This is a genomic window from Ruegeria sp. BK1, assembly GCF_056535645.1.
Window position 1 is genome coordinate 1014973 of the sequence record NZ_JBQFIS010000001.1, and the last position, 227266, is coordinate 1242238.

Annotated in this window: 219 protein-coding genes, 7 tRNA genes and 1 pseudogene (1 of these 227 cut by a window edge); 108 read left to right on the plus strand and 119 right to left on the minus strand. The window is 57.8% G+C overall.

Annotated features, from left to right (window positions below; all coding sequences use genetic code 11):
• The 9 genes from ACR3E7_RS05025 to ACR3E7_RS05065 form a co-directional block, all read right to left on the minus strand.
• On the minus strand, positions 1–663 hold the 5' portion of the coding sequence (locus ACR3E7_RS05025) for an ABC transporter substrate-binding protein (RefSeq protein ID WP_480504334.1). It extends 498 nt beyond the left edge of the window; the window shows 663 of its 1161 coding nt (coding positions 1–663); it begins with the start codon at positions 661–663; the stop codon falls past the left edge of the window.
• 29 nt (positions 664–692) lie between these two features.
• Positions 693–2579 (minus strand): AMP-dependent synthetase/ligase, encoded by a 1887-nt coding sequence (locus tag ACR3E7_RS05030; protein WP_480504333.1) that lies wholly within the window; start codon positions 2577–2579, stop codon positions 693–695.
• A gap of 5 nt (positions 2580–2584) precedes the next feature.
• Positions 2585–3358 (minus strand): ABC transporter ATP-binding protein, encoded by a 774-nt coding sequence (locus ACR3E7_RS05035; RefSeq protein ID WP_170790951.1) that lies wholly within the window; start codon positions 3356–3358, stop codon positions 2585–2587.
• The gene (locus ACR3E7_RS05040) at positions 3355–4119 is read right to left on the minus strand and encodes an ABC transporter ATP-binding protein (protein ID WP_170769727.1); all 765 of its coding nucleotides are present in this window, start codon (positions 4117–4119) and stop codon (positions 3355–3357) included. The genes ACR3E7_RS05035 and ACR3E7_RS05040 overlap by 4 nt, the downstream gene beginning before the upstream one ends.
• A complete protein-coding gene (locus ACR3E7_RS05045; RefSeq protein WP_170769728.1) occupies positions 4116–5213 on the minus strand; it encodes a branched-chain amino acid ABC transporter permease in 1098 nt (365 codons plus the stop codon). Before ACR3E7_RS05045 ends, ACR3E7_RS05040 begins: the two co-directional genes overlap by 4 nt.
• A 4-nt stretch (positions 5214–5217) precedes the next feature.
• Positions 5218–6093: a branched-chain amino acid ABC transporter permease gene (locus ACR3E7_RS05050; protein ID WP_170786729.1), complete on the minus strand. Its 876-nt coding sequence runs from the start codon at positions 6091–6093 to the stop codon at positions 5218–5220.
• A 74-nt stretch (positions 6094–6167) separates the two neighbouring features.
• Entirely contained in the window at positions 6168–7196 is a 1029-nt protein-coding gene (locus ACR3E7_RS05055) for an alcohol dehydrogenase catalytic domain-containing protein (protein ID WP_480504332.1), read from the minus strand.
• 160 nt (positions 7197–7356) lie between these two features.
• Complete coding sequence (locus ACR3E7_RS05060; protein ID WP_480504331.1) at positions 7357–7761, minus strand: hypothetical protein; 405 nt, start codon at positions 7759–7761, stop codon at positions 7357–7359.
• A gap of 180 nt (positions 7762–7941) precedes the next feature.
• Positions 7942–8031: transfer RNA gene (locus tag ACR3E7_RS05065), tRNA-Ser, on the minus strand.
• 124 nt (positions 8032–8155) lie between these two features.
• On the opposite strand from ACR3E7_RS05065, the gene ACR3E7_RS05070 reads away from it, so the two are divergent.
• The 8 genes from ACR3E7_RS05070 to ACR3E7_RS05105 all read left to right on the plus strand — a co-directional run bounded on the left by ACR3E7_RS05070 (position 8156) and on the right by ACR3E7_RS05105 (position 15139).
• Positions 8156–8998 (plus strand): DUF2059 domain-containing protein, encoded by an 843-nt coding sequence (locus ACR3E7_RS05070; protein WP_170769732.1) that lies wholly within the window; start codon positions 8156–8158, stop codon positions 8996–8998.
• Positions 8998–9795 (plus strand): DUF2059 domain-containing protein, encoded by a 798-nt coding sequence (locus tag ACR3E7_RS05075; RefSeq protein WP_480504330.1) that lies wholly within the window; start codon positions 8998–9000, stop codon positions 9793–9795. Before ACR3E7_RS05070 ends, ACR3E7_RS05075 begins: the two co-directional genes overlap by 1 nt.
• 208 nt (positions 9796–10003) lie before the next feature.
• Positions 10004–10621, plus strand: a complete 618-nt coding sequence (locus tag ACR3E7_RS05080) for a 50S ribosomal protein L21 (protein ID WP_480504329.1) — start codon at positions 10004–10006, stop codon at positions 10619–10621.
• An 11-nt stretch (positions 10622–10632) separates the two neighbouring features.
• Positions 10633–10902, plus strand: coding sequence for a 50S ribosomal protein L27 (rpmA, locus tag ACR3E7_RS05085; RefSeq protein ID WP_010440093.1), 270 nt, complete (start codon positions 10633–10635; stop codon positions 10900–10902).
• Between the two features lie 249 nt (positions 10903–11151).
• Positions 11152–11688 carry a GNAT family N-acetyltransferase gene (locus ACR3E7_RS05090; protein WP_480504328.1) on the plus strand — a complete coding sequence of 179 codons (537 nt, stop codon included), beginning with the start codon at positions 11152–11154 and terminating at the stop codon, positions 11686–11688.
• A gap of 37 nt (positions 11689–11725) precedes the next feature.
• Positions 11726–12760: a GTPase ObgE gene (gene obgE, locus ACR3E7_RS05095; RefSeq protein WP_480504327.1), complete on the plus strand. Its 1035-nt coding sequence runs from the start codon at positions 11726–11728 to the stop codon at positions 12758–12760.
• Positions 12748–13854, plus strand: a complete 1107-nt coding sequence (gene proB / locus ACR3E7_RS05100; RefSeq protein WP_480504326.1) for a glutamate 5-kinase — start codon at positions 12748–12750, stop codon at positions 13852–13854. Before obgE ends, proB begins: the two co-directional genes overlap by 13 nt.
• A 22-nt stretch (positions 13855–13876) precedes the next feature.
• The gene (locus tag ACR3E7_RS05105; protein WP_480504325.1) at positions 13877–15139 is read left to right on the plus strand and encodes a glutamate-5-semialdehyde dehydrogenase; all 1263 of its coding nucleotides are present in this window, start codon (positions 13877–13879) and stop codon (positions 15137–15139) included.
• Here the strand turns inward: ACR3E7_RS05105 and ACR3E7_RS05110 are convergent.
• The gene (locus tag ACR3E7_RS05110) at positions 15136–15732 is read right to left on the minus strand and encodes a histidine phosphotransferase family protein (protein WP_480504324.1); all 597 of its coding nucleotides are present in this window, start codon (positions 15730–15732) and stop codon (positions 15136–15138) included. The two genes, ACR3E7_RS05105 and ACR3E7_RS05110, sit on opposite strands and share 4 nt — an antisense overlap.
• A 43-nt stretch (positions 15733–15775) precedes the next feature.
• On the opposite strand from ACR3E7_RS05110, the gene ACR3E7_RS05115 reads away from it, so the two are divergent.
• From ACR3E7_RS05115 to tsf, 5 genes are all read left to right on the plus strand, one after another.
• Positions 15776–15958, plus strand: a complete 183-nt coding sequence (locus tag ACR3E7_RS05115; protein ID WP_480504323.1) for a DUF3553 domain-containing protein — start codon at positions 15776–15778, stop codon at positions 15956–15958.
• Positions 15959–16055: 97 nt separating this feature from the next.
• Positions 16056–16811, plus strand: coding sequence for an L-ornithine N(alpha)-acyltransferase (gene olsB, locus ACR3E7_RS05120; protein ID WP_480504322.1), 756 nt, complete (start codon positions 16056–16058; stop codon positions 16809–16811).
• Between the two features lie 3 nt (positions 16812–16814).
• Positions 16815–17651: a lyso-ornithine lipid O-acyltransferase gene (gene olsA / locus ACR3E7_RS05125; RefSeq protein WP_480504321.1), complete on the plus strand. Its 837-nt coding sequence runs from the start codon at positions 16815–16817 to the stop codon at positions 17649–17651.
• A gap of 167 nt (positions 17652–17818) precedes the next feature.
• Entirely contained in the window at positions 17819–18601 is a 783-nt protein-coding gene (gene rpsB / locus ACR3E7_RS05130; RefSeq protein ID WP_170769743.1) for a 30S ribosomal protein S2, read from the plus strand.
• Positions 18602–18678: 77 nt separating this feature from the next.
• Positions 18679–19554, plus strand: a complete 876-nt coding sequence (tsf, locus tag ACR3E7_RS05135; protein ID WP_170354186.1) for a translation elongation factor Ts — start codon at positions 18679–18681, stop codon at positions 19552–19554.
• A gap of 367 nt (positions 19555–19921) precedes the next feature.
• On the opposite strand, the gene ACR3E7_RS05140 is transcribed toward tsf, so the two are convergent.
• From ACR3E7_RS05140 to ACR3E7_RS05150, 3 genes are all read right to left on the minus strand, one after another.
• Positions 19922–20677, minus strand: coding sequence for a helix-turn-helix transcriptional regulator (locus tag ACR3E7_RS05140; RefSeq protein ID WP_170769744.1), 756 nt, complete (start codon positions 20675–20677; stop codon positions 19922–19924).
• The gene (aroQ, locus tag ACR3E7_RS05145) at positions 20677–21123 is read right to left on the minus strand and encodes a type II 3-dehydroquinate dehydratase (protein WP_480504320.1); all 447 of its coding nucleotides are present in this window, start codon (positions 21121–21123) and stop codon (positions 20677–20679) included. Before aroQ ends, ACR3E7_RS05140 begins: the two co-directional genes overlap by 1 nt.
• Positions 21124–21259: 136 nt before the next feature.
• On the minus strand, positions 21260–22255 hold the full coding sequence (locus tag ACR3E7_RS05150; RefSeq protein ID WP_480504319.1) for an NADPH:quinone oxidoreductase family protein: 996 nt from the start codon (positions 22253–22255) through the stop codon (positions 21260–21262).
• A gap of 138 nt (positions 22256–22393) precedes the next feature.
• Here ACR3E7_RS05150 and ACR3E7_RS05155 point away from each other — a divergent pair, with 138 nt between their 5' ends.
• A complete protein-coding gene (locus ACR3E7_RS05155; protein WP_480504318.1) occupies positions 22394–23212 on the plus strand; it encodes an SDR family oxidoreductase in 819 nt (272 codons plus the stop codon).
• A 17-nt stretch (positions 23213–23229) separates the two neighbouring features.
• Positions 23230–24273: a phosphotransferase family protein gene (locus ACR3E7_RS05160; RefSeq protein WP_480504317.1), complete on the plus strand. Its 1044-nt coding sequence runs from the start codon at positions 23230–23232 to the stop codon at positions 24271–24273.
• Here the strand turns inward: ACR3E7_RS05160 and ACR3E7_RS05165 are convergent.
• Positions 24259–24864 (minus strand): DsbA family protein, encoded by a 606-nt coding sequence (locus tag ACR3E7_RS05165; protein ID WP_480504316.1) that lies wholly within the window; start codon positions 24862–24864, stop codon positions 24259–24261. The two genes, ACR3E7_RS05160 and ACR3E7_RS05165, sit on opposite strands and share 15 nt — an antisense overlap.
• Before the next feature lie 143 nt (positions 24865–25007).
• Between ACR3E7_RS05165 and ACR3E7_RS05170 the strand changes: the two genes are divergently transcribed.
• The gene (locus ACR3E7_RS05170; protein ID WP_480504315.1) at positions 25008–26237 is read left to right on the plus strand and encodes a serine hydrolase domain-containing protein; all 1230 of its coding nucleotides are present in this window, start codon (positions 25008–25010) and stop codon (positions 26235–26237) included.
• Between the two features lie 49 nt (positions 26238–26286).
• Positions 26287–27147, plus strand: a complete 861-nt coding sequence (locus tag ACR3E7_RS05175; RefSeq protein ID WP_480504314.1) for an acyl-CoA thioesterase — start codon at positions 26287–26289, stop codon at positions 27145–27147.
• A gap of 5 nt (positions 27148–27152) precedes the next feature.
• Here ACR3E7_RS05175 and ACR3E7_RS05180 read toward each other — a convergent pair whose 3' ends face one another.
• The 12 genes from ACR3E7_RS05180 to ACR3E7_RS05235 form a co-directional block, all read right to left on the minus strand.
• Positions 27153–27920 carry an SDR family oxidoreductase gene (locus tag ACR3E7_RS05180; protein ID WP_480504313.1) on the minus strand — a complete coding sequence of 256 codons (768 nt, stop codon included), beginning with the start codon at positions 27918–27920 and terminating at the stop codon, positions 27153–27155.
• Between the two features lie 110 nt (positions 27921–28030).
• Positions 28031–29260 (minus strand): acyl-CoA dehydrogenase, encoded by a 1230-nt coding sequence (locus ACR3E7_RS05185; RefSeq protein ID WP_480504312.1) that lies wholly within the window; start codon positions 29258–29260, stop codon positions 28031–28033.
• 110 nt (positions 29261–29370) lie between these two features.
• Positions 29371–30060, minus strand: a complete 690-nt coding sequence (gene phoB / locus ACR3E7_RS05190) for a phosphate regulon transcriptional regulator PhoB (RefSeq protein ID WP_170769754.1) — start codon at positions 30058–30060, stop codon at positions 29371–29373.
• A gap of 13 nt (positions 30061–30073) precedes the next feature.
• A complete protein-coding gene (gene phoU, locus ACR3E7_RS05195) occupies positions 30074–30775 on the minus strand; it encodes a phosphate signaling complex protein PhoU (RefSeq protein WP_170769755.1) in 702 nt (233 codons plus the stop codon).
• Positions 30776–30791: 16 nt separating this feature from the next.
• Positions 30792–31589 (minus strand): phosphate ABC transporter ATP-binding protein PstB, encoded by a 798-nt coding sequence (pstB, locus tag ACR3E7_RS05200; protein WP_170769756.1) that lies wholly within the window; start codon positions 31587–31589, stop codon positions 30792–30794.
• A 10-nt stretch (positions 31590–31599) separates the two neighbouring features.
• Positions 31600–32961 carry a phosphate ABC transporter permease PstA gene (gene pstA, locus ACR3E7_RS05205; protein WP_170790907.1) on the minus strand — a complete coding sequence of 454 codons (1362 nt, stop codon included), beginning with the start codon at positions 32959–32961 and terminating at the stop codon, positions 31600–31602.
• Positions 32958–34430, minus strand: coding sequence for a phosphate ABC transporter permease subunit PstC (pstC, locus tag ACR3E7_RS05210; RefSeq protein WP_480504311.1), 1473 nt, complete (start codon positions 34428–34430; stop codon positions 32958–32960). Before pstC ends, pstA begins: the two co-directional genes overlap by 4 nt.
• A gap of 83 nt (positions 34431–34513) precedes the next feature.
• Positions 34514–35554 (minus strand): substrate-binding domain-containing protein, encoded by a 1041-nt coding sequence (locus tag ACR3E7_RS05215; RefSeq protein ID WP_170769759.1) that lies wholly within the window; start codon positions 35552–35554, stop codon positions 34514–34516.
• Between the two features lie 160 nt (positions 35555–35714).
• A complete protein-coding gene (locus tag ACR3E7_RS05220) occupies positions 35715–36788 on the minus strand; it encodes a sensor histidine kinase (RefSeq protein WP_480504310.1) in 1074 nt (357 codons plus the stop codon).
• A 30-nt stretch (positions 36789–36818) separates the two neighbouring features.
• Entirely contained in the window at positions 36819–37343 is a 525-nt protein-coding gene (locus ACR3E7_RS05225) for a gamma carbonic anhydrase family protein (protein ID WP_170786778.1), read from the minus strand.
• Complete coding sequence (gmk, locus tag ACR3E7_RS05230; protein WP_170769762.1) at positions 37340–37981, minus strand: guanylate kinase; 642 nt, start codon at positions 37979–37981, stop codon at positions 37340–37342. Before gmk ends, ACR3E7_RS05225 begins: the two co-directional genes overlap by 4 nt.
• A gap of 16 nt (positions 37982–37997) precedes the next feature.
• A complete protein-coding gene (locus tag ACR3E7_RS05235; protein ID WP_480504309.1) occupies positions 37998–38876 on the minus strand; it encodes a YicC/YloC family endoribonuclease in 879 nt (292 codons plus the stop codon).
• 255 nt (positions 38877–39131) lie between these two features.
• Between ACR3E7_RS05235 and ACR3E7_RS05240 the strand changes: the two genes are divergently transcribed.
• Positions 39132–39806 (plus strand): PAS domain-containing protein, encoded by a 675-nt coding sequence (locus tag ACR3E7_RS05240; RefSeq protein WP_480504308.1) that lies wholly within the window; start codon positions 39132–39134, stop codon positions 39804–39806.
• 265 nt (positions 39807–40071) lie between these two features.
• Here ACR3E7_RS05240 and ACR3E7_RS05245 read toward each other — a convergent pair whose 3' ends face one another.
• Positions 40072–41442, minus strand: a complete 1371-nt coding sequence (locus ACR3E7_RS05245; protein WP_170769765.1) for a class II 3-deoxy-7-phosphoheptulonate synthase — start codon at positions 41440–41442, stop codon at positions 40072–40074.
• Between the two features lie 170 nt (positions 41443–41612).
• On the opposite strand from ACR3E7_RS05245, the gene ACR3E7_RS05250 reads away from it, so the two are divergent.
• The gene (locus ACR3E7_RS05250) at positions 41613–42617 is read left to right on the plus strand and encodes a GlxA family transcriptional regulator (protein ID WP_170786786.1); all 1005 of its coding nucleotides are present in this window, start codon (positions 41613–41615) and stop codon (positions 42615–42617) included.
• On the opposite strand, the gene ACR3E7_RS05255 is transcribed toward ACR3E7_RS05250, so the two are convergent.
• Complete coding sequence (locus ACR3E7_RS05255) at positions 42614–43708, minus strand: PQQ-dependent sugar dehydrogenase (protein WP_480504409.1); 1095 nt, start codon at positions 43706–43708, stop codon at positions 42614–42616. The two genes, ACR3E7_RS05250 and ACR3E7_RS05255, sit on opposite strands and share 4 nt — an antisense overlap.
• Positions 43709–43859: 151 nt before the next feature.
• Between ACR3E7_RS05255 and ACR3E7_RS05260 the strand changes: the two genes are divergently transcribed.
• From ACR3E7_RS05260 to ACR3E7_RS05290, 7 genes are all read left to right on the plus strand, one after another.
• Positions 43860–45041, plus strand: coding sequence for an ABC transporter substrate-binding protein (locus ACR3E7_RS05260; protein WP_170769768.1), 1182 nt, complete (start codon positions 43860–43862; stop codon positions 45039–45041).
• Between the two features lie 127 nt (positions 45042–45168).
• The gene (locus ACR3E7_RS05265) at positions 45169–45957 is read left to right on the plus strand and encodes an ABC transporter ATP-binding protein (RefSeq protein ID WP_170769769.1); all 789 of its coding nucleotides are present in this window, start codon (positions 45169–45171) and stop codon (positions 45955–45957) included.
• A gap of 8 nt (positions 45958–45965) precedes the next feature.
• On the plus strand, positions 45966–46796 hold the full coding sequence (locus tag ACR3E7_RS05270; protein WP_170769848.1) for an ABC transporter ATP-binding protein: 831 nt from the start codon (positions 45966–45968) through the stop codon (positions 46794–46796).
• 2 nt (positions 46797–46798) lie between these two features.
• Complete coding sequence (locus ACR3E7_RS05275; protein WP_480504307.1) at positions 46799–47239, plus strand: hypothetical protein; 441 nt, start codon at positions 46799–46801, stop codon at positions 47237–47239.
• A complete protein-coding gene (locus ACR3E7_RS05280) occupies positions 47239–48249 on the plus strand; it encodes a branched-chain amino acid ABC transporter permease (protein WP_170790892.1) in 1011 nt (336 codons plus the stop codon). The genes ACR3E7_RS05275 and ACR3E7_RS05280 overlap by 1 nt, the downstream gene beginning before the upstream one ends.
• Positions 48246–49559 carry a branched-chain amino acid ABC transporter permease gene (locus ACR3E7_RS05285; RefSeq protein WP_170786798.1) on the plus strand — a complete coding sequence of 438 codons (1314 nt, stop codon included), beginning with the start codon at positions 48246–48248 and terminating at the stop codon, positions 49557–49559. Before ACR3E7_RS05280 ends, ACR3E7_RS05285 begins: the two co-directional genes overlap by 4 nt.
• Positions 49560–49739: 180 nt before the next feature.
• Complete coding sequence (locus tag ACR3E7_RS05290; protein WP_170769773.1) at positions 49740–49994, plus strand: hypothetical protein; 255 nt, start codon at positions 49740–49742, stop codon at positions 49992–49994.
• A gap of 36 nt (positions 49995–50030) precedes the next feature.
• Here the strand turns inward: ACR3E7_RS05290 and ACR3E7_RS05295 are convergent, their stop codons facing one another.
• Positions 50031–51572: a helicase HerA-like domain-containing protein gene (locus tag ACR3E7_RS05295; RefSeq protein WP_170769774.1), complete on the minus strand. Its 1542-nt coding sequence runs from the start codon at positions 51570–51572 to the stop codon at positions 50031–50033.
• A gap of 436 nt (positions 51573–52008) precedes the next feature.
• Between ACR3E7_RS05295 and ACR3E7_RS05300 the strand changes: the two genes are divergently transcribed.
• Complete coding sequence (locus ACR3E7_RS05300) at positions 52009–52608, plus strand: invasion associated locus B family protein (RefSeq protein ID WP_170769775.1); 600 nt, start codon at positions 52009–52011, stop codon at positions 52606–52608.
• 42 nt (positions 52609–52650) lie between these two features.
• On the opposite strand, the gene ACR3E7_RS05305 is transcribed toward ACR3E7_RS05300, so the two are convergent.
• Genes ACR3E7_RS05305 through ACR3E7_RS05320 form a run of 4 tightly spaced genes read right to left on the minus strand, consistent with a single transcriptional unit; the run spans position 52651 to position 56883 of the window.
• Positions 52651–53859, minus strand: coding sequence for a beta-ketoacyl-[acyl-carrier-protein] synthase family protein (locus ACR3E7_RS05305; protein ID WP_170769776.1), 1209 nt, complete (start codon positions 53857–53859; stop codon positions 52651–52653).
• Positions 53860–53868: 9 nt separating this feature from the next.
• Positions 53869–54126 carry an acyl carrier protein gene (locus ACR3E7_RS05310; RefSeq protein ID WP_170786803.1) on the minus strand — a complete coding sequence of 86 codons (258 nt, stop codon included), beginning with the start codon at positions 54124–54126 and terminating at the stop codon, positions 53869–53871.
• A 32-nt stretch (positions 54127–54158) separates the two neighbouring features.
• A complete protein-coding gene (gene lpxD / locus ACR3E7_RS05315) occupies positions 54159–55250 on the minus strand; it encodes a UDP-3-O-(3-hydroxymyristoyl)glucosamine N-acyltransferase (RefSeq protein WP_480504306.1) in 1092 nt (363 codons plus the stop codon).
• Positions 55251–55284: 34 nt separating this feature from the next.
• Positions 55285–56883 carry a L,D-transpeptidase family protein gene (locus tag ACR3E7_RS05320; protein ID WP_480504305.1) on the minus strand — a complete coding sequence of 533 codons (1599 nt, stop codon included), beginning with the start codon at positions 56881–56883 and terminating at the stop codon, positions 55285–55287.
• A gap of 355 nt (positions 56884–57238) precedes the next feature.
• Here ACR3E7_RS05320 and mepK point away from each other — a divergent pair, with 355 nt between their 5' ends.
• The 6 genes from mepK (at position 57239) to ACR3E7_RS05350 (ending at position 64815) form a co-directional block, all read left to right on the plus strand.
• The gene (mepK, locus tag ACR3E7_RS05325) at positions 57239–57808 is read left to right on the plus strand and encodes a peptidoglycan L,D-endopeptidase MepK (RefSeq protein WP_170786808.1); all 570 of its coding nucleotides are present in this window, start codon (positions 57239–57241) and stop codon (positions 57806–57808) included.
• 263 nt (positions 57809–58071) lie between these two features.
• A complete protein-coding gene (locus ACR3E7_RS05330) occupies positions 58072–58386 on the plus strand; it encodes a hypothetical protein (RefSeq protein WP_480504304.1) in 315 nt (104 codons plus the stop codon).
• Positions 58386–59516, plus strand: coding sequence for a tyrosine-type recombinase/integrase (locus ACR3E7_RS05335; protein WP_480504303.1), 1131 nt, complete (start codon positions 58386–58388; stop codon positions 59514–59516). Before ACR3E7_RS05330 ends, ACR3E7_RS05335 begins: the two co-directional genes overlap by 1 nt.
• Before the next feature lie 167 nt (positions 59517–59683).
• Complete coding sequence (locus ACR3E7_RS05340; RefSeq protein ID WP_170756684.1) at positions 59684–59920, plus strand: hypothetical protein; 237 nt, start codon at positions 59684–59686, stop codon at positions 59918–59920.
• A 463-nt stretch (positions 59921–60383) separates the two neighbouring features.
• A complete protein-coding gene (locus ACR3E7_RS05345) occupies positions 60384–62771 on the plus strand; it encodes a VapE domain-containing protein (RefSeq protein ID WP_480504302.1) in 2388 nt (795 codons plus the stop codon).
• 1036 nt (positions 62772–63807) lie between these two features.
• A complete protein-coding gene (locus ACR3E7_RS05350) occupies positions 63808–64815 on the plus strand; it encodes a helix-turn-helix domain-containing protein (protein WP_480504301.1) in 1008 nt (335 codons plus the stop codon).
• Here the strand turns inward: ACR3E7_RS05350 and ACR3E7_RS05355 are convergent.
• The 4 genes and pseudogenes from ACR3E7_RS05355 to ACR3E7_RS05370 form a co-directional block, all read right to left on the minus strand.
• Positions 64810–64948, minus strand: a pseudogene (locus tag ACR3E7_RS05355) (IS5/IS1182 family transposase); the annotation flags it as partial. The gene ACR3E7_RS05350 and the pseudogene ACR3E7_RS05355 overlap by 6 nt on opposite strands.
• 169 nt (positions 64949–65117) lie before the next feature.
• On the minus strand, positions 65118–65684 hold the full coding sequence (locus ACR3E7_RS05360) for a transglutaminase-like cysteine peptidase (protein WP_170526607.1): 567 nt from the start codon (positions 65682–65684) through the stop codon (positions 65118–65120).
• A gap of 57 nt (positions 65685–65741) precedes the next feature.
• The gene (locus ACR3E7_RS05365) at positions 65742–65987 is read right to left on the minus strand and encodes a hypothetical protein (RefSeq protein ID WP_480504300.1); all 246 of its coding nucleotides are present in this window, start codon (positions 65985–65987) and stop codon (positions 65742–65744) included.
• 125 nt (positions 65988–66112) lie between these two features.
• Positions 66113–66526: a thermonuclease family protein gene (locus ACR3E7_RS05370; RefSeq protein ID WP_480504299.1), complete on the minus strand. Its 414-nt coding sequence runs from the start codon at positions 66524–66526 to the stop codon at positions 66113–66115.
• 402 nt (positions 66527–66928) lie between these two features.
• Here ACR3E7_RS05370 and ACR3E7_RS05375 point away from each other — a divergent pair, with 402 nt between their 5' ends.
• From ACR3E7_RS05375 to ACR3E7_RS05390, 4 genes are all read left to right on the plus strand, one after another.
• A complete protein-coding gene (locus ACR3E7_RS05375; RefSeq protein ID WP_480504298.1) occupies positions 66929–67843 on the plus strand; it encodes a transferrin-binding protein-like solute binding protein in 915 nt (304 codons plus the stop codon).
• Positions 67797–69110 (plus strand): tetratricopeptide repeat protein, encoded by a 1314-nt coding sequence (locus ACR3E7_RS05380; RefSeq protein ID WP_480504297.1) that lies wholly within the window; start codon positions 67797–67799, stop codon positions 69108–69110. Before ACR3E7_RS05375 ends, ACR3E7_RS05380 begins: the two co-directional genes overlap by 47 nt.
• Before the next feature lie 659 nt (positions 69111–69769).
• Positions 69770–69973, plus strand: a complete 204-nt coding sequence (locus ACR3E7_RS05385; RefSeq protein WP_480504296.1) for a hypothetical protein — start codon at positions 69770–69772, stop codon at positions 69971–69973.
• Positions 69974–69975: 2 nt separating this feature from the next.
• Positions 69976–70335 (plus strand): hypothetical protein, encoded by a 360-nt coding sequence (locus ACR3E7_RS05390; RefSeq protein WP_480504295.1) that lies wholly within the window; start codon positions 69976–69978, stop codon positions 70333–70335.
• Between the two features lie 709 nt (positions 70336–71044).
• On the opposite strand, the gene ACR3E7_RS05395 is transcribed toward ACR3E7_RS05390, so the two are convergent.
• The 10 genes from ACR3E7_RS05395 to iscR form a co-directional block, all read right to left on the minus strand.
• A tRNA-Arg gene (locus ACR3E7_RS05395) sits at positions 71045–71121 on the minus strand.
• A 66-nt stretch (positions 71122–71187) separates the two neighbouring features.
• The gene (locus tag ACR3E7_RS05400) at positions 71188–72408 is read right to left on the minus strand and encodes a cysteine desulfurase (protein ID WP_480504294.1); all 1221 of its coding nucleotides are present in this window, start codon (positions 72406–72408) and stop codon (positions 71188–71190) included.
• 10 nt (positions 72409–72418) lie between these two features.
• Entirely contained in the window at positions 72419–72985 is a 567-nt protein-coding gene (locus ACR3E7_RS05405; RefSeq protein WP_170769782.1) for a YIP1 family protein, read from the minus strand.
• Entirely contained in the window at positions 72982–73467 is a 486-nt protein-coding gene (locus ACR3E7_RS05410; protein ID WP_170769783.1) for a YIP1 family protein, read from the minus strand. The genes ACR3E7_RS05405 and ACR3E7_RS05410 overlap by 4 nt, the downstream gene beginning before the upstream one ends.
• Complete coding sequence (locus ACR3E7_RS05415) at positions 73467–74747, minus strand: SufB/SufD family protein (protein ID WP_480504293.1); 1281 nt, start codon at positions 74745–74747, stop codon at positions 73467–73469. Before ACR3E7_RS05415 ends, ACR3E7_RS05410 begins: the two co-directional genes overlap by 1 nt.
• Entirely contained in the window at positions 74747–75502 is a 756-nt protein-coding gene (gene sufC, locus ACR3E7_RS05420; protein ID WP_170553354.1) for a Fe-S cluster assembly ATPase SufC, read from the minus strand. Before sufC ends, ACR3E7_RS05415 begins: the two co-directional genes overlap by 1 nt.
• Positions 75495–76328, minus strand: coding sequence for a glycosyltransferase family protein (locus tag ACR3E7_RS05425; RefSeq protein ID WP_480504292.1), 834 nt, complete (start codon positions 76326–76328; stop codon positions 75495–75497). The genes sufC and ACR3E7_RS05425 overlap by 8 nt, the downstream gene beginning before the upstream one ends.
• Before the next feature lie 140 nt (positions 76329–76468).
• Positions 76469–77989, minus strand: coding sequence for a Fe-S cluster assembly protein SufB (gene sufB / locus ACR3E7_RS05430; protein ID WP_170782412.1), 1521 nt, complete (start codon positions 77987–77989; stop codon positions 76469–76471).
• 18 nt (positions 77990–78007) lie between these two features.
• The gene (locus ACR3E7_RS05435) at positions 78008–79051 is read right to left on the minus strand and encodes a cysteine desulfurase family protein (RefSeq protein WP_170790881.1); all 1044 of its coding nucleotides are present in this window, start codon (positions 79049–79051) and stop codon (positions 78008–78010) included.
• A 48-nt stretch (positions 79052–79099) separates the two neighbouring features.
• Positions 79100–79558: a Fe-S cluster assembly transcriptional regulator IscR gene (gene iscR, locus ACR3E7_RS05440; protein WP_170769789.1), complete on the minus strand. Its 459-nt coding sequence runs from the start codon at positions 79556–79558 to the stop codon at positions 79100–79102.
• A 178-nt stretch (positions 79559–79736) separates the two neighbouring features.
• Between iscR and ACR3E7_RS05445 the strand changes: the two genes are divergently transcribed.
• The 3 genes from ACR3E7_RS05445 to ACR3E7_RS05455 are packed head-to-tail and all read left to right on the plus strand — an operon-like array spanning position 79737 to position 81789.
• Positions 79737–80390 (plus strand): alpha/beta hydrolase, encoded by a 654-nt coding sequence (locus ACR3E7_RS05445; protein WP_170324952.1) that lies wholly within the window; start codon positions 79737–79739, stop codon positions 80388–80390.
• Positions 80390–80635, plus strand: a complete 246-nt coding sequence (locus ACR3E7_RS05450) for a hypothetical protein (RefSeq protein ID WP_170769790.1) — start codon at positions 80390–80392, stop codon at positions 80633–80635. The genes ACR3E7_RS05445 and ACR3E7_RS05450 overlap by 1 nt, the downstream gene beginning before the upstream one ends.
• A complete protein-coding gene (locus ACR3E7_RS05455) occupies positions 80632–81789 on the plus strand; it encodes an HD domain-containing protein (RefSeq protein ID WP_480504291.1) in 1158 nt (385 codons plus the stop codon). The genes ACR3E7_RS05450 and ACR3E7_RS05455 overlap by 4 nt, the downstream gene beginning before the upstream one ends.
• Before the next feature lie 20 nt (positions 81790–81809).
• Here ACR3E7_RS05455 and ACR3E7_RS05460 read toward each other — a convergent pair whose 3' ends face one another.
• On the minus strand, positions 81810–82115 hold the full coding sequence (locus tag ACR3E7_RS05460) for a hypothetical protein (protein ID WP_480504290.1): 306 nt from the start codon (positions 82113–82115) through the stop codon (positions 81810–81812).
• A gap of 18 nt (positions 82116–82133) precedes the next feature.
• On the opposite strand from ACR3E7_RS05460, the gene ACR3E7_RS05465 reads away from it, so the two are divergent.
• The 3 genes from ACR3E7_RS05465 to ACR3E7_RS05475 all read left to right on the plus strand — a co-directional run bounded on the left by ACR3E7_RS05465 (position 82134) and on the right by ACR3E7_RS05475 (position 85588).
• Entirely contained in the window at positions 82134–82469 is a 336-nt protein-coding gene (locus ACR3E7_RS05465; protein ID WP_480504289.1) for a DMT family transporter, read from the plus strand.
• Positions 82470–82543: 74 nt separating this feature from the next.
• Positions 82544–84361 carry a translational GTPase TypA gene (gene typA, locus ACR3E7_RS05470; RefSeq protein WP_170769792.1) on the plus strand — a complete coding sequence of 606 codons (1818 nt, stop codon included), beginning with the start codon at positions 82544–82546 and terminating at the stop codon, positions 84359–84361.
• Between the two features lie 273 nt (positions 84362–84634).
• The gene (locus ACR3E7_RS05475; RefSeq protein ID WP_480719394.1) at positions 84635–85588 is read left to right on the plus strand and encodes a hypothetical protein; all 954 of its coding nucleotides are present in this window, start codon (positions 84635–84637) and stop codon (positions 85586–85588) included.
• Positions 85589–85669: 81 nt separating this feature from the next.
• Here the strand turns inward: ACR3E7_RS05475 and ACR3E7_RS05480 are convergent, their stop codons facing one another.
• The 4 genes from ACR3E7_RS05480 to recA all read right to left on the minus strand — a co-directional run bounded on the left by ACR3E7_RS05480 (position 85670) and on the right by recA (position 90822).
• Positions 85670–86353, minus strand: coding sequence for a transglutaminase-like cysteine peptidase (locus ACR3E7_RS05480; protein ID WP_480506631.1), 684 nt, complete (start codon positions 86351–86353; stop codon positions 85670–85672).
• 304 nt (positions 86354–86657) lie between these two features.
• Entirely contained in the window at positions 86658–86945 is a 288-nt protein-coding gene (locus ACR3E7_RS05485) for a DUF1330 domain-containing protein (RefSeq protein ID WP_170769795.1), read from the minus strand.
• 1 nt (position 86946) lies between these two features.
• Complete coding sequence (gene alaS / locus ACR3E7_RS05490) at positions 86947–89616, minus strand: alanine--tRNA ligase (protein ID WP_480504286.1); 2670 nt, start codon at positions 89614–89616, stop codon at positions 86947–86949.
• 138 nt (positions 89617–89754) lie between these two features.
• Positions 89755–90822, minus strand: coding sequence for a recombinase RecA (gene recA, locus ACR3E7_RS05495; protein ID WP_170354230.1), 1068 nt, complete (start codon positions 90820–90822; stop codon positions 89755–89757).
• A 192-nt stretch (positions 90823–91014) separates the two neighbouring features.
• On the opposite strand from recA, the gene ACR3E7_RS05500 reads away from it, so the two are divergent.
• Positions 91015–91608: a gamma-glutamyl kinase gene (locus ACR3E7_RS05500; RefSeq protein ID WP_480504285.1), complete on the plus strand. Its 594-nt coding sequence runs from the start codon at positions 91015–91017 to the stop codon at positions 91606–91608.
• Positions 91609–91613: 5 nt separating this feature from the next.
• On the opposite strand, the gene ACR3E7_RS05505 is transcribed toward ACR3E7_RS05500, so the two are convergent.
• From ACR3E7_RS05505 to guaB, 3 genes are all read right to left on the minus strand, one after another.
• Positions 91614–93905, minus strand: coding sequence for an ATP-binding protein (locus ACR3E7_RS05505; protein ID WP_480504284.1), 2292 nt, complete (start codon positions 93903–93905; stop codon positions 91614–91616).
• Between the two features lie 105 nt (positions 93906–94010).
• Positions 94011–95168 (minus strand): RsmB/NOP family class I SAM-dependent RNA methyltransferase, encoded by a 1158-nt coding sequence (locus ACR3E7_RS05510; RefSeq protein ID WP_480504283.1) that lies wholly within the window; start codon positions 95166–95168, stop codon positions 94011–94013.
• A 73-nt stretch (positions 95169–95241) separates the two neighbouring features.
• A complete protein-coding gene (gene guaB / locus ACR3E7_RS05515) occupies positions 95242–96690 on the minus strand; it encodes an IMP dehydrogenase (protein WP_170790858.1) in 1449 nt (482 codons plus the stop codon).
• A 217-nt stretch (positions 96691–96907) separates the two neighbouring features.
• Between guaB and ACR3E7_RS05520 the strand changes: the two genes are divergently transcribed.
• The gene (locus tag ACR3E7_RS05520) at positions 96908–98953 is read left to right on the plus strand and encodes an ASKHA domain-containing protein (protein ID WP_480504282.1); all 2046 of its coding nucleotides are present in this window, start codon (positions 96908–96910) and stop codon (positions 98951–98953) included.
• 24 nt (positions 98954–98977) lie between these two features.
• On the plus strand, positions 98978–99835 hold the full coding sequence (locus ACR3E7_RS05525) for a class I SAM-dependent methyltransferase (RefSeq protein WP_480504281.1): 858 nt from the start codon (positions 98978–98980) through the stop codon (positions 99833–99835).
• Positions 99836–99846: 11 nt separating this feature from the next.
• Here ACR3E7_RS05525 and ACR3E7_RS05530 read toward each other — a convergent pair.
• From ACR3E7_RS05530 to ACR3E7_RS05545, 4 genes are all read right to left on the minus strand, one after another.
• Positions 99847–99920 (minus strand) — tRNA-Gly (locus tag ACR3E7_RS05530).
• A gap of 127 nt (positions 99921–100047) precedes the next feature.
• Positions 100048–101109 carry a methyltetrahydrofolate cobalamin methyltransferase gene (locus ACR3E7_RS05535; protein WP_170769803.1) on the minus strand — a complete coding sequence of 354 codons (1062 nt, stop codon included), beginning with the start codon at positions 101107–101109 and terminating at the stop codon, positions 100048–100050.
• 9 nt (positions 101110–101118) lie between these two features.
• A complete protein-coding gene (locus tag ACR3E7_RS05540; RefSeq protein ID WP_480504280.1) occupies positions 101119–102045 on the minus strand; it encodes a methylenetetrahydrofolate reductase in 927 nt (308 codons plus the stop codon).
• Positions 102046–102071: 26 nt separating this feature from the next.
• Complete coding sequence (locus ACR3E7_RS05545; protein ID WP_170769805.1) at positions 102072–102368, minus strand: virulence factor; 297 nt, start codon at positions 102366–102368, stop codon at positions 102072–102074.
• Positions 102369–102608: 240 nt separating this feature from the next.
• Here ACR3E7_RS05545 and ACR3E7_RS05550 point away from each other — a divergent pair, with 240 nt between their 5' ends.
• Together ACR3E7_RS05550 and ACR3E7_RS05555 are read left to right on the plus strand one after the other, a co-directional pair.
• The gene (locus ACR3E7_RS05550) at positions 102609–103721 is read left to right on the plus strand and encodes a Ppx/GppA phosphatase family protein (protein ID WP_170790851.1); all 1113 of its coding nucleotides are present in this window, start codon (positions 102609–102611) and stop codon (positions 103719–103721) included.
• Positions 103721–104443: an RlmE family RNA methyltransferase gene (locus ACR3E7_RS05555; protein ID WP_480504279.1), complete on the plus strand. Its 723-nt coding sequence runs from the start codon at positions 103721–103723 to the stop codon at positions 104441–104443. Before ACR3E7_RS05550 ends, ACR3E7_RS05555 begins: the two co-directional genes overlap by 1 nt.
• On the opposite strand, the gene ACR3E7_RS05560 is transcribed toward ACR3E7_RS05555, so the two are convergent.
• Together ACR3E7_RS05560 and ACR3E7_RS05565 are read right to left on the minus strand one after the other, a co-directional pair.
• A complete protein-coding gene (locus tag ACR3E7_RS05560) occupies positions 104440–104628 on the minus strand; it encodes a hypothetical protein (RefSeq protein WP_170769808.1) in 189 nt (62 codons plus the stop codon). The genes ACR3E7_RS05555 and ACR3E7_RS05560 overlap by 4 nt on opposite strands.
• A 108-nt stretch (positions 104629–104736) precedes the next feature.
• Positions 104737–105591: a YihY/virulence factor BrkB family protein gene (locus tag ACR3E7_RS05565; protein ID WP_480506633.1), complete on the minus strand. Its 855-nt coding sequence runs from the start codon at positions 105589–105591 to the stop codon at positions 104737–104739.
• Between the two features lie 149 nt (positions 105592–105740).
• On the opposite strand from ACR3E7_RS05565, the gene ACR3E7_RS05570 reads away from it, so the two are divergent.
• From ACR3E7_RS05570 to cls, 3 genes are all read left to right on the plus strand, one after another.
• Positions 105741–106835 (plus strand): AI-2E family transporter, encoded by a 1095-nt coding sequence (locus tag ACR3E7_RS05570; RefSeq protein WP_480504277.1) that lies wholly within the window; start codon positions 105741–105743, stop codon positions 106833–106835.
• 3 nt (positions 106836–106838) lie between these two features.
• The gene (locus tag ACR3E7_RS05575; RefSeq protein WP_480504276.1) at positions 106839–107945 is read left to right on the plus strand and encodes an acetoin utilization protein AcuC; all 1107 of its coding nucleotides are present in this window, start codon (positions 106839–106841) and stop codon (positions 107943–107945) included.
• Between the two features lie 77 nt (positions 107946–108022).
• The gene (gene cls, locus ACR3E7_RS05580) at positions 108023–109435 is read left to right on the plus strand and encodes a cardiolipin synthase (protein ID WP_480504275.1); all 1413 of its coding nucleotides are present in this window, start codon (positions 108023–108025) and stop codon (positions 109433–109435) included.
• Here cls and ACR3E7_RS05585 read toward each other — a convergent pair.
• Positions 109432–109866, minus strand: a complete 435-nt coding sequence (locus ACR3E7_RS05585; protein ID WP_170769812.1) for an ion channel — start codon at positions 109864–109866, stop codon at positions 109432–109434. The genes cls and ACR3E7_RS05585 overlap by 4 nt on opposite strands.
• Before the next feature lie 163 nt (positions 109867–110029).
• On the opposite strand from ACR3E7_RS05585, the gene ACR3E7_RS05590 reads away from it, so the two are divergent.
• From ACR3E7_RS05590 to ACR3E7_RS05600, 3 genes are read left to right on the plus strand one after another with little or no spacing between them, the layout of a single operon-like run.
• Positions 110030–110677: an ABC transporter ATP-binding protein gene (locus ACR3E7_RS05590; protein WP_480504408.1), complete on the plus strand. Its 648-nt coding sequence runs from the start codon at positions 110030–110032 to the stop codon at positions 110675–110677.
• A complete protein-coding gene (locus ACR3E7_RS05595; protein ID WP_480504274.1) occupies positions 110674–113088 on the plus strand; it encodes an FtsX-like permease family protein in 2415 nt (804 codons plus the stop codon). The genes ACR3E7_RS05590 and ACR3E7_RS05595 overlap by 4 nt, the downstream gene beginning before the upstream one ends.
• Positions 113078–114118: a lipocalin-like domain-containing protein gene (locus tag ACR3E7_RS05600; protein ID WP_170782435.1), complete on the plus strand. Its 1041-nt coding sequence runs from the start codon at positions 113078–113080 to the stop codon at positions 114116–114118. The genes ACR3E7_RS05595 and ACR3E7_RS05600 overlap by 11 nt, the downstream gene beginning before the upstream one ends.
• Here ACR3E7_RS05600 and ACR3E7_RS05605 read toward each other — a convergent pair whose 3' ends face one another.
• The 3 genes from ACR3E7_RS05605 to ACR3E7_RS05615 all read right to left on the minus strand — a co-directional run bounded on the left by ACR3E7_RS05605 (position 114119) and on the right by ACR3E7_RS05615 (position 118237).
• Positions 114119–114550: a universal stress protein gene (locus ACR3E7_RS05605; protein WP_170775899.1), complete on the minus strand. Its 432-nt coding sequence runs from the start codon at positions 114548–114550 to the stop codon at positions 114119–114121.
• Positions 114547–117165 carry a TRAP transporter permease gene (locus tag ACR3E7_RS05610; protein WP_170782436.1) on the minus strand — a complete coding sequence of 873 codons (2619 nt, stop codon included), beginning with the start codon at positions 117163–117165 and terminating at the stop codon, positions 114547–114549. The genes ACR3E7_RS05605 and ACR3E7_RS05610 overlap by 4 nt, the downstream gene beginning before the upstream one ends.
• 106 nt (positions 117166–117271) lie before the next feature.
• Positions 117272–118237 carry a TAXI family TRAP transporter solute-binding subunit gene (locus ACR3E7_RS05615; protein WP_480719396.1) on the minus strand — a complete coding sequence of 322 codons (966 nt, stop codon included), beginning with the start codon at positions 118235–118237 and terminating at the stop codon, positions 117272–117274.
• Positions 118238–118622: 385 nt separating this feature from the next.
• Between ACR3E7_RS05615 and ACR3E7_RS05620 the strand changes: the two genes are divergently transcribed.
• Positions 118623–120077, plus strand: coding sequence for a BCCT family transporter (locus ACR3E7_RS05620; RefSeq protein ID WP_237217533.1), 1455 nt, complete (start codon positions 118623–118625; stop codon positions 120075–120077).
• Between the two features lie 127 nt (positions 120078–120204).
• Here the strand turns inward: ACR3E7_RS05620 and ACR3E7_RS05625 are convergent.
• A tRNA-Leu gene (locus ACR3E7_RS05625) sits at positions 120205–120290 on the minus strand.
• Between the two features lie 143 nt (positions 120291–120433).
• Between ACR3E7_RS05625 and ACR3E7_RS05630 the strand changes: the two genes are divergently transcribed.
• Positions 120434–121012, plus strand: a complete 579-nt coding sequence (locus ACR3E7_RS05630; RefSeq protein ID WP_480502403.1) for a YqaA family protein — start codon at positions 120434–120436, stop codon at positions 121010–121012.
• Positions 121009–121494, plus strand: coding sequence for a disulfide bond formation protein B (locus tag ACR3E7_RS05635; RefSeq protein WP_170774176.1), 486 nt, complete (start codon positions 121009–121011; stop codon positions 121492–121494). Before ACR3E7_RS05630 ends, ACR3E7_RS05635 begins: the two co-directional genes overlap by 4 nt.
• On the opposite strand, the gene ACR3E7_RS05640 is transcribed toward ACR3E7_RS05635, so the two are convergent.
• Entirely contained in the window at positions 121464–122051 is a 588-nt protein-coding gene (locus ACR3E7_RS05640; protein ID WP_170774178.1) for an HNH endonuclease, read from the minus strand. The two genes, ACR3E7_RS05635 and ACR3E7_RS05640, sit on opposite strands and share 31 nt — an antisense overlap.
• A gap of 209 nt (positions 122052–122260) precedes the next feature.
• Here ACR3E7_RS05640 and ACR3E7_RS05645 point away from each other — a divergent pair, with 209 nt between their 5' ends.
• Positions 122261–122866, plus strand: coding sequence for a pseudouridine synthase (locus tag ACR3E7_RS05645; protein WP_480502404.1), 606 nt, complete (start codon positions 122261–122263; stop codon positions 122864–122866).
• A 31-nt stretch (positions 122867–122897) separates the two neighbouring features.
• Positions 122898–123323, plus strand: coding sequence for a VOC family protein (locus ACR3E7_RS05650; RefSeq protein ID WP_170774181.1), 426 nt, complete (start codon positions 122898–122900; stop codon positions 123321–123323).
• A 2-nt stretch (positions 123324–123325) separates the two neighbouring features.
• On the opposite strand, the gene ACR3E7_RS05655 is transcribed toward ACR3E7_RS05650, so the two are convergent.
• Genes ACR3E7_RS05655 through ACR3E7_RS05665 form a run of 3 tightly spaced genes read right to left on the minus strand, consistent with a single transcriptional unit; the run spans position 123326 to position 124968 of the window.
• Positions 123326–123628 carry a putative quinol monooxygenase gene (locus ACR3E7_RS05655; RefSeq protein ID WP_480502405.1) on the minus strand — a complete coding sequence of 101 codons (303 nt, stop codon included), beginning with the start codon at positions 123626–123628 and terminating at the stop codon, positions 123326–123328.
• Between the two features lie 45 nt (positions 123629–123673).
• The gene (locus tag ACR3E7_RS05660) at positions 123674–124339 is read right to left on the minus strand and encodes an alpha/beta hydrolase (RefSeq protein ID WP_170788629.1); all 666 of its coding nucleotides are present in this window, start codon (positions 124337–124339) and stop codon (positions 123674–123676) included.
• Positions 124336–124968: a DNA-3-methyladenine glycosylase family protein gene (locus ACR3E7_RS05665; protein WP_480502406.1), complete on the minus strand. Its 633-nt coding sequence runs from the start codon at positions 124966–124968 to the stop codon at positions 124336–124338. The genes ACR3E7_RS05660 and ACR3E7_RS05665 overlap by 4 nt, the downstream gene beginning before the upstream one ends.
• Positions 124969–125065: 97 nt before the next feature.
• On the opposite strand from ACR3E7_RS05665, the gene ACR3E7_RS05670 reads away from it, so the two are divergent.
• Positions 125066–126292: an MFS transporter gene (locus ACR3E7_RS05670; protein ID WP_480502407.1), complete on the plus strand. Its 1227-nt coding sequence runs from the start codon at positions 125066–125068 to the stop codon at positions 126290–126292.
• A gap of 3 nt (positions 126293–126295) precedes the next feature.
• On the opposite strand, the gene ACR3E7_RS05675 is transcribed toward ACR3E7_RS05670, so the two are convergent.
• From ACR3E7_RS05675 to cysS, 3 genes are read right to left on the minus strand one after another with little or no spacing between them, the layout of a single operon-like run.
• Positions 126296–127078 carry a squalene/phytoene synthase family protein gene (locus ACR3E7_RS05675; protein WP_480502408.1) on the minus strand — a complete coding sequence of 261 codons (783 nt, stop codon included), beginning with the start codon at positions 127076–127078 and terminating at the stop codon, positions 126296–126298.
• Positions 127075–128709, minus strand: a complete 1635-nt coding sequence (gene cimA / locus ACR3E7_RS05680; protein WP_480502409.1) for a citramalate synthase — start codon at positions 128707–128709, stop codon at positions 127075–127077. The genes ACR3E7_RS05675 and cimA overlap by 4 nt, the downstream gene beginning before the upstream one ends.
• Entirely contained in the window at positions 128709–130106 is a 1398-nt protein-coding gene (gene cysS / locus ACR3E7_RS05685; protein WP_480502410.1) for a cysteine--tRNA ligase, read from the minus strand. The genes cimA and cysS overlap by 1 nt, the downstream gene beginning before the upstream one ends.
• 260 nt (positions 130107–130366) lie before the next feature.
• Between cysS and ACR3E7_RS05690 the strand changes: the two genes are divergently transcribed.
• Positions 130367–131545, plus strand: a complete 1179-nt coding sequence (locus ACR3E7_RS05690) for a pyridoxal phosphate-dependent aminotransferase (RefSeq protein WP_480502411.1) — start codon at positions 130367–130369, stop codon at positions 131543–131545.
• Positions 131546–131550: 5 nt separating this feature from the next.
• On the opposite strand, the gene ACR3E7_RS05695 is transcribed toward ACR3E7_RS05690, so the two are convergent.
• Positions 131551–132090: an outer membrane protein gene (locus ACR3E7_RS05695; RefSeq protein ID WP_480502412.1), complete on the minus strand. Its 540-nt coding sequence runs from the start codon at positions 132088–132090 to the stop codon at positions 131551–131553.
• Between the two features lie 392 nt (positions 132091–132482).
• On the opposite strand from ACR3E7_RS05695, the gene ACR3E7_RS05700 reads away from it, so the two are divergent.
• Positions 132483–134027, plus strand: coding sequence for a trimethylamine methyltransferase family protein (locus ACR3E7_RS05700; protein WP_480502413.1), 1545 nt, complete (start codon positions 132483–132485; stop codon positions 134025–134027).
• Positions 134028–134327: 300 nt separating this feature from the next.
• On the opposite strand, the gene ACR3E7_RS05705 is transcribed toward ACR3E7_RS05700, so the two are convergent.
• Positions 134328–137942, minus strand: a complete 3615-nt coding sequence (locus ACR3E7_RS05705) for a vitamin B12-dependent ribonucleotide reductase (RefSeq protein ID WP_480502414.1) — start codon at positions 137940–137942, stop codon at positions 134328–134330.
• Positions 137943–138473: 531 nt separating this feature from the next.
• On the opposite strand from ACR3E7_RS05705, the gene ACR3E7_RS05710 reads away from it, so the two are divergent.
• Positions 138474–138908 (plus strand): hypothetical protein, encoded by a 435-nt coding sequence (locus tag ACR3E7_RS05710; RefSeq protein ID WP_480502415.1) that lies wholly within the window; start codon positions 138474–138476, stop codon positions 138906–138908.
• Between the two features lie 7 nt (positions 138909–138915).
• Here the strand turns inward: ACR3E7_RS05710 and ACR3E7_RS05715 are convergent.
• From ACR3E7_RS05715 to pdxH, 4 genes are all read right to left on the minus strand, one after another.
• Positions 138916–138992, minus strand: a tRNA-Pro gene (locus tag ACR3E7_RS05715).
• A 43-nt stretch (positions 138993–139035) separates the two neighbouring features.
• Positions 139036–139503 carry a DUF192 domain-containing protein gene (locus ACR3E7_RS05720; protein ID WP_170782453.1) on the minus strand — a complete coding sequence of 156 codons (468 nt, stop codon included), beginning with the start codon at positions 139501–139503 and terminating at the stop codon, positions 139036–139038.
• Positions 139504–139509: 6 nt separating this feature from the next.
• The gene (locus ACR3E7_RS05725; RefSeq protein WP_214647936.1) at positions 139510–140016 is read right to left on the minus strand and encodes a cold-shock protein; all 507 of its coding nucleotides are present in this window, start codon (positions 140014–140016) and stop codon (positions 139510–139512) included.
• Positions 140017–140158: 142 nt separating this feature from the next.
• The gene (gene pdxH, locus ACR3E7_RS05730; RefSeq protein ID WP_480502416.1) at positions 140159–140764 is read right to left on the minus strand and encodes a pyridoxamine 5'-phosphate oxidase; all 606 of its coding nucleotides are present in this window, start codon (positions 140762–140764) and stop codon (positions 140159–140161) included.
• A 136-nt stretch (positions 140765–140900) separates the two neighbouring features.
• On the opposite strand from pdxH, the gene fabI reads away from it, so the two are divergent.
• The 5 genes from fabI to trpE all read left to right on the plus strand — a co-directional run bounded on the left by fabI (position 140901) and on the right by trpE (position 146907).
• Positions 140901–141707 carry an enoyl-ACP reductase FabI gene (fabI, locus tag ACR3E7_RS05735; protein WP_170788638.1) on the plus strand — a complete coding sequence of 269 codons (807 nt, stop codon included), beginning with the start codon at positions 140901–140903 and terminating at the stop codon, positions 141705–141707.
• Positions 141708–141712: 5 nt separating this feature from the next.
• Positions 141713–142222 carry a xanthine phosphoribosyltransferase gene (gene gpt, locus ACR3E7_RS05740; RefSeq protein WP_170774211.1) on the plus strand — a complete coding sequence of 170 codons (510 nt, stop codon included), beginning with the start codon at positions 141713–141715 and terminating at the stop codon, positions 142220–142222.
• 62 nt (positions 142223–142284) lie between these two features.
• Positions 142285–143460, plus strand: coding sequence for an aminotransferase (locus tag ACR3E7_RS05745; protein ID WP_480502417.1), 1176 nt, complete (start codon positions 142285–142287; stop codon positions 143458–143460).
• Between the two features lie 84 nt (positions 143461–143544).
• Positions 143545–145386, plus strand: a complete 1842-nt coding sequence (locus tag ACR3E7_RS05750; RefSeq protein WP_480502418.1) for a peptidyl-prolyl cis-trans isomerase — start codon at positions 143545–143547, stop codon at positions 145384–145386.
• Positions 145387–145395: 9 nt separating this feature from the next.
• Entirely contained in the window at positions 145396–146907 is a 1512-nt protein-coding gene (trpE, locus tag ACR3E7_RS05755) for an anthranilate synthase component I (RefSeq protein WP_480502419.1), read from the plus strand.
• Positions 146908–146928: 21 nt separating this feature from the next.
• Here the strand turns inward: trpE and ACR3E7_RS05760 are convergent, their stop codons facing one another.
• Positions 146929–148365 (minus strand): divergent polysaccharide deacetylase family protein, encoded by a 1437-nt coding sequence (locus ACR3E7_RS05760; RefSeq protein WP_480502420.1) that lies wholly within the window; start codon positions 148363–148365, stop codon positions 146929–146931.
• A 194-nt stretch (positions 148366–148559) separates the two neighbouring features.
• Here ACR3E7_RS05760 and ACR3E7_RS05765 point away from each other — a divergent pair, with 194 nt between their 5' ends.
• The 6 genes from ACR3E7_RS05765 to lexA all read left to right on the plus strand — a co-directional run bounded on the left by ACR3E7_RS05765 (position 148560) and on the right by lexA (position 153382).
• A complete protein-coding gene (locus tag ACR3E7_RS05765) occupies positions 148560–149141 on the plus strand; it encodes an anthranilate synthase component II (protein ID WP_480502421.1) in 582 nt (193 codons plus the stop codon).
• Positions 149138–150157 carry an anthranilate phosphoribosyltransferase gene (trpD, locus tag ACR3E7_RS05770; protein ID WP_480502422.1) on the plus strand — a complete coding sequence of 340 codons (1020 nt, stop codon included), beginning with the start codon at positions 149138–149140 and terminating at the stop codon, positions 150155–150157. Before ACR3E7_RS05765 ends, trpD begins: the two co-directional genes overlap by 4 nt.
• Complete coding sequence (gene trpC, locus ACR3E7_RS05775; protein ID WP_480502423.1) at positions 150154–150966, plus strand: indole-3-glycerol phosphate synthase TrpC; 813 nt, start codon at positions 150154–150156, stop codon at positions 150964–150966. Before trpD ends, trpC begins: the two co-directional genes overlap by 4 nt.
• Positions 150966–151439, plus strand: coding sequence for a cyclic pyranopterin monophosphate synthase MoaC (gene moaC, locus ACR3E7_RS05780; RefSeq protein ID WP_480502424.1), 474 nt, complete (start codon positions 150966–150968; stop codon positions 151437–151439). The genes trpC and moaC overlap by 1 nt, the downstream gene beginning before the upstream one ends.
• Entirely contained in the window at positions 151436–152608 is a 1173-nt protein-coding gene (locus ACR3E7_RS05785; protein ID WP_480502425.1) for a molybdopterin molybdotransferase MoeA, read from the plus strand. The genes moaC and ACR3E7_RS05785 overlap by 4 nt, the downstream gene beginning before the upstream one ends.
• 75 nt (positions 152609–152683) lie before the next feature.
• Positions 152684–153382, plus strand: a complete 699-nt coding sequence (lexA, locus tag ACR3E7_RS05790) for a transcriptional repressor LexA (protein ID WP_170782463.1) — start codon at positions 152684–152686, stop codon at positions 153380–153382.
• Here lexA and ACR3E7_RS05795 read toward each other — a convergent pair.
• Positions 153376–155409, minus strand: a complete 2034-nt coding sequence (locus ACR3E7_RS05795) for a ComEC/Rec2 family competence protein (protein WP_480502426.1) — start codon at positions 155407–155409, stop codon at positions 153376–153378. The two genes, lexA and ACR3E7_RS05795, sit on opposite strands and share 7 nt — an antisense overlap.
• A gap of 78 nt (positions 155410–155487) precedes the next feature.
• On the opposite strand from ACR3E7_RS05795, the gene gltX reads away from it, so the two are divergent.
• Positions 155488–156888 (plus strand): glutamate--tRNA ligase, encoded by a 1401-nt coding sequence (gene gltX / locus ACR3E7_RS05800; protein ID WP_480502878.1) that lies wholly within the window; start codon positions 155488–155490, stop codon positions 156886–156888.
• 121 nt (positions 156889–157009) lie between these two features.
• On the plus strand, positions 157010–158305 hold the full coding sequence (gene gltA / locus ACR3E7_RS05805) for a citrate synthase (protein ID WP_170774233.1): 1296 nt from the start codon (positions 157010–157012) through the stop codon (positions 158303–158305).
• 92 nt (positions 158306–158397) lie between these two features.
• On the opposite strand, the gene ACR3E7_RS05810 is transcribed toward gltA, so the two are convergent.
• Entirely contained in the window at positions 158398–158673 is a 276-nt protein-coding gene (locus tag ACR3E7_RS05810) for a hypothetical protein (RefSeq protein WP_170782465.1), read from the minus strand.
• Positions 158674–158830: 157 nt separating this feature from the next.
• Positions 158831–159895 (minus strand): PA0069 family radical SAM protein, encoded by a 1065-nt coding sequence (locus ACR3E7_RS05815; protein WP_480502427.1) that lies wholly within the window; start codon positions 159893–159895, stop codon positions 158831–158833.
• Between the two features lie 302 nt (positions 159896–160197).
• On the opposite strand from ACR3E7_RS05815, the gene ACR3E7_RS05820 reads away from it, so the two are divergent.
• Both ACR3E7_RS05820 and ACR3E7_RS05825 read left to right on the plus strand, forming a co-directional pair.
• The gene (locus tag ACR3E7_RS05820) at positions 160198–160896 is read left to right on the plus strand and encodes a corrinoid protein (protein WP_170774239.1); all 699 of its coding nucleotides are present in this window, start codon (positions 160198–160200) and stop codon (positions 160894–160896) included.
• An 81-nt stretch (positions 160897–160977) separates the two neighbouring features.
• Positions 160978–161637, plus strand: a complete 660-nt coding sequence (locus ACR3E7_RS05825) for a DUF1638 domain-containing protein (RefSeq protein WP_170788650.1) — start codon at positions 160978–160980, stop codon at positions 161635–161637.
• Positions 161638–161643: 6 nt separating this feature from the next.
• Here ACR3E7_RS05825 and ACR3E7_RS05830 read toward each other — a convergent pair whose 3' ends face one another.
• Positions 161644–162054, minus strand: coding sequence for a SufE family protein (locus ACR3E7_RS05830; protein ID WP_170788651.1), 411 nt, complete (start codon positions 162052–162054; stop codon positions 161644–161646).
• Positions 162055–162192: 138 nt separating this feature from the next.
• Here ACR3E7_RS05830 and ACR3E7_RS05835 point away from each other — a divergent pair, with 138 nt between their 5' ends.
• Positions 162193–162723: a hypothetical protein gene (locus ACR3E7_RS05835; protein WP_170774245.1), complete on the plus strand. Its 531-nt coding sequence runs from the start codon at positions 162193–162195 to the stop codon at positions 162721–162723.
• Between the two features lie 5 nt (positions 162724–162728).
• Here ACR3E7_RS05835 and rnd read toward each other — a convergent pair whose 3' ends face one another.
• From rnd to purM, 3 genes are all read right to left on the minus strand, one after another.
• Positions 162729–163886 (minus strand): ribonuclease D, encoded by a 1158-nt coding sequence (rnd, locus tag ACR3E7_RS05840; protein WP_170788652.1) that lies wholly within the window; start codon positions 163884–163886, stop codon positions 162729–162731.
• Between the two features lie 119 nt (positions 163887–164005).
• Positions 164006–164602, minus strand: coding sequence for a phosphoribosylglycinamide formyltransferase (gene purN / locus ACR3E7_RS05845; RefSeq protein WP_170788653.1), 597 nt, complete (start codon positions 164600–164602; stop codon positions 164006–164008).
• A complete protein-coding gene (gene purM / locus ACR3E7_RS05850) occupies positions 164599–165645 on the minus strand; it encodes a phosphoribosylformylglycinamidine cyclo-ligase (protein ID WP_170788654.1) in 1047 nt (348 codons plus the stop codon). Before purM ends, purN begins: the two co-directional genes overlap by 4 nt.
• 107 nt (positions 165646–165752) lie before the next feature.
• Between purM and ACR3E7_RS05855 the strand changes: the two genes are divergently transcribed.
• A tRNA-Ile gene (locus ACR3E7_RS05855) sits at positions 165753–165829 on the plus strand.
• Positions 165830–166283: 454 nt separating this feature from the next.
• On the opposite strand, the gene ACR3E7_RS05860 is transcribed toward ACR3E7_RS05855, so the two are convergent.
• Positions 166284–167603: an ATP-binding protein gene (locus ACR3E7_RS05860; RefSeq protein WP_480502428.1), complete on the minus strand. Its 1320-nt coding sequence runs from the start codon at positions 167601–167603 to the stop codon at positions 166284–166286.
• A 44-nt stretch (positions 167604–167647) separates the two neighbouring features.
• On the opposite strand from ACR3E7_RS05860, the gene ACR3E7_RS05865 reads away from it, so the two are divergent.
• The 3 genes from ACR3E7_RS05865 to ACR3E7_RS05875 all read left to right on the plus strand — a co-directional run bounded on the left by ACR3E7_RS05865 (position 167648) and on the right by ACR3E7_RS05875 (position 169294).
• Positions 167648–168562 carry an MBL fold metallo-hydrolase gene (locus ACR3E7_RS05865; protein WP_480502429.1) on the plus strand — a complete coding sequence of 305 codons (915 nt, stop codon included), beginning with the start codon at positions 167648–167650 and terminating at the stop codon, positions 168560–168562.
• Between the two features lie 75 nt (positions 168563–168637).
• Positions 168638–168712, plus strand: a tRNA-Asn gene (locus ACR3E7_RS05870).
• 279 nt (positions 168713–168991) lie between these two features.
• Positions 168992–169294: a helix-turn-helix domain-containing protein gene (locus ACR3E7_RS05875; protein WP_480502430.1), complete on the plus strand. Its 303-nt coding sequence runs from the start codon at positions 168992–168994 to the stop codon at positions 169292–169294.
• A 278-nt stretch (positions 169295–169572) separates the two neighbouring features.
• Here the strand turns inward: ACR3E7_RS05875 and ACR3E7_RS05880 are convergent, their stop codons facing one another.
• Positions 169573–169758, minus strand: a complete 186-nt coding sequence (locus ACR3E7_RS05880; RefSeq protein ID WP_480502431.1) for a hypothetical protein — start codon at positions 169756–169758, stop codon at positions 169573–169575.
• A 645-nt stretch (positions 169759–170403) separates the two neighbouring features.
• Here ACR3E7_RS05880 and ACR3E7_RS05885 point away from each other — a divergent pair.
• Entirely contained in the window at positions 170404–170610 is a 207-nt protein-coding gene (locus tag ACR3E7_RS05885) for a hypothetical protein (RefSeq protein ID WP_170569549.1), read from the plus strand.
• A 138-nt stretch (positions 170611–170748) separates the two neighbouring features.
• The gene (locus ACR3E7_RS05890) at positions 170749–171141 is read left to right on the plus strand and encodes a hypothetical protein (protein ID WP_170569552.1); all 393 of its coding nucleotides are present in this window, start codon (positions 170749–170751) and stop codon (positions 171139–171141) included.
• 516 nt (positions 171142–171657) lie between these two features.
• Here ACR3E7_RS05890 and ACR3E7_RS05895 read toward each other — a convergent pair.
• From ACR3E7_RS05895 to ACR3E7_RS05910, 4 genes are all read right to left on the minus strand, one after another.
• Entirely contained in the window at positions 171658–172029 is a 372-nt protein-coding gene (locus ACR3E7_RS05895; RefSeq protein ID WP_480502433.1) for a hypothetical protein, read from the minus strand.
• 13 nt (positions 172030–172042) lie between these two features.
• Positions 172043–172453 carry a hypothetical protein gene (locus tag ACR3E7_RS05900; protein WP_480502434.1) on the minus strand — a complete coding sequence of 137 codons (411 nt, stop codon included), beginning with the start codon at positions 172451–172453 and terminating at the stop codon, positions 172043–172045.
• 44 nt (positions 172454–172497) lie between these two features.
• Positions 172498–172917, minus strand: coding sequence for a thermonuclease family protein (locus ACR3E7_RS05905; protein ID WP_480502435.1), 420 nt, complete (start codon positions 172915–172917; stop codon positions 172498–172500).
• Between the two features lie 434 nt (positions 172918–173351).
• On the minus strand, positions 173352–173606 hold the full coding sequence (locus ACR3E7_RS05910; RefSeq protein WP_480502436.1) for a hypothetical protein: 255 nt from the start codon (positions 173604–173606) through the stop codon (positions 173352–173354).
• Positions 173607–173676: 70 nt separating this feature from the next.
• Between ACR3E7_RS05910 and ACR3E7_RS05915 the strand changes: the two genes are divergently transcribed.
• The 3 genes from ACR3E7_RS05915 (at position 173677) to ACR3E7_RS05925 (ending at position 174512) form a co-directional block, all read left to right on the plus strand.
• Positions 173677–174099: a hypothetical protein gene (locus ACR3E7_RS05915; RefSeq protein ID WP_480502437.1), complete on the plus strand. Its 423-nt coding sequence runs from the start codon at positions 173677–173679 to the stop codon at positions 174097–174099.
• Positions 174100–174101: 2 nt separating this feature from the next.
• Positions 174102–174269: a hypothetical protein gene (locus ACR3E7_RS05920; protein ID WP_480502438.1), complete on the plus strand. Its 168-nt coding sequence runs from the start codon at positions 174102–174104 to the stop codon at positions 174267–174269.
• 84 nt (positions 174270–174353) lie between these two features.
• Complete coding sequence (locus ACR3E7_RS05925) at positions 174354–174512, plus strand: hypothetical protein (protein WP_480502439.1); 159 nt, start codon at positions 174354–174356, stop codon at positions 174510–174512.
• 257 nt (positions 174513–174769) lie between these two features.
• Here ACR3E7_RS05925 and ACR3E7_RS05930 read toward each other — a convergent pair whose 3' ends face one another.
• The 6 genes from ACR3E7_RS05930 to ACR3E7_RS05955 all read right to left on the minus strand — a co-directional run bounded on the left by ACR3E7_RS05930 (position 174770) and on the right by ACR3E7_RS05955 (position 177951).
• Positions 174770–175156, minus strand: coding sequence for a hypothetical protein (locus tag ACR3E7_RS05930; RefSeq protein WP_480502440.1), 387 nt, complete (start codon positions 175154–175156; stop codon positions 174770–174772).
• Between the two features lie 163 nt (positions 175157–175319).
• Positions 175320–175688: a DUF6693 family protein gene (locus tag ACR3E7_RS05935; protein ID WP_480502441.1), complete on the minus strand. Its 369-nt coding sequence runs from the start codon at positions 175686–175688 to the stop codon at positions 175320–175322.
• Between the two features lie 181 nt (positions 175689–175869).
• Positions 175870–176601: a hypothetical protein gene (locus ACR3E7_RS05940; protein ID WP_480502442.1), complete on the minus strand. Its 732-nt coding sequence runs from the start codon at positions 176599–176601 to the stop codon at positions 175870–175872.
• Positions 176598–176828 carry a hypothetical protein gene (locus ACR3E7_RS05945; RefSeq protein WP_480502443.1) on the minus strand — a complete coding sequence of 77 codons (231 nt, stop codon included), beginning with the start codon at positions 176826–176828 and terminating at the stop codon, positions 176598–176600. Before ACR3E7_RS05945 ends, ACR3E7_RS05940 begins: the two co-directional genes overlap by 4 nt.
• A gap of 153 nt (positions 176829–176981) precedes the next feature.
• On the minus strand, positions 176982–177482 hold the full coding sequence (locus tag ACR3E7_RS05950; RefSeq protein ID WP_480502444.1) for a hypothetical protein: 501 nt from the start codon (positions 177480–177482) through the stop codon (positions 176982–176984).
• The gene (locus ACR3E7_RS05955) at positions 177460–177951 is read right to left on the minus strand and encodes a phBC6A51 family helix-turn-helix protein (RefSeq protein ID WP_480502445.1); all 492 of its coding nucleotides are present in this window, start codon (positions 177949–177951) and stop codon (positions 177460–177462) included. Before ACR3E7_RS05955 ends, ACR3E7_RS05950 begins: the two co-directional genes overlap by 23 nt.
• A gap of 314 nt (positions 177952–178265) precedes the next feature.
• Here ACR3E7_RS05955 and ACR3E7_RS05960 point away from each other — a divergent pair, with 314 nt between their 5' ends.
• From ACR3E7_RS05960 to ACR3E7_RS05970, 3 genes are all read left to right on the plus strand, one after another.
• The gene (locus ACR3E7_RS05960; RefSeq protein ID WP_170697856.1) at positions 178266–178598 is read left to right on the plus strand and encodes a hypothetical protein; all 333 of its coding nucleotides are present in this window, start codon (positions 178266–178268) and stop codon (positions 178596–178598) included.
• A gap of 200 nt (positions 178599–178798) precedes the next feature.
• Positions 178799–179695: a toprim domain-containing protein gene (locus tag ACR3E7_RS05965; RefSeq protein ID WP_480502446.1), complete on the plus strand. Its 897-nt coding sequence runs from the start codon at positions 178799–178801 to the stop codon at positions 179693–179695.
• Positions 179692–180936 carry an ATP-binding protein gene (locus ACR3E7_RS05970; protein ID WP_170697858.1) on the plus strand — a complete coding sequence of 415 codons (1245 nt, stop codon included), beginning with the start codon at positions 179692–179694 and terminating at the stop codon, positions 180934–180936. The genes ACR3E7_RS05965 and ACR3E7_RS05970 overlap by 4 nt, the downstream gene beginning before the upstream one ends.
• Positions 180937–181314: 378 nt before the next feature.
• On the opposite strand, the gene ACR3E7_RS05975 is transcribed toward ACR3E7_RS05970, so the two are convergent.
• The 5 genes from ACR3E7_RS05975 to zwf form a co-directional block, all read right to left on the minus strand.
• Entirely contained in the window at positions 181315–182457 is a 1143-nt protein-coding gene (locus ACR3E7_RS05975) for a site-specific integrase (RefSeq protein WP_170697859.1), read from the minus strand.
• Between the two features lie 181 nt (positions 182458–182638).
• Complete coding sequence (locus ACR3E7_RS05980) at positions 182639–184258, minus strand: long-chain-fatty-acid--CoA ligase (protein ID WP_480502447.1); 1620 nt, start codon at positions 184256–184258, stop codon at positions 182639–182641.
• Positions 184259–184406: 148 nt separating this feature from the next.
• Positions 184407–186014: a glucose-6-phosphate isomerase gene (gene pgi, locus ACR3E7_RS05985; RefSeq protein WP_480502448.1), complete on the minus strand. Its 1608-nt coding sequence runs from the start codon at positions 186012–186014 to the stop codon at positions 184407–184409.
• 4 nt (positions 186015–186018) lie between these two features.
• Positions 186019–186690, minus strand: a complete 672-nt coding sequence (pgl, locus tag ACR3E7_RS05990) for a 6-phosphogluconolactonase (RefSeq protein WP_480502449.1) — start codon at positions 186688–186690, stop codon at positions 186019–186021.
• A complete protein-coding gene (gene zwf / locus ACR3E7_RS05995; protein WP_480502450.1) occupies positions 186687–188135 on the minus strand; it encodes a glucose-6-phosphate dehydrogenase in 1449 nt (482 codons plus the stop codon). Before zwf ends, pgl begins: the two co-directional genes overlap by 4 nt.
• 163 nt (positions 188136–188298) lie before the next feature.
• Here zwf and ACR3E7_RS06000 point away from each other — a divergent pair, with 163 nt between their 5' ends.
• On the plus strand, positions 188299–189252 hold the full coding sequence (locus tag ACR3E7_RS06000; RefSeq protein WP_480502451.1) for a radical SAM protein: 954 nt from the start codon (positions 188299–188301) through the stop codon (positions 189250–189252).
• On the opposite strand, the gene ACR3E7_RS06005 is transcribed toward ACR3E7_RS06000, so the two are convergent.
• A complete protein-coding gene (locus tag ACR3E7_RS06005) occupies positions 189253–189897 on the minus strand; it encodes a lipid-binding SYLF domain-containing protein (RefSeq protein WP_480502452.1) in 645 nt (214 codons plus the stop codon).
• Between the two features lie 171 nt (positions 189898–190068).
• Between ACR3E7_RS06005 and ACR3E7_RS06010 the strand changes: the two genes are divergently transcribed.
• Complete coding sequence (locus ACR3E7_RS06010) at positions 190069–191595, plus strand: caspase family protein (RefSeq protein WP_480502453.1); 1527 nt, start codon at positions 190069–190071, stop codon at positions 191593–191595.
• Here ACR3E7_RS06010 and ACR3E7_RS06015 read toward each other — a convergent pair.
• Positions 191592–191861, minus strand: a complete 270-nt coding sequence (locus ACR3E7_RS06015) for an usg protein (protein ID WP_170774269.1) — start codon at positions 191859–191861, stop codon at positions 191592–191594. The two genes, ACR3E7_RS06010 and ACR3E7_RS06015, sit on opposite strands and share 4 nt — an antisense overlap.
• A 193-nt stretch (positions 191862–192054) precedes the next feature.
• Here ACR3E7_RS06015 and gyrA point away from each other — a divergent pair, with 193 nt between their 5' ends.
• Positions 192055–194787, plus strand: coding sequence for a DNA gyrase subunit A (gyrA, locus tag ACR3E7_RS06020; protein WP_170774271.1), 2733 nt, complete (start codon positions 192055–192057; stop codon positions 194785–194787).
• 84 nt (positions 194788–194871) lie between these two features.
• On the opposite strand, the gene ACR3E7_RS06025 is transcribed toward gyrA, so the two are convergent.
• The 4 genes from ACR3E7_RS06025 to ACR3E7_RS06040 all read right to left on the minus strand — a co-directional run bounded on the left by ACR3E7_RS06025 (position 194872) and on the right by ACR3E7_RS06040 (position 199624).
• Complete coding sequence (locus tag ACR3E7_RS06025) at positions 194872–196125, minus strand: DsbA family protein (protein ID WP_480502454.1); 1254 nt, start codon at positions 196123–196125, stop codon at positions 194872–194874.
• Between the two features lie 79 nt (positions 196126–196204).
• Positions 196205–197674: a carboxypeptidase M32 gene (locus ACR3E7_RS06030; RefSeq protein ID WP_480502455.1), complete on the minus strand. Its 1470-nt coding sequence runs from the start codon at positions 197672–197674 to the stop codon at positions 196205–196207.
• 1 nt (position 197675) lies between these two features.
• The gene (ctaA, locus tag ACR3E7_RS06035) at positions 197676–198821 is read right to left on the minus strand and encodes a heme A synthase (protein ID WP_480502456.1); all 1146 of its coding nucleotides are present in this window, start codon (positions 198819–198821) and stop codon (positions 197676–197678) included.
• A 59-nt stretch (positions 198822–198880) separates the two neighbouring features.
• Complete coding sequence (locus tag ACR3E7_RS06040) at positions 198881–199624, minus strand: RNA methyltransferase (RefSeq protein ID WP_480502457.1); 744 nt, start codon at positions 199622–199624, stop codon at positions 198881–198883.
• A 153-nt stretch (positions 199625–199777) separates the two neighbouring features.
• Between ACR3E7_RS06040 and ACR3E7_RS06045 the strand changes: the two genes are divergently transcribed.
• The 4 genes from ACR3E7_RS06045 (at position 199778) to ACR3E7_RS06060 (ending at position 202977) form a co-directional block, all read left to right on the plus strand.
• Positions 199778–200395 (plus strand): thiamine phosphate synthase, encoded by a 618-nt coding sequence (locus ACR3E7_RS06045; RefSeq protein ID WP_480502458.1) that lies wholly within the window; start codon positions 199778–199780, stop codon positions 200393–200395.
• A gap of 45 nt (positions 200396–200440) precedes the next feature.
• Entirely contained in the window at positions 200441–201334 is an 894-nt protein-coding gene (locus tag ACR3E7_RS06050) for a PfkB family carbohydrate kinase (protein WP_170354321.1), read from the plus strand.
• A complete protein-coding gene (locus ACR3E7_RS06055; RefSeq protein ID WP_480502459.1) occupies positions 201331–202236 on the plus strand; it encodes a pseudouridine-5'-phosphate glycosidase in 906 nt (301 codons plus the stop codon). Before ACR3E7_RS06050 ends, ACR3E7_RS06055 begins: the two co-directional genes overlap by 4 nt.
• 63 nt (positions 202237–202299) lie before the next feature.
• Complete coding sequence (locus ACR3E7_RS06060; RefSeq protein WP_170774285.1) at positions 202300–202977, plus strand: DUF502 domain-containing protein; 678 nt, start codon at positions 202300–202302, stop codon at positions 202975–202977.
• Here ACR3E7_RS06060 and ACR3E7_RS06065 read toward each other — a convergent pair whose 3' ends face one another.
• Entirely contained in the window at positions 202978–204003 is a 1026-nt protein-coding gene (locus tag ACR3E7_RS06065) for a patatin-like phospholipase family protein (RefSeq protein WP_480502879.1), read from the minus strand.
• 65 nt (positions 204004–204068) lie between these two features.
• Complete coding sequence (locus ACR3E7_RS06070) at positions 204069–204842, minus strand: 3-hydroxybutyrate dehydrogenase (protein WP_170788668.1); 774 nt, start codon at positions 204840–204842, stop codon at positions 204069–204071.
• Positions 204843–205135: 293 nt separating this feature from the next.
• On the opposite strand from ACR3E7_RS06070, the gene ACR3E7_RS06075 reads away from it, so the two are divergent.
• Both ACR3E7_RS06075 and ACR3E7_RS06080 read left to right on the plus strand, forming a co-directional pair.
• Positions 205136–206950, plus strand: a complete 1815-nt coding sequence (locus tag ACR3E7_RS06075; protein ID WP_480502460.1) for an extracellular solute-binding protein — start codon at positions 205136–205138, stop codon at positions 206948–206950.
• Positions 206951–207445: 495 nt separating this feature from the next.
• Positions 207446–207682, plus strand: coding sequence for a hypothetical protein (locus ACR3E7_RS06080; RefSeq protein ID WP_170774290.1), 237 nt, complete (start codon positions 207446–207448; stop codon positions 207680–207682).
• Here ACR3E7_RS06080 and ACR3E7_RS06085 read toward each other — a convergent pair.
• Positions 207671–208294 carry a helix-turn-helix domain-containing protein gene (locus ACR3E7_RS06085; RefSeq protein WP_480502461.1) on the minus strand — a complete coding sequence of 208 codons (624 nt, stop codon included), beginning with the start codon at positions 208292–208294 and terminating at the stop codon, positions 207671–207673. The genes ACR3E7_RS06080 and ACR3E7_RS06085 overlap by 12 nt on opposite strands.
• A gap of 65 nt (positions 208295–208359) precedes the next feature.
• On the opposite strand from ACR3E7_RS06085, the gene ACR3E7_RS06090 reads away from it, so the two are divergent.
• The 4 genes from ACR3E7_RS06090 to ACR3E7_RS06105 all read left to right on the plus strand — a co-directional run bounded on the left by ACR3E7_RS06090 (position 208360) and on the right by ACR3E7_RS06105 (position 213532).
• On the plus strand, positions 208360–209877 hold the full coding sequence (locus tag ACR3E7_RS06090) for a class I adenylate-forming enzyme family protein (RefSeq protein ID WP_480502880.1): 1518 nt from the start codon (positions 208360–208362) through the stop codon (positions 209875–209877).
• The gene (locus ACR3E7_RS06095) at positions 209874–210533 is read left to right on the plus strand and encodes a DsbA family oxidoreductase (RefSeq protein ID WP_170774296.1); all 660 of its coding nucleotides are present in this window, start codon (positions 209874–209876) and stop codon (positions 210531–210533) included. Before ACR3E7_RS06090 ends, ACR3E7_RS06095 begins: the two co-directional genes overlap by 4 nt.
• Positions 210534–210608: 75 nt before the next feature.
• The gene (locus ACR3E7_RS06100) at positions 210609–211817 is read left to right on the plus strand and encodes a multidrug effflux MFS transporter (protein WP_170788672.1); all 1209 of its coding nucleotides are present in this window, start codon (positions 210609–210611) and stop codon (positions 211815–211817) included.
• 56 nt (positions 211818–211873) lie between these two features.
• Positions 211874–213532: a hypothetical protein gene (locus tag ACR3E7_RS06105; protein WP_480502462.1), complete on the plus strand. Its 1659-nt coding sequence runs from the start codon at positions 211874–211876 to the stop codon at positions 213530–213532.
• Between the two features lie 135 nt (positions 213533–213667).
• Here ACR3E7_RS06105 and mfd read toward each other — a convergent pair whose 3' ends face one another.
• Positions 213668–217126 carry a transcription-repair coupling factor gene (gene mfd, locus ACR3E7_RS06110; protein WP_480502463.1) on the minus strand — a complete coding sequence of 1153 codons (3459 nt, stop codon included), beginning with the start codon at positions 217124–217126 and terminating at the stop codon, positions 213668–213670.
• Positions 217127–217147: 21 nt separating this feature from the next.
• Positions 217148–217672, minus strand: a complete 525-nt coding sequence (locus ACR3E7_RS06115; RefSeq protein WP_170774303.1) for a component of SufBCD complex — start codon at positions 217670–217672, stop codon at positions 217148–217150.
• A gap of 108 nt (positions 217673–217780) precedes the next feature.
• On the opposite strand from ACR3E7_RS06115, the gene hemB reads away from it, so the two are divergent.
• The 4 genes from hemB (at position 217781) to ACR3E7_RS06135 (ending at position 222631) form a co-directional block, all read left to right on the plus strand.
• Positions 217781–218779 (plus strand): porphobilinogen synthase, encoded by a 999-nt coding sequence (gene hemB / locus ACR3E7_RS06120; protein ID WP_480502464.1) that lies wholly within the window; start codon positions 217781–217783, stop codon positions 218777–218779.
• A 140-nt stretch (positions 218780–218919) separates the two neighbouring features.
• A complete protein-coding gene (locus tag ACR3E7_RS06125; protein WP_170774306.1) occupies positions 218920–219492 on the plus strand; it encodes a lipid-binding SYLF domain-containing protein in 573 nt (190 codons plus the stop codon).
• A 173-nt stretch (positions 219493–219665) separates the two neighbouring features.
• Positions 219666–222128 carry a penicillin acylase family protein gene (locus ACR3E7_RS06130; protein ID WP_480502465.1) on the plus strand — a complete coding sequence of 821 codons (2463 nt, stop codon included), beginning with the start codon at positions 219666–219668 and terminating at the stop codon, positions 222126–222128.
• Between the two features lie 107 nt (positions 222129–222235).
• Positions 222236–222631 carry a nuclear transport factor 2 family protein gene (locus ACR3E7_RS06135; RefSeq protein WP_170774310.1) on the plus strand — a complete coding sequence of 132 codons (396 nt, stop codon included), beginning with the start codon at positions 222236–222238 and terminating at the stop codon, positions 222629–222631.
• Between the two features lie 3 nt (positions 222632–222634).
• On the opposite strand, the gene hflX is transcribed toward ACR3E7_RS06135, so the two are convergent.
• The 4 genes from hflX to trkA all read right to left on the minus strand — a co-directional run bounded on the left by hflX (position 222635) and on the right by trkA (position 227186).
• Positions 222635–223906 (minus strand): GTPase HflX, encoded by a 1272-nt coding sequence (hflX, locus tag ACR3E7_RS06140; RefSeq protein WP_480502466.1) that lies wholly within the window; start codon positions 223904–223906, stop codon positions 222635–222637.
• Positions 223906–224145, minus strand: a complete 240-nt coding sequence (gene hfq / locus ACR3E7_RS06145; RefSeq protein ID WP_005982826.1) for an RNA chaperone Hfq — start codon at positions 224143–224145, stop codon at positions 223906–223908. Before hfq ends, hflX begins: the two co-directional genes overlap by 1 nt.
• A gap of 126 nt (positions 224146–224271) precedes the next feature.
• A complete protein-coding gene (locus tag ACR3E7_RS06150; RefSeq protein ID WP_170788678.1) occupies positions 224272–225810 on the minus strand; it encodes a TrkH family potassium uptake protein in 1539 nt (512 codons plus the stop codon).
• Positions 225810–227186: a Trk system potassium transporter TrkA gene (trkA, locus tag ACR3E7_RS06155; protein ID WP_170788679.1), complete on the minus strand. Its 1377-nt coding sequence runs from the start codon at positions 227184–227186 to the stop codon at positions 225810–225812. The genes ACR3E7_RS06150 and trkA overlap by 1 nt, the downstream gene beginning before the upstream one ends.
• Positions 227187–227266: the final 80 nt, after the last annotated feature.

Here is a 227266-nt window from a genome sequence, read left to right on the forward strand (position 1 = left end):
CTTGAGCTTGCTTAGAGAGCCGACGAAATCCGTCTCATCCGGTTTGTGCGTGGTTTCAGCGACAAATGCGATACCAGCCTCTTCCGCCCCTGCTTTGCTGCCTTCCTGAATTTCTTCGCCGAAATCGGTGGGCAGGTACATGGTGCACACGGATTGTGATCCGAATTCGCCGTTCAGATATTTCACCCCTATCCGGGCCTGATCAAAATAAGTCGAGAACGAGGTAAACTTATTCTTCATCGGCTCTTGCAGCATTTGCCGTGCGGCTGTCAGAGGCGCAACGTTGGGAATACCTTTCGGGTCCAGCAGTTTGAATCCGGCCACGTTCATCGGCGTGCCCAGTGACTGCAGCATGGCAAACACCTTGTCGCGGTTCAGCAGCTTGTTATAGCCCTGCATCGCGCGCGGCATCTGATAGCCGTTATCCTCAACCACGAAACGGATTTTGCGCCCGTGCACGCCGCCTTCGGCATTCACGCGGTCAAACACTACATTTGCGCCCTTGGTGGCCGGAACTCCGACGGCAGCGAAAATACCGCTCAAATCGTTGACCGAGCCGATGACGATCTCATCGTCGCTCACACCTTGTGTCTCAGCACCTGCAACAGTTGCCGCAGCCGTCAAAGCGGTGGCGGTGGCCAGCTGTTTGATCACGTTCCTCATGTTTCTCCTCCCTTTGGGTAAACCCTTATCTAATTGTACATATCTTCAATGAGATCTGCGTGTTTCTTTTCCACAAAGCTGCGTTTCAGCTTCATAGTGGCCGTCAGCTCTTCGTCATCGGCGGTCAGCAACACGTTGATCAGGCGGAAATCCTTGATCTGTTCGACCCGCGCAAATTCCTTGTTTACCGCGTCGACCTCAGCCCTGATCTGATCGCGTACCTCAGGCGCGGCACAGAGTGAGGCGAAGTTCGAAAACGGAACTTTGCGGTCCTGCGCAAACTTCTCGACGTTCTCCTGGTCGATCATGATCAGCGCCGTCAGGAACTTTCGTTGGTCGCCGATTATGACAGCGTCCGAGATATAGGGGCTGAATTTCAGGCGGCTTTCGATCTCGGCCGGGGTGATGTTCTTGCCGCCGGCCGTGATAATGATGTCTTTCAGTCGCCCGGTGATTGTCACATAGCCGTCGCCGTCGATCTGCCCCATATCGCCTGTGCGCAGCCAGCCATCGGCGGTGAAGGTCTCGGCGGTTTTGGCATTGTTGCGCCAATAGCCCTGAAAAACATTCAAACCTTTGATCTGAATTTCACCGTCATCTGCAATACGCACATCATTGCCCGGCACCGCGCGGCCAATGGTGCCGATTTTGTTGTGCTCGGTCGTGTTCAGCGTCGCCAGTCCCGAGGTTTCGGTCATCCCGAACCCTTCGACAATGGGCACCCCGATGGACCAGTACCATTTCAGAAGGTTAGCCGAGATGGGCGCCGCTCCGGTGCCGCCACGCCGCATCCGGTCTAGCCCCAGCATCCGCCGCAGATTGCGCAGAACCAAACGGTCCCACAGCCAGAACTGCGCGCTCACAGCGGCGGGCACCGGCTTTCCGGCCAGGATATACTCGGCCCGCGCCATACCCGCTTTCACGGCCATCCCAAAGGCGGCGCGCCCTGCGGGGGTGGCGTCCTGCGCCAGAATCTGAACCTGAGAATAGATCTTCTCCCACACCCGCGGGACGGCGGTAAAGGTGCTGGGCGAGACCTCTTGCAGGTTCGCAAACACGGTTTCGGGGCTTTCGGCGAAATTCACCACGCATTTCGACGCAAGCGGCAGGTAAACCGATACATCACGTTCCAGGATATGGCACAGCGGCAGAAAGCAAAGCTGCTCATCCGTTTCCAGCGAGGGCAGGGCGTGCGCACCGCATTCAATCGCGGCCAGGATGTTCTCGTGACTCAGCATCGCGCCCTTAGGCGCCCCAGTGGTGCCCGAGGTGTAGACCAACAGAGCCGTGTCCTGCGGCGAGGCCAGGGCGATCTCGGCTTCGAACCGGTCAGGCTCTTCGGCTTCAGCCCGTCGTCCGATGTCATACAGATCGCCAATCATCAAGCAGCGGTCGTGGCTCAGATCATGCAGGCCCTCATCCTCGAGGATGATGACGTTCAGCAGACCGGGAAGCTCGGTTTCGACCTCGAAGAACTTGTCCAACTGTTCTTCGTTCTCGACCACAAGAAAGCGACTGTCGCTGTCATTCACAAGGTATTTCAATTGTTTGGCAGAATCGGTGGTGTAGATGCCCGAAGCAATGCCGCCCACACATTGGATGCCCATATCGAACCACGCCCACTCCTTGCGGTCCTCGGACAGGATTGAGACAACCTCGCCCCGTTGCAGCCCCAGCTTCCGTAAGGCCAGCCCGATCCACTTGGCATGTTGCCAGTAATCGGCCCAGGAATAGGACTTCCATATGCCGAAATCCTTTTCCCGATGTGCAGTGCGGTCGCCCAAATCGGCGCAGCGTTTCTGAAACAACGCGCAGATCGTCATGCATTCATCCACCAGCACGGGGCGTTGGCCGGGGGTAGCGTTGAACTGGATGCCGTTGATCTTGGTCTGAGGGGGCAGGGTGCTGATATTCATGCCGCTTACCTCCAGGTTTTCTTGCGTTTCCAGCGGCGGTTTTCCCGCGCGCCGTCTTCCTGCACGCCCAGATAAAAATTCTGGATGTCCTCGGATTGCATCAACACATCTGCCGTCCCGTCCATGACGATACGGCCGACTTCCATCACATAGCCATGATGGGCCAGTTCCAGCGCGGCATTGGCGTTCTGTTCGACCAGCATCATGGTCATGTTCTGTTCGTCATTCAGGCGTTTGAGGATGCCGAAAATCTCCTGCACCAGCAGCGGTGACAGACCCAGCGAGGGCTCGTCCAGCAGCATGATCTTAGGGTTCGCCATCAGCCCGCGCCCGATGGCCAGCATTTGCTGCTGTCCGCCCGACAGGGTTCCGGCCTCTTGATTGCGGCGCTCTTTCAGGATCGGAAAGTAAGAGAACACCAGCTCGCGGTCATGGTCGATCTGCCCCTTGTCGGTCGCCGTATAGGCCCCGAGGCTGAGGTTTTCGTCCACGGTCATCAGGGGGAACACCTCGCGCCCTTCGGGGACATGGACGATGCCTTTTTGCACGACCTTATGCGGCTCGGACCCTTGGATTTCATCGCCATCAAAGTTGATCTTGCCTTTTTCGGGGTCCATCACCCCGGACACAGTCTTCATCAGCGTAGTCTTGCCTGCGCCGTTTGCGCCCAGGATCGATACGATCTGCCCCGGATGCACATCCAGCGACACGCCGCGAATGGCCATGATCGGGCCGTAGAAGCTTTCGACATTGCGGATGGTCAGGATGGGCGCGCTCATGAGGCCTTCCCCAAATAGGCCTCGACCACAGCCGGGTGGGATTGCACCTCGGCCGGTGTTCCCAGCGCCAGCATCGCACCATCAGCCATCGCCAACACGCGGTCAGACACGCCTGAGACCAGCCCCATGTCATGTTCGACCATCAGCACCGTAATCCCCATCTGCCTGCGGATATCGTCGATCCACCAGCGCAGATCCGACGTCTCCTCGACCGACAGGCCGGATGCAGGTTCGTCCAGCAACAACAGTTTGGGTTCCGTGGCCAGTGCACGGGCAACCTCGACCACTTTGCGGACGCCGTAAGGCAGGCCAGAGATCATCTTGTCGCGGTAGGCCTGCAGGTCGAGGAAATCTATGATCTCTTCGACCTTTTCGCGGTTTTCCAGCTCTTGCCGCCGGGCCGAGGGCAGAAACAGAACCTCTGATATCAGGTTTGTTTTTCGATGGCGGTGCCGTCCGACCAGCAGGTTCTGCAACACGGTGGCATGTTCGAACAGTTCGATATTCTGGAACGTCCGCGCCACGCCATAGGCTGCCACGCCAGAGGGTTTGACCTGCAGCAAATCATGTCCGTCAAACCGAATAGAGCCTGCAAACGGGTCGTAGAAGCGTGAGATCAGGTTGAATACCGTCGACTTACCCGCGCCGTTGGGGCCGACAATGGCAAAGACCTCGCCTTCTTCGACCGAAAAGGACAAGTCATTCACCGCCGTGAGGCCACCGAATTTCAGGGTTACGTTCTGGAACGCGAGCAGGCTCATCTCAGGCGCTCCGTCTTGAGGTAGGATTTCTGACGCTTGAACATGTCCTTGCGGTAGAACGGGAAAAGCTCGAACCACGTGCGTATTTTCAGCCATCGGCCATACATGCCCATCGGTTCAAACAGGATGAAGGCAATTAGGATCATGCCGAAGATGCCGAATTCCAGCCCAGGAATGGCAACGGTGTTGCCGCCGAACAGGGCACCCACATATTCCTTTGAAATCGACAAGAATTGCGGCAGGAACCCCACGATGATTGCGCCTAGAAACGCGCCGTGGATCGAGCCGAGCCCGCCGATCACGATCATCATCAGCAACTGGATCGAGATCACGACACTGAACGTCTCATTGTTGAACGCGCCCGAGAACATCCCCATCAGCGCACCCGCCCATCCGGTGACGGCACAGGACAAAGCGAAAGATATCATCTTGGTGCGCGCGATATCGACACCCATCGCCTGCGCCGAAACCTCGGAATCGCGCACGGCGATGAAACTGCGTCCCAAAGGCGCGCGCAGCAAGTTAATAAAACCCAGCGTCACCAGAACGGCGACCACCAGCACCAGCCAGAAGAAATGTACCGGAGTGCCCCAGCGGTCGATCGTCAGGCCAAAGATGTCGACGCCTCCGATGAACTTGCCACCAACGCCGCCGGTGATCGGCTCGGCCAAGACGATGACATCATCCATCAGGATGGACAGGGCCATGGTAAAGATTGCCAGATAAATGCCATGCAACCGCAGGGCAGGGATCGCGACAGTCACGCCCGCAATACCGGTCAGGATACCAGCCAGCGGAAAGGCGATCAGGAAGGGCACGCCCGCCTCAAGCAGGATTACGTTAGCATAGCACCCAAAGGCCAGGAAAGCCGCGTGACCCAGACTGACTTGCCCCGTGTGGCCTGTCAGAACCATCAGGCCCAGACCTGCGATGGCCCAGATCAGGACGTTTGTCAGTTCACCCAGATAGAAATCGTCCAACCACCACGGGGCCGCAGCCACCACCGCCAGCAGGATCAGATAAAGGACCAATTGATGGCCATCTTTCCATGGCCGGATATCCTGCATGTAGTCGGTTTTGAATACAATCCGCATCTGGCTAAACCTTCTTGACCCGAACCTGACTAAACAGCCCGTTGGGGCGGAAGATCAGCACAGCCAGCAACAGCGCATAAGGCGCAATCTGGCTGTAGCCTGCTGCGATATAGCGACTGGCAAAGGGTTCAATGACACCGACGATCAGCCCTCCGGCCAGCGCACCGGGCAGGCTGCCGAACCCGCCGATCACGGCGGCGGCAAACGCCTTGATCCCCAGCAGACCCGTGGTCGGATCGACCGACCCCTTGGCGGCAAACAGGATACCCGCGATCCCAGCGACCACGCCCGCAAGACCCCAGATAAACCCTTGCACCCGCTTGACCGGAACGCCCATGTAGTAAGCGGCCAACTGGTTTTGAGAGGCGCCTTGCATTGCCAGCCCTAACTTGGTCCGGCTGAAGAAAACATACAGCGCCCATGTCAGCAGGATGGTGACGATGATGACAGCCACATCCTCCATCCCCAGCACCAGCCCGCCGAACCGCACCTCTTTCCCAGCCAGCGGGTTCTGAAGCGTCTGCGGCTCGTGCCCCCAGATCAGCCCGGCCACAAACCGGATCACAAAGCCCAAGGCGATGGTCAGGATTACCACAGCCGTCTGACTTTCTCCGAACAGCCGTCGGATGATCAACCGATCAAGCAGATACCCCAACGCTCCCATGATCCCCAATGAGATTGGTAGCGCCAACCAGAATGGCAGCCCCATATATTCGGTATTGGTCAGGCCGATGGTGACGAACGCGCCCAGCATCATGAAATCGCCCTGCGCGAAATTCACCGCCTCGGTCGCTTTGTAGATCAGAACAAAACCGAGTGCGATCAGGCCGTAGACACAGCCATTCGCCAGCCCGCTAATCAGCAGCTGCGCGTTATCCAACTTCACCTCCCAATACCGGTTTGCCCGGCATTCTTCGTCCCCCTCGGCCACGATGGCCAAAGGGCTTTGTTCTACTATGGGGTGATAATCACCTTTCCGTCACTCTTTTTTAGCGCATGGGCCAGTTCTGACACCACGTTTCTGAGCGATAGGCGATCTGCAACATCTGTTTTCCAACGACCATCGGCGAAACGCGCCTGAACCTCGGCCACAACCCGCATCTGATCGGTGGGCGGGGTGGTGGTCATCCACTTGGTTAGCCAGAAGCCTTCGATCTGCTTACCCATGAAAATCATCTGGCCCATCTGGGTTAGTTTGGGCAGATCGGGGCTGAGCTTGCCATAACAGACCCAGCGCGCGCCGTTTGGCATGGCACAAAACACCTGCTCGGATATCTGGTCGGCCACCGCATCCAGGAAAACGCGCGGTTTCAGCGCGTGACACAAGTCGGTTAGTTTTTTCGGCATGTCCGGGTTAGACGTCACCAGAACCTCATGCGCGCCAAGATCCTTCAGACTGTCTACCGCATCCGCCCGGCGCACGATGGCAATGGGTTTCAGGCCCAGATCGCGACCCAAACTGCACATCAGCTTGCCCAACTGGCTTGTCGCGGCAGAGACTATGAAAGCCTCGCCGGCATTTCGCGCGATATCCACCATCGCCATGGCCGTCATCGGGTTCACGATCTGGGCCGAGCCGTCCTCATCCGAAATCTCGGGCCTCAGGGGGATGCACATCATCGCCTGTGTCACCACATATTCAGCCCACGCCCCGGCGCCCGCCGCAACGAAGGCCACACGCTGACCGTTCAGGACTTCGGCCCCGGCACCTGTCGCAACCACATCGCCGCATCCCTCAAACCCTGCGGCGGCTCCCTTAACGCGGGGCTGGCCGTATTCGCCTTTGATAAAGTGAATATCCGACGGATTTACCGAGGCCGCGCGCAGCCTGATCAACACCTGACCGGGGCCCGGAGCGGGCACCGGCAACTCCGCTTCACTCAACCATTCTGCGGCGTCTTCCAATACTGGGCCGGTGGCCGTTCCCGAATACCCGTCCTGTGTCTGAACAACGGCAAACATGGTTGATGGCGGTGTGTTCATTTCAATCCCCTGAAAACAACAGCTTGAAGCATCCCGTGTATGGTTTGATACAAAAACGTCTGTTGGCATTGTAACCCTCAGGCCAGCCAATCACGTGATCCGGCAAGGGTCAACGCAGGGCAAAGCTTACGTCGCGCAACGGCGCAGGCAATTGCAGAACTCAATTTGCGTTCAACAACTCTCGCAGTTCCTGAATTTTCGCGGCAAGCGTTTCGGGCGAGGCCTTGATCTCCTCCAAGATAGCTGTGGCCTGTGTTTTGATGTCCTGCGCCAGATCGCTGTCCTGAACCGAGGCCATAAGGGTATCGTAGTCGAAATTCTGAACGGTCAGCATCCCGTCTTCGATCCACTGGTTCATCAGGTCCTGTCCTTGATCGGCCAGAGCGGCGACTTCCTGGCCAGCCTGATCAACAAGCTGGCTGGCTGTTTCCCCAATGGTCTGAGATGGTGTCTCATCCGGGGCCGTCGCCGTTGCCGGTTCAGGCGTCTCTGACGTATTGAGGTAATAATAACCGCCCGCCACGATCGCTGCCACAAGGATGGCTGGAATTAGTTTCTGCATCATACGAATCTCCTTTAGTTTTATAAACTTAAGATGATTTGAATATATGCATTGCCCAAGGGGAATTGCGTGCGCCAAGCGTCACCCGGGCGAATTGGGCTACCTTGTGCCGATACGGCCCAACCAGCAGGCAAGAACACGCCGTCCGGCGGCAGTTTCGGAATTGGGCGTCACTAGGGAAAGTGGCGGAGAGACAGGGATTCGAACCCTGGGTGGGCTTGCACCCACAACGGTTTTCGAGACCGCCCCGTTCGACCACTCCGGCACCTCTCCGCGGGGGTCTGTGAGGGGGGGATTTAGTGAGGAACGCGCAGGGGTGCAAGCAGAAAATTCCCCAAATTCACTCTTCTGGGATTTTCCATTGCCTGATGGCGTAAATCACCTAGGGTCTATGTCCATGACACATATCGCTCGCTTCTTCGCATTGCCCGTTTCACTGCTTCTTTTCGCGCTGGCCGCGTTGCCGTCCCATGCGGCCACAGCGGATCGCGACCGGATCGAAGCGTTTCTGACCACCACAGGCTTTGACGTCGCGCTGCAAAGTATCGCGCTGGCCTCGGCCTCGGCTCCGCAGATGTTGGGGATTGATCCCGAAGGGTTCGGGTCGGACTGGGCGCGTCTGACCGAAGAGGTGTTCGACACTGATGATATGCATGAAACCGCAGTGGCTATTCTGGAACAAACGCTCAGCAATGAGGCGCTGACACACGCGGTCGAATTCTATGCCTCGGATCTGGGGCAGCGGCTGGTCGTGGCGGAAAACGCCGCTCATATCCACGAAGACGAAGATGCCAAGCAGTTGGAGGGCCAGAAGATCGTCGCCGACCTGATTCAGCAAGGGTCACAGCGGGTCGAAGAGTTGAAGCGCATGAACAATGCGATCGATTCCAGCGGCACCGCGCTGCGGGCGCTGCAGGAAATCCAGATCCGGTTTCTGCTGGCCGCAAGCGCGTCCGGTGTGATCGACCTTCAAATGGATGCGGGCGATCTGCGTGAGTTGATGAAACAGAACGAAGGCGCCATGCGGCAAGCCATTCAGCTTTCGGCACTGGCTGGCGCGGCCTACACGTATCAGGATTTCTCGGATGCCGACGTGACCGCCTATGCTGACGCATTAGAACAACCCTTGATGCAAGAGGTCTATGAGCTGCTCAATGCCATCCAATATGAAATCATGGCGATGAAATTCGAAGTTCTGGCCGCGCGGATGGCCGATCTTCACCCAGCACAGGACATCTGATGCGACTGCTGGCGGCCGTCCTTTCACTTGCCCTGAGTGTGACCCCAGCGGTCGCCGAGCAGATTGACCGTTTGATGACGGCTCTGCACATGGACGAGGTGATCGAACTGCTGCGCCACGAAGGGCAGATGCAGGCGCAAGAGATCAACACAACGATGCTGGACGGGGCAGGCGGGGCCTATTTCGCAACACAAGTCGATATGATCTATGATCCCGACTGGATGCGCGACCAGTTTTCCACCGCCTTTGTGGAAACGCTGTCAGACAGCCAAATGGAACGCGCCGTGCTGTTTTTCGAAAGCGATCTGGGACAGACCGTTGTGCGGCTTGAAAACTCTGCCCGTCAGGCTTTTCAGGACGACACCATAGAAGAGATGGCGCAAGACGCGTATTCCGCACAGGATCAGGACAGCACATTCTTCCAACTGGTGGATGAGTATATCGAGGTCAACGAGTTGATCGAGAAGAATGTTAAAAGCGCCGTGAGCGCAGATTATAACTTTTTCCGAGGCTTGAATTCCGAAATTGGCGGCGATGATGGCGAGGTTCTGGCCCAGCTTCTCGCTGAAAAAGACGCCATCACGCAAGAAACGCGTACGTGGCTGTATTCTTTCCTTCTGATGGCCTATCAACCGCTGGACGAGGCGCAACTGCGCGAGAACATCGCCTTTTCACGGACTCAGACCGGCCGCGCCGTGAACGAGGCCTTTTTCGACAGTTTCGACCGCACCTATGACAAGATCTATTACCGGTTGGGTCTTGCCGTTTCACAGGTACTGCGCGGCTCTGATCTTTGAGTTGCTTTTGATGTTGACTTTCCCTCGCATTCTATGGATAAGCGCGCATCCCGGCCGGTTCCTCCGCGCCGGGTCTCGTTATTATTGACCCATCGGGACTATCCCAAGGGTCGTCACACGGCCCGAAAAGGGCGCGCTGTTCGAGGTGGCGAAAGCCGGCAACACCCGCAAGGGGACCACAGAACGCGGTTAGACAAAGGAAAAACGCATGTTTGCGGTCCTCAAGACTGGCGGCAAGCAGTACAAGGTTCAGGCGGGTGATATCCTCCGCGTTGAAAAGCTGGCTGCCGACGCAGGTGAAAAAGTTCAATTCAACGATGTTCTGATGCTGGGCGGTGACGCTCCGGTTGTTGGCGCACCTTTCGTTGAAGGCGCAGGCGTACAGGCCGAAGTGATCGAACAGATCAAGGGTGACAAGGTCATCAAGTTCGTCAAACGCCGTCGTAAGCACAGCTCGAAGCGTACCGTTGGCCACCGTCAGAAACTGACACTGGTCAAAATCACCGACATCCTGTCGTCGGGCGCTGACAAGTCGGGCATCAAAGCAGCTACCGGTTCTGCACCGGCTGGCGAAGCGGCACCTGCTGCAAAGCCTGCCAAGAAAGCTGAAGCCAAGGCAGAAGCACCCGCCGCCGCTGCGGTTGCTGCTGACGATCTGACCAAGCTGAACGGTGTCGGCCCCGCCGCTGCCAAAAAGCTGAACGACGCAGGTATCGAGAGCTTTGCCGCTCTGGCCGCCTTGTCGGACGAGCAGATTGCTGCTATCGACACCATCAAAGTGAAGCCCGAATGGGTTGAGCAAGCCAAAGAGCTGGCTCAAGGCTAAGGAGAGAGAGAATGGCACATAAAAAAGCTGGCGGTTCCTCCCGTAACGGTCGCGACTCTGCTGGTCGCCGCCTTGGCGTGAAACTCTATGGTGGCCAGGCGGCCATCGCAGGCAACATCATCGTACGTCAACGCGGCACCAAGTTCTGGCCGGGCGAAGGCGTGGGCATGGGCAAAGATCACACCATTTTTGCAACTGTTGATGGCGCCGTGAAGTTCCACAAGGGACTCAAGAACCGCACCTTTATTTCGGTCCTGCCAGTGGCGGAGGCCGCAGAGTAAGCCGAAACCCTAAAGGTTTAGAAATAAATGGGGGACCGGCAGAAAATGCCGGTCCCTTTTCTCGTTTTTAACACAGTTTTGACCTATGAGCCCGATGACACACGCAGCAAGCACAATACCGCCCCTGTTTCAGGGACGGATTGCCCACGCGGTTGAAGATCGTCTGGGCCGCAAATATCTGATGTGGACTGTAATTGGTTTTACTATTGCGTCCGCAATTTACGTGTTGTTCGGAGGAGGACCGCACTCATGAAGCTTGAGACGATAATAAACCAGCCGGTGATTGAAGCCGAGCGGTTCGACCTACGCCCGTTGCGCCGGTCGGATATGGGTCTCATTGAACATTATGCAGGTGATGAGCGCGTGGCGCGGATGACCACACGGATTCCGCATCCGTTGCCGCCCGGTTCGATCGAGGCATTTGTGAACCGCGCCATGTCCGAGGACCGGGACGAAGACGTCTGGGCGATGGATGCCACCAAGGACGGCGGGCCGGAACTGATCGGTTTGATCTCGCTGACACGGCTGGATCGCAACCAGTCCGAGGTGGGCTATTGGGTTGCGCCGGTCTATTGGAACACCGGAATTGCTTCGATGGCGGTGGAAACGCTGGTTGCGGCGAACCCGCTGGAAAACGCCACGATGTTCGCCAGCGTGTTTCAAGACAACCCGGCCTCGGCGCGGGTCTTGACCCATTGCGGGTTCGAATATCTGGGCGACGCCGAAACATACTCGGTGGCGCGTGACGCGAACGTGTCCACCTGGACATATACAAAGAAACTCTGACTTGTGGCCGATGGGGCCTTTGCAGTAGGGGACAGTCATGAAATTTCTCGATCTTGCAAAGGTCTACATCCGGTCCGGGGCCGGAGGTGGCGGCTGCGTCAGCTTTCGGCGCGAAAAATACATCGAATATGGCGGTCCGGATGGCGGCGATGGCGGCAAGGGCGGCTCCGTCTGGGTTGAGGTTGTAGACAGTCTGAACACGCTGATCGACTTCCGTTATCAGCAACATTTCTTTGCCAAAAACGGCCAGCCCGGCCGCGGGCAGCAGCGCACCGGTAAGGATGGCGATGACATTGTCCTCCGCGTACCTGTTGGTACCGAGATTCTGGACGAGGACGAAGAAACCGTGATCTGCGACCTGACCGAGGTTGGGCAGCGCGTGCTTCTGGCCAAGGGCGGCAATGGCGGCTTCGGCAACCTGCACTTTAAATCGGCCACCAACCAGGCCCCGCGCCGGGCCAATCCGGGTCAGGCGGGGATCGACCGCACCATCTGGCTGCGGCTGAAACTGATCGCCGATGTGGGGCTGCTGGGGATGCCCAATGCGGGCAAGTCAACCTTTCTGGCAGCCACCTCGAACGCACGGCCCAAGATTGCCGATTATCCGTTTACCACGCTGCACCCCAATCTGGGTGTTGTGGGCGTGGATAGCGTCGAATTCGTTGTGGCCGACATCCCCGGCCTGATCGAAGGCGCCCATGAAGGGCGCGGTATCGGCGACCGTTTTCTGGGCCACGTGGAACGTTGCGCGGTTTTGCTGCATCTGGTCGATGGCACCTCGGAAACCGTGGCCGAGGATTACCGCACCATCATTCACGAGCTTGAGGCTTACGGCGGTGAGCTGGCCGAGAAGCCCCGGATCACCGTGCTGAACAAGGTCGACGCACTGGATGATGAGGAACGCGAATTGGCTAAGGCCGAGTTGGAAGAGGCCGTAGGCGGACCCGTCATGACTATGTCTGGCGTCGCACATTTGGGCGTGACCGAGGTTCTGCGCGCCCTGCGCGCGGAAATTGACGACAATCGCCTCCGCCACAAACCCACCGAGGAGGCCGCGCCTTGGCAACCCTGACCTCGGCCAAACGTCTGGTGGTGAAGATCGGATCTGCCTTGCTAGTGGATCGGGATACTGGGTTGTTGCGGTCCGACTGGCTGCATTCGCTGGCGCAGGACGTGGCATGGCTAAAGGGGCAGGGGACGGATGTTATTCTGGTGTCCTCTGGGTCGATTGCTCTGGGGCGTGGGGTTCTAGGCCTGCCGATGGCTACCTTACCGCTGGAACAATCTCAGGCCGCTGCCGCTGTCGGTCAAATCCGGCTGGCCCGCGCTTATGAGGAGGCTCTTGCGCCGCACAATATCACCACGGCGCAAGTTCTTGTCACGCTAGAGGACAGTTCCGATCGCCGCCGCTATCTGAACTCGCGCGCGACGCTTGAGACCCTGTTGGGACTGGGTGTTGTCCCGATTGTCAACGAAAACGATACAGTCGCCACAGATGAGATCCGATATGGCGACAATGACCGCCTCGCGGCCCAAATCGCTGTCACAGTCGGCGCCGATCAACTGATCCTGCTGTCGGATGTGGACGGGTTCTATACCGGGAACCCGACCGAGGACGCCTCGGCCACGCGCTATGATGTGATTAAGGACATCACGCCCAAGATCGAGGCGATGGCCGGTGACGCTGGTTCGGGCCTTTCCAAGGGTGGGATGAAGACTAAATTGCTGGCGGCCAAGATGGCGACGGCAGCGGGTTGCGATATGGCGATTACCGAAGGATCGCCCTTGAACCCGTTGAATACGCTTGAGAATGGTGCGAACTGCACGTGGTTCACGGCCACTGTCGATCCGCACGCGGCGCGCAAACGCTGGATCTCGGCGATGAAGCCACGTGGCGAGATTGTGGTGGATGCCGGCGCGGCGCGTGCGCTTGGAAATGGCAAAAGCTTGCTGCCTGCAGGTATTGTCGAAGTGACCGGCGATTTTCAGCGCGGCGATCCTGTGGCCATCATCGACCCGCAGGCGCGGCGTTTGGCGCAGGGTCTCAGCCGTTATACCGCGCAGGAAGCAGACGCGATAAAAGGGCGCAAATCATCCGAGATCGAGGCGACGCTGGGCTATCCCGGTCGCGCCGTGTTGATCCACCGGGACGATCTGGCGCTATAGGACAACAGGAAAGGCACCCAAGATGAAGGATTTCGACAGCATTCCCGCCCTGATGGCCGATTTGGGCGCGCGCGCCAAGGCTGCTGCTGCTGAGTTGGCCTTTGCCAGTGCAGAACGCAAACACGCCGCTCTGATCGCCGCGGCCGAGGCCGTCTGGGCTCGCCGCGCTGAGATTATCGAAGCCAACAAGAAGGACCTGGAATTTGGGCGCGACAAGGGCCTGAGCCCAGCGATGATGGACCGTCTGATGCTGGACGAATCCCGAATTCTGGGAATGGTCGATGGACTGCGAACCGTGGCGGATCAGACCGACCCGGTAGGCGAGGTTCTGACCGAATGGGACATGCCCTCGGGGCTGCATATCCAGCGCGTGCGCACGCCTCTGGGTGTGATCGGAGTGATCTATGAAAGCCGCCCGAATGTAACAGCGGATGCGGGTGCGCTGTGCCTGAAATCGGGCAATGCGGTGATCCTGCGAGGGGGCTCGGAAAGCTTCCATTCGTCTGGCGCGATCCATGCTTGTTTGGTCGAGGGTCTGAAGGCCGCAAACCTGCCTGAAGACGCGATCCAACTAGTACCCACACGCGACCGAGCAGCCGTTCAGGAATTGCTCACCATGACGGACTTTGTAGACGTGATCGTGCCTCGTGGTGGCAAGGGGCTGGTCGGATTGGTTCAGCGCGAAGCCCGCGTTCCTGTCTTTGCTCATCTCGAAGGCATTGTTCATATCTATATCGACAAGGCGGCAGACCCCGCGAAAACCCTTGAGGTCGTGCTGAACGCCAAGACCCGGCGGACGGGGATATGCGGTGCCGCCGAGTGCCTGCTGATCCATCAGGACATTGCTGAAACGCTGGGGCGGGATGTCATCACCGCGCTGCTGGCCGCCGGAGTTGAGGTTCACGCCGAGGGCTCCTTGGCTCTCGACGGTGCGTTGAAAGCGACGGATGAGGATTGGGGTAAAGAATTCCTCGACAGTATCATCGCCGCTAAGCCCATAGCAGATATCGATGAGGCCATCGCGCATATCCGTCAATTCGGCTCGAACCACACCGACTGTATCATGACCGAGGACCCGCAAGCTGCGGCCCGGTTCTTTGAACGGCTGGACAGCGCGATCCTGATGCACAACGCCTCAACCCAGTTCGCCGATGGCGGCGAGTTCGGAATGGGGGCCGAGATCGGGATTGCCACAGGCAAAATGCATGCCCGTGGGCCGGTTGGGGCCGCCCAACTGACCAGTTTTCAATACCTTGTGCGGGGCAACGGGACGGTCCGCGCCTAAAACCTGATCTCGACGCGGGTTGCGGTGGTTTCTGCCGTAATCCGCCGCCGCATCGCATGCGCCGTTTCCGGCAGAAGGGCGAATTGCAACTTGGCGGGGGTGATCTTATCGGCAAACCGGCCTTTGGGCAGGTTATTCCACAGATCGCTTTCTATGTTCAGCTTGTCTGCCACGCCCGTCACGGTCCATTGATCAACATCGTTGCGGATCGTAACCTCACCCCCGAAGGGCATCGCGCTTTCGCAGCACATCAGCGCCAGAAACGCCAGTTTGACCTGAGTGCGCGGCACCGCCTCGGTCAGGTTCCATCTCACGCGCACACGGCCTGCGGCTTCAACATCTTTCAGCAAGGCGCTGACCTCGGCGCGGCCCAGGGGTTGATCGCTGGCCGATCCAAACGCCACCCGGAAAAAGCGGATACGCGCGCCTGCGCTGCCGACACTGCCCGAGATCAGCTCCATCTCCGGGCCTTGGGTGCCGCCAACCATTTCCAGCAGCTCCAACCCGTTGGTGATCGCGCCGATCGGGCTGATCAGATCATGACAGATCCGCGAGCCGATCAGCTCGGCCAGGTTGACGTCTGTTGCGCTCATGCGTACCTCCTGCTGTATCTGCCGCCGGACCCGGAGCCCAGTCATGTCAGAACTCAATGCCATTCTTGCACCGGGCATGTTTGTCCGCCACCCCGATTTCCCCGATTGGGGCATTGGACAGGTGCAGTCCAATATCGGCGGCAAAATCACCGTGAACTTCCGCGAGCAGGGGAAAGTGGTGATTGACGGATCGCGCATCGCCCTGGTGCCCGTCTTTGATCCGTGAAACTGGTTTAGGAAAGGTTAACATCCAACCGGTTCAGGCGATGTTGCCATTCCCCCGACACCTGCGGTATCAGCCCTGAAACCACAGGGACGTTCTGATGTCGGGTACAGGCCCATCTTTCACCGTCAAACTCGCCGAGACCGAGGCCGAACTGCGTGCCGCGCAGCGGCTGCGCTATGACGTTTTCGTGCGCGAACTGGGCGGTGGCGGAGAGATGGTGGACCACGACGCAGGGCTAGAGCAGGACCGGTTCGACCAGTATTTTGACCATATGCTGGCCATCGACGACCAGACCGGCGAAACTGTGGGCGTTTACAGGCTGTTACCGGGTGAACGTGCAGCAGATCTGGGGCAGTTTTATTCCGAAGACGAATATGATGTGAGCGTTCTGAAAGACAGCGGTCGCAAGCTGTTGGAATTGGGGCGATCCTGCCTCCACCCTGACTATCGCGGCGGCACGGCAATGTATCATCTGTGGAACGGTCTGGCCGCCTATGTGAACGCGCGCCAGATTGAAGTTCTGTTCGGCGTCGCCAGCTTTCATGGCACTGATGTTCAGGTGCTGGAGCAGCCTCTGTCGATGTTGCATCACAACCACCTCGCCCCGCCAGACCTGAGGGTGCGGGCGCAACCCGATGTGTTTCAGCCGATGGACTTGGTGGACGTGGATGCGCTGGATCGCCGTGCAGCCATGGTGCAGGTTCCAGCGCTGATCAAAGCCTATCTTCGGCTGGGCGGGTTCGTGGGAGAGGGCGCTTTCATCGACCATGCCTTCAACACAACGGACGTGTGCCTGATCCTGGACACAGCGCGTATGAACGAGCGCCAACGGCGCATCTATTCCGGAGCATAACCCTTGAGCGACGCATCCTGGCACAGCGAAGACGCGCCTGATCCCATTGAGTTGGGCCTTATCGGCTGGATTCTGGTCATCTTGCGTGGTCTGCCACTGGCGGTGTTAGTCTTCGGCGGTCTGATTATTCTACTGATCCTGCGACTGATCGAACGACCGCTCTATGGGGTGCGTCGCCCAATCACGCCCTTCATCACGCAATTCGTCTGCCGAAACGCGTTTCGCATTCTGGGGATGGGATTTCGCAGCTCGGGTGAGTTGATGACGCAACGTGGGGCAGTGGTGGCCAATCACTCCTCGTGGTTGGATATTTTCGCACTTAATGCTCGCAAAAGGGTCTATTTCGTCTCCAAGGCCGAGGTTGCAAGGTGGCCCGGCATCGGCTGGCTCGCCCGCGCAACCGGTACGGTTTTCATCGAACGCAACCGTAAAAAGGCGCGCGAGCAAACCTTGTTGTTTCAGGAACGCTTGTCCGCAGGTCATAAGTTGGTGTTCTTCCCGGAAGGCACCTCGACCGATGGAATCAGGGTTTTGCCCTTTAAAACAACACTCTTTGCTGCATTCTTTACAGATGAACTGCGCGAATTCATGTATGTGCAGCCGGTTTCCGTTATTTACCATGCACCTGCCGGACAACCCAACAGGTTCTATGGGTGGTGGGGAGATATGGATTTCGGTCCGCATTTGCTGAAAACGCTGGGCGCCCGTCGGCAAGGCTGGGTCGAGTTGATCTACCACATACCCGCCAAGGTCAGCGACTTTGAAAACCGTAAAGCGTTGGCTGCTCATTGCGAAAAAGCCGTGCGTCATGCCCATAGCTTGGCGCGGCTTGAAAAATAGGGGCGAAAGCCTCTTGCGTTGCACCAAAACCTGCCGTATACGCGCGCCATTCAAACCCGCAGGCGGGGTTTGGGCTTTTTGCAGGGAGACATCCTCATCAGGCCCGCCGGTTGGAGCATCCGCTTCTTTCACCCCCGCCAAGGCGTAAACCGGAAAAGGAAAATAGCATGGCTCTTCCCGAGTTCACCATGCGTCAGTTGCTGGAAGCTGGCGTTCACTTTGGTCACCAGACACAGCGTTGGAATCCCCGCATGGGCCCGTTCATCTACGGCTCGCGCAATGGCATCCACATCATGGACCTGACCCAGACCGTTCCGATGCTGGATCAGGCTCTGCAGGCTGTTCGTGACACCGTTGCAAAAGGTGGCCGCGTTCTGTTCGTTGGTACCAAGCGTCAGGCCGCTGGCCCGATCGCCGAAGCGGCTGAAAAGTCGGCTCAGTACTACATGAACCACCGCTGGCTGGGCGGTACGCTGACTAACTGGAAAACCGTTTCCCAGTCGATCAACCGTCTGAACCAGATCGACGAAGCAATGGAAGCCGGCGCAGAAGGCCTGACCAAGAAAGAGCGTCTGGGCATGGAGCGTGACCAGCAGAAGCTGCAGGCTTCGCTGGGCGGTATCCGCGAGATGGGCGGCGTTCCTGACCTGCTGTTCGTCATCGACGTCAAAAAAGAAGCACTGGCCATCGCCGAAGCCAACAAGCTGGGTATCCCGGTTGTGGCTGTTGTCGACACCAACTGCTCGCCCGACGGTGTTGACTACATCATCCCCGGCAACGACGACGCAGCTCGCGCCATCGGTCTTTATTGTGACCTAGCCGCTCGCGCCGCTCTGGACGGCATGACCGCTCAGATGGGTGCTGCTGGCGTAGACCTGGGTGCATTCGAAGAAGCACCGGTTGAAGAAGTCGTTGCAGAAGAAGCCGCTGAAGCTCCGGCTGAAGCGTAAGCTGCCCGTCACGTAATTGACACATGGGGCAGGGTATGACCTGCCCCAATTCCGTTTGAATTGAGGAGAGCCAAAAGATGGCAATCACAGCAGCAATGGTTAAAGAACTGCGCGACAGCACAGGCGCAGGCATGATGGACGCGAAAAAAGCCCTGACCGAAACCGGCGGTAACATGGACGAGGCCGTTGACTGGCTGCGCACCAAAGGCCTGGCGAAAGCGGCCAAGAAATCGGGCCGTACCGCAGCAGAAGGTCTGGTTGCTGTTCACGTCAACGGTGGCAACGGTGTTGCTGTCGAAGTGAACTCGGAAACCGACTTCGTTGCGAAGAACGCTGAGTTCCAGGAAATGGTCGGCAAGATCGCGTTTGCAGCCGAAGGTGTTGCAGACGTTGACGCTCTGCTGGCGGCTGACTTGGGTGGCAAATCCGTTGCCGATACTCTGACCGACAAGATCGCCACCATTGGTGAGAACATGTCGGTGCGCCGCATGGCGAAGCTGTCGGGCGACACAGTTGTGTCTTATGTCCACAACGCAGCCACCAACGGCATGGGCAAAATCGGCGTTCTGGTTGCTCTGACCGGTGGTGACGAAGCGATCGGCAAGCAGGTTGCGATGCACATCGCAGCTGTGAACCCGGCAGCTCTGTCCGAGGCCGACATGGACCCGGCGGTCGTCGAGAAGGAAAAGCAGGTTCAGATGGACATCGCCCGCGAATCCGGCAAACCGGAGCAGGTGATCGAGAAGATGATCGAAGGCCGTATGAAGAAATTCGTGGCTGAATCGACTCTGCTGAACCAGTCGTTCGTTGTGAACCCTGACCTGACGGTTGAAGCAGCCGCCAAAGAAGCAGGCGCAACCATCACCGGCTTTATCCGTCTGGAAGTTGGCGAAGGCATCGTGGTGGAAAAAGAAGACTTCGCCGCCGAAGTTGCAAAAGCAGCCCAGGGTTAAGCTATTTTCCGGACCTCTTGGGGTCCGGGACACTTTAAGAACCGGTCGCGCAAGGCGTGGCCGGTTTTTTTGCGCGCCCAAAAAAAGACGCCGAAGCGCCTGGCATTGAAGGATAGGGTTGGGGGGCCCCGCATGATGGGGATGGTCGAGGCCCCCCGGATTTCCGACATAGGTACGTGGACGAATAGACGCCCCTGTGTCAGAGCGGCCGGAGAGCCCTGAAATCACAAAGATCCGACCAAATGTTCCCAGGCTAAAGCCACCACTCACGGAACGCTCTCATTTTGCAACTACGCGTCATAATCGAAAAGTAATGTTTTCCTTACCCTAGGTAAATTGACGCAGGTGAGCGTCAAAAAATTGGGGTTTAGGCCTCCATCACGAACATCTGATTTTGAAAAGATGCCTTCAGAACCGCCTGGGCTGTGGTTTCGACCGCCAGCGACTCACGCGCCAGACGCAAATGTTTCTCAACAGTGGCTGCTGTCAGGCCCATCAGCAGCGCGATATCCTGCGTGGTTTTTCCATCTCCGACCCACTCCAGCGCCTCTCTTTGGCGCTTTGTCAGAGCTCTGTTTGGAGCGTTGTAAGGCAGGGTCAGGATCTTGAGATGCGCCATATTGTTCATCAGCAAAATATCTTCGCCGTGCTCTGCCCAGATTGCATCCACATCTTCCTGAGACCGTGCGCCACAGGCAGATAGAGAAATCGCACCTTTCGACCGCGCCGACACTGACGTAAAGCTAACCGTATACCCGGCAACAACACCCTTCGAGCGGTTGAACTCAAGCACTTCCAACTCCTGCGCAGTCAAAGCGCCGGACATCATCATATCCTGCGTCATCTGCCAACTGGCCGCACCTTCATTTTCCAGCGCCCATTTCAGCATCGGCGCATGAAAATACAGCCCACTGCGCAGGAACCCATCCAGATAGGGTTTGGTATGGTTGGTGAGAATAACAAAATCTTCCGGGTCGCCCAACGAGGTCGGGGTCTTGTAGCGCGTATACCCGTACAACAGCCGGTCGAAGCCGTATTCAGCCATTTGGCGGCAGTGGGCATCCCACAATTCCTCAAGCGTTTTGGTGTAGCTCAGGAAATAAAGATACTCACTCAGCCTCATTAAGCGCCCTCACGGTCAAGAAACCCAGCCAGCGCGTCCAACGCGAGGATGTAGCTTTGCGCACCAAAGCCACAAATCTGGCCGACGACGACTTTCGAGATATACGAGGTATGGCGAAAGCTCTCGCGTGCATGGATGTTTGACAGATGCACCTCGATGGTGGGAAGCTCGACCGAGGCGATAGCGTCCATCAGCGCAATAGACGTATGGGTATAGGCACCGGCGTTCAGGATGATGCCGTCCTGCGTCCCTTTGGCTGCGTGGATCGCGTCCAGCAAGGCACCTTCATGGTTCGACTGCATGTGCGCGACTTCGAAACCGATTGTTTCTCCGTGCGTTACGCACATTTTCTCAACCATTTTCAGGGTTGTTTTACCATATACCTCTGGCTGACGCGTGCCCAGCAGATTCAGGTTCGGGCCGTTTAAAATCAGAGCTTTACGCATTTTTTTCACTATTCCCGTTTTTTTGGTTCTTAAACGCCAATGGGTCCCCTTGTCCACCGCCAGCGCTGCGTCACTTTCCTGGTTGCCCGAACGCAGTGCTGCAACGCAACACCGGCCCGCTCTTATTGTAGGGTTGTCAGAGCATCGTCACGACAATTTTGCCCAAGGCACCGCGCCCGGATAGTAAGGACAAAGCCTCAGCGGCTTTTTCCAGTGGAAACGTCGTGCTGATTTGCGGCTTGATCCTGGCAGCGTCGTAGAACTGGAACAGTTCCTGCACATTCTCCGCGTGTCCTGCAGGGTCTCTAAAGACCGAAGCGCCCCAAAACACTCCGACAATCTGACAGCCTTTCAACAGTGGCAGGTTCAGCGGAATTTTGGGAATCCCAGCCGGGAATCCCACCACCAGAAAACGACCACCCCACGCCATCGCACGCAATGCGGGTTCCGCATAGTCTCCGCCGACCGCGTCATAGACAACATCGACACCAACTGGCCCAGCCAACGCCTTGATATCGGATGAAAAAGCCTTTTGCGCGTCCCGATCCATTTCGGTCGCGTAAACGATTGTATCATCCGCCCCAACTTGTCGACAGAACGCGGCTTTTTCTTCCGATGACACGGCGGCGATGACACGCGCGCCCATTGCCTTGCCCAATTCGATGGCAGCGGTTCCTACTCCACCCGCAGCCCCCAGAATCAACAGGGTTTCGCCAGCCTTCAGCGCCGCGCGATCCTTCAGAGCATGATAAGAGGTGCCGTAAGTAAAGATGAAACACGCGGCATCCTCAAAGGGCATGGAATCCGGGAACTTCACCGCAGTCGAAGCCTGAATAGTCAGATGTGTTGCGAAGCCGCCATGACCGGTCAGCGCCAACACACGGTCGCCGACTTCGAACCCAGCGGCACCTTCACCTACCGCCAGCACCTGACCCGCAATCTCGCCACCCGGAGCATAAGGGCGCGGCGGTTTGATCTGGTAGAGGTCCCGGATCATCAGCGTATCAGGAAAATTCACCCCGGCGGCTTTGACGCCCACCAACAACTCGCCCTTGCCCGGCTGCGGATCGGGCAGGGTGGTCAGTTCCAAAGTTTCTGGTCCACCCGGAGCGACGCTGAGTAAAGCTTGCATGTTGACCCCGTTATCCCTGTTATTCCTACAGGAGGAAGTTTGGCGCAGCCCGATACGTTGTCAAGGATATGACGTTGCAGCGGTACGCGTATGCAGACACCATGTCAGCGCCAAATGAACAAACACGAGGAGCACCCGATGACACCCGAATCCCTATTCTCGATAGAGGGAAAGACAGCCCTGGTAACTGGCGGTGCCACGGGAATTGGCCGCATGGCCGCCGAAGCCCTGGTGCGGGCCGGCGCAAGGGTTCTCATCGCCTCGCGCAAGCAGGACGCGTGCGAGACCGTAGCTGCCGAACTCAATGCGCTGGACGCGCCCGGCAGCGCAGAGGGGTTTGCCGGTGACGTTGGTAGCAAAGAGGGTGTGGATGCGCTGGTGGACGAGGTTCACAACCGCACGGACAAGCTTGATATCCTTATGAATAACGCAGGCGTGTCTTGGGGTGCGCCAATGGGACAGTTCCCTTATGAGGCCTGGGATAAGGTCATGTCGGTGAATGTAACAGGTATATTCGAATTGACCCAGAAACTGTTGCCAACGCTTATGAAATCAGGTTCGGCCGATGATCCGGCCCGTGTTGTCAATGTGGGATCGGTCATGGGTGAGGTACCGATGGGCGACGGCGCCTACAGTTATTCAGCCTCTAAAGCAGCGGTTTTGCACCTGACCAAGATCATGGCCAAGGAATTCTCGCCCTACCACATCACAGTCAACGCCTTGGCACCGGGGCCGTTTGTGTCGCGTATGACCGCCTTTGCCACTGCCGATGAAACCACCCGCGACAAAGTCGGAAAGTCAGTTCCGCTGGGTCGGGTCGGCGCGGATGAGGATATTGCGGGCTGCATGCTGTTTCTGTGTGGTCGCGGCGGCAGCTATGTCACCGGAGCCGTCATCCCGGTTTCGGGTGGGATTAATGTGGTGACCGCGGGAAATATCTTCGCAGAGGCCCTGTGAGCGGTAAGGAGACTGATATGTCCACGGACACGCAATTGGACCTGAAGGCTGTTGATGCCTATCTCAGCGCGCATCTCGACGGCTATCGAGGCCCGTTGGAGGCCACTAAATTCGCCGTCGGTCAGTCCAACCCAACATATGAATTGAAGACACCGACGCAAGTCTATGTTTTGCGGCGTAAACCTCCTGGCATACTCCTAAAATCCGCACATGCCGTCGACCGGGAATTTCGGGTTCAAAAAGCCCTGTCGAACAGTCGAGTGCCGGTGCCCGAAATGTTCCTTTTGTGCGAGGACGACACCGTCATTGGATCGGCCTTTTACGTAATGGAGCGCCTGGACGGTCGTAACTTCCTTGAGCCGACTATGACAGGCGAAACCAAGGAAACGCGCGCCGGTGTTTTTGAAGAGATGAACCGCGTATTGGCCGAGCTCCACATGGTCGATATCCAGGACGTGGGCCTCTCCGACTTTGGACCGCCGGGAAATTATTTCGAACGGCAGATCTCACGCTGGACCAAGCAATACCGCGCGTCCGAGACCAAAACCATTGCTCAGATGGACCAACTGATTTCTTTACTCGACGCGTCAATGCCTGCTGATGACGGCCAGAGAACGCTGGTTCATGGGGACTATCGCATCGACAACATGCTATTCGAAAAGAACGGCACCCGTTGTATTGGCGTTCTGGACTGGGAACTTTCTACGATCGGCCACCCTTATGCCGATCTGGCGGCTGTGATCATGCAGTGGCAAATGCCACCGGGAAAAGAGGGGCGGGGCCTGGCAGGCATCGACCGATCCAGCCTCGGCCTACCGTCGGACAACGAGTTCATTGCAGCCTATTGCAAGCGCCGTGGACTGCCGGGCATCGACAACTTCGGATTCTACCTTGCTTTCAATTTTTTCCGCATGGCTGGTATCCTGCAAGGTGTCTACAAACGCGCCTTGGACGGTAATGCCTCGGACCCGGAAAGGGCTAGAAAATTAGGTGGTTATGTTCCGATGTTTGCCCAGTATGGCTTGAAAGCGCTTGAGGGCGCAAACTCACACACTACGTGACAATTCAAGTTCCAGATTGGGCAAGCTGTTTTTGCCAAAAAACATCTCGGAGCTTGCAAAAAATGTGGGAACACCAAAAACACCGCGCTTGGCCGCATTTTTGGACTGATCCTTTAGTTGCTGCTTAATGCCCAGCTCTGTCATCGCTTCGCACAGTTTTCGGACAGGCAGTTCGTTGTCTTGCAGAATATCCATCAGCACCGTAATCTCATCTGCTTTTTGACCATGCACCCAGATAGCATCAAAGATCGCGTCTATGTATTTGGCTTCCCATTGTTTTCCCGAGGCAAAGACCGCTCCGCGCATGGCGAATTTGGTATTGATCGGAAAATGGGGGCTCATATGAAAACTTACGCCGCGCCGACGGGCATAGCGATGGAGATCATGGGTCAGATAAGCAGTTTTCTGACGGTTTTCCGAGAATGCCTGAAACGGGCTTTGGTTGTTGGTCGCTTTGAAAATTGTCGACAGAAGAACTGGCACATAGTTGATCTGCACCCCATGATCCGCCACCAGCTTTGGCATCACCTTATGAGCCAGAAATGCGTTCGGGCTGCAAAAATCATATATAAAATCCAGAGTTTGTGACATGATTTTGATCCTTCCATCCCGACTCGTCGATTCTTTAACCCGTTGAGTGTAACAGCCATATGGAAATAGCTGCATCCCCATTGCGTTAGGTGACCACGCCCGGCAAAATCCGGGGAATTGATAGGCAATGTCAGGACGTCCACATGTGCAGTCAGACCACGCTCGACCCTTCCCGCCTCGAGCGCATTCCGACGTGGATGCAACGCTATGTGGATGAGCGGAAGTATGCAGGAAGCTCCGTCCTGATCCACCATCAGGGTCAAGAGGCGTTTTTCCACGCCTGCGGGCTTCGGAATGTGGAGCAGAGCTTGCCTTTCCAGCGCGACACGATTGCCCGAATTTATTCAATGACCAAGCCAGTGACGTCTGTGGCATTGATGATGCTTGCCGAACGCGGAAACTTTCACCTCGACGCGCAGGTATCTGACTTTCTTCCAGAGTTTTCGAATATGCATGCCCTTGTGCCGGGCGCAAGCCGGATGGACCAAACCGAACCCTCGACAACCCCGACCTTGCATCAATTGCTGACCCATACAAGTGGTTTGAGCTATCCGTTTAACCCCGGGCTGCTGCCGAGTGCGATGGAAAATCAATCCATCGTCTTTGGCCCGCGTGAGGGTCTTTTGGCGAACCGGGTGACTGCGCTCGCTGACCTGCCGCTGGCATTCCATCCCGGCAGTCGTTGGGAATATTCGGTGGGCATCGACGTGATCGGCCGGGTCGTGGAAATCGTGTCTGGCAAAACGCTGGATCAGTTCTTTCAGGAAGAGATTTTTGACCCGCTGGGTATGTCTGAGACCGGATTTACTGTTCCCAAAGATGCCGGGGACCGTTTTGCATCACTCTACACGCCCTTAGCTGGCAATGCGATGGATCTGAATTCGGCTGAGACCGGTGGTGACAGCCTGCGTTTGACAGATAGCTACGAAGATTCTGCCTTTCTCGACACCACCATGTGCTCTGGGGGCGGCGGTTTGGTCGGCACAATCGACGACTATGCTAAATTCGTCCAGATATTGCGAAATAAGGGGCAGGGGAATGGACACCGCCTGCTCAGCAGCAGAACGGTAGAATTCATGATGCGCAATCACTTAGCGGGCGACATTGCCTCGATGGGTCCAAGTAGTTTTGCGGAACAACCGATGGAAGGTACCGGCTTTGGCCTTGGCGGTTCGGTGGTGATTGATCCGGGCCGAACAGCCACTCCGGGCTCTTTGGGAGATTTCAGTTGGGGCGGCATGGCCTCGACCTTTTTCTGGATCGACCGCAGCAATGACGTGACTGTCGTCTTCTTTACGCAGCTTTCGCCGTCTAGTTCCTATCCGTCACGGTCGGAACTCAAGGGGCTTGTCCTTGGGGCAATGATTGAATGACCTTCAGCAGCCTGTTACGCCATGTCATAGACAGATCGGAGAGCCCCACATGACCGAAGCCGAACATATTCTTCTGGATCTGTTGTCTTTGGAACGGCTTGAGGTTGATCTGTTTCGTGGCACAGGGTCGGGCGGTGAAACGCCGACGCGGATATTTGGTGGACAAGTCGTCGCCCAGGCCCTGTCTGCTGCATACCGTACCGTGGAAGACCGTCTGTGCCATTCTTTGCACGCCTATTTCATTCGCCCCGGCGATCCGTCTATTCCCGTTATTTATCAAGTGGATCGGGCCCGAGATGGAGGTTCTTTCACCACCCGCCGAGTCATTGCGATCCAACACGGGAAACAAATCCTTAACATGTCGGCCTCTTTCCATATTGCAGATGACGGCTGGGACCACCAGCATCCAATGCCCGACATCTCCGGCCCCGAGGGATTGCCCGCGCGGTCCGAGGTCAGACGACAATATCTGGATCGCGTTCCCGAACGTCTGCGATCCGAGCTGATGCGCGACCGTCCGATCGATGTACGCGAAGTCCACCATCTGGACCTGTTCGCGCCTGACAAGTCCGACGATCGAAACGCCATTTGGTTTCGAATGAACGCCGCACAGGGCAGGGACCAAATCACCCAGCAATTGCTGTTGACCTATGCTTCGGACATGTACCTGCTCAGCTCGGGACTAAGACCCCACGGCCTGAGTTGGTTTACCGGTGAGGTCAACGGAGCCAGCCTGGATCACGCCTTGTGGTTCCACGCACCGGTGCATTTCGACAAGTGGCACCTGTATTCAATGGATTCGCCCTGGGGCGGTCGAGGTCGCAGCTTCAATCGTGGTTCAATCTACACACAGGACGGCATATTGGTTGCATCTATCGCACAGGAAGGGTTGATGCGACGAGCGCGGTAGTTTGATCAATTATCCTCGATAAAAATTTGATTTAGCTTCTGCATTCCGCCCAGCCACCGATCATAATCGGTCGCTTTGTGGCGCATATAGTCCAGAACCTGCGGATGCGGCAGGATCAGAAACTGCTCTGCTTCAATGGCTTGAACACAGGCTTCCGCGACCTCGGACGGTTCGAGCATACCGTCGATCGACGCGACAGACACTTCATGTCCCTTGGTCATGTCTGAACGCACCGCCTGTGGGCACAGAACCGAAACTTTCAAACCCTTGCGCCCATATGTCAGCGCCAGCCACTCGGCAAAACCAACGGCTGCGTGTTTTGTGACGCCATACGGCGCAGCACCGGGTTGATTCAACAGCCCGGCAGCCGATGCGGTCATCAAAAAATAACCGCCGCCGCGTGCCAGCATCTTTGGAACCAGATGTCGCGCGGCCCAGACATGGGACATGACATTGATCTTCCACGTCCGATCCCAATCCGCATCGGGTGTATCAAAACCGCCAAGCGTCAAAATCCCGGCATTCGCGCAAAACAGATCAATTGGCGCGATCTGATCTTCAACGGTATCGATCAAAGCCTTCACATGATCTTCGCTGGACACATCGCAGTGCAGAGAGTGACCACCGATAGAACGCGCAACGCGTTCCGCTGCGTCCAGGTCAACATCCGAGCAGACGACCGTTGCACCAAGCTGCGCAAACCGTTCGGCGAGACCTTTACCAATACCACCAGCGGCGCCGGTTATGACGATGGTTTTTCCGTTCAATTGCATTTTGCGCTCCTGAAGTGGTTATCAGGAGAGCATCGTAAGGCTTTGAGGAACTGTGCAAAGTTCAAATCACGCGCAGGCAGTATTTTACCATAATACCAATTACGCGTAATTCAATAGAAGGCTTGCAGGCCCGTTTGCGCACGCCCCAGGATCAACGCATGCACGTCATGCGTCCCCTCGTAGGTGTTCACGGTTTCCAGATTGACCATATGGCGGATCACCTGGAATTCCAGCGAGATACCGTTGCCCCCATGCATGTCACGTGCCATCCGCGCGATGTCCAACGCTTTTCCGCAATTGTTGCGTTTTACGATCGAGATCATCTCGGGCGCAGCAGCAGCGTCATCCATCAAACGACCAACACGCAGGCTGGCTTGCAAACCAAGCGCGATTTCGGTCTGCATGTCCGCCAGTTTGCGTTGGAACAGTTGCGTCTGCGCCAAGGGTTTGTCGAATTGCTTGCGATCCAGACCGTATTGACGTGCCGCATGCCAGCAGCATTCCGCGGCCCCCATGGCGCCCCAACTGATACCATATCGGGCGCGATTGAGGCAGCCAAACGGTCCTTTCAACCCCTGTACATGCGGCAGCAAAGCGCCCTCGTCAACCTCAACGCCGTCCAGCACGATTTCGCCGGTAATCGAAGCGCGCAGGCTCATCTTGTTCTGGATCTTCGGCGCGCTCAGGCCCTTCAGGCCTTTTTCAAGCACAAAGCCCCGGATCTTCCCGTCATGCGCGTCGGACTTGGCCCAAACGACAAAAACATCAGCGATCGGAGAGTTTGAAATCCACATCTTGCTACCGGTCAGACGGTAGCCGCCGTCGATCTTTTCCGCACGGGTTTTCATGCCCGCCGGGTCAGAGCCCGCATCGGGCTCTGTCAGGCCAAAGCAACCGATCCATTCACCACTGGCCAGTTTCGGCAGGTATTTGCGGCGCTGTTCTTCACTGCCATAGGCATAGATCGGGTACATCACCAATGAACTTTGCACCGACATCATCGAGCGATAGCCGGAATCCACACGCTCAACCTCGCGCGCGACAAGACCGTAGGCGACATACCCTGCCCCGATACCCCCATATTCTTCGGGAATCGTGGTGCCCAGCAGGCCCATTTCGCCCATCTCGCGGAAAATCTCGGGATCGGTTTTCTCGTTCTGAAACGCTTCCAGAACCCGCGTTTGCAGTTTCTCCTGCGCATAGGCCCGCGCGCTGTCGGCGATCATCCGTTCGTCTTCAGTCAACTGATCAGACAGGCGAAATGGGTCTTCCCACGCAAATCGCCCAAGGTCCGGCGCATCTTTGGCACGCAAGGTCGGTTTGGTATCTGGGGCGTTCATGGGGCTTCTCCGCTCTGTCAGCTTCGGCGCAACCTAACCCGGTGATGCGCCAAAGGACAGAAAGAGTTTTGCATTTCCTCATGAGTAAAACTCATAGGGTAGCGCGCGCCCTACCCCAACGCGTATCCCGCGCCGCGAACGGTTCGAACTGGGTCGTCGCCGCCATGTTGCGTCAAAGCTTTACGCAAGCGACCGATATGGACGTCCACCGTTCGGGTGTCGACATAGATATCGCGACCCCAAACCCGATCGAGCAATTGCTCACGGCTCCAGACACGGCCTGGTTTCTCCATAAACGTGCTCAGCAGCCGAAATTCAGTCGGGCCCAGTTTCAAAGGCTTGCTGCCGCGGCTGACCTTGTGAGTTTCAGAGTCCAGAATGATATCGTCGAATTCCAATCGGATACCAACCGTCGCCGGGCGCACGCGGCGCAGTTGCGTCCGCACCCGTGCCATTAGTTCAACCACCGAATAGGGTTTGACTACATAGTCATCAGCACCGGTTTCCAGACCACGCACCTTATCGACCTCTTCAGTGCGGGCCGATAGCATGATGATCGGAATCGAGCGTGTGTCAGGGCGTGATTTGAGGCGGCGGCAGACTTCGATCCCACTCAGGTTGGGCATCATCCAATCCAAGACAATGATGTCCGGGCTGTCTTCGTCCACCAGTAACATGGCTTCGTCGCCATTAGCCGCCTTGGATACGCGGAACCCTTCCGCTTCAAGATTATAAGCCAGCACTTCACGCTGGGCCAGTTCATCCTCGACCACCAGCACTGTGGGTTGATCGGCAGACATCTCAGAAATCTCCTCAGACGGATTGCGAGGTTACATCGGCCTTTGGCCGCGCTTCGGCGGGGCGTTCGCCGGTCACCAGATACACGACCTGCTCGGCGATTGCGGTGACGTGATCGCCCATACGCTCGATATTCTTGGCGATGAAATGCAGATGCATACAGGACGAGATGTTGCGCGGATCTTCTGCCATGAAGGTCAGAAATTCGCGGAACAGACCATTATACATCTGGTCCACTTCTTCATCGCGGTTGATCACGTCGGTCGCCAATTCTGCGTCACGCTGGATGTACGCGTCCAGCGCGTCGCGCAGCATATGCTCGACTTCACGCGCCATGCGACGCAAGGCTGCGGCGCTGCCGTTGATCTCGCCTGCATTGACAAGAACCGTGGTCCGTTTGGCGATGTTCTTGGAATAATCGCCAATGCGTTCAAGATTGCCCGAAACCTTCAGCACCGAGAGAACCAGACGCAGATCGCTGGCTGTTGGCGCACGCAGCGCGATCAGGCGGGCGGTTTCCTCGTCGATCAGTTCCTCAAGCGCGTCGATGGCCTTGTCGCCTGCGCGGACCTGTTGCGCCAGTTCCTCGTCGCGCGTTTCCAGCGACCGGGCCGCACCCATGATGGCGGCTTCGACCAGCCCGCCCATCTTCATGATGTGGGCCTGAATGGCTTCTAGATCGCGGTCGAAGGCGGATGCAATATGTTGTTCGGTCATGATCAGATACCTGTCCTCAGCCGATCCGGCCGGTGATATAGCTTTCGGTGCGGGGATCTTCGGGGTTGGTGAAGATCTGACCCGTCTCGCCGAACTCGACGAGGTTGCCCAGATGGAAGAATGCGGTTTTCTGGCTGACTCGCGCGGCCTGCTGCATCGAGTGGGTCACAATCACCACCGAATAACGCGAGCGCAACTCGTCAATCAGTTCTTCGACCTGCGCAGTTGCAATCGGGTCCAGGGCCGAGCAAGGCTCGTCCATCAGCAGAACCTCGGGCTCGGTCGCTACGGCGCGGGCGATGCACAGGCGCTGCTGCTGACCGCCCGACAGGCCGGTGCCGGGGGCGTCAAGACGATCCTTAACCTCATCCCAGATCGCACCGCGACGCAGGGATTTCTCAACGATCTCATCTAGTTCCGCCTTGTTCTTGGCAAGGCCGTGGATGCGAGGGCCGTAGGCTACGTTGTCATAGATCGACTTAGGGAACGGGTTCGGCTTCTGGAACACCATGCCCACCTTGGCGCGCAGCTGCACCGGGTCGACGCGTTTGTCGTAGATGTCCTCGCCATCCAGCAGAATATCGCCCTGAACCCGGCAGATGTCGATCGTGTCATTCATCCGGTTCAAGCAGCGCAGGAAGGTAGACTTGCCGCAGCCCGACGGGCCGATAAAGGCGGTCACGGTCTTGTCTTCAATCTCGACGTTGACGTCTTTGATAGCGTGCGTCTCACCGTAGTAGACCTGCACATTATTCGCGGCGATCTTGATGGCTTTGGAGTCCACGGCTCTCTCCACTCGTGTCATATCGTTCATAATAAGCCCCTTACCAGCGGCGTTCAAAGCGGCGGCGCAGGATGACCGCGATGGTGTTCATTGTCACAAGGAAGATCAACAGAATGATGATCCCTCCCCATGCGCGTTCGTAAAAGGCCGGGTCAGCGCGTTTGGACCATTCGTAGATCTGCGCAGGCATGGCCGAGTTCGGCGACAGGAAGCCCGCCACCAGCCCGTCGGGCGGGTTCGAGGCGATAAAGCCCACCATCCCGATCAGCAGCAGCGGCGCGGTTTCCCCCAGCGCCTGCGCCAGACCGATGATGGTGCCGGTCAGAATACCGGGCGCGGCCAGCGGCAAGACATGGTGGAACACCGCCTGCATTTTCGAGGCCCCTACCCCCAGCGCCGCATCTCGGATCGACGGCGGAACCGCCTTGAGCGACGCACGGGTCGAGATGATGATCGTCGGCAACGTCATCAGCGTCAGAACCAGACCACCCACCAGCGGAGCCGAGGTCGGCAAATGCATGTAGTTAATGAACACGGCCAAACCCAGAATACCGAACACGATCGAAGGCACAGCGGCCAGGTTCGAAATGTTGACCTCAATGATATCTGTCAGCCGGTTCTGCGGCGCAAACTCCTCAAGATAGATCGAGGCGGCCACCCCAATCGGCAGCGCCAAAGCCAGCACCACGAACATCATGAACAGCGATCCCAGCATCGAAACACCGATCCCCGCAGCCTCAGGCCGTTGGTCGGACGCGTCCGAGCCGAAGATGAAATCGGGGTTGAACGCCTTATACAGCACACCCGCATCCCGCAGTTGATCTACGAAATCCAGCTGGGCAACCGTGATGCTTTTGTCATTAGCGATGGACTCGCGGGTCACGCGGCCCTTCATGTACCCATCGACGCGGCTGTTGACCAGAAAGCGGAAGCTGACGGTCTTGCCGATCTCATCGGGGTTTGCGATGACATAGTTCCGCAGCTCGGCCTGTGCGGCTTTGGACAGGATTTTACCCATGTCCTTGGGCGAAAGATCGGTCTGGATACCCAGCTCTTGCACTTCCGTCTCAATCGCCGAGGCGATCAGCGGCGCGTAACCAAAGGTCGAGACCTTCTTGATATCCTCGATATTGCGGTTGCCCTTCTTGTCCAGCTTGTCTTCTTTCAGCTCAACATTCAGTTCAAGAAACGTCTGCTGGAAGGCGCCGGTGCCTGCGGTCACAATGTTTGTGACCAGCACGATCAGCATCAGCAGGCCGATACCGATGGCAGCAATCCCATACATCTTAAACCGGGATTCGGCTGCATTGCGCTTTTTGGTCCGTGCGTCTTGCTCGAACAACGACCCCTTTTTGGGTTTCGCAGCCGGAGCAGCAGCGGGCGTTTGGGAAATATCGGTCATTCGTACTGCTCCCGGTATTTGCGTACGATGTAGAGGGCGAAGATGTTCAGCCCCAGCGTAATGATGAACAAGGTCAGACCCAGCGCGAACGCAACCAACGTTTCAGGGCTGGCAAAGTCGGTATCGCCGGTCAACTGGCTGACGATCCGAGTGGTGATCGTGGTCATTGCCTCGAACGGGTTGCCCGAGAATTTGGCGATTGCACCGGCAGCCATCACCACGATCATCGTCTCACCGATGGCGCGGCTGGCGGCCAGCAAGATCGCTCCGACGATCCCCGGCAACGCGGCCGGCAGCACCACCTGACGGACAGTCTCGGAATGCGTCGCGCCCAGCCCCAGAGAGCCATCGCGCATAGACTGCGGCACCGCATTGATGATGTCATCGGACAGCGACGACACGAACGGGATCAGCATGATGCCCATAACCAAACCCGCAGTTAGCACCGCGTTCGAGCTGGCCATCCAGCCCACTCCCAGCGCCCCGCCTTCGCCGAACATCGACACCAGCGCAGGACCAACCGTCAGCAAGGCAAAAAGACCATAAACGATGGTCGGGATACCGGCGAGGATCTCTAGCAATGGCTTGGCAATGGAGCGGGTCGCGCCTGAGGCATATTCCGACAGGTAAATCGCGGCGAACAGGCCAATCGGCACCGCCACCAACAACGCGATCACCGAGATATAGAGCGTGCCCCACAGAAGCGGCAGGATCGACAGTTCCGAGCCGCCACGGAAGTTCGGGGCCCATGTGCTACCGAAGAAGAAGTCTTTCCACGAGTGCAGTTGGAAGAAGTTCAGCGTCTCGAAGAACATGGACAAAACGATGCCCACCGTTGTCAGGATCGCAATCGAGGCCGCCAGCAGCAACAGAGCCAGAACGCCTTGTTCCACTACGTTGCGGGCGCGGAATTCCTTGTGCGTTCGGATATAGGCAAAGGCTGCACCAAACAGCGCGACGATCACAACGATCACCTGCATGGCTATCGTTCCGGTCGACGTCATGCTGCGGTATTTCTGGGCCGCGACCAGAATAGGTTTGGTAATCTCCTGAGTCAGGACCTGACCTGAGTCTCTCAACGTCTGGGTCAGCTCGGCAATATCGGCATCGGCATTCCCAGCCTGCGCTTCGCTCAGCGCGCCGGTCGCAACGGCCCCGGCCAACCCGTTCGAAACGCGCCGAACCTCGCTCATGATCAGGCCGCGGTCAGCGCCTTCAGGGATCGCGTGGTCGGGGATCATGCCGGTGACTGTGCTGTTTACGATCATCGGCTGCGCCAGCAACCAGACGACCAGAATTCCAAGCGCCGGCACCAGCGCCGTCAGCGCAACATTGTAGCCATAATAGGACGGCAGAGAGTGCAGATCCCGCGCGTCTCCTCCTGCGCTTGCAAGGGCACGGGACCGCCCTGCGAAATATCCGATCACTGCGAATGCAAGCAGGATGAGCAACAGCCAGGATAGTGCCATGGGAACTCCGTCGGAATGGCTGGAGAAGAGTCAAAAAGAACCGGGGCGCGCATAAACCGCCCCAGTTCCATAAGCAAGGGTGATTAGGAGCCGCCGCCCAGAACGGTTTCGTTCGCAACAGCTTCCTGAACTTTGACCAGCTCGGGATCCGAAACCAGGCCGTATTCAGCCAACGGACCATCGGGGCCTGCGATCTCGTCGGCGACGAAGAACTCAGCATATTCTTTCAGGCCGGGGATCACGCCAATATGCGCTTTCTTCACGTAGAAGAACAGCGGACGCGAGACCGGGTATTCGCCGGTTGCGATCGACTCGGTGGTCGGAACAATGCCGGACATGGTTGCAACTTGCAGCTTGTCGGTGTTGTTCTCGTAGAAGGCCAGACCAAAGACGCCGATGCCGTCTTTGTTGCTGTCTATACGCGCCAGAGTTTCGGTATAGTCGCCGTCGATGTCGACCGAAACGCCGTCCGTACGCAGGGCGATACAGGCTTTCTCGGCGGCTTTCTTGTCGTCGCCGTTGGCTGCTTTGTAAACGTCAAAGTCGCCCAGGTGCTCACAACCGGCCAGGATCACCTTGTCTTCAAACACTTCACGGGTGCCGTGCTTGGTGCCCGGGATGAAAGCTGCGATCGGCTGCGCCGGGAAAGCAGGGTTCACGTCGGCCCAGGTTTTGTTCGGGTTATCGACCAGCTGACCGTCAACAACGATCTGTGCGGACAGGGCTTTGTACCAATCTTCCGGCGTGAACTCGAACGAGTTGCCGTTGATGTCGGAGGCGAAAACGATGCCATCATAACCGATCTGAACTTCGATGATGTCGGTCACGCCGTTTTCGGCACAGGCTTTTACTTCTTTTTCACGGATGGCGCGCGAAGCATTGGCAACGTCGATGGTGTTTTCGCCAACACCTTCGCAGAAACGCTTCAGGCCAGCCGAGGAACCGCCCGATTCAACAACAGGGGTCGGGAAGTCGAAGTTTTCACCGAAGGCTTCGGCAACGATCGAAGCGTAAGGCAGAACGGTCGAGGAACCGGCAACCTGAACCTGATCACGTGCAGCAGCGGTAGTGGCCGAAACGGCAGCAATCGCCAGAGCAGAAGCCGACAGTTTTACAAAGGACATCTCAGTCTCCTTGAGAATGGTTGTTTTTGATCACCCCCATGATGATCTTGCCGGCACCCCTAAGAGCCGTGCGTAAGCCTTTTGTGACAGGTTTGTAACGGTTTCATGACAAACCGGCAGATTCAGCTATGACTTTGTGACAATCCCGGTATGTCGGGCGTCAAACCTGAGCCTCTTCCGGTTTTTGCTGCGGCAAAATCACTGTGAAAACAGACCCTTTGCCCAACTCGCTTTCCACCCGCAAGCGCCCGCGATGCCGATTGACGATATGTTTTACGATCGCCAGCCCCAAACCGGTTCCACCCAATTGCCGGGACCTGTGATTGTCCGCCCGGTAGAATCGCTCGGTCAAACGCGGCAGATGAGTCGGGTCGATACCCGGCCCCTTATCCGAAATCTGAACCCGCACAGCCGGGCCGCGCATGGCGGTGTCCCGTTCGAAAGACTGAATTCGTACTTCAACCAAGCCGCCGCTACCGCCGTATTTGATTCCGTTCTCGATCAAGTTGGTAAAAACCTGCCGCAACTGATCGCTGTCACCGATCAAGGACACCGGTCCCTGGGGGTCATTGGTAAGGCGAAGTTCAACTTCCGCATCCTCGGCCAGTGGCCGCAGTGAATTTATCGTGGATTGGAGCAAGCCCGACAGGTCCAGCTCCTCTCGTGGTCGCACCCGTTCTTCGCTTTCGACCCGGTTCAGCGACAGCAAGTCCCCTACCAGCCGGTTCATGCGGTTGGCCTCATCCGTCATGATCTGAAGAAAGCGCTCGCGCGCGGCGGCATCTTCGCGGGCGGGGCCGCGCAGGGTTTCTATAAAGCCCATCAACGCGGTCAGCGGCGTGCGCAGTTCGTGACTGACATTGGCGACAAAATCGCGCCGCATCTGACTGGCCTGTTCAAGATGGGTCACATCCTGAAAAACAGCCAGAACAGCCCCGCCTGCGACAGCGCCAACACCGTTCATATAGCGGCACTCTACCTCGAACGTGGTGTCCTGAGCGCCGTCATTTGCAAGGTGGCGCGTCTTCGCCTGCCCCTTGTCACGCAGGCTTTGCTCCATCGCCTCAATCACCTGCGGCTGACGCAGGATGGTGGCAAAATGACGGGTGACGATGTTTTGCCCAAGCAACGTCCGTGCATCTGTATTGGCCGCTATGATCCGCTCGGTCTGATCGACCATCAGGGCAGGTAGGGGAATGGCCGACACAATTTCGGCAAGCAGATCGTCTGACATCGTTGGTACTCGGTGATATTCGAGGGCGTTCTAGGGCACGGGTGTCAAAGTTTCACGAAACTTGCGCATGTTTTCCTGATAATGCAGCGCGCTGAACGTGATCTTTTGCGCCGCAGCCGCATCCAATTCTCGCACCACCTTGCCCGGTGCACCCATCACCAGCGAATTGTCCGGGATTTCCTTGCCTTCTGTGATCAACGCCCCTGCCCCTATCAGGCAATTCTTTCCTATTTTTGCGCCGTTCAGGACAATTGCCCCCATCCCGATCAGAGTATTTTCCCCGATCGTGCAGCCATGCAACATGACCTTATGCCCAATGGTGCAGTTCTTGCCGATCGTCAGCGGATAGCCCGCATCAATATGCATCACGCAGTTTTCCTGCACGTTGCTGCCTTCGCCCACCCGGATCTCTTCATGATCGGCGCGTATGGTGCAGCCAAACCAGACCGAGGCCCCCTGCTCCAGCACCACCTTCCCAATCAGGTTCGCATCGGGCGCGACCCAGGTGTCCTCGTGGATTTGCGGCGTGTGCGGGCCGAGGGCGTAGACCGTCATGACAATTCCTCGAATTCGTTTTGCAGTGTGCGAACGTGGTTTTGCAGCACCGGTTGCTGGATACGCCGCATGCGTTCGGCGCTGACGATGGTCTTCAGCTTTTCCTCGGTCGCATCCAGATCGTCATTCACCAGAACGTAGTCGTAATAGCCCCAGTGGCTGATCTCATCCCAGCTTTTCAGCATCCGCTTGGCGATCACGTCGGCGGCGTCCTGACCCCGGCTTTCCAGCCGACGACGCAGTTCAGGGATCGAGGGCGGCAGGATGAAAATCGACAAAGCGTGCTTGCCTAGATCTGAGTTGCGAATCTGCACCTCGCCCTGCCAGTCCACATCAAACAGCACGTCTTTACCGCTGTTGATCGACTCGCGCACCGGCCCCGCGGGTGAGCCATAGAAATTCCCGAATACATGCGCGTGCTCCAGCATCTGACCGTCGGCGACCTGCTGTTTGAACGCATCCTCACTGAGGAAGTAGTATTCACGGCCATGTTCCTCACCCGGACGCGGGGCGCGCGTTGTGGCCGAGACCGAGAATTCAAGGTCGCTGTCCCACTGCATCAGCCGCCGGGCCAAGGTGGATTTGCCTGCCCCGGAAGGTGAAGACAAAATGATAAGTAGGCCGCGTCGATCCGCCATAAGGGTGTTCCTGTCGTTATTCCACGTTCTGCACTTGCTCTCGCATCTGATCAATTACGGCTTTCAACTCAAGCCCTACCGAGGTCAGTTCGGCGCTTTGCGCCTTGGAGCATAAGGTATTTGTCTCGCGATTGAATTCCTGCATCAGGAAATCCAGCTTGCGACCCACTGCCACATCCTGTGCCAGCAAGTCGCGCGCGGCCGTGACATGGGTTCTGAGGCGGTCGATTTCCTCGGTCACATCCGCTTTGACCGCGATCAGCGCCAGTTCTTGCGCGACCCGGTCCGGATCTGCGCTTTGTGCGTTTTCCAGCACGCGGGCCAGATTTTCGCGTAAGGCATCGGCCATCTTGTCCTTGCGCTGTTCGGCCAGCGCGGCGGCCTGATCGGTGAAAGCTGCCACCTGATCCAGCTGGCTGTCTAGAACCTTGGCCAGCGCTTGCCCCTCGGCCTCGCGCATGGCGATGAACTCGGCCAGAACGGTCGCAAATTCGGTGCTGAGCTGCTTTACCAGAGCGGTCGGATCATCCACATCGGCCCCTGCATCCAGCATGCCTTTTAGCGCCACCAAATCGGCAGCGCTTGGCGTTGCAAGTGCTACGCCAGCTTCCTCCGCCATCTGCTGGGTGCGCTTCACCGCCGCCAGGGCTGCGGCCATGGCCGTTTCGTTCAACACGATCTCAGGCGCGGATTCGTCCCGGTTCAAGCGCAGCGACAAGGTGACATTCCCCCGGCTCAGCGCCTTGGACATCTGCGCCCGCAGCGCCGCCTCCAGCCCGGTCAGCCAATCTGGAACGCGAATGCGCATGTCCAGCCCCTTGCCGTTGACGCTGCGCAGCTCCCACGTCCAGCTATGCGGCCCCAAAGCGCCTTTGCCCGAGGCGAAGCCCGTCATGGATCTGATCATAGCCGACCTTTCGTTATAGCCCATGGCCCTATTCCGCCAGCACCTAAAGCCAACCACCAGCGCAGGGCAAGAGTTTGCTGAGTTTGTCGCATCCAGTACGCAGTTAACCATTCATTAAAGAATTCCTCCAAAATTGTATTAACCCGTGTCAATCTGGTCGCTGTCGGGGGTGGTCAGTCGGTGATGTCCCCGATATGTGGCATTTTATGAAAATGACGGTCGATTGACGCTAGGGTGATGAAAATGAAGACGTTTTTCGGGAACGGTTCCGGGTCAAACTTTGGAAAGATCGTCGCAATGGATCGTTTTGACAGTGGGCGCAGCCTGTCCCCCATCCGGCAGGCTGAGGCATATTGGACAGCGTTGCTGACGGGCGACGGTGTGCCCATGCGGTCGCAGATTGATCCGCGCGGACTCGAGAATATTCTGGAATACACCTTCATCCTGGAACGCATCGCACCCGGTCTGGCAAGGTTTCGCCTTGCGGGCAGCCATCTGAACAACCTGGCAGGTATGGAGGTACGCGGAATGCCTCTGACAGCGTTTTTCGAACCCGGTGCGCGGACTCAAATCACCGACGTATTGGAAGAAGTCTTTGCCAAGCCCGCGATTGCCGACCTTGGGTTGATCTCGCCCGGCGCACTGGGTCGCACCCGAATGCAGGCACGGATGATCCTTCTGCCCTTGAAAAGCGATCTGGGTGATGTCAGCCGCGTGTTGGGCGTGATGGTCAGCGACGGCGTGATCGGTGCAACCCCACGGCGCTTTGACGTCTCGGATCAGAAACTGCGCCCCGTCTCAGATGTTCAGGCCCCTCAAAAACCGGCACGGCCGTCTGTGGTTGGTTTTGCCGAAGATCAGACAGAATTCAAACGTCCGGGTTCGCACCTGCGGCTGGTCGTGTCGCGCGACGACTGAGTTCGGAACCCGATGTTATTTTAGAACCGGCAACCAGATCGTCTTGCCGGTTTTTTTTGTCTCGCCCAACCTCGCCCTCGAACCGGCCATCGGCGCGCATACGGGTTCTTGGATTCTGGATCGGGTCGAGATTCTGCAAGTAAGGCGTCAGGCAGTAGAAACTCTGTGACGCCTTACGAGAATGCCGACGGCGCAAACGTGCCCAAAGGAAGCTCAGCCCAAACAACTTGGCCCCCTTTGGGTTCGCGTAAAGAAGCGCGCCGCCTTAGCCAACCGCACGTTTAGTGCGGTTACGGCGCAGGTTCGTCAGTTCTTCGGCCACAAGGAACGCCAGTTCCAGCGATTGCGACGCGTTCAAACGCGGGTCGCAAGCGGTGTGGTAGCGGTCCGAGAGGTCCTCTTCCGTCACTGCGCGCACGCCGCCAGTGCATTCGGTGACGTCCAGACCGGTCATCTCGAAATGCACGCCGCCGGGGACGGTGCCCTCGGCCTGATGGACGCCAAAGAAATCACGGACTTCGCGCAGGACCGAATCGAATGGGCGAGTCTTGTAACCCGTGGCCGACTTGATCGTGTTGCCATGCATCGGATCGCAGACCCAGGTCACATTGGCACCCTCTTCCTTGACGGCCTTCACCAAGCGCGGCAGATGCTCACCCGCTTTGCCTGCACCAAACCGCGCAATTAGGGTCAGGCGACCCTCTTCGTTTTCGGGGTTCAGCTTGGACATCAGAACCTTGAGGTCTTCGGCAGTCGTGGTCGGACCGCATTTCAGACCGATCGGGTTCTGTACGCCCCGGCAGAATTCAACATGCGCGCCGTCGGGCTGACGGGTACGGTCGCCGATCCAGATCATGTGACCCGAGCCAGCCAGCCAGTTGCCAGAGGTCGAATCCAGACGGGTCAGCGCCTCTTCGTATTCCAGCAATAGCCCTTCATGGCTGGTGTAGAACTCGACGGTCGAGAACTCATGCGTGGTATCGGCGTTGATCCCGGCGGCATCCATGAAGTCGATGGAGTCTTGAATGCGGTCGGCGATCTCCGAATATTTCTGCACGTCTTGATCGTCGGTGAAGCCCAACGTCCAGGAATGCACGCGGGTCATATCCGCAAAACCACCGGTCGAGAACGCACGCAGCAGGTTCAGCGTGGCCGCCGCCTGCGTGTAGGCTTGCAGCATCTTGGACGGATTCGGAATGCGGGCCTCGGGAGTGAAGGCCAACTCGTTGATGATATCACCACGGTAGCTGGGCAGTTCCACACCATCCACCACTTCGGTCGGGGCACTGCGCGGTTTGGCGAACTGACCGGCCATACGGCCAACTTTGACCACCGGCACCTTGGCACCATAGGTCAGAACCATCGCCATCTGCAGCATTACCTTGAACGTGTCACGGATCGCATCCGCGCTGAATTGTTCAAAGCTTTCAGCACAGTCGCCGCCTTGAAGCAGGAACGCCTCACCCCGTCCAGCCGCAGCCAGGTGTTGTTTCAACCGCCGTGCCTCGCCCGCAAAAACCAGCGGGGGATACTGGGCAAGCTGGGCCTCGACCTTGGCCAGCGCGGCCGCGTCGGTATAATCTGGCATCTGAACTCGGGGCTTGTTGCGCCAGTTCGTTTTTTGCCACTCGGTCATAGCTTTGATCTCCGCTGAAGTATTCAGGTCGTCTCTATACAAAATGCGTGACAGAGTGACCATATCCCAATTGCGCCCCCTTGACGTCGTAAACAAGCTTTGATCATGGTGGTTTTAATACGTGCCGCCGGACCTATCGTCCCCTGGCGGCGAATCAAGGACACCTCGCCATGCAAGAGCAACGCCAAGTTGTCACGGTGCAAGACACTGCGGCCAACCCTAAGAATTTCGTGTTTGTCCTTTTGGACAAGTTCTCTTTGCTGTCTTTTGCGTCGGCACTGGACAGCCTGCGCATCGCCAATCGTATGGCCGATAAAGAGCTGTACACCTGGACCTTTGCCGGTGAAGGCGGTGACACCGTTACATGTTCGGCTGGAGCCAACTTCAAACTTGATTCCGATCTCGTTGAACTTCAGCGCGATGCCGTGATCCTGATTTGCGGCGGCGTAGATGTTCAGAACGCCACCACCAAGAAGGTGCTCAATTGGGTACGACGCGAGGCGCGGCGGGGATTGAAAATTGGCGGATTGTGTACAGCAGCCTTCACTCTGGCCAAGGCTGGTTTGATGGATGGCAAACGCGCGACAATCCACTGGGAGAATTCGGACAGCTTCATCGAGGAATTCGATGAGGTCGAGCTGACGAAATCCGTGTTCCAGATCGACGGCAACCGGATGACGACGGCGGGCGGGACTTCGTCCATCGACCTGATGTTGAAGATCATCGCGGATGACTATGGTGAAGATCTGGCGAATGCGGTGGCGGATCAGATGATCTATTCGTCGATCCGCACGGATCAGGACACGCAGCGCCTGTCGACCCCCACCCGGATCGGGGTTCGGCATCCAAAGCTCAGCCAGGTCATCCTGATGATGGAAAAAAACATCGAAGAGCCGATCTCGCCCTCGATTCTGGCCAAGGATGTCGGCATGTCCACGCGCCAGCTGGAACGGCTGTTCCGGCGCTACCTGAGCCGCTCACCCAAGCGGTATTACATGGAGCTGCGGCTGCACAAGGCGCGAAACCTGCTGATGCAGACCGATATGAGCGTGATCAACGTGGCGCTGGCCTGTGGCTTTGCCAGCCCGTCGCATTTCTCGAAATGCTACCGCGCCCATTACAACACCACGCCATATCGCGAGCGAGGCGCTCAAGGCGGGAAACTGTCTGTTTAACCCGGTGTCATCCGGTAAACCGCGCCCTGCCCGACAGAGATAAACCAGATCGCCCCGTCCGGCGCTTCCACAATATCGCGGACTCGTTCTGTCGCTGAGCCCTCGATCTTTTCGACCTCGGTCAGGGGCGATCCTGCGAGACGGGCAATATAGTCAAACTTCAGGGAGCCAACGAATATATCGCCGGCCCATTGCGGCCATAGCTTGCCGGAATAAACCAACAGACCCGAGGGTGCGATGGACGGGTCCCAATAAAATTTCGGCTGTTCAAGCCCATCTTTGAAAGTGCCCTCGCCAATCTTCTTACCCGAATAGTGACGACCGTACGAAATGATCGGCCAGCCGTAATTCCGTCCGGGTTGGATCAGGTTCACCTCATCCCCGCCGCGCGCACCGTGTTCTGCGGCCCACAAGCGGCCCTGTGCGTCCAATCCGGCCCCCTGTGGGTTGCGATGGCCATAGGACCAGATTTCGGGCCGAACATCCGGCGCCCCCACAAACGGGTTATCCGCAGGAACTGTTCCGTCACGGTTCACGCGGATCACTGAACCAATAGGGTTGGACGTTTCCTGCGCTTGGGGACGGTCGCCGCGATCCCCAATAGTGACAAATAAAGTGCCGTCGTTGGCCTCGACCACACGCGAACCGAAATGTCGACCACCGGACCCTCCGGGAACGGCTTCGAAGAGGACCCGCAGATTGGTCAGCCGATCCCCGCTTTCAGACAGCCGCGCCACGGCTAGAGCGGTACCGGCCCCACCCCGTTGAGGCTTTGAGAAGGTCAGAAAAATCTCCCGGCTTTGCGTGAAATCACGGGCGATTGTCACATCCAGCAACCCACCCTGTCCGTTTGCCGCAACCTTTGGGACACCGCGCACCTTCTTTGCCTTGCCATCCGAGACATGCAGCAACTCTCCATCCCGTTCTGTCACCAGAAACGATCCGTCAGGCATAATTCCGACGGCCCACGGCGTATCCAGCCCCTGAACCATCGGCTCAACCTGCACTGAGCCCGAAGAGGTGCTTAAGACCTCAGCACGCAGCGGGACGCTTAGCAGCGTCAAAAGAAGAAGCGCAAATGCTCGGACCATCATTTTTCCCTTCAAAATCACTGCGTCAGCCCTATGAGACCAAATAGCTTTCCTTTGCGCAAAAACACGTTTGCGTTAGGACTTTTCTTTTCCGAGCAGCTTGCCTAGGGTCGTGACCAGAACGAATACGTTCACAATAGGGAGTAACCATATGAAAAAGCTGCTTACTGCAACTGCGGCATCCGCTCTGCTGGCTGGTCCGGCTCTGGCCGAAGATATCACGCTGGGCGTCCTGTTCGGCTTCACCGGCCCGATTGAATCACTGGCCCCGGCGATGGGTTCAGGTGCGGAACTGGCAATGGCCGAAGTCACCGAATCTGGCAAGCTGCTGGACGGCACCAAAGTCAGCGCGTCCCGCGCCGATACTGGTTGTATCGACAATGGCCTGGCGACCTCGAACGGAGAGCGTATGATCGCAGATGGCGTTGCTGGCATCATTGGCGGCGACTGCTCGGGTGTGACCGGCGCGATCCTGCAGAACGTCGCTATTCCAAACGGCATGGTGATGATTTCGCCATCGGCGACTTCGCCCGGCCTGTCGACCATGGAAGACAACGGCCTGTTCTTCCGCACCGCGCCGTCGGATGCGCGTGAAGGTCAGGTGATGGCAGACATCCTGAATGACCGTGGCATCAGCTCGATTGCACTGACCTACACCAACAACGATTACGGCAAAGGTTTGGCAGACGCGATCCAGTCCTCGTTTGAGGCGTCAGGTGGCGAAGTGACCATCGTTGCCGCACACGAAGACGGCAAGGCCGACTACTCGGCCGAAGTGGGCGCGCTGGCCTCGGCCGGTGGCGACATTCTGGTTGTCGCGGGTTATCTCGACCAAGGTGGTCTGGGTATCATCCAGTCGGCACTGGACAGCGGTGCGTTTGACACGTTCGGTCTGCCCGGCGGCATGATCGGTGACTCGCTTCCCAACAATGTTGGCCCCGACCTGAACGGCTCGTTCGGTCAGATCGCCGGTTCGGGTGGCGAGGGCGCCGAGAAGTACTTTGCAATGGCTGAAGCCGCCGGTTTCGACGGTTCGTCGCCTTATTCGCCGGAAGCCTATGACGCAGCTGCGCTGTTCATGCTGGCCATGCAGGCCGCAGGCTCGACCAGCCCCGCCGATTACGGCAGCAAGATCATGGACGTCGCCAACGCACCGGGTGAAAAGATCTACCCAGGTGAGCTGGCCAAGGGTCTGGAACTGCTGGCCGCAGGTCAGGACATCGACTATGTCGGCGCGTCCGGCGTTGAGCTGATCGGCCCCGGCGAAAGCGCGGGTTCGTACCGCGAGATCGAAGTGACCGACGGCGAGAACAAAACCGTCAACTTCCGTTGATCCAAGGTTAACAATCATAAAAACAAGCAGCCCGGGCCTTGTGTCCGGGCTGTTTCAATGACAAAAGCCCGCACCATTCGTACAGGGATGTGGCAATAACGCCGGAAAACGGCGGCTAGGGGAAAAGATGATCGTCGTCGAAGACGTGCACAAGCATTTCGGCGGGTTTCATGCGGTGGACGGGGCATCGCTGGAAATCCAAAAGGGCTCGATCACCGGTCTGATCGGGCCGAACGGGGCCGGAAAAACCACTCTGTTCAATGTGATCGCGGGCGTTCTGCCGCCGACCAGCGGGAAGGTCCATATGGATGGTGAGGATATCACCGGCCTGCCCCCGCATGAGCTGTTTCACAAGGGCCTGCTGCGCACCTTCCAGATTGCGCATGAATTTTCTTCGATGTCCTGCCGCGAGAATCTGATGATGGTGCCGGGTGCGCAATCAGGTGAATCGCTTTGGAACACGTGGTTCGGGCGCAAACGCATTGCCGATGAAGAACGCGCATTGAAGGCCAAGGCCGATGAGGTGCTGGAGTTCCTGACCATCGAACATCTGGCCGATCACAAGGCCGGTCAGGTCTCGGGCGGGCAGAAAAAACTGCTGGAACTGGGTCGCACCATGATGGTCGACGCCAAGATCGTGTTTCTGGACGAAGTTGGTGCAGGGGTGAACCGTACCCTACTGATGACCATCGCCGACACAATCCTGCGCCTAAACAAGGAACGCGGCTATACCTTTGTGGTCATCGAACATGACATGGATTTCATCGGCAAAATCTGCGACCCGGTAATCTGTATGGCCGAAGGCAAGGTGCTGGCCGAAGGTACTCTGGACGAGATCAAGGCCAATGAGCACGTGATCGAGGCCTATCTGGGCACCGGCCTGAAAAACAAGGACAAGCTGGAGGCCCAAACATGACCGCTGGCGTGAGCGACAATCCTTATCACGACGACAAGGGCAACAAGGACGCCTCAATCACCAACACACATGGCGTCGGCACCATGACCCCCGCCCATCGCAAAAGCGGTGAGACGCATAAGGTCGAGGGCGGCCCCTTCCTGATCGGCGACACTATGACCGGCGGTTACGGCAAGGGGCCCGACATTCTGCATGACTGCACCATCGCAGTCGATAAAGGCGAAATCGCCGTTATCGTCGGCCCCAACGGCGCAGGAAAATCGACCGCGATGAAGGCGGTCTTCGGAATGCTGGACGTCCGCGCCGGAGCTGTTCGACTGGACGGCGAAGACATCACCAAACTGTCGCCGCAAGATCGGGTGATTAAGGGCATGGGGTTTGTGCCACAGACGTCGAACATCTTCACCTCGATGACGGTGGAAGAAAACCTTGAGATGGGTGCCTTCATCCGCCGCGACGATATTTCGGGAACGATGGAGCAGGTCTATGACCTCTTCCCGATCCTGCGCGACAAACGCAACCAAGCCGCCGGAGAGCTGTCGGGCGGCCAACGCCAGCAGGTCGCCGTGGGCCGCGCGCTGATGACCCAACCTAAGGTGCTGATGCTGGACGAACCCACCGCTGGCGTCTCGCCCATCGTGATGGATGAGCTATTCGACCGGATCATCGAGGTTTCCCGCACCGGGCTGCCGATCCTGATGGTCGAACAGAACGCCCGTCAGGCACTGGAGATCGCGGACAAGGGATACGTGCTGGTTCAAGGGCGGAATGCCTATACCGGCACGGGCAAGGAATTACTGGCCGATCCAGAAGTGCGTAAGAGTTTCTTGGGGGGGTGAGGATGTTTCTGAAGTTCAACCCGGTTGCTCCGATAGCAATACTGTTTACGGCAAACACAGTCGCTTTTGCCGATCAGGCTCAAAACCTATCTTCTCTGTTTTCCTGTAAGTTCGGACCTGAGTGTACCAGAGACAATCAGGACTGCAAAAAATACGATATCTGGATGATCGTCAGACACTACAAATCTGAGGATCAGTATAAATTGTTCGACGCTCTAAATTCTCACGAACAAGAAGCAGAATTTGGCGAAATAGGGGAGCTGCTCGTTTTCGATTCAATGTCTTCAGGAAACGGTGAAAAAGACTTTGGAGCTTTCTCGAAGATGGTTATTGCATCGACAATGGAAGCTTCTCTGCAAGGCGGTGCCATGTGGCGCATGGATGATCTTCCAACGCGTTACACTTCCTATAGCCACGATGGCGCCTGCACGGTGATAAACTAATGGACTTCCTCAATGCCCTTGTGGCGCTCTCCAACTTCGTTCTTGTTCCCGCAATCGCCTATGGCAGCCAGTTGGCGCTGGGGGCTTTGGGGGTGACGCTGATCTATGGCATCCTGCGGTTCTCGAACTTTGCCCATGGCGACACGATGGCCTTTGGCGCGATGATCGCTGTGCTGGTCACGTGGGGCCTACAAGCCGCAGGGGTCAGTTTCGGGCCGCTGCCCACCGCTCTGCTGGCCCTGCCCTTTGCAATTCTGGGCTGTATCGTGCTTGTACTGATCACGGACCGGCTGGTTTACAGGTTCTACCGCGAACAAAAGGCCAAGCCGGTCATTCTGGTGATCGTGTCTATGGGCGTGATGTTCATCATGAACGGGATCGTGCGGTTCATCATCGGCCCGGATGATCAGCGCTTTTCGGACGGAGAGCGGTTCATCGTCTCGGCGCGTGACTTCAAAGCGATGACCGGCCTGCGCGAGGGGCTGGCGATCAAGACCTCTCAGGGCATCACCGTGATCGTCGCTGTTGTCGCCGTTGCATTGCTGTTCTGGTTCCTGAACAAAACGCGCACCGGCAAGTCGATGCGGGCCTACTCTGATAACGAGGATCTGGCCCTACTGTCCGGCATCAACCCGGAACGCGTGGTGATGATCACATGGATCATCGTTGCCGCGCTGGCGACCACGGCGGGTGTTCTCTATGGCCTCGACAAAAGTTTCAAACCCTTCGTCTATTTCCAGCTTCTGCTGCCAATCTTTGCCTCGGCCATCGTGGGCGGACTTGGCAATCCGCTGGGGGCCATTGCGGGTGGCTTCATCATTGCCTTTTCCGAGGTGACCATCACCTACGCGTGGAAAAAGGTACTGACCTATCTGGCCCCTGAAAGCCTTGAGCCCTCTGGCCTGGTCCAATTTCTGTCCACTGATTACAAATTCGCCGTCAGCTTCGTGATCCTGCTGATTGTGCTGCTGTTTAAACCCACGGGCCTGTTCAAGGGGAAAGCGGTATGACCGAGACTGTCAAGAATACGCTGCTTTTCGTTGCCGTCGGCAGCCTGATCCTGCTGACCGGGTTCACGCAAAGCTGGAACGCGGCGATCCTGATCCTGAACATGGGGCTGATCTCGGCCATCATGTCCATCGGGGTGAACCTGCAATGGGGCTTTGCGGGCCTTTTCAACGTCGGCGTCATGGGCTTTGTCGCGCTGGGCGGGCTGGCGGTTGTACTGGTCTCGACGCCGCCGACGCCGGGCGCGTGGACCGGCGGGGGCTTTGGCGTCATCCTCGCGCTGCTTCTGGGCGCAGCGACGGTTGTAGCCGCTGTGATCACCGCGCAGAAGATGCCCAAAGGGCGGGTACAAACCTTGGCGATCATCGGCATTCTGATCGTCGGATTCTTTGTCTACCGAGCCATTTTCGACCCCAACGTCGCCGCGATAGAGGCCATCGACCCTGCGGTCGCGGGTAATATCGGAGGCCTGAACCTGCCCGTTCTGCTTGCTTGGCCCGCCGGAGGTCTGCTGGCTGCTGGTGCGGCGTGGCTGATCGGGAAAACCGCGCTGGGTCTGCGTTCGGATTATCTGGCGATTGCGACGCTGGGTATTGCCGAAATCATCATCGCCATCATGAAAAACGAAGACTGGCTGGCCCGCGGCGTCAAGAATGTCTACGGCATCCCGCGCCCTGCGCCTGTGGTCGGCTATGAGGTCGAGTTGCAAGCAGATCCCGGATTCATCGCCCGCGCCGAATGGCTGGGTCTTGACCCAGTCACGGCCTCGACGCTTTCGGTCAAGCTGGGCTATTCGCTGCTGTTCACCATAGTGCTGCTGGTGCTGCTTTGGATGGCACAGATGGCGCTGAAAAGCCCATGGGGACGGATGATGCGCGCCATTCGCGACAATGAAGTTGCGGCCGAGGCGATGGGCAAGGACGTCACCCGCCGCCATTTGCAGATCTTCGTTTTGGGCTCCGCGATCTGCGGTATTGCGGGCGCGATGATGACCACACTGGACGGGCAGCTGACGCCGGGCACCTACAATCCGCTGCGCTTTACCTTCCTCGTCTGGGTGATGGTGATCGTCGGCGGCTCGGGCAACAATTTCGGCGCGGTTCTGGGCGCGTTCCTGATCTGGTTCCTGTGGGTCCAGGTCGAGCCGATGGGCCTTTGGCTGATGAACCTGATTACTTCAACCATGCCCGAAGGCAGCGCATTGAAGGCGCATCTGATCGACAGCGCTGCCCATATGCGCCTGTTCACGATGGGTTTGATACTGTTGATCGTCCTCAGGTTCAGCCCACGCGGATTGATACCAGAAAAGTAACAGTTATCTCAAAAGCGACGAAACCGTGCCTCTTTTCAGGCGCGGTTTCTTGATCTAAGCGCGCTGTCCGTCTAGACGGGGTACAACCAGTTTGGCATTGGCCGAAATCCCACGCGTTTACGGGAATTTAGAAAATCCGTAGAATGATGCGACCACCCTGTCGAGTATAAAAGAGTTCACATGACTTCGACGCTGACCAAATCACTGCTGCTGCTTCCCCTGATCGCCGGATTGGCAGCTTGCGTTCCAAGCCCGGAAGATTTTGAAACCACACCGGTCAAAGTCCAAACTCCGAAGGGTGAAGTTACGTGCCAACTGTACCGCCCTGATCGCGTCATTTGGGACCGCGCGATTGATTTCCCGGCCACCAAAATGACGGTCCCCGAGGCGGATGCCTATTGCAAGCAGGAAGGCCAGCGCCGCCTTAAGGGCTAAGCCTGTCGCCGGGGCGGTCCGTGACTGTCCCCGGCCCTACCTACTTTTGAACAATCCACCCAGAATGCCGCGCACGATGCGGCGGCCTGTTGTTCCTTTCAGTTCTTTGATGACCGCCTCGCTCATGGCGGAGGCAAAGCTGTCTTTCTTGCGCATCACGCGTGAGGATGACCGCCCAACCCGGCTGCCGGAGTATCTGCGCGCCGTTGCGAATTCCCGCTCGGCCACGGATTGGGTTTCGATTTCTTCCTCGGCCTTTTCTGCCGCCTGAGCGGCCGCATCTGCGCGGGTCTGAAGGATTTCAAAGGCCGATTTTCTGTCCTTCAGCTCTCGGTACTTCGCCTCCATCGACGAAGCGGCAACAATGGCTTGACGCTCAGCCTTCGTGATTGGCCCTAACTGAGACCCCGGCGGACGAATCAAGGTCCGCTCGACCACGCCAGGTACGCCCTTTTTCTCCAGCATCGAAGTGACCGCCTCGCCTACGCCGACCTCGCGGATCGCGGCTTCGGTATCGAAAGCGGGGTTCTCTCGGTAGGTCTCCGCCGCCAGACGCAAGTTCTTGCGGTCGCGCGCGGTGAAGGCCCGCAGCGCATGTTGAACCCGGTTGCCCAATTGGCCCAGAATATCTTCGGGTATGTCGGCGGGGTTCTGGGAAATGAAATACACCCCCACGCCCTTGGACCGGATCAGGCGTGCGACTTGTTCCACCTTGTCCACCAAAACCTTGGGTGCATCTTCGAACAGAAGATGCGCTTCGTCGAAAAAGAATACCAGTTTAGGCTTGTCGGGGTCGCCCACCTCGGGCAGTTCTTCGAACAATTCGCTGAGCAGCCACAGCAGGAACGTCGCATACAGCCGGGGCGACCCCATCAGCTTGTCCGAGGCGAGGATGTTCACGACCCCCTGCCCTTGCGCGTCGGTGTGCATAAGATCAGCCAGTTCCAGTGCGGGTTCACCAAACAGGTTCGCGCCGCCCTGATTTTCTAGCACCAGCAGCCGCCGTTGGATCGCACCAATCGAAGATGTCGAGACATTGCCAAACCGTAATGAAAGCTGGCCTCGGTTCTCTCCCACCCAAACCAGCAGCGATTGCAGGTCCTTGAGGTCAAGCAGTGGCATCCCTTCGTCATCAGCCACACGGAAGGCAATGTTCAGGATACCTTCCTGCGCCTCGCTGAGGTCCATCAAGCGCGATAACAGCAGCGGACCCATCTCGGTTACAGTGGTGCGGACGGGATGACCCTGCTCTCCGAACAAATCCCAGAACGTGACCGGACAAGCGCCATAGCTATAGTCCGAAAACCCGATTGTCTGGGCGCGATCCTGAAACGCCTGATGAAGTTTGTGCGCTGCGCTGCCCGCCTTGGCCAACCCCGAAAGATCGCCCTTAACATCCGACAAAAATACGGGCACCCCGGCCTGCGAGAAACCCTCTGCCAGAATTTGCAGAGTCACTGTTTTTCCGGTCCCGGTCGCACCCGCGATCAGCCCGTGGCGGTTGGCGTATTTCAGCGTCAGGTTTTCCGGTTCGCTGTAGCCATCCCCGGCTCCGCCCAAAAAGATATTGTTTTGCATATGAAATTTGCCCCAATTTCCACCGGTCTGAGGGCAGCATACAAATTTAACAAATAACTGCGATAGTCTATTCGCCGCCTGTAACCAAACCGGAAGCAGGCGGCAGACTTCCTCCCTGTCGACTGGCCGCGCCTTTGGGCGCGGCTTTTTTCACGAAAACCGCCGAAGTGATCAATTTTTCAGGTTAGCAGTTGACCGTCGCGATTCCCTCTCGTAACGTCTGCGCATAACTAAGTCGGCCAGTCCGACGGGGAGAAAATTATAGAAAAGGGAGCCGCTCCACCGGCTCCCTTTTTTTGTTGCTCCAACGATAGTTTTCATCTGTGGACAGGCAAAAATCCGATCACATCAACGCATTTTCTTGGCATAGTGCCTGACACCCTGCCGGAACAGTGTTAGACCGTGCAAAAAGCGTATCCACAGAACCGAGGCGTTCATGATCAAGAAACTTCTCACTCTCAATGTTGTTGCCGCCATGCTTTGGGCCGGGGCGGTCGCGGCGCAGGAAAATCAAGCCGACACTACAACTGCTCCGCAGACTCAGGCTGGCGCGGATTTGGATCTTGGCGAGGAAGGACCACGCGTAGGTAGCCGCTACATCAAAGAAGAGCACGGTGATTGGATGATCTCGTGTGTGAAGACTGAAGCAGGTGAAGATCCCTGTTTCCTCCGCCAAATTCTGGCCGGTGACCAGGGGCAGCCCATTGCCGACATCACTATTCAGAATCTGCCCGAGGGCTCTCCCGCTGCCGCCCGAGCAACGGTCGTAGTTCCGCTTGAAATCCTGTTGCAGGCACAGCTTGCTCTGTCCATCGACGGCGCACCTGGCAAGCGGTACAACTATCACCATTGCAACCCGGTCGGATGCCTCGCACAGCTTGGGTTCACTCAAGGTGACATTGACGCAATGAAAGCAGGGACAACGGCAACGCTGTCGTTGGTGTCTTTGTTGGCACCGACTCAGTTGTTGGAAATGGAAGTCTCGCTGGCCGGATTCACCGCTGGTTTTGATACGCTTGAGCCTGCGCAAAACTAACCGAACCGCCGGAGCGCGCTGTCAGAAGACAGCGCGTTCCTTTTAGACTTGCCTTAGAGCAAGAACAGCATTCAGGCCACCAAAGGCGAACGCATTGCTCAGCGCAACTTCTACCTTGGCTTTGCGGGCTTCGTTCGGAACCACATCCAAAGCGCATTCCGGGTCAGGTTCCTCATAGCCGATCGTAGGCGCAATCACGCCGTCACGCAGTGCCATAATGCAGGCCAACAGTTCTACCGCGCCGGTACCGCCGATCAGGTGTCCATGCATGGATTTGGTGGACGATATCATCAGATCATCCGCATGCGGACCAAAGACATCCGCCACTGCCGCGCATTCGGTCTTGTCATTGGCCGCCGTGCCGGTTCCGTGCGCGTTGATATAGCCCACCTGATCGGCATTGATCCCACCATCCGCCAAAGCGCCCGAAATTGCCCGAGCCGCGCCTTGTTTGCTGGGCATCACGATATCTGCGGCGTCCGAAGTCATGGCAAACCCCACCACTTCACACAGGATCTCGGCCCCACGCGCGCGGGCGTGTTCGTACTCCTCAAAAACAAAGACACCTGCGCCTTCGCCCTGAACCATACCGTTGCGGTTTGCGCTGAACGGACGGCAGGCGTCTTTGGACATGACCCGCAGCCCTTCCCACGCCTTGACGCCGCCAAAGCACAGCATGGATTCCGCTCCACCCGTCAGCATCGCCGGGGCCGCGCCGCTGCGCACCATCTGGAACGCCAGAGCCATCGCGTGATTTGACGAGGCACAGGCGGTCGAGACCGTAAAGCTGGGCCCTTTGAGGTTATGTTCCATAGATACGTGGCTGGCCGCCGCGTTGTTCATCAGCTTGGGCACGACAAAGGGGTGAACCCGGTTCTTACCGTCCTCATAGACTGAGCGGTAATTGTCATCCCAGGTCGACACGCCGCCACCGGCTGTTCCCAAGACAACGCCTGAGCGCGCCGCTAGATCGCCATGAAATTCGATCCCAGACTGTTCGATTGCTTCTTTTGCCGCCGTCAGGGTGAATTGCGTAAACCGATCATACAGGGTCATCTGTTGGCGGTTGAACCGGCCCTCGGCCTCGAACCCGCGCACCTGACCGCCAATCTTGATGGCAAGGCGCTCGACATCGCGGAACTCAAGTTCGGAAATACCGCAGCGCCCCTCGCGCATCGCCTCAAGCGTCGCCGGAACGGAGTGGCCCAACGAGTTGATCGTGCCCGCACCGGTAATAACAACGCGTTTCATGATCCTGCGTCAGACCTTTTCCGACACGAGCTTTTCGATACCGGCGATGATCGCAGCGACATTCGAGATGTCAAAATCGCTGGCTGTCGGCTCGTTGGCATTGAACGGGACTGAGATGTCGAACTCTTCCTCGATGGCGAAGATGCTTTCGACCAGCCCAAGGCTGTCGATCCCCAGATCTTCGAGCGTACTTTCGGGCGTCACATCCGAAGGGTCCAGCACGGCCTGTTCGGCGATGATGGCGATGACGCGATCGGTGATGCTCATGTCGATCCTCTGATTATCCCGTTGAGGGTGATTTAATCACTCGGCGACTGTTTGAAAACAGCCTTTTTCAACGCCTCTACGTCACGGGCCATGCGCGGCAGGCGGCGTTGCGCTTTGTAAATGTCCGTATGAGATTCCATTTTTATTCCCGGATAACCCATGATGACACGGCCCGCTGGTACGTTGGACAGGATCTTTGTGCCACCGCCTGAGATCACGCCATCGCCAATAAAAATATTGTCGACCACACCGGTCTGACCGCCCAAAACGACGTTGTTTCCAATCTCGACCGAGCCTGACACACCGGTTTGCCCGCACAGCAAGCAATCGCGCCCCACGCGGGTATTGTGGCCCACATGGACCAGGTTATCCAGTTTCGAGCCGTCGCCGATCCGGGTATTGCGGATCGTACCATTGTCGACAGTGCAGTTGGCGCCAACTTCGACATCATCACCGATCTCGACCGCGCCAAGTGAGTGAATGCGCAACCAGCTTTGGGCCCGTGCGTCGCCCTTGTCGCCCATGGTCTTGCGCACGTTTTCAACGTCCGACACCTCGGGCGTGACAAAGCTGAACCCGTCGCCGCCGATACGCGCGCCGGGTTGCGCGGTAAAGCGGTCTCCGATCTGTGCGCGGGCACCGATGCTGACCATTTCGCGCAGCATGGCGTTCTGACCCAGAACTGCATCCATCCCGACCACACAATGCGCCCCGATAACCGAACCCGCGCCGATTTTGGCCCGAGCGCCGATCACCGCCAATGGGCCGATCGAGACGTCTTCGCCGATCTCTGCCGTTGGGTCGACAACGGCTGACGGGTGAATGCCGGGCGCAATCCCCTGCCCCCGGTCCAGCATCGCGGTGATCCCCGCCATTGCCATCCGTGGACGCGGAACAAAGATGGCGGCCTGCAACCCCATGGCCTGCCAATCCGCACCTTCCCACAACACGGCCGCGCGGGCCGCGCCGTTGCCCAAAGCCTCGGCATATTTGGGGGACATTGCCATCGCCAGATCATCAGGACCTGCATCCGCCGGTTCCGCTGCGCGCGCGATGATCAGGCTGACATCGCCCTGACATTCCGCGCCAAGGGCATCGGCAATCTGCTGAATGGTATAGTGCATGTCGGGTTCCCCGGATTAAGGCCTAATCCGGTGATTACCCCTGAACGTCCGGCAGGGCCACCCCCGCTTTCTGCAAAGCGTCCCAGATTTTCTGATCTCGGCTGTAGACGTCACGGCGATACTGAACCTCGCCTTTGGGGCCGATATAGGCCGTGCGATAGATCAAATGCACCGGGACGTGCTGTTTCAGAGGCACCGTGGTTTCCTTGCCGGTTGCCAGAACCCGCTGGAAAAACGCCCTTGGGTTTTCCTCCTGCTTGGCCAGCAACGCGTAGGCAAACTCAAAGGGTTGCGCCAGCCGGATACAGCCATGCGAAAACGCCCGCGACTCGCGCGCGAACAGAGATTTCTGGGGCGTATCATGCAGATAGATATTGTACTGGTTGGGGAACATGAACTTCACCAACCCCAACGCATTGCTTTTGCTGGGCGGCTGACGCATCGCAAACGGGAAGTTGCGCGCGGTGAATTGGGTAAAGTCCACTGCGCCCCGGTCAATCTGCCGCCCACTGCGATCAGTGATATGTATATGGTTCACCGCATTCGGGTTCGATTGCAGCTGCGGCAGGTATTCTTTTGTGATGATCGAGCGTGGTACATACCAACTAGGGTTGATGACCATATGCTCCATCTCATCCGAGAATTCCGGGCTGCGGCGATCGTGAACGTTCTTTCCAATGACCGCACGCGTTTCAAACGTCACCAAGCCATCATCAACGATCTTGGCCGAGAAATCCGCCTGATTGACCAGAATATGCCGCTCGCCCCGCTCGCGCGGCAACCAGCGTTCCCGCTCCAGCGCCACGTAAACCGCCCGCAGCCTGTCTGAGGCAGAGCGGTTCAGTTCAGTAATCGTCCCCTGCCCCGCGACCCCGTCCGAGGCTAATCCGTGCGCAGTTTGGAAGTCCTTCACAGCGGCAAGCATCGCGTCATCAAAGCGCGGGCTGGCGGAGGGTTTCAGATAACCCATGGCAACCAACCGGTTGCGCAGCTTGATCACATTGGGACCGGTATCACCAAGTTCCAGCTTGTCCTGAGGCACAGTCGCACCCCATCCGCCCTGATCGATCAAAGCTTTCAAGGCCACTTTCTGCTTCATCAATGCCCGATACTGGGCGGTCTGCGGCGCAAGTTGATCAAAATAGGCCGCGTTCTCGGACACGACCCCTTGCAAATGATCCACGGTCGAGCGGCGCTGTACCTTGCGCACCAACCCCTCATCGATATCCGCAGGCCGGAGCGCTCCGGAATAAAGGTCATTTGCATATGCGATAAAGGCCCGGCTCAGCGCCATTTCGACAGCGCCCAGATCCCGGACCGAACGGGCCTCTTGCATCTTGGTCAACAGCGCCTCGACGTTATAGGCATCGGGCAGGCCGTGCATGTGGGCAGTGGCCAACGCCTGAATCAGGCTCGCACGACGCGTCGCATGTTCTGGCGTCTCACCCACCCAAATCGGTGTAAACCCGTTCGCGCGGTAAAAATCAGCAATCTCCGATCCGGACGGAGCAGATTCGGCCACGGCCATCTGAAAGGCAGTGGCCGGTTTGTCGGGAGTGTTGGCCACGCCGGTCGTGGCCGCCAAGCAAGCAGCAAGAGCGAGAACACTGGATGCACGAAAAAATGCTCGCATGGGATAACCTTTATTCTTCAACACTCTACGCGCGCCTGTATCCACGCCGAACAAATATGCTGGCCGGTCGACGGGCTTGTCCATTCACAAATACATCACATCGATGCTTCTTTACCCGCCTGATGCGCGTTTGCATCGACCACAGTCCCGCTAACCCTTGGCGCCTGAAAATTATACGCATTTGTGTCATCTGCGCAAAAAACTGCCGAAAATTCCCCCTTGAAAAGATGAATATGAAAGACTTCTTGGCTGGATTTTGCGTCTGTGCCATAAAACCCGTACTTGGGATGGGAAAAAATTAAGAACGCGCACGTAACATCGTGTGCAGGCAGGAACAGTACGGGACGAACTTAAAATGACGACGAGCAGTTCCTCGGGCATGACCCGGCGGGCCCTATTGGGCGCATTTGCGGCAACGGCAGTGGTTGCAGCACCAACATATTCCAACGCAGCAGGTTTCCTCCGCGGCGGCGGCGACATTCGCCGTATCCGGATGTACTCCGGGCGCACCGGCGAGCGTATCGATATGATATATTGGGTCGATGGAAAATACATCAAGGACGCTGTCAAAGAAGTGAACCACTTCATGCGTGACTGGCGGACGGACCAAGTCAAGGACATGGACCTGCGCACCATCGACATCATGGCTGCCTCACATAACCTGCTGGACGTTGACGAACCCTACACGCTGCTGTCTGGCTACCGCTCACCTCAGACCAATGCGATGCTTCGGTCCCGGTCGCGCCGCGTGGCCAAGAACTCACTTCATATGAAGGGTCAGGCCGCTGACCTGCGCTTGTCGTCCCGGTCAGTCTCGCAGATGGCCAAGGCCGCCATATCCTGCCGTGCGGGCGGGGTGGGCAAATACTATCGCTCGAATTTCGTGCACATGGATTGCGGCGATATCCGTAGTTGGGGCGGGTAAGCACCAACATACAAAACCAACCCGTATTCTCGACCGCCGGCCCCCAAGACCCGGCGGTTTTTTTGTGCGCGCGTCCCCTGTCCAGATTCAATCGACCCAGAGCGCGAACAGGAAAATTCAAAGGAAAATGGCGCACCTGAGATGCGCTGTATATACGTGACGATACGGAATGCATCGCTCCTAATCGGCTTATTTTATTGACTATCTGTTATGATCCGTTACGACCTTTAGCGACATAAGGTGTACAAACAGGCGACCGGGCAATGACCAAGAAAAAAGGAAAAAGGAAACTAAAATACGTTTACCTCGTGGTTTCGATTGAGCAGGGCAAAGAAGGCTCAATCATTGATCATGGTGTAACCCATGTTTTCGACAACAAAGAAGCAGCCATCGAAACAGCAAGACGGATGGCATGCTTTAGTTCCGGCAGTTCGACAATAGAATTGGAAATCACCGAAGAATTGCAGGACTATTGGATCGAATGCCGATGCCGCTTTGAAGGCAAACTCTACTCTGAAGTCCACAAAATAAACTTGGACTCCGAGCCAGACGACGATTGGGAACCGTTGGTTTTGTAATGGCTCTTACCAAGCGCAATCTTACCACCCTTTTACCAGGTAGACACGCAGATAGCGGTCAGAATGGTACAATAGGATTATACCTCAACGTCACGGCCACGGGCGCACGTAGCTGGATTGGTCGCATCAAGGTAGCAGGCCGAACCTATCAATTCGGTCTCGGCAGCCTGCGCGACATTGACCTTGAGGACGTCCGCGACGAATGGCGTACCATCAGACGCAGCATCCGGCGCGGTACAGACCCGAAAAGCATCAAGACCAGAGGCACGACCGGCGATCTGTTCTCGACCGTGGCGCACCGCGCCTTTGCGGCCCGTGCTGGCCGTCTCAAGGACGCCAAGAAATCACAATGGCTGTCGAGCCTAGAGCAACACTTAGGACCGCTCTGGGACAAACCCATCCAGCAGATCACCGCACCTATGCTGTTGGACCAGTTGTCCCCGCTGGTCGTTTCAAAGACCGAGACGGCGCGAAAGGTCATTGGTCGGGTCGGGGCCACATTTGACTATGCGATGGCGTTGGGTTTGGCGCAGATGAACCCAGCACCAGCAGTGCGATCCGCAGCACCATGGCCCGCCAAGGTGGTCAAACACCACAAGGCCGTTCCGTGGCAGGATGCCCCTGCCCTATTCCAACGTATAGCCAGGCTGGACACCATTGGTAGTGCGGCACTGGTGGTCACCATCCTGACCGGCGCACGCGGCGGTGCTGTACGGCACATGATTCCCGATCAGGTAAACGGCGACACATGGACCTGTCCGGCTGAGGTTATGAAAATGAACCGGGATTATGATTATCCACTGGTGGGTGCCGCACGGTCCGTTGTGGACCGGTACGCAGCCGTTGCTGATCCGTGGATATTCCCCGGCCAGAAAGGTCCAATCTCGGACATGACGATGCTCAAGGTGATGCGCGATCTAGACGTGCCGTATACCGTGCATGGCTGGCGATCCACCTTGACCGATTGGGCGCGGGATGAACTGCACGTTGATGACCAGATGATCGATGCCCTGCTGTCTCACCAGAAAGAAGCCAAGCGGGTCGCATATGCCCGCTCTGACCTGTTGGAACGGCGTCGAGTCGTATTGAACCGTTGGGCTGAATACCTATTGACGCAACGTCATCTTTGAGTTCAGACATATATGGTAAAAACATAGATTTTATACAGTTCAAACACTTACATACCGTTATCTCTATATGATTATTCATATAAGTATTATTACATAAAATCAGTTACTTACGAATCATCTTTGGTATGCTTAGCTACGTTTCATCACGTTATGATGGAACGTTATCAATGACACCCGAACAGACATATAAGCAGTGGGATTGGACAGAACCGGCCACTTTCCCACCCGGTAAAAAGGCCGACCAGCTTGGCGTTGATGGACCGGCTTTGGCCCGTCAGAGACGTCTGGATGTCGGACCCGCATTTGTACAAACCGGACCGATCACCCATCGCTATTGGGCTGATGGCAGGACACGCCTTGAGCAACTGGCGTACCTACGGGCGGTTACAGATGACGCAGCATAGCGCAGCCCAGTAGAGCCAAGTTTAGCTTAGCAAAGCGTAGCACAGGGACGTTCGCTTGGACCGACCATCCCCGAGTGGATACGAGCGTCCGTTTCGGGATGGGAGACCATCACGCACCCGATTAAAGCCTAGCGGTGCGAAGTAAAGCCAAGTGAAGCGCAGCATAGCCCGTGAGAGCGAGCGGGACCGCAATACTGTCGCGGTCTGTTGAAACTGTAACACACGCGAGGCCAACTGCACGTTTCGGGACGCTTTGGCTGATCTGGTGAGTGGGGCTGACCCACCACCGTTGACCCGTAGCGGCTGACACAGGCAGACTGCCCGAGCGTCAACACAAGCCATGAAATACCGACGCGCGGAAAGAAAATGACCCGGCATGCATGGGGCAAGCCGGGCCGTAAAAATCGGTCCATGAGAAAGGCCGAGAGTAACCCGCACCAATACGCCAATAAAGGAACGGCTTGTGACAGACATTATCTCGACACCCGACACAACACAAGGTATTGCAATACCCCACAAGATGCAGGGGCAGACGTTGCACCAGCAATGGTTACAGGCCGGGTTTACCGATACGATACCCGTCATTCCGCCAGATGCCGTGCTGCACGAGACCAGCAAGGTAGACCCCAAAGCCCGTGGCAAGGTGCCGGGTGACTATTATGGCGGTGCGTTCGACGGCATGGGGAATTGGCCGTCATATGTGATGGACGAGGCCAAGGCGATCCGCTGGGACAGTCTGGGTGCAAATGTCGGTCTCAAGACCGGCGTGCGCTGGACCGTGCTGGACGTTGACGTCACCTGCGAACATACCGCACAGGCCATGGTCAGCCGCGCTCACCAGCTTGGTAACGGTGCCTATTTCATCCGATGGGGCCAGACACCAAAATTTGCCGTCCTGTTTTCCATAGCACCCGGCGAAACGATCCGCAGACGCCAGTATCCGATCAAGCGTGACGGTGAGACCCAACGAATTGAAATCATGGGTGTCACCGCCAAAGGCAGACCGTCACAGGTCGTGGTTGCCGGGACGCATCCGTCCGGACGTCCTTATCAGTGGGATAAGCCACCACGGGCCGATCAGGTGATACCAGCCACAGCGGCACAGATGGATTATCTGGTCGATGAAATGCTGACCATCGCTGAGGCTCATGGTTGGACCAAAGGTCGGGCCAGCAACGTCAACACGTCCAATGACGGCTTGTCCGGTCTGGGTAGTGAGCCATATGACCCGCGTCTGGTCGCACCTGTGGTCGCGTGCATTGCAAATGATGATTACGAATATGACGACTGGATAGCTATCGGATACGCGATCAAAAACGCGTGCGGTGGCGGTGGCTGGGAATTGTTCGACGCCATGTCCCGTAGAGCGCAAAAGAACGATCCGGAATTTACCAAGCGGGTTTGGGACGGCTTTGAAGCGGACGGTTATTCCGGCTTTGGAAAACTGGTCTATTGGGCAAGACAGTCCCAAGGTGGACAGCTACCTGGTGATTTGGAAATGCGCGTGCGGCAAGGTATGGCACTCAAAGGTGCGTTACAGGCCGGAATGCCAGAGATTGCACCGGGCGTGCCGTCTGTGCCGGTCAATGGTGCGTCTGCGTCACTCAACGGTGAGATAATACCAGCCGGTCAGGACATGACCGTTATGGGTGCTGGTGGTGTTGAGTTTACGCAAGACGACAAAGGCAATCTGGTTACCAACGCAGCCAACATTGAAGCGTATTTTATGAACTCGGACCTTTGGCGCGGTGTGTTCACGTTTGACACGTTCCAACAGCGACCCGTGTTTGGCCGTGACTGTCCGTTATTGGGTGTTGTGGCCGGTGATCTGGTTGAGGACCGCCATATCATCCAGACCATGATGTGGTTTCAACGGCACGTGTTTAAAAAGGTAACCCACACGGACGTTCACAACGGTTTTCTGGCCGCTATGCATCGCAACCGGTTCGACCCCCTGCAAGACTACCTCAACGGCCTGAAATGGGACGGCACGCAACGCATTGGGTCGTGGCTGTGGAAGTATTGCGGCGTTAAAGCAGATGACCCGATCTATTTGACCTATCTGGCCGCTGTGGGCCGCAAATGGCTGATTGGGGCCGTAGCCCGTGCCATGAAACCCGGCGAGAAAATGGACAACGCGTTAATTTTTGAAGGTCCGCAAGGTGTCGGCAAGTCGTCAGCGCTGCGTGCGCTTTGTCCCGACCCAGAATGGTTTGGTGATGGTTTGCCAGATTTTCACGATAAGGACTCCAAGGTCTACATTCTGGGAAAGTGGATCATTGAGTTAGCGGAACTGACCCAGCTTAAAAAATCGGAACTGACACAGGCCCGACAATTTTTGGCGCAACAGGTGGACGATTTTCGTCTGCCGTTCGGACGTCTCAACACGCGCGTACCGCGTCGTATGGTGTTTGCCGGATCGACCAACAGTGACGATTACCTGAGAGACCCGGCAGGCGAGCGTCGGTTCTGGATCGTCCAGACCAACGGCAAGTTTGACATTCCCGGTCTGACGGCTGTGCGTGATCAGTTATGGGCCGAGGCGTTGCAGGCGTATCGCAACGGTGAGGCTTGGCACCTGACACCCGCTGAGGATCGTGCGGCACGTGAGATACAGATGGACCGTGTGCAGATCGACCCTTGGCAAGAGACACTTGGCAATCTGTTGGTCAATCGTCCAGAGACCAGCATACCAGAGTGTTTTGCGCTGATGGGTATTGAGGACAAAGCACGCACAACGGCACAACGTAACAGGATCAAGACAGCGTTAATTGGTCTCGGTTACGTGCGTGACGGACAGTTTCAACAGCGTGGACCGCTGCGCAAAAAGGCTCGCTACGTCTTAAAATAGTGGGACACGGTAGTGGGACACGACTTGGTAAAAAGTGGCCTATATGTAAATTCATATAGAAAATGGACATGGGATACGACCAAACTCTTAAGAGGACAAATTAAGACCTTTTATTTAATAAATACTAAGTAGTTAGGTATATAGGTTTGCTCATATAAGGCTAAAATAATCAGTTGTGTCCCACTGTCGTGTCCCACCCTTCTCATACTAATATAGGAATCGCGTGTCCCATGTCCCAGCAGACGTGTGAAAACAACGTGTGATATATGGTTGGGGCATATACGGATGTTACCCAGACCCAGCAACCAAACACACAGGACGGACCGTGTGTGGCGTGTGTAAAGCGTATAGATAAAAACATATAGCGGTTTGATTACAGGTGTGACTCCGTTTCGTAACTCCGAGTTACGATTTCTGGCACAGGTATAATCATCACGTTGCGTCTGATGCTGACCGTTGCGTGCGTTACGGTCCGGTCGGTCCGGTGGGCTGTGGCTAGACCGGGGGGGATGAGTCAAAAAGATTTGGTCGGGGGCCGTCACCGCGTGGGGGTGACCGTAAATACAGCAACGACTAAAAATCGCTCAAGTATCTGACTCTATGGTTCATCTGTTTATGATAGTATTTTCTTTCAAGGCTGTGGATTTCTCATAATTTTTGGCTATAATGATTCTCGCGCACGCGGCCCGGCGCGTGTCCTTGGTCGTGCCGATGTGTGGCTGCGAACCTTCTGACTATACCTACAAGAGAAACAAAAAAGCTGATCAAACCGCAGCCTAACGCTATCGTTCGCTACGTGAGCCGACAAACTATCCGTTGCCGAACCGGCGGTTCGCATCAAAGCGTTAAAGTGGAGTTCAAGGGGTCCGCTTGCAACAGGTTCATTTTGATTTTCCCGCTCACCTAAGCACAAAAAGCACAGAAACACTTGAGCAGAACTCAATGAGTTGCCGAGGCAGAGGTTTCCGGTTTCTAACCGTTTCTTGCTTGTTACTTTCTGTCATAAAGGAAAAGTGGGAAGGACTGTGAGTTACCAATGGAAATTGACGCTTCGAGAGCTGCACACTTAATCAAATGCCTTCAAGAGCAAGGATTAAGTGAACATGACGTCACTGGCATCTTGACGCGCTGCGGAATTCCAAAAAAATCTGTCTGGCCCGTCCCTGAGAAAATCACTTACCTGGAAGAGGCCGAATTGGTTCGCGCGGCTTGCGATGCCGTTGGCGATGTGACTTTTGCTGCTGCGTCAGCACTCTCTTTCCGTGAAAGTACGACCATTACTGGATACATCGGCAAATACTCTCGAAATTTGGGCGATGCTATCGAGAATACAGCCCGTTTTCATGATCTTATCGATCCGGCCCTTGCCTTTAGATTAAGAGTATCAAGCAATGTAGCCTCGATCGAAGTTAGTTGGAAAGATGCCAGTTTCGGGAAGTTTCACCGTCACACCGAGTACTTGCTTTTCCTCGCTCTATCTCGGATGCGTCACTTGGCCAAGACAGGTTTCTATCCTTTGGAAATCCGCTTTGATCACCAAGCCGGGAAGTCTGCTAGTTCATTTTCCAAGATCGGAGGATTCCCAGTTGTTTTTGAGGCAGAAAAACCAGAAATTGTCTTGGGCCACACAACGCTCGAACTCCCAATTCCGTCCTTCGATCCGAAGCTGCGGGATCACCTAATTGCTTATGGAAATAGGCTTCTATCAGAAGTCGACAAACCCACACAAAACCTTCGCGCAATGATTGAAAGTCAAATTATCGCGGTGCTTCCTGGCAAAGTTCCTTCTGCACAGGAGGTTGCAGGAAATTTGGGGTTGAGTACTCGCACTTTTGGGAGACGACTGACAGAAAGTGGCCTCAGTTACAGAACAATTGTTGACGACTTGCGGTACGACCTAGCGAAAACTCTTATCAAAGACGGTATGAGCATGACTGAAGTAGCTTTTTCACTAGGTTACGCTGACCAAGCCGCGTTCTCGACAGCTTTCAAAAGGTGGTCTGGTTCACCACCCTCAGCATCTGTAAAGGGCCAGGACTCATAACCAAAAGATGACGGTAGCGGCGATGCAAATTGCCGACGAAGACAGTTCTCCGAATCGGCCGTAACGGGTCACGGTGCGCCGCCAATCTTTTGGTCGGCAAACAGGTTTTTACACGATGGCGTTTGCGATACCGCTCAGCATCGTGGTCGGCAAGATTTCCTTGTCCCCAACGCGCTGAATGCACGCAGTGATACCGCGTGCAAGAACAGGGATCATGTCTTCCGTTTCTGTATTACCTCTGAAGCCTGAAATTCAATACGAATGCTTAGAGCCGATAGCATTGACGTGTCTCAGACTGCAGGTCATCGATCCTGCAGGACAATATCCCATCGCGCTGGGTCGTTGGGGTCTTGTGCCTCGATGAATGCGTAGTGAGTTCTGTTCCAAGGAAGCACCCGGTTGGTCAGGTTGTCCAAAACGTAGTCTCCCTTCGATGTCCTAACGACTAACACCGCATGCCCTTCGTGGTGAAGGTCCAGCACTGTTACGAGAAGCAAGTGATCCGGAGAGATGCCCATTTTTTGAAGTTCAACCTTCTTGAGCATTGCGATGTCTTCGCAATCCCCGCCTAGGTGCGAGGGCAGCGCCCATTTTTCAAGAACGTGATACTGGCTCTCGTCGGAAACTTCTGGAGTTTTTTGGTTAACGCTTTGATTAACCTTTTTAATCTTCTTCCAGTCAGCATCGGTAATCTGATGAGGGTGCGGTGATTTTTGACAAATTGGCGGATAACTCTCACAGACACCTTCAAAACCCTTGGGCGCTGGCCATTCCCGGCCCAAGTGCATGATGGTGTCCGCATTAGATGCTGGTGCCAAGGTGCAAAGGACACCACAAAGAATAGCTAAAAAACCTAACCTCAAAATCATTTTGACAAATCATCCTCAGATTATCCAAACCAGATTATGTCCGGCCAAAGCGCAAAATCAAATAGCGCCGCCTCTCGCCACCCGTGCTTTGTGGGTTGCAAGGCTTTGTTCAAACGTTGTTATGTTCCCATAATTTGCTTCAAAGCGATTTTTGAAATCAATATATTCGGAGCAGCGTTGGCCATTTTCCCGACAGTCAATCATCAGCTCCTCTCCGACCTGATATTCCCGTGTCAAACGTTCGGTTCTGCTAGCACAAGCGGCAAGCAGAAACAGGGCAAATAAGGCCATCATCCTAAGCATTGAAGTCTCCGGTTCTGGTTTTAGCCTAGCGTTCCATGAATGTGTATCTCGTACAAGCCGAGCCTCAGTCCAGTGCTGCAGACTTTATCTGCGAAACTCGCCTTTTTGGGATGCGAGGCCAGAACCTAACAATACCCGGCTCGTGCAATTCTTGCCCTGGCTTCCGGGGTTTCCAAGCTACGATAGCGACCCCCTGAATAACGCCTACAGTCCAGCGCATGCCCAGCAGTAATTGAGGCCGCGCCGATGTCTTCGCCGTTGAGATAGCATACGCCCACCCAACGATCATACGTACGCTCTCCATTCAACTTGCAGGTGACGGTTTTGCCGCGGAGATGATCTGTCATCCACTGCTTTGCAGCCGCCCCGGCGCGAGTGCTTAATTCCGGCCCGTCTATGCCGTTCAGCCTTACTGGAACACCTCGAACTACGATGGTGTCTACGTCTCGGACCCTGGCTGCTCCTTCCACAGTGCGTCGGTCGGTTTGGTTTGAACCGAAGCTAGTCAGAAAGACCGCGACACCGATTAGAGCGGCCATCCAGACTATTGCTGACCGTCTCAGTGTCGGTGGACGCGGTAACTGGAGACGCGACCTTCGACGAAATGGAACGACGTTCCCTGTGTAACGGCGGGCCGAAATATAATGTCTTGTGGAGCCGATCAGCGAAATGACAAGAATGAAACCGATGACAGCCGCAAGTATGAGGGCGGGGTTCTCAAAATTGGTCAAAGCGGTTTCTCGGTTTCTTGACTGTGTGCTAGACGGCTCCAAAGGCGCATGCAAGCTAAACAAGAGTAAATACCTGAATGCAAAATTGGCACTAAACAACAACACTTTGGCTGAAAACAACAAGTCAGTGCTTTTATCAAATCATAAGTCCCCGGCAAGACTCACAGAAAAGTGAACCACTCAAGTATTGAGTTTACGAAGGGGAACGAAATGATCTTAAGAACAACTGTGGCAACGACTTTAGCCCTATCGGTAGCAGCGTGCGGAGGCGGTGGAGGCGGGTCTTCAGATTCTGCACCAGCACCAGGTACCCCATCCAATCCTTTGCCCTTTGACGGTTTCTCGAATCTGCAAAACGGGAAAACGACGCGTTTGACATCGGGCGGTGGTGTCCGAGTAATCCCGTTTTCCCAGAATGCGGATGGAACACTAAGATTCGAAGGGACGCAATTTGCTGTCACCTCGGCGGACTTGACACCACAAAGTAACGGCGACCGTACAATTGTCTTTAAGCAAGAGGGGCAGCCTGACATTTCTTTCGGGCCGAACGACGCTACTTTTTCCTTCTATAATGGCTCCCTATTGGTAACAAAGCCGGACGGAACCGGTTTAGCGGTAATTGCGGACCCGGACCAAATCAATCATGAGTACCAAACCTATGGTGCATGGTTGAACACACCAGATGGCCGATCAGGTTGGGCAAATGCCGGTTCGTTTGGTCAACGTACTGCGGCGTCAAATGTACCAACCGGTACGTCAGCGACCTATTCAGGAAACTCAGTTGGGATTTTCGCAACTGAAACTGGAGCCTCCGGGCTGACTGATAGCAAGGTAACCGTCTCTACAGACTTTAAATCAGCCACATTGTCTAGCAGTGACACCTTCATCACGGATACGGCAACTGGAGTCTCAAATTCTGCGACTGGCTTGGACTTCTCCACAACAATTAACGACGTAGAAGATGGATTTGGCGTAGGGACAATTTCGACACCTACCCAATCCGGAACTGCATCAGTTGCGTTCTATGGGCCGAATGCCGAGGAGGTTGGAGGCGAATGGGGAACCTCAGGTTCTCTTGATGGTGCCGAGTTTAAGTACGGTGCTGCTTTTGGTGCCAAACGCTAAAGGCAAAAACCAAAAAACTGTGAAAGGCGGGACGATGAAGTTGGCTCGACTGGTGGTGCTTTGTGCGTTGGCGATGTTTTCCCAAATTGGCGCAGTTTCTGCGTCAACAGCCAATATGCAGGCCACAGAGAGCCAGTTTCTTTCAGGATTGACCGCTGTGTCTAGTGGCGATTACAAAGGTGCGATCGCCATTTTTCAAAGCATTCTAGCAAGTGACCCAAGTCTTACGCGGGTTAGGCTGGAGTTAGCGCGGGCTTACTTTCTGGATGAGCAATGGAACCGATCCAGGTCAGAGTTTTTTAAGGTTCTCTCAGGGGATATTCCTGAGCCAGTAAGGCAAAAAGTGCTTGGCTTTATTCGAGCAATCGATGCGAGGCGAGGGTTCGAATGGGACTTTGAAATCGGCGTTAAGAGACTCGGTTCAACTCGCAATTATGACACCGACGAAATCGATCTTGATTTTTCTGGCATAACGTTGCCGGCGACTTTGGATCGCTCCGACGAAAGTCCTTATGGCATTGGATACTCTGGTTCGGCTCTATGGCGAACGAGTTTAGACAGCATCTCGAGCAAAGAACGACTTGTTGTAGCGTTCGGCGAAGTCTTTTCATTTGGCGATCTATCCGAAGAGAAAACATATCGCGATGTTACAATTGGCGTTCGTGGGGGCGCGAGGTTTGTTTTTCCCGAAAGTACTGCTGTCATAAGCCCAGTTTTGACAACGCGATACTTGGCTGATGAGAGTTTTGAAAACAGATTGGGAATGGAAGTCGCGTTCGAAAGACGAAACCTCAATGCTTATTCGATTTTTGGGTCAATCTCGGGTTACAGGGTGGACAATAAACTCGATGAAACTTTTAGCGGCAATTCGGCGATTGCTCGTTTGGGTATGCGTCGCTCGTTCGGCGGCAAAAGCACAATCGGGGTCGCCCTGTACGGCGAAACCAAATCCACTGAACGAGATATTGATACTTATACCATCGCTGGCTTGGAGGCATTTGGATCGTTTGATGTGGGGCGGGGATACGTAGTTGAGCCGAGGGTGTATTTGGCCAAGAAGGCCTTCCAAGACATTAACCCCTTGTTTGTTGGTAACCCCGACGAAGATCAATACGGTGCAATGTTAAGGGTCGAAAAACGAAACTACATTGTTGGGAATGGATTCGTTCCATTTGCAGAGCTGGAATACAATCGAGTGAACAGCGGAATTAACGCCTTTAGCTACAACGAAACACTGTTCAACGTTGGCTTCACAAATGCTTTCTGATGCTGCTTCAATCCCACTGTGCAGACTCGACGCCCGCTCCATAGTTGCCAGGTACGCCACCGCTGTCCAGTCAACTTACCTATCTTGCCCCATTTAGCCCGGGCAGTCCCATGGTCAGACTAAATCCCCGCGTTGCCTGTCATCCCAGAATTGGGCAGCGCGGGGAAGTTTGATCCAACCTGTGATCAGTCTCGTAACTAGTTTACCCCAAACTGCTACCCGCGTTGTTCAATTGGATTCCCTCCGAACAGCGCGGTTTTTTTGGGGGCTTAGTCAGAGGGGCAACGAGTGCCAGCCCCGCCTCTGAGCGGGATTTTTGTATTGGACCGGTGGCGGGAGTCTATCTTATTGTCACAAAAAGTTTTTGTAGTTTAGGTTTCAAAATGGACAACACAGTTCTTTACTTTTTAGTTGGCATCTTTGTCGTCGGACTTCTCACGATGGGCTACTACTCAAGGGGCAGTGGTGCGTTAATCTCAATTGTGATCGTAGTCGGCGTTATAGGTGCAATAATAGCTTATCTAAGCGGCTATTTCGGTGAACTTCCACACTAGGGATAACCACCCGGTTGATAGCCCGGATGATCTGACAGGTCGGCCATTATGCAGTTTGGCGAGGCGCGGTACAGTTGAAAGAACGAAACGAAAGGTAACCAAGCCATGAACGAACCTATAATCCAACTTGTCGTTTTACTCGTCTTAGCGGTGGTCGTGATCTGGCTTTACATCCTGCCAATCACGATGGCGGGACGCCGCAACCGATCCGGCCTGATCTGGTTTCTCATCGGTCTTGTCGGATCACCTTTATTGGCAATTCTTTTATTATTCGCTTTGGGTAACGCACCAGAACAACCGGCGGCCTGAACATGCCCAAAGTCATCAGTCACGACTTGGAGACAGGCTATGATGTCCGGTTTATCTGGCGGTTTGACGTGCCGTTGGTCCAGCAAACGTTGGGCCGGGGAAATGTCATGCGAGAACACAAAGTGACCAGGGCCTTGAAACTACCCGAGTCCGGTTCGACGCGGTCTGTCGGCGCTGCTGCTGGTTGGGGAACGGCAGGCGCAGTGATTGCCGGTCCGCTTGGCGCTTTGGTCGGTGCAGCCTACGGTGCGCGATCACGCGGCACGACGCTTTACGCGGTCGAGACAAGAGACGGACATAACGTCATTGTTGAAACGGCTAAGTCAAAAGAGATTGCCAAGCTGGATGGTCTGGCAGCCTAACTATGCCCGATCGGACCGCCCAATTCCGGCTCAATCGGCAAAGGGTGGTCTGGTGGCTCGACGCCATGCTTTTCCAACCATTCCAAAACCTCTCCCCATTGGGTTTGGATGCTGGGTGAGCTGCGGTACTCGTGCAACCCTTCCAGCTTGCATCGTAAGTCATACGGGATTGTTCGCGGCCATCTGTTCATACAGCATGTTCTATTTTTGTTCTTACGACTGTCAAGCCAATGAACTTTCTGGATTTGTTAAGGACTTTGAAACTTTTTGCTCCCGGCGATGCGGTACAAGAGCCGCAGACCATTAAACGAAAGGAGTAGAAATGGTTGATTACAAACAAATCCTTATTGAAATCGTATTACTTATTCTGATTGAGGTTTTGGATAAATCATAATGTTCAGAACCCCCTGTCTAAACCCGGCAGGCAGGGGGTTTCTTTATTCGTGTGACCGACACGCAAAAAAGCCCGGCCAATGGCACGGGGTTTGGTCTGCAAAGTGTCGATCTGGCGGCTAGGACGCTGCACTGCAGACAACTAGGCCAGAGACTCGCGGCGTCCGTAGTATGTCCCGCAACGGACCGTGCGGTCCGTCCGGCGTTGATAGTGTCGCTGGTACGGGTGTGAGGGTTAAGTTGCCCGCAAAGGTGTACAAAACCGAGACACGTCGAAGTCTATTGCCATGTAATATCAATAGCTTAATCAGGAATATGGCGCACCTGAGAGGATTCGAACCTCTGGCCTCTGCCTTCGGAGGGCAGCGCTCTATCCAGCTGAGCTACAGGTGCCTTGGCCGTTAGCTAACCTTGTTCCGATCCGGGTGCAACTGCAAATCCACCCGGAACAAACAGGTTTCAAGCAAAGAGATCATGCGCCAGTTCCAGCGCGTCGATCAGTGTGTCGACCTCATCCTTGGTGTTATAGAGCCCAAAGCTCGCCCGGCAGGTGGCAGTCACCCCGTAGAAATCCATCAACGGACCGGCGCAATGGTGGCCTGCGCGCACCGCAACGCCTTTCTTGTCCAGAATGGTCGATACATCATGCGCATGCCCTGCCCCGTCCAGCGTAAAGCTGAAAATGGCAGCCTTGTCAGCACAAATGCCCTGAACTTGTAACCAGTTGAGGCCCGTCAACCGCTCCATCGCATAGTCGCGCAGACCAGCTTCGTGGGCGGCAATGTTCTCCATCCCCAAGTCCATCATGTAGTCCAGCGCCACGCCCAACCCGATGGTTTGCACGATACCCGGCGTTCCGGCTTCGAACTTCATCGGCGGATCATTGTAGATCACCTGATCCTTGCTGACCTCTTTGATCATGTCACCGCCCCCGATGAAGGGGCGCATTTCAGCCATGCGGTCGGATTTGATGTAGATCGCACCGGACCCGGAGGGACCGTAGAGCTTGTGGCCCGTAATCGCATAAAAGTCGCAACCGATGTCCAGAACATTGACCGGCATATGTACCGAACCCTGGCTGCCATCAACCAGAACCGGAACACCTTTGGCATGGGCCCCTTCTGTAATCGCCTTTACGTCCACAACGGTGCCTAAAACGTTGGAACATTGAGTGACGGCAACCAGTTTGGTCTTGGGGCCAATGGCGTCAATGACTGCCTGTGGATCCAGCCCACCTTCGGCATCAACGTCAACCCATTTCAGGACAACACCCTGCCGTTCGCGCAGAAAATGCCAGGGGACGATGTTGGCGTGATGCTCCATAACGCTCAGCACGATCTCATCCCCTGCCTGCAGACGCGGCATGGCCCAGCCATAGGCGACGAGGTTGATCCCTTCGGTCGTACCAGAATTCAGAACAATCTCATCCTCATCTGAAGCTCCCAGAAACTTCGCAATCGTGCCGCGTACGGACTCGTATTTTTCGGTCGCCAAATTGGACAGATAGTGCAATCCACGGTGTACGTTTGAGTATTCTTCAGCGTAGGCGCGGGTCACCGCGTCGATCACCACCTGCGGCTTCTGGGCCGAAGCGCCATTATCCAGATAGGTCAGCGGTTTTCCGTTCACTTCACGCGAAAGGATCGGAAAGTCCGCGCGGATTTTCTGTACATCGTACATAGTATTCTTCCTAGACAGGCCCGCTGGGCGCCAGAGCAAGGACCAATGGCATCGCCACAAGAGCGGACAGCACAATGACCCCAAAGGATTTCAAGATCGAGCCGAATTTATGCGCCTCATTGATGAAATGCAGTGTGACGTAAAGGCTTACGATGACCGTTGCCAGAAGGAACAGCGCCATCAGGAACGGCACCACCAGTGACACCAACAAAGTAACGGTCAGGGCAGCCGTTTGCAGAAACTGCAGCCAGACAGACAGGATCATTATGTCTTCGAACTGCGCAACGCCGCCTAAAAACCGACCTATCAGAAAAAAAGCCACGATGCCCATCAGCATTGTCCCCGCAGACAGGAACAGATTCATGACTACCGGATCGGGCGGTGGAACCGGCACACCTTCGGGCACTGGGACCAGTTGATCAATCCCGACCTGAACAAGCCCGTTCAAAACCACGGCCAGAAAAAAAGCAAGCCAAAGGACTTCACGCCCCGGACGCAGGGCCAAAAGATGCCGTGCCGCCTGAGCCGGGTCTGTTAGCGTCATGATCGCAAGATCGGGTAAAGAAATTCCGTTCATTGCGTAATCCTCTGCGCTTGTCGCAACCCTGCCAGCCAGAACCACAGGAAGACCACGAACCAGATCAGCCCGACCGCAGTCAGTGTCGGCCCTGGCCCGATGAACCCTGCCACCAGACCGTTCAACAGCACCAGCGGGGTAGAGGACAACAGCGCCCAGAACAAAGCAACCCGCGCGCCGTAAGCTGTCCCCTTCCCTCCAACCAACCGCGCGGCGCCATGTGAGACGAACGCCAGCAGATAGAAGAACAGGGGCAGGATGATCACCGTGCCCAGCAACGCCCCGCCCATGAGCATATTCAGCTCCAGCCCTTCCAGATGGGCACGGCGAGACAGGCCGGGCAATTGCGCAACGAAAGCTACAATGCAAAACGCCATCACAAAGACCAGCGCGCGATCTTCGCGCTGGCCCAGATCGAGCAGCCGACGCACAACGCGCCCTGGCCCTCGATACGTGGCGGCGATATCCGACGTCACCGGCATCAGCTGTGCCGCGACAACCAGCCTTCAAGGCGATCAACAATGGCCTGTGACAGGGCGTCATCTTCGATCTCGTCCACAGCCTCGGCCAGAAACGCCAGCGTCAGCATGTTGGTCGCCTCTTTGGTCGGAACCCCGCGCGAGCGCAGATAGAACAGGGCCGTTTCATCAATCGCGCCCGAGGTCGAACCGTGCGAACACGCCACGTCATCAGCATAGATCTCAAGCTCGGGCTTGGCCAGGAACTGGCTGTCGTCGTCCAGCAACAGCGATTGGCTGATCTGATAGCCATCCGTCTTCTGCGCGCCCTCCTTGACAAGGATCTTGCCCTGAAACACGCCGGTGGCACCGTTGCGCAGCACCTTCTTGAACACCTGACGGCTTTCGCAATTCACGGCGTCATGCGTGATGAAGACGGTATCGTCGTGATGGAAATCGCCGTCACCAACGCAGGCACCGGCAACATGGGCCACCGCATCGTCTCCGGTCAGCTCGACCACTTGTTCGTTGCGCGTCAGCACGCCATTCACAGTCAGGGTGAAGGATTTGTAGACCGATTCCTGCCCCAGACGCGTGAACATGTGGGTCGCGGCACGACGTTCGTGATCGCGGCCTTGCGCCCGCACGTGATGCAACACCCCACCATCGGCAATGTCGATCTCCATGCATTTGTTGAAACGCGAGGCGGCAGGGCCATTTTCAAGGATCGTCACCTCGGCACCGCTTTCGACGCGGATGATATGGTGCAGCATCGCGTCAGAGGTTTCAGAGGCATGGCGATAAATAAAGCTGATCGGCTTGGACGGCTTGCCTGAGACATGAATCGCAATCCCATCCGCCGCAAAAGCCGTGTTCAGCGCCGCCAGAGGACGTTGCACAGGCGATTGACCCCGCGCTTCCAGCACGCCGTACAGCTCTTTCGCCCAGTGAATATCTTTAAAGCAAATGTCCTCGATCCGGTCGATGGTGACACCTTCCAGAGTCAGATCATCGGATTCCTCAGGGCTGAAAACGCCATCAACGAAAACGATCTTCAAACGGTCCAGATCGGCGAACAACATGGCCTCGTCCGGATCGAACAGTGCGGCCCGAGGGGCCTCGGGCGCGACCAGCGTATCCGGGCGGGTGTATTTCCAATACTCATCCCGGCGACCGGGCAGACCCATTTCCAGCACACGGGCCAGCGCGTCTTCGCGCGCGGCACGGGTGCAACCGGCGTCGGGCATGACCAGATTGGCCAACCGCGCCTCGGTAGCGGTTTGTTTCACTTCGGGCAGAGCCATCAGTTCACCTCGGCCAGAATGTCGGCGTAACCGTTGTTTTCAACTTCCAGTGCCAGATCGGGGCCACCGGTTTTGACGATCTTGCCGTCCGCCATGATGTGCACAACGTCCGGTTTGATGTGATCCAACAAACGCTGATAGTGCGTGATCACCAGGAACCCACGTCCTTCGTCGCGCAGCGCGTTCACACCCTCTGCCACCAGCTTCATCGCGTCCACATCCAGACCCGAGTCGGTTTCGTCCAAGATGCACATCTTGGGCTCGAGCATCGCCATTTGCAGGATCTCGTTGCGCTTTTTCTCACCGCCCGAGAAGCCAACATTGACAGGGCGTTTCAGCATGTCTGCGTCGATTTTCAGCGACTTGGCCTTGGCGCGGACCTCTTTCAGGAAGTCAGCCGCTGACAGCTCATCCTCACCGCGCGCCTTGCGCTGGGCATTCACGGCGGTACGCAGGAAGGTCATGTTGCCCACGCCCGGAATTTCGACCGGGTATTGGAACGCCAGAAAGACACCAGCGGCGGCGCGCTCTTCTGGTTCCATCTCCAGCAGATCTTCACCGTCCAGAGTCGCCGACCCATCGGTTACTTCATACCCGTCGCGCCCCGAAAGCACATAGCTCAGCGTCGACTTACCCGAGCCATTCGGCCCCATGATCGCGTGCACCTTACCGGCCTCGACCGTCAGATCGACACCTTTAAGGATTTGCTTTTCTTCTTCCTCAAGTTTCACGTGCAGGTTCTTGATTTCAAGCATGATGGAGTTCCGTTTCCTGACTGTTCGTTGAAAAGCTCTCCAACAGGTTCGACTGACTGCGTTCGATACCATCCTGGTATGTCAGCGTTGCCGGAGGCTCTTGTTTCGCTTTTTGCGCAATGTCGTCCACCCCAAGAGGCATGGGCAAAGCACGTTCTATTCCGGTTGCATAATCGTAGAATTTCAAACCGGGCTTCGTATGTATTTCTTTGTGGGCAAACCAATGGTTGGCCACGCCGTAGCTGTCGGCCACGATCAGCCCGTGTAGGCTGGACGAAAACACCACGCAGCACGCCGCGATCTCATCGCACACGACCTTGGCCGGGCGCCGCGTGTCGATAAGGCGAAAACGCGGGTCTGAGCCGACCAGATTTTGAATTGCAGGATCGTCAACCTCAGTGTGATGCGGAACGATGCCGATGATATCCTGCTGTGGTTCGCTCCGGGCATGCACCTTGGCCGCGAGTATACCGGGATCACCGTAGGTTACGCCCCGCAGGTTCAGCAGGGACGCCGTGATCGGCCCGCGCACGGTTTTCGGCGGCTGCAACGTCTCGACAAAATCGGCCGCAAGCGGTTCAAGACATCCACTTCCCCAGATCATCGGCTTATGTGACGATCCACGCCCCAGCGCCCCTTTGCGGGCCAATGACATGATGGACCCGATCGCAAACAAATCCGCCCGCACAGGTTTGGTCCAGACCACATCGCGACCGGCCATGAAAGACACGACATCGCGTGACAGGTCATCGCCAAAATTGGGACGACTGGCCCACCAATACAGCTTGACCGGCTGCTTGTCGGGATGCGCTACAGACTGTTCCATCGCCTATCTCCGCCCCGCGCCAGCGCCGCGCAAAACCCCAGCGGTCCGCCGGGCGCAATACCCGGCAGGCGCAGTGGTTTTCAGCACATATTTCGAGTGCGCAGCCAATGTGAGACGTCCTTTTTGAAACAGGCAGGTGGTTAACCCACCGACCCCTCCAACGAGATGGCGACCAGTTGCTGCGCTTCCATGGCAAACTCCATCGGCAGCGCCTGCAACACGTCCTTGCAGAACCCGTTGACGACAAGCGCCACGGCCTCTTCCTCGTCCATGCCGCGCTGTCGGCAGTAAAACAGCTGATCGTCGTCCACTTTGGATGTGGTCGCCTCATGCTCAACGCGCGATGAGTTATTCTTGACCTCAATGTAAGGCACTGTGTGCGCCCCGCATTTGTCGCCGATCAGCAAGCTGTCACACTGGGTATAGTTGCGGCTGTTCTTAGCCTTGGGATGCATCGAGACCAGACCACGATAGGTGTTCTGCGCCTTACCCGCGCTGATGCCCTTGGACACGATGCGTGACTTGGTGTTTTTGCCCAGATGGACCATCTTGGTGCCGGTGTCAGCCTGCTGATAGTTGTTGGCGATGGCAATCGAATAGAACTCGCCTTGGCTTTCCTCGCCCCGCAGGATGCAGGACGGGTATTTCCATGTTACAGCGGAACCGGTCTCGACCTGCGTCCACATCACCTTAGACCGGTCGCCCCGGCAATCGGCGCGTTTGGTCACAAAGTTATAGATGCCGCCCTTGCCATTCTCATCACCGGGGAACCAGTTCTGGACGGTCGAGTATTTCACCTCGGCATCTTCTTCGATGATGATCTCGACCACAGCCGCGTGCAGCTGTGCGGTATCGCGTTGGGGTGCGGTGCAGCCTTCCAGATAGGACACATACGAGCCCTTATCGGCAATGATCAGCGTGCGTTCAAATTGACCTGTGTTCTCCGCGTTGATACGGAAATACGTGCTCAGCTCCATCGGGCAGCGCACGCCCGGCGGGATGTAGACGAACGAGCCATCCGAGAACACGGCCGAATTCAGCGTGGCGTAAAAGTTGTCCGAGACCGGAACCACCGAACCCAGATACTTCTTGACCAGTTCGGGATGTTCTTTGATCGCCTCAGAGATCGAACAGAAGATCACACCCGCTTTCTTAAGCTCTTCCTGAAACGTGGTTCCAACAGAAACCGAGTCGAACACCGCATCCACGGCAACCTTGCGACCCTCAGCCGGGGCATCCTCGGCACCTTCAACGCCCGCCAGAATCATCTGTTCTTTCAGCGGGATACCGAGCTTTTCGTAAGTCGCCAGCAGCTTGGGGTCAACCTCATCCAAGGACTTGGGCTTTTCCTCCATCGACTTGGGACGGGCATAGTAATACTGGTCCTGAAAGTCGATCTTGGGATAGCTGACCATCGCCCAGTTCGGTTCATCCATCTGAGTCCAGCGCTCGAACGCGGCCAAACGCCATTCGGTCATCCACTCGGGCTCTTCGTTCTTTTCCGAGATCAGGCGGACGATATCAGGGTTCACGCCCTTGGGCGCGTATTCCATCTCGATATCGGTTTCCCAGCCGTATTTATAGGTTCCGACCTCGCGTACCGCATCCACGGTTTCCTGATCGACACCCTCTTTTACCTGGGTCTGGTCCAAAGCGGCCATAAGACACCCTCCGTCTGATCACGCGGCCCGCGCGCGATGCTTTTTCTCTTTTTCCAGCCACGTTTCCGCGAAACGCAGTACATCTTCTTCCGTTGTCGTAGGCCCCAGCGAGACGCGAATTGCGCTGGCAGCTGATACCTCGTCAAATCCCATCGCGGTCAGTACCGCACTTGCACGTACCTTGCCGCTGGAGCAGGCCGAACCTGCGCTAATCGCAAATCCAGCCAGATCCATCTGCATGACCTGCGTCTCACCCTTCCAACCGGGGGTGGCGAAGCACAGGGTGTTCGGCAGGCGTTCCTGATCTTTCCCGACAAAAATAGTAGATTTAGAACCGGCCTCAAGGGCCTTTTCTAGAATATTTCTAAATTCTTTGACCCGCTCCCAAACTCCATCGGCCAGATCAAGCGCCGCAGCTTCAGCAGCAGCCCCGAACCCCGCGATTCCAATGACATTTTCGGTACCCGAGCGCCGTCCCATCTCTTGCCCGCCGCCCTTGATCCGGGCGGGCAGATCGGTGCCGCGCTTCATCACAACCGCGCCAACGCCTTTTGGACCGCCAAGCTTATGGGCCGAGATCAACGCCATCTGCGCATCCAGCCAGTTGAACGCCACCGGCAATTTCCCGAACGCCTGAGTCGCGTCCGTCACCGCAAGACCTGCTGGCAACGCCTGAACGATCCCTGTCTCGGAATTGGCAAGTTGCAGCGTGGATTGCGCCGGATCGGCCACTGTAACGGCCCCCTCTGGTGAAACTGGCAAGTCTTCCATAGCCCACGCGCGAACCGCATCATGTTCAATGGCAGCCCCGTGCAGACCTCGACCTTCCAAAGCCAGCGCTGCCCCTTCGGTCGATCCTGATGTGAATACGATATCCGCACCATCCGCCCCGAATGCAGTCGCAATTTGTGCCCGCGCACGCTCAATCACTGCCTTGGCCGCGCGACCTTCGGCATGAACCGAGGACGGGTTGCCGCACATCTCCATCGCGGCAATCATCGCCTCGCGCGCCTCGGGGCGCAGTGGGGTTGTTGCGTTATGGTCCAGGTAAACACGTGTCACGGATTCACCTTTTCGCCGACCAGAACATTTTGTTTGTTCCCTGTCATCTTATTCGTCCACAACGGCAAACAGGCTGGGCACCGCCGGACAAGGCGCAAGATCGTTCTGAATCACATCCGATAGGCGCGTCTGATGCAGGAAAACGTAGACATGGGCGCTCAGCCCTTCCCACAGTCGATTGGTTAGAGATTGCGCCCGGCTGCCAGACAGCGCCCCGGTCGCACCCGCGCCTTTTTGCAACGCGTCGACGGTTTCATCGACTGCGGCCAGAATCTCAACCACGCGGATCTCGGATGCGGGGCGGGCTAGACGATAGCCGCCACCTGGTCCACGCACCGACGATACCAAGTCGGCCCGGCGCAGTTTGACGAAGAGCTGCTCAAGATACGGCAGTGAGATATCCTGACGCGCCGAAATTTCGCCAAGCGTCACCAGCCCGTCCGAGGGCTGAAGGGCGATATCGGCCAGCGCCACCATCGCATAACGACCCTTGGTCGACAGCTTCATTTGCATTCCCTCATGGCAGTTTACGCGCGAAATCATTGACGTCGCCGCTGCCAGTGCGTATCTCCGACAGGCGGCGCTTCGGCGCCTAGTATCACAATTAGAACCGTTCTAAGGTGCCCGACGATAACCGTCAAGTATTTCTGGGCACCCAGAAGAAAAAGACAGGACCGACGCACACATGCCCGAGGTGATTTTTCCCGGACCAGAAGGCCGCTTGGAAGGCCGCTACCACCCGCAAAAGGAAAAAGACGCACCGATCGCCATCGTGCTGCACCCGCATCCTCAATTCGGCGGGACCATGAACAACAAGGTGGTCTATAACCTACACTACGCGTTCTATAACATGGGGTTCACCGTTCTGCGGTTCAACTTCCGTGGCGTGGGCCGCAGCCAGGGCGAATACGATCAGGGCGTGGGCGAGCTAAGCGACGCGGCCTCGGCGCTGGACTATTTGCAGTCGATGAACAACAACTCGAAACATTGCTGGGTCGCAGGGTTTTCCTTTGGCGCGTGGATCGGGATGCAGTTGCTGATGCGCCGCCCCGAGATCACCGGCTTTATCAGCGTCTCGCCGCCTGCCAATATGTACGACTTTTCGTTCCTGGCCCCTTGCCCGTCCTCGGGGCTGATCATCAACGGATCGGCAGACCGCGTGGCCCCTCCGGCGGATACCACATCGCTGGTCAATAAGCTGCACGAGCAAAAGGGCATCACCATCACTCATAACGAGGTGGAAGGCGCCGATCACTTCTTCCAAGACCGCCATATGGACACGCTGATCACCGATGTCAGCGACTATGTGAAACGCCGCCTGACCGAGAATACGCGCTGATGTCCGACACGATCACTTCACTGGCGTCCAAGCTGGCCGAAGACACAATGAAAGTGATGGACGAAACTGGCGACGACCGGTTCTTTGTCGAAGTTGGCGAGATGCTGGGCGCCTCGTCCCAGACATTGGAAGAGGCGTTTCTGACGGAAATTCGCGTTCGGTTGGCCGAACGCAAAGCGCGCAAATTTGTGGTGCAAAGACTGGCGGAACATCGCAGTCAGGTGAAAGCAATCGAAAAGCAATGACAGAACGGCTGTCCGCTCAGATCTCGTTTCTGAAACAGGCGGACAAGCTGAAATCCGTCAACCGCGCCAACACGCTGCTGGACCAGTCCAGGGCCGAAAACGCCGCCGAACACAGCTGGCATCTGGCCTTGTGGGCGCTGGTCATGTCCCCACTGGCCGAGGCAGAGGTGCAGATCGACCGCGTGATCCAGATGTTGTTGCTGCATGATCTGGTCGAGATCGTGGTCGGCGATCATCCCATCCACCTGCAAACAGACTGGGACGCGGTGGAGAAAGCCGAACACGCAGCGGCGCTTGAGCTTTTTGGCCTGTTGCCGTCGGATCAGGCGCAAGCATTTCTGTCCCTCTGGCAAGAGTTCGAAGCAGACGCGACGCCTGACGCGCAATTCGCCAAGCGATTGGACCGATGCCAGCCTTTGTTCCAGGTCCTGTGCGCGCCCAACCCCAACCCCGACCACATCGAGATTGCCAGAGATAACCTGAACGCAGGGCGCGCAGCCTACCTTGAGTCGGCGCTGCCAGCAGCATTCGCCCACGCCCATGCGTTCTTGCGCAATGAAGCCCCAGTCGAAACCGCGTTTTCAACCCGCCTCCCCTTTCTGGTGGAAGCCGATCGGTTGAAAGCGGTTCTGCGGGCCTCGCGATTATTGTCGAACGACCGCTTTGAAAACTCGGCTGAACATTCCTGGCATATCATGCTGTTTGCGTGGGTTTTGGCGGAATATGGCGGTTCTGAGGTTTCGATCTCACGCGTGCTTCGGATGTTGTTGCTGCATGACATTGTGGAAATTGACGCGGGCGACCACCCTATCCACGGCCAAGTAGACAAAGCCGCTCAGGAAGCTGAAGAGCGTGCCGCCGCAGACCGCCTGTTTGGGCTTCTGCCCACCGACCAGCGCGACGCGTTCCACGCAATCTGGCTCGAGTTCGAAACGGCCGAAACCCCCGACGCCCAATTCGCCAAGGCCATTGACAGGTTCCAAACCCCAATCGGCAACCTCGTCACCGGTGGCGGATCATGGGTGGAGTATAATGTGAGCCTTGCACAGATCGACAGCCGCGTCGGCGTTCCAATCAACCGAGGCGCACCGCAGCTTTGGTCATGGCTGCGGCCGCAGCTTGAGGCTTATTTCGCCAGCCGCGAACCCGCGTGATCTCTGGGTCCGATTTGCAATCAGACCTGAGCGCTCACTTCGGCCACCGTGTCCTGATCTGCTTTGTCACGGGTTGACCCCGCGCTGACCAACCAGCCGAAAAGAACAATCAGGATGGAAAGAGCGACTACGGATTTCGCAAAACTCGTCATTTCAAAGAACCTAAACGCGAAACAAACTATCGCCCTGATACCAGCTTTCCTTTTCAAAAACAGTCCGGCAATCCTGACCAATTGAAGTAAATCCACGCGATCTTCACACGCGTTACCACGCGCAAGAAAGGCCTTGCTTGCGCCGATAGTTTCGTGATCAATCCAAGCCGCCACTCTCAGCTCGAGACCCCGATGCCCAAAGCCTATTTCATCCTGTTGTTCGCCGTGATCGCCGAGACCATCGGCACCACCGCTTTGCAAGCCAGCCAGCAGTTCACACGGTTCTGGCCCTCGGTTCTCGTGGTGGTCGGATACGGCATTGCGTTTTATCTGATGGCGCTGACTCTTCGCTACATGCCCGTCGGGATCGTCTATGCAATCTGGTCCGGTATGGGCATTGCTCTGATCGCGATCATCGGCTTCGTAGTATTTGGCCAGCGCCTGGATTGGCCCGCCGTGCTTGGACTGGGCATGATCCTAACCGGAATCCTCGTCATTCACCTGTTTTCCAAGACTGCAGGGCACTGACCGCCGGTTAGGGCTGGCCTATTTGCTCAAACCGCGCTATGCGCGCGGCAACTTCCCGTTTTAAGGCTGACCTCATGGACCTGCGCAATATCGCAATCATCGCTCACGTGGACCACGGCAAGACAACCCTGGTAGATGAGCTGCTCAAACAATCCGGCGCGTTCCGGGAAAATCAGGCCGTGGCGGAACGCGCCATGGACAGCAACGATCTGGAACGCGAGCGCGGTATCACCATCCTTGCCAAAGCGACTTCGGTTGAGTGGAAAGGCACCCGCATCAACATCGTCGACACCCCTGGCCACGCCGACTTCGGCGGCGAGGTAGAGCGCATCCTCTCGATGGTCGACGGCGTAGTACTGCTGGTCGATGCCGCTGAAGGTCCGATGCCCCAAACCAAATTCGTGACCTCCAAAGCGCTGGCACTGGGCCTGCGTCCGATCGTTGTGCTGAATAAGGTCGACAAGCCCGACGCTGAACCCGACCGCGCGTTGGATGAATGTTTCGACCTGTTCGCCAATCTGGGCGCCGATGATGATCAACTGGACTTCCCGGCCATGTACGCCTCGGGCCGCTCGGGCTGGGCGGATATGGAGCTGGATGGCCCCCGCAAGGACCTGACCGCTCTGTTTGATCTGATCGTGGATCACGTGCCTGCGCCGAAACAGGCCGACAAAAAAAACGAACCCTTCCGCATGCTGGCCACCACGCTGGGCAGCGATCCGTTCATCGGCCGCATTCTGACCGGCCGTGTGGAAAGCGGGACTCTGAAAGCGGGTGACAGCCTCAAGGCCCTGTCGCGCGACGGTACGTTGATCGAGAACTTCCGCGCCTCGAAAATCCTGGCCTTCCGTGGCTTGGCGCAACAGCCCATCGACGTGGCCGAAGCCGGTGACATCGTCACCATCGCAGGGATGAGCAAGGCAACCGTGGCAGATTCGCTGGTTTCCCCGCAGGTGGACGAGGCCCTGCCCGCTCAGCCCATCGACCCGCCGACCATCACAGTGACCTTTGGCATCAACGACTCGCCTCTGGCCGGTCGTGACGGCAAAAAGGTCCAGTCCCGCGTGATCCGTGACCGCCTGATGAAAGAGGCCGAATCGAATGTCGCCATCCGCATCAGCGACACCCCCGGTGGCGAGGCGTTCGAGGTCGCAGGCCGTGGCGAATTGCAGATGGGCGTTCTGATCGAAAACATGCGCCGCGAAGGGTTTGAACTCAGTATCTCACGCCCGCAGGTCCTGTTCCGCGAAGAAGACGGCCAGCGGCTGGAGCCCATCGAAGAAGTCACCATCGACGTGGATGACGAATTCTCGGGCGCTGTGATCGAAAAAATCACAGGTGCGCGCAAGGGTGAACTGGTCGAGATGCGCCCTGCAGGTGCCGGCAAGACCCGCATCATCGCGCATGTCCCCTCGCGCGGACTGATCGGCTATCACGGTGAATTCCTGACCGACACCCGCGGAACCGGTGTTCTGAACCGCGTGTTCCACGGCTGGGCCGCGCATAAGGGTCCGATCCCCGGACGTCGCGCGGGCGTTTTAATCTCGATGGAGAAAGGTCAGGCGGTCGCCTACGCCCTGTGGAACCTTGAAGAGCGTGGCCGCATGTTCGTGGCGCCACAAACGGATGTCTATCAGGGTATGGTGATCGGCGAGCATTCGCGCGACAACGATCTGGAAGTGAACCCGCTGAAGGGCAAAAAGCTGACCAACGTTCGTGCCAGCGGCTCGGACGATGCGGTGCGCCTGACGCCTCATGTCCAGTTCTCGTTGGAGGAAGCCATCGCTTATATCGACGATGACGAATTGGTCGAGGTCACGCCCAACGCGGTCCGCTTGCGCAAACGATTCCTGGACCCGCACGAGCGCAAACGCATGGCAAAGTCCGCCTAGCTAAGAGACTGTAAAACAGTTCACAGTGTGGAAACAATTCCACAATCGTGACATATTTGCGCCCACCACGGAAAAACACACAACATATAGGCCCGCCTGACTGGCGGGCTTTATTGTTGTTTTTACTCTATTTTCCATTTTTGCCTCGAAATTGAGGGCTTTTCTTTTTCCCGCACTTCTTGAAAATGTGACGAGGGATGGCTGTAATTGTGTTTAAAGTATGGCACGAGTGTTCGTGCAAATACGGCTTAATGAGTACTAAGGAGTAACGCCATGCGCGTAAAATCTCGTTTACTGTCAATTGTTTTTGTTTCGGCCGCAATTCCGTTTGTAGCACCCGCTCCGGCAATAGCCGCCGACAAATGCACGGTCAAAACCGCACGTCAGTCGGTTTCAACTGAAACTCTGTGCGGTTGCTCTGTGGTTGACGCACGGATGCTGCGTTATATTCAGAGACGCGCAGATTTCGAGGACATCTTGGCGCGTACATCAGAGTTCTGCCCGGCTTTTGCGGCGGTTCTGACGGATATCCCTACGGCGACGATCGCTTCAAATACACAGCGCACCGGTGACGGTGACGCGGATGAATCCGATAACGATGGCGACAACGGTAACGGCGGCGACGGCGGTGACAACGGCGACGGCGGTAGCAACGACGACGGTGGTGACAACGACGACGGTGGTGACAACGGCGATGGTGGTGACAACGGCGACGGCGGTAGCAACGACGACGGCGGTGACAACGGCGATGGTGGTGACAACGGTGGCGGCGGTGACAACGGCGACGGTGGTGACAACGGCGACGGTGGTGACAACGGCGACGGTGGTGACAACGGCGACGGTGGTGACAACGGCGACGGTGGTGACAACGGCGACGGTGGTGACAACGGCGACGGTGGTGACAACGGCGACGGTGGTGACAACGGCGACGGTGGTGACAACGGCGACGGCGGTGACAACGGCGACGGTGGTGACAACGGCGACGGCGGTGACAACGGCGACGGTGGTGACAACGGCGACGGCGGTGACAACGGCGACGGCGGTGACAACGGCGACGGCGGTGACAACGGCAACGGCAACGGCAACGGCGGTGGCAACGGAAACGGGAACGGCAACGGGAACGGGAACGGCGGCAACAACGGTAACCAAGGCAACAACGGAGGCGGCAACGGCTCCGAGGGCGCAAGCCCTGGCCAAGGCAGCGGCGCCAATGACGACGAAAGCTGATCTGGGCCCGTTTACCCAAAGACAGAGAGGCGACCAACCGGTCGCCTCTTTTTTCGTCCTGCGCTCTAATATCGGGTCACGCTAAGAACGCCCGTAGACTCCCACCCAACTGCTGGGTTTCCGGGGGTCTTGCATCCGCAAGAAGAAATAGCGGGTATCCGACCAGCGTTTGATCCGGTTGGTTAGATTGTCCAAAACCAAATCTCCTGATGCGGACCGATAGACCAGAACGGCATGCGCGTTTCTCTGTCTATCGAGCACTGTGGCGATCAAAAGCTTGCTGGGATCAATACCTGCTCGGATCAGATCACGTTTCTTCAGCAGGGCAAAATCTTCGCAATCACCGCCAAGCGAAGTCGGCAACGCCCAGCGTTCGCGCGTACGGTATTGCGATTGGTCGGTCACTTCACGCGTCGTCGCATTTACGCGGCGGTTCACACGGTTCACAATCTGCATCTCTTGCTGGCTGGTCAGCACAACCGAGCGCTTGCTGGAACAGGCCCAAGTATATTGTCGACACAATTGTCGCGCACCTGAAGGTGGGGGAGACGAAACAGCTGTCTGGATAAAGCTGTTTTCTCGGGCTTCGGCCGGGGCGGGTGCAAAAAGTGCCCCGGATGCCAATGCAGCTAGGCCAACAGCCCGAGCCGTCGCAGGTACAAGGCGCCCAACAACGGTTCCGAGTTCACTGCCAAACGATTTCATGCCTGTCCCTCGATCCTGGTTCATCCAAGCGATTGCCGACAAACCGAACCGTATCCCCATTTCGGAAACTATCGGTAAACGGGCACGTCGACGCAATCTAAGGGAAAATTGACGGGGAAAAGAGGCGGAAATTCGTCACTCAATATGACCATTTCAGGCAAGAATTGCGGTGCTGCTGTCACAATTGTGGGGCGCGCGCTTTGTTCCGCCTCAACGGATAACAAATCAACTATTTGAAAATAAAAGATTCTCTGAAATCAAATTAATGACCCAATCGATACATAGCAAAACTTGTCCGACTGGGCCAAAATCCGCGCATCAAAGTGCTGTCACCCTTCACAGGTACACGACAGCAGGTGCGATTCTATTCGGTGATCTCAACAACCACCAATTCTCGCTCGCTTGCATCACGTGCGAAATCCAGCGCAGCCTGATATTCATCCGAGTTGTAACACTCGACCGCGGCCTCAAGCGATGGAAAGCGCGCGACCACATTGCGCGGGCGTTCTTTGCCTTCAAGTTGTACAAAGCGTGCCGCGCGCGCGATGAATGTTCCACCATGCTTGGCAATCGCCGGTCCGGCCAATTCTGCATATTTCCCATATGCTTCTGTGTCCGTTACCGTCACATGCGCAATCCAGAGAGCTGCCATATTATCCTCCCAAAACGTCTTCGGCCGCTTTAATCGCAGCCTCGGAATTTGTAGCGTCCTTACCACCACCTTGTGCCATGTCGGGGCGACCACCGCCGCCTTTGCCACCCAGTTCGGCCACCGCCGCGCGCACCAGATCCACGGCCGAGACCTTATCGGTAAGATCCGGGGTCACGCCGGCGGCCACCGCCGCCTTGCCGCCCGCATCCGCGATCAGCAGAACAGCGCCCGTGCCAAGACGGCTTTTGTGTTCGTCGATCAAAGCAGGAAGGTCTTTGCCAGACACGCCTGTAAGGGCCTGTGCCAGGAACGGCACACCGTTCACGTCCTTGGCCTCGGCACTGCCTTGCCCTGAACCGCCTGCCATCGCCAGATCACGTCTCAGTTGCGCCACTTCGTTCTGCAATGCCTTGCGCTCGTCCAGCAGGGATTTCACCCGGCCAACAACATCATCGGGTTGCGCTTTCAGCTCGAGTGCAACTTGCGCCAGACGGTGATCCTGCGCCGACAGATAGCGGAAGGCGGCATCCCCAGTCAGGGCCTCGATCCGACGCACACCGGCACTGCTGGCACTGTCGCCCAGCACAACGAAAGTGCCAATATCTCCGGTCTGACGCACATGCGTACCGCCGCACAGCTCGATGGACCAGGTTTCACCGTCCTGACCTTTGCCAGTTGCCGCTTTGCCCATCGACACGACGCGCACTTCGTCACCATATTTCTCGCCAAACAGCGCCTGAGCGCCCAATGCGCGCGCATCCTCCGGTGTCATGATCCGTGTTTCAACGGCCGAGTTCTGTCGGATGAAATCATTCACCTCCCGCTCGACTTTCTGGATTTCGTCAAGAGCAAGCGCCTTAGAATGACTGAAATCGAACCGCAAACGATCCGCTGCGTTCAGAGACCCCCGCTGGGCCACATGATCGCCCAGCGTTTCGCGCAATGCCTCGTGCAGCAGGTGCGTGGCCGAGTGGTTCGCCCGGATTGCGCTGCGGCGGGTATGATCGACTTCAAGCTCGACCGCGTCGCCCTTGGACAGTTTACCCTGGCTGACCGTTACCTTATGCGCATAGACCTTGCCTTCAGCAAATTTGCGCGTGTCTTCGACTTTGGCAACGTCCTGCATGTTCTCTAGACGACGGATTTCACCGGTATCGCCGACCTGACCACCGGCCTCACCATAGAATGGGGTCTGGTTTACGATGACCCAGCCTGTGCCACCCTGTTCAATAGCTTCGACCAGCGCGCCATCCACGACCAGACCCGCAACCTGTCCTTCGGCCTTTTCGGTATCATAGCCCAGGAAATCCGTGGCCCCGGCACTGTCCAGCACATCAAACCAAACAGCCTGATCCGCGGCCTCACCCGAACCTGCCCAAGCAGCGCGTGCTTTGGCCTTTTGTTCGGCCATGGCCGCATCGAACCCGTCGGTATCCACGGTCCGGCCCTTTTCACGCAGCGCATCCTGCGTCAAGTCCAGCGGGAAGCCATAGGTGTCATAGAGCTTGAACGCCGCATCACCGGGCAGAGCCTCACCTTCGGGCAGTCCCGCGACCTCATCATCCAGCAGTTTCAGACCGCGATCGAGGGTCTGCTTGAACCGGGTTTCCTCCAGCAGCAGCGTTTCTTCGATCAGCGCCTGCGCCTGCCCCAGTTCTGTATATTGCGCGCCCATCAACTGCACCAGCGAGGGCACAAGGCGATGCATCACCGGGTCTTTTGCACCCAGCAAATGCGCATGGCGCATTGCACGGCGCATGATCCGGCGTAGAACGTAACCGCGGCCGTCATTGCTGGGCATCACGCCATCGGCAATCAGGAACGAGGTCGACCGCAGGTGATCCGCAATCACGCGGTGATGCACGTTCTGATCGCCATAAGGATCCACACCGGTGGCATCGGCAGACGCTTCGATCAGCGTTTTGAACAGGTCCGTGTCATAGTTGTCATGACTGCCCTGTAGCAGAGCGCCGATCCGCTCCAGCCCCATGCCAGTGTCGATGGACTGCATGTCCAGTTCCACCATCGAGCCGTCCTCAAACTGCTCATTCTGCATGAACACGATGTTCCAGATTTCGATGAAGCGGTCGCCGTCTTCCTCGGCCGAACCCGGAGGGCCGCCCCAGATGTGGTCGCCATGGTCATAGAAAATCTCGGTGCATGGACCACAGGGACCGGTCGGGCCCATCTGCCAGAAATTGTCATTGGTGGCGATGCGGATGATCCGGTCTTCGGGCACGCCGACCTTTTTCCAGATCTCGAATGCCTCATCGTCGGTGTGATAGACCGTGGTCAGCAGGCGGTTCTTGTCGATGCCGAATTCCTTGGTGATCAGCTCCCACGCGAAGGGGATCGCCTCATGCTTGAAATAGTCCCCGAACGAGAAATTCCCCAGCATCTCAAAGAATGTGTGGTGGCGCGCAGTGTAGCCCACATTGTCCAGATCGTTGTGTTTGCCACCTGCGCGCACACATTTCTGCGCAGTGGTCGCCCGGCTGTAGTCGCGCGTCTCAAGCCCGGTGAACAGGTTCTTGAACTGCACCATGCCCGAGTTCACGAACATCAGAGTCGGGTCATTGCGCGGCACGAGCGGGCTGGAAGCCACAACCTCATGCCCCTGTTTGGCGAAATAGTTCAGAAAGGTCGATCGGATATCGTTCAGCGTGGGCATAAGGCTCTCTCAGCGCGCAATCATCTTGTTCGAAAACGGGTTTATCGCTGTCCCTGCGGATAGTCCACAGGGGAGGCCACGCAAACGAAACAAGGCGGCCCCAATGGACCGCCCCGCGTTCACAATTCCGGGATGCCGTCAGGCTTCGAGAATATCGTCATCCTCAGTGGCACCGGGCGGCATGTCGAAGTCCAACCCATGCGCGGCGCGGATCTTGTCCTCAATCTCCAACGCCGAGCGACTGTTATCGCGCAGATATTGTTTGGCATTCTCACGCCCCTGCCCGATCCGCTCGTCCCCGTAGCTGAACCAAGAGCCCGACTTCTCAACCACACCGGCCTTAACGCCCAGATCCAGCAGCTCGCCCATCTTGCTGATGCCTTCGCCATACATGATGTCGAATTCCACCTGCTTGAACGGCGGGGCCACCTTGTTTTTTACAACTTTGACGCGGGTCTGGTTGCCGACAACCTCATCGCGGTCCTTAATCGCGCCGATACGCCGAATGTCCAAACGCACCGAGCTGTAGAATTTCAGCGCGTTGCCCCCAGTGGTCGTCTCCGGGCTGCCAAACATGACGCCGATTTTCATCCGAATCTGGTTAATGAAGATCACCATACAATTCGAACGGCTGATCGAGCCGGTCAGCTTGCGCATCGCCTGGCTCATCAGACGGGCCTGCACGCCGACATTGCTGTCGCCCATGTCGCCCTCCAGCTCAGATTTCGGCGTCAGCGCCGCGACCGAGTCGACCACAACCATATTCACCGCACCCGAGCGCACCAGAGTATCAGTGATCTCAAGCGCCTGCTCGCCCGTGTCGGGCTGCGAGATCAGCAACTCATCCAGATCGACACCCAGCTTACGAGCATATTGCGGGTCCAACGCGTGTTCCGCGTCAACGAACGCACAGACACCGCCGCGCTTTTGCTGTTCTGCAATACAATGCAGCGTCAGCGTGGTCTTGCCCGAACTTTCTGGCCCGTAAATCTCAACAATTCGGCCCATCGGCAGACCGCCAATCCCCAGCGCGATATCCAGACCCAGCGATCCGGTCGAGCTGGCCTCGATATCCTGTTTGGAATCCTCGCCCAGCTTCATGATCGAGCCCTTGCCGAACTGCCGTTCAATCTGGGCCAGCGCGCTGTCGAGCGCCTTTTGCTTGTCTGCGTTTTTCTTGTCGCTCATCGTCAGAAGATCCGCCATTGTCCTGTCGCCTTCTCTTGTGTCACACCCTTGAACGGGCGGCAATCACTGCTTTGTTCGCCTCTTGTTCCTTATGAGACCAAAAAGAGAACATTTCAACTAAAACTTACAGAACTTACCTTTCGGCAATTGTGTTAAAGAGTCGTTTACGCCAATCTGCAAAAAAGAATTAACTCTGACAGGGACGATTAAATGCTTGTTTTCTATGAGGAACGTCTTGCATTTCTGTCCGTCCCCAAAACCGGCAGCACCGCTTACCACAGCGCTTTGCGGGACCGGGCGGATATCGTTGTCACAGGACCGCCCGACCTGAAACATGCTCCGGTCCGGCGCTATGACCGTTTCTTTCAGAACATTTTCAAAAAAATGCACGACACAGAGATGGAGATCATGGCCGTGGTCCGCGAACCGATCGACTGGCTGGGCAGTTGGTATCGATTCCGCAGCCGTCCCGAGCGGCTGAATCACCCTCATTCAACCCATGATCTCAGCTTTGACGACTATGTTCAGGCCTATATGCAATCCCCGCGTCCGGAATATGCGGATGTCGGCAGCCAGAGCCAGTTCTTCCGCACCCGCAGCAACGGATTCGGGGCGACGCACGTCTTCAAATATGAACATCAGGACAAAATCCTGAGCTTCCTACAATCCCGTCTGAATATGGAGATCACACTACCGCGCGAGAATGTCTCTCCCCTCCGTGACTTGACGCTAAGCGCCGAAACCGAGCGCAAATTCCGGCGCAAACATGCGGCCGAGTTCGCGTGTCACGACGCGGCCCTCTGACTGTTTCAGTTCAATTGCTGGAACACCGCTTCGGTCAGTTCGTTCAAGGAAAACGGCTTCGGCAGGAAAGCCGAATGCGCAAGCTCGGGACCCGAGTCGCCAAATGCCCCTTCGGTATATCCTGACATGAAAATGACGCGGACATCTGGACGGTCTTTCATCGCCTGACGCACCCAGGTTGGGCCATCCATGCCCGGCATCACCACGTCGGTGACGAAGAGATCGACATTCAGGGCCCCGTCTTCCAGCAGATGCAGCGCCTCTTCCGCCGAATCTGCTTCCAAAACGGTATAGCCCTTCAGGCGCAGCGCGCGGGTTGCAAAGGCGCGCACCGGTGCTTCATCCTCGACCAACAGAACTACGCCTTCACCCTGACGCGCAGCTTGTGTTTGCGGCGCCTGCACGGCGGGTTCTTCGACACGTTCGGATGCGGCTGAGACCGGCAGATAAACCGTAAACTCGGTTCCCCGGCCCAAAACGCTGTCAACAAAGATGAAACCGCCGGTCTGTTTCACAATACCGTAGACCGTTGACAGGCCTAGCCCCGTCCCCTCGCCCGTACGTTTAGTTGTGTAGAAAGGCTCGAACACTTTTTGCAGCTTGTCCGCCGGAATACCCGTACCACTATCGATCACCTTGACGGTGACATACTCCCCCGGTTGCACTGTAGCGCGATCGCGGCGCAGAGGCTCAGTCAGCGACACCACTTCAGTCTCGATCCGCACCTCGCCACCTTCGGGCATGGCGTCGCGGGCATTCACGACTAAGTTCATGAACACTTGTTCCAACTGCCGCTTGTCGGCGCGCACCGGTTTCAGCACTGGATCATGGCTGAGGATCAGGCGGATTTTCTCACCCACCAGCCGGTTCAATAGATGGATCAGGTCCGAGATCGTGTCCCGCAAGTCCAACACCTCGGGCTGCAAGGTCTGCTTGCGCGAAAAGGCCAGCAACTGACTGACCAGAGCTGCCGCCCTGTTGGCATTCTGGTTAATCTGCACCAGATCACCATAGTTAGGATCATTCTGATCATGCCTCAGCAGCAACAGGTCACAATGCCCCGAAATCGCCGTCAGCAGGTTGTTGAAATCATGCGCCACGCCCCCGGCCAACTGACCGACGGCCTGCATCTTTTGGCCCTGTACGAATTGTGCCTCAAGCGTCTTGAGTTCGGTGGCATCGTTCAGAACCGCGATCAGGCAGACCTCGCCGTTATTTACCACGCGGCTCAGCGTCACCTGCACGAACATCTCTTTGTCCTGCCGTGGCAAGCGCAGAAACTCCGAACTTGGCGGGCTGTCTTCGGCCGCTGCGCGGGCCAGCCAATCCAAGATGGGATAGCCGAGCCCCTGCATAATCTGGACAACATTTGTCTGGCCTGGAACGATCTCGCCAACAAGTTTCACGGCCAGCCGGTTGGCGTCCAGAATTTCTCCGTTCGGCGACAGACACATGATGGCAACCGGAAGGTCAGCAAACGGAGCCTCAGTTCGAGGAGTGTTTGAAGTGTCCACTGGAACCAGAGCCAAGTCGACGACCGATCCCGATTTGGACAGTTCCTTAGTGACCACGGAAACCGAACCATCCTTGGTGTCAATCGAGACGATTTTACCATCCTCAGGCGGCTCACTGGAAAGGAGCTGTTTAGCTGTTTCCGGTGTCTGACCCAGAAGATATTTCGCCATCCTGTTGGAACGTATCACTGCTCCGTTGCGTCCAAGCGTCACTACCGGGACCGAAACGTCTTCCCACTGACCCGGCGCTTCCAGATGAAACCGCCAGCAAAACAAGTCATTGTTCACCCCAAACACCGATATCGGAACGGTTGAACCGACGGAAACAACCTCTTCTCGCGCTTTGCCGTGGATTTCGGCCATTGCCTGAAGGCGCAGTAAAATCGCCGCCGGATTAGCAAAAATGGCCGTAAGGCACTTATCAATTCGCGTGCCTGGCGTTGCATGAACCCGTTCACGTGCGGCGGTGTTTGCAGTCAGAATGACGCCATCTGCATTGGCGGTGATGCAGGGAAACAGGTCTTGTTCCGCAAATGCTGCCATTACCCCCGCGGATTTCCTCGTGGCCCAATCCATGATGCCACCGCGTGCCGCAACCAGCGCACCTGCCGCTAAAAGCGAGATTCCCGCAACGATAAACCCCCCACCCCAGCCGCCCGGCAACACGCCTGCCAAGGGGGCTATGGCGACCAGAATTCCAACAACAGCCAACAGCGTCAGCCGCGCCACTGCCGGAGTTTTGCGAAGGGCGAGGTCGGAAAAAACATCTGTGGTTTCTGACATAAACAACTCTGGTCTTGGGGCGTTCGCGCAAGTGAGCCCAAAATAGGTTAATGTCCGTTTAATGAAATTCAGACACTCTCCTCAAGGTTGTTATTTCGCGACCACCTATCGCGTCAAGTGTGCTGCGAAGAACCCATCCGTTCCGTGGGACGCCAGCCACAGTTTGCGAAAACTCTCTGACCAGTCAGGATGGGCGGACGTAAATTTATCTACTACGGCACCGTTTTCCTCGTTCAGCATCGAGCATGTTGCATAAGCCAGCACACCGCCCGCATCGACCAAGACAGACGTGTCTGACAGAATTCGGGATTGAAGCGCTGTCAATTCAGTCAGCCGTTGCGCATCCAACGCCCATTTCCCCGCCGGCGCCCGCCGCCATGATCCACTGCCGGAACAGGGCGCATCGACCAGTACAATGTCGAAAGGCGCTTGGGACGCCACCTCATCGGTTGCCAGCATATTGATCCGCGCAGCGGCCCGTTCGGCGCGCGCGGGCAGATCACGCATCCGTTCGGGGTTTACGTCATGGGCAAAAACCTCGACCCCGGAATAGGCCGCAAAAGCCAGAGATTTCCCCCCGCCGCCAGCGCAATAGTCCAGAACGCGCAAACCTGGTCGCAAATCCAGTGCTGCCACAACGGCCTGACTTGCCGCATCCTGCAATTCGACCACACCCTCGGAATAAGCGCGGCTTTGCGCAATCTTGCGCGCGCCCTCCCCAATCTCCAGCGCGGTGTTACATGCCGGGTGTTCTTGCGCCGCAATCCCGTCGGTCGCCAAAGCGGCAATGGCACCTGCCCGATCCGACTTGGACAGGTTGACCCGCACGTGAACCGGTGCCCGGTTTTGTAGTGCCTGGGCGACCGCCACTGCCTCATCGCCCAGAGACGTTTGAAACATGGGCCACAACCAGTCGGGGATGTCATAGCGCTCGGCATCCGACGCGAAATCGCGACCCGCTTCGTCATCGGTCAGCGCATCTGGCGCATGACCCTGACCCGTGAACGTTTCAGCCAAATCCGCCCCAACGGCACGCAACGCGCCGATCATCAGGCCACGCCCGGTTTCAGCCCCGCCCAACGCGGCATAAGATCGCTTGCACCGCAACGCCTGAAATACGTGATCCCGTATCGCTGCCCGATCCTTGGAGCCCGCAAACCGGCTGCGCCGCGCCCAGCCCGTCAACGCTTTTTCAACCGGAACGCCCGAGAGTATCTGATCAAGGATCTCGATCGAGGCCTGTACGCGGGCTGCTGGGATCATGGGTCTGTCCGATAATGTGGCTAGAATGCAAAACGGCGCCCAAACCGAGCGCCGTGCTGCAATGGTTTAGGTTTTACATCACCCGGTAGTTCGGGCTTTCGCGCGTGATCTGTACGTCATGCACGTGGCTTTCTTTCAGCCCTGCACCCGTGATCTTTACGAAATTGCAGTTCCTGCGCATCTCTTCCACGGTGGCACAGCCGGTATATCCCATGGCCGCGCGCAGACCCCCAACCAGTTGATGCACCACCGCGCTGGCAGATCCTTTATAGGGCACCTGCCCCTCGATCCCTTCGGGCACCAGCTTGTCGTTGGCGGCGTCCTTCTGGAAATAGCGATCCGCCGAGCCGCGCGCCATTGCGCCCAGGCTGCCCATGCCACGATAGGATTTGAACGAACGGCCCTGATACAGAATGACCTCACCCGGGCTTTCATCTGTGCCCGCAATCATCGAACCGACCATGGCGCAGGACGCCCCCGCGGCAATCGCCTTGGCGAAATCACCCGAGAACTTGATGCCGCCATCGGCGATCACCGGCACGTCCCCGGCAGCCCCTGCGCAATCCATGATCGCCGTCAGCTGAGGCACACCCACACCGGCCACCATCCGCGTGGTACAGATCGAGCCCGGCCCGATCCCAACCTTGATCGCATCCGCACCCGCATCAATCAGTGCCTTGGTCGCGTCGCCGGTCGCGACGTTTCCCGCGATGATCTGAACTTCGTTCGACAGGGTCTTCACCCGCTTCACCGCGTCCAACACACCTTGCGAATGGCCATGCGCGGTGTCCACAACGATGATGTCGACGCCGGAATCCACCAATTGCTCGGACCGCTCAAAACCTGCGTCCCCGACCGAAGTCGCCGCTGCAACACGCAGGCGGCCCAGACGGTCCTTGCAGGCTGTGGGGTTAAGCACTGCTTGTTCGGTATCTTTCAGGGTTAGCAGGCCGGTCAGCTTGCCTGCGCCATCTACGACCAGCAACTTTTCGATCCGGCGCGCCTTCATCAGACTTTTGGCTTCTTCCAGATCAGCCGGCTCCTGAAGCATTGCCAGATTGTCGGTGGTCATCATCGCGTGGATCGGCGTGTCGTCCGAGGTCGCAAAGCGCATGTCACGGTTGGTTACAATACCCACGACGCGACCATCAGGATCGACCACAGGGAAGCCGGTGAAGTTGTACCGCTCGACTAGCGCCTGCGCGTCGGCCAGCGTCTGATCAGCGCGCAATGTCACGGGGTTATAAACGATACCGGATTCGAACCGCTTGACCCGGCGCACTTCGCGGGCCTGTTCCTCGGTCGTCAGGTTCTTGTGGATCACACCGATCCCACCGGCCTGCGCCATAGCAATCGCCATTCGCGCCTCGGTCACCGTGTCCATCGCCGAGCTGAGCAGCGGAATGTTCATGGTAATCTCACGCGTCACACGCGTGGTCGTATCCGCCGTCGCGGGCAGCACAGAAGATGCGCCCGGAACCAGAAGTACGTCGTCAAAGGTGAGTGCCTCACGAATCTGCATCTGCTAACCCCATGCAAAACCCCGTTTGACGGCGACCCTATGACATGGATTGAACCCAAGGGAAAGCCCCTGATCTGAACTAGTTTTCTCCTGCGGGACATTGCCGCGGCAAAAAACGACGCAACCGGCGACAAACGTGCCGCTGATTGGCCTTTCCCTTTGCGCACAAACCCATATCTTCCCCGGCATACGCGCGAATACAAAAGGCAGGCCAGATATGACCACCGACCCCCTTGTCGTCTTTACCCCCTCGGGCAAACGCGGGCATTTCCCCGTCGGCACCCCGGTTCTGACCGCCGCCCGGCAGTTGGGCGTCGATCTGGACTCGGTCTGCGGCGGGCGTGGGATTTGCTCGAAATGTCAGATCACGCCCAGCTATGGCGAGTTTCCCAAGCACGGTGTCACCGTATCCGAGGACGCGCTGAGCGAATGGAATGCGGTTGAACAACGCTATGACGACAAACGCGGGCTCAAGCCTGGCCGCCGTCTGGGCTGTCAGGCGACAGTTCAGGGCGATATCGTGATCGACGTGCCGCCTGAGTCTCAGGTCCATCGTCAGGTCGTCCGCAAAGCGGCTGCCGCACGCGCCATCACCATGGACCCGGCGACGCGGCTGTATTTCGTGGTGGTCGAGGAACCCGACATGCACTCGCCCACCGGCGATCTGGAGCGGTTGGAACGGGCCCTGCGCCAGCAGTGGAACATTGAGGCCGTCACCACCGATCTGTCGCTGATGGCCAAGTTGCAACCGGTGCTGCGCAAAGGCAAATGGGAGGTCACTGTAGCCGTCCACAAAGGCCACAAGGATGAGGTCGCCAAGGTGGTCGAAATTTGGCCCGGCCTGCATGAACAAGGGCTGTACGGTCTGGCCATCGACCTTGGCTCAACCACCGTCGCTGCCCACCTGACCGATCTGGAAACCGGTGAGGTCAAGGCCTCGTCTGGCCTGATGAACCCGCAGATCCGCTTTGGTGAAGACCTGATGAGCCGCGTGTCCTACGCCATGATGAACCCCGGTGGTGATCAGGAAATGACCCGCGCGGTGCGCGAGGCGATCAACGATCTGACCATCTCCATCGCCGAGGAGGCCGGGATCGACACCGCGCTGATCGTGGAGACGGTTTTCGTCTGCAACCCGGTCATGCACCACCTGCTGCTGGGTCTGGACCCGGTCGAGCTGGGGCAGGCCCCCTTCGCGTTGGCCACATCCGAGAGCATGTCCTTGCCCGCACGTGAGATGGATCTGACCAAGATGAACCCGCGCGCGCAGGTTTATATCCTACCTTGTATTGCGGGACATGTGGGCGCCGACTGTGCCGCCGTTGCGCTCTCCGAAGAACCCGGCAAGTCCGAAGACCTCGTGTTGATCGTCGATGTGGGCACCAATGCCGAAATCCTGCTGGGCAACACCACACGCGTGCTGGCCTGTTCCTCACCCACCGGCCCCGCGTTCGAGGGCGCGCAGATCAGTTCCGGCCAGCGCGCCGCTCCGGGAGCGATTGAGCGCATCGAAATTGACCCTGCAACCAAGGAACCCCGCTTCCGCATCATCGGATCGGACAAGTGGTCCGATGAGGACGGGTTCGATCTTGATATCGCCACCACCGGGATCACTGGCATCTGTGGCTCGGGCATTATCGAGGCTGTGGCCGAGATGCGCATCGCCGGGCTGCTGGATGATAGCGGCTTGATCGGGTCCGCCGAGCAAACCGGCACCGCCCGCTGCGTACCCGAAGGCCGCACCCACGCCTATCTGATCCACGATGCCAGCGCCGAGGGCGGCCCGCGTATCACCGTGACCCAAGGTGACATCCGCGCCATCCAGCTGGCGAAATCGGCACTCTATGCCGGTGCGCGCCTGCTGATGGATGAGATGGAGGTCGACACCGTTGACCGCGTGGTTCTGGCCGGGGCGTTCGGTGCCCATATCTCGACCAAACACGCGATGGTTCTGGGCATGATCCCAGACGCGCCGCTGGACAAGGTTTCCAGCGCGGGCAACGCGGCTGGCACCGGTGCCCGGATCGCCTTGTGCAACATCGGATCGCGCAAGGAAATCGAGCGCGTTGTGCGCGAGATCACCAAGGTCGAAACCGCCATCGAGCCAAAGTTTCAGGAACATTTCGTTGCCGCCAACGCGATCCCGCACAAAACCGACCCGTTCCCAGAACTGGCGCAGGTGGTCACCCTGCCCGCGCCGTCCTTCAACACCGGCGGCGGGGATGACGAAAAATCTGGCCGTCGTCGCCGCCGCAGGTCATAGTCGGATCAAACGACGGAGGCCCCAATGCACACACCGAACGAAGAACAGGCTGAGTATTGGGGCAAGTCGCCGTCGGGCGTGAAATGGCTGACATACGAGGATCAGTTGGATCACGTATTCACCCCAGTGCTGGACCTTGTTCTAAGCCGCGCCAATATTGTCGAAGGTATGCGGGTATTGGACATCGGATGTGGCACCGGCGTCAGTTCGCTTGCAGCGGCGAAGCGTGTCGGCGGTTCGGGTCATGTCCAAAGCGCAGACATTTCGCAGGCCTTTCTGGACCGCGCCCAGGAGCGCGCACGCGCTGAAAACCTGACAAATATGAGTTTTCTTTACGCTGACGCCCAGACACAGGCTTTTTTGGAATGCGAGTTCGATGCTGCGATTTCGAGGTTCGGGGCCATGTTCTTTCAGGACTCGGTTGCAGCATTCCGCAATATCGCAAGCGCGCTGAAACCCGGTGGACAGATGACTTTTGCCGCATGGGGGCCACTTGCAGGCAATCCTTGGTTCAAGATTCCTCACGTCTCTGCCACGGCGCGGCTGGGCAATCCGCCCAAATATGGCCGATTTGCCCCCGGACCGCTTGCCTTTCACGATCTGGACTATGTCGCCGGGATGATGAACGACGCTGGACTGACCGACATCAAGGCAGACCCCGTGCCATTGTCCTTGCCTGGTTTCAACGGTGTGCCGGGCACCGCTGCGCTGTGTACGCAAGTTGGACCGGCGGCCCGTGTGATCGGCCATTTCAATGGAACCGACGAGGATGTAGCGGCCATTGAAGCCGACGTTGCCAAAAACCTTGAGCAATTCGACACCGAAAACGGCATCGAAATCCCGGCAATCATCAACCTGTTTCAGGCGCGCCGGGCCGCGTGATCTGGGAAAACTGGAGCGGGTAGCGGGAATCGAACCCGCGCGTTCAGCTTGGGAAGCTGACAGGCTACCATTACATCATACCCGCCGCGGGGTTGGGGATAGCATTGCCGCTTTCCCAAACACAAGTCGCAACCTTCACCAAAGGACAAGAAAATCCAGAACAAAAAAGGCCGGGCAGTTGGCCCGGCCTTCTGTTCTTTCTTGCCGACGGATCAGGCGCGACGACGACGGCCACCGCCGCGACGACCGCCTGCAGCACCGGCTGCTGCGGCTTCTTCAGGTGATTTGTTGAACTTGATCCATGCCCCGCCATGGGGGTCATTGTTGGTCAGCAGGTTAGCGGCGCGGATAGCCTCCATTTCCTTGCCGGCACGCGGCTGGGTCGAGCCCAGACCGAACAGTTGGCAGAAAGTCTCATCATCCATATCCGCAGGCAGAATGATACCTTTGGCTTCTACTTCGGCCTTCTTTTCAGCCAGCTTCTTGGGGCCAACGGGCAGCGCGACCGGGTTCATGATCGCAGAGGTCATGCCTGCGCCCATCGCCATCGGCAGGAAGGCGTTGTTGATGCCGTGGCGGTTCGGCAGGCCGAACGAGATATTGGACGCGCCGCAAGTGGTATTCACGCCCAGCTCTTCACGCAAACGACGGACCAGCGCAAAAACCTGCTGGCCAGCGGTTGCCATCGCGCCGATGGGCATGACCAGCGGGTCAACCACGATGTCATGCGCCGGAATGCCGAAATCGGCTGCACGTTCCACGATCTTCTTGGCCACGTCGAACCGTACATCGGGGTCTTCGGAAATCCCGGTATCGTCATTCGAGATCGCCACAACCGGCACGTTGTATTTCTTGACCAGCGGCAGAACCAGCTCCAGGCGCTCTTCTTCACCGGTGACCGAGTTCAGCAGTGGACGACCTTCAGCCGCCTCAAGACCGGCTTCCAGAGCACCAGGAACCGAGCTGTCGATGCACAGCGGTACGTCGACCAGACCCTGCACCAACTCGACGATCTTGGTCATCAGCGGCGGCTCGGTCTCGTTCGGGTTGGGGTTCGAGTTGTAGACAACACCCGCGTTGATATCCAGAACGGTCGCGCCTGCCGCAACCTGTGCCAGCGCGTCTTTCTCAACAGTCGAGAAATCGCCCGCTTCCAGTTCCGCAGCCAGTTTCTTGCGGCCCGTGGGGTTGATCCGTTCACCGATCACGCAGAACGGTTCGTCAAAGCCCAGAACGGCGGTTTTTGTTTTTGATTCGACGACAGTACGGGTCATGTCCGTTCCTTAGGAGTTTGCAGGCTTTGCCGAAGCGCCGCCGTTGTTGATGGCCCAGGTGGCGTTGGTTTTGATACCGCCAAGTGGGAAGAAATGCACGTTGGTGATGTTGAAGTCCGGGTTGGCCGCCTTGTGGTTGGCCAGCTCGGTCAGAACATCGGCGGGCTCGTAGGGCAGCAGCAGCTTGGACACGTCCATCGCACGCTTTTGCAGAACCTTCAACGAGGGGCCAACGCCGCAGGCGATGGCGAACTTGATCAGGGTTTGCAGCTTGGCCGGACCCGCGATACCGATATGGATCGGCAGATCGATCCCTGCCTCTTTCAGGCTGTCGGCCCAGGCGATGATCGGTTTGGCATCAAAGGCGAACTGAGTGGCCAACGCCATTTCGGCGTCGGTGGTTTCGCTGAATTTCTGTTTCCAGCGCAGCGCATCTTCCACGTTCTTGGTCGAACCGTCCGGGTCAATATCCTTATTGCCCTCGGGGTGGCCTGCCACGTGCAGACGCTTGAAGCCTGCCTTGTCGAACAGACCGGTCTCCATCAGCTGCATCGAGCTGTGGAAATCGCCATGGGGTTTCTCGACACCACCGGCCAGCAGCAGCGCCTGCTCAACGCCCGCTTCGCCCTGATACATCGAAATCCAGTTTTCCAGCGTCGCGGCGTCTTTGATGATCCGCGCGGGGAAGTGCGGCATCACCGGATAGCCCTCGGCAGCGATGCGCTTGGCGGTCTTGACCATGTCCTCGATGGGCGTGCCCTCGATATGGGCGATGTAGACGCGAGTGCCTTCAGGCAGCAGCGCGCGGAAATCTTCGACCTTTTCGGCGGTGCGCGGCATCACCTCGATCGAATAGCCCTGCAAAAAGGCTTCGACGGTCGGGTTCACAGGGCCGTTTTCGGCGGCATCACGTTTTTTGAAGTTCAGCAAAGCCATAGCGGCCTCCCATATAGATTTTGGGCTCATGCCCAACCGTCATTTGCGATCAGCGCTTTGATACGGTCCTGATCATATTCCGCTTCCAGACGCGCTGCTTCGGCTTCGGCGATCTCCGAGGGCTCGCCCTCGACCGCGAAAGGATCTGCTTTGCGCCATTCGGCCAGATAGGCATCGCTGTCCTTGGCATTCACCTTCATCGCCGCTCGGTCGATGGCTTGTTCGAACCGCTCCTCCAACTGCCGCTTGGCACCTCGACGGCCTTTGCCGACGATGACTTGAGCAGGGATGTCGCGCCAGTAAACGATGGTGACGTCAGGCATCGCGTATGATTCCTCCTAACCAGATGGACCGGTTCTAAACATCTATATGGTCGCAGGTCGGTCGGTTTTCGACACAAGGCGCATTTCAAACGACGTTTTGCCTACGACGGGATACCGGGGTTGTAACGAATTCGGCATCAAACGCGCATATCAAAATCCTCATCACAATAATGAGCGTCTTGCGCGACAAGAACGCGCGACCTATGGTCGGGGTAACTCGAAAATCGGAGGGCGTTGAAGATGGCGCCCAAGCGTCCCAAAGGTGCGGGCGCGTTCCCGAAGGCGGTCGAAAGCCCCGCGCCGGCAAGGCCCGATCCCGATGCGCTGTATGCGGCGCTGGATCTGGGTACAAATAGTTGTCGCATGTTGATTGCCCAGCCCAAGGGCAGCGGCTTTCATGTGGTCGACAGTTTCTCGAAATCCGTGCAGTTGGGTGCGGGGCTCGAACGGACCGGACGGCTGTCTCGGTCCTCGATGGCGCGCACCATTCAGGCTTTGCGCATCTGCCAGCAGAAGCTGAAACGCAACAAAGTCAAACGGATGCGCCTTGTCGCGACCGAGGCCTGCCGCCGCGCCAAGAACGCGCGTGATTTCATCCGTCAGGTTAAGCGCGAAACCGGCCTGACGCTTGAGATCATCCAGCCCGAGGAAGAGGCACGCCTGGCCGTGATCTCATGCGCGCCGCTCGTGTCGACCAAGACCGAGCAGTTGCTGGTGGTCGATATCGGCGGCGGCTCGACCGAATTGGTGTGGATCGATATCTCATCCATTGCGCGCCGTGACCGGCCTGCCGCGATCATGCGGTTGCACCATGGGTTTCACCCGGCCGAAAGCCCGTTCCCTGCGGCCAAGGTGGTGGATTGGATCAGCGTTCCGCTGGGTGTGGCAACGCTGCGTGATCAGTTCAACGATGTTGAGGACGATTCAGCCCGCTTTGCTCTGATGAGCTGGTTTTTTGAAGAGAACCTCGCCGATTTTGCGCCTTACAAGGACGAACAGGCCCGCGAAGGGTTCCAGATCGTTGGCACCAGCGGGACGGTTACGACCGTGGCTGCCTCACATCTGGGGTTGAAGCGCTATGACCGGACCAAGGTAGACGGTTTGCGCATGACCAGCGATCAGATTGACAAAGTGATACGAGGGTATCTAGAACTCGGCCCTCAGGGTCGACGCCGGGACCCGCGCATTGGCGACGACCGGCAGGCCCTGATCATGTCCGGCTCGGCCATTTTGCAGGCCCTCTTGCGCTGCTGGCCCACCGACCGCCTTTCCGTGGCGGACCGGGGGCTGCGTGAAGGACTGCTTTATGCGCAGATGAGCGCGGACGGCGTATTGGAAGACGGACCGTTCTGATGGCGAAGACACCAACTGGAAAAAGCAACTCGGGTCGCGGGCAACGCGACCTGAAGGTTAAGGTCAAGACGGCGCGTGGGCGTAAACTCAGCTCGACCCGCTGGCTGGAACGGCAATTGAACGACCCCTATGTTAAACGCGCACAGGCCGAGGGGTACCGAGGGCGTGCAGCATTCAAAATATTGGAACTGGACGATAAATTCCGCTTTCTAGTTCCCGGTGCACGCGTCGTTGATCTGGGCTGCGCGCCCGGAGGTTGGTTGCAGGTGGCTGTCAAAAGAGCGAACGCGCTTGGCGAGAAAAGCGGCAAGCGGATCGGCACCGTACTGGGCGTTGATCTGCAGGAGGTCGAACCCGTCGCGGGCGCAACCGCGCATGTGCTGGACTTCATGGAAGACGATGCCGACGAGAAGGTCAAAGAGTGGTTGGGCGGCAAGGCTGATGTGGTGATGTCGGACATGGCCGCTGCCTCATCCGGGCACAAGCAAACCGACCATTTGCGCATCATGGCACTGTGTGAAACTGCCGCTTACTTCGCCTTTGATGTGCTGGAAGAAGGCGGCACATTTGTCGCGAAGGTTCTGGCCGGAGGGGCCGAGGGCGATTTGCAAAAGCTGCTTAAGCAGAAATTCACCAAGGTCGCCAACGTGAAACCGCCTGCCTCGCGGTCCGACAGTTCGGAAAAATTCGTTGTGGCGACAGGGTTTCGCGGCGAGACTTAATCTTCCATCGACAGGAAGTCTCCTGCCAGAACCTGCTGGCGCAACGATGCGGTAGCAATCCCTTGCATCAAAAGCGCGTCCCCATGGTTGAGGTATTCCGGCTTGCGGGTCCGCAAATCTTCGATCCGCTGTGCCAGCGACAGCGGGCGTTGCAGTTGCGACGTGTGAACCGGTTTATCTGACATTGGGCACCTTTTAACACAGACGGGTTTGACCTTGTCTGTACCGATACACGCAGAGTTTGCCGGGAAAATGACCCAAACAAGGCAGCACAGCGCCGGGATGTGGTGAAGCTAGTCCGCCGCCTCGCCCAGATCCATCAACGCCCCGTTGAACTCGGCCCCCAAAATCAGCATGGCCGCGCAGAGGTACAGGAAAATCAGTGCCGCCATCACTCCGGCCAGCCCCGCATAGGTCGCGTTGTACGAGGCGAACTGCCCGATATAGATCGAGAAGCCCCACCCGCCCGCCGCCCAGAGCGCAAGCGTCAACGCCACGCCGGGCAGGATTTGCGTCAGCTTGTGGCACCGCGTCGGCAGCAGAAGATGGGCCAGCATCACAAGCCCCGCTGGGACCGCCACTGTAAAGGTCCAGCGCAGCCGATCCACGGACAGCCAATTGGACACGTTCACATCCGTTTTTTCGGACACAAGCCTTGTATATACTGGCAAGACAACCTCGACTGCAGCAATCGCAAGAACGGTCGCTCCTCCGGCAATCACCAGTCCAAGACAGTAAAGGCGGGTTTTCCAAAACGGCCAACTGTCTTGATCATGATAAGCCTGATTCATCGCCGCCCGCACTGCCATCACCCCGTTCGAGGCGAAAAACACTGCCAACAGCCCCCCCAGCGTGATTACGCTGGAGTTCGAAGCCTGCAAAACTGCTCTCAGCTCGGCCACGATCGGATCGGCGACATCTTTGGGCCAGGCGCCGAAAATCAGCTCGATCAACTCATTGGTGACATAGTCTTGCGACAGTGTCCCCGCCAAGGCGACTGTGAACAGGACGAAGGGAAACAGGGCCAGCATCAGGGACATGGCAACATGGCTGCTCATGACCATTCCGTTTTTGGCACTGAACCGGCCAAAGGCCAGCCATAGCGCCTGAAGGGGTCGTTTTGCGGAAGGAATCATATTGGCGCTCATGTCCAAATCTTAACGCGGCGCGCCGGATCACAGAACCGTCAAAACCCGATTCAACGCAAATAAATACTCCCAAACGCTTGCGTGCATTGCATAATCCTGCTCGGCTGTGCAGGATCAGAGCAGTAAATCGGCTTCTCAAGACAGCTAGAATGGCAACAGACAAAACGATGCCTTTGGATCAGGAACCACATGTGACACGACCGCGACTGCGCCTGTCGGTCGTGCGTGACACCGCGATAGTCGCCACGCTGGTGGTGCTGGGCCTTTATGCTGGGTCCGCCTTTCTGATCCCGCTGACCATGGCCTTGCTGATCAACGTTCTAATCATCGCGGTCAGCGATCGTGTCATCTCCATCACGCGCGTGCCGGTCTGGGTTGCCAACATCGCCGGTGTTATCGTTGTTTTGGCCGGTTTGTTCATGATCATGTATATTCTGGGCAGTCAGGCGACACAGTTTGCCCGCTCGATCAACACCTACGAAGATCAATTCGACAGCGCCGTAAACCGGATCGCGGGGCTGGTGGGCAATGACGTTACAAGCTTTATCCGTGACAATCTGATCAGCATCGACATGTCCTATGTCGCGCGCGTAATGCTGGGCAGCGCTACCTCGTTGCTGAATCAGTTCTTTCTGATCAGCCTTTATGTTGCGTTCCTGATGGCCGAGCGGTTGGCGTTTCGCAAGAAAATACAACTGGTTGCGGGGAACCCTCAAACCGGAGCAGACTTCGCGGCGGTGCTGGATGCCATTTCGTTTAGTCTGCAACGGTATGTGGGGGTAAAGACATTTATCAGCCTGGTCACGGCCGGGATCAGCTATTCGATCTTCCGTGTTCTCGGGCTGGAATATGCCGAGACCTGGGCCGTCCTAACCTTCGCGCTGAATTTCATCCCCTCGATCGGCTCGATCATTGCGGTCATTTTCCCGGCCATGATCGCGCTGGTTCAATTTGAAAGCATCGGTCCGTTCCTGATCATCGTGCTGGGGTGCGGCACCATCCAATTCCTCATCGGCAATTTTGTGGACCCTGCCATGCTGGGGCGATCGCTGAACATGTCGACCTTCCTTGTCATTCTGGCACTGACCTTCTGGACCACGGTCTGGGGCATGATTGGTGCGTTCCTCAGCGTGCCGCTGACCGTCTGCATTCTCATCGTGTTCAGCCATATCCCAGCACTCAGGCCGATTGCGATCATGATGTCGCTGGATGGAAGCTTGGGCGAAGACCCGCGCGCAGGGTGAACCATGCAGCCTGTGTTCATCGGGTCCGAGATCTATCGGCACTCTACCTACGGCACACAGCATCCGCTGGCGATTCCGCGTGTGTCGACGGTCATCGACCTGTGTCGCGCGCAAGGCTGGCTGAACCAGCAGAACTACCGTGTCAGTCCTTGCGCAAAACCCTCTGCCCTGCACGCATTTCATACGCCGGACTACATCACCGCGCTGCAACAGGCCGAGGCCGAGCAGGCCGTCTCGAATGACACCCGCAGCCGATACGGGCTGGGAACTTTGTCCAACCCTGTTTTTGCCGAGATGTACCGCCGTCCCGCCACCGCCGCCGGAGGGTCGATGCTGGGTGCCGAACTTCTGCGCGAGGGCGGCATCGTCTTCAGCCCCGCAGGCGGCACGCATCATGGGCTTGCGGACCGCGCCAACGGGTTTTGCTATCTGAACGATCCGGTTCTGGCGATACTGACCTTGTCGAAATCCGGGCTGGATCGAATCGTCTACGTGGATATTGACGCCCATCACTGCGACGGGGTTGAAAGCGCATTTGCAGGGTCGGCCAAAATCCGCATGATCTCGGTCCACGAAACGCGCCGCTGGCCCTTTACCGGCGCTTTGACGGACACGGCTGGCGGTGCCGCCTTCAATCTGCCCGTCGAACGCGGGCTGAATGATGATGAGTTCTATACGATCCTCGACCAGTTGATCCTGCCCGCCACAACGTCGTTCCGACCTCAGGCCATTGTGCTGCAATGCGGGGCCGATGCAGTGGCCGAGGACCCTCTGTCGCGCCTAACCCTGTCCAACAACGCCCATTGGCGCACCGTGGCGGCCCTGCGCGGCTTGGCGCCACGCCTGCTGGTGTTGGGTGGCGGCGGATACAACCCGTGGTCAGTCGCCCGACTTTGGACAGGTGTTTGGGCGGTGCTGAACGGGACCGAGATCCCGAACCGGCTGAACAACACCTCGCAAAGCACTTTGCGCGGCTTGCGCTGGAACAGGGCTGCGGGCAAGCGGCCACCTCTGCATTGGTTTGAAACGCTGCGCGACCGCCCGAATTCAGGCGAGGTTCGGGACAACTTGCGGGCCGACCTCGCGCAATTGGCGGCTCGGTTGCCTTAATCTCAGCACGCGTATAGCCCCCGATCGCAAACGGGGATACACTGGGGCAAATAACTGGAACGAGGGCCTATAACCCCGTGTGGACATTGCTTGTTTCTGCGCTTGTCTTTGCGCTTTATGTGCTGGCGGCAGTCTTTGCGATCCGCGCCGCGCAGACCGCGCGCACGCCGCAAGGGGCCGTTGGCTGGGTGGTATTCCTGATCTCGGCCCCGGTGTTTGGCGTCCCGCTCTATCTGTTTCTGGGCCACCACAGGTTTCGCGGTTATCGCATCGCGCGCAAGCACAGCGAAAGTGTGGTCGAAGGGATCAAGACATTCGCCGATTTCTCACGACCCGATCCGGCCACGATGCGGATCAACCCGCGCCCGTTCGAGGCACTTGCCCACCTGCCCGTCTCGCGCGGGAACGGGGCCGCGTTGCTGGTCGACGGGCAAGCCACGTTCGACGCCATATTCGAGGCGATTGATGCGGCGCAGAACTACATCCTGATACAGTTCTACATCGTGCGCGATGACGCGCTGGGCCAATGGTTGCAGTCGAAACTGATCGACGCGGCCCAGCGTGGCGTGAGCGTGCGCTTCATGACTGACGCTGTCGGCAGCTATGGCTTGCCCACGGCCTATCTGGACACGCTGCGCGAAGCCGGGGTCGAGATTGCCAACCCGCGTGATCGGCGCGGACCACAACACCGCTTTCAGCTCAACTACCGCAACCACCGCAAGACGGTGATCATCGATGGTGAAACCGGGTTTATCGGCGGGCACAATGTAGGCGTCGAATATCTGGGGCAAGACAACTATTTCGGGCACTGGCGCGATACGCATATCAAGATGAGCGGTCATATCGTCCGGCAGTTGCAATTGATCTTTACCGAAGATTGGCACTGGGCCCATGAAGAAGACCTGATCGACGATCTGGACTGGGCAGGCTCGGAGTCTGATCAGGACATGAACGCGCTTTTGGTTGCAACTGGTCCCGGTGACGAAACAGAAACCGGTTCAATGATGTTCTTTGCCGCCATTACCGAGGCGAAAGAGCGTTTGTGGATCGCATCGCCCTATTTCGTGCCCGATATCGACATAATGACCGCCCTTCAGCACGCTGCCCTGCGCGGGGTAGACGTGCGCATTCTGGTACCCGAAGTGATGGATCACCGCCTGCCCTGGCTGGCAGCCTTTGCCTATTTCGACGAGGTGCGCGACTGTGGCGCGCGGGTCTTCCGCTATACCAACGGGTTCATGCACCAAAAAGCTTTTGTCGTGGATGACACGTTGGCCGCCGTCGGTACCACGAATCTAGACAACCGATCCTTCCGCCTGAATTTCGAGGCCATGGCGCTCTTTTTTGACAGCCGCGCCGCCAATGCGGTGGCCCAAATGCTGGAGGCGGATTTCGAACAAAGCTACGAGCTGGACCGCGACCTGTCCGAACAACGCCTTTATATCCGCTTCGGCTCCCCTCTGGCGCGGCTCTTTGCGCCGATCCTTTAAGAGATCAACTCTTCCTGAAAAACACGGGTCATCAAGGCGACCATGAAGGCCGTCGACAACCCGAACGCCAACAGACCTGTCACCGAGGCGAAGGCGCCGAAAATCCTCAGCCCCTCACCCAAGACAATATCGCCATAGCCAAGTGTCGTGAATGTCACCAATGAGAAATAGAGCGCCTCATTCCATTCCGGCAGTGTTTCCCCCAGCACCCACACAACGGCCCATAGCCAGACCTGAAACGTATGAATCAGAACGATAAACGCCAGCGCGGTACATAAAGGTGCTGCGATGGTAAAGAACCGTTTGCTCTGCTCCAACCGCAGAGAAAGCACTCGGATCACCTGCGTACACCAAGTCAGCAGCACGATCTCGATCAGGAAGCAAATCCCCAGATAAAGACTGCCCCAGACAATTTGCTCTGGTAATGTCATGCTCGCCCGTCTCATTGTGACCACTTGACCTCACCATGACGTGTTCAACAGGGCTGAACAACCCCACCTGCCCGGCTGCGACGAAAGGGTGCGAAATCAACTCTGGTCTGGACACCAATGCCGAAGGGTCCACATTGTGACGGACATCGTTAGAGGCTTGGAAATGCTGCTGAAGATCGACGACGTTCGGAAATCCTATCCGGGTGGTCGCCCCGTTTTGCAAGGGGTGACGCTGAACCTTGATCGCGGGCAAACTCTGGCGCTGACGGGCGAAAGCGGCAGCGGCAAGAGCACGCTTTTGAACCTTGTGGGTGCGCTTGATGGGTTCGACGGGGGCGAGATCACGCTGGACGGGACCGCTCTGTCTGGTTTGGACGATCCCGGTCGGGCGACCTTGCGCCGTGAAAGCGTGGCATTGGTGTTTCAGCAGTTCAACCTGATCCCTTCACTGACCGTCGCGCAGAACCTGGCTTTTCACGCGCGGCTTGCGAACCGGCTGGATGCAGAATGGGTCGGTCATCTGGCCACGCGACTGGGACTGTCCGATTTACTGGACCGCTACCCCGAGACCCTGTCGGGAGGCCAGCAGCAACGCGTCGCCATCGGACGCGCCATTGCAACACGACCCAAGCTGCTGCTTGCGGATGAGCCGACGGGAAATCTGGACGAAACCGCCAGCGCCACGGTGCTGGACCTGATGCTGTCCCTGATCGCGGAAACCAAGGCGGCGCTACTACTCGTCACGCATTCACAGGACATTGCCGGGCGACTGGATCATCACGCGCATCTGTCTGGTGGGCGGGTGGCATGACGCGTGTCGTCCTGCTGGCTCTGCTGTCCCATTGGCGGGCGCATCGGTTGCAACTGGCCACATTGCTGATCGGCATCGCGCTGGCCACGGGCCTGTGGTCTGCGGTTCAGGCCATCAATGCCGAGGCGCGGGCCAGCTATCAGCGCGCCAACGAGCAACTGCTGCTGGGCCGCTTCGACACGCTGCGCAACCCCTCGGGGACGATCCCGATTGAGCAATATGCGACGCTCAGACGCGCAGGTTGGCAGGTGGCCGCTGTGCTTGAAGGCTCGGTTCGTATCGGAGAAAACAGATTCCGGTTGCTTGGTGTTGATATGGTCGCTTACCCGGCCCTGCCCGCTGTTACTCAGGTCGAAGAAGGGGCTGCCCCGCCTGACCCTGGCGATATGCTAACCGCACCGGGTCGCTTGCTGACAACGCCCCCAGTGGCCGACCGGTTGCAAAACCAGCAGTCTCTGCCGCCGGTCCTGATCAGCGACGCCCTGCCACCCGGTTTGATCCTGACCGATATCGGCGTGGCTGAAACCCTGCTGGACCGTCGTGGCCAGATCAGCCACCTGGTCGTATTGCCACAACAACCGAAGGGCCTGCCCGCTCTGCCAGAGATCACCCCCGATCTCGACCGTATCCCCGCCGCGGACCAAATGGACACCGCGCAATTGACCGACAGCTTTCATCTGAACCTGTCCGCCTTCGGGCTTTTGTCCTTTGCAGTGGGTCTTTTCATCGTTCATGGCACGGTTGGGCTGGCCTTCGCCCAACGGCGCGCGATGATCCGCACGTTGCGCGCCCTTGGCGTGTCGATGCGGCGGCTGGTCTGGACCATTCTGGCCGAGTTGACCCTACTGGCCCTGATCGGCGGCGTGTTGGGTCTGCTGCTCGGGTTCTTTATCGCTGGTGCCCTGTTGCCCGATGTGGCCGCCACGCTGCGCGGTCTATACGGCGCGCCAGTCAGCGGGCAGATCAGCCTGCAACCACAATGGGCTTTGGCCGGACTTGCCATGGCGCTGGGTGGTACCTTGCTGGCCAGCGGTCACGCCCTGTATCGACTAGCCCACCTGCCGCTGCTGTCCGGGGCAGGCGTTCAAGCCTGGCGCAGCGCTGCCTCGGGCCGACGGGTGATCGCGATGGCCGGAGTAGCCGCGATTGCTCTGGGTATCGGCGCGCAATTGGCGATCGGAGGCTTGATCGCTGGGTTCATCCTGGTCGCGGGCCTTCTGACCGGCTCGGCCCTACTGCTTCCGTTCCTTCTGTCCATCCTGTTACGCGGCTTCGGGGCTCGGGCGAACGGCCCCGTCGCGCAATGGGTCTGGTCGGATATGCGCGCGCAACTACCGGGCCTTTCGCTGGCATTGATGGCCCTACTGCTGGCACTGGCCGCCAATATCGGCGTCAGCACGATGGTGTCGAGCTTCCGCCTGACCTTTACCGGCTGGCTCGATCAGCGTTTGGCTTCGGAACTCTACCTGACCGCCGCCGACGATGCGCAGGGCCAAGAGATCGCGCAGTGGCTTGCCCCTCAGGCTGATATGATCCTGCCCATTCGCAACACCGAAATAGCGCATGAAAGCGGTCCATTGTTCCTATACGGCGTTCTGGACCATCCGACTTATCGCGAGAACTGGCCGCTGATCGCCACGTCCGACGGCGCGTGGGACCAAGTGATGCAGGGGCGCGCAGTATTGATCAACGAGCAACTCGCCCGCCGTCAGAACCTCTGGCCCGGCGATGAGTTGGCGCTGACATCGGCGACCACCTTGCCCATCGCCGCCGTCTATTCCGACTATGGCAACCCAACCGGGCAGGCCATTATCGCAATGCCGCTTTTGGACATGATCGCACCGGGGGTCGAGACACGGCAATTCGGCATTCGCATACCGCCCGAGCGTGCCTCGGCTCTGGCGCAGGAGTTGCGCGACCGGTTCGATCTGCCGTCGGGCGCCGTGGTTCAGCAAGCGGCGATCAAGGCGCAATCGCTGGCAGTGTTCGACAAGACATTTGTCGTAACCTCGGCTCTGAATGTCCTGACGCTGGGTGTGGCCGGGTTTGCAATATTGACCAGCCTGCTGACCTTGTGGACCCAGCGCCTGCCCCAGATCGCGCCGGTCTGGGCGCTGGGGCTAACCCGGAATCGGCTGGCGTGGCTCGAGGTGCTGCGCAGTATCCTGTTGGCCGCACTGACAGCAGTGCTGGCGCTGCCACTTGGGCTTGCACTTGCATGGGCCCTGCTGGCCGTCATCAATGTCGAGGCTTTTGGCTGGCGCTTGCCGATGTATCTTTTCCCTGTGGATTGGGCCTATCTTCTGGCGCTGACCATTCTGGCGGCTTTTGTTGCGGCCGCCCTGCCTGCCTTGCGCCTGCTGCGCCTGCCACCTGCGGACTTACTGAGGGTATTTGCCAATGAACGTTAGGGCTTGGTTTCTGATCGCCGTTCTGCTTCTACCCAATTGGGCTCACGCGCAAGGCTATGCGGGCCTAGGCGGATCCGCCGAAGGCTTTGCGATCCCCCAACGCGGATATCAATTTCAATTCCCGGCTGACCATGGTCCTCACCCCGACTACCGGATCGAGTGGTGGTACCTGACGGCCAATCTGCAAGGCGAGGACGGGCGCGATTATGGTATCCAGTGGACATTGTTCCGTTCAGCGCTGAAGCCCTTTCAAACGGATGGCTGGCAAAACCCTCAGCTTTGGCTGGGCCACGCTGCCGTCACAACGCCTGACAACCATTTTCTGGCCGAGCGTCTCTCGCGCGGCGGCATCGGTCAGGCCGGAGTGACGGCCTCGCCGTTCGAGGCATGGGTCGATGATTGGTATATGCGAGGGGATGATCTGAACAGCTTGCAGCTGCGTGCCAGCGGCGCAGAGTTCACGTATGACCTGAGCCTGACAGCCCAAGGCCCGTTGGTGTTTCACGGGGCGGACGGATATTCCGTGAAATCCGCCGAAGGACAGGCAAGCCACTACTACTCGCAGCCCTTCTACAGTGTTGAGGGAACATTGCACCTGCCGGAAGGCAATGTCGCCGTGCAGGGTCAGGGCTGGCTGGATCGAGAATGGTCCTCGCAACCTCTGGCCGCGGATCAGATCGGATGGGACTGGTTCTCGCTTAGTTTTGACGACGGAGACAAGCTGATGGCCTTCCGTCTTCGTGGGACGCAACAAGATTTCACGGCGGCCACATGGATTGGCGCAGATGGCACCACAACCCCGTTGCCGGACGGGTCAACCCGTTTCACCCCGCTGGACACAGCGCGGATCGCAGAGCGAGACATCCCCGTTCGCTGGCGCGTTGAATTGCCTGAACGCGGAGTGGATGTCGAAGTCACGGCCCTGACGCCCAAAGCATGGATGGCAACGCGATTTGAGTATTGGGAAGGCCCGATCATGGTATCAGGCAGTCACACAGGGCGCGGCTACCTTGAAATGACCGGCTATTGATCAGCGCACGACGTAGACTGAGACTTCTGAGTGTCTGACGACGCGTGCTGCGTTTGGGCCGAGGAGGTAGTCTTTGAGGTCGGGCCGGTGTGCGCCGATGACGATCAGGTCGCTGCCTGCTTCTTTGGCCGTGTGCAGGATTTTCTGATAGGCCGTGCCCGTGGCGACCACATGGCGTACCTGTGCGTTGCGCGCTTCGCCCAGGACCGATTGACCCAGCGCCTCGAGCGCTTCTTGCGCTTTGGCCACGGCTTGCTCGTGATGCTCAGGCTCGAAGAAGCTGCCGACAAAGGATTCCCCAAAATCGGGCAGCACCGTAACAACATCAAGCTGAGCATTGTCGAGCTCTGCCAGCCGCGCGGCCTGACGTAGGACCTCGGCATCGGTTTCGGGCTTCCCGGCATCTACGGCACAGAGGACGGATTTGATCATGATGTTACCTCTTGTTCGCTTGTGCGGGCTGCACGGCTGCGTTGCAGGAAGGCGATGAAGCCCAGCAAGATCAGCGCCGGGATGAAGATCAGCTCTTTGGGGGGCTGGTTCTGGGGGGCCTGCACGGTGGTGATGCGGACGGGCTCGTCGGCGTAGTAGTCGAAGTTCGACAGCTCGTCCGAGACCGGGGTGCCGAACAGAGGCTCATCCAGCTTGACCAGGCCGTCCTCCTCAAGCGGCAACAGGCCAAGGGCGTCGATGCGGGCCGCACCATCACCCTCGTCGCCGACCGTCAGGACCACGGTGGTTTCGGTCATGTTGCCGGTGTCAAAATCGGGGCCCGCGACCTCGATCCGCAGGGTGCTGCCCGGTGCGGCGTCGCCCACGGCTTGCTCCAGCTGTGCCGGGTCGATCTGCGCGAAGGGCGGCGCGATGCGGTTCATGAAGAAGTCCGGACGGAACAGCGCAAAGGCGATCAGGATCAGCGCCACGCTTTCGTAGATGCGGTTGCGGGTCAGGAACCAGCCCATGGTGCCGGCGGTGAAGATCAGGATCGCGATGGTCGCAGAGATGGCCACCAGAATGCCCTGCACCCAGCCCACATCAATCAGCAAGAGATCGGTGTTGAAGATGAACACGAACGGCAGCGCCACGGTGCGCAGGCTGTAGAAGAAGGCGGTAAAGCCCGTCTTGATCGCGTCGCCTCCTGACACGGCAGCAGCGGCAAAGCTGGCCAGACCCACGGGCGGCGTCACATCGGCCATGATGCCGAAGTAGAACACAAACAGATGCACCGCGATCAGCGGCACGATCAGACCGTCCTGCGCGCCCAGTTCCACGACCACACCCGCCATCAGCGAGCTGACGACGATATAGTTCGCCGTGGTCGGCAGGCCCATGCCCAGAATAAGGCTGAGCAGGCCCACTAGCGCCAGCATGGCGATCAGGTTGCCGCCCGACAGGAACTCGACCAGATCGGCCATCACCTGCCCCACACCGGTCAGCGTCACGGTGCCCACGATCACGCCTGCCGTCGCGGTGGCCAGCGCGATGCCGATCATGTTGCGCGCGCCGTCGATCAGGCCGTTCCACAGGTCGGCCACGCCAGCCATGAAGGCATTGGCCGTGTTGTTCTCACCCCGAAAGATCGATTTCAGCGGCTTCTGCGTCAGCAGGATCACGAACAGCAGCGATGTGGCCCAGAAAGCCGACAGACCTGGCGATTTCTGCTCGATCATCAGGAAGTAGACCAGCACGATGATCGGCAGCAGGTAATGCAGACCGGCCTTGTAGATCTCGGCAATGACCGGCAGCTCGACCTCTTTGGCGTTGGGGTCATCGGGGACGAGATCCTCGACGCCCGAGGCCAGTTTCAGCAAGATCATATAGGCCACAACAACCAGCGCCGACAGCACCAGACCCGAGGCACCGGGGATCAGCGCAATCACCGCCTTGATCGGGTATTGGATGCCATAGCACAGCCCGGCAAAGCCCACAAAGAACAGCGCCATGCCACCGATCGTGCGGCCCATCGACACCACGCGGTTGCCCAGCGTCGGCATGTTCCGCTTCACCGCCTCAAGATGCACGATATAGACCAGTGCGATGTACGAGATCGCCGCCGGCAGGAAGGCATGCGTGATCACCTCGACATAGGAAATGCCCACATATTCCACCATCAAAAAGGCCGCTGCCCCCATCACCGGCGGCATGATCTGACCGTTCACCGAAGAGGCGACCTCGACCGAGCCCGCCTGTTCGCTGGAAAAGCCCACCCGCTTCATCAGCGGGATGGTGAAGGTGCCGGTAGTCACCACATTGGCAATCGAAGAACCAGAGATCAGTCCGGTCGCCGCTGACCCCACCACAGCCGCCTTGGCCGGGCCGCCGCGCAGGTGACCCAGCGCGCCAAAGGCCATCTTGATAAAGTAATTGCCCGCACCCGCCTTATCCAAAAGCGCACCGAACAGCACGAAGAGGAAGACGAACTTGGTCGAGACGCCCAAAGCGATGCCAAACACACCTTCGGACGTGATCCACATATGGCTCATGGCCTTTTTCAGGCTGGCGCCCTTCCACTGGATCACCTCGGGCACCCAGGAGGATGAGCCAAAGAACACATAGGCCAGGAAAATCGTGGCAATGATCGCCATCGCCGGGCCAAGCGCACGCCGCGCGGCCTCGAACAGCAACAGCAACCCAGCCAGGGCCACCCATTTGTCCACGTCATCGGCCAGCAGGCCATTGTTCACGACTTTTTCGTAGAAAATATAACCATAAAGCGCGATCACCGCACCCACCACGCCCATGATCCAATCCTGCACGGGGATGTAATTGCGCGGGCTGGATTTCAGCGCCGGATAGGCCGCAAAGGCCAGAAAGATCGCAAAGGCCAGATGGATCTGGCGCGAGTTGTTCACCACGCTGCCCGGCAGCAGCACATTCGACAAGGGCGAGGCCAGCACCACCTGAAAGACCGACCACAGCACCGCCACGATGGCCAGAAACAGCCCCACATTCCCCGCCGGATTGCGCGCGCCCGCGTCAGAGGACGCCACCAGATCCTGAAGCTCTTCCTCGGATAGCGGGCGGTTGGATTGTGTGTCGGAACTCATCTGGCGTCTCCCCGTCATATGGCCGTTTCGGCCTTATCGTCCACCCGGCTGCTCCGGGTGCAAAAGGGGCGCGCCCGTCACAGGCGCGCCCCACATCAGGTCCGGCTTACTGCAGCCAGCCTTTTTCCTTGTAGTACTTCTCGGCACCCGGATGCAGCGGCGCCGACAGACCGTCCGAGATCATCTCTTCGGGCTTCAGGTTCGCAAATGCCGGGTGCAGCTTTTTGAAATCGTCAAAGTTTTCAAAGACCGAGCTGACAACCGCATAGACCGCGTCATCGGATACATCCGCCGAGGTCACAAAGGTCGCGCCCACACCAAAGGTCGTGGTGTCGCCATCCGAGCCGCGATACATGCCACCGGGGATGGTCGCGGTGCGGTAGTAGGAATTGCCGTCGATCAGACCATCGATCGCATCGCCGGTCACGTTCACCAGAACGGAATCACACGCAGTGGTCGCCTCCTGGATCGAGCCCGACGGGTGACCCACGGTGTAGATCATCGCATCGATCTGGTTGTCGCACAGCGCCGCCGACTGCTCAGCCGCTTTCAGCTCCGAGGCCAGCTCGAAATCGTCCAGCGTCCAGCCCACGGCCTCAAGCACAACATCCATCGTGCCGCGCTGACCCGAACCCGGGTTGCCGATGTTCACGCGCTTGCCCTTGAGGTCTTCAAAGCTGGAAATCCCCGCATCCGCGCGCGCCACAACCGTGAACGGCTCAGGATGGACCGAGAACACCGCGCGCAGGTTCTCAAACGCGCCCGCATCTTCGAATTTCGAGGTGCCGTTGTAAGCATGGTACTGCCAGTCAGACTGCGCCACACCAAACTCCAGCTCACCCTCGCGGATGGTGTTGATGTTGTAAACCGACCCACCCGTCGATTCCACCGAACACCGAACCCCATGCTCCTTACGGCCCTTGTTAACCAAACGACAAATCGCGCCACCCGTCGGATAATAAACGCCCGTTACACCACCCGTGCCAATCGTGATGAACTCCTCAGCATAAGCCGCAGGCGACAAAAATGCGGCAACGACAGAGCCAAGGGCCAGTTTTCTGCTGTGTTTCATTTGAATAACTCCCATGTTTTTATTGTGTTTGAGAGAATTTTCAGAGCGCCCTGGCCGGGCACATGCACAAGCTTTGCACCGTTCAACCCGGCAACAGGGTCAGACATCTGAATTTTCTACGTCTCCCAACTGCTTCGACGTTTCATTCAGAGACCCGGCTTGTCAACCCCCGCCCGCAGCGCAACGTCCCGGCACCGCATATCTGAGGGCCGATGACGAAAATTCCCCTCAGTAGAACGGTCGACCCCCTTTCGGCCGCTACGCAGCGCGACACAGTATGTCCCATGCTTTATTTCAAGCCGGGGATGGGATTAACTAAGCCTAACAGACCAGAAGGTGAAAAAACTTGGAAAACAACGGCCCAAGCCCGCTTTTGATTACTGCGTTGCTCCTCAGTGCCGCGATTGCCGGTTGGGGTCTCGCTGACCCTCAAGGGTTGGGCAGATTGGCTGAAACTGCGGTGGCGACTCAGTTCAACAGCCGCGGCTGGTTCATCATGCTTGAGGTCAGCGGCCTTCTTTTCGTGGCTATTTTCCTTGCCCTGTCCCGCTTTGGCGATATCCGTCTGGGAAGCGACGCGACCGAGCCCGAGTTCTCGACACCCGCCTGGATCGCGATGCTGTTTGCGGCCGGAATGGGTGTTGGGCTGTTGTTTTATGGCGCAGCCGAACCTCTGACTCATTTCGAGGTTCTCAAACAGTACAATAACGATGCCGAAGCCGCCAGCTATGCGATGTTCGTGACTTACCTGAACTGGGGCTTTCACGCATGGGCGATCTACGGAATTGTAGCGCTTGTCATTGCCTATTTCGCCTATCGTCGGGGTGGGTCAATGTTGCTAAGCGCACCCGTCGTCGAGGCGTTGGGCGATGTACGCTGGACTCGTGCGATGGGATGGATCTTTGACCTCCTGTCCATCGTCGCCATCGCGGTCGGCCTGGCCGGGTCAATGGCAATGGGTGTATTCCAGATACAAACCGGCGTGGCTGGCCTGATCGGAATAGATACGCCCGAGGTCCTGACCTACCCGGTGTTCATTGCGCTTTGTATCGCGTTCATCATCCCGCTACGAAAAGAGCTTGGAGATGGAATGGCGAAACTGTCGAACGCGGCGATGCTGATTGCCGTGGCCATGATGATTTATCTTTTGATTCTGGGCCCGACCTCATTTTTGATGAATGACATTGTCGCCGGATTTGGCCGCTACCTGTTCGAAGTTTTACCCGCTGGATTCTCGACGGCCGAATTTTTTGACGAAACCATCGTAAACTGGTTCCAAAGCTGGACACTGAACTACATGATCTGGTGGCTGGCGTGGTCGCCTTTTGTCGGCATATTCATCGCCCGGATCTCGCGCGGGAGAACGATCCGAGAATTTCTTGTCGGCGTGATCATAGCACCCACCCTGTTTTCGATACTTTGGTTCGGTATTTTTGGCGGCCTTGGCTTCTATGACGCCCTGCGTCAGGACGGGGCACTATCGGTTATCAACGCCCAGAATTTGGACGCAACCACGTTTGCCCTGCTGGAACGGTTCCCCTTGGATTCCATCACGCGGGCCGCGACCGTGTTGGCGGCGTTCCTGTTTGTCGTAACCAGTGTCGTCAGCGCCGGCTTCACTCTTGCCATGATCGGAACCGGCGGCGATCAGAATCCCTCGCCGCGTATTCGAACTGTCTGGGGTGCCATTCTCGGAGCGTTGGGGCTTGCGATGATTCTGGTCGGGGATATCGGACTTGTCCGCTCTATCATCGCACTGTCGGCCATCGCATTTGTCTTCATCGTTCCAGTTCTGGTGATCTGCCTGTTCAAATCCCTATCGCAAGAGGCCCGTTCATGAGCCAAGCCCTGATCGATACCGTTCTGAACGTGAACGTCTTTGCCTATATGGGATTTCTGATCTGGCTCGTGCTTCGACCCAAGAAATGACCCCTGTTCGGGTAAGGTATCAGAACAATTTGCGGAGGTGGTGCCCAAGGAGAGACTCGAACTCTCACGATGTTACCATCGGGGGATTTTGAATCCCCTGCGTCTACCATTCCGCCACTTGGGCAACGAACACTGGATTAGCGCCCATGGCCCAGAAGGTCCAGAGGCAAAAAACACCCCGCGAAAGGTTTGTTTCGCCTGCAAGGTTGACGCCCCATAAAGCGCATGATTTGGCTGGCGGGGAATGAAACAGGATTTGAGCGTCTGATGCTGCGATCTCTTTACGACTGGACCCTTCGTCTAGCCGAACATCCGCACGCGCTGTGGGCGCTTGCCTTTGTGGCGTTCATCGAAAGCTCGTTCTTTCCGATCCCCCCGGACGTGTTGATGATTCCCATGATCATCGCCCGCCCGTCTCGCGCGTGGCTGATTGCCAGTGTCGCATTGGTCGCCTCGGTTCTGGGGGGAATGTTGGGCTATGCCATCGGGGCGTTCTTTTACGAAAGTATCGGTGCACCCATCCTTGAATCCATGGGCAAAGGCCACGCGATGGAGGAGTTCAACACCCGCTTCAACGATTTCGGCTTCTGGGCCGTGCTGGCTGCAGGTGTGACCCCCTTCCCATACAAGGTGATCACCATCATGTCGGGTTGGACAGGGATGCCGCTGGGCACGTTCATTGCAACCTCGATCTTGGCCCGCGCGCTACGGTTTTTTCTGGTGGCGGGTCTGCTGCGGGGCTTTGGCGAGCCCATCCGAGGTTTCATCGAAAAGCGCCTTGGTCTTATGTTCACCCTGTTCATCCTTTTGCTCTTTGGCGGCTTTCTGGTGGTGAAATACCTATGACACGACGTACTCTGTTGATTTTCTGTGCGGCCGGCGGGTCGGCTGCGCTGTTGCTGGGGGCGTGGGGCTTTCAGTATCTTGGCGGTCTGGCACCGTGCAAAATGTGCATCTGGCAGCGCTACCCACATGGGGCCGCTGCCGTGATCGGCGCTTTGGCCTTGGCGCTGCCGCGCTTTGGACTGCTGCCGCTGCTGGGCGCGCTCGCCGCACTGGCCACTTCGGCCATTGGCGTCTTTCATGCGGGGGTCGAGCAAGGCTGGTGGGAAGGTCCGACAAGCTGCACGTCGGGCGATATCGGTGGGATGTCGACCAATGACTTGTTCGATCAGATCATGACCGCACCGCTAGTGCGCTGCGACGATATCCCGTGGCAAATGCTGGGTCTGTCGATGGCCGGATGGAACGCCGTGATCTCGGCCGGGTTGGTGCTGATCTGGCTGGCGGCGTGGCGTCAGAATTCGTCCAGTTCCGCATCCCAGTAAAGGAAGTCGATCCAACTGTCATGCAGGTGATTGGGCGGGAATTTCCGCCCGATATTGCGCAACGCTTCGGCATCGGGCTGACGCGGAGGTTTACGCAAGCTCATCCCCGCCTGCCGCAAAGATTTCGACCCCTTTCGCAGGTTGCAAGGGCTGCACGCCGCCACAACATTCTGCCAACTGGTCACGCCACCTGCGGCACGCGGCACCACATGGTCAAAGGTCAGATCACCCCGGCTGCCACAATACTGACAGCGGAATTCATCCCTCAGAAATAAATTAAAGCGCGTGAAGGCCACGCGCTTTCTGGGTTTTACGTAATCTTTCAGCACAACAACCGACGGTATTCGGATTTGGGTGCTGGGGCTTCGAACGACCTCGTCATATTCGGCCACGATATCCACCCGATCCAGCCAGGCCGCCTTGATCGCTTCTTGCCAGGGCCACAACGACAGAGGGTAGTAGGACAAGGGGCGATAATCGGCGTTCAAAACCAATGCCGGATGATGCCTCAGCGCACCGGGTTCCCTGACAAATTCGGTCCTGAAGTCTGCGTCCATATCAGAATCGCTCCTCGCTCTGCTCTGCCCGTTTGACATCAGAGCGGGGAACACCCGCCCCGGCCTTAACTTAACTATATATCGTGTTAAAACTCTGACAAGCCCCGAGTTTCCACAATATCTCGGGATTGGTTATTCCGAATCCGTAACAGAGACGTGACGGTTATCCACAGCTTGCGCCGCTGTGTCCTGCACGCTAAGGCGGGCCCATGGCCTGGTTCATCCGATTCAACAAACCTTTTGACGTGCTGCCGCAGTTCACCGACCGCGCCAATGAAGGCTCGCCGCGCAGTACCCTGTCGGATTTCATCGACCTACCCGGTGTCTACCCGGCCGGTAGGTTGGATCGGGACAGCGAAGGCTTGATGCTTTTGACAGACAATGGCCGTCTGCAGGCCCATATCTCAGATCCCAAACACAAAATGTCCAAAACCTATTGGGTTCAGGTTGAGGGGCAGCCCGACACCGCCGCACTGAAGGCACTTCGCGACGGGGTAGAGTTGAAAGACGGCGTAACGCGCCCCGCCAAGGCTCGTCTGATGGACGAACCCGAAGGACTATGGCCGCGCACCCCTCCAATCCGGGTACGTCAGACGGTGCCGGATTGCTGGATCGAATTGATCCTGCGCGAGGGTAAGAACCGACAGGTTCGTCGTATGACGGCGGCTGTTGGACACCCTACCCTGCGCTTGATCCGTGCTCGTGTCGGCGACTGGGCACTGGACGGATTGCAGCCCGGCCAATGGGACAGCTTGCCCGAACCTGCGTTCAACGCGGCCCCACAACGTAAACGCGACCGCCGCACGCGCCGGTGACAAAAACCGCGATTTGTGATAGGCTTACGCCATGAAGATCACACCAGATATCCCGACCCCCAACGGTATTCTCGAGGCTGCGATCTATGTCGATGATCTGGACGCCGCTGAACGGTTCTATGGTGAGATTCTGGAGTTAGAAAAAATCCAGCGCATTGCCGACCGGCATGTATTCTATCGCGTCGGCGCTTCGGTTCTGCTGGTGTTCAACGCGGACGAGACCGAGAAACCGCCCCAGAACCCAGACTTGCCCGTGCCGCCGCACGGCGCGCGTGGACCGGGCCATGTGTGCCTGTCCATGCCGCGCGCGCAGATCGAAGCGATGCGCAAACATCTGCTGGACTGGAACGTGCCAATTGATGCGGAGTTCGACTGGCCCAACGGCGCGCGTTCGATCTATGTGCGCGACCCGGCAGGTAATTCGGTGGAGTTCGCAGAACCCCACCTGTGGGGCTGACCTTAGCTCAGTGGCTGTTTCTCACCACCCACAATCCGGCACACGCTGTTCGAGATCACGCCAACCTCGGCCAGAGCGGCCCGAAACGCAGCCATATGCGTAGTGGCGAAATGCGCCTCTAGCGCGGCTTGGCTTTCCCAGTCTTCGTAGACACGAAACAGGTTGGGATGCCCCAGAATCAGGCTGAATTCATAAACGATACAACCTATTTCCTGCACCGTTTCCGACACCATTTCCTGCGCTGCTTTCGCAGCCTTTTCAACACCTTCTGGCGCGACCTCAACCACTCCTGTGACCACCAGCATTGCCAATCCTTTCTGGTTTAAACTCGTTCAGACCCAAATAGGGGTTCAAAGGCTCAGCTTGTCGCGCATGAAGGCCAGTGCCACGCTCAGGCCATCGGGGGCGATCCCGTGGCCGGTGCCCTTCATGACATGGGCGTAGACCTCTTTGAAATCAGCGGCTTGCAGAGCTTCGGCGGCTTCGGGCAGAGACTGAGGCGGAACCACGTCATCAGCGTCACCATGCACCAGCAGGACCGGCATCCGACTGACGGTTTCATCGGGCAGAAGATCTGGCTCCAGCAACCGGCCCGAGAAGGCCACGATCCCGGCGACCGGATCCTCGCGACGCGGGGCGACATACAGGCTCATCATCGTGCCCTGTGAAAACCCGAATAGAACCACCTGTTCAGGTAAAACGTCCTCGTCGACCATCAGCGCGTCAAGGAAGGCGTTGAAATCTTCGACCGCCATCTCCATGCCACGGCGCGCCTCTTCTTCGGAGGAGCCATCGATCCACGGGATCGGGAACCATTGAAATCCGTTGGGCATACCGGGGATTTGCTCGGGCGCGTCGGGCGCCACGAACAGCGTGTCCGGCAGGTGTTCACCAAGCGGATCGGCCAGACCCAGCAGGTCAGCCCCGTTAGCGCCATAGCCATGCACAAACACCACGACCGAGCGTGTGTCGCCCGAAACCGGCTCTTTTCGGAGCGCATTCAATACTCTAGTCATCTGATCCCTTCTCGTTCCTTGGCCACCCGGTAATAGGCCCACAGCACCCGCGCCGCAACCGAGCGCCAGGGCGACCACGCCTCGGCCATCTGTCGCAGTTCTTTGTCGGTCGGTCGCTTGGGCAAATCGTAGAGAATACGCGCGGCCTCTTGCAGCGCCAGGTCGCCGGGTGCAATCACATCGGCTCGGCCCAGCGAGAACATGGCATAAATCTCGGCTGTCCAGACCCCGATGCCGGGAACCTCGGTTAAAATAGCGACAACATCCGCATCAGGAAGGTCGCGTAATGCCTTGTAATCAATACGCGCCTCGGCCAGCGCGCGAGCATAACGGATTTTCTGACGGCTCAACCCAACGCCGCGCAGGTCATCTTCCGTAGCCCACATGATCTTGCGCGGGCCGGTCAGTTTCGCCTCCTGCAAGCGCTTCCAGATCGCATTCGCCGAGGCCACACTGACCTGCTGGCTGACAATCGCGCTAAGCAGCTGCGCGAACCCATCAGGCTTGCGACGCAGGGGCAACGGCCCCACCTGCTCCATTGCGTAAGCCATGCGCGGGCAGGCATCGCCCAGCCACTCGGCCCCTTCCCGCACACAGTCATTGGTTTCGATGATACGTCCGACGGACATGCGGGCCTCAGGCTGTTTGATTGCGCACACGTTAGGCTGCTTTGCCGCATATGCAACCCGCTTGTACAAGGCGGTTTTCGCGGCTACCCATAGGCGCATGACGATGACCGCCACCGCCCCCAATGACAGTCAAGCCAAACGTAACGTGGCAGTGCTGGTCGCAGCCCAAGCCATGCTGGGTGCGCAGATGCCAATGGTATTCATCGTCGGCGGGCTGGCCGGTCAATCGCTGGCGACCAATGCCTGTTTGGCAACGTTGCCAATCTCACTGATCGTTCTGGGCTCGATGCTAGCGGCGACACCGATTTCGGGCATCATGCAACGCTGGGGACGGCGGACCGGGTTTTTGGTGGGCGCCACGGCGGGCGCGTGTGGCGGGCTGGTTGGGGCCTATGGCCTCTACCTCGGGTCGTTTCCGGTGTTCTTGCTGGGCAGTCTGTTGACCGGTGTCTACATGAGCGCGCACGGGTTCTATCGCTTTGCTGCTGCCGATACCGCGTCCGAGGCATTCCGGCCCAAGGCGATTTCATATGTCATGGCTGGCGGCCTTGCGGCCGCCATTATTGGCCCACAGATCGTCAAACTGACTTCGACTGCCTATGTGATTCCGTTCCTTGGCACCTATCTGGCGATCATCGCGCTGAACATCATCGGATCGGCCCTGTTCTTCTTTCTGGATATTCCAACGCCACCGAAAGCAGAAGAAGGCGCATCTACAGGTCGTACGCGCCTTGAGATGCTGAAAACCCCGCGCATCGCCGTGGCCATCATTTGCGCAATGGTGTCCTATGCGCTGATGAACCTAGTGATGACCTCGACCCCGCTGGCTGTTGTGGGATGCGGCTTCTCGGCCAATGATGCGGCGGATGTGGTGACCGGCCATGTGTTGGCCATGTATATCCCCAGTTTCTTTACCGGTCAGTTGATCGCGCGCTTCGGGGTGGAAAAAATCGTCGCCCTTGGCCTTGCCATTCTGGCAGGCGCCGGTGTCGTCGCGCTGCAAGGTGTTGAGCTAGAAAACTTTTTCATTGCCCTGATCCTGCTGGGCATTGGTTGGAACTTTGGCTTTATTGGCGCTACCACGATGCTAGCCGCCTCGCATGACGTAAGCGAGCGCGGGCGGATGCAGGGCCTCAACGACTTGTTGGTGTTCGGAGGCGTGACACTGGCCTCATTGTCCTCGGGCGGGTTGATGAACTGTTCGGGCGGATCCCCGGTTGAAGGGTGGACAGCCGTGAACCTTGCCATGATCCCACTGCTGACACTGGCCGGAGGCGCGCTGCTGTGGCTCGTCCTGCGCCCGGCCGAGCCGGAAACGGCCTGAAACCTACCAGCGTCCTCGGGCAACATTCCACATCAGTGACGCCCGCCTACGAATTTCGCCTTGCGCCAACGCACCGGCCGCAGCGCGCTCGGGCTCTGCAATCGCTTTGCGCAACACCCAATCGGTCTGCCAACCTACATGCATCGCAGGGCATGCCTCGGGCGAAACACGCGATCTGTTCGCTCGTGCGGATTCTAAACGCTCCAACGCCGATCCCGCCAGCGCCTGCACCCCTGCAGGTGTCCCGTCCAACAATGGGATACGACCGCGTGCTTCAAGTTCTGGGATCGCCCGCAACCAGTTGGCAACGCCTACAGCATAACCAAAATCGCGCAGCAATTGCTCGTCGGCTTCACCCAAGGCTTGCGCCGAAGCGACCATCAGCGACCCTGCGCTTTGATACAGATAATTATCGAAATGCGCCTGATCCTCGAACGGGTCGCGGTAGATATCCCAGCGCCTTACAGCCACATATTCATCCAATGCGACAGCCAGATGTGGTGATAGAACGCGGGACAAGGGTGTGACGACCTCATGCCTGCGCACCGTGTTGCCTTCGGCAATCTCCTGCAACGCATCCCGCCACCATTGCAGACGCATCTCGGCAATCATGGTTTCCTGCGTGACCCAGGGCGCGCGCGCGACCTCGACATTCAGTGCATAGATCGGGAACAGAACAACCCGTGCGGCAACCGGAGCAGCCATCGCCGCCATGAACCGATCCGGATCGGCGCGATGCACCAGAGCCGCGCAGGCTTTTACGTCATCGTCAAAGGCAACGCTCACTCGGCCACCGCAGTCTGTCTTTCGCAATCACGCACCAGCTTCCACTGGATCGCATCCAGCAGCGCCTCGAACGAGGCATCGACTATGTTCGCGCTGACGCCAACGGTGGACCAGCGCCGCCCCTGCCCGTCTTCGCTGTCGATGATGACGCGGGTGACAGCCTCGGTCCCGCCTTGGGTGATACGCACCTTGAAATCCACCAGCCGCATATCGGACAGCACCTGCGAATATTGCCCCAGATCTTTCGCCAGCGCCTTGGCAAGCGCGTTCACCGGGCCTCGGTCGCTGCCATCCTCATCCAGAGACTCGCTGACCGACAGCTTCTTTTCGCCGTCGACCTTCACCACGACCACAGCCTCCGACAGGCTAACCATCTTGTTATACTTGTTCTTGCGCCGCTCGACCGTGACCTTATAGCGCTTGACCTCGAAGAACTCTGGCAGTTGACCCAGCTCATCCCGCGCCAGCAATTCAAAACTGGCCTGCGCGGTGTCATAGGAATAGCCCTCGGCCTCGCGCTGCTTAATCCTGTCAAGGATACGCCCCAGCGCCGGGTCGGCTTTTTCCACCGACAGCCCCGCCTCGGTCAGACGCTTGCGCAGGTTCGACTGGCCCGCCTGGTTCGACATCGGGATGATCCGCGCATTGCCGACCGCACCGGGGTCGATATGCTCATAGGTCGAGGGATCCTTGAGGATCGCACTGGCGTGCAACCCCGCCTTGTGGGCAAAGGCCGAGGCCCCCACATAGGCCGACTGCTTGCTGGGCACCCGGTTCAGGATATCGTCCAACATCCGGCTGATCCGCGTCAGCCCAGCCAGCGCCTGCGTGCTGACGCCGATGTCAAACTGCGAGGCATAGGGTTCTTTCAGCAACAAGGTCGGGATCAGAGCAGTCAGGTTCGCATTCCCACACCGTTCACCCAGCCCGTTCAGCGTGCCTTGTATCTGCCGCGCGCCTGCGTCGACAGCGGCCAGTGAACAGGCCACCGCGTTTTCGGTATCGTTATGCGTATGAATGCCCAACCGATCGCCAGGCAGCCCTGCGGCAATCACCTCAGACACGATGCGCGACACCTCGGCGGGCAGCGCACCGCCATTGGTATCGCACAGAACAACCCAGCGCGCGCCTGCGTCCAGCGCCGCCCGGCAGACTTCGACCGCATAGGCGGGATTGTCCTTGTAGCCGTCAAAGAAATGCTCGGCGTCAAACAGCGCCTCGCGCCCCTGCGCCACGATATGCGCGACCGAGGCGCGGACATTCTCAACATTCTCCTCCAGCGTGGTCCCCAACGCGTGGGTCACGTGGTAATCATGCGATTTTCCCACGAGACAGACGGCCTGCGTCCCCGCGTTCATAACAGCGGCCAAAACATCGTCATTTTCAGCCGAACGCCCCGACCGTTTGGTCATACCAAAGGCCGTCAACCGGGCCGAGGTCTTTGGTGCAACCTCGAAAAACGCGCTGTCGGTGGGGTTTGCACCAGGCCAGCCGCCCTCGATATAGTCCACACCCAGCTCATCCAGAGCCTTGGCGATCTGCACCTTTTCAGCGGTCGAGAACTGCACTCCTTGGGTCTGCTGCCCGTCGCGCAGCGTGGTGTCGTATAGATAAAGCCGTTCCTTCGACATTACACGCCCTCCAGCTTGGCAGCGTCAAACCCGGCCCCCTGCACAAGCTCCACACCGTCCTTGCTCATCCTCACTTCCAGCCCTGCCGCGACATAGGCCGCCTTCAGCCGGTCCACTTCCGAGAAGTCCTTGCTTTGCATCGCCTCGGCGCGCGCCTCGGCCAGACGCGCGGTATGACCCGAAAGATCCGCTGATCCCGTATCAGCCCAAGCACCCATTTCAGGCTCCAACACCCCCAGAACCTGCGCACTGGCCAACAGGCCCGCTGCGTCACCCTCTGCCGCCAGTCGGTGGAGTTCCGCGACAGCCCCCGCCGTGTTCAGGTCATCACTCAGCGCGGCGATCACCGAGGGGGCCGCGCTGGCGGCGGGCTCGATGCCCGCTGTCAGCGCCCGCCACTTGCGCAGCGTCGCCTCGGCCTCGCGGGCCTTCTTCTCGGTCCAATCCATCGGCTTGCGGTAATGCGTTTGCAGGAACACAAACCGGATCACTTCACCCGGAACACCTTGGTCCAACAGGTCATGCACGGTGAAAAAATTACCCAGAGACTTGGACATCTTCTTACCCTCGACCTGCAACATCTCATTGTGCAGCCAGACCCGCGCGAACTCACCCTCGGGATGGGCACAGCAGCTTTGCGCGATCTCGTTCTCATGATGCGGGAACATAAGATCATTGCCGCCGCCGTGAATGTCGAAACTCTCACCCAACAGCTCATAGCTCATGGCCGAGCATTCGATATGCCACCCCGGACGCCCGCGTCCCCACGGGCTGTCCCAGCCCGGAAGCTCATCGCTCGACGGTTTCCACAGCACAAAATCCATCGGGTTCTTCTTGTAGGGCGCAACCTCGACCCGTGCCCCTGCAATCATGTCATCAACCGACCGCCCAGAAAGCGCGCCATAACGCTCTTTCCAGCTGTCTACGGCGAACAGCACATGCCCCTCTGCAGCATAGGCGTGGCCTTTGTCGATCAGCCCTTCAATCATCGCAATCATCTGAGGAATGTACTGTGTCGCGCGCGGCATCTGGTTCGGTTCCAGCGCACCCAACGCCCCCATATCGTGCAGGTACCACTCAATCGTCTCGTCCGAGCGTTCCTGCACCAATTGCTCCAATGTGCCCGGCGCGCCAGCTTTCTGACGCGCCAAGGCGGTCGCGTTGATCTTGTCATCCACGTCGGTAAAGTTACGCACATAATTCACGTGATCCGCCCCATAGGTGTGACGCAGTAACCGGTACAGCACGTCAAACACCACCACGGGCCGCGCATTGCCCAGATGGGCGCGGTCATAGACCGTCGGGCCACAGACATACATCCGCACATTATCAGCACTGATCGGCACGAAATCCTCTTTCGTCCGCGTCCGTGTGTTGTGCAGTTTGATCGTGGTCATCGGTCAGCTCCTAAGAACAGCGTGGCGTCTCGCGTTAGCGCGGGCTTAGCAACTTGTCTCAGGGATGAAAACGAAAGAAACCGGCCCGCGTGATAAATCAGCAGGAAATGCAGCAAATAATGATGCAGATCATCGGGTTCATAGGATGTGACTATCACGCGCGCGCCACCACGCCAAGCCCCTGATTTCCGGCTCTGATCCGATTGACAATCGCAAGTCTCTCTGGCCCAACTCGCGTAAGACCCAGACGGAGACCGGCCATGAAACTGTCGCAGCGGATCACGCAGCTTACGGAAGGCGGCAGCGACGGGTGGGGTGTGTTCTATCGCGCCCGCCGGATGATAAGTGAGGGGCAAGCGGTTACCGAACTGACCATAGGTGAACATGACATTCGCACCGATCCGTCGATCTTGGCCGAGATGGAACTGTCTGCACGCCAAGGCCATACGGGCTACGCCATGGTGCCCGGCACCGAACTGCTGCGAGAGACGGTGGCCGCCCGCATTCAGACCCGCACCGGTGTCAATACAACCCGAGACAATATTCTGATCACGCCCGGAGGTCAGTCGGCCCTGTTCGCCGCGCATGTAGCCGTCTGTGACCCCGGTGATGTGGGCCTGTATCTCGACCCTTACTATGCCACCTATCCCGGCACGATCCGAGGGGCCGGAGCGGTTGCGCGTGTGGTTCAAACGACGGCAGAAGACGCGTTCCAACCACGGGCAGACAGGATCGACGCGGCGTCGGAGGGCGCTGTCTCACTTCTGATCAACTCGCCCAACAATCCCACTGGCGTCGTTTATTCGCTCCAAACTTTGGAAGCCGTTGCGGAAGTCTGCCGCAGGCGCGACCTTTGGCTGATCTCGGACGAGGTCTATGACACCCAAGTGTGGGACGGCACGCATATCTCGCCCCGTGCACTGCCAGATATGCTCGCTCGCACGCTGGTAATCGGTTCGATGTCGAAATCCCACGCCATGACCGGATCTCGGTGCGGGTGGGTTGCCGGACCTCCGGATGTGATCGAACACATGATCAATCTGGCCACGCACACAACATATGGCGTTCCTGGTTTCATTCAGGACGCTGCGGTTTTCGCGTTGAACGCGGGCCCCGAGCTTGAGAACCGCATCGCCGCCCCTTTCCGCAGACGTCGCAAGCTGGCAATGGATATTCTGGCCGCGCAAAACACGGTCGGGTTGATTCCAGCCCAGGGCGCGATGTATCTGGTGCTGGACATTCGCCCCACCGGCCTGAATGGCGAGGGATTTGCCAATGCCCTGCTGGATACACACGCGATTGCCGTCATGCCGGGCGAAAGTTTCGGCCAAGCCGCCGCAGGACATATCCGCGTTGCCATGACCATAGACGACGATCGTTTTGCCGCCGCTTTGCGGACCATATGCTGCTTTGCAGCGGAGCTGAGTTCAGGGCGATAGTTGAATCAGAACCGGAACGCGGTGCGCAGGTTGAACACGTTGGAATCCAGCCCTCCTTCGGATTGGGTGGCATCGTCAAATTCCTGCCGCAACGCCTCACCACTGATGACGAACCGATCGTTGATCGGGTAAGCAACTCCAATGCCATAAACCGCAGCGGTGTCATCATCCGCCGAGGTCTCGGCCCGCGCAGCGCCAACCACGACATATCCCAATGCGGAGCCGAAATCGTACCCTCCGCGCAGCTTCAGCCGGGTCGTGCTGTCCAGACTGCCTTCATTTTGGCTTAACCCAAGGGACAGTCGGTTATATTCAAGCTCTCCGCCCAGAACGAAATTGCCGAAATCGAAATCATATCCGACATGCGGGCCAAAGCTGGTATCGCTTCCGCTTGACCCGTTGGGCCCATCCGCATCCGCATAGCCAAAGCTGAAACCAGCATAGGCACCGCTCCAATCCTCAGCCGCAGCGGGGGCTGCGAGGGCCACCAAAATGGAGGCTAGGAATGCGCGGAACAGTTTCATCGCCTTGCGAAGGCCTTTCATAAAAAAATTTGAGTATTCTTCAGAGACTGGCACAGAACTGTATGCAAATGGTTAAAATTCAATTGAGATCACGAAAAGCTGTTAAACAAGTGACCGAAGTATAACAGATTTCCCGCAAAATGGGGTCTTTTCTTTACTTTACGTCACCTAAGCGATCTGACGACACGGATTGTTTCGCTTTTGACCCATCAGGTCGCAAACAGAACAGATTGCGACGTTTCGGATTGAAAGACTGAACGTCACGAAGCGAGGATCCGCATGCAAAGCGATGTTTGGAAAATCCGGTTGATCAGCCGTACAATCGGGGCGGATCGCGGTCGCGCGGCGCGGGGGCGTCCATTCGGGCGCTAATTGACGCAACCCTGTACGCTTTTCATCTATCGGATCCTGAAATGAACGACCAATCCCGTACATCCTCGCGCAGCGGCGGACGCGCCGCGCGCCGTGCTGCCCGCGCCACGGCCCTACCCGATCACCTGCGCCCAGTGCGCCCCGGCCTTGAGGGCGGTACGTATAAACCTCTGACCGCTCAACAGGTTGAGCAAATACACCAAGCCGCGCTGACAGCGCTGGAAACCATCGGACTTGCCGATGCACCGCAAAGCGGAATCGACTATCTGGTGGGCGCTGGCTGTACCTTGGGCGAGGACGGACGCATCCGGTTTCCGCGCGCACTGGTCGAGGATACGATCGCCAAGGCGAACCGCTCGGTAACCCTGCACAGCCGCGATGGGCAAACTGATCTGGAGCTGTCTGGTACCCGCGTCCACTATGGCACCGCAGGCGCCGCTGTCAGCATGGTCGATGTGGAGGGGCGAGAGTACCGCGATTCGACCGTGCAAGACCTGCACGACGCCGCACGCATCTGCCAGCAACTGGACAATATCCATTTTGTTCAACGCCCTATGGTGTGTCGTGACATCACCGACAATCTGGAAATGGATCTGAACACGGTCTATGCCGCTTGCTCCGGCACCTTCAAACATATCGGCACCTCGTTCACCGAACCTAGCCATGTAGCCCCCGCAGTGGAAATGCTGCACATGATTGCTGGCGGCGAGGACAAATGGCGTGAGCGGCCTTTCGTGTCGAATTCGAACTGTTTCGTAGTGCCTCCGATGAAATTCGCCACCGAAAGCTGCGAAGTGATGGAGGAATGTATCAAAGCTGGAATGCCGGTTCTGCTGCTCTCGGCCGGAATGGCGGGGGCGACCGCACCGTCGACTATCGCGGGAGCAATCGCTCAGGCGACGGCGGAATGTCTTGCAGGGTTGGTTTACGTAAATGCCGTAAGCCCTGGGGCCCCTGCGGTTTTTGGAACATGGCCATTTGGCTTGGACCTGCGCACAGGCGCGATGTCCATCGGGTCGGGCGAACAAGCGCTGCTGACCGCAGGCTGCGCCCAGATGCATCATTTCTACGATCTGCCGGGCGGTGCCGCCGCTGGTGCGTCAGATTCAAAATTGCCCGACATGCAGGCCGGATGGGAGCAGATGTGCTCGAACGTTATGGCCGGCCTGTCCGGGGTGAACATGGTCTATGAGGCCGCTGGTATGCACGCCTCTCTTCTTGGATTTTGCTTTGAAAGCCTTATCTTGGGGGACGATCTTATCGGTCAAGCGCAGCGCTGCGTGCGGGGGATCGAGGTTACGGACGAGACCCTTGCCCTTGATCAGATGGCCGAGGTCTGCATGGGCGGCCCCGGTCACTATCTGGGCACCGAAGCAACGCTCAGCCGGATGCAAGCCGATTACGTGTATCCGACCTATGGCGACCGAACGTCACCCAAAGAATGGGCCGAATTGGACAAGCCTGACCTGATCGCCAAGGCCACGGCCCGGAAAGAGGAAATCCTGTCCGCACCGTCACCCGCACGGTTCGATCCCATGCTGGACGCGGCGATTCGCGAGAAATTTAACATTCATTTGCCAACGTAAGTATTTGAAAAAAAGGGGGCCGAGGCCCCCTTTAAGTTTCGCCATCCAGGCTCATCTCGTTGACCGCCCGGTGTTTTTTTGCCTGCGGCCTGGACTGCGCATGGGACGAGCGCACCCGTCCCGTGAGAGAGTGGGAAAGAGCAATATTCCGCCCCACCCTGTTCCCGACCGACACGGGCATGTCGGCCGAGTGGAAAAAGGCATCGTAGGTAAGTCTCGGCGCCTTCTTCCGTTTTCGTCGGGACCGGGCATTCGGGGGAAAGCCCAGGTCCCTACACCCCGCCTGACGAGGCGTTTGCCTTAGCTACACCCGCTGGTCGCACCGCAGGTGTTGCATTTCATGCAGGTGCCGTTGCGCACCAGCGTGTAATTTCCACATTCACCACAGGGATCGCCCTCGTACCCTTGCATCTTGGCTTTTGTGCGGGCGTCCATACCGGTCGCCACTGCGGTTTCAGCAGGGGCTTCGAACACGGCGGCAGGTTCCGCCATTCCGGTTGCATCCGCTTGCGGCGTGAACATGGCCAAATCCTGCGGCAACCGCTTGCGCAGATACCCGGTCGAGCTGATTTGCTTCAATACTTCCAATGACTTGGAGGCCGCTGTTTCACTGATTTCCGAGACGTTCGAGACGCCCTCTTCCTCGCCCCGACCGATATCGTCGAAGGTCGCGCCTTCGGGCTTCACATGGGCCAGATCAGTGCGGTCCAGATAGCTGACGGCCAGCTCGCGGAAGATGTAGTCCAAGATCGACGTCGCGTTCTTGATCGAGTCGTTGCCCTGCACCATCCCCGCCGGTTCGAACTTGGTGAAGGTGAAGGCGTCCACGAACTCTTCCAGCGGCACGCCGTATTGCAGGCCGACCGAGACCGCGATGGCAAAGTTGTTCATCATCGCGCGGAAGCCAGCGCCTTCCTTGTGCATGTCGATGAAGATCTCACCCAACGAGCCATCCGAATACTCACCCGTCCGCAGATAGACCTTATGGCCGCCAACGATGGCTTTCTGAGTATAACCCTTCCGACGCTCGGGCATCTTTTCGCGGTGAGACCGGACGATTTCCTTGACGACGACCTTCTCGATGACCTTCTCGGCCAGCACGGCAGCTTTTTCGGCCGGTGTGCCGCTTTCCAGAACCTCGGCGGCCTCATCATCATCCTCAACCAATGCAGCGGCCAGAGGCTGAGACAGTTTCGAGCCGTCGCGGTACAGCGCGTTCGCCTTCACACCCAGCGACCACGACAACTCATATGCCTTCTGGCAGTCTTCGATGGTCGCGTCGTTCGGCATGTTGATCGTCTTGGAAATCGCGCCCGAGATAAAGCTCTGCGCCGCCGCCATCATGGTGATGTGGCTGTCAACCCCAAGGAAACGCTTACCTTTCTTGCCGCACGGGTTGGCGCAATCGAAGATGGAATAGTGTTCCTCTTTCAGGTGCGGCGCGCCTTCCAGTGTCATGGTTCCGCAGACGTGATCATTCGCCGCTTCGATATCTGCGCGGGTGAAACCCAGGTGACGCAGCAGGTCGAAGGTCGGGTCATTCAGTTTGGTGGCCGGGATGCCCAGAACGCCGGTGCAGAAATCCTCGCCCAGCGTCCACTGGTTGAAGACAAACCGGATGTCGAAGGCGCTTTCTAGCGCAGCATCCACTTTCGCCAGTTCGTTCGGACCGAAGCCGTGGCCGGTCAAAGAGGTGTGATTGATCCCCGGCGCGTTCCCGATGGTGCCGTGGCCGACCGCGTAGCCCACGATCTCTTCAATCTGAGACGAGGAATAGCCCAGCTTCTCCAGCGCCGAAGGCACCGAACGGTTGATGATCTTGAAGTAACCACCACCGGCCAGCTTCTTGAACTTGACCAGCGCAAAGTCCGGCTCAATCCCGGTGGTGTCGCAATCCATCACCAGACCGATGGTGCCGGTGGGGGCGATCACAGTGGCCTGCGCGTTGCGATAACCGTTCTTTTCACCCAGACTCAGCGCCTCATCCCAAGCGGACATGGCCAGATCGATCAAACGCTTGTTCGGGCAGTTGCCGTGGTCCAGAGGCACCGGCTTTACCGCCAGCTTCTCATAGCCCTCGGTCACACCTTGCGCAGCACGGCGGTGGTTCCGGATGACACGCAGCATATGATCGGCGTTCCGCTCATAGCCTTTGAACGCACCCAGCTCACCGGCAATTTCGGCAGAGGTCGCATAGGCCACACCTGTCATGATCGCGGTCAACGCGCCACAGATTGCCCGCCCCTCATCCGAGTCGTAGCTGTAGCCCATGTTCATCAGCAGACCGCCGATATTTGCATAGCCCAGACCCAAGGTGCGGAAGTCATAAGACAGTTGCGCGATTTCCTTCGACGGGAACTGCGCCATAGTCACCGAGATTTCCAGCGTCAGCGTCCACAGGCGTGAGGCGTGCATGTAATCCGCCGCCTGGAACTCACCATCCTTGAGGAAGGTCAGCAGGTTCATCGACGCCAGGTTACAGGCCGTGTCATCTAGGAACATGTATTCCGAGCACGGGTTCGAGCCGCGGATCTCACCGTCTTCTGGGCACGTGTGCCATTCATTGACCGTGTCGTGGAATTGAATGCCCGGATCGGCGCAGGCCCATGCCGCATGTCCAACCTTTTCCCACAGATCGCGGGCCTTTACGGTCTTTGCGACCTTACCATCTGTCCGGTTGATCAGCTCCCAATCGGCGTCCTTCTCAACGGCGGTCAGGAACGCGTTGGTCACCCGGATCGAGTTGTTTGAGTTCTGGCCCGAGACGGAGCTGTAGGCTTCTGAATCCCAGTCCGTATCATAGGTCGGGAATTCGATGCTGTCATGACCCTGCTTGGCATAATCCAGCACGCGCTTGATGTAAGTCTCGGGGATCGCGACCTTTTTGGCCTCGCGCACAGCCGTTTTCAGGCCGTCATTCTTGTTCGGATCATAAGCATCATCAGCGGCACCGTCCCAGCTGCGGATGGCCTCGAAAATGCCGTTCAGCATCTTCTCGTGCATCTTCGATCCGGCAACGATCGAGGCCACCTTCTGCTCTTCGATCACCTTCCATTCGATGAATTGCTCGATATCGGGGTGATCTGCATCGACGATTACCATCTTTGCTGCTCGACGGGTTGTTCCGCCTGATTTGATCGCGCCAGCGGCGCGGTCGCCGATCTTGAGAAAGCCCATCAGGCCCGAAGACTTGCCGCCACCCGACAGCGCTTCGCCCTCAGCCCGCAGATGGCTGAAGTTTGTCCCGGTGCCCGAGCCGTATTTGAACAGGCGCGCCTCGCGCACCCACAGATCCATGATGCCGCCTTCGTTCACCAAATCATCATCGACGGACTGGATGAAGCACGCATGCGGCTGCGGATGCTCATAGGCAGATTTCGACTTGGTCAGCTTGCCGGTTTTATAGTCGACATAGTGGTGCCCCTGCGCCGGGCCATCGATTCCGTAGGCCCAATGCAAGCCAGTGTTGAACCACTGCGGCGAGTTCGGCGCGGCACGCTGGGTGGCCAGCATGTAGCGCATCTCGTCAAAATAGGCGCGCGCGTCTTCCTCGGTTGAGAAATAGCCGCCCTTCCACCCCCAATAGGCCCATGCACCCGCCAGTCGGTCGAACACCTGTTTGGACGAAGTCTCACCTTCGAATTCCGCGCCATCCGCAGGGACCGAACGCCACAGGAATTCAGGTACATCCTTTTCCTTGACCTTCTTCAGCTTGGACGGAACACCAGCCTTGCGGAAATACTTCTGGGCGATGACATCACTTGCCACCTGGCTCCAGCTGGAGGGCACTTCGATATCATCCAGACGGAAAACAATCGTACCATCAGGGTTACGGATTTCTGACGTTGCCGAAACAAAGTCCAGCTCCGCATAAGCGTCTTGTCCTGATTTGGTGAATTTTCTGTCAATCTTCATGTCCGCCGCCCTAGATTCAATCACTTGTCCTTGTCGCCTCAAGTTCGAGAAAGCGAACCTTTGGCCGTGCCAGAAAATTGGACGCAAGGAACCGGTCGCTGCCAATGGCAACGAAATTCCGTTTCAACGGTTGCACGTCTCTATGTTGTGCTTTCCGACCCTCGCCCTATGCCGCGCTCCGGATTTCCTACCAGATTTAGTGGCATCATATTCGGCCCATACAATCTGGCGTATTCGGCCATAGATCGTCAACGTCATTTTTCCGTCATTTTTGGAATCTTTTATATTGACCCAAGATCTCTCAAATGGCGCTGAACGGGGTGGGCCGATTCCTCCACAGGTTCATCCACGGGTTCAAATGGACCGGCGCAAAATTCTGCAGAACAATTAACCGTGATTTCCGGCACAGTTATCGGCATTTGATAAACCGAAGTTAAGATATCTAAACTCGAATAGAATCATCCCTGCGTTTGTTCGGCGCGAAAACAGCTTCGCCGACCAACGCAGCACGAAGTAAAGGTACGAGCAGAGATGTCGAAGATTGGAATCCTTCCCCTGATGGGTCTGATCGTGGCCTGCACACCACAAGATGTGCCCCCTCCATCCCGCAGCGCGCAGTTTGAAACCTATCCCACGCGGCTGTTCGATACGTTCGAAGTCGGCTGTGATGGCCCTGGAGAAGATTTCAGGCGTATCGGGAATCGCCTGTTCGAATGCACCGAGTTGCTGCCCCCCGAAACGACGGCCTTTCTGATTCTCAACTATGATGGTTACCCGCAGGATCTGCCCAAAAGCGTGATGCGCCTAACATCGACCAAAAACTCCGGCGGATACCGCGTCGACGCTGAACTCTATTTCAACGTACCGCGCCAGAATGCGCCCGACATTCAGGTGCCCGTCGAAAGCGAACAATTGGACAAGGCCCTTACCGCGCTTTATCGCGCGATGGGCGGTGCTCCAGCTTGAAAGGAAGTGGTCGGGGCGGCAGGATTCGAACCTACGACCCCCTGTACCCAAAACAGGTGCGCTACCAGACTGCGCCACGCCCCGGACCGTGCGCCTTCCTAACGGGGCCGTTCTGATTTGAAAAGCCCTAACAGGGCCAAATTGCAGGGCCTTGCGAAAAAACTTCATGCTGCATCTGCGTGCCCGGTTCAATCAGGTAACGCCGCGCCAGCCCTGCGTTGACCTCCAACACGGCATAGACCGAATCGCCGCCCTCAATCAGCGATAAATCGCCGGGGATGGCATCACTATGCACATTCACGACCTCACCTGCGCGATTCACAAAAATCATATCCAGGGGAATCAGTGTGTTCTTCATCCAGAACGCGACCCGCTGCGGCGGATCGAAGATAAACAGCATCCCTGCCCGTTGCGGCATGGATTCCCGAAACATCAGACCGCGCGCACGTTCCTGCGGTGTCACGGCAAGTTCGATATCGAAGCTGATCTGAGACTTTTCATTTTTTAGGTTCACGCGATCCGCGCTACAGGCCGCAAAGGCCGTTCCGGTCCATACAGATAGTATCGTCGCAGCAACCGAAAGAACCCTGATCATCATGCTCTAGCTATCAAGCGCGGCTTCCCAGGCCAGAACCTGCGCGGCCATACGTCCACGTTTGCCATCGATCACCCGCATCGCCAAAGCCTCGCCCGGCTGCAAATCGGCCAAACCAGACCGGCGCAAAACCTCAATATGAAGAAACACGTCTTCGTCCCGACCGAACACATTGGCGAATCCAAAACCCTTGCCCTTGTCGAACCATTTCACGCGCGCAGCCTCCAATGGGGCTTCGGCTATCGCCACAGGGTCCAGCTCGGCGAAATCGGCAAGCATCATCGAGTCGGCGCGCGCCGGAGGATCTACGCTGATCACCTCAACCGCTTGAACACCGCGATCGGTGCGGTGCGTCATGATCTCAATGCCGGCACCATCCGCGACCGAGCTTTGGCCAAAATTCCGCAAGACATTTACATGCAACAGAATATCCGGGCCACCCTCATCGGACACAACGAAGCCATACCCCTTGGCAGGGTCGAACCATTTCACGTGTCCACGTACGCGGTACATGTTGTTCAGGTCGTCTGGCACAGTGTTCCTATCGCGCGTTTTAATAATTCGTTAAGGTTTTGATGTGTATGGGATTGCCCCACGATTTCAAGCTGAAAAAACCCTTTAAACTCCGAGTGTTGCATTTCGCGGCACGTGAATGTCATGGATTCAGCCTCTGTATCTGCCACTCAGTATCTGCGTTTTCACGCCGCCACTGGAACCGATCATGCAAACGGAAGGCTCCGTCAGCCCAGAATTCGATCTCTGTCGGCTCCAACCGGTATCCACCCCAAAACGGTGGACGCGGTGGATTCGGCCCCAGCTTTGCGGTCACCTTTGCAACCTCGGCCATCAGAGCCGTCCGGCTGCTGAGCGGCTGTGACTGTTTCGACGCCCATGCACCCAACCGGCTTTTTAGGGATCGGGACGCATAATATTCATCCGCTTGTGGTCCGTTTTCCCGAGTTATTGTACCACGAACTCGGATTTGACGCCGCAAAGATTTCCAATGCATCACAAAAGCAGCTTTCCCGGCACTGTCCAACTCGGCCGCCTTGGTACTTTCGTAATTCGTGTAGAACACAAAGGCCTGAGCCTCGATCTCTTTCAGCAGGACCATCCGCACGTTTGGCATACCAGTCGCGTCCACGGTTGCCAGGGCAATCGCGTTCGGATCGTTCGGTTCACTGTCCCTGCCGTCGTCCAGCCACCGCGCCGCTATTTCAAACGGATCGGTACCGGCGAAAATGCCGTCTCGTTCGCTCATTTCCATCCCCTGGAAACTCTTAATGTTCACCCTAGGGCGAGAACCCGCCACGGGCAAGAGCACACGGCCTTGATGCAAGCCATCCAATGGCATAAACCATCCCAACATAATGCGAAGGACAGGCGGAGAACCGAACATGTCAAATCAGTTGATGGCCGGCAAGCGCGGCCTCATCATGGGACTGGCGAATGACAAATCAATCGCATGGGGGATTGCCCGCGCATTGTCTGACGCAGGGGCCGAACTTGCATTCTCTTATCAAGGCGATGCGCTGAAAAAGCGGGTTGACCCGCTGGCCGCTCAATTGGGCAGTGAAATCGTCTTGCCCTGCGACGTCAGCGACGAAGAGTCGATTGACGAACTATTCAACTCGCTTTCGAAGAAATGGGGACATTTGGATTTTGTCGTCCACGCCATCGGCTTTTCCGACAAAAACGAGTTGCGCGGCCGCTATGTTGATACTTCGCGCGCCAATTTCAAACTGACCATGGATGTCTCGGTCTATTCCTTCACCGCCGTAATGCAGCGGGCCGAGAAGATGATGACCAATGGCGGCAGCGCGGTCACGCTGACCTACTACGGCGCAGAACAAGTCATGCCCCACTACAACGTCATGGGTGTGGCCAAGGCGGCGCTTGAGGCCTCGGTTAAATATCTGGCCGAGGATCTGGGCAAAGACGGCATCCGTGTGAACGCGATCTCGGCTGGCCCGATCAAGACGCTGGCAGCCAGCGGGATCGGTGATTTCCGCTATATCATGAAATGGAATGAATATAACTCGCCCCTGCGCCGCAACGTGACCATTGATGACGTCGGCAACTCAGCGCTCTATCTGCTGTCTGACCTCAGCGGAGGCGTAACCGGTGAGAATCTGCACGTGGATTCAGGTTATCACATCGTCGGCATGAAGGCCGTTGACGCACCAGACGTTGAAAAAGGTTAATATCCATGAGCGCCAAAGACCGCCTGCCCCACGAAAAAGGCTTTCACATCAGTTGGGATCAGATTCACCGCGACTCGCGCGCTCTGGCCTGGCGTCTGGACGGGCAAGGCCCCGAAGATGGTGCCTGGCGCGCCGTTGTCGCCATCACGCGCGGCGGCATGGCCCCGGCGATGATTGTCAGCCGTGAGTTGGACATCCGCACCGTCGACACGATCAGCGTCCGCTCTTACCACCATCAGGAACAAGGCGAAGCCGAAGTTCTGAAGGCCCCGGACGCCGGCCTGATGGGCGACGGCACCGGCGTACTGATCATCGATGACCTAGTCGACAGCGGCAAAACCCTGGAACTGGTCCGGGACATGTACCCCAAGGCGCATTTTGCCACTGTCTATGCCAAACCCAAAGGCCGCCCGATGGTTGATACTTTCATCACCGAAGTCAGCCAGGACACATGGATATTCTTCCCATGGGATATGGCCCTGCAATATGTCGAACCCTACCGGGGCACCGACTGATCCTTCTTCTGTTCAAAAATACCTCGGAGCGCGAGGCAGAGCCTCGCAAAAAATGATCCGCCATGCCCCAAACCCGTACCCGCGCCACCTTCCCCCCTCCGGTGATGGAGGCGCGCCGCTGGCTTGAGGGCGTGGACTTCACTCAAGACCGTCCTTTGATCAACGTCAGCCAGGCTGCCCCGGTCGATCCACCGCCGCTTGCCTTGCGTCAGGCCATGGCCGAGTTTGCCATCAGTGAAGACAGCGCGCATCTCTACGGCCCCGTGCTGGGAAACCCCGAACTCCGGGCCGAACTCGCCCAACAAATCGGCACCCATTACGGCGCGGACCTTTCGTCAGATCAGGTCGCCATCACTTCGGGTTGCAATCAGGCTTTCGCCGCCACCCTTTCAGCCATCACCGATGAGGGGGATGAGGTCATTCTGCCAACCCCATGGTACTTCAACCATAAAATGTGGCTGGATATGGCAGGGGTACGCAGCATCGCGTTGCATACCGGGGACGATTTGCTCCCCGACCCCGAGGCTGCGCGCGCGCTGATCACTGATAAAACACGTGCGATTGCTCTGGTAACACCGAACAATCCGGGTGGCGTCGAATACCCGGCGGAACTGGTCCGCGCCTTTTATGATCTGGCGCAAGAGGCCGGAATTCGCTTGCTGGTCGATGAAACCTACCGTGATTTCGACAGCCGCAGTGGCCCGCCTCACGATTTGTTCCAACAACCCGGTTGGGACGAGACGCTGGTGCATCTCTATTCCTTTTCGAAAGCCTACCGCCTGACAGGCCATAGGGTCGGCGCAATCGCGACCAGCCCAAACCTTCTGGCCGAGATCGAAAAATTCCTCGACACCGTCGCCATCTGCCCCGGTCAGATGGGTCAATTCGCCGCCCTTTGGGGAATGCAGAACCTGTCGCAATGGGTCGCCGGAGAACGGGATGAGATTCTCGACAGACGCGCCGCCATTCAGGACATGTTGCCCGATCTTGCCGAAAAGGGGTGGAAACTTCTGGGGCTAGGCGCTTATTTCGCCTATTTCGAACACCCTTTCGACTTGCCCTCAGACGAGTTGGCCAAACGCATGGTGGCCGAAACCGGCATCCTGCTTTTGCCCGGCACCATGTTCATGCCGCAGGACGATCCAGCCGGCAAGCGGCAGGTCCGCATCGCCTTTGCCAATCTAGACCGCAAAGGCTTGCGCCAATTGTTCGATCGGCTGACCGACGCCACCTTCTAAGCTTGCCCCCCGCCGGTCCGCGTCGTATTCAAGGCCGCAACCGACAGGGCAGCAATCTGCCACAAAACCACAAATGAGGGCACCATGGCCGCAGGCATGAAAAACCTTTCAAAGACCTTTGTCTGGATCCTGATGGGTCTTTTGATGCTGGGCCTTGCCGGGTTCGGGGCCACAAGCCTGACCGGAACCGCGCGCAGTGTCGCGCAGGTAGGCAACGAAGATATCTCGATCAACGATTATGTGCGTGAGCTTCAACGCGAAATCCGCGCCGTCGAAAGTCAGACCGGGCAACCGATGCAAATCTCGCAGGCGCATGAGTTCGGGCTGGACCAGCTTGCCCTCTCGCGCCTGACCGCGCTTGCCGCGCTGGATAATGAGGTCGGTCTGCTGGGCCTTTCGATCGGGGATGAGAACCTGCAGAAGGAAATTCTGGCCATCCCGGCCTTTCAGGGGGTGGATGGAAGTTTCGACCGCGACTCGTATGAGTTTCAGCTTGATCAGGTTGGCCTGACCGACAGCGAATTCGAATCCGATCTGCGCAAGGAATCTGCACGCACCATCGTGCAGGGCGCGATCATGGGCGGCGTCGAGATGCCCCAAACCCTGACAGATGTCATGACCAATTTCGTCGGCGCGCGACGCAGCTTTACTGTTGCGACCGTCAGCGCGGACGCCCTGTCTGAGCCAATCGGGCAGCCCACCGATGCGCAGGTTCAAACTTTTTACGACGGCAATGCCGACCTTTTCACTCTGCCCCGCACCAAGCGGCTGACCTATGCAATACTGTCGCCCGACATGCTGCTGGACAGCGTTGAGGTGGATGAGGACGCGGTGCGCCGCCTCTATGATCAGCGCTCGGAGGAATTCCAACAGCCCGCGCGCCGCTTAGTCGAGCGTCTGCCATTTTCGGACGAGGCTGCTGCCGAGACTGCCATGGCGCAAATCGCTGTCGGCGGCACAACGTTCGAAACTCTGGTGCGCGACCGCGATCTTGAACTCAGCGATGTCGATCTGGGTGACGTGACCCGGGACGATCTTGGCGACGCGGCCGACGGCGTATTTGCCGCCGAACTGGACGATGTTGTTGGCCCCCTTCCGTCGCCTCTGGGCCCGGCACTGTTCCGCATCAACGGCACGCTAGCGGAAAACATCATTGCGTTCGAAGACGCCGCTCCAATTTTGCGTGAAGAACTGGCCGCTGACCGTGCCCGCCGCCAGATCGAGGCGCAAGCCGAAGACATCAACGACCTGCTGGCGGGTGGTGCCACCTTGGAAGAGCTGGTGGGCGAGACTGAGATGGAACTGGGCCAGATCGACTGGACTCGCCAAAGCGAAGATGGCGTGGCCGCTTATGACGGGTTCCGCGTTGCCGCACAGGACGTGAACGAAGGCGATTTCCCCGAAGTTGCGTTCCTTGAGGACGGCTCAATCTTTGCCCTGCGACTGGACGAAGTTCTGCCCCGCCGCCCGGAACCCCTGGACAGCGCCCGGGAGCGCGTGATTGCCGCATGGGTGCAGGCCGAGACGGACAAGGCGCTGGAAGAGCAGGCCAAAACCGTTCTTGCACAGCTTGAGAGCAATGGCGATTTCACTGAAACTGGCCTGCCCTTCCGCGTGGAAAACGCCCTGACCCGGACCGCTTTTCTGGATGACGTTCCCGCAACTTTCATGTCGGACGTGTTTGACATGGAACTGGAAGAGCTGCGCGTGATCCCTGGCACTGGTACTGCCTTTGTTGTGCGGCTCGAAGAGCTTTTGCCGCCTGATGAGACAGACGAATTGCGTCAGGCACGCGAAGCCCTTGCGGCGCAGTTGAACCAAGCTCTGGCTCAGAATATTTTCGACGCCTATGTCCGTGACGCGCAGGTTCGCGCCCGTCCCGTCGTGGATCAACAGGCCCTGAACGCTGTCCAAGCGAGCTACTAAGAGACCCCAATGGCCCTGACTCCTGAATACGACAACTTCGCCCGCGCCTATGAGGCAGGCGAGAACCAGGTCGTTTACACCCGATTGGCCGCTGATCTGGATACGCCGGTGTCGCTGATGCTCAAGCTGACGGGCGCGCAGAAAGACGCGTTCATGCTGGAATCAGTGACAGGCGGCGAGGTGCGCGGCCGGTACTCGATCATCGGAATGAAGCCCGATCTGATCTGGCGTTGCCGGGGGGAAGCGTCCGAACTGAACCGTTCCGCCCGCTTCGACCACGAAGCTTTCGATCCGCAAACCGGCAATCCCATGGACAACCTGCGGGCATTGCTGGCCGAAAGCCGGATCGACCTGCCCGATGATCTGCCGCAGGCCGCTGCCGGGCTGTTTGGATATCTGGGCTATGACATGGTGCGGCTGGTGGAATACCTGCCCAATGTGAACCCTGATCCGCTTGGGCTGCCTGATGCGGTGATGCTGCGCCCGTCAGTCGTAGCTGTGCTGGACGGCGTCAAGGGCGAGGTTACGGTTGTTTCGCCCGCCTGGGTCAGCGAAGGGCAATCGGCCAAAGCGGCCTATGCGCAGGCCGCCGAGCGTGTCATGGACGCCGTGCGGGATCTGGAACGCGCCATGCCTGCTGAATCGCGCGATCTTGGCGATGCATCGGAAGTCGCGACTCCGCAGTCGAACTTCACCAAGTCCGGCTACATGGAAGCGGTTGAAAAAGCCAAGGAATACATCCGTGCGGGCGATATCTTTCAGGTCGTCCCGGCGCAGCGCTGGACGCAAGATTTCCCTCAGCCGCCCTTTGCGCTCTATCGTTCGTTGCGTCGGACCAACCCTTCGCCCTTCATGTTCTATTTCAACTTCGGCGGATTTCAGGTCGTTGGCGCCAGCCCAGAAATTCTGGTGCGCGTCTTCGGCAATGAGGTCACGATCCGTCCCATCGCTGGCACCCGCCCGCGGGGTGCGACGCCCGAAGAGGACAAGGCAAATGAGGTCGACTTGCTGGCCGACAAGAAAGAACTGGCCGAGCATCTGATGCTGCTGGATCTGGGCCGCAACGATACGGGGCGCGTGTCCAAGATTGGCACTGTCCGCCCGACTGAAGAGTTCATCATCGAACGCTACAGCCACGTGATGCACATCGTCTCGAACGTGGTCGGAGAGCTGGCCGACGACAAAGACGCGCTGGACGCCTTCTTTGCCGGTATGCCCGCCGGGACCGTCTCAGGCGCACCGAAAGTGCGGGCGATGGAGATCATTGATGAGCTGGAACCCGAAAAGCGCGGTATCTATGGCGGCGGTGTCGGCTATTTCAGCGCGGGGGGCGACATGGATATGTGTATCGCCCTGCGCACAGCCATCGTGAAGGATCAAAAGCTTTACATCCAAGCCGGGGGCGGTGTGGTCTATGACAGCGACCCTGAGGCCGAGTTCATGGAAACAGTCCATAAATCCAACGCCATCCGCCGCGCTGCTGAGGATGCGGCGCGCTTCACCGGTTCGGGCAATAGCTGAAAATAGGCGCAGTTAACGCGCCTATTGAACCTGTCGCTTCATCACGGCCGAGATCGGTGCCATTGTCACGCGACCGCCACGATCCTCCAATCCCCAAACCAACAATGCCGAGATCGTGTCGGGGCGCAAACGACCCAACATCACAACCGAACCTTCTTGCCCGGCCCGAAAGGCCGCTTGATCCAGAAAGCGACGCATCACTTTCGGCTCCTGACGCGCACCGTCGATATCACGGAAGATTACGCTGGACGGAATGCCATTCCGCGCTGCCAGTTTCTGCACCGTGTTCAACCCATTGTCTTGAGTGATCAACCCGCGACCAGTGCCGCCTGCGATAGCCGCAACTTGATCAGCCAGCTTGCGGTTGCCCTGAATCCCCGTATCGACCCCTTCAAGGATGCCAACCGTTTCAGGTAGCATATCTAGCCATACAGACAGCGAGACCTCGGCATCCTGCGCGCTGGCTTCTTTGGGCAGGTCCGCCATCGCCAGAACCTCAAATCCTGCCGCGCGGTAACGGGCCATCTTTTCCGCAGCTTCGGGGTCGGACGGGCTGATGGCAAAGCTGATCGGATAAGGGAAGTCCTGCAACGCTTCGGCCCCATACGCGCCTTCGTCATCGATCAGAATGATCGACATCAGTGGCACCGAGCCGGGTTGGTCGAATTCGGCGGCATAAGCCTCGATCGGCTTGTTAGAAACTGGGGCCGCGTCGGCAGTTTCATCAACGGGTTCACCGCCGTCTCGCTCGGTCAGGGGAACAACGCGCCGGCCGACGCCCTGCGTCCCCTCGGTGGCCTGATCGGCCCCGATCTGTGGCACAGCGGCAATACGCGGCAGGGTACGGGGCGGTTCTTCATCCTTCGGCTCAACCGCAACGGGGTCTTGCGTTTCCGGTTCCGGCTCAACGGCGGCCACCTCGGGCAGCGGTTCGGAAACCGGAGTGTCTTCCGCTGGCGCAACCTCTTCTACCACCACCTCTTCGACAGGGGCCGGAGGTGTCGGAGCCTCCTCAATCACGGCAGGCACGTCTTCGGCAAGCGGAGCCTCGGCCAGTGCTTCAGAAACTTGAGGAGAGGTCGGAGCCTGTGGGGCAACAGGAGCTTCAGTTGCAATGGCCACGTCGGTGGTTTCAACCTGCTCGGCGCGATCGACCTGAACGGCGGTCTCATTCACTTCGGGGACAGTGTTCGGCGCGTTTTCAACTTCGGACAGCCCCGCCACAGTGTCGGGCGCATCCGCCGGGGCCGGATCAGGGGCAGGCAGCGTTAAAACATCGGCATCGGCGATCGTACCAACCTCGGCCTCGGTCACTTGCGGGGCTTCGATCTCGGCCGGTTCAGGGGCTTTTTCAACCACCTCCGGTTTTCGCGTCAGGGGGGTATTCAGCGACAACGCCGCGCCCAGCAGCAATACAACGACCGCACCTGCGATCATTCCACCCACAAATCCGCCCATAATAATTGCCTCTCGTCCAATTCCTGCGTCGACTGTCAATGTGCCGTCTTCTGCGACACTCACCTTGCAGGCGCGTCAGGTCGGATGTCCTCTTGACGCTGCCCCGCAAGCCTGAGCATGTATGTCCCGACATTATATCGCGGCTCGGGGCTGCATCGCCAGTCCGAAATGCCCAATCTAAGACAAGTGCTCACATGCTGCTGCTGATCGACAACTACGACTCGTTTACCTACAACCTCGTCCACTATTTAGGCGAACTTGGGGCCGAAATGGTGATCCGGCGCAACGACGCATTGGATGTGCAAGAAGCGATGGCCATGAACCCGACAGGCATCTTGCTCAGCCCTGGCCCCTGTGATCCTGATCAGGCCGGCATCTGCCTGGCTCTGACCAAGGCCGCGGCAGAAACGCAGACACCGCTGATGGGTGTGTGCCTTGGACATCAGACCATCGGTCAGGCTTTTGGTGGCGACGTCATCCGCTGTCACGAGATCGTCCACGGCAAGATGGGCACCATGCACCATACAAGCAAAGGTCTGTTCGCAGGCCTGCCATCGCCGTTTGAGGCGACGCGCTATCACTCGCTGGTTGTGGACCGTAACACCCTGCCCGACTGCCTTGAAATCACGGCAGAATTGGAGGACGGCACCATCATGGGTCTGCAACATAGAGAATTGCCCATTCATGGCGTTCAGTTCCACCCAGAATCCATCGCATCCGAGCACGGCCACGCCCTGCTCAAGAATTTCCTGTCCGAGATGAAAGTTCCCGCATGAGCGACGCTCTGAAACCGCTGATCGGGGCCGCCGCCGACCGGCCCCTGACCCGCGCCGAGGCTGAACAGGCCTTTGGCATTCTGTTTGACGGTGCTGCCACGCCCAGCCAGATCGGCGGGCTGCTGATGGCCATGCGCACCCGGGGCGAAACAGTCGAGGAATACGCCGCCGCCGCCGCTGTCATGCGCGCCAAATGCAACGCAGTCCAAGCGCCCGAGGGCGCGATGGACATCGTCGGCACTGGCGGAGACGGCAAAGGCACTCTGAACATCTCGACCGCAACCGCTTTTGTGGTTGCCGGCGCCGGGGTGACAGTAGCTAAGCACGGAAACCGCAACCTCAGCTCGAAATCCGGGGCCGCTGATGCGCTGGGACAGTTGGGGATCAACGTTATGGTCGGCCCGGAAACAGTTGAAAAGGCGCTGCAAGAGGCCGGGATCGGGTTCATGATGGCCCCGATGCACCACCCGGCGATCGCCCATGTCATGCCCACACGGCAAGAGCTTGGGACTCGCACGATCTTCAATATTCTTGGCCCGCTGACCAACCCTGCAGGCGTCAAACGGCAACTGACCGGCGCGTTTAGCCGCGATCTGATCCGCCCGATGGCTGAGACTTTGGGTCTACTGGGCGCCGACCGCGCGTGGTTGGTGCATGGATCCGACGGAACGGATGAGTTGACCATCACCGGTGTAAGCTGGGTTGCCGCGCTAGAGGATGGACGCGTCAAAGAGGTCGAATTGCACCCCGAGGACGCTGGCCTGCCGGTTCACCCTTTCGAGGACATCTTAGGTGGCACGCCCGAAGAAAATGCGGTTGCGTTCCGAGCATTGCTGGAAGGCCAACCATCGGCCTATCGGGATGCGGTTTTGCTGAATGCCGCAGCCGCGCTGGTGGTTGCGGATGCAGCCTCGGACCTCAAGGACGGGGTTGCCAAGGCAGCCGAGAGCATCGACAGCGGAAACGCGAAAGACAAAATTGCCATGGTGGCCCGTATTACTCAGGAGGCCGCATGACCGGGACGGCACTGGATAAAATCAAAGCCTATAAGCTTGAGGAAGTTGCATCAGATAAGACGCATAAATCACTGGAAACGCTGGAAGAAGAAGCGCGAGAAGCCGGTGAAACACGCGGGTTTGCAGCAGCCATTCAGACCGCCGCCCGCACAGGGTATGGCCTGATTGCAGAGATCAAGAAAGCCAGTCCATCCAAGGGCTTGATCCGTCCCGATTTTGACCCACCCGCCCTGGCCACAGCCTATGCGGAGGGTGGGGCCACTTGTTTGTCCGTATTGACCGACACACCCAGCTTTCAGGGCGACAAACCGTTCCTAACCGCTGCGCGTGCCGCCTGTTCGCTGCCTGCACTGCGCAAGGATTTCATGTATGACCCCTATCAGGTAGTCGAAGCGCGTGCGCTGGGGGCAGATTGTATCCTTATCATCATGGCCTCGGTCGAGGACGCTCAGGCCGCAGAGTTGGAACAGACCGCTTTCGACTGGGGCATGGACGTTCTGATCGAGGTGCATGACGAGGAAGAGCTTGAGCGTGCGACAGGCCTCAAAAGCCCTCTGATCGGGATAAACAACCGCAATCTCAAGACGTTCGAGACAACTCTTGATACCACCCGTCGCTTGTCAAAACTGGTGCCCGGCGATCGCACTATTGTCTGCGAAAGCGGTCTAAGCACCCCCGACGACCTTTCAGATATGGCCCGCTATGGAGCGCGCAGTTTCCTGATCGGCGAAAGCCTGATGCGTCAAGACGACGTCGCCTCGGCTACGCGCCACCTGCTGGCCAATCCTCTCATCCCCGGAGTGATGTGATGCCCCTAACTCATTTCGATGCACAGGGTCAGGCGCATATGGTCGACGTGTCCGAAAAGGCGGCTACAGACCGGGTCGCCGTTGCTGCCGGACACATTAAAATGGCGCAGGAAACCTTTGATTTGATATCAGAAGGCCGGGCAAAGAAGGGCGATGTTCTGGGCGTGGCCCGACTGGCCGGAATCATGGGCGCCAAGAAAACGCCGGACCTTATCCCACTATGTCACCCGCTGCCTGTCACCAAGGTCGCGGTTGAACTGACGTTGGACCCGGACTTGCCCGGTGTGCAGATTGAGGCGACCGTCAAGACCTCGGGCCAGACGGGCGTCGAGATGGAGGCATTGACTGCCGCCTCGACCGCCGCCTTGACCGTCTATGACATGACCAAGGCCGTGGACAAGGCGATGGAGATCGGCGGCATTCGCGTATTGCTGAAAGATGGCGGTAAATCAGGGCGATACGAGGCGTCATGATCTCGGTCGAAGACGCCCGCGCGCTGCTATTCAAGCTGGTTTCACCCCTGCCGTCCGAAACCGTCTCGCTGGCCGACTCTGCGGGTCGATGTTTGGCCGCTGACGTCGTTGCCACACGGGATCAACCACCCTTTGCGGCTTCGTCGATGGACGGCTACGCAGTCAAAGGCGCAGAGGTCGAACTGCACGCCATGTTCAAAGTCGTCGGCGAAGCCGCAGCTGGGCGGCGGTTTCCAGGCACAGTGGGACCGGGACAAGCCGTGCGCATCTTTACTGGCGCACCCGTTCCTGACGGAGCCGATTTCGTCGTGATCCAAGAGGACACAGACCGACGCGACGATCTGTTAACCATCACCGACGAGCCGGGGGAAAAGACCAACATCCGCCCCGCCGGGGTCGACTTCAAAAGCGGCACAAAAATAAGCGCACCCAGACTGTTACGACCCGAAGATGTTGCGCTGATGGCCGCAATGAACATCGCGGAAGTACCCGTTGCGCGAAAGCCGGTCGTCGCGCTGATTTCCACCGGAGACGAATTGGTCATGCCGGGCGAGATCCCCGGACCAGATCAAATCATCGCGTCCAATACATTCGGCCTGAAGGCGCTGCTGGAGAAGACCGGAGCACATGTGCGCGTCCTGCCGATTGCGCGTGACACGCAATCGTCTCTGGAAACCGCGTTTGGTTTGGCTGAAGGGGCCGATCTGGTCGTGACGATCGGTGGCGCATCGGTCGGTGATTACGACTTGGTCTCTGATGTCTCAAGCAATTTGGGGATGGAGCGCGCCTTCTACAAAATCCGGATGCGTCCCGGGAAGCCTCTGATGGCCGGACGATTAGGGCAAAGCGCGATGATTGGCCTGCCGGGAAATCCCGTGAGTGCAATGGTTTGCGGCTATCTCTTCCTTGTTCCGATGATCCGCCGGATGTTGGGAATTGAAGAGGTTCTTCAACCCTTCCGCACTGCAAAACTGGCGGCCGATATCAGCCAGAACGGGCCACGTGAACACTACATGCGCGCCGTTTTGGATTATGAAGGCATCCGCGCCTGCGATGATCAGGACAGTTCGCTGCTAAGCGTTCTAGCACAAGCCAACGCCCTGTTAGTGCGCCAGCCCCATGACCCTGCGCGCTCGGCTGGGGACGAGGTTCAGTACCTGCCGATCTGATACGCCAAAACCATTGACACAAAACGTGAACATGCGTAGAACAAAAGAAAACGCATGACCGACGAGGTGTGAGCAATGCTGACCAAGAAGCAGTTGGATTTGTTGGAATTCATCCACAAACGCGTTCAAGCGGATGGTGTTCCCCCCAGTTTTGACGAGATGAAGGCGGCGCTGGACCTGCGGTCCAAGTCCGGCATCCACAGATTGATCACCGCGCTCGAGGAACGCGGCTTTATTCGTCGCCTCGCCCACCGCGCCCGTGCGATTGAGATTGTGAAACTGCCCGAAAGCCTTGGGGGTGAGCCTACGGCCGCATTCAAGCCGCGTGTGATCGAAGGCGACAGGCCCGATGGCCCGCGCCCAGCCAATTTTGACCCTGTGACCGTTGACGCAATGGAATTGCCCGTCATGGGTCGCATCGCCGCCGGTGTCCCGATTGAGGCGATCAGCCATGTCTCGCACCGTGTTGCAGTGCCGGGCACAATGGTCTCTGGCAAGGGTGAGCATTACGCGCTTGAGGTGCGGGGTGATTCCATGATCGACGCCGGAATCAATGACGGGGACGTCGTGGTGATCCGAGAAACCTCGGTCGCGGATAATGGCGATATCGTCGTGGCGCTGGTCGAAGATCAGGAAGCCACGCTAAAGCGGTTTTTCCGGCGTGGGCATGCGATTGCGCTTGAGGCCGCGAACCCCGCCTACGAAACCCGAGTGCTGCCCGAGGACAAGGTCAAGGTACAAGGCCGGTTGGTCGGCCTGATCCGAAGCTACTGAGCCCGTTTGTCGCCGCGTGTTTTCGGAGACCACAGCCGGTCTCCGACAATCTTTCGGCTGGTCATGACCTTACTTCCAGACAGGGCAAGACTGCCGGTTTGTAACAGCCGCGCAGGATCATAGAGATCACAGTCCCCCTTCAGATCAACCTCTACGGCAGCAATCACGATCTGGTTCGACGTGCAGTCCCCAAATCCCGAGGCTGCTCGTTTTCCCGTCAGGTGAATCAGCTCTTTCCCGCGCCATAAATACCGCTGGATAGCACTCGGCTCAGGCCAACGCGCCGCGGCATTGGGCTGCCCCACCCCGTCCCCATCGTTTTCCAGCCAGACCGTCGCAATAAATCCGCTGCCTTTTTCCTTGCTCGGCGCGCGGCCTTGATCGGTCATGACGCCCACCAGCCCGCCTGAATCAGCAATCAGAACCTCGGGGCGTTGGCCTTGCCCCCACAGCAAAAATGCAGCCGCCACGGCGCTGACCCCCAGCCATCTTGAACGCCCTTGCCAAAGGGCGATCCACAACGCTCCACATGCACAGAGAGGCAGTACGTAACCGGGCGGGCTTGCGACATGTCCAACGGCGCCCTCCAACCCCGAGACCCGTTCGGACACCAGCAATATCCACTCCAGCCCAAGCCCCATTACTCCCAGCGCCAGTGATTCCAGCCCGAAGGGGGCCAGCAAGGCAGCAACCACCGCGGCAGGCACCACGACCATGCCCATGACCGGCACGGACAGCATGTTTGCCACCAGGCCATAGTGCGACATCGTGTTAAAATGCGCCGCTCCGATCGGCGCCGTCGCCAGCCCTGCAATTGCAGAGGACATAAACAACCCGGCTACTGGTTTCAGCCATTTGGGTCCAGGCAACGGCCCGACATCGCGCAATTGGCCGAAGACAGCCACCAAAGCGGTGGTGGCAGCAAAGGACATCTGAAAACCGGGGCTCAACAGCGGCTCCGGCCGCAGAATCAATACGATCAGCGCGGCAACGGCCACCGCGCGCAACGAAATGGCCCGGCGGTCGATGAGTACCGCCCCTAGCATGACGCTGACCATGACAAAGGCACGCTCGGTCGCAACGCTACCGCCTGACAGCATCAGATAGACCGTCGCCGCGATCAGCGCCCCGATCGCGGCCAGTTTGCGCACAGGCCATCTGAGCGCCAAGACGGGCACTGCTGACAGGCCGATACGGAGCGCAAGATACACAAAGCCCGTCAACAGCCCCATATGTAGGCCCGAGATGGCCAGAAGATGCGCCAGATTAGACGCGCGCAGGGATTCCAGCGTGTTCTGACCCATACCGCTGCGATCTCCGGTGGTGACGGCTGCGGCGAAACCTCCGACCTCACCAGGCAGGATGGATCGGACATGCCCGGATATCGCCATACGCCACGCTGTGATCTGCACCCCTTCGGGATTTGCTGCGGCAATCGTCAGGACCGGTACGCGTGTATATCCCACCGCGCCGAGGCTTTGAAACCATGCATGGCGGCGAAAGTCGAAACCACCGGGCTCCACCGGACCTTGCGGTGGCGACAGATGCCCTGTGGTCATGATGCGCTGCCCCGGTTCGATCTGCGCCACTGGGCCATGTAGCGAGAGCCGGACGCGCTGCGGCCGACGATCCTTGGGCACATCCCCTATCCGCACCCGATCCAATGTCACCCGCAGCGCATCCGACGCAGAGCGGTCAATGGCGACGACCCGCCCCTCGACCGGGCCATAGTATCGCCACGACAAAACCGGCTCTGCTACCGTATGGGCGCGGATACCGGCCAGTATGAACCCGACCGCGATCAGCGCCCCCCCGATTGCCAACGAGGCCCAGCCGGACCGTACCTTGCGGGCTAACCCCCAAGCCGCAAGAACGACCGCGCCGAGACAGACGTAGACTTGCCAAGCCGGTTCGAACCGGAGCGAGAAATACAGACCGATCCCCATCGCCAGACACACAGGAGACCATGGAAACAGGTACCCGGTCTGGTTCAGCAATGCGGCTTCGACCCGGGCCAGAACACGCATGGTTGCCCCCGTCCCTCAGCCTCGTTAGACAGGCGCCAAACTATGCCCGACACGGTTACCAAAAGGTTAATCCACACAATGTCCGATCAGGTCGTCACCCGTTTCGCCCCCTCGCCCACCGGTTTTCTACATATCGGCGGCGCGCGCACCGCGCTGTTTAATTGGCTTTATGCCCGTGGCCGCGGTGGCAAGTTCCTGCTGCGGATCGAGGACACCGACCGCGAGCGCTCGACCCCCGAGGCGACGGCAGCCATCCTGCAAGGTATGGCGTGGCTGGGTCTGGACCATGATGGCGATGTAATCAGCCAGTTCGAGGGCGCGGCGCGTCATGCCGAAGTGGCCAACCAGCTGCTGGCCGAGGGCAAGGCGTATAAATGCTTTGCCACCCAAGATGAAATCGCCGCCTTCCGCGAACAAGCGAAGGCCGAGGGCAAATCGACCCTGTACCGCAGCCCCTGGCGCGACGCCGACGCCGCGACCCATCCAGACGCACCTTTTGTGGTCCGCATCAAGGCCCCGCAGGACGGCGCGACCGTGATCCGCGATCAGGTTCAGGGGGACGTGACCATCCGCAACGATCAGTTGGACGACATGATCCTGCTGCGTTCGGACGGGACACCGGTTTATATGCTGGCCGTGGTGGTGGACGATCACGATATGGGGGTGACCCACGTGATCCGGGGCGACGACCACCTGAACAACGCAGCGCGTCAGATGATGATCTATCAGGCCATGGGCTGGGACGTTCCAGTCTGGGCCCATATCCCGCTTATCCATGGGCCCGACGGCAAGAAACTGTCGAAACGCCACGGCGCGTTGGGCGCTCAGGAGTATCAGGCCATGGGCTATCCTGCCGCCGGCATGCGCAACTATCTGGCGCGTCTGGGCTGGAGTCACGGCGATGACGAGTTTTTCACCGACGCACAGGCGAAGGAATGGTTCGATCTGGACGGGATCGGCAAAAGCCCGGCCCGGTTCGATCTGAAAAAGCTAGAAAATCTGTGCGGGCAACATATCGCTATCTCGGACGATGCTGCACTGCGGCAGGAAATCGAAGCTTACCTTGATGCGGCCCAATTGCCAGCGCTAACCGATACACAATCGAGTGAACTGGAACGTGCGATGTATTGCCTCAAGGATCGGGCCCGCACCTTCCCGGAACTACTTGAAAAGGCCCATTTTGCCCTGACTTCCCGCCCCATCAAACCAGATGAGAAAGCGGCCAAGGCGCTGGCATCAGTATCCGATGGTATACTGAATGAATTGACGCCGCAGTTGCAAAATGTTAGCTGGTCGCGGAGCGAACTGGAGGAAGCCTTGAATTCCTTTGCGGAAGCCAAGGGCGTCAAGTTCGGCAAGCTGGCGGGGCCGTTGCGCGCCGTCCTGGCGGGTCGGGCCGTAACTCCTTCGGTTTTTGACATGATGCTTGTGCTGGGCCAGGAGGAAACTCTGGCGCGGCTATCTGATGCAGCGAACTAAACCCGATCTTCACATTTGGGTAACGCTGCTCCGCTAACACCCGGACTGCGCGCGTGCGCGCATCCGTTGCCCGCAGGATCGGACAGCGTTCCGTTTTGCGCAAGATTGAGGAAGGGAAAATATGACCGACAGCAACAAATCAGCCACTCTTACCGTGCATGGCGAAACATATGAGCTGCCGATTCATTCGCCGACTGCCGGGCCTGATGTGATCGATATCCGCAAGCTGTACGGCACTGCGGGTGTGTTCACCTATGACCCCGGCTTCACCTCGACCGCCAGCTGTGACAGCACAATCACTTATATTGATGGCGAAAAAGGTGAACTGCTGCACCGTGGCTATCCGATTGACCAGCTGGCAGGCAAATCCCACTTCCTCGAGGTTTGCTACCTGCTGCTGTACGGAGAGCTGCCGACCGCGCCCGTTCTGGAAAAATTCGAATCCACCATCACACGTCACACCATGCTGCACGAGCAGATGCAGTATTTCTACCGTGGATTCCGTCGCGATGCGCACCCGATGGCGATCATGGTTGGTGTCGTCGGCGCAATGTCGGCCTTCTATCACGATTCAACCGATATCTCGGACCCTCATCAGCGCGAGGTTGCCTCGCATCGCCTGATCGCCAAGATGCCGACCATCGCGGCCTGGGCATACAAATATCACACCGGTCAGCCTTTCGTATATCCGCGAAACGATCTGGACTATGCGTCGAACTTTCTGCGCATGTGCTTTAGCGTCCCGGCCGAGGAATATGAGGTGAACCCGATCCTCAGCCGCGCGATGGACCGCATCTTTACTCTCCACGCCGATCACGAGCAGAACGCCTCGACCTCGACCGTGCGTCTGGCCTCAAGCTCGGGTGCCAACCCGTTTGCCTGTATTGCGGCTGGCATCGCCTGCCTGTGGGGCCCTGCCCATGGTGGTGCGAACCAGGCATGTCTGGAGATGCTGGAAGAAATTGGCTCGGTCGAAAACATCCCCGAATACATCGCCCGCGCCAAGGACAAAAACGATCCGTTCCGTCTGATGGGCTTTGGCCACCGCGTCTACAAGAATTTTGACCCGCGCGCCAAGGTGATGAAACAGTCCGCCGACGAAGTGCTGGATCTGCTGGGTATCGAAGACAACCCGAAGCTGCAGGTTGCCAAGGCGTTGGAAAAGCAGGCTCTGGAAGATCCGTATTTTGCCGAGAAAAAGCTGTTCCCGAACGTGGACTTCTATTCGGGCATCATCCTCGAGGCGATGGGCTTCCCGACCTCGATGTTCACGCCGATCTTTGCCCTGTCGCGCACCGTGGGCTGGGTCAGCCAGTGGAAAGAGATGATCGCCGATCCGCAGAACAAGATCGGTCGTCCGCGTCAACTGTATCTGGGCGAGACGACCCGCGACTACGTCGATATCGAAAACCGCTGATATACCCTATCGACAAAGTAAAACCCCGCTACCTGGCGGGGTTTTTCATTTTGACAGCACCCGCTCAGTGGGCGAAATCGGGACGTTTCCGCCTATTTCGGCATGACCTTTCTCAGCGCTTTGATCGCGTCGTCCATTTTCTTTTTCGCATCACCGACCTTTTTGTGTAGCGTGCCGATTTTGGCCGCAACTTTGGACAGCTCTATCGTCGCCGGGCCCATCGCCGAGACATTGCCGCCCTTGATGATGTCATTGTATTTCGACAGGTCCTTGTTGGCCTTATCCAATTCTTGTTGTGATTTATGATAGACCGCCGTTGCGGCCTGCATCTTCTTCGCGGCTGCTTCGATTTCCTTGGGGGTACCCATCTTTTCCTCCTCAATAGTAACCTCAGCTTCGGGAGATATAGGGGCAGTCACGAGATATCCAGATGTGTTTCATCGCATGGCCAAAACTTAATATTCCCCTAAAAACAGACGCCTAAAAGCCAATGTTTAGCCGTAGAAAAACCACGACCTTTTGGGTTCAAAACAGAGCGAGCTGATCCCCCGGTTGCGCTGGTCTGGCAAACAGATCGCTTCGCAGAGGCGGCATGCGCGTCGCAAGCCCAAGCCGTTTGACAGCCAAAGCAAACCGCTTTGCTATCAGCGCGGCATACTCGCCCTCACCGCGCATCCGATGGCCCCAGCGCGGGTCGTAGTCTCGACCGCCATGCATTTCACGCAGTTTGGACATGACCTTTTCCGCGCGTGCGGGTTCGTGGTCGTGCAACCACTCTTGCCACAAGGTGGACACCTCCCGCGGAAGACGCAGCATGATCCAGCTTGCCGCATCCGCACCTGCGTCCCGGCCAGCCTCCAGTAGCGCCTCCAATTCATGGTCGGTCAGGCCCGGAACCAGGGGTGAGGTCATGACCCGCACTGGCACCCCTGCCCCGGTCAACCGGCGAATGGCCGCCAGACGGCGGTTCGGTGACGGCGCGCGTGGCTCCATCCGGCGGGACAGATCGGCGTCCAGAGTGGTCAGCGAAATTCCGACCCGCACCAATCCGTCCTGCGCCATCTCTGCCAGGATATCCAGATCGCGTTCGATCAGGGCCCCTTTGGTAACGATCCCAATAGGATGCCGGAAGTCCCGCAATACGGACAGACATTCCCGCGTGATCCTCAAATCCCGCTCAATCGGTTGATACGGGTCCGTATTTGTCCCCAGCGCAATGGTTGCCACCTTGTAACGCGGCGATGAAAGCTCTTTACGCAAGACAGCAGCCGCATTAGGCCGCGCGATCAGGCGGGTTTCAAAATCCAACCCCGGAGACAGCCCGAGATAGGCATGAGACGGGCGGGCAAAGCAGTAGACGCAGCCATGCTCACACCCCCGATACGGGTTGATCGAGCGGTCAAACGGCAGATCGGGCGACCGGTTATAGGTGATCAGACTGCGCGCGACTTCTGTTCGCACTTCGGTGCGCAGGGGCAGCAGATCTTCCTCAAGCTCCCACCCATCCGTGCAGGTCACGGTCTCGAATTGTTCGAACCGGCCTGCTGCGTTGGTTGCGACACCGCGGGCTCGGACATGCGGTCGCGACATATTTTGTTTCCCTTTTGTTCTCACTCTCAAATTAGGCTCGAACCGCCGAAATCGCAAGGCCTGGTTACCATCCCGCAAGAGTTTTCAAACCTTTGCACCGCCCCTCGATTTGACTGAAACCTGAAACCAATTCAGGATGATCTTGCGGGAAATGACGTCGAGTTGATTGAGATTTTGCCGTATAGGTCGGTCTCGGAACCGCCAAGGTCGCAATCGTAACAGTCTGGATGCGACGTTTTGGCCAAAACGGAAAAAATGCCACCAACGGGCGCTATGCCCGCACAGCCCTAGGGAAACGCCCCATGTCCGATGAAGAAGACATCGTCCTGTCCGAACTGAACGACGACGAACTTGTCGAACAGATGTTCGACGACCTGTACGACGGTCTGAAAGAAGAGATTGAAGAAGGTGTGAACATCCTGCTGGAACGCGGATGGACCCCTTACGACATCCTGACCAAGGCACTGGTTGGCGGTATGACCATCGTGGGCCACGACTTCCGCGACGGCATCCTGTTTGTTCCCGAAGTTCTGCTGGCCGCAAACGCGATGAAGGGCGGCATGGCCATCCTTAAGCCGCTACTGGCCGAAACCGGCGCACCCCGCGTCGGCAAAATGGTGATCGGAACCGTGAAGGGCGACATCCACGACATCGGCAAGAACCTGGTGTCGATGATGATGGAAGGCGCCGGCTTCGAGGTGGTCGATATCGGCATCAACAACCCGGTCGAGAACTATCTGGAAGCGCTGGAAACCGAAAAGCCCGATATTCTGGGCATGTCGGCCCTGCTGACCACGACCATGCCCTACATGAAGGTTGTGATCGACACGATGGTCGAGCAAGGCCTGCGCGAAGAATACATCGTTCTGGTCGGCGGCGCGCCCCTCAACGAAGAGTTCGGCAAAGCGATCGGCGCCGACGGCTATTGCCGTGACGCAGCCGTCGCCGTGGAAATGGCAAAGGACTTCGTCTCGCGCAAGCATAACCAGCTGGCGGGTTGATCGGACCTACACTCCGAATTCAAGGCCGTCCGGCAACCGGGCGGCTTTTTTTGTTCAACACCCAAGGCCCATGGGGGTGACATGACACAGGAACGGGTTCCCGATGACAGCAGCCTGACCACGGATGGCTATCAAAGCCACTCGGAACAAGGGCGTATCCTGTTGCTGGCTTGCGGCGCACTGGCCCGCGAGATTCTGGACCTCAAGAAGCGCAACGGCTGGGATCACATGGCCCTGACCTGCCTGCCCGCCATCCTGCACGTCCACCCCGAACGGATCACACAGGCCGTGCAAGAAGCGGTGGCCAAGCACCGCGATCAATATGACGCGGTCTATGTGGTCTATGCCGATTGCGGCACCGGTGGTCTGCTGCAGAAAGCCTGCGCCGAGTTAGGCGTCGAAATGATCAAAGGCCCGCATTGCTATTCTTTTTTCGAAGGCAATGATATCTTTGATGCACGGGGCGAGGATGAAACGACCGCCTTTTACCTGACCGATTTCCTGGCCCGGCAATTCGATGCCTTTGTCTGGAAACCGCTGGGTCTGGATCGCCACCCCGAGCTGCGGGATATGTATTTCGGCAATTACACCAAGCTGGTCTATCAGGCCCAGACCGACGACCCAGCCTTGACCGCGCGCGCCAAGGACTGCGCCGACCGCATGGGGCTGACGTTCGAGCGGCGCTTTACCGGCTATGGAGATCTGGAGACGACACTGGCGGATTGGGCCAAGCGCGGCTGAGGCCCGTCAGGCGTTTTCCTGTGCCACCTCGCGGATGCGCTCGATCATAGCACGCAAACCGTTGGACCGTTGTGCTGACAGGTGATCGTTCAAGCCCAGTCGCGCCAGCTCTCCGCCTGCGTCTACTTTGGGCACATCAGCGACGGGCAGACCGTTGTACAAAGACCGCAACACCGCAATCAGGCCCCGCACGATCAGCGCATCGCTATCCCCATCGAAGTGAAAAACGCCACCTTCGATCACTGGGTGCAGCCAGACTTGGCTGGCGCAGCCGTGCACCTTTGTGGCAGGCACTTTAAGGGCATCTTCCAGCGGCTCCATTGCCTTGCCCTGCTCAATCACATGGCGGTACCGGTCTTCCCAGTCCTCCAGAAACTCGAAATCCTCGACGATTTCTTCAAAGGCAGGCGTTGCCATAGTGCGACGGTCCTTTCATTGCATTCACATTCGTGACCTATGCCGCCGACCCCGGCCTGTCCAGACCCGGTTTGGGTTTTCAAAGCAAGGAATTTGCGTTAGGCCAGTGCGGGAAATACCGCTCAGAGCTTTGGATCCATGCAAAAAACACTGTCTGTTCTTCTGGTCGCTACACTTACCTTGTCGGCTTGCAGCGGGTGGCGCGACTCGCGCGCGAATCCAAGCAACTGGTTTGGGTCCAGCACATCGACGCCTGCACCGACCGAAACAGCGGCCTACGACCCAAATGCGCTGGTGCCCCAACAGCGCGAGCGCGTAAGGCTGTTTGGACGCCCGGAACCCGAGGACAACAGCGTACCCATCGCGCGCATTGACCAGTTGCGCATTGATCCCACACCCGGCGGCGCGATCATCTTCGTATCCGGAACGGCCGCGCGGCAAGGCGCGTTTGGAGCCCAGCTTGTCCCTGTTGAGAGCGAAGAAAACGCGAAGAACGGCGTTTTGGAGTACACGTTCCGCGTCAGCTACCCAAGCTATGCGACCAATCAGGGGACAGATCGTTCGCGCAAAGTGACGGACGCCACCAACGTGACACAGGATGATCTGGCTAATATCCGGCTGGTGCGGGTCATAGGTCAGCAAAACGCGCTGGAATCGCGGCGTCGATAAGCCTCTTACAAAGCCACGACTTTGACAGTCTGGCCTTGTGCAGCCAGGGCAATCTTACCCTCGCACAGCTTCAGGGCATCTTCACCGAACACTTCGAAACGCCAACCCGACATCGCTGGCAAATCCCGCTCGCCCGAGGCTATCTGATCCAGTTCTGAGCTGGTTGCGATCAGCTTGGCCGCCACGCCCGAGCTTTCAGTCTTGGATTTTAGCAACACGCGCAGCAGATCGGCGAGGGCTGGATTAACCTTTAGTTTGTCGCGGCTGTTATCCACGCGCGGCATCTGTTCGGGGGGGCAGTTCACACCCTTTTTGACAGCCGCCAGAATACCTTCGGCAATCGCGCCCTTGCGCGCTTCGCGCAGCAGCAGGCGCGATCCGCCCAGATCAGAAGGCGACTTGGGCTTGGTCGAGGCCAGCTCGATCAGCGCGTCATCCTTGAACACCCGGCTGCGCGGGACATTGTTTTGCTGCGCATAGGCCTCGCGGAAATGCGCCAGTTCCCGGACGACTGCTAGAAACTTGGCCGAGTTCGTGCGGGTCTTGACCCGCTTCCACGCGTCTTCCGGTCGAATGTCATAGGTATCCGAATGGGTTAGCGTGCGCAGTTCCTCGGCCACCCAATGGTTGCGCTGGGTCTTTTTAAGCTCTTTAGCGAGATATTCGTAGATTTGCCGCAGGTGGGTCACATCAGCCAAAGCATAGGTCTTTTGCGCATCAGACAGCGGACGGCGCGACCAGTCGGTAAAGCGCGAGGTTTTGTCCAGCCCCTGCTTACAGATCTTGCGCACCAAGGTTTCATACCCGACCTGCTCACCGAACCCGCAGACCATCGCGGCAACCTGTGTGTCAAACAACGGCGTCGGAAAGACACTTGCTTCGACCCAGAAAATCTCAAGATCCTGACGGGCGGCGTGAAAGACCTTGACCACATCCTCGTTTCTGAACAGGTCATATAGTGGTTCCAACGACAGACCATCGGCCAGAGGGTCGACCAGCACCGCGCTGTCTTCACCCGAGGATGGGACGGCAAGTTGAACCAGACAGAGTTTCGAATAATACGTGCGCTCGCGCAGGAATTCGGTGTCTATTGTCACATAGTCATGGCTTGCGGCGGCCTCGCAGAAATCGGCCAGCTCTTGCGTCGTTGTCAGGGTCTTCATGCGCGGTGGTGTTCTTGCTCTTGTTCTTCTTGGTGACCGCCCGTCGCTTTCATACCGATCCGAGCGCTTGTGCAGACCATAGGCCGAATAACACGGGCGTGTAAATCACCCTGCACAGATCATGGCAGCAACACTGGTGTCCGATCACCACCAGCGTAACGTCGAAGCACAGCGGGATAGAGCTTGTGTTCGCAAACCAGCACACGCGCGGCCAAAGCTTCGGGCGTATCGTTAGCGTCAATCTGCACACGGGCCTGACCCAGGATCGGGCCGTCATCCAGTGCCGCCGTCACCTCATGCACTGAGCATCCGTGTTCGGCATCGCCTGCCTCGATCGCGCGGGCATGGGTGTTCAGACCCTTGTATTTCGGCAACAGTGAAGGGTGGATGTTCAGCATCCGGCCCTGAAACCGCGATACGAATTCACCGGTCAGAACACGCATGAATCCCGCCAAACAGACAATATCGGGCCCTGCGGCCTCGAGCGGTTTCAGCAGCTCCGCCTCGAACGCAGCGCGGTCGCCTTTGAACGGGCGGTGATCTATCGCCGCAGTGGGAATGCCCCGTTCGGCAGCTTTTTTCAAACCGCCCGCTTCCGGATCGTTGGCCAGAACCAGGCAGGGTCGCGCGGGATGATCTCCGGCCATGGAATCAACCAGCGACACCATGTTGGACCCCCCGCCCGAAATCAGGATGGCGACGCGCTTATGGCTCACAACAGCTTGCCAGTGTAGGCCACGCCGGGCGCGTCAGTGACAGAGCCGATGCGCGAGACGGTTTCGCCAGCTTCGACCAGCAGCGTCGCAAGATCATCGGCACGGTCTTCGTCGCAGACGACAATCATGCCAATGCCACAGTTGAAGGTTTTGAGCATCTCGGCTTCGGCAATCCCGCCGGTCTCGGCCATCCAACGGAAGACGGGCGGCAAATCCCAAGCGTTCAAGTCGATCTGAGCGCCCAAACCCTCGGGCAGGACACGCGGCAGGTTTTCGGTCAGGCCTCCGCCGGTAATATGGGCCAGCGCGTGAACGCCCCCTGCCCGGATCGCTTGCAGCGCCTGTTTGACATAAAGACGCGTGGGCGTCAGCAGTGCCTCGCCCAGCGTACCGTCGCTAAACGGCGACTCGGCGTCCCATCCCAGCCCAGAAATCTCGACCAGTTTGCGCACCAGAGAGTAGCCGTTGGAATGCACCCCGTTCGAGGCCAGCCCCAGCAGCACATCCCCCTGCTGCACACCTGCGGGCAGATGCGCGCCACGCTCCATCGCGCCGACCGAGAACCCTGCCAGATCGAAATCGCCATCAGGGTACATGCCGGGCATTTCTGCCGTCTCACCACCGATCAGGGCGCAGCCAGACTGCACGCAACCTTCAGCAATGCCTTCAATGATCCGAGCGGCCGTGTCGGTGTCCAGCTTGCCAGTGGCGAAATAGTCGAGGAAAAACAGCGGTTCAGCGCCCTGACAAATCAGGTCGTTGACGCACATGGCCACCAGATCAATGCCCACACCGTCAACAACGCCGGTATCAATGGCGATGCGCAGCTTGGTGCCCACGCCATCGGTCGCGCCGACTAGAATCGGGTCGGTGTAGCCTGCGTCCTTGAGATCGAACAGAGCACCAAATCCGCCCAACCCGCTCATCACACCGGAACGGTTGGTCCGCTTGGCCGCAGGCTTGATCCGGTCAACCAGAGCGTTGCCTGCATCAATATCAACACCCGCGTCCGCATAGGTGATTCCGTTCTTGCCCGCTGTCATGGCCAACCCCTCATGAATGGTTCCCGCGCGGGTTAGTCGATTGTGGAAGATGTTGCAACGGTCAGGCTTGACGCGGGCGTTCACCGTGATACTCAAAGCGCTCAGGCGGGCCTGTAGCTCAATTGGTTAGAGCAGAGCGCTCATAACGCTTTGGTTGCGGGTTCAAGTCCTGCCGGGCCTACCAAAATCTGCCATAACTGGATACGAAGCTGAGCGGCGCCTCGTGCTTTGCTTTGACTATTAGATCCTACCGGAACCGGAAATTCAGTTCCGTGCGCGATTGTTGACATATTGGCAGACTTCGTAAAACGAGTCGCAGGGTTCAAACCACCCCATAGCAACAGCGCCAAACGCGGCACCAATTCCGATAACAATAATCCAGTTCACTGCAACCACCTCGCTTTGAAAAGCGATACCCGACACCCACAACCTCGAATATTAACTGAACTTTAATACGCTGAAAAACTCACCATCCCTAGCGGAATGTACTACAGCACATTCATTTTGAGTTAATATATACACAATTCAATAGGTTTTGGCTACTTTGTTGTTGAAAGCAAACAAAATGGCTTGATTGTTGAAACAACAAACCCAGACCACACACCCCGAATCCGTTGCCTAAAATACTGCTGAAACCTCTAACGTGCGATGATGATATCGGCGCTCAGCCCGCCCAGCTTGTCGCTTTTGCCCAACCGTAAAACTCCGCCATGCGCGCGCGCGATATCAGCGACGATCGCCAGCCCCAGACCCACACCACTGCCCTTGTTCTGGTTGCGTGCCGGATCAAGGCGCGAGAATGGCTTGACCGCCTCTGCCCGGTCTTCAGGCGCAATGCCGGGGCCATCATCCTCGACCCGGATTCGCAGAGTTTTGGCGGTCAACGAGAGGCTCAATTCGGCCTTGTTGCCATAGCGCACAGCATTGCCAATCAGGTTTTCGACTGCCCGCCGGATAGCGGTCGGACGCAGCATGGCCTGCCCTTCCCCATCGGTTGCAACCAAACGCGCGTCGTAACCCGCGCGCTGTGCGTCATCAACAATCACTTGCAGCAAATGGCGCGGATCAACCTGTTCCGGAGCACCCTCGGCTGCTCCGCGCGAGAATTCGAGGAACGCATCCAGCAGCAACTGCATCTCGTCTACATCCTTTTGCAGAGGTGCGGCTTCATCTTCGGGCAGCATCGACAATCCCAGCTTGAGCCGGGTCAGAGGTGTACGCAGATCGTGGCTTACACCGGACAACATCAGGGTGCGCTGTTCGATTTGCCGCTCGATCCGGGCGCGCATGTCCAAAAACGCGCTCCCCGCGGCGCGTACCTCAATCGCGCCACCTGGCGAATACGGTACCACCCGCCCGCGCCCAAATGCCTGGGCCGCATCCGCCAGGCGGGTGATGGGCCGAAGTTGGTTGCGCATGTATAGAAACGAGATCGTCGTCATGACGACTGCGAAAAATACCATCGTCACGATCAACTGATGTGGTGCGGCCGGGGACAGGCGGCGGCGATCTAGCACCAGTTCGAACGGGCCCAGATCGGTTTGAAGATACAGGCGCGCCTCGTCACCGCTGGGCAAAGCCACTGCCGTCAGTTGTGGCAGCTTGGCCTGTAATTCCGCTGCAACTTGCGGCGCGATAAAATCATACCAGCGCCGCATTCCGACCGCAGGACGTTCATCAATACCCAGAAACCGCGCTTTCATATCCAGGGCAACAAGGTCCTGCCGTATGGCGGCAAGCGCCTGCAACTGCGTCTCAGCCCCCTCCATCGTTTCCAGAATCAGCGTGACTTCGCGCGCCGAGGAGGTGGTCATCTGTGCCGTCACATCCTCAAGGTGTTTTTGCAGAAAGGCGATACCGACCACCAGCAACAAAACTACAACCGGCAACACCAGGATGATGGCCGCCCGCGCGTACAGGCTGCGCGGCATATAGGATTTGAGCCAGACACTCGACATGCGCTAAACCTAACGGGCTGATCGGACAAGAGAAAGAGCACAGAATGCAGGCCCCCGACGATTTCAATCCACCCGCCGGTCAGGCTTTCGAATTGCAGCCCGGCCTCAGGCGCATTCTGGCCCCGAATCCGTCGCCTATGACCTATCGAGGCACGAACACCTATCTACTGGGCACGAGGGACTGTGCTGTTATCGACCCCGGCCCCCTCAGCGATGTGCATCTCGAGGCGATTCTGTCCGCCCTGACCCCCAGCCAGCGCATCAGCCATATCATCGTCACGCATACGCATCTGGATCACTCCCCGCTTGCCGCCCCTCTGGCCCAGCGGACCGGCGCGCCGGTTCTGGCCTTTGGCGGCCCCGAGGCCGGGCGCAGCGCTGTGATGCAAGAGCTCGCCCAAAAAGGGCTGACCGGCGGCGGAGAGGGCATCGACACGGCCTTCCGCCCTGATATCGAACTAACCGATGGGCAGGTCATCACGGGCGATGACTGGCAGCTAGAGGTCATTCACACACCAGGCCACCTTGGCAATCATATTGCGCTGGGTTGGGGGCAGACCTGTTTCACCGCAGATCACGTCATGGGGTGGGCGAGTTCCCTGGTTTCGCCACCGGATGGCGACCTGACGGATTTCATGCAAGCCTGTCACCGTCTGCGCGCCGGCGACTGGTCGGTGTTTCACGCCGGGCACGGCGCGCCGATCACCGACCCTGCCGCCCGGTTGGACTGGCTGATCCAACACCGCACAGCGCGTGAGGCCCAGATTCTGTCCGCATTGGAGGATCGTCCCGGCACAGCCCGCCAGCTGGCAGAGAGGATCTACACCGAAACCCCCGCCGCACTGCTTCCGGCCGCGACGCGCAACGTATTTGCTCATCTGGTCGATTTAACCGTCAGATCAATGGCTTCGCCCAAAGGTGTGCTGTCCGTCGAGGCCGAGTTCACCCGATTACCATAAGGCGTAAACTTTTTCGTCATTTGATGCCGATCCCCTCTGGACGGCAAATTTCGGTGTTGTTATACGGCCCTCAGTTCCGGCGTAGCTCAGCGGTAGAGCAGTTGACTGTTAATCAATTGGTCGTAGGTTCGATCCCTACCGCCGGAGCCAAAATTTCCCAATAAAAACAAGAAGCTACACCAAATCAACAGTAAGAATTTACTGTACTGAAATGGGGGTGTGTACGGATTTGTGTTCGAATCTTGCCCCGAATCTCTCACTGGAATCGTTATTCACAGCCTTAGATTCGCCGTCGGCAGCCAAAAAATGGCCGGAAACCCAAAATTTTTCAAAATTTGTAGTTGTCACCGCCCTGCCCAGAGGTAGTAACCAAAAAATAAATCTCTTCTGAAACACACGAGTTATTTTACCTAGGGATGATAACTATCGATGGCACTCTCAGACCCCCAAAATCGACCTAAGGAAGATTCAGTTCGCCTAAGAAAAGCAGTGGGAGTGATTCTCAAGAATCATCGCCGCGATGTTGGTAAAACCCAGCGCCAAGTCGCCGACGAAATCGGTTTTGAGTACTACACTATGATCAGCCAAATCGAGAGTGGGAAGGTCCGAGTGCCCCCATTGCAGATGGAGGCCTATGCAAAAGCGCTGGAACTGGATCGTGCGGTCTTTGCGAAACTATTGCTCCGATACTACGATCCTGCGATGTACAGAATGCTATTCTCGGCGGCGTGAACTCTGATCCACAGTGTGTTCGCCTGTCAGCGGCATGATCCAGGATTTCGAATCCCTAGGAACCTCAGATTTTGAGCGTTTCATGGCAGCGGCATTTGCAACGGTGTTCGCAAACAGCCAGTAGCTGAGCCAAGCATGGATAGTTAGCTAGCAACTGGTCGTTTTGCGATCTGTTTTTTCCAACCCTCACCTACCCTGTGAGAGCTTTGAGTATTGTAACGTTCTATCACGAACTCAACTAACCACCCGTCAACAAGCCCTGTATTGGAAAAAAGCCACTAGATGCAGCGCTCAACAACCGCAATAATTGCGAGAGTCCCACCGGAACCAATCAGTAGCTTAATCCAATCACTCTTAGCGTTGTGACAAGCAATAGACCTGTCGATTTTCGACATCTCTTCTAAGATTTGGCGTGTTTCCAGCAATATCGTTTTCAGTTCCGCCTGAAATCTCGGATCTTCCATATCAGATATCTCCATACACTCGTAGGAAGTATAGGCCCCGTAGTCGTCAGATGGCTAGGTTTTCTGTGGGGCGACAATTCCAAGTCAGACTGATCACAGAAACCTCTGCGGCTTCAAACTGGACAAATCAAGTTTCAGAAAAGCGGACTATTCGACTGAACGATCGGTTATTACAATTCGCGACGCAAACAGACTCAAAGCCAAGCTTCACTTCGATGTACCCCCAATTGGTGCTGCTCTGATTACCGATCAAGTAGAGAAGCGTTTTCAGTATTTGGGGGAGAAATCTACCGAACCCACAGGGTGCTGGGTGTACAGTGGTTTTGCTAGTCAACTGTCATGTGTGTTCGGATTTGTGTTCCAAACTTGCCCCACAATTATCCTTTGGACACAAAGACTTGTGTACAGTGATTTTGCTAGACCATTGATATTTTTAATTTCATCAATGTGTTCAGTGACTTACTTACCTACCAACATCGACTGTTAATCAATTGGTCGTAGGTTCGATCCCTACCGCCGGAGCCAATCATATCAATGGGTTACAAGAAACTCAGGCTGATCTTCAGTGAGGTTTGGCTACGGTATGGCTACGCAGTGCAAGCTTTCCACTGAAGTGAAACCCAGATTTGAGAAACTGCGCGCGCATTGAAAACCCAGTTTCTCAAATCTGGCAGAGCCAAAAAAACTGGAAAGAAAAAAGAAGATCAATTCAAAACAGGGATAGGTTTACTCAGTTCCACGCAGTCGGTGGCAGTGCTGAGCTGGCTGGCTCCAGGCCATGTACTGTTACCTGCTGATTTTTCGGTTGCAGCAGAACTTACTGATGTGGTGGGGTTCATAGTAATGGCTTAAATCTTCTTGCGGGGATTGCATCCCCCTGTGTGAGTACCCCCGGGGGGGCAAGACTTTCAGGCTGGTGGCGGTAACTGGACCCCCACTCTGGATAATTCGCACACGGGTTCGACGGTGAGACTTGAGAAAGGTAGAGGCATGATGAGTTGGGCGAATAGACTTGCACTTTCGATTGCAGTAGCCGCTGGCACTCTGTCATTTCCGGCTTTGGCCCAAGCGAACGAATTCGCGTGGTTCTGCAAAGCGAAATACAATTCCTTCGTTTTCAGTTTAGATGCCGCGTTTTCAGTATTCATGGGGTACCGATATCAGTGTGACCTAGAGATCGGCACGACCTCACATATCTACACCTGTGTTCGTGAAGATCGTGGTACACACTTTTTGACATTGACGCTGGAAGGTCCTGCGCCGAAGGCCGGTATTGCGACAATTTCTGCGGCTTCAACCGGTGGAGGGAATGAAAACACTAGCTGGATTGAAGAGTATTATTGCACCCCTGTAAAAGACTTGCCGGGAACATTAGAAGAGTAGGTTTCGCGGTTCGGATACCATGCCGCGCTGTCGTTTTCTGATGTTGGGGGTTGTCAGGTGAGTGCAGTGCCTTTGGTTTGGAATGCGGTAACGCTGTGCGAGTGAAAGCAGCGTTTCAACGAAGCCACATTGTGAGAAGTATGGCGAACAGCAGGATCGCGATCAGTCTCAAATCCTGTCTTATGTGTTCAATATGCCAGCGGATTTGATGATCGTGTGGAGCTGGATGTTGGTCATTTCTCTTTTTTTCGTCAGCATCCGACTTTATCAAATAGAATTGTAACCCAAAGGCTCCGAATAGTAGCAAGGGTCCAATGACCCATACTGGCACACTGTATCCCCAGATCTCCATATTGAACTCCTTCATTGACTATGGCGCAGGATACCGATCATGTTTTCATGATCGGTTAGACTGTTGGTTTCATCAGTTTTGTGGTTTCCCACCCAAGCAAAATTTTTCGCCTGAGTTTCTCTCTAAAATGTCACCAATTATCATGAGGTCTTGGCTTCACGCCTTCATTCACACGAAATGATAGAGAAAATATCAACGGCGAAGCGCCGGGTTTCGACGTCTTGCATCATCCGTTCCCAGCTGGTCGCAAAATAGGAGTTCAACAGCGTCAAAGCCACGTCACCGCCAGCCTTCAATTCCGTCACGTTAAGCTGCGTTGGGGTTTTCGGCGTGTGTCCGTAACATTCCAGCTCATGCGCAGCACTCGCATACTTTGGGCATTTGAAAGATAAATGCCTGTACTCGCTGATGTAGGTAACCAGTGTCTGTCCTTGCGTGTCGGTGACGATCAATTGGGTATCTTCGTCCAACTGACAGGTTTGCGCGGCGGCACTTGTCGCAGCGAAAAGAACGGAAATGAACAGAAGAATTTTCATGCGATACTCTGCCTTACGAACCGCACATAATCAGACCGGAAAGCCTGATTGAATCAGGTTCGAAACCGTCATGCAGGATTGTTGTTTCGATACCAAGAACTCTGCTTCCACTTTCGTTTGGTTTGTCAGTGATTTTGACTTCGATTTCATTTGTGGTTGAACCAAACCTTACGGTTTCCGTGCCCGAAAGCATTGACAATTTTTCACCGTTGTCTTGGCGTATCACTACATGTCGTTCGAGACTAATTGTGATTTCTTCCTGCACCCAAGTGTCGAAGAATGTCATGTCCGCACCTGAGGCATTTTCCGTCATGATAACCGGCGTCGGGGAAATCCAGACTGCATAGGGCAGTATCATGCATTCCTCGGCTTGCACGGTGCTGCCTATGATGAGTGCAACGGCGGAAGCGGCTAACACGCGCATACTGGTCTCCTTTGGTTAAAACTATTAAGTATGAATTGACGGCTTCATCTACAGTACTTTGCCTGAGAAAGACGTGAACGAGCGGCTGAAGTTTCATATTTTTTGTATCGTCCGCTTGAGTAGCGCGCGCAATCCAACGCATAACCATTGGCAATCAATACTGCAGCCACATCGTTACCATTGGCGTAGCAGACCCCGATCATGCGGTCATACGACCTTTCACCGTTCAGTTCGCAGGTAACGGTTTGGCGGTGTACGATCTTGGACATTGCAGCCTTGGCCTGTTGGCCTGCCTGTGTGCCTAGTTCCATTGCATCAACGCCGTTCAGGCGGACTTTCACGCCTGACACAACGATTGTGTCACCATCAATCACACGGGCCTTGCCTTCAATTACCTGACCAGCAGTGGCCACGTTACCTGCCATTAGTGCAGCCGAAACTATCAACCAGAACAATTTTTTCACTTCAAACTTCCTGCACTTGAGAACGCCGCTTTACGCTAATGGCAATGATACGGCTTTTTGCCAGCGTGACAGCATTGACCTTGCGGACTGTCCTTGCGGCAACCGCCACCATGGGCCACATCTCTTGTGACAGAGAACGTTGGTTGGATCGGCTGTTTTGCATAAGCAGGCACGGTGAAGATCATGGTTGCAGTGCTGAATGCGGCGAACAAGCTTTTCATTTGAACAGTCTCCTAAAATTATTCCTATTTCAGAGACTTAAATGGTGGCTGGGCGTCTATTTTGCTTGCTTTGCTCGGCCATTCCTTTGTGATTTTTCGCCACGGAGATCCTTAAGCACTGAATGCCATTCGCGTCACGCAAACCCGCGTGTTTCCCGACCAAGACCCATTGACTGCCCACGGCGTTGTTGTGGTCACAGCTTTGGTTGAGGTTTAACTGCCCTCGCAAACCTCTTTCCAAACAGGCGCGGACTTATCCTGCGAATTGCCGGAATAATAGCTAATAGCGGCTAGGTTCTCTGTCATGGCCTTAGCTAAAGGGCTGGCGGGGTTGGTGCCTTCAACTCGGCTTAGGGCTTCGGCCATTTCTCCGCGTTTGGTGTCGAGTACAGAAATCAATAGCCGGTCAACTTGCCAGCCTTGGCAGGCGATTTTCAGACGTTCTTTGGTTGATAATTCGTCAGCCACGGCAGGAGCGGCCAAGAGACAAAGCAGCAATGCAATTCGCATAGTTCACCTTAAATTGAGGGGGCGCGACGTGGTTACAGGTTCGGCGCAACTCCACCAGAGGTTTAAACGTATCCCCGAACTTGTGAAAAAAGAGGTCGAGGCGCAACTAGAAAAAGAAGCGACCAAGCTGGTTGCGGAAATGAACAATCTAAAGCCCTTGCCGGATATTCAGGTCGCTTGGACATGGGGCGATGCCCCAAAAGGCGCTCTAAAGATTGGTTCCGTCAAGAACCGCGAGTTCGGCAAGATCGCAATAACGATGTATGCCACGGGATCGAAATTTTCCCCGGCATGGTTTGAGTTTGGCACTGCGCCCCGGTTTCACAAAAGCGGAAAGTCTACAGGTCAAATCACTGCAGACCCCTTCTTTTGGCCGGTCTATCGCGCCAATAGCAAGAGGGTACGAGGCAATATCAGTCGCGCGGTGAATAGGGCCGTTAAGAAAGCGTGAGAATGGCAAAAGCAATCTTTGTTAAGCCCTTCAACTACTCATTCAGAAAGCGAAACGCGGGTTGGGCTGTGAAGGCCAAAGAAGAACCTCAATCGTTCCCTCGTGAGTTGATTGAAGCAGCAATTCAGGCCGGGGCCGCGATCCCGGTTGAAAAGAAATCAGGCAAGTAGCCTGTCGCCCACATCCCGACCCTTGGGCAAGGTCGTGAATAGTTCGCTGTGAAGCGCGCCTTTTACCTTGAAGCAGCCTAACCTATGGCACAAGCCACAACAGAAAAGTTTGAACAACTTGTTCTTGAAGTAGAAACCACCCCAGGCGGCGGCACATATGCGCGCATCTGTGGTCTGGTTGACGTGGAAACCACACGGTCGGCACAGGTTGACACGCAGGAAATCCCAGACTGTGACGACTAAAGCCTGCCCCTTAGCGTTGAGCGCCAGGTTCGCAGCGTTGAAATCAATATTTCGGCCACAGGCGTTTGGGCGCAGGAAAGCCATGAGCAGTTGATGGGCTGGTTCTATTCTTCGACCACTCTGAACAACCAAGCCGTTGATAAGACAGTTGAGACAGTGCTGCCGAAGTAATCAAAGTCTTTGAGTTTGTGCCAACGGCTATGGGGTGTCCTGCTGCCAGTTAGGGCCAGCCGCGTTAAGCGCGGCAGTTTCGCCAATCAAAAAAGAGAACCGTTTTCTGATGTGAAAGCAACAGCATAGGAGACCACTGCAAACGCGATAACGGTGATTAGAAGTTTAACAAGTGCGCGCCATTCTTCATTTTCGCCATCTTCCTTCACTTTGTTTTTCGGCAGAAACAACAGAAGCAATGCACTGATTGGAACAACACCAAATAGGCTAAAGAGCCAGTTTCGGTTTAAACGATCAACGTGCCATAGACTGACCGTGAATGTCAGTACAACTCCAGCAATCCAAGCAAGCATCCGGTCGGCGAAAAAGAAGAAAATTAATGCTACTGCTGCGCACGCAATTAGATACTCGATGAAGAAGCGCACCCTCTGAAATATGAGTTTCGAATTTTTTTCTGGTTCCGCTTTTCTCATATATGGACCGTCATATTGTTGCGAGCAATTCTAGTTTGTTGGATGCGACCTAGAGTGTGAAATGGTGGTCTTTGCTTGGCAGGCCATTTGCTCTGGTTGTAGTGGCGGATTGGTGCATTTGAACCGTATTTCCGATGCCTGATGGTGGCGAAGGTGCAGCAAGCTAGTTATGCGAAACACCAGCAAGGCGCGGTGAGTTGTAAACTATTTTAGTTTCGCTCAGCACAATTCTTTGAACACGGAAGACATAGACTATGTAAGCGAAGCCAAGTGTTATCACTGTTAGCAATACCCAGATCAGCGCATTGCCTATCATTGTGCCCAGTTTCAAGTCGCACTTGAGAGTTCCGATTTCACTACCATCGTCTGCCAATACAGTGGTTCTGTTGATAACAGCCTTGGGAAGATAGTAAGGCAGCACAAACGCCGCCAAACCGAGTGTTAGAATTAAGACCAGTAAAAAGATGATTGCGGTACCAATCGCATCACCCACTGAAAATTCACAACGAAATTTGTAAGCTGAGCGTTCCATGTTTCCCTCTTAAATCTGATGGGATTAGTGGTTCTGAACATGCCTTCGGGTGTCCAACAAATTCTCAAGAAAGTCTCGGTTTGACGCCAAGCATGAAGCTCCAAAGCCACACAGGGGAAACGAAACTAACGATTTTCCAATGGTTAGACCCGGCACCGGAAGGCGCAGGGTCATGAGCTAATCAGGACGCCTTCTTGCTATTCGCCCTGCGTTCTTTCTGGCTCAGATAGGCTTTCATGCCTTTCTTGAACTCATCACTGTCCCGGTTAGCCAAAGGCCACTTGCCAGTGAGGGACTGATGAACATGCACCTTGCGCCCATACTCTGCTCCAAACTTTCCGGCATACCACTCTTGGACAGCTTCAAAGGTTTTAAGATCACGGTGATTGGCTGCGCCTGTGTAGTTTTCACCGCGCTGCGTCAGGGTGAAGTAATCCCACAACATCTGGTCAAAGACTGACTGCTGGCCGCGCATGCCCTGCTTATCAAGCACACCCCAATAGAATTGGGCCATCTCACGCACAATCTCATGCACTTCTTGCAGCATGGGGGTTAGTACCTTCATGCCATGCTCAATAGCAGCCTGAGCTGTGTCGAACTCCTGATTGGCAATGGCCTCCATGCAGTCTTTCAGGTTCATGCGCAGGCGCTCACGCTCTGTCTTCGCCTCTGACAGCATGTCTTTCAGCACAATGATGCGTGACAGCACGTCAGCCCGCTTATTGGCTTCCTCAGCGATGTCTTCCACCTTGATGGATGTGACCCTGGCATTGGCCTCAGCCGTGTCCAGTTCCACCTCAAGTGCCAGGACATGCTTGTCATACTCAAACAGCTCAGCCATCGCCTTATCTTTGGCGGCTGTCAGCTTCTGCATCTTGGATGCTTCTTGGTCATGGATTGGTTTGACGGTCATCCGTTCTTTGTCCCTCTTCCGACTGTGTTCTTCTGACGTGAACCTCGTGCGGGTCCAGTGCCATACAACTTCTTGAAGTACGCATCGACATAGGACCGATTGTCGGTCGTATGGATGTCGCCATTCATGCGCATGTAGTCCTGATCGTTCATCAGCCGATTGACGAACACAGCCTCTTCATCGCCAGCGGCAACAAGTGCTTGGAAGTCTGGTAGGTCATCACTCATCGCTTTAGTCCTCTCGTGTCTTTGCGACCGAACCAGGCATGTGGATTGACCGCAGGTTGCATTTTCATGGGGGTCGGTTTCCACCCACGCTTCGGTTCTTTGATGCGCCCGTTCAGAAGGGAATGCAGTTCACGCTTTCTCTGATCTTCGGGTTTAAGCTTTATCTCTGACATGGCGCTCCTTTCCCGGTGTGAGTTTGCGCTTCTTGGTGTACTTTTTGCGCTTGATGGTCTCAGCGCGTGAGGGTGACGAGACTCTTGACGGTCCCGACGATTCCCCAACTGGTCCGGCCGAATTGGTTTGAGAACCATCCCTCGCACCACCGGACAACTCCTCAGCGCTGCGGGCCGTAACAGTGGGCGAGGGTGGCTCATCCAGCTTAAGCGGCTGGAAGGTGGTTTCTCTGGGCTTCTCAGGGCGCTCAGGCTTAGGGTCAGCACCCTTGGGCATGTTGCGCCGTACATGAGGCATCAGGCTCTCACGATTGGTTATCTCACGCGCAGCCTTGAGCTTGGCCATGCGCTCGTTGTGGATCATCAGATCATTGAAGCCCATCTCTTTTGGATTGAGGCGGCTCTGCCCTGTCACCAGAGGCTTCTGTCGCCTGCCGTTCCACATATCCAGGCACGACTTACTCATCTCTGACAGGCTCATGTTCTACGGTCTGCGCTTCCAGCATCTGCTTAAGCCGTTCGTTTTCCTCACGCAGCTCAGCCATCTCATCCCGCTTGCCGTCCAAGTTGACGTTCACGCCGTCACCCAGATTGATTTCAATGCCAAGCGAGTGACCGCCGTGCGGGTCATGCTGATGCTTCTCTTCTGGAAAGCCAGCGCGGTTGCTCAGGGCTTCAAAGCTTTTGACCACAGCCATCAGGTTGGATTTCGGGTGATGGACTTTTTCAACCATCACACCCAGCACACCGGGAAGAACATCCCGGAACCGATTGGTCATGAGGGTGTCGAAGTATTTGATGCCAGCCTCAGTGTTGCGCCAGCGGTAAACCGAACTGCGATGAACGCCGAGATGGTCGGCAATCTCGTCAGTGTTCGTGCCGTTGGCCATCATCTCAATGGCAGTCATCTGCTTGGGAGTAAGCTCGGAGACAGGTTCTAAATCGCTCATATGCGACAAGTAACATGTGAAGACAAATAATCTTAAATAATAGAGACTTAGTGCAAAATAGGGTTGATTGCCCTGCTGCACTATCGCAGTATGAATGTGACAAATCTTGGATAACTGGTGTTAGTGCTGGCCCAAGGTGGATCACCACTAACAATTCAGGCGTTACGCGGATGACTGGCTGGGCAGATCACCGTTAGCAAGCCCCAGCAGGTATGTGAGGACCGGACCTCACAGCGTTATCAGTCACCACGCTAAGAATGGCTCTTTGTCAAACAACGGAACCTGCGGCGTTGCCGCATTGCGGAAGATTGACAATGGACATCAGGAAAGAAGCTGCGAAGCGAGCGCAGTTCTTCAATACAATGGCTGGCCTTGAGGCTGTCGCTAAACCCTACAAACCAGATGAAGCACCAGAGGTTACTGCTGTACGCGATGCAGTGCGTGGCGGTGTTACGTCCGCGCGACTTCATAAGTACGCCAACTGGTGTGATTACCTTGGCCTGCCTGACAACACGGTCAAAGTCTATATGCCTGATGGCAAGGTGATCCGTGGCTTCAAGGTTGGCAAGAACCGCTTCTCTACTGAACTGGCGCTCTACGCATATGGATGGCTGTTGATCAGCCTGACTGAGCAGGAGGCGGCGTGAGTTATGCGGAGTTCATATCGTCGCCCGTCATGGGCTACCTTGGACGCTCTGCGCCGTGCGCAGGCTCCTGAGCCGGGAAAGCGTCGGGGCAACGCCAACAGCCCCGACACCAAAGGAACCACTCGTCTGGAAGAAAGCAGTACCAATAAAGGTACTACATCTAGTGACCGTGACAAGCCTTCCGACAAGGAGGACTTGCTGTGAGATACGCCAACCTGACAGATGATGAGCGTGAGCGGCTGAGCCGCCGAGCGGTGGAGGTCTGCATTGCAATCCTTGGCCCACCCAATCAGCAGTATTCAGGCAATCCCCGCTGGGGCCGCAAGGGATCAATGGTCTTGTATCCGCAAGGCATCCTGTATGACTTCAGTGAGGAAGAGACCTACACGATGGTGGACCTTGTGGTTCGCCATGTTGATGGTGACTTTGGTGCAGCCAAGGATTGGATACGCGGGTTCTTGGGTACCGAACCTGAACCTCAATCTGATCCAGAGCCTGTTGTAGCGTTCACGCCCCCAACCGAAGTCTGGCCAGCCGTAGCCAGGCAAGTGTGGGAAAGCTCAGCTCGTGGCCCTGCCGTAGGCCGCTATCTGCGCAGCCGTGGCATCACGCTGGACACGCGGTATACGGCTTTGAGGGCCAAGGCCAAGGCTATTGTGGCCCTGTACGAGCTGCCTGACGGCTCTCCGTCCACTGTCCAGAAAATCTACCCGCACCTGCCGGGGGTCAAACATTTCGTCAAGGGAGCCAGGCACAAAGGCTCCGCCTGTCGGGTTGGGCGCATAATCAAAAAGAATGGTGATCCGGTCTGCGTAGTTGGTGAGGGTGTTGAGAATGCCCTGTCGTTTGCGCAGCTGCACATGGCTGAGCTGACTGGCGCTGACGTGACGATCTGGGCGGCGGGTCACTCAGGCAATCTCCTGAACTGGAACCACAACCAGGCTGATGAAGTGCGGCTGCTCATTGCAGCTGACAACGATCCGGCAGGACTGAAGAAAGCTGAAGAACTGAAGGAAAAGTTCCCTGGCTCTGAAGTTTTCAAGCCAGGTCAAGTGGGTGCGGATTGGAACGACATGCTGATGGGGGAGAAAGTATGAAGTCTGATGATCTTGCAGATGATCTGAACGAGGTGAAGCCCGTCAAATCAGACGAAGGTATCAACCCAAGCGCATTGGTGAGAGGTGGCACAAGCCTCAAGCCAAAGCGCGCAATACCTCGTCTCGTTGGTAACTTCTTGGCCAAGGGAAAGCTCAGCATCTTGGGTGGCGTAGGTGGTGTATCCAAATCCACGCTCACCATTCATCTTGGCAACTGTATCGCATCGGGACGCCCCTTTATGGGGATGCCGATACACGAACCATGCAAGCCGTTGCTGCTGTGCCTTGAGGACAGTCAGGATGATGTTGATCGCATGTATCGTGCTGACATAGAGCAGCACGAATATCGGGAGAGTGAGTTCCAGCACGGCAATATGGATCGTCGCCCCATCATACTTGGTATGGATACGGTAAAGCGCGTTCTCAACATCAGCGCATTCCAAGCCCTACGGCTCGAAAATGGCAATGCTCAGATTGATCCTGATCTTATCCGCAAGATGCGCCTGTTGGTGAGTGCAGAAAACATAGGCTTTATGTCGATTGATCCTTTGGCCTCCCTCTATGGCGGCGCAACCGTGGACAACGCAGCATCAAATGCCTTGGCGCGCTGCCTTGCTGAGCTGGCAATGGAACAGCAAATCTCTATCGCCGCACTCAGCCACTTAACCAAAGCCAGCCACACTCAGAAACAAGGCACACAGTCCATCAAGTTTGGTGGTGAAATCACCGACACATCCAGATCAACCGCCATCGTACAAAGCGCCGATGGCAATGAGATGAACGATCTGAGCTGCATAAATGACGCCGAAGATGTGAAGACTGCGGTGAAGTTCACAGTCACCAAGTCCAACATGGGCAGGACAGGCGAAACATTCTTCTATTCGGTGAAGGTGCGCGGTGTCTACTGCACTGAAGACGAAAGAGATGAACAGGTTCAGGTGGTGAAGAAACTTGATCGACCTGTAAAGTCAGACTTGTTCAACCCAATCGTATGGGACGCTTTACTTCCATACTTTGAGACTGACGAAGAAATCCTGCGCGGAAACAGAGGCGCATCAGACAAGATGAAGATCGAAAAACTGGTGCAGGATGTTGTCGATGAGCTGGGCGATGAACTGCCCGTCAAGCCAGACATCAAACCCTTCGTCCGTAACCTGATCAAAGACGGAAGGCTGGAAGAATATGAAGGAAAACGTAACGCAAAATTGGTGAGAATTGGACCTGCTGGAAAGGGTACATGAATGAATGCCGCCTATAAGTTTATGTCGTTCATGTATTCATGTCGTTGTAATGCCCTAACGTGGTGGTGTGTCCACACCAGACACACGCACCACAGCGGGTATTCGAAGGCATCGCTGTTACATGAAAGTCTACATAAACGTGACTGTGCTCAGAGCCTGAATAATCAAACGATTTCATTGACTAAGGCGCAATCTGGGAAATCTCGTTACATGAACGCTTGCATGAAAGTCTACATGAACAAGAAACCAAGTTTTCGCCTGTCATCTATCGGTTTGCGGGTAGGAAAAGCCCGGTTTGTTTATGTCACGTTCATGTCGTTGTTTATGTAGCCTTTGCGACGATTTTCTCAGCGGCGACGGATTAGGATGCGGCTGACGCTACTTGAATATCTGGATCGAAGAAGGGGTGGTTAACAGGTTAATCTCTTTGGCCAGTACACACAGAGCCTTTTTCCTCTCTTCCAGCAGGTCATATCTGTCATAAATTGCAGTAACATCAGACACTTTGTGGTTCAGCACTGCCTTCACCACATCGCGGTCAATTCCGGCTCTACGCATAATGGTTGCCGCTGTTCTGCGTATGTCATGGAACCGCCAATCAGTGACCCCTGACGCTTCGTCTATTCTTCGCTTCAGCTTTGAGAAGCCTGAGTATGGCTTCAGTCCATCTGAGCCAGAGATGACATAGCCAGTGCTTCTGATGGCATGCATAGTCTTCAGTATCTGGAGCGCAGGATCAGATAGAGGAACGATGTGGACTGTGCCATTCTTGGTGTCAGGTATAGTCCAGGTCTTCTCATCCAAGCTGAGGTCTTCCCATCTCATATGGGCTACTTCGTTCAACCTGGCTGCTGTCAGGAATAACAGGCGTACCAGAACCGATCCCTCATCTTGACCCAGCGCCCCTTGGATCGAAGCAATCTCTGCCGCCGTAAGCACCCTGTCACGAGACTTCGGGGGCTTGGGTTCAGCAACCAGATCAGCGGGGTTGGTATCTATGTAGCGGCGAGTACGCATCGCCCAATTGAGAAAGCGGCGCACGACGCGAAACACAGCCGAAGCAGTCGCTGGCCTGCCACTGGTTACGATGTCATCCATTAGCGCAGCCAGGTGACGATCTGTGAACTGTGACAGATTGAGATGCCCGTACCTTTCAACCAAGTGATTGCTGAGGAAGGAGCGATAACTCTTCTGACTGTTGACGCTGAGCTGGCTGACTTCCTTCTCCAGATACTCAGCCACAGCCGTAGCCACGTCAGGCGCTGCATCAAGCGGAGCCTTTGGGTCTTTACCTTGTGCAACCAAGGCACGCAGCCTCAGAGCCTCTGTGCGCGCGTCAGACAGGCTTAAAGCAGGATACTGACCAATGGCCATTTTCCTTCTCTTTTGACCTTGCGCGTATTGGAAGGTCCAGCTGCGCCTGCCACTGGGCAACACACGTAGCCAAAGGCCATCCCCATCAGCGTAGTCACCCACGCCTAACGTCTTTACTTCACGACTACTCAGCTTCTTGGCTACCATGTGGCTACCATAATCCTATACCTTCCTGCACCATAATATATGCAGAGCATAGGAATATCCAAGTAATAAAGGGCTTAACAAGCTGCAATATACTCTCATCTAAGTGGGAGCATATAACTGTTAATCAATTGGTCGTAGGTTCGATCCCTACCGCCGGAGCCATTCTTCCCAAGCGCAGACCTCAACCCGTCAGGGCGTCTTCGAAATCCACGCGCAGGTTGCGTTTCAGAACCTTGCCCGTTGCGTTCAGTGGCAAAGCATCAACAAAGACAACCTTATCCGGCACTTGCCATTTGGCGATCTTGCCGTCGAAAAAGGCCAGCAGTTCTTCCTCGCTCGGCTCTGCGCCGTCGGCTTTCACCGCCACCAATAGGGGGCGTTCGTCCCATTTCGGATGCGGTACCCCGATGACGGCAGCCGTTGCCAGCTTGGGATGGGCAACGGCGATGTTTTCCAGCTCGACCGAGCTGATCCATTCACCGCCCGATTTGATGATGTCTTTGGACCGGTCCCGGATCGTCATATAACCATCCGCATCCAGCGTCGCCACATCGCCCGTGGCAAACCAGCCATCCTGCAACAGATCCTGATCCTGCATCTGGAAATAGCTGTCCAACACCCACGGCCCGCGCACCATCAGATCGCCCTGCGTTTCGCCATCGCGCGGCAACTCATTACCGTCATCGTCCACGATCTTCAACTCGACACCATAACAAGGGCGACCCTGGCTTTCGCGCAGTTTGTGCTGCGCTTCGATCGGCAGTTTCGCATGTTTCGACAGCGGATGGTTGGCAGTACCAAGTGGGCTCATTTCGCTCATGCCCCAGGCGTGGATGGTGTCCACGCCGTAGACCTCGCGGAAGGTCTCGATCATCGACGGTGGGCACGCGGCCCCGCCAATGACCGTGCGTTCCAGAGTTTCCAGTTTGCTGCCCGATTCCTGCGCGTAAGCCAGCAGCCCCTGCCAAATCGTCGGCACACCCATGGCGAGCGTCACTCCATATGTGTCGATCAGCTTGACCAGAGCTTCGCCGTGCAAGTCTGGCCCCGGCAAAACCATGCGCGACCCGGACATCGCGCAGGCATAGGGCGAACCCCAGGCGTTCACATGGAACATCGGCACCACCGGCAACACGACATCCATAGCCGAAAACCCGATAACATCGCGCGTGTTCGAGCCAAAGCTATGCAGCACTGTCGAACGATGAGAATACAGAACACCCTTAGGGTTCCCGGTCGTGCCCGAGGTATAACACAGGCTGGACGCGGTATTTTCGTCAAAGCTGGGCCATTCGAATCCAGAATTCCCGGTCTCGATCAACTCATCATAGAACTGAACACCCGGCACTTGCGCGATCGCATCCTCGTTGCGCGGGCCCATCAGCACGAAATGCTGCACTTCGGTCAGGTGAGAATGCAGCGCGGCGACCAGAGGGATGAACGTTGCATCAAAGAACAGCACCCGGTCCTGCGCGTGGTTGATGATATAGGTCAGCTGCTCAGGGAACAGACGGGGGTTGATCGTGTGGCACACGAACCCGGCGCCTGAGGTGCCATAGTAGATCTCAAGATGGCGCCGGTTGTTCCAGGCCAGCGTCCCGATCCGTGCTTGGGGTTCAAGCCCCAATGCCGTCAGCGCAGAGGCCAGTTTCCGTGCATTGGTCGACACTTCGGACCAGTTGGTTTCCGTCACCGTTCCGTCCGTTTCGACGGAAACAATCTCGGTCTGACCATGGTAGCAATCAGCGTGCTTGATCAGCGACGAGATCAGCAACGGCTGCGTCATCATTTGTCCCAGCATGGACATCCTCCCTTGGTGGTGGCCGCTTCTGTTCGGCGGCCCCTTGTTCTGGCCCGACGTTAGCGTCGGGACGGTCAGGACAAATCCTGCCAATCATTTAATTGTCTGACAATAAAAGAATGCAGCCTGCCGCTACGGCAAGCCGATTTTACTCACCCCGCTGACGCAACGCATAGGCCACCAACGCGGCGGTCGACCCGTCTTTGCCTGCGGTGTCCTCTTCGCCATCCACGATCGGACCCAGTGAGGTCGCAAGCTCTTTCCCCAGCTCGACCCCCCATTGATCGAACGAGTTGATGCCCAGCAAGACGCCCTCCACAAAGACGCGATGTTCATACAGCGCAATGATCTGGCCCAGAACAAACGGAGTAAGCTGCGGGTAAATCAGCGTGGTGGACGGGCGATTGCCCGGAAAGACGCGATGCCGGGCCTGACGGTCCAGTTCGGCCCCTTCCAGACCTTTGGCGGCCATGCGGTCGCGGGCTTCGTCCAGGGACCGGCCGCGCATCAGCGCCTCCGACTGAGCCAGACAATTTGCCAATAGCAAACGATGATGATGGGCCAGCTCGGGTTCGTGCCCTTCGGCGGCGACCATGAATTCGCAGGGGATCACATCAGTGCCCTGATGGATCAACTGGTAAAATGCGTGCTGGCCATTGGTGCCGGGCTCGCCCCAGACCACGGGGCCGGACGCAAACTCTAACGCTGTGCCGTCCATCGCGACGGATTTACCGTTCGATTCCATCTCAAGCTGTTGAAAATATGCAGGCAGGCGCAGCAATCGCTGGTCATAGGGCAGAACCGCGCGGCTGGCATGGCCCAAAACCTGCCGATGCCAGATACCGACCAGCGCCAGCATCACCGGCACATTGTCGGCCCACTCCGCGGCGCGGAAATGGACGTCCATGGACTGGCCACCGCGCAGGAATGCATCAAAGGCATTCGATCCCACGGCGATCATCACAGGCAGGCCCACCGGCCCCCAGACCGAATACCGCCCCCCGACCCAATCGGCGAACCCGAACACACGCTCTGCCGGGATGCCAAAGGCCTGTGTCTTGTCCAAAGCGCTGGAAACGGCTGCGAATTGACGGGCCGGATCGCCGCCACCTTCGGACATCCACCCCCGTGCAGTGCGGGCATTGGTCATCGTCTCGATCGTGGTGAAGGTCTTCGAGGCGACGATCACCAACGTTCGCGTCGGGTCCAACTGGCGCAGAGTATCCGCGATATGCGCCCCGTCCACATTGGACACATAGTGCAGCCGGGGGCCGTCATGATAGGGCGACAGGGCGTGCGTCGCCATTACGGGCCCCAGATCGGACCCGCCAATGCCAATATTCACAACGTCGGTAAAGCCGCCCCCTGCCCCGGTGTAAGTGCCGCCGCGCACCTCTTCGGCGAAGATTCGCATCCGGTGAAGCGTGTCCAGAACATCAGGCATGACGTCCAGCCCGTCGACCTCGGCCGGTCCGCCATCAAGGTTGCGCAGCGCCGTGTGCAACACCGCGCGCCCTTCGGTTTCGTTGATCTTGGCGCCTGAGAACATCGCCTCGCGCCGATCCGCCAGACCGGCGTCATCGCAAAGCTTGATCAGCGCCGCGCGGATATCGCCGTCAATCTGGGTCTTGGAATAGTCAAACAGCATATCCCCGGTCGAGGCCGAGAACTCCTGCGCCCGGTTCGGGTTCTGTTCGAACAGATCCAGAATGGTTTTTGTGCTGCCCGAAAGGGTCTTGAGGTCGGCCAGTTTCATTGCATCACTCCGCCCAATGGACCATCATGCCGGACAACACAGCGGCAATCGGAGCCTCTTCCGGCGGTAGCGCCATGGCTTTGTTCAACGCCTCGCGCTTAGCAGAGCCGAAAATGACCAGATGCTTGGACAAGGCACCGTCCAGCACTGGGGCCGTCAGCGAGATACGCGCCTCAGGCTGCGTTTCGGTACGGGCGATGGTCAAGGGCGGCGCGTGGCTGTCCAAGGCAGCCGCCAACCCCTCCATCCCCGGAAACAAAGACGCCGTGTGCATATCCTCACCCATGCCCAGCACCAATACGGACAGGGGCAGAACTGGCGTGATCAGGCTTTCGATCTCGGGCAGCACTGCCTCTGGGTCTTTTCCTTCCACGAACAGCGGCACGTATTGCGCGACCGAGGCGCGGTTGGTCAGCAAACGTTCGCGGATAAGTCGTTCGTTTGAACGGTCGCTGTCACCGGGCACACAGCGTTCATCGGTGGGCAGGACGCGCACACGGTCCCAATCGAGATCGGCGGCACATAGCCCGTCAAAGACCGGCCCGGGCGTGGTGCCGCCGGGCACCGCAAGTGAGACCATATCGTGGTGCAGCAAGGCGGCCTCAAGATCTCCGGCCAACGCATTGGCAACGTCGATGGCCAGCATGTCCCTGTCGGGGTATTCCTGTATATTCATGGGTTTATTCCTTGCCAGCGGCGACCGTCCCGTTTCATCAGCAGCTCGGCGTCGCCCGGTCCTGTGCTGCCGCTATCATAAGGTTTCGGCACATCACCACGTGCCTGCCATCCGGCGATGATGGGATCGGTCCAGGCCCATGCGGCCTCGACTTCATCTCCACGCATAAACAAGGTCTGGTTACCCCGGATCACGTCCATAACCAGCCGCTCATAGGCATCGGGCGGGTCCTGATTTTCCGGCCCCAGCGCCTCGGCAAAGCTCATATCTAATGGCACATCGACCAGACGCATACCGCCCGGGCCCGGCTCCTTGATTGTCACTTTCAGCGTGATGCCCTCATTCGGCTGCAACCGGATCGACAGCACATTCGCGTGACGCCCCGCATCAGCACCGAATATCGAGTGCGGCGCGTCCTTGAACATCACGTTGATCACCGAGGAGCGCGCCACCAGCCGCTTCCCCGTGCGCAGATAGAACGGTGTGCCCGCCCACCGCCAATTGCTAACATGCGCCTTCAACGCCACATAGCTTTCCGTGGTCGAGCGTTCATTGCCCACGACCTGGCGATAGCCCGAGCCCTCACCCTCGAACTGGCCGCGCACAATGTGATGCGGCTCGACCGGGTCCAGAGCGCGGATGACCTTCAGCTTTTCGTCCCGCACCGCGTCTGGGTCGAACTTCGCTGGAGGCTCCATTGCGATCAGGCACAAAAGCTGCATCAGGTGGTTCTGCATCATGTCACGCATGGCGCCTGCGCGGTCATAATACTCTTCCCGCCCATCAATCCCAACGGATTCGGCCACCGTGATCTGGATGTGATCGACGTATTGGCTGTTCCAGAGCGGTTCGAACAGCATATTCCCGAAACGAACGGCCATAAGGTTCTGGACCGTCTCCTTGCCCAGATAATGGTCAATCCGGTAAATCTGGTTCTCGGAGAAATGCGCGGCCAGAGTAGCGTTCAAAGCCTGCGCGCTGTCTAGGTCATGGCCAAAAGGTTTTTCGACCACGATCCGCGTCAGGGGTGTGATCAACCCGTGCGCCTCGATCCGTTCGGCCAGCGGACCAAACAGGCGCGGCCCCACCGAAAAGTAAAAGGCCCGCACTCGACCGGGCTTTAGCCGGCGGGCCAGATGCCCCCACCCTTCATCCGAGACCCCATCCAGCGCCACATAGTCCAGCCGCCGCAAAAACGACTCGAGCGCCGAGACGTCCTGACATTGCTTCGCCGCGTGAGTCTTGAGCGATTCGCGCACCAAATCGCGGAACCCGTCGCTGTCGTATCCCGTGCGCGCAGCACCTATGATTTGGGCACCGTCCACCCATTGCCCGGCGCAAAATCTGCGGAAAAGCGCCGGCAGGATCTTACGCTGGGCCAGATCACCGGTTCCGCCAAAAATGACCAGATCAAAGGGATCAACAGGGATGATGCGAGAAACCATGTGTTTTCCTTACCTTGACCGCTGGCGCATGTCCAATGTTAGCGCAATCATTTGTTCAGAAACCCTCATCTTCAAAATTCTGTCAGGACGTCCGTGTCGCACTTAACGAACCCGCCCCAACCGTCTAAGTCAGTGCAATGACTTCAAAGAACCGGATACCGGAATGAAAGACAACGTCGCAAGCGCTGCCAATATCGGCAAGTTTCAGGACAAATTGGTGACAGCCAATGGACAAACCCGCGCGTCGGTGGCGTTGAAGAACCCCGAAACGCTGTGGTTCAACACCGGCACGCTGTGTAATATCGAGTGTCAGAATTGCTATATCCTCAGCAGTCCCTCCAATGATGCGCTGGTCTATATTACCGCGGATGAGGTGCGCGATTATCTGGACCAGATCGAAGAACGCGACTGGCCGGTGCGCGAGATCGGGTTTACGGGCGGTGAGCCCTTTATGAACCCCGAGATGATCGAAATGACCCGTGCTGCGCTTGAGCGCGGGTTTGAGGTTCTGATCCTGACCAACGCGATGGCACCGATGATGCGCCGCAAGATGCGCGAAGGATTGCTAGGGCTGCAACGCACGTATGGCGACAAGCTGACCCTACGCATTTCGGTCGATCACTACCGCCCCGACCTGCATGATGAAGAACGCGGCAAGGGCAGTTTCGAGAAGACCGTGACCGGCATGGAATGGCTGCGCGACAACGGGTTTCGCATGGCGGTTGCCGGTCGGACGGTTTGGGGCGACAGCGATACTGACAGCCGCGCCGGATATGCTGCATTTTTCGACCAGCACGGCTTTGACATCGACGCACAGAACCCGGCACAGACAGTGCTGTTCCCGGAAATGGACGAATCCGTCGAAGTGCCCGAGATCACGACGGCCTGCTGGGGCATTCTGGACAAGTCACCTGACGCAGTGATGTGTTCGAATGCTCGGATGGTGATCAAGCGCAAAGGCGCAGAAAAACCCGCCGTTCTGGCCTGTACCCTACTGGCCTATGAGCCCGAGTTCGAAATGGGCTCGACCCTGGCCGAGGCCGAGGCGGACGTGCATCTTAACCACCCTCATTGCGCCAAGTTTTGCGTATTGGGTGGCGCAAGCTGTTCTGGCTGATCAGTTCAGTTCCGGCGATTTCCAGTATTTGGTCCCGGTTGCACCAGCCGAGACGCGCCAGCCCTTTTTATCAAGCATGAAAAACGATCGCCCGTCGGTAAATCTGATCGCCTCGTCAGTGCGCTCATCACCTTGCATGGTTCCTGCTTCGGCAGTGGCCTCGTATCCTTGTGTGATGAATTTTTCCAAATCGGCCTGAGTTTCGAACAAAATCACATATTTTGATTCAAATCCGCCAATCCCAAGCGCGGCACCGACCCCTCCGGTCCCCATGTTCATATAAACATGTTGGTCTGTCTCCTTCGAAACCGCGACACCACGCCCGTAACCCGCAGAAACGGGAAAAACAGTCACCTTTCGGGAATCGAATGCGGCATATCCCGCACTGACCTGATAAAGCGCGTCCGCCTCGGGGTTCTGCGCCAAAAGCTGTGTCAGCACTTCATCCGCCATTACATTCAGCTTCGCACGCGTTTCTTCAGGGGTGGCTTCGTTTTTGACAAGATCGGCTGTCGAATTCACGGTATTTTCAACACTTTCACCAACCTTCTGCGCCCCTTTCTTGATGTTGTCCAAAAAACCATCCGCGACGGCGGGGCCACAGAGCAGCGCAGTGATAGAAATGCAGAAAACAGTCTTTTTCATGTTGCCCCCGAAGATACACCAAACTTGTGCGATCATAGACAAGACAGACCCAAAATCCACGGCATTGCATTCACAAATTCACAGTCTTTTTCAACTGTAACCGAAATCACTGAAAAAATGGTCGCCTCTCGATAGGTTAGGTTTCGGGTGTTTTACAAAAAGGCTGCCAAAATGAGATGGATGTGGGTGATCTATTTGGTGTTTCTTGCCGTGCCTGCGTGGGCGCAGGACCGGTTGGCGCTGGTCATCGGCAACAATCAATACGAGTCGGTCCCTGTCCTGCAAAAAGCCGTTGCCGATGCCGAAGCGGTGTCGCGGCAGCTTCGGGCATTGGGGTTCGAGACGTTCGAGGGGTTGAACCTGGACCGGCGCGGCATGAACCAACGAATCTCGGAATTCACCGCGCAGCTTGAGGCAGGGGATACAGCTTTTGTTTTCTTCGCCGGGCATGGAGTTGAAATTGACGGCGAGAACTATCTTCTACCCACGGATATCGAAACCCCCTTTGCTGGTGAGACCGATTTCGTCAAATCCGAATCCATCGCCCTGTCGAATCTGCTGAATCGCGTGCGTAGCACCGGGGCGCGGACATCAATCGCCATTATCGACGCCTGCCGAGACAACCCGTTTGAAACCACTGCCGGACGTAGCATCGGCGGCACCCGCGGTTTGGGTCGCATCGACGCGCCGCAAGGCATGTTCGTGATATTCTCGGCCGGGGCGGGCCAGATGGCGCTGGACCGGCTGCATGATAACGAGGCCGAACCAAACTCGGTCTTCACCCGCGCCTTGCTGCCTCGCCTGGCGCAACCGGGGCTAGAGCTGCGCAGTATGGTGGCCGATCTCAGGCACGAAGTCCGAGATCTGTCTCGCACCGTGCAGCACAATCAAGTCCCAGCGTACTATGATGAGCTGTTGGGCGAGTTCTATTTCACCCCGGCCGCTGTCGCCCCGCCTTCCGTCGATGCGGTCACGCCGCCGATTGAAAAGATGCGCGCCGATCTGGAATTAGCCCGGTCCGTCGGTACGGTTTCGGCGCTGGACACGTTTCTTGAGACGTACGCGGACCAGTCCACTGACTATACCTATGAAATCGCGTTGCAATTGCGTGCCGGGTTGCAGGACCCCGAGACCCCTGCACCCGCTGTCATTCAGGATTCAAAGCAGGTGATGCAGGCGACTCAAGCGGCCTTGAACGCGCTGGGATGCAATGCGGGCGGGGCCGACGGAGTCGCAGGTCCCCGTACCAAACGCGCCTTTGCGGATTACCGGCGCGCCAGCAAATCCAATCTGGGTGCGGACGATCTGGGCACGCGGCACGCGCTGGACGAACTGGAAGGCAAAAGCGGCACTATCTGCGTCGCAGCACCTGCACCTACAACCCCCCGTACCACAGCATCTACGGCCGTGTCCCTAAGCGGAAGTTGGAGCTTCAAAGCAACCTGCGCGCTGGTCGTCAAAGTGACCGGTTCAGTTAGGTACACCAGAGCGGGTAGCAACAAATTCACGGGCAGCCTGACGGATTCGTTGGGGCAAAAAGCCAACACGGTCGTCTACCTTAACGAGCAAGAGCTTAACGGAACGGATTATTTCCCCGGCATCACCGTGACATGGCGCGGCCGCCTGTCCGAGGATGGCAACAGCTTTACCGGATCGGGATCGACCGGCTGCTCGGTCTATGCTTGGCGGGTCGGCTAGTTTACCCGAAACTCACCCACCATGTTGCGCCATTCACCGGGCGCGATCATCTTGCGGTGCGTGTAGCGCACCGAATGCAGTGGACCTTCAATCTCACGCTGCCAGAATTCGATGAAATCGAACAGTTTCGGATGGTCCGGGGCAAGATCGTAATCCTGCCAGATGAACGTGTTTAGGACGTGGATATAGTCGGGCATATGGTAGAAGAATTCTGCCGTCGTCAGCCCGTACCCTTTCAGCATCAATTCGGTTTCGCTTTGCGTCATATAGACCCCCAATTTCTTGCAAGGTCTCTTCAGGGTAGCACGCAAACCCCCTAACAGGCTGATAACAATATGTTACCCAGCTGTTACCGTGGCTTTTTTGCCGGAAAGGATCAGCTTGCTTGCACCTTATGTGCCGGGTCTGATAGAGTGCATCCACAAGATATAGACCCAAGCTAAAGATCGGGCAGTTTACGTGAGCGATACGCCAGAAACCCCAGAAAACATGGATGAAACCCCGCCCGAGCGTCCCGTCTATGACGGTCCGACGGTATCAATCGAATCCGAGATGCGCACCTCGTATCTGGACTATGCCATGTCGGTCATCGTCAGCCGCGCAATCCCCGATCTGCGCGACGGGCTGAAACCGGTGCATCGGCGGATTCTGTATGCCATGCACGAAACCGGGAACACCCACGACAAGGCCTATCGCAAATCGGCCCGTCCGGTCGGCGATGTGATGGGTAAATACCACCCGCACGGTGACAGCGCGATCTATGACGCGCTGGTGCGGATGGCGCAGGATTTCTCGATGTCGCTGCCACTTCTGGATGGTCAGGGCAATTTTGGCTCGATGGACGGCGATAACCCGGCGGCCATGCGCTATACCGAAGTACGGATGGACAAGCCTGCCGCCGCCCTGCTGGCCGATATCGAAAAAGAGACTGTTGATTTTCAGGACAACTACGACGGCAAGGACAAAGAGCCGACCGTCCTGCCTGCCCGGTTTCCGAACATGCTGGTCAATGGTGCTGGCGGTATCGCTGTTGGTATGGCGACGAATATCCCTCCACACAATCTGGGCGAAGTGGTCGATGCCACACTGGCGCTGATCGACGATCCGGACCTGACGTCGGAACAACTGATCGAATACGTCCCCGGACCTGATTTCCCGACCGGCGGCGTCATGCTGGGTCGGTCCGGTGCGCGCAAAGCTTATCTGGAAGGACGCGGCAGCGTCATCATCCGCGCCAAGACCCGCGTGGAAGAGTTACGCAAGGACCGTTACGCCATCGTCGTGGATGAGATTCCCTATCAGGTGAACAAGGCCTCGATGATTGAAAAGATCGCCGAGGCGGTGCGAGAAAAGCGCATCGAAGGCGTCGCTCATGTGCAGGACGAATCCGACCGCAACGGCGTGCGTGTTGTCGTTGAACTGAAGCGTGACGCAACGCCCGAGGTAGTGCTCAACCAGCTGTACCGCTTCTCACCGATGCAGACGTCCTTTGGCTGCAACATGCTGGCCCTGAACGGTGGTCGGCCCGAGCAACTGACCCTGCGCCGGTTCCTGACGTCGTTCATCGACTTCCGCGAAGACGTCGTCGCCCGCCGCACCGCCTATGACCTGCGCAAAGCGCGCGAACGTAGCCATATCCTGTGTGGTCTGGCTGTGGCCGTTTCGAACGTGGACGAAGTGGTTGCCACTATCCGTTCGTCGGCTGACGCGGCTGAGGCGCGCGAAAAGCTGATGACCCGCCGCTGGCCTGCGGCCGAGATCGAGGGTTATTTGCGTCTGATCGACGACCCTCTGTCCAAGATGAACGACGACGGCACCTATAACCTGACCGAGGTTCAGGCCCGCGCCATTCTGGAACTGCGCCTGCAGCGCCTGACTCAACTGGGTGTCAAAGAGGTCACGGACGAGCTGGAGCAACTGGCCGCCAAGATCAAAGAATATCTGGATATTCTGTCATCGCGCGAGCGTATCATGTCTATCATCGGCGATGAGCTACGAGAAGTGCGCGATCAGTTCGCCGTTCCCCGTCGCACCGAGATCGTCGACTGGTCCGGCGACATGGAAGACGAAGACCTGATCGAACGCGAAGACATGGTCGTGACCGTCACCTCGGGCGGCTATATCAAGCGTACCCCGCTGGCCGATTTCCGGGCGCAAAAACGTGGCGGTAAGGGACTTTCGGGGATGCAGACCAAGGAAGAGGACGTGGTCACCACCCTCTTCGTGGCCAACACCCATACGCAGCTTTTGTTCTTCACCACGGACGGCATGGTCTACAAGCTCAAGACCTGGCGCCTGCCGCAATCGGGCCGCACCGGCAAGGGCAAGGCGATCGTCAACATCCTGCCGATCCCGACCGGGGTCTCCATTGCGGCGATCATGCCGGTGGATGTTCCAGACGAGGAATGGGAGAACCTTCAGATCATGTTCGCCACCAGCGCGGGCACCGTGCGGCGCAATCGCCTGTCGGATTTCACCAACGTCAAACGCAACGGCAAGATCGCCATGAAGTTCGAGGACGAGCACGCCGAGACCAAGCTGATCAACGCCCGTATCTGTTCCGAGGATGACGACGTTATGCTGGTTACCAAATCCGGTCGCGCGATCCGCTTCCCGTCCACGGATGTGCGGGTGTTCAATAGCCGCTCGTCGGTTGGTGTGCGTGGTGTGCGCCTGAACGGCGACGATGAGGTCGTGTCGATGTCGATCATCCGCCACTTCGACGCCAGCTCGGACGAGCGTGCAGCCTACCTCAAGATGCGCCGCCTGATGGCCGGTGTCACCGATGAAGCCGATAGCGATGAGGATGAAGGCAACGCCGACAGCGTGCTGCCGCAGGAACGTTACGCCGAAATGTCGGCGGCTGAAAACCTGATCCTGACGATCACCAAGGGCGGTGCAGGCAAGCTAAGCTCAAGCCACGATTACCCCGTGCGCGGGCGTGGTGGCATGGGTGTCGCAGCGATGGACAAGGCCATGCGCGGCGGCGATCTTGTGGCCTCGTTCCCGGTTGAGATCGACGATCAGATCATGCTGGCCACCTCCAAGGGGCAGTCGATCCGGGTGCCGGTTGACGGGATTTCCTTCCGGTCGCGCAGCGCAGGCGGCGTGCGGGTGTTCAACACCGGCAAGGGCGAAGAAGTCGTCAGCGTCGCTTGGATCGCCGATCAGGGCGATGAAGAGGCCGAATAGTCCAAAACCATCTGGTGACCTCGCCGCGCAACCCATGTTGAGCGGCGAGGTCATACTTTGACACACACGTAGCGGGATGGCTTGTTAAGCTTGTGCTCGCATAAGATCCTGAAGCACCCAAAGCCTGTCCTGACCCCAAACGCTTTGGCCGTTCAGATGAAAGCTGGGAACCCCCCAAAGCCCGATTTGGAGAAGACGTTCCTGGTTGGCCTCGACCCGGGTCCGCCAGTCAGAAGTGCCAATCAATGTCTTGGCCGTTTGCCATTCCAAACCCGCTTGACGCACGACCTCCGCAAGCCCGGTATCGGTGCTGGCATCCAATCCTTGGGCCCAAGCGCCGGTCATGAAAGCCGCGCAATATTCCGGCAGGCGACCCTCGGCTTCGGCATAATCCAATAGGGCGTACCCCCTTTCAATGCCCGCGCCCAAAGGGTCGCTAATACGACCAAACGGGATGGCCAGACGCCGCGCTTCGCGCGCGCAATCCCCTAAAATATATGATGATTTCGCTTTGGGAACGGGCAGTCCACGCATCAACATCGGAAGCACCGGACGCAAGATCAAACGCGCATTGGTCCGCGTGGCTAGATCGCGTACACGGTCGAAAGCCAGATAGGAATACGGGCTTCGAAACGAGAAAAAGAACTCCAGTTCCTGCCCTGTTGCATCTGGGAAGGGCTCGGAATAGTCCGGCACAATGGGCGGGTGCGACTGCCCAAGCCCAAGCGTCGCCAAACGCCCGTCCAGGTATCCAAGCCGGTCCGACCCCCAATAGCTTTCGCCCCCATACGCAAAGCTGCCGCCAAGGTAATGCCCGGCGGCGGCAAGAGCCTGATCCCCTGCCCGCCGCGCCACATTCGGATCAGAGTGCGCCCCTTCGGGGATATCCAGACCGGACCACAGCGCAGTGCTGATTTGCAGTGCTTTTGAGGCGAAGTCCTGATCACCCAACAGGGCCGCAAGACGCCGCTCGGCTTGCGCAAAACCCGCGTCAGACGGGGCCAGCTGCTGTGGCGCTGCCAACCCTAAACGTCGCGCCCATCGCACAGTGTCGGCCCATGAATTCTGCCAGTATTCGGTGGGCAACGGCTGGATATCCGAAGCCGGGCGCGAGATCAGATGCGGCTCGATCTGGACATCAAATTTATTCTGTAACTCTAACAAAAGCTGCAGGCTGAGGTGGCAATAGGGATCAGCAACGTCGTGAAAATACTGTACGGTATGAGGCTCGCCGCTGAGCCTCCGTCGCACCTCGGCAATACGCTGCCTTGCGCCGTGCAGGCCCTCGCTGGTCAGCACAACCGCAGCTTGGGTTTTCAACTTGTTTTTGATCGACACGTGCCCCTCCCAAGTCGCCTCTGGGGCACTCTATCGTCTGGCACAAAGATTCCCACGGCCGAACACTGAAACGTGAGGGTCAGAGGCCGTAGAGCTTGCAGAATTTGTCTTCCAGATACGTCAGCAACGGCTCTGGCCCCGGTTCAACCCCACTGGCGCGGGTTATGACCTCGCGCGGGGCATAAAGCCCGCCATGGCGCTGCAGGTTCTCGCGCAGCCAGCCGGTTGCGCCCGTCGAGTCACCTTGCGCAAGCTGCGCGTCCAAATCTGGTAGCGCCGCGCGCAGCGCCTCATACAGGCATCCGGCGTAGACATTGCCCAGCGAGTAGGTCGGGAAATAGCCAAACAGCCCCACCGACCAATGCACATCCTGTAAGCACCCGTTTGAAGGCTTGTCGACCGCATAGCCGAAATCGGCCTTGAAACGGTCATTCCACGCGGCCTCCAGATCGCTGACCTGCAGGTCTTCGGCCATCAGGGCGCGCTCCAGATCAAAGCGCAGCATGATATGCAGGTTATATTGCACCTCATCGGCTTCGGTCCGGATATAGCCGTTATGGACGCCATTGACGGTTGCATAGAATGCGTCGGCGTCGCTGATCCCGAAATCGCCAAAGGCCGCTGTCATCTGATCGAACAGCCAGCCGGTGAACGCACGCGAGCGGCCCAGCTGGTTTTCATAAATCCGGCTTTGGCTTTCATGCACGCCCATCGACACCCCACTGCCCAGCGGGGTCAGCGCATAAGCTTGGTCGATGCCTTGCTCATAAGCGGCATGGCCGACCTCATGAATAGTCGAATAGAAGCAGTTGAACGGGTCAGTTTCGCTGGTGCGGGTGGTGATGCGCACATCCAACCCACTGCCCGAGCTGAACGGATGCACCGCCTTGTCCACGCGGCCCGTGTTCAGGTCATAGCCGAAGGTGGTCGCCAGTTTCTGCGACAGGCGCATCTGGGTTAGTTCGTCAAAAGTGCCGGTCAGGGCTTGCGGCGCGGGGCGATCCAGAACAGCGGCGCGCAGGGCCACCAGACGCGGGCGCATCTGGTCGAATATCTCGGCAATTTGAGTGCCCGTGGTGTAGGGCTCATAATCCTCGACCATGGCGTCATAGACGTCACCGCCTTGCGCCAGCGCCGCGCCCTCTTCACGTTTCAGGGCAACGACCTCATGCAGCACGGGCAGGAACGTGGCCACGTTTTCGTCCGCACGGGCTTGCGCCCATGTGCCCTGCGCAGCGGATGTGACACGCGCAATCGCCTTGGCCAGATCGGCGGGCACTTTGACCGTGCGCTCATAAGACCGGCGGATTTCTCGGATCTGCGCCTTGCCAGCTTCATCCTGCGGGTCGGCCTGTTCTAGCCACTCGGCCACGCGCGGATCAGACCGACGCGCGTGCAGAACAGCTTCGATGGCGGCCATTTCTTCTGCCCGTTGCGGGGCCGCTCCGCGCGGCATCACCGTTTCCTGATCCCAGCCCAAACGCCCGGCAATCTGCCCCAGCGCCGAAGTTTCGCGTTGAAAGGCCATCAGGTCGTCAAAGGCGGTCATGTCAGACTCCGCGGATCGAGGTTGCGATTGGGTAAGCGGTCAGGAAACGCGCGCGCAGGATCAGGGTCCAGACGACCACGGCCATGAACTGATGGACAATCGCGATCTGCCACGGCGCAGCATAGACCACGGTCACAATCCCGATCACCACTTGCAGCGCCAGCGCTGCAAAAGCCGCGTTAAAGGCAAACCGCGTCTGCGGATGTGCGCTGGAGCCACCGCGCCGCCAGACGATAAAGCCGAAAATCAGCAGCAGATAGCCCGCACAGCGGTGAGTGAACTGCACCAGACCGGGGCTTTCGAAAAAGTTCCTCCACATCGGCTCTAGCATCGTTGCATCGGGCGGCAAAAGCTGCCCGCCGATCAGAGGCCAGTCGGTATAAGAGCGCCCCGCGTCTATCCCGGCGACCAGTGCGCCAATCAGAATTTGCAGGAATGCGAAATGCATCAAACCGGTCGAGAGAGAGAACAGCTTCGCCTCTTTCGTGCGGCGGGCCTGCATCAGGTCGCGCTCCCCGCGGCCCAGTTCAAAAATGTACCACGCCAGGAACCCGAGAATCACAAAGGCCAGCCCCAGATGGGTGGCCAGGCGGTAGCTGGCAACGGCAGTCATCCCCTCGCCCTGAGTCACGCCCGAGGCGACCATCCACCAACCGACAGCCCCCTGCACCCCGCCCAGAACGCCGGGGATCAAAAGCTTACTAGTCCAACCCGTAGGGATTTTCCGCGCGGCCAAGAAACCAAAGAACCCGATGGCCCAGACCAGACCGATCACGCGGCCCAGCTGACGATGACCCCATTCCCACCAGTAGATGAATTTGAAATCGTCCAGCTCCATCCACTGGTTCTGGATGCGCCACTGGTCGATTTCCTTGTACTTGTCGAACTCGGATTTCCAATCCGTCTCGGACATCGGCGGGATAGCCCCGGTGATCGGTCGCCACTCAGTAATCGACAACCCGCTATCGGTCAGGCGCGTCAGGCCACCCACAGCGATCATCACCACGACCAGCGCGAACAGCATCATCAGCCACGCCCGGATTGCCTTGCGCGCGCCGCCCCGGCCACGGTCGATCATACCGGGCTGAACCGCCTCTTGTTTCTGGTCGCCCGAGACCTCTTCGAAGATGCTGCGCTTGCCGCTCATGCTGTCCTCATGTCCTTGTTTCGTCGCACGCTAGGGTGAAGCGGAAGATAGGTCCAGCCTTAGCCCTTGTCCTTCCAGCGGACCATCTGCCGCATGATCCCGTGCAGCATCTGCACATCCGCCCGAGTCATCCGCATACGCGACCACAGGTTGCGCAGGTTGGTCTTCATCCCTTCGGCCTTTTCGGGCGGGTAGAAGAAGCCCGCCGCCTCCAACCGGTCCTCATAATGTTCGACCAGTTTTTCAACCTCGATCCCAGTGGCCCAGTCGCCCTTGCCCAGATCCGTGGCCTCATGCACCACATCGGCGCTTTGGCGCATCCACTCATAGGCAGTCAGCAACACGCATTGTCCGAGGTTGAGCGAGGCATATTCCGGGTTCACCGGCACCGAGATGATGGCGTTGGCCTTGGCGATATCCTCATTTTCAAGCCCCGCGCGTTCGGGGCCGAACAGTACAGCAACCTTCTCACCCGCCGCGACTTTTTCAGCAGCAATCTGCATGGCGCGTTCCGGGCTGTAGACCGGCTTGGTCAACCCGCGCTGGCGTGCAGTGGTGGCGAAGACAAAGGTGCTGTCGGCCAGCGACCCGGCCAGATCATCAAACAGCTGCGCCTCATCCAACAACCGCCCCGCCCCGCTGGACATGGCCACGGCCTTGGGGTTCGGCCAGCCATCACGCGGCGCCACGATCCGCATCCGGTCCAGCCCGAAATTCCACATCGCCCGCGCGGCAGCACCGATGTTTTCCCCCATCTGAGGGCGCACGAGCACAAAGGAAGGCTGGGATTTGTCGCTGGGCATGGCTGTCTCCGAAAGTTCCGCTTGCTGTAATCGGCGCTTTGGCGCAGGGCAAGCCGTCCGGGAGGCCAAATGCGCCAATATCCGGCATAAAAGTTTGCTTCCCCGGCCCAATCCGCTAAACCGCGCCAAAGACTGAAAGCGAAGGACGCGCCAATGGACACCCCCGAGCAGCCGCAGATTTACCTGATCACCCCGCCCACGATCACCCTGAGCGCCTTCCCCGAGCAGTTGGGTCGCGTGCTGGACAGCACCGAGATCGCCTGTATCCGCCTCGCCTTGGCGGGTAGCGACGAAGACACCATCGCCCGCGCCGCCGATGCCTGCCGCGAAGTCGCGCACGCACGGGATGTGGCGATCGTGATCTCGAACCATGTCCTGCTGGCGCAGCGGCTAGGGCTGGACGGGGTGCATCTGGATGACGGTGCGCGCTCAGTCCGGGCGGCGCGCAAAGAACTGGGCGCGGATGCCATCGTCGGCAGCTTTTGCGCGGCCTCCAGCCATGACGGCATGACCGCAGGTGAGCATGGCGCGGACTACGTGGCCTTTGGCCCGGTGGTTACATCGGCCTTAGGCGACGGCACCATTGCAGAAAAAGACCTGTTCCAGTGGTGGTCGGAAATGATCGAGGTTCCGGTTGTGGCCGAAGGCGGTTTGACCCCCGACCTGATCCGCGAGCTGTCGCCGCACACCGATTTCTTCGGCATTGGCGACGAGATCTGGTCGCAGGACGATCCGGCCGCCGCGCTGAAAGCCCTGACCGACGCGATGTGAGCGTTATCCCTTGCACCTGCCGTGACGCTGCGGCATGACACGGGCATGACTCAGACTAGCGAAATACTGTGTATCGGCTCGGTCCTTTGGGACGTGATCGGACGGTCTGCCAGCGCCATGCGGCAGGGGTCAGACGTGCCGGGGCGGATCACCCGCCTGCCCGGCGGCGTGGCCATGAACATCGCCATGACACTGGTGCGGTTCGGTATGACGCCTACACTGCTGACCGCAATTGGCCGCGACCCTGAAGGCGACGAACTGGTCAATGCCTGCGCACGGCTGGGCATGGTCACGGATCACGTCTACCGCTCGCAGGATTTGCCAACCGACCGCTATATGGCCGTCGAAGGTGCCAACGGTCTGATCGCCGCCATCGCCGACGCGCATTCGCTTGAGGCTGCTGGGGCCAAAATCCTACGCCCTCTGATGCACGGGCCGCTGGGTTACGAGAACACACCGTTCGAAGGCCCCATCGCATTGGATGGCAACCTGACGCTAACTTTGCTGGAAGAAATCGCCCAAAGCCCGGCCTTCGCAAAAGCCGATTTGCGCGTGGCCCCTGCCTCACCCGGTAAGGCCGAGCGCCTGTTGCCCTTCCTCAAACATGCCCGCGCGACGCTCTACGTGAACCTCGAAGAGGCAGGGCTCCTGTGTCAGCGCGAGTTCACCGATTCCGAATCCGCTGCCAAGGGCCTGCTGGACCGCGGCGCCTTGCGAGTGCTTGTCACAGATGGCGGCAACTCGGCCACTGTCGGCACCGCAGATGAGATTCTGACCCAAACACCCCCGTCCGTTCTGGTCACCCGCGTGACTGGCGCGGGCGACACTTTCATGGCGGCGCATATCGCATCCGAGGCCGCCGGGGCCGCCCCCGACGCTGCCCTGACCCGTGCCTTGCACGCCGCTGCTACTTACGTTTCCGGAGAAACCCCACTGTGATCGACATCCACTACTCGGCCGAGGTCCGCGCCGCCAAAGACGCAGGCCACCCCATCGTTGCGCTGGAAAGCACCATCATTACCCACGGGATGCCCTACCCTCAGAACATCGAGGTCGCGGCGCAGGTGGAACAGGATATCCGCGACGCAGGCGCCGTGCCCGCCACTATGGCGGTGATCGACGGCAAGCTGCATGTGGGGCTTGAGGCCGATCAGTTGAAGGCGCTGGGTCAAGCGCAGGGCGTCGCCAAACTGTCCCGTGCGGACATGGCCGCTTGCATGGCCACTGGCGGGACCGGTGCCACCACCGTCGCAGCCACCATGATCGCCGCGCATCACGCTGGGATCGAGGTCTTTGCCACCGGCGGCATCGGCGGTGTGCATCAAGGGGCCGAGACCTCGTTCGATATCTCGGCGGACCTGCACGAATTGGCGCAAACCCCGGTGACGGTTGTGGCCGCAGGCGCCAAAGCGATCCTTGATCTTGCGAAAACGCTTGAAGTGCTAGAGACGCTAGGCGTGCCCGTCATCGCTTATGGTCAGGACGCGTTCCCCGCCTTCTGGTCGGCGCAATCGCCTTATGCGGCCCCCCTGCGCATGGATAACGCCACAGATATCGCCAAGGCCCATGCGACACGCCGCGCCCTTGGGCTGCCCGGCGGGCAACTCGTGGCTAACCCGATCCCCGCCGAAGACCAAATCCCGGCGCAGGAACTGGCCCCGATCATCGCCTCCGCCCAAGCGGACGCCGATGCGCACCGGATCACCGGCAAAGGTGTCACCCCTTACCTGCTGCAGCGCATCTATGAACAGACCGAGGGGCGTTCACTGACCGCAAACATCGCATTGGTTAGAAATAACGCAAAATTGGCCGCCAGAATCGCCCGCGCCCTGTCCGAGTGAGCAAAGCTATTGTACCAAGGCCCCGGACTGCTTAACTAAATCGGCAAATCACTCAGGACCGCAATGAACACGCCCTTTGACGAAGAACCTCACCGCGGACCGGGCCTGTTTTCCCGGCTGCGCGCGTCATTTCTGACGGGCATCGTTGTCATTGCGCCGGTCTGGCTAACCGTCTGGCTGATCTGGTCCGTGGTTGGCTGGATCGACAGCGCCGTCCTGCCGCTTGTGCCGCAGCAATTTCACCCGGAACAGTATGTAGGAATCAATCTGCGCGGCGTCGGCGTGGTGATATTCCTGATCTTCACGGTGATCGTCGGCTGGATCGCCAAAGGCATTCTGGGCCGGTCGCTGATCCATTTCGGCGAAAGCGTCGTGAATCGGATGCCAGTGGTTCGGTCGGTCTATTCCGGGATCAAACAGATCTCGGAAACGGTTTTCGCGCAAACCGAACGGTCGTTTGAAAAAGCCTGTCTCATCCAATATCCCCGCCGTGGTATCTGGGCTATCGGCTTTGTCTCGACCACCGCGCGGGGCGAGGTCAGCGACCGTGCCGAAACCGGCGGTGCACTGCTCAGCGTCTTCGTGCCCACAACACCGAACCCGACCTCCGGTTTCTTGCTGTTTTTCCCTGAAGAGGACGTGATCCTGCTGGACATGTCCATTGAGGACGCCGCTAAACTGGTCATTTCAGCCGGTCTGGTCTACCCGAACGAAAAAGACCCGACCCAGCCGCCCGAGTGATCAGCCGAACATCTCCGGCAGGTTGACAGTGCTTTGCTGGCCCAAATCCGCCTTGTGATCGGTCAGAAACCGATTAGCAGCCCGACGCCCAGCCTCTTTCAGCTTATGTAGGATGACCGGGTTCGGCACCGTCTTGGTCGCCACGGAAAGATCATTCATCAGCTCATCATCCGCGATCATATGCACCAACACGCGGCTCATCTCACCCGCTTGCAACTTGCCCTCGGCCAACAGACGCTGTACGAAACTGATCGCTCGCAACTCCCGAAACAGGGACGAGTTGAAACTGATCTCATTCACCCGATTCTGGATTTGCTGCGGGGTCTTCGGCACCTCGTCCCGCTCCAGAGGATTGATATTCACGATCACAACATCATCGGGCAAACCTCTGTCAAACAAAGGGTAAAGCGCCGGATTGCCGGTATACCCACCGTCCCAATAGGCCTCAGTCCGCCCCGTTTTTGGATCGAAAATCTCCACCGCCTGAAACAAGGTCGGCAAACAGGCCGAAGCCAAAATCGCATCGGTCGAAATCTCGTCCCCCGTAAACACTCGGATCTTGCCACTGCGCACACAGGTCGCACACACAAACAGGGCTGGTCCCAGATCCGCACAGACCTCATCAAAGTTGAAGCGATCAATCACCGACTCCAACGGGTTCTTGTAGAACGGCCCGTATGCATAAGGCGACACCAACCGCGACCACGTATCCCCCACAGAAAACGGCAGGGAATACTCCATCGCCTGCGCGACCGAAGCAGGCTCAACGGCCTGCATCCAATTGGCCAACCGCATGTCGCCCACGGCCCCCATACGCGCCCAAAGCCCGTTCAGGTTGGCCCGCGCACCATCGCGCCCATCCCGAACCATACCTGATTTGTACGCGGCACCATTCAAAGCCCCGGCCGAAGTCCCAGTGATCGCAGCGACCTCGATATCCTCTTCGTCCAAAATCCGGTCCAGCACACCCCAGGTAAACGCCCCATGTGCACCACCGCCCTGCAGGGCCAGATTGATCCTCTTCACAACGCTCACCCCTTCTTCTGTTCAAAAATACCTCGGGGGTGTGGGGGCCGAGCCCCCACGCAGTCTCACAACGCCGTCCAACCGCCATCCACGGAAATCGTCGTGCCGGTGATTTGCGCTGCAGCGTCCGAGCACAAAAACACCGTTGTGCCTCCCAACTGCTCAACCGTGGCAAATTCTTTCGACGGTTGCCGCTCCAGCATGACGTTCTTGATCACGTCATCGCGACTCATGTCATATTCCTTCATCGTATTGGGAATTTGCGCCTCGACCAGCGGGGTCAACACGTAGCCCGGACAAATGGCATTGCAGGTAATCGGCTCTTGTGCCGTCTCCAGCGCCACGGACTTGGTCATACCCACTAAACCGTGCTTGGCTGCGATATAGGCCGCCTTGTAGGGCGACGCCGTCAAACCATGGGCAGAGGCGATGTTGACCACACGCCCCCACCCGGCCTTGCGCATCATCGGCAAAGCGGCGGCCGTAGTGTGAAAAGCCGAGTTCATGTTGATCGCAATGATCGCATCCCATTTGTCGACTGGGAACTGATCAATCGGCGCCACATGCTGAATACCCGCATTGTTGACCAGAATATCGCATACGCCCACGGTCTCGATCAGCGCCCGGCATTCGTCGCCTTTAGACATATCGGCCTTGACATAGCGTGCGTTTGTTCCCGTCTGATCCGAGATCTCGGCAGCCAGCGCGTGATCCTCGTCGCGGTCGGTGAACGAGTTCAACACCACATCCGCCCCGGCCTTCGCCAACTCGCGTGCGATACCCAATCCAATACCTGAATTTGACCCTGTGATAATTGCCGTCTTGCCCGAAAGGCTCATGGTCGCTCTCCCTCGAAAACCGAATTTCAGCCACAGTGCCATGCTGCACCTGCAAAGAAAACGGCGAATGACAAAAGCACGAAACAGCGCCAAAAATCTGCGCAAAAAAAACGCCCGCACGAAGCGGGCGTTAAGTTATTGAGGCAGGTTTCATACAGGCAAGAAACCTATCGAGCAGTGCACCCTTTATAAGCAATTCCACGCCTCCGTCCAAGCTAAAAGTTTGAAAATAAGAAAAATCATCGGTACGATGAATCCCAACAAAATAAGGCCAGAGCAGGATTGTTTCCAAAATGCGCCCCAATATTCTCCGCCCCATTCGCCCTGTGATCACGGGAATCACCCTGCTTTTGAGCAGTGCTATCGCTAACGCAGAATCGGCTCATGGCATAGCTATGTATGGCGCGCCCGCGCTACCACCGGATTTTGTGTCATTGCCTTACGCGAATCCCGACGCGCCAAAAGGCGGCAAAGTCGTTTTTGGAAATACCGGCGGCTATAACAGTTTGAACCCGTTTGTGCAAAAAGGCACCCCACCCTGGCAATTGCGATTTTGGACCCATGAAAGCCTCATGGGGCGATCCTGGGATGAGCCATTCTCGTTATACGGGTTGTTGGCCGAATCGGTTGAAACAGCACCAGACCGTTCTTGGGTCGAATTCACCCTGCGCGAAAACGCCCAATTTTCAGACGGAACTCCGGTGACTGTCGAAGATGTGATCTGGTCGTACGAGATTTTGGGCACCGAAGGCCACCTGCGATATCGCGGATTGTGGGGCAAGATCGACAGTATCGAACAGACTGGCCCGCGCTCGGTTCGGATCACCTTTAACGACCCCGACCGAGAGCTGGCGCTCATCGCCGGTCTGCGCCCGATCCTTCAAAAGGCACAGTGGGAGGGCAAGGATTTCGCAGACGCCACCCTGCATGACATCCCCGTCGGCACCGGCCCCTATGTGATCGATGACTATGAGGCCGGCCGCTATGTCACCCTGCGCCGGAACCCGGACTATTGGGGCGCGGACATCCCGTTCCGACGCGGAACCATGAACTTGGATGAGATGCGGATCGAATTCTACGGAGACGGCACGGTCCTGTTCGAGGCCTTCAAGGCCGGTGCTCTGACCGCCGTGCGCGAATTCAACGCCGACAAGTGGGATACGCAATACACCTTCCCCTCGATCCAGCGTGGCGACGTGATCAAAACTGAAATCCCGCATGGCAAACCTTCGGGAATGACAGGCTTTGTCATGAATACCCGCAAGGCCCCGTTCGATGATTGGCGTGTGCGCGAGGCGTTGACCCTTGCCTTCAACTTCGAATTCATCAACGACACGATCACGGGTGGCGCACAGCCCCGGATTACCTCGTATTTCTCGGGCTCGGATCTTGCCATGCAATCAGGCGAAGCATCGGGCCGAGTCGCTGAATTGCTGCAACCCTTTGCAGACACGTTGCCGCCTGGCGTGCTTGAGGGTTACAGCCTACCCGAAAGTGACGGATCAGCGCGTAACCGGTCCAATATCCGCAAAGCGACCGCTCTGCTGGCCGAGGCTGGTTGGACCATTCAGGACGGCGTGCTGCGCAATGCAGCTGGCGATGCCTTTACCCTCACCGTCCTTCTGCAACAGGGTGACACCGAAAGCGAAACGGCGATCGAGATTTACAGTCGCGCGCTGGAGCGTCTGGGTATTCAGGTCACGACCGAGATGGTCGACAGCGCCCAATATACGGGTCGCACTTCCGAGCTGGACTTCGACATGACCTTCTTCCGCCGGGCACTATCACTGTCTCCGGGCAACGAACAGCGGCTCTATTGGGGCAGCGAGAACGCCGACACGCCGGGGACGCGTAACCTGATGGGCGTTGCCTCGCCTGCGGTAGATGGGATGATCGACGCCATGCTTGCCTCGGAAAGCCGCGAGGATTTCGTGGCCGCCACCCGCGCCTTGGACCGGGTTCTGACCGCCGGGCGCTATGTCATCCCGATCTGGAATTTCGACGTTGGCCGCATCGCCCACGCGAAAGAGCTAAAATTCCCCGACACTCTGCCGATTTACGGGGACGGGCCGGAATACATGCCGCAGATCTGGTGGTTCGAAGAATAGCCCAAATGGGGCGCTTTCGCGCCCCATTCCGCCCTCCGAGCCAAGGTCTGATCTCGCCCGTCGCAGCCTGTCGGCGAAAATTGGCACATTCGGTTTTCTGACGACATAGAGTAGTCACTGTTTTCACTACCACAAAATCTGCGGGTCCGCGAATTTTCGTCCAAAATCGGCGCAGTCTCAAAAAGAGCTTTACCGAATACATCTTTGCCGCTAGCCTTCGGCCTATTCTTCGCTCTGTGTGATAAGATTTTTGCTTTTATTCTTGAACTTTAGCCAATTTCGTACCCCGCAGCGCGTCTGAGAAACGGACCTGCCTCCACTCACTCCAACCTTAGGTCCGACAGCCCGTTGCGGTGCGGCTGCAACGGGCATTTCCATTCCGAAAATACGCAAGCGCAAGGTGCGACATTTTGTCATGCACGGGGTCGCGCAGGGGCTTCGTAACCTGAATATAGGCCGGGCAGCCTTGAAACCTGGAAACCGGAAAGCTTGCACATGCTGAACTGGACTGACCTGACGCAAGACTGGGATGCGATGTACGCACGCGCCAAACGGCGGTTTCCGAACCTGCGCGATCAGGATAAGCCAAAGCTGGGCAAGGATCGCAAAGGGTTCGAAGCCTATCTGGCCGAGCGGCACCAACTGACCGTAAACGAAGCCCATGAAGAGCTAGAGGATTTTCTGTTCACAGAAGGTCTGAACCGTGAATTCAGCAGCACTTTACGTAAGTGACGTTACCCACAGGATCGTTGCGTCCTCATCGCTGACAGACACGACGTTGTGGCCCATGCTGCCGTCGTAATAGGCGCTATCACCGCGACGCATCTCAACCGGTTCATAGAATTCCGTATACAGCCGCACGACGCCGGTCAGGACATACAGGAACTCTTCACCATCATGGCGTACCCAGCCCTCGAACTCGTCCATCGAGCGGGCCCGTACGCGCGCACGGTAGGGCAGCATCTGTTTCTTGGTCAGTGTTTCCGCCAGCAACTCATGTTCGTAAGTCGCGGTCGCATGTGCCGCACCCTGACCCATCCGGGTGACAGACATCCGCCCGATCACCTGCTCGCGTTGCGGGGGCGTGAACAACTGCGGCACCGAGATCTCAAGCCCAACCGCCAGCTTCTTCAGCGCGTCATAGGTGGGCGACATTTGACCGTTTTCGATCTTGCTGAGCGTCGAACGCGCCAGCCCTGCCTGCGTGGCCGCCTGTTCCAGCGTCCAGTTGCGTGCTTTGCGCAATTCGCGGACACGGGCGCCCAGATCCAACGGCTCAAGCTCGGTACGGTCTCCGGATTCCCGCGCGATGCGGATCAGCGATGTCTGCTCTTGGGTGCTCATGCGTTTTTCTATAGGGCCAGCCCGTCCTGCTTGCAACGCGTCAGACGTCACGTTAGCCAATGTCCATGTTGTCTGTCTTCGATCAAGGCCCGCCACCAGCTTGCCCCGTACCGTTCAATTTGGCTGCGCATGTGTTGCGTCACGCGGATGATTTTGCGGAAAAGACCGCTTTGTCAGTGCTGGGTGCGCAGGGCGCGCAACATTGGACTTATGCCGCGTTGAAACGCGCCATACTGGGCACAGGCGCCGGCTTGCTGCAGGCGGGTCTGTTCCCGGGTGATATCGCGTTGATGCGGTTGGGAAACACGGTTGATTTTCCGATTGCGTATCTGGGCGCAATTGCGGTGGGGATTGTCCCCGTTCCAACCTCGTCTCAACTGACCGAGCCAGAAACGACGAAAATCATTCAGGATCTGAAACCAGCGGCTGTGCTGCGTGACCCATCGGTGGCTTGTGCTCCTCATCCGGTTCAAGTTTCCTTGTCCGACCTGACCATGATGCGGGACCTCGCACCCGCCACAATCCAGATGGGCGACCCCGAGCGTTTGGCTTATGTCGTCTACACCTCCGGCACTTCGGGCAAACCCCGCGCCGTTGCCCATGCGCATCAAGCGATCTGGGCGCGGCAGATGATGGTCGATGGCTGGTACGGGTTGCGCGAAGATGACCGGTTGTGCCACGCGGGCGCCTTCAACTGGACCTATACGCTGGGCACCGGGTTGATGGATCCCTGGACAATCGGTGCCACGGCGCTGATCCCAGAACCGGGCACCGATCTGACCGCCCTGCCCGGCTTGCTGCGCGACCACCAAGCCACGATCTTTGCCGCCGCTCCGGGGGTGTTCCGCAAGATCGTATCGTCCCCTGACAACCTGCACCTGCCCGATCTACGCCATGGATTGTGCGCCGGGGAAAAGCTTTCGTCTACGCTGCGCCATGCCTGGATGCGCGCCACGGGAACCGAGCTGTTCGAAGCTTACGGCATGTCCGAGTGTTCAACCTTCATCTCCTCCAGCCCTAACCATCCGGCACGGGGAGAGTCGTTGGGACAACCGCAACCCGGTCGTCGCGTGGCCATTCTGGGGCCCGACGGCCCTGTCCCGCAGGGTCAGGCAGGCACCATCGCCATCCACCGTTCGGACCCCGGCCTGATGCTGACCTATCTGAACGCCCCGGACGAGGCGCAGGCGCGAATGCAGGGCGACTGGTTTTTAACCGGAGATCAGGGTGCGATGGCCGTTGACGGCCAGATCACTTATCTGGGGCGCGACGATGACATGATGAACGCGGGCGGCTATCGGGTCTCACCGATTGAGGTCGAAGCGGTGCTGTCGCAATACCCAGGCATCGCGCAGGTCGGAGCGGCAGCGGTTGAGGTCAAACAGGACACTTTTCTGATCGCCGCTTTCTATACCGGGCCGGAAGAACTGGACGAGGCGGACCTGCGCACCTATGTGGAAGCAAATCTGGCGCGCTACAAGCAACCGCGCGCCTTTATCTATCTGCCCGAACTGCCGACCGGTGGGAACGGCAAACTCCTGCGCCGGGCGCTTCCGGCCTACTTCAAGGCGAGCCAACAATGACCCAGACCGTCAAGCTTGATATCATGTCCGACCCGATTTGCCCGTGGTGCTATATCGGCAAGACCCATCTGGACAAAGCGCTGGCCGCGATCCCCGACCACCCCTTCGTCATCGAATGGCACCCGTTTCAACTGAACCCCGACATGCCTGATAACGGCATGGATCGTCGTGAATATCTGGAGCGTAAATTCGGCGGCAAAGAAGGCGCCGTGCGGGCCTATGCGCCGGTGGTCGAACATGCCGAGAATGCCGGGCTGAAGATCGACTTCGAAGGCATGAAGCGCACCCCAAATACGCTGGACGCGCACCGCCTGATCCATTGGGCCGGGATCGAGGGCAAGCAAACCGAGGCCGTGGACGCCCTGTTCGACGCCTATTTCGTCCAGGCGCGCGATATCGGAGACCATGAGGTTCTTGGCGATATTGCAGACAGCATCGGCATGGACGCCGCCGTAGTGTTGAAACTGTTGAAGTCAGACGCCGACCGTTCGGATATCAGCAACCGCGACAGCCACTCGCGCCAAATGGGCGTGAACTCGGTCCCGACCTTCATCGTGGCCAACCAGCACGCCGTTCCCGGTGCGCAGCCGCCCGAGATGTGGGAGCGCGTGATCGCGGACATCATGTCTCAACTTGAGGCCTCCCCTGCAAATTAGCACAGGTCTGTGTGCATTGGCATGACTGGCGCCCCCTGACCGCGCGTGATAGCGCGAACGGGTCAGGAGGGCACCATGGCCAGTCGCATGTCTCGCGGAGAGTTCGTCGCACTTGTCGCAATGATGTTTGCAACAATTGCGTTTTCCATCGATTCGATATTGCCTGCGCTGCCCGATATCGGCGCACAGCTTAGCCCCGATGACACCAACAAGGCGCAACTGATCCTGACATCCTTTGTGCTGGGTATGGGTATCGGCACCTTTTTCACCGGCCCGTTGTCGGACGCTTTCGGGCGCAAACCTGTAATCTATGTAGGCTCGGCCCTTTATATCCTTGCCGCTGCCGCCGCATGGGCAAGTTCTTCGCTGGAAATGCTGCTGCTGGCCCGCGTTCTGCAAGGTGTCGGCAGCGCCGCGCCGCGTGTGGTCGCCATGGCCATAATCCGCGATCTCTATTCCGGGCGCGAGATGGCGCGGATCGTCTCCATCGCCATGATGATTTTCACTTTGGTCCCGGCCATTGCGCCCATGATGGGCGCCGGCGTGATCGCCTTGGCCGGTTGGCGCGCGGTCTTTGTCTCCTTCATGCTGTTTTCGCTCATCACCATCATATGGATGGGCCTGCGTCTGCCCGAGTCGCTGACGCCCGAAAACCGCCGCCCCTTGCGCTTGCCGCTAATGCTGGATGCCGCCCGCGAGATGTTCAGCCACCCCACGGTGCGCCTGTCAATCATGGTGCAGACCCTGTGCCTTGGCATGCTGTTTACCATGTTGACCATGGTCCAGCAGGTCTATGACGAGATCCACAACAGCGCCCACAGCTTTCCCTTCTGGTTCGGCTTTGTGGCACTGATGTCGGGCTCGGCCAGTTTGCTGAATGCGACCCTTGTTGTGCGTCTGGGCATGCGGCGGTTGGTGACTTGGGGGCTGGGCGGTCAGATTCTGTTCACCTCATCCGTACTGCTGCTGAATTCGTTCGACCTGTCGGCCAACCTGTCCTTTGCGCTATTCGTCAGTTGGCAGACAGCGGTGTTCTTCATGGCCGGAATGACCATGGGCAACCTCAACGCCATCGCGATGGAACCGATGGGCCATATCGCGGGCATGGCGGCTTCGGTGATCGGTTCGGTTTCAACCGTTCTGGCCGCGCTGATCGCTGGCCCAATCGGTCTGCTCTTTGACGGTTCGATCCTGCCTCTGGGCGCGGGTATACTGACCATGAGCACATTGGGTTTCGGCCTGATGCTGCATATGGGCCGGATCGAAAACAGACTACTCGTCTGACCTGTGCAGCTTGATTGAAACGCGCTAACCTCCGCTCGACCCGAGGGGAGACTGAAATGAGCGACTATTACGATCTGGGCCCATATTCCTGCCCGATCACTACGACTTCACCCGACGCGCAGCTTTGGTTCGATCGGGGGCTGAACTGGACCTACGGTTATAACCATGACGAGGCCGTCGCCTGTTTCCAGCGCGCTGCCGAGGCCGACCCGGACTGTGCCATGGCCTTTTGGGGTATCGCTTATGCGGCGGGTCCTAACTATAACCTTCCCTGGGATTTGCGAGATGACCGCGGGAAGAAAAAGTCGCTCGAGCAAGCCTATGACGCAGCGCAGCAGGCACTGGCTCTGGCCTCAATCTGCAACCCGGTCGAACAAGCGCTGATCAGCGCCCTACCCGCCCGCTATCCACAGCGCGAACCAATTCCCGACATGCACAGCTGGGACCATGACTTTGCCGAAGCCATGCGTGACGCCTTTGCCGCCCAGCCCGGTAATCTGGACCTGCGCACCATTTATGTCGAAGCGCTATTGAACCTCACCCCTTGGAAAATGTGGGACCTGAAGACAGGCCTACCCGCCGCAGGTGCAGCAACGTTTGAGGCGCAAACCGCGCTGGAAGACGCCATGGCCGACGATCCCGCAGCCATGTCTCATCCCGGCCTGCTGCACCTTTACGTGCACCTGATGGAAATGTCGCCAACCCCGGAAAAAGCGCTCAAGGCTGGCGACGTGCTGCGCAGACTGGTTCCCGAGGCCGGGCACCTGGTACACATGCCCACCCATATCGACGTTCTGTGCGGCCACTACCACAATGTCGTTCAGTGGAACCAGCAGGCTTCGGTCGCGGACCTGAAGTATTTCGAGCGCGAAGGCGCCTTCACGATCTATACCGGCTACCGGCTGCACAATTACCACTTCACAATATATGGCGCGCTCTTTCTGGGTCAGATGGCACCGGCTCTGGCCGCAAATCAGGCAATGTGGGACACTACGCCGGAAGAGATGCTGCGGATCGAAAGCCCTCCGATGGCCGATTTCTTCGAAGCCTATCTGTCCATGAAACCTCACATCCTGATCCGCTTTGGTCGCTGGGCCGAGGCCAAAGCGCTAGACCTGCCGGATGACCCCGACCTCTACCGAACGCTCACGGCCACAACCCACTATGCCCGCGCACTCGCCCATGCTGCGACCGGAGAGGTTGCCGAAGCCGAAGCGGAAGAAACCCAGTTCCACGCCGCCAAAGCCCGCGTGCCCGAGGCCCGCCGCCTGCACAACAACCGGGTCATCGACCTACTGGAAATCGCCAGTGAAATGCTGCGGGGTGAGATCGAATACCGCAAAGAAAACTATGAAGCGGCATACGCGCATCTGCGGCGTTCGGTCGAACTGGATGATACGCTGCCTTACGACGAGCCATGGGGCTGGATGCAGCCCACCCGCCACGCGCTTGGGGCGCTTTTGTTCGAACAAGGTCACGTGACCGAGGCCGAAGCCGTATACCGGGAAGATCTGGGTCTGGGCGGAACGCTCAGCCGCGCCTCGATCCACCCGGACAATGTCTGGAGCCTCAAAGGCCTGCATGATTGCCTCAAGGCGCGGAATGAAACGCTCGAAATCCAACAGATCAAACAACGGCTGGACCTCGCTTTAGCTCGGGCCGATCGGGCGGTCGCAGCCTCGTGTTTCTGCGCCCAAGCCGCGATGCAAAGCTAAATCGCGCTAAAGCGCGATGCCTCCGGCGGGGATATTTTTAGCCAGATGAAGCTGGGATCCCCTGTTCATCTGGCCTTAAATATCCGGGGGGACGCGCAACACGCGCAGCGGGCGCAGCGCCCCCTTCCACCGGTTTCAACTGGTTTTGGACTTCTTTTTCTGGGCGATGACTTTCTCGGCCAGATCACGGGCAATCGCAAACGCCCCCTTGATCTTGTCACCGTCATTCTTCCAGTCCCGCCGCACCACAATCTTGTTGTCTTTGACCTTAGCCATGCCACGTTGGTTTTGGATGAACTCGACCAACCCTTGCGGAGACGCGAATTTGTCGTTGTGGAACTGAATGGTAGCACCCTTTGGGCCCCCATCCAGCTTGGCGATACCTGCGCGTTTGCACATGGCTTTGATGCGAACGACCAGCATCAAGGTGTTTACCTCTTTCGGCAATTTGCCGAACCGGTCGATCAGTTCGGCGGCGAAGCCTTCCAACTCGACCTTGGTCGACAGCGAGGACAAACGGCGATAAAGGCCCAGACGCACGTCTAGATCGGGTACGTAGTCGTCGGGGATCAGAACCGGGACACCCAGATTGATCTGCGGCGCCCATTGATCATCGGCATCCGACAGCCCTTCCATCTCGCCCGCTTTGATCTTGGCAATCGCCTCTTCCAGCATCGACTGATAAAGCTCGTAGCCCACGTCGCGCATCTGGCCGGATTGTTCTTCGCCCAGCAGATTGCCCGCGCCGCGAATATCCAGATCCTGAGAGGCCAGCGTGAACCCGGCGCCCAGCGTGTCCAACGAGCCCAGAACCCGCAGACGTTTCTCGGCTGTGGCTGTCAGGCGGGCACGAGGCTTGGTGGTCAGGTAGGCGTAGGCGCGGGTTTTTGAACGTCCCACCCGGCCTCGGATTTGGTAGAGCTGCGCCAGGCCGAACATATCGGCGCGGTGTACGACCATCGTGTTCGCGGTAGGAATATCAAGCCCGCTTTCCACAATCGTCGTAGCCAGCAACACATCGTATTTGCCATCGTAAAAGGCGTTCATCCGATCATCAAGCTCACCTGCCGCCATCTGACCGTGGGCGACCACACAGGTCAGTTCCGGCAGTTGTTCCTTTAGGAACTCTTCGATCTCAGGCAAGTCCGAGATACGCGGAACCACGTAGAAACTCTGCCCGCCGCGATAGTGTTCTCTCAGCAAGGCCTCGCGGATGGTGACCGCGTCGAACTCACTGACATAGGTGCGGATGGCTAGGCGGTCGATGGGCGGCGTACCTATGATCGACAGGTCGCGCACGCCTGTGAGGGAAAGTTGCAATGTCCGCGGGATCGGCGTGGCGGTCAGGGTCAGGACGTGGATGTCGCTGCGCAGCTGTTTCAAGCGCTCTTTGTGGCCGACGCCGAAATGTTGCTCTTCGTCAATGATCAGCAGGCCCAGATTGTTGAACCGAGTACCTTTGGCCAGCAATGCGTGAGTACCGATCACGATATCCACGGTGCCGCGTGCCAGCCCGTCGCGGGTTTGCTGCGCTTCTTTCGCTGAAACGAAACGAGAGAGTTGCCGCACTTCAAGCGGGAAACCCCGAAAGCGTTCTTTAAACGAGGCCGCGTGCTGTCGGGCCAGCAGCGTTGTCGGCGCGATCACCGCGACCTGAACGCCCGACATGGCGGCGACAAAGGCGGCGCGCATTGCGACCTCGGTCTTGCCGAAACCCACATCGCCACAGATCAGGCGATCCATCGGCGCGCCGGAATGCATGTCTTCCATCACCTCGGAAATCGCGCGCAGTTGGTCGTCTGTCTCTTGATAGGGAAAACGAGCGCTGAACTCTTCCCATGCGTGAGGCGGCGGATCCATCACAGGAGCCTTTCGCAATGCGCGTTCGGCTGCGATACGGATTAGCTTGTCCGCCATCTCGCGGATGCGCTCTTTCAGCTTGGCCTTTTTGGCCTGCCATGCGCCGCCGCCCAGACGATCCAGCAGACCTTCGTCATGGCCGTATTTCGACAGTAGTTCGATGTTTTCGACCGGCAGGTACAGCTTGGACTGTTCGGCGTATTCCAGCAGCAAGCACTCATGGGCAGCACCAGCGGCGGTGACGACCTCCATCCCCTGATAGCGGCCGATGCCGTGATCCACATGCACCACGAGATCACCGGGGGTCAGGGATTGAGTCTCAGTCAGGAAATTTTCGGCCTTGCGGCGCTTCTTTGGCTGGCGGATCAGGCGGTCGCCCAGCACGTCCTGTTCAGCGATAACGGTCAAGTCGGGGGTTTCAAACCCATGCTCCAGCGCCCAGACGGCCAGATGCAGGCCCCGTTTGCCGACGCGGGTGCCGTCGGTAACGGGGATCGCCTCGGCCAAACCTTCGTCTTCGATCAACCCGGTCAGACGTTCGCGCGCGCCTTCGGAATAGGAGGCGATCAGCACCGGGCCTTGGGCCATCTTGTCGGTGATGTGCGCGGCCAGAGCGCCAAACAGGCTGATGCTTTCCTGCTGCCGCTCAGGCGCAAAGTTACGCCCGATCCGCCCGCCCGCGTCGATCACACCCGGCCCACTGGCCTGTGGCAGCGGGCTGAATTGCAGCACCCGACGATCACCGACCGCTTGCTCCCATGCGGCATCATCCAGATAGAGCAATCCAGGCGGGGTCGGCTTATAAACCGTATCCATTCGGGACCGGTTTTCCAGCGCCAAACGCCGGGTCTCATACTGATCAGCAATCGTATCCCACCGCGCCAGACGCGCGGGTGTGACCTGATCATCCACAGTGATCGTTGCGTCGGGAAGGTAATCGAACAGCGTTTCCAGCTTTTCGTGAAAGAAGGGCAGCCAGTGTTCAATGCCCTGATGTTTGCGCCCTGCGCTGACCGCCTCGTACAGAGGGTCATCGGTGCCCGCCGCGCCGAACTCGATACGATAGTTCTGGCGGAAGCGCGTGATGGCGGCATCGTCCAGAATGACCTCGGACACCGGAGCCAATTCTACTACGTCCAGCTTTTCGGTGGTGCGCTGCGAGACGGGATCAAACCGGCGTGCGCCGTCCAGAACGTCTCCGAACAGGTCCAGCCGCACGGGGCCGGTTTCGCCCGGAGGGAAGATGTCGATGATGCCGCCGCGAATGGCATAGTCGCCGGGTTCCATTACCGTGGGGCTTTGGGTGAAACCCATGCGGACAAGGAAGTTGCGCAGCGCGGCCTCATCCACGCGGTGGTCCACACGTGCGGTAAAGGCCGCCTCGCGCAGAACCTCGCGCGCGGGCACCCGTTGGGTGGCCGCGTTCAACGAGGTCAGCAGCACAAACCGATCGGGCATCTGATGCACCAACGCCGCCAACGTCGCCACGCGCGCGGCTGCGATATCTGCGTTGGGCGAGACCCGGTCATAGGGCAGACAATCCCAGCCGGGAAACACAAAGACAGGCATATCCGGCGCAAAAAAGGCAAGGGCTGCTCGCATCGCCTCAAGCCGTTTGTCGTCGCGCGCCACATGACACACCGGCCCGCCGGACCGGGCGATCTCGTTCAGGACAAGCTGTGCGTCAAACCCTTCGGGGGCGCCGCCAACCGTGACATGGTTCGGAGCCTTCATCGCCTAACCTTTCCGAATTCTCTATCCCAGAACGCCGATGGAAAAGTTCTGATACATACCCCAAAGCGAGGTAATCAAGATCGAAATCATCCCCACGATCTGCGTATAGATCCTGCACCGCGTGAGGGTTTTCGCCACAAAGGCCAATTCAGGTTCAACCCGGCTCAACTTGCGCGCGGCCGAGATATTGATGAGCGTTACCAACACCAGTGGAAACATCAGTAAAAACACCGCCTGCGCAAATTCCACGCCATAGACAAAGCCCAGCATGGCCAGCCCGGTGAAGAAAAAACAACTTAGCCCCAGCAGCGCAAGTCCCGACACCTCGACAATATAAAGCAGCCGATTGCGGTTGATCCGGACGATGTCAAGCAGATCCTGCTCGCTTTGCCCTCCGATCCGGCGGGCGCGCTGAACCAGATCAAACGGCACACCCATCGACCAATGGCTGGCGGTCGACCACAAAACGGCCAGCCCGATCCAATACCACAGGTTCGAAAAGCTGCGCATATCGATGATTTCGAAAATCGAAGAAAATAAGTCCACGCGTCAGCCCTTTAATTCACTGTCCTGAGGGACCCGCGTCGATCGTTACCCTTGAGACTACGCCGAATTCATGCCACCCAATGCACGAATATTCAAGGAGAGCGCGACATGAAACCTACCATCGCCCCTTATCCCCTGACGCGCTTTCGCCGGGCCCGCCAGTCCGAAGCCATCCGCGGACTGGTGCGCGAGAACGTTCTGACCACAGATGACCTGATCTGGCCGGTGTTTGTGCGCGATGGAGAAGGCGTGGAAGAAGCCGTGCCTTCGATGCCCGGTGTCGTCCGCCGCTCGGTCGATATGATCGCACAAGCCGCTGTTGAGGCTCAAGCATTGGGGATTCCGGCGATTTGCATCTTTCCCTATACCGACCCAAGCTTGAAAACCGAAGATTGCGCCGAGGCGTGGAACCCCGACAATCTGTCGAACCGGGCGATCCGGGCCATCAAGTCCGCCGCCCCCGATATCGCGGTTATGACGGACGTCGCGCTGGACCCTTACAACATCAACGGTCACGACGGATACGTCGTGGATGGCGAGATTGTGAACGATCAGACCGTCGAGGCACTGGTCAAAATGACGCTGGCGCAGGCCGAGGCCGGGGCTGATATCATCGGACCATCGGACATGATGGACGGACGCATCGGGGAAATGCGCCGTGCTTTGGAAAACGCCGGGCATCACAACGTGATGATCCTCAGTTATGCCGCGAAATATGCCAGCGCTTTTTACGGGCCGTTCCGCGATGCCGTGGGCGCATCGGGTGCGCTGACCGGAGACAAGAAAACTTATCAAATGGATCCCGCCAACTCGAACGAGGCTTTGCGATTGATCGAGCGTGATCTGACCGAGGGCGCAGACATGGTGATGATCAAACCCGGGATGCCCTATCTGGATATCTGTCGCCGTGTGAAGGACGCCTTTGGCGCGCCCACTTATGCCTATCAGGTGTCAGGCGAATACGCGATGGTTCAAGCGGCGGCGCAAAACGGTTGGATCGATGGAGAAAAGGTGATGCTGGAAAGCCTGCTGGCCTTCAAGCGCGCGGGCTGTGACGGCATCCTGACCTATTTCGCCCCCACGGTCGCACGCCTCTTGCAAGGATAAAATTCCAGTGTGACGCGGTTTTTCGCCGATTGTGATGAGTGCGGCGGCAGCTTTCCCGTGACAGGACGCCGCAATCGGCGTAGTCTTGCACATAAGATCGGGATCACCCGGCAAATCAGGCAGTTATACAGAGAAAACATATGAGCAGTTCCAACCTTCCCCGACTGAACCGTCGTGGCTTTGCGCTTGGCATGGCCGGTCTGACCGTGACCGCCGCCTGTGGTAATGGCGTCGGCAATTCCAATGCGGCAACGATCGACGCTCGCGTCGATGCGACGTTGACCGAAATGTATGCGAGCTATCCCAACACTGTTGAGATCGCCAACAAGGCTAATGGTATGCTAGTCATGCCACTGATCACCGAAGCAGGTTTTGTCTTCGGCGGCGGTTTTGGGCGTGGCGCGCTGCGCATCAACGGGGCAACAGTAGACTACTACTCAGCCGTCAAAGGCACCGCCGGCTTACAGATCGGCGCCCAGCAGTATGCGCATGTTCTGTTCTTCATGACACAAGATGCGCTGAACGACTTCCGCCGCGCCAGCGGTTGGACCGCCGGAGCCGACATCGGCTACGTGGTCAGCGATCAGGGTGACAGCCTTTCGACCGACACGACGACACTGCGCTCGCCTGTTCTGGCGGCTGTGTTTGGTCAAGCGGGTCTGCAAATCGGGGCGACCGTCGAGGGCACAAAATATACGCGGATCATTCCGTAAAGCTGAAATACCACCCCCTCGCTAAGTGCCCGTCATGGCCCAACGGTTGTGGCGGGGTTTCGCGTTTCTAAAGCAGAGTTAAACCTGCATATTTCGTGGCGTTCCTCTTTCGGTTGGTACAGCCTTCCTTTACTCTGCGAACAAGGTTTGACGGAACGGATTATGGACCGCAGATGGGTATAGTTTTTCGCTGGTTGGTGCGTATCACCTCGGCCCTTGTCATGTTGACGCTGGGGGCTGTGCTTCTGGTTTATTTCTTGGCCAGCCAATCCCTGCCCGAGTATAACCAGACCGTCGCCGTGCGGGGCGTGACCGCTCCTGTCGAAATCGTACGAGACACCGCAAATGTACCCCATGTTCTGGGTCAATCCGACCCGGATGTGTTCTTTGGGCTGGGCTACGCCCACGCGCAGGATCGTTTGTGGCAGATGACCGTCATGCGCCGCACCGCCCAAGGTCGCCTGTCCGAGGTCTTCGGTGCACGCACGCTTAATATCGACAAGCTGCTGCGCCGATTGGACCTGTACGGTCTGGCGCATCGCTCGTTTCAGGTGCAGGACGACTATACCAAAGCCGCCTTGCGGGCCTATGCGGCGGGCGTGAATGCGCGTTTGGACGAGATCAACGAAATGGCCCTTGGCCGCGGCGCGCCCGAGATGTTTCTGTTCAACGCCCCCGTTTCGCCCTGGCAGCCCGGAGACAGCCTTGCCGTCATCAAGCTGATGGCGCTGCAACTGTCCGGCCACCTTGAGGACGAGGTGCTGCGAGCGCGCACTTCGCTTATGATGAACGACTCGGCTCGGTTGGCCGATATCCTGCCCGATGTACCCGGTGCCGGGATCGCGGCTCTGCCGGAATATGCCACGCTCTTTCCCGGCCTTCCACGCTATGCCCAAGGCACGCCGATGCCCGATAGCCCGCTGTCACCTTTCCCCAAGCGCGGCCTTGCAGGCGCGTCTAACGCGTGGACAGCTGCCCCCTCACGCTCGGCTATTGGCGGCACGCTGTTGGCCAATGACCCGCATCTGGGTTTCACCGCACCCGGCGTCTGGTATCTGGCGCGGTTGGAGCTGGCCAAAGGCGGCGTGATCGGCGCGACAATCCCTGGTGTGCCTGCGGTCATGGCCGGGCGCAGTGATCGGCTGGGATGGGGACTGACCTCGTCCTATCTGGACGATCAGGATGTGCATATCGAACGGCTCAACCCCGACAACCCCGAGGAATACGAAACACCGGACGGGTTCAAAGCCTTCCGCGCGCGCCCCTCGATCATCGAGATCAAGGACGAAGCCCCGATCACCCTGACCCTGCGCTGGACCGAGAACGGGCCTGTGCTGCCCGGCAGCCACTATGATCTGGAAACGATCACTCCACCCGGTCACGTGACTTCATTGTCGTGGACCGCGCTGAGTGCGCAGGACACCTCCATGTCCGCCGCATTGGCCCTGATGAATGCCGACAGCGTGCGTCAAGGGATCGAAGCAGCCGAGGGCTATATCGCTCCGTCACAAAACCTGTCGCTGGTCGATCGGACCACCATCGGAATGAAACTGATCGGGGCCATGCCACGCCGCGCCCTGCGCAACCAAAGCCGGGGCCGTATCCCGACGCCCGGCTGGCTGAACGAGAACCGCTGGCAAGGTCGCCTGCCCTATGCCGACAACCCCGAATTTGTGGCCCCGGCGGGCGGCATTTTGGGCAATACCAACAACAAGATCATCGACCGTCCCTTTCCCGAACATGTTTCATACGAATGGGGCGACACACAGCGCATTCACCGCTGGCAGCGTTTGATGCAATCGCGCGAAGTGCACACCCGCGACAGCTTTATCGAGGCGCAGCTAGACACGGTCAGTTTCACAGCCCGCTCGCTTCTGCCGCTGATCGGTGCGGACCTGTGGTTCACCGGTGCCTCTGCACCCGAAGGCACGCCCGAACGCCAGCGCCAGATCGCGCTTGGTCTGCTGGCCGAATGGAACGGCGAGATGAACGAGCACCTGCCCGAACCGCTGATTTATGCCGCCTGGTTGCGGGCGCTACAAATCCGCCTGATCTCGGACGAGCTGGGCCCGCTAGCCGCAGAATACAAACATGTCGAGCCGCTGTTCATCGAGCGCGTCTACCGCGACATCGACGGCGCGTCAGTTTGGTGTGACGTCCGTCAAAGCGCACCGGTCGAAACCTGCACTGACATGGCGCGACTGGCGCTGGACGATGCGCTGATCTGGATTTCCGAGAAATACGGTGGCGCGCTGGAATCTCTGCGTTGGGGCGATGCACATCAGGCCACCCATGATCACCCGGTTCTGGGCTCGGTTCCGGTTCTGCGGTTCTTCGTAAATATCCGTCAATCCACCAGCGGCGGCGACAATACTTTGCTGCGGGGGCGCACATCGGGCGAAGGGCCAGACCCATTCCAGAACGTACATGGCGCGGGGTATCGGGGCGTCTATGATTTCGCCGACCCTGACAGCTCGGTCTTTATCACGGCCACAGGTCAGTCGGGCCATTTCCTGTCGCGCTACTATGACGATCAGGCGCAGCTGTGGCGGCGCGGGGAATACATCCCAATGTCGCTGGACCTTGATCTGGCGCGTGCGGCGGCGGTCGGCGTGACCCACCTGACCCCGCGCTGACACCGGGTTTTAGGCAAGACATTGCCCTGAAAACAAGGTTTCGTGGACGCAGACCCTTGTTCTGGCTTACGATCTCAAGGTGAAACGATTTGAGACCGGGGGAATTGATGGCCAGTATTAGAGATACGATGAACAATCTTGCGCGCGACTATGCAATCGCGTGGAGTTCAGGCGACCCGGACGCCGTTGCAAGTTTCTATGCACCCGACGGGCAAATCATCATCAATCGGGGCGAGCCCATTGTCGGTCGCGCTGCGGTGGCCGAGATGGCACGCGGGTTCTATGCCGACTTCCCGGATCTTGAAGTGCGCTGCGACATGCTGCGTTGGGCGGGGAGCCACGCCATCTTTGTTTGGACCCTTGAAGGGCACCATGCACAGACCGGCAACCACGTCGTTGCCCGAGGCTGGGAAGAATGGGAACTGACCGCGGATAACAAGGTCAAATCCTCGCTAGGCTGGTTCGATGCTGACGATTACCAGCGGCAGATCGACGGGGCATAACACCTAGAGGGCGGCGAACTGAGCCGCCTGTTTATCCGTCCACAAGACGGTGATCTGAAAGCCATCCTCAGTCTGCTCCTCGGACCGCACGACGTCCTGACGGAACAGCCACGCGCGTTTGTCGCCCTCGGCAAAGCTGAGCGTCAGGGTGATCTCGTGACGGACGCCTTGCAGCTTGGTGGCGATCTCGGTCAGCAGCGCGTCAACCCCGTCGCCAGTCACCGCCGAGATGGCAAAAACCGCAGGATCACGCTCGGCGCGGGCTATGGCGGCTTCGCGATTGTCGGCGGTCAACAGGTCGATCTTGTTCCAGACCTCTAGCCGGGGGCGCGCGTCATCCACACCCAGCGAGGTCAGGATCGTTTCGACATCGCGGGCCTGTTCGTCAGTCTCTTCATGGCTGATGTCGCGCACATGCACGACGATATCCGCGCCCAACACTTCCTCGAGCGTGGCGCGGAAAGCCGCCACCAGCTCGGTCGGCAGGTTCGAGATAAAGCCCACCGTGTCTGACAGGATCACCTCGGGGCCATCGGGCAGCTCTACCCGGCGCATGGTCGGGTCAAGCGTGGCGAACAGCATGTCCTTGGCCATCACCTCGGCCCCGGTCAGACGGTTGAACAGAGTGGACTTGCCCGCGTTGGTATAACCCACCAACGCCACAATCGGATACGGCACCTTGGCACGGGCCGCACGGTGCAGGGTGCGGGTCTTGACCACCTTCTGCAACTGCCGCCGCAAGCGAACAAGTTGTTCGTCAATGGCGCGCCGGTCGGCTTCGATCTGCGTCTCGCCGGGGCCGCCGACAAAACCCAATCCGCCGCGCTGTCGTTCAAGGTGGGTCCAAGCGCGCACAAGACGGGTGCGCTGGTAGCTGAGCGCGGCCATCTCGACCTGAAGCACACCCTCGCGGGTACGGGCGCGGTCGCTGAAAATCTCAAGGATCAGCCCGGTCCGGTCGAGGATTTTAACCTTCCACGCTTTTTCGAGGTTTCGTTGCTGAACGGGTGTCACCGGGCCGTCGATCAGCACCAACTCAATTTCATTGTCATGTAGCCGCTCGGCCAGTTCTTCGATCTTACCACTGCCGAACAACAACCCGGCCTGCGCCCGCGGCAGGCGCACGATTTCAGAGCCGACCACGTCGAGGTCGGGCAACGCAGCGGCCAGTGCAACCGCCTCTGCCAGCGCCGGTTCGGGGACACGACGCTGTTCATCTGACTTGATTTCCGGATGCAGCACCCAGGCACGGGTGCGCGTCCTGTCATGTTCCATCAAGAGGCGTCTTCGCCCTCATACAGGTTGATCGGCTGTGATGGCATGATGGTCGAGATCGCGTGCTTATAAACCAGCTGCGACTGTCCGTCGCGGCGCAACAACACGCAAAAGTTATCAAACCACGTGATCACACCTTGCAATTTCACACCGTTGATCAGGAAAATTGTGACCGGGACCTTTGCCTTACGTACATTGTTCAGGAACGCGTCCTGCAGATTCTGTCTGTCCGAAGCCATATTTTTATAAACTCGCCATTGTTCTTGCTACGCGCTGCGGACCAACGCGCTCCCTCTGGCGGAGTATGGAGTGTCGTTAACCGAGTTTCCAGATGAAAAATCAATCATTAACACGAGTGTTGATTCTCAGTCCCGCCAGAGCGTGGGCGTAATCAAGGCAATAATGGCCAGAGTCTCCAATCTGCCAATCACCATCGCCGCGCACATGGTCAGCTTCGCGTTTGACGAAAGGTCAATCAGGCGCAGAGGTACATCGGTTGCCAGTTCGATCAGCGGACCCGTGGTGCTGAGCGCCGCGACCGTCAGCACCATCGCCTGTTCGAACCCCGCCCCCATCGCGGCCAGCAACATATTGAACAGCGCGGCGGTCAAAGCGAACATCATCAAGAAGATCCACGCAATGAATGCACCATCGCTTTGAATACGTCGGTTACCGCCGCCCACCCCACTGACCGAGGATGGGTAGATCAGCCGGTCAATCTCGCGCGCGCCGTTCAGATAGAGCGCAAACACGCGCAGCAGTTTGACCCCACCAGCGGTCGTGGCGACCCCGCCGCCGATCAGGGCAATTCCCATCAGGATCAGACCCGGCGTGCCAAGGCCAGACAGTTGCTGCGCATCGTTCCAGTTCGCGCTTTCAAACCCTGCCGTGGTCAAAAAGGACAAGCCTGTAAAGAGCATACCCCAAATCACATTGACCGCCTGCATCGGTTCTAACCGGTTGCCGATCTCATTGACCCCCAGCCAAACCCGGACGAACAAAAGCGCAGCGACGGCGCCAACGATCATCAGTCCGATGCGAAATTCCGGGTCTTTGTCCAGGCGCGAATAGCCGGTTGTTGCGGTGTCGGTCGAAAAGGTTAGGCGCGACAAGGCGAAGAACAGAAACAAGAACAGGATCGCCTCACCCGTGATTCCGGCCTGCGCGCCCTCCATTCCGCCGACCGGGGAAATCCCCGAGGTCGCCATCGTACTCATGGCGTGGCAGATCGCCGTCAGACCCTGCTCGCCCGCAATCAACAGCAGCAGGCAGATCACAAGCGTCAGACCGGCATAGATCGGTGTCAGCGTCCGCGCGACCCGGATTAGCCGCCCGCGCGGGTCAACCTTTTCGCTTTGCGCCACACCCGAGACCGGACGACCGGGTTGGCCACGCGCAGTAACCTCGAACCCGCCTAGCGACAAAGGGGCCAGGATCGCGGCAGCTGAAATCCACATCAGCAGGCCACCCATCCACCCCACTTGCGCGCGCCAGAAATGCAGAGGCGCGTTCAGACGATCGGGGTCGGGAAACAGGTCGGCGCCGGTTGTGGTCAAGGCGCTGACCATATCGAAATAGGCGTTCAGAAAAGTGGTATTCCCCAAAGCGTCATGCAGCGGGATTGCCAAATAGAGGGGCAAAACGGTGAAACAGGCCAAAAGCACCGCCAACTGCCCCAAGGTCCCCCTGCGCGGCACACGGTTCGATGAGGCCAAAGCAATGATGGCCACAATAAATAGCCCAAGAAACCCGGAATAGAAGAACGAGCGCGAGGTGTCGTGATCATCCAGAACCAGCGCATAAATCGCGGGTATCCACATGGACAGCGCGGCAATGGCCCAGATCAGCAGAAACAGCGGCAAGCGCCGCACCAATCCGATCCGCTGTGTCCGCGCGCGCTCCATCAGAAGAAATCAATCGAAACCTGCATCAAGCGCTCGACCTCGGGCACGTCCTTGGCCATAGCAAAAATCGCCAGCACGTCTTTCTCTTCGATCCGCAGGCTGCCCGTGGGGCGCAGCAACTCATCACCTTTGCGAACAGCCCCGACCAGAACGCCCTCGGGAAAGTCGATGTCACGCAGCTTTTGCCCCGCCATGGGAGAGGTCGACAGAACCTCGGCCTCGATCACCTCGGCCTCGGCATCGCCGATGGAATAAACCTGCCGCACGCGCCCATGGCGGATGTGGCGCAGGATCGAGCTGACAGTGGTGGCGCGCGGGTTGATATAGGCGTCAATGCCCAAAGGTCCCATCAAGGCCACCATGCTGGGATCATTGATCAGTGCAATCGCCAGCGCACAGCCCTCGGCCTTGGCCCGCACGGCGGCCAGCAAGTTGGCGCGGTCGTCGTCAGTGACGGCCAGCATAGCGTCGGCACGCTCGATCCCGGCCTCGCGCAACAGCGCGGAGTCCAAGCCATCGCCGTTCAGAACAATCGTGCGCTCCAACGCTTCTGCGGCCAGTTCGGCACAGCTGCGGTCGCGTTCGATGATCTTGGCGCGCACCCGGCTTTCGCGTTCCTCAAGCGTCCTCGCAACCTCGAGACCGACATTGCCGCCGCCCACGATGACCACGCGGTCCTGTTTCTTTTGCGCCTTGCCGAAAACCTCCATCGTGCGGTCGACGTCTTTTACGTTGGCAAAGACATAGCATTCGTCACCAACGAACAGCTGGTCCTCGGACTCCGGGGCAAACAGAGTCCCCTCGCGCCGCACCCCAACCACGATCGAGCTGAGGGTCGAGAACAGATCGGTCAACTGACGTAGGGGCGTGTTTACGATCGGGCAATCCTCGTCAATGCGGATGCCCAAAAGCTGCGCCTGCCCGTCCATGAACATCTCGGTATCAAAGGCCGAGGGGGCCGAAAGGCGGCGCATGGCGGCGGCGGCCACCTCGCGTTCAGGGCTGATGACCACGTCGATGGGCAAGTGATCGCGGCGATACAGGTCGGAATGGATGGCCTGTAAATAGGATTTAGACCGCAATCGGGCAATCTTGCGCTGGATCGAAAAGACAGAATGCGCCATCTGACAGGTGACCATGTTCACCTCATCGGAATGGGTGGCGGCGATGATCATATCCGCATCACGGGCGCCCGCGCGCTGAAGTACATCAGGATAGCTGGCAAAGCCGGCAATACCCTGAACGTCCAGTGTTTCCGTGGCGCGACGCACCAGGTCCGGGTTGTTGTCAACCACTGTAACGTCATTCAGTTCGCCCGACAGATGCCGCGCAATCTGCCAGCCAACCTGACCGGCCCCGCAAATGATGACCTTCATATACCTGGCCCTTCTGCCTGAAAGGATTGAATGACAGATGGCCCCAAAACGGTCAATCGAATTGTCATTTCCGCCTGCCG

Excerpts from the sequence above, each read along its gene's own strand:
- ACR3E7_RS05030 (WP_480504333.1), bottom strand. The coding sequence starts at position 2,579 with ATGAATATCAGCACCCTGCCCCCTCAGACCAAGATCAACGGCATCCAG.
- ACR3E7_RS05035 (WP_170790951.1), bottom strand. The coding sequence starts at position 3,358 with ATGAGCGCGCCCATCCTGACCATCCGCAATGTCGAAAGCTTCTACGGC.
- ACR3E7_RS05040 (WP_170769727.1), bottom strand. The coding sequence starts at position 4,119 with ATGAGCCTGCTCGCGTTCCAGAACGTAACCCTGAAATTCGGTGGCCTC.
- ACR3E7_RS05045 (WP_170769728.1), bottom strand. The coding sequence starts at position 5,213 with ATGCGGATTGTATTCAAAACCGACTACATGCAGGATATCCGGCCATGG.
- ACR3E7_RS05055 (WP_480504332.1), bottom strand. The coding sequence starts at position 7,196 with ATGAACACACCGCCATCAACCATGTTTGCCGTTGTTCAGACACAGGAC.
- ACR3E7_RS05060 (WP_480504331.1), bottom strand. The coding sequence starts at position 7,761 with ATGATGCAGAAACTAATTCCAGCCATCCTTGTGGCAGCGATCGTGGCG.
- ACR3E7_RS05070 (WP_170769732.1), top strand. The coding sequence starts at position 8,156 with ATGACACATATCGCTCGCTTCTTCGCATTGCCCGTTTCACTGCTTCTT.
- ACR3E7_RS05075 (WP_480504330.1), top strand. The coding sequence starts at position 8,998 with ATGCGACTGCTGGCGGCCGTCCTTTCACTTGCCCTGAGTGTGACCCCA.
- ACR3E7_RS05080 (WP_480504329.1), top strand. The coding sequence starts at position 10,004 with ATGTTTGCGGTCCTCAAGACTGGCGGCAAGCAGTACAAGGTTCAGGCG.
- rpmA (WP_010440093.1), top strand. The coding sequence starts at position 10,633 with ATGGCACATAAAAAAGCTGGCGGTTCCTCCCGTAACGGTCGCGACTCT.
- ACR3E7_RS05090 (WP_480504328.1), top strand. The coding sequence starts at position 11,152 with ATGAAGCTTGAGACGATAATAAACCAGCCGGTGATTGAAGCCGAGCGG.
- obgE (WP_480504327.1), top strand. The coding sequence starts at position 11,726 with ATGAAATTTCTCGATCTTGCAAAGGTCTACATCCGGTCCGGGGCCGGA.
- ACR3E7_RS05105 (WP_480504325.1), top strand. The coding sequence starts at position 13,877 with ATGAAGGATTTCGACAGCATTCCCGCCCTGATGGCCGATTTGGGCGCG.
- ACR3E7_RS05110 (WP_480504324.1), bottom strand. The coding sequence starts at position 15,732 with ATGAGCGCAACAGACGTCAACCTGGCCGAGCTGATCGGCTCGCGGATC.
- ACR3E7_RS05115 (WP_480504323.1), top strand. The coding sequence starts at position 15,776 with ATGTCAGAACTCAATGCCATTCTTGCACCGGGCATGTTTGTCCGCCAC.
- olsB (WP_480504322.1), top strand. The coding sequence starts at position 16,056 with ATGTCGGGTACAGGCCCATCTTTCACCGTCAAACTCGCCGAGACCGAG.
- rpsB (WP_170769743.1), top strand. The coding sequence starts at position 17,819 with ATGGCTCTTCCCGAGTTCACCATGCGTCAGTTGCTGGAAGCTGGCGTT.
- tsf (WP_170354186.1), top strand. The coding sequence starts at position 18,679 with ATGGCAATCACAGCAGCAATGGTTAAAGAACTGCGCGACAGCACAGGC.
- ACR3E7_RS05140 (WP_170769744.1), bottom strand. The coding sequence starts at position 20,677 with ATGAGGCTGAGTGAGTATCTTTATTTCCTGAGCTACACCAAAACGCTT.
- aroQ (WP_480504320.1), bottom strand. The coding sequence starts at position 21,123 with ATGCGTAAAGCTCTGATTTTAAACGGCCCGAACCTGAATCTGCTGGGC.
- ACR3E7_RS05150 (WP_480504319.1), bottom strand. The coding sequence starts at position 22,255 with ATGCAAGCTTTACTCAGCGTCGCTCCGGGTGGACCAGAAACTTTGGAA.
- ACR3E7_RS05155 (WP_480504318.1), top strand. The coding sequence starts at position 22,394 with ATGACACCCGAATCCCTATTCTCGATAGAGGGAAAGACAGCCCTGGTA.
- ACR3E7_RS05160 (WP_480504317.1), top strand. The coding sequence starts at position 23,230 with ATGTCCACGGACACGCAATTGGACCTGAAGGCTGTTGATGCCTATCTC.
- ACR3E7_RS05165 (WP_480504316.1), bottom strand. The coding sequence starts at position 24,864 with ATGTCACAAACTCTGGATTTTATATATGATTTTTGCAGCCCGAACGCA.
- ACR3E7_RS05170 (WP_480504315.1), top strand. The coding sequence starts at position 25,008 with ATGTGCAGTCAGACCACGCTCGACCCTTCCCGCCTCGAGCGCATTCCG.
- ACR3E7_RS05175 (WP_480504314.1), top strand. The coding sequence starts at position 26,287 with ATGACCGAAGCCGAACATATTCTTCTGGATCTGTTGTCTTTGGAACGG.
- ACR3E7_RS05180 (WP_480504313.1), bottom strand. The coding sequence starts at position 27,920 with ATGCAATTGAACGGAAAAACCATCGTCATAACCGGCGCCGCTGGTGGT.
- ACR3E7_RS05185 (WP_480504312.1), bottom strand. The coding sequence starts at position 29,260 with ATGAACGCCCCAGATACCAAACCGACCTTGCGTGCCAAAGATGCGCCG.
- phoB (WP_170769754.1), bottom strand. The coding sequence starts at position 30,060 with ATGTCTGCCGATCAACCCACAGTGCTGGTGGTCGAGGATGAACTGGCC.
- phoU (WP_170769755.1), bottom strand. The coding sequence starts at position 30,775 with ATGACCGAACAACATATTGCATCCGCCTTCGACCGCGATCTAGAAGCC.
- pstB (WP_170769756.1), bottom strand. The coding sequence starts at position 31,589 with ATGAACGATATGACACGAGTGGAGAGAGCCGTGGACTCCAAAGCCATC.
- pstA (WP_170790907.1), bottom strand. The coding sequence starts at position 32,961 with ATGACCGATATTTCCCAAACGCCCGCTGCTGCTCCGGCTGCGAAACCC.
- pstC (WP_480504311.1), bottom strand. The coding sequence starts at position 34,430 with ATGGCACTATCCTGGCTGTTGCTCATCCTGCTTGCATTCGCAGTGATC.
- ACR3E7_RS05215 (WP_170769759.1), bottom strand. The coding sequence starts at position 35,554 with ATGTCCTTTGTAAAACTGTCGGCTTCTGCTCTGGCGATTGCTGCCGTT.
- ACR3E7_RS05220 (WP_480504310.1), bottom strand. The coding sequence starts at position 36,788 with ATGTCAGACGATCTGCTTGCCGAAATTGTGTCGGCCATTCCCCTACCT.
- ACR3E7_RS05225 (WP_170786778.1), bottom strand. The coding sequence starts at position 37,343 with ATGACGGTCTACGCCCTCGGCCCGCACACGCCGCAAATCCACGAGGAC.
- gmk (WP_170769762.1), bottom strand. The coding sequence starts at position 37,981 with ATGGCGGATCGACGCGGCCTACTTATCATTTTGTCTTCACCTTCCGGG.
- ACR3E7_RS05235 (WP_480504309.1), bottom strand. The coding sequence starts at position 38,876 with ATGACGGGCTTCGCCTCGGGCAAAGGCGCTTTGGGGCCGCATAGCTGG.
- ACR3E7_RS05240 (WP_480504308.1), top strand. The coding sequence starts at position 39,132 with ATGAAGACGTTTTTCGGGAACGGTTCCGGGTCAAACTTTGGAAAGATC.
- ACR3E7_RS05245 (WP_170769765.1), bottom strand. The coding sequence starts at position 41,442 with ATGACCGAGTGGCAAAAAACGAACTGGCGCAACAAGCCCCGAGTTCAG.
- ACR3E7_RS05250 (WP_170786786.1), top strand. The coding sequence starts at position 41,613 with ATGCAAGAGCAACGCCAAGTTGTCACGGTGCAAGACACTGCGGCCAAC.
- ACR3E7_RS05255 (WP_480504409.1), bottom strand. The coding sequence starts at position 43,708 with ATGGTCCGAGCATTTGCGCTTCTTCTTTTGACGCTGCTAAGCGTCCCG.
- ACR3E7_RS05260 (WP_170769768.1), top strand. The coding sequence starts at position 43,860 with ATGAAAAAGCTGCTTACTGCAACTGCGGCATCCGCTCTGCTGGCTGGT.
- ACR3E7_RS05265 (WP_170769769.1), top strand. The coding sequence starts at position 45,169 with ATGATCGTCGTCGAAGACGTGCACAAGCATTTCGGCGGGTTTCATGCG.
- ACR3E7_RS05275 (WP_480504307.1), top strand. The coding sequence starts at position 46,799 with ATGTTTCTGAAGTTCAACCCGGTTGCTCCGATAGCAATACTGTTTACG.
- ACR3E7_RS05280 (WP_170790892.1), top strand. The coding sequence starts at position 47,239 with ATGGACTTCCTCAATGCCCTTGTGGCGCTCTCCAACTTCGTTCTTGTT.
- ACR3E7_RS05285 (WP_170786798.1), top strand. The coding sequence starts at position 48,246 with ATGACCGAGACTGTCAAGAATACGCTGCTTTTCGTTGCCGTCGGCAGC.
- ACR3E7_RS05290 (WP_170769773.1), top strand. The coding sequence starts at position 49,740 with ATGACTTCGACGCTGACCAAATCACTGCTGCTGCTTCCCCTGATCGCC.
- ACR3E7_RS05295 (WP_170769774.1), bottom strand. The coding sequence starts at position 51,572 with ATGCAAAACAATATCTTTTTGGGCGGAGCCGGGGATGGCTACAGCGAA.
- ACR3E7_RS05300 (WP_170769775.1), top strand. The coding sequence starts at position 52,009 with ATGATCAAGAAACTTCTCACTCTCAATGTTGTTGCCGCCATGCTTTGG.
- ACR3E7_RS05305 (WP_170769776.1), bottom strand. The coding sequence starts at position 53,859 with ATGAAACGCGTTGTTATTACCGGTGCGGGCACGATCAACTCGTTGGGC.
- ACR3E7_RS05310 (WP_170786803.1), bottom strand. The coding sequence starts at position 54,126 with ATGAGCATCACCGATCGCGTCATCGCCATCATCGCCGAACAGGCCGTG.
- lpxD (WP_480504306.1), bottom strand. The coding sequence starts at position 55,250 with ATGCACTATACCATTCAGCAGATTGCCGATGCCCTTGGCGCGGAATGT.
- ACR3E7_RS05320 (WP_480504305.1), bottom strand. The coding sequence starts at position 56,883 with ATGCGAGCATTTTTTCGTGCATCCAGTGTTCTCGCTCTTGCTGCTTGC.
- mepK (WP_170786808.1), top strand. The coding sequence starts at position 57,239 with ATGACGACGAGCAGTTCCTCGGGCATGACCCGGCGGGCCCTATTGGGC.
- ACR3E7_RS05330 (WP_480504304.1), top strand. The coding sequence starts at position 58,072 with ATGACCAAGAAAAAAGGAAAAAGGAAACTAAAATACGTTTACCTCGTG.
- ACR3E7_RS05335 (WP_480504303.1), top strand. The coding sequence starts at position 58,386 with ATGGCTCTTACCAAGCGCAATCTTACCACCCTTTTACCAGGTAGACAC.
- ACR3E7_RS05340 (WP_170756684.1), top strand. The coding sequence starts at position 59,684 with ATGACACCCGAACAGACATATAAGCAGTGGGATTGGACAGAACCGGCC.
- ACR3E7_RS05350 (WP_480504301.1), top strand. The coding sequence starts at position 63,808 with ATGGAAATTGACGCTTCGAGAGCTGCACACTTAATCAAATGCCTTCAA.
- ACR3E7_RS05360 (WP_170526607.1), bottom strand. The coding sequence starts at position 65,684 with ATGATTTTGAGGTTAGGTTTTTTAGCTATTCTTTGTGGTGTCCTTTGC.
- ACR3E7_RS05365 (WP_480504300.1), bottom strand. The coding sequence starts at position 65,987 with ATGCTTAGGATGATGGCCTTATTTGCCCTGTTTCTGCTTGCCGCTTGT.
- ACR3E7_RS05370 (WP_480504299.1), bottom strand. The coding sequence starts at position 66,526 with ATGGCCGCTCTAATCGGTGTCGCGGTCTTTCTGACTAGCTTCGGTTCA.
- ACR3E7_RS05375 (WP_480504298.1), top strand. The coding sequence starts at position 66,929 with ATGATCTTAAGAACAACTGTGGCAACGACTTTAGCCCTATCGGTAGCA.
- ACR3E7_RS05380 (WP_480504297.1), top strand. The coding sequence starts at position 67,797 with ATGGTGCCGAGTTTAAGTACGGTGCTGCTTTTGGTGCCAAACGCTAAA.
- ACR3E7_RS05385 (WP_480504296.1), top strand. The coding sequence starts at position 69,770 with ATGAACGAACCTATAATCCAACTTGTCGTTTTACTCGTCTTAGCGGTG.
- ACR3E7_RS05390 (WP_480504295.1), top strand. The coding sequence starts at position 69,976 with ATGCCCAAAGTCATCAGTCACGACTTGGAGACAGGCTATGATGTCCGG.
- ACR3E7_RS05400 (WP_480504294.1), bottom strand. The coding sequence starts at position 72,408 with ATGTACGATGTACAGAAAATCCGCGCGGACTTTCCGATCCTTTCGCGT.
- ACR3E7_RS05405 (WP_170769782.1), bottom strand. The coding sequence starts at position 72,985 with ATGAACGGAATTTCTTTACCCGATCTTGCGATCATGACGCTAACAGAC.
- ACR3E7_RS05410 (WP_170769783.1), bottom strand. The coding sequence starts at position 73,467 with ATGCCGGTGACGTCGGATATCGCCGCCACGTATCGAGGGCCAGGGCGC.
- ACR3E7_RS05415 (WP_480504293.1), bottom strand. The coding sequence starts at position 74,747 with ATGGCTCTGCCCGAAGTGAAACAAACCGCTACCGAGGCGCGGTTGGCC.
- sufC (WP_170553354.1), bottom strand. The coding sequence starts at position 75,502 with ATGCTTGAAATCAAGAACCTGCACGTGAAACTTGAGGAAGAAGAAAAG.
- ACR3E7_RS05425 (WP_480504292.1), bottom strand. The coding sequence starts at position 76,328 with ATGGAACAGTCTGTAGCGCATCCCGACAAGCAGCCGGTCAAGCTGTAT.
- sufB (WP_170782412.1), bottom strand. The coding sequence starts at position 77,989 with ATGGCCGCTTTGGACCAGACCCAGGTAAAAGAGGGTGTCGATCAGGAA.
- iscR (WP_170769789.1), bottom strand. The coding sequence starts at position 79,558 with ATGAAGCTGTCGACCAAGGGTCGTTATGCGATGGTGGCGCTGGCCGAT.
- ACR3E7_RS05445 (WP_170324952.1), top strand. The coding sequence starts at position 79,737 with ATGCCCGAGGTGATTTTTCCCGGACCAGAAGGCCGCTTGGAAGGCCGC.
- ACR3E7_RS05450 (WP_170769790.1), top strand. The coding sequence starts at position 80,390 with ATGTCCGACACGATCACTTCACTGGCGTCCAAGCTGGCCGAAGACACA.
- ACR3E7_RS05455 (WP_480504291.1), top strand. The coding sequence starts at position 80,632 with ATGACAGAACGGCTGTCCGCTCAGATCTCGTTTCTGAAACAGGCGGAC.
- ACR3E7_RS05465 (WP_480504289.1), top strand. The coding sequence starts at position 82,134 with ATGCCCAAAGCCTATTTCATCCTGTTGTTCGCCGTGATCGCCGAGACC.
- typA (WP_170769792.1), top strand. The coding sequence starts at position 82,544 with ATGGACCTGCGCAATATCGCAATCATCGCTCACGTGGACCACGGCAAG.
- ACR3E7_RS05475 (WP_480719394.1), top strand. The coding sequence starts at position 84,635 with ATGCGCGTAAAATCTCGTTTACTGTCAATTGTTTTTGTTTCGGCCGCA.
- ACR3E7_RS05480 (WP_480506631.1), bottom strand. The coding sequence starts at position 86,353 with ATGGGGATACGGTTCGGTTTGTCGGCAATCGCTTGGATGAACCAGGAT.
- ACR3E7_RS05485 (WP_170769795.1), bottom strand. The coding sequence starts at position 86,945 with ATGGCAGCTCTCTGGATTGCGCATGTGACGGTAACGGACACAGAAGCA.
- alaS (WP_480504286.1), bottom strand. The coding sequence starts at position 89,616 with ATGCCCACGCTGAACGATATCCGATCGACCTTTCTGAACTATTTCGCC.
- recA (WP_170354230.1), bottom strand. The coding sequence starts at position 90,822 with ATGGCGGATCTTCTGACGATGAGCGACAAGAAAAACGCAGACAAGCAA.
- ACR3E7_RS05500 (WP_480504285.1), top strand. The coding sequence starts at position 91,015 with ATGCTTGTTTTCTATGAGGAACGTCTTGCATTTCTGTCCGTCCCCAAA.
- ACR3E7_RS05505 (WP_480504284.1), bottom strand. The coding sequence starts at position 93,905 with ATGTCAGAAACCACAGATGTTTTTTCCGACCTCGCCCTTCGCAAAACT.
- ACR3E7_RS05510 (WP_480504283.1), bottom strand. The coding sequence starts at position 95,168 with ATGATCCCAGCAGCCCGCGTACAGGCCTCGATCGAGATCCTTGATCAG.
- guaB (WP_170790858.1), bottom strand. The coding sequence starts at position 96,690 with ATGCAGATTCGTGAGGCACTCACCTTTGACGACGTACTTCTGGTTCCG.
- ACR3E7_RS05520 (WP_480504282.1), top strand. The coding sequence starts at position 96,908 with ATGACCACCGACCCCCTTGTCGTCTTTACCCCCTCGGGCAAACGCGGG.
- ACR3E7_RS05525 (WP_480504281.1), top strand. The coding sequence starts at position 98,978 with ATGCACACACCGAACGAAGAACAGGCTGAGTATTGGGGCAAGTCGCCG.
- ACR3E7_RS05535 (WP_170769803.1), bottom strand. The coding sequence starts at position 101,109 with ATGACCCGTACTGTCGTCGAATCAAAAACAAAAACCGCCGTTCTGGGC.
- ACR3E7_RS05540 (WP_480504280.1), bottom strand. The coding sequence starts at position 102,045 with ATGGCTTTGCTGAACTTCAAAAAACGTGATGCCGCCGAAAACGGCCCT.
- ACR3E7_RS05545 (WP_170769805.1), bottom strand. The coding sequence starts at position 102,368 with ATGCCTGACGTCACCATCGTTTACTGGCGCGACATCCCTGCTCAAGTC.
- ACR3E7_RS05550 (WP_170790851.1), top strand. The coding sequence starts at position 102,609 with ATGGCGCCCAAGCGTCCCAAAGGTGCGGGCGCGTTCCCGAAGGCGGTC.
- ACR3E7_RS05555 (WP_480504279.1), top strand. The coding sequence starts at position 103,721 with ATGGCGAAGACACCAACTGGAAAAAGCAACTCGGGTCGCGGGCAACGC.
- ACR3E7_RS05560 (WP_170769808.1), bottom strand. The coding sequence starts at position 104,628 with ATGTCAGATAAACCGGTTCACACGTCGCAACTGCAACGCCCGCTGTCG.
- ACR3E7_RS05565 (WP_480506633.1), bottom strand. The coding sequence starts at position 105,591 with ATGAGCGCCAATATGATTCCTTCCGCAAAACGACCCCTTCAGGCGCTA.
- ACR3E7_RS05570 (WP_480504277.1), top strand. The coding sequence starts at position 105,741 with ATGGCAACAGACAAAACGATGCCTTTGGATCAGGAACCACATGTGACA.
- ACR3E7_RS05575 (WP_480504276.1), top strand. The coding sequence starts at position 106,839 with ATGCAGCCTGTGTTCATCGGGTCCGAGATCTATCGGCACTCTACCTAC.
- ACR3E7_RS05585 (WP_170769812.1), bottom strand. The coding sequence starts at position 109,866 with ATGACATTACCAGAGCAAATTGTCTGGGGCAGTCTTTATCTGGGGATT.
- ACR3E7_RS05590 (WP_480504408.1), top strand. The coding sequence starts at position 110,030 with ATGCTGCTGAAGATCGACGACGTTCGGAAATCCTATCCGGGTGGTCGC.
- ACR3E7_RS05595 (WP_480504274.1), top strand. The coding sequence starts at position 110,674 with ATGACGCGTGTCGTCCTGCTGGCTCTGCTGTCCCATTGGCGGGCGCAT.
- ACR3E7_RS05600 (WP_170782435.1), top strand. The coding sequence starts at position 113,078 with ATGAACGTTAGGGCTTGGTTTCTGATCGCCGTTCTGCTTCTACCCAAT.
- ACR3E7_RS05605 (WP_170775899.1), bottom strand. The coding sequence starts at position 114,550 with ATGATCAAATCCGTCCTCTGTGCCGTAGATGCCGGGAAGCCCGAAACC.
- ACR3E7_RS05610 (WP_170782436.1), bottom strand. The coding sequence starts at position 117,165 with ATGAGTTCCGACACACAATCCAACCGCCCGCTATCCGAGGAAGAGCTT.
- ACR3E7_RS05615 (WP_480719396.1), bottom strand. The coding sequence starts at position 118,237 with ATGAAACACAGCAGAAAACTGGCCCTTGGCTCTGTCGTTGCCGCATTT.
- ACR3E7_RS05630 (WP_480502403.1), top strand. The coding sequence starts at position 120,434 with ATGCTGCGATCTCTTTACGACTGGACCCTTCGTCTAGCCGAACATCCG.
- ACR3E7_RS05635 (WP_170774176.1), top strand. The coding sequence starts at position 121,009 with ATGACACGACGTACTCTGTTGATTTTCTGTGCGGCCGGCGGGTCGGCT.
- ACR3E7_RS05640 (WP_170774178.1), bottom strand. The coding sequence starts at position 122,051 with ATGGACGCAGACTTCAGGACCGAATTTGTCAGGGAACCCGGTGCGCTG.
- ACR3E7_RS05645 (WP_480502404.1), top strand. The coding sequence starts at position 122,261 with ATGGCCTGGTTCATCCGATTCAACAAACCTTTTGACGTGCTGCCGCAG.
- ACR3E7_RS05650 (WP_170774181.1), top strand. The coding sequence starts at position 122,898 with ATGAAGATCACACCAGATATCCCGACCCCCAACGGTATTCTCGAGGCT.
- ACR3E7_RS05655 (WP_480502405.1), bottom strand. The coding sequence starts at position 123,628 with ATGCTGGTGGTCACAGGAGTGGTTGAGGTCGCGCCAGAAGGTGTTGAA.
- ACR3E7_RS05660 (WP_170788629.1), bottom strand. The coding sequence starts at position 124,339 with ATGACTAGAGTATTGAATGCGCTCCGAAAAGAGCCGGTTTCGGGCGAC.
- ACR3E7_RS05665 (WP_480502406.1), bottom strand. The coding sequence starts at position 124,968 with ATGTCCGTCGGACGTATCATCGAAACCAATGACTGTGTGCGGGAAGGG.
- ACR3E7_RS05670 (WP_480502407.1), top strand. The coding sequence starts at position 125,066 with ATGACGATGACCGCCACCGCCCCCAATGACAGTCAAGCCAAACGTAAC.
- cimA (WP_480502409.1), bottom strand. The coding sequence starts at position 128,709 with ATGTCGAAGGAACGGCTTTATCTATACGACACCACGCTGCGCGACGGG.
- cysS (WP_480502410.1), bottom strand. The coding sequence starts at position 130,106 with ATGACCACGATCAAACTGCACAACACACGGACGCGGACGAAAGAGGAT.
- ACR3E7_RS05690 (WP_480502411.1), top strand. The coding sequence starts at position 130,367 with ATGAAACTGTCGCAGCGGATCACGCAGCTTACGGAAGGCGGCAGCGAC.
- ACR3E7_RS05695 (WP_480502412.1), bottom strand. The coding sequence starts at position 132,090 with ATGAAAGGCCTTCGCAAGGCGATGAAACTGTTCCGCGCATTCCTAGCC.
- ACR3E7_RS05700 (WP_480502413.1), top strand. The coding sequence starts at position 132,483 with ATGAACGACCAATCCCGTACATCCTCGCGCAGCGGCGGACGCGCCGCG.
- ACR3E7_RS05705 (WP_480502414.1), bottom strand. The coding sequence starts at position 137,942 with ATGAAGATTGACAGAAAATTCACCAAATCAGGACAAGACGCTTATGCG.
- ACR3E7_RS05710 (WP_480502415.1), top strand. The coding sequence starts at position 138,474 with ATGTCGAAGATTGGAATCCTTCCCCTGATGGGTCTGATCGTGGCCTGC.
- ACR3E7_RS05720 (WP_170782453.1), bottom strand. The coding sequence starts at position 139,503 with ATGATCAGGGTTCTTTCGGTTGCTGCGACGATACTATCTGTATGGACC.
- ACR3E7_RS05725 (WP_214647936.1), bottom strand. The coding sequence starts at position 140,016 with ATGTACCGCGTACGTGGACACGTGAAATGGTTCGACCCTGCCAAGGGG.
- pdxH (WP_480502416.1), bottom strand. The coding sequence starts at position 140,764 with ATGAGCGAACGAGACGGCATTTTCGCCGGTACCGATCCGTTTGAAATA.
- fabI (WP_170788638.1), top strand. The coding sequence starts at position 140,901 with ATGTCAAATCAGTTGATGGCCGGCAAGCGCGGCCTCATCATGGGACTG.
- gpt (WP_170774211.1), top strand. The coding sequence starts at position 141,713 with ATGAGCGCCAAAGACCGCCTGCCCCACGAAAAAGGCTTTCACATCAGT.
- ACR3E7_RS05745 (WP_480502417.1), top strand. The coding sequence starts at position 142,285 with ATGCCCCAAACCCGTACCCGCGCCACCTTCCCCCCTCCGGTGATGGAG.
- ACR3E7_RS05750 (WP_480502418.1), top strand. The coding sequence starts at position 143,545 with ATGGCCGCAGGCATGAAAAACCTTTCAAAGACCTTTGTCTGGATCCTG.
- trpE (WP_480502419.1), top strand. The coding sequence starts at position 145,396 with ATGGCCCTGACTCCTGAATACGACAACTTCGCCCGCGCCTATGAGGCA.
- ACR3E7_RS05760 (WP_480502420.1), bottom strand. The coding sequence starts at position 148,365 with ATGGGCGGATTTGTGGGTGGAATGATCGCAGGTGCGGTCGTTGTATTG.
- ACR3E7_RS05765 (WP_480502421.1), top strand. The coding sequence starts at position 148,560 with ATGCTGCTGCTGATCGACAACTACGACTCGTTTACCTACAACCTCGTC.
- trpD (WP_480502422.1), top strand. The coding sequence starts at position 149,138 with ATGAGCGACGCTCTGAAACCGCTGATCGGGGCCGCCGCCGACCGGCCC.
- trpC (WP_480502423.1), top strand. The coding sequence starts at position 150,154 with ATGACCGGGACGGCACTGGATAAAATCAAAGCCTATAAGCTTGAGGAA.
- moaC (WP_480502424.1), top strand. The coding sequence starts at position 150,966 with ATGCCCCTAACTCATTTCGATGCACAGGGTCAGGCGCATATGGTCGAC.
- ACR3E7_RS05785 (WP_480502425.1), top strand. The coding sequence starts at position 151,436 with ATGATCTCGGTCGAAGACGCCCGCGCGCTGCTATTCAAGCTGGTTTCA.
- lexA (WP_170782463.1), top strand. The coding sequence starts at position 152,684 with ATGCTGACCAAGAAGCAGTTGGATTTGTTGGAATTCATCCACAAACGC.
- ACR3E7_RS05795 (WP_480502426.1), bottom strand. The coding sequence starts at position 155,409 with ATGCGTGTTCTGGCCCGGGTCGAAGCCGCATTGCTGAACCAGACCGGG.
- gltX (WP_480502878.1), top strand. The coding sequence starts at position 155,488 with ATGTCCGATCAGGTCGTCACCCGTTTCGCCCCCTCGCCCACCGGTTTT.
- gltA (WP_170774233.1), top strand. The coding sequence starts at position 157,010 with ATGACCGACAGCAACAAATCAGCCACTCTTACCGTGCATGGCGAAACA.
- ACR3E7_RS05810 (WP_170782465.1), bottom strand. The coding sequence starts at position 158,673 with ATGGGTACCCCCAAGGAAATCGAAGCAGCCGCGAAGAAGATGCAGGCC.
- ACR3E7_RS05815 (WP_480502427.1), bottom strand. The coding sequence starts at position 159,895 with ATGTCGCGACCGCATGTCCGAGCCCGCGGTGTCGCAACCAACGCAGCA.
- ACR3E7_RS05820 (WP_170774239.1), top strand. The coding sequence starts at position 160,198 with ATGTCCGATGAAGAAGACATCGTCCTGTCCGAACTGAACGACGACGAA.
- ACR3E7_RS05825 (WP_170788650.1), top strand. The coding sequence starts at position 160,978 with ATGACACAGGAACGGGTTCCCGATGACAGCAGCCTGACCACGGATGGC.
- ACR3E7_RS05830 (WP_170788651.1), bottom strand. The coding sequence starts at position 162,054 with ATGGCAACGCCTGCCTTTGAAGAAATCGTCGAGGATTTCGAGTTTCTG.
- ACR3E7_RS05835 (WP_170774245.1), top strand. The coding sequence starts at position 162,193 with ATGCAAAAAACACTGTCTGTTCTTCTGGTCGCTACACTTACCTTGTCG.
- rnd (WP_170788652.1), bottom strand. The coding sequence starts at position 163,886 with ATGAAGACCCTGACAACGACGCAAGAGCTGGCCGATTTCTGCGAGGCC.
- purM (WP_170788654.1), bottom strand. The coding sequence starts at position 165,645 with ATGACAGCGGGCAAGAACGGAATCACCTATGCGGACGCGGGTGTTGAT.
- ACR3E7_RS05860 (WP_480502428.1), bottom strand. The coding sequence starts at position 167,603 with ATGTCGAGTGTCTGGCTCAAATCCTATATGCCGCGCAGCCTGTACGCG.
- ACR3E7_RS05865 (WP_480502429.1), top strand. The coding sequence starts at position 167,648 with ATGCAGGCCCCCGACGATTTCAATCCACCCGCCGGTCAGGCTTTCGAA.
- ACR3E7_RS05875 (WP_480502430.1), top strand. The coding sequence starts at position 168,992 with ATGGCACTCTCAGACCCCCAAAATCGACCTAAGGAAGATTCAGTTCGC.
- ACR3E7_RS05880 (WP_480502431.1), bottom strand. The coding sequence starts at position 169,758 with ATGGAAGATCCGAGATTTCAGGCGGAACTGAAAACGATATTGCTGGAA.
- ACR3E7_RS05890 (WP_170569552.1), top strand. The coding sequence starts at position 170,749 with ATGATGAGTTGGGCGAATAGACTTGCACTTTCGATTGCAGTAGCCGCT.
- ACR3E7_RS05895 (WP_480502433.1), bottom strand. The coding sequence starts at position 172,029 with ATGAAAATTCTTCTGTTCATTTCCGTTCTTTTCGCTGCGACAAGTGCC.
- ACR3E7_RS05900 (WP_480502434.1), bottom strand. The coding sequence starts at position 172,453 with ATGCGCGTGTTAGCCGCTTCCGCCGTTGCACTCATCATAGGCAGCACC.
- ACR3E7_RS05920 (WP_480502438.1), top strand. The coding sequence starts at position 174,102 with ATGGCAAAAGCAATCTTTGTTAAGCCCTTCAACTACTCATTCAGAAAG.
- ACR3E7_RS05925 (WP_480502439.1), top strand. The coding sequence starts at position 174,354 with ATGGCACAAGCCACAACAGAAAAGTTTGAACAACTTGTTCTTGAAGTA.
- ACR3E7_RS05930 (WP_480502440.1), bottom strand. The coding sequence starts at position 175,156 with ATGAGAAAAGCGGAACCAGAAAAAAATTCGAAACTCATATTTCAGAGG.
- ACR3E7_RS05935 (WP_480502441.1), bottom strand. The coding sequence starts at position 175,688 with ATGGAACGCTCAGCTTACAAATTTCGTTGTGAATTTTCAGTGGGTGAT.
- ACR3E7_RS05940 (WP_480502442.1), bottom strand. The coding sequence starts at position 176,601 with ATGACCGTCAAACCAATCCATGACCAAGAAGCATCCAAGATGCAGAAG.
- ACR3E7_RS05945 (WP_480502443.1), bottom strand. The coding sequence starts at position 176,828 with ATGAGTGATGACCTACCAGACTTCCAAGCACTTGTTGCCGCTGGCGAT.
- ACR3E7_RS05950 (WP_480502444.1), bottom strand. The coding sequence starts at position 177,482 with ATGAGCCTGTCAGAGATGAGTAAGTCGTGCCTGGATATGTGGAACGGC.
- ACR3E7_RS05955 (WP_480502445.1), bottom strand. The coding sequence starts at position 177,951 with ATGAGCGATTTAGAACCTGTCTCCGAGCTTACTCCCAAGCAGATGACT.
- ACR3E7_RS05960 (WP_170697856.1), top strand. The coding sequence starts at position 178,266 with ATGGACATCAGGAAAGAAGCTGCGAAGCGAGCGCAGTTCTTCAATACA.
- ACR3E7_RS05970 (WP_170697858.1), top strand. The coding sequence starts at position 179,692 with ATGAAGTCTGATGATCTTGCAGATGATCTGAACGAGGTGAAGCCCGTC.
- ACR3E7_RS05975 (WP_170697859.1), bottom strand. The coding sequence starts at position 182,457 with ATGGTAGCCAAGAAGCTGAGTAGTCGTGAAGTAAAGACGTTAGGCGTG.
- ACR3E7_RS05980 (WP_480502447.1), bottom strand. The coding sequence starts at position 184,258 with ATGCTGGGACAAATGATGACGCAGCCGTTGCTGATCTCGTCGCTGATC.
- pgi (WP_480502448.1), bottom strand. The coding sequence starts at position 186,014 with ATGAAACTGGCCGACCTCAAGACCCTTTCGGGCAGCACAAAAACCATT.
- pgl (WP_480502449.1), bottom strand. The coding sequence starts at position 186,690 with ATGAATATACAGGAATACCCCGACAGGGACATGCTGGCCATCGACGTT.
- zwf (WP_480502450.1), bottom strand. The coding sequence starts at position 188,135 with ATGGTTTCTCGCATCATCCCTGTTGATCCCTTTGATCTGGTCATTTTT.
- ACR3E7_RS06000 (WP_480502451.1), top strand. The coding sequence starts at position 188,299 with ATGAAAGACAACGTCGCAAGCGCTGCCAATATCGGCAAGTTTCAGGAC.
- ACR3E7_RS06005 (WP_480502452.1), bottom strand. The coding sequence starts at position 189,897 with ATGAAAAAGACTGTTTTCTGCATTTCTATCACTGCGCTGCTCTGTGGC.
- ACR3E7_RS06010 (WP_480502453.1), top strand. The coding sequence starts at position 190,069 with ATGAGATGGATGTGGGTGATCTATTTGGTGTTTCTTGCCGTGCCTGCG.
- ACR3E7_RS06015 (WP_170774269.1), bottom strand. The coding sequence starts at position 191,861 with ATGACGCAAAGCGAAACCGAATTGATGCTGAAAGGGTACGGGCTGACG.
- ACR3E7_RS06030 (WP_480502455.1), bottom strand. The coding sequence starts at position 197,674 with ATGACCGCCTTTGACGACCTGATGGCCTTTCAACGCGAAACTTCGGCG.
- ctaA (WP_480502456.1), bottom strand. The coding sequence starts at position 198,821 with ATGAGCGGCAAGCGCAGCATCTTCGAAGAGGTCTCGGGCGACCAGAAA.
- ACR3E7_RS06040 (WP_480502457.1), bottom strand. The coding sequence starts at position 199,624 with ATGCCCAGCGACAAATCCCAGCCTTCCTTTGTGCTCGTGCGCCCTCAG.
- ACR3E7_RS06045 (WP_480502458.1), top strand. The coding sequence starts at position 199,778 with ATGGACACCCCCGAGCAGCCGCAGATTTACCTGATCACCCCGCCCACG.
- ACR3E7_RS06050 (WP_170354321.1), top strand. The coding sequence starts at position 200,441 with ATGACTCAGACTAGCGAAATACTGTGTATCGGCTCGGTCCTTTGGGAC.
- ACR3E7_RS06060 (WP_170774285.1), top strand. The coding sequence starts at position 202,300 with ATGAACACGCCCTTTGACGAAGAACCTCACCGCGGACCGGGCCTGTTT.
- ACR3E7_RS06070 (WP_170788668.1), bottom strand. The coding sequence starts at position 204,842 with ATGAGCCTTTCGGGCAAGACGGCAATTATCACAGGGTCAAATTCAGGT.
- ACR3E7_RS06075 (WP_480502460.1), top strand. The coding sequence starts at position 205,136 with ATGCGCCCCAATATTCTCCGCCCCATTCGCCCTGTGATCACGGGAATC.
- ACR3E7_RS06080 (WP_170774290.1), top strand. The coding sequence starts at position 207,446 with ATGCTGAACTGGACTGACCTGACGCAAGACTGGGATGCGATGTACGCA.
- ACR3E7_RS06085 (WP_480502461.1), bottom strand. The coding sequence starts at position 208,294 with ATGAGCACCCAAGAGCAGACATCGCTGATCCGCATCGCGCGGGAATCC.
- ACR3E7_RS06090 (WP_480502880.1), top strand. The coding sequence starts at position 208,360 with ATGTTGTCTGTCTTCGATCAAGGCCCGCCACCAGCTTGCCCCGTACCG.
- ACR3E7_RS06095 (WP_170774296.1), top strand. The coding sequence starts at position 209,874 with ATGACCCAGACCGTCAAGCTTGATATCATGTCCGACCCGATTTGCCCG.
- ACR3E7_RS06100 (WP_170788672.1), top strand. The coding sequence starts at position 210,609 with ATGGCCAGTCGCATGTCTCGCGGAGAGTTCGTCGCACTTGTCGCAATG.
- ACR3E7_RS06105 (WP_480502462.1), top strand. The coding sequence starts at position 211,874 with ATGAGCGACTATTACGATCTGGGCCCATATTCCTGCCCGATCACTACG.
- mfd (WP_480502463.1), bottom strand. The coding sequence starts at position 217,126 with ATGAAGGCTCCGAACCATGTCACGGTTGGCGGCGCCCCCGAAGGGTTT.
- hemB (WP_480502464.1), top strand. The coding sequence starts at position 217,781 with ATGAAACCTACCATCGCCCCTTATCCCCTGACGCGCTTTCGCCGGGCC.
- ACR3E7_RS06125 (WP_170774306.1), top strand. The coding sequence starts at position 218,920 with ATGAGCAGTTCCAACCTTCCCCGACTGAACCGTCGTGGCTTTGCGCTT.
- ACR3E7_RS06130 (WP_480502465.1), top strand. The coding sequence starts at position 219,666 with ATGGGTATAGTTTTTCGCTGGTTGGTGCGTATCACCTCGGCCCTTGTC.
- ACR3E7_RS06135 (WP_170774310.1), top strand. The coding sequence starts at position 222,236 with ATGGCCAGTATTAGAGATACGATGAACAATCTTGCGCGCGACTATGCA.
- hflX (WP_480502466.1), bottom strand. The coding sequence starts at position 223,906 with ATGGAACATGACAGGACGCGCACCCGTGCCTGGGTGCTGCATCCGGAA.
- hfq (WP_005982826.1), bottom strand. The coding sequence starts at position 224,145 with ATGGCTTCGGACAGACAGAATCTGCAGGACGCGTTCCTGAACAATGTA.
- ACR3E7_RS06150 (WP_170788678.1), bottom strand. The coding sequence starts at position 225,810 with ATGGAGCGCGCGCGGACACAGCGGATCGGATTGGTGCGGCGCTTGCCG.
- trkA (WP_170788679.1), bottom strand. The coding sequence starts at position 227,186 with ATGAAGGTCATCATTTGCGGGGCCGGTCAGGTTGGCTGGCAGATTGCG.